Annotated in this window: 198 protein-coding genes, 12 tRNA genes and 5 pseudogenes (1 of these 215 running past the window's edge); 77 read left to right on the forward strand and 138 right to left on the reverse strand. The window is 41.9% G+C overall.

Going from position 1 to position 230,686, the window contains the following annotated elements:
- Positions 1-43: 43 nt before the first annotated feature.
- The 4 genes from ACX17N_RS01880 to ACX17N_RS01895 are packed head-to-tail and all read right to left on the reverse strand — an operon-like array spanning position 44 to position 4,114.
- Entirely contained in the window at positions 44-1,474 is a 1,431-nt protein-coding gene (locus tag ACX17N_RS01880; RefSeq protein ID WP_458890884.1) for an amidohydrolase family protein, read from the reverse strand.
- Entirely contained in the window at positions 1,475-2,269 is a 795-nt protein-coding gene (locus ACX17N_RS01885; protein ID WP_458890885.1) for an ABC transporter permease, read from the reverse strand. It lies immediately after the preceding gene.
- Positions 2,262-3,083: an ABC transporter ATP-binding protein gene (locus tag ACX17N_RS01890; RefSeq protein ID WP_458890886.1), complete on the reverse strand. Its 822-nt coding sequence runs from the start codon at positions 3,081-3,083 to the stop codon at positions 2,262-2,264. The genes ACX17N_RS01885 and ACX17N_RS01890 overlap by 8 nt, the downstream gene beginning before the upstream one ends.
- Before the next feature lie 50 nt (positions 3,084-3,133).
- Positions 3,134-4,114 carry an ABC transporter substrate-binding protein gene (locus ACX17N_RS01895; protein ID WP_458890887.1) on the reverse strand — a complete coding sequence of 327 codons (981 nt, stop codon included), beginning with the start codon at positions 4,112-4,114 and terminating at the stop codon, positions 3,134-3,136.
- 662 nt (positions 4,115-4,776) lie between these two features.
- Here ACX17N_RS01895 and ACX17N_RS01900 point away from each other — a divergent pair.
- Positions 4,777-5,790, forward strand: coding sequence for an isopenicillin N synthase family dioxygenase (locus tag ACX17N_RS01900; RefSeq protein ID WP_458890888.1), 1,014 nt, complete (start codon positions 4,777-4,779; stop codon positions 5,788-5,790).
- A gap of 73 nt (positions 5,791-5,863) precedes the next feature.
- Here the strand turns inward: ACX17N_RS01900 and ACX17N_RS01905 are convergent, their stop codons facing one another.
- The 3 genes from ACX17N_RS01905 to alc form a co-directional block, all read right to left on the reverse strand.
- On the reverse strand, positions 5,864-6,637 hold the full coding sequence (locus tag ACX17N_RS01905; protein ID WP_458890889.1) for a hypothetical protein: 774 nt from the start codon (positions 6,635-6,637) through the stop codon (positions 5,864-5,866).
- A 151-nt stretch (positions 6,638-6,788) separates the two neighbouring features.
- Positions 6,789-7,325 carry an ureidoglycolate lyase gene (locus ACX17N_RS01910; RefSeq protein WP_458890890.1) on the reverse strand — a complete coding sequence of 179 codons (537 nt, stop codon included), beginning with the start codon at positions 7,323-7,325 and terminating at the stop codon, positions 6,789-6,791.
- Between the two features lie 68 nt (positions 7,326-7,393).
- Positions 7,394-8,401 (reverse strand): allantoicase, encoded by a 1,008-nt coding sequence (gene alc / locus ACX17N_RS01915; RefSeq protein ID WP_458890891.1) that lies wholly within the window; start codon positions 8,399-8,401, stop codon positions 7,394-7,396.
- A gap of 162 nt (positions 8,402-8,563) precedes the next feature.
- Here alc and ACX17N_RS01920 point away from each other — a divergent pair, with 162 nt between their 5' ends.
- A complete protein-coding gene (locus ACX17N_RS01920; RefSeq protein ID WP_458890892.1) occupies positions 8,564-9,280 on the forward strand; it encodes a FadR/GntR family transcriptional regulator in 717 nt (238 codons plus the stop codon).
- Between the two features lie 433 nt (positions 9,281-9,713).
- Entirely contained in the window at positions 9,714-10,871 is a 1,158-nt protein-coding gene (gene hpxO / locus ACX17N_RS01925; protein WP_458890893.1) for an FAD-dependent urate hydroxylase HpxO, read from the forward strand.
- A 106-nt stretch (positions 10,872-10,977) separates the two neighbouring features.
- On the opposite strand, the gene ACX17N_RS01930 is transcribed toward hpxO, so the two are convergent.
- From ACX17N_RS01930 to greB, 8 genes are all read right to left on the reverse strand, one after another.
- Entirely contained in the window at positions 10,978-12,273 is a 1,296-nt protein-coding gene (locus ACX17N_RS01930; RefSeq protein ID WP_458890894.1) for a hypothetical protein, read from the reverse strand.
- A 181-nt stretch (positions 12,274-12,454) separates the two neighbouring features.
- Positions 12,455-13,834: a nucleobase:cation symporter-2 family protein gene (locus tag ACX17N_RS01935; protein WP_458890895.1), complete on the reverse strand. Its 1,380-nt coding sequence runs from the start codon at positions 13,832-13,834 to the stop codon at positions 12,455-12,457.
- A 48-nt stretch (positions 13,835-13,882) separates the two neighbouring features.
- Positions 13,883-14,218, reverse strand: a complete 336-nt coding sequence (gene uraH / locus ACX17N_RS01940) for a hydroxyisourate hydrolase (RefSeq protein WP_458890896.1) — start codon at positions 14,216-14,218, stop codon at positions 13,883-13,885.
- Entirely contained in the window at positions 14,219-14,719 is a 501-nt protein-coding gene (uraD, locus tag ACX17N_RS01945; RefSeq protein WP_458890897.1) for a 2-oxo-4-hydroxy-4-carboxy-5-ureidoimidazoline decarboxylase, read from the reverse strand. It abuts the gene before it with no gap.
- Between the two features lie 211 nt (positions 14,720-14,930).
- The gene (locus ACX17N_RS01950) at positions 14,931-15,593 is read right to left on the reverse strand and encodes a helix-turn-helix transcriptional regulator (RefSeq protein WP_458890898.1); all 663 of its coding nucleotides are present in this window, start codon (positions 15,591-15,593) and stop codon (positions 14,931-14,933) included.
- 197 nt (positions 15,594-15,790) lie between these two features.
- Entirely contained in the window at positions 15,791-17,197 is a 1,407-nt protein-coding gene (locus tag ACX17N_RS01955) for an aldehyde dehydrogenase family protein (RefSeq protein ID WP_458890899.1), read from the reverse strand.
- Positions 17,198-17,569: 372 nt separating this feature from the next.
- A tRNA-Ser gene (locus ACX17N_RS01960) sits at positions 17,570-17,659 on the reverse strand.
- Positions 17,660-17,763: 104 nt separating this feature from the next.
- Positions 17,764-18,243, reverse strand: a complete 480-nt coding sequence (gene greB, locus ACX17N_RS01965; RefSeq protein WP_458890900.1) for a transcription elongation factor GreB — start codon at positions 18,241-18,243, stop codon at positions 17,764-17,766.
- A gap of 365 nt (positions 18,244-18,608) precedes the next feature.
- Between greB and ACX17N_RS01970 the strand changes: the two genes are divergently transcribed.
- On the forward strand, positions 18,609-19,721 hold the full coding sequence (locus ACX17N_RS01970) for a transglycosylase SLT domain-containing protein (protein WP_458890901.1): 1,113 nt from the start codon (positions 18,609-18,611) through the stop codon (positions 19,719-19,721).
- A 63-nt stretch (positions 19,722-19,784) separates the two neighbouring features.
- Here ACX17N_RS01970 and ACX17N_RS01975 read toward each other — a convergent pair whose 3' ends face one another.
- The gene (locus ACX17N_RS01975; protein ID WP_458890902.1) at positions 19,785-20,168 is read right to left on the reverse strand and encodes an SCP2 sterol-binding domain-containing protein; all 384 of its coding nucleotides are present in this window, start codon (positions 20,166-20,168) and stop codon (positions 19,785-19,787) included.
- 216 nt (positions 20,169-20,384) lie between these two features.
- Positions 20,385-21,305 (reverse strand): tRNA 2-thiocytidine(32) synthetase TtcA, encoded by a 921-nt coding sequence (gene ttcA, locus ACX17N_RS01980; protein WP_458891120.1) that lies wholly within the window; start codon positions 21,303-21,305, stop codon positions 20,385-20,387.
- A gap of 554 nt (positions 21,306-21,859) precedes the next feature.
- On the opposite strand from ttcA, the gene ACX17N_RS01985 reads away from it, so the two are divergent.
- Positions 21,860-22,672: a lytic transglycosylase domain-containing protein gene (locus tag ACX17N_RS01985; RefSeq protein ID WP_458891121.1), complete on the forward strand. Its 813-nt coding sequence runs from the start codon at positions 21,860-21,862 to the stop codon at positions 22,670-22,672.
- Between the two features lie 130 nt (positions 22,673-22,802).
- A complete protein-coding gene (gene htpX, locus ACX17N_RS01990; RefSeq protein WP_458890903.1) occupies positions 22,803-23,708 on the forward strand; it encodes a protease HtpX in 906 nt (301 codons plus the stop codon).
- A gap of 62 nt (positions 23,709-23,770) precedes the next feature.
- On the opposite strand, the gene ACX17N_RS01995 is transcribed toward htpX, so the two are convergent.
- The 3 genes from ACX17N_RS01995 to ACX17N_RS02005 all read right to left on the reverse strand — a co-directional run bounded on the left by ACX17N_RS01995 (position 23,771) and on the right by ACX17N_RS02005 (position 28,955).
- Positions 23,771-24,358: a DUF4112 domain-containing protein gene (locus tag ACX17N_RS01995; RefSeq protein WP_458890904.1), complete on the reverse strand. Its 588-nt coding sequence runs from the start codon at positions 24,356-24,358 to the stop codon at positions 23,771-23,773.
- Positions 24,359-24,427: 69 nt separating this feature from the next.
- Entirely contained in the window at positions 24,428-25,774 is a 1,347-nt protein-coding gene (gene mgtE, locus ACX17N_RS02000) for a magnesium transporter (protein WP_458890905.1), read from the reverse strand.
- 79 nt (positions 25,775-25,853) lie between these two features.
- Positions 25,854-28,955, reverse strand: a complete 3,102-nt coding sequence (locus ACX17N_RS02005) for a multidrug efflux RND transporter permease subunit (RefSeq protein ID WP_458890906.1) — start codon at positions 28,953-28,955, stop codon at positions 25,854-25,856.
- Between the two features lie 431 nt (positions 28,956-29,386).
- Between ACX17N_RS02005 and ACX17N_RS02010 the strand changes: the two genes are divergently transcribed.
- The gene (locus ACX17N_RS02010) at positions 29,387-29,764 is read left to right on the forward strand and encodes a diacylglycerol kinase (protein ID WP_458890907.1); all 378 of its coding nucleotides are present in this window, start codon (positions 29,387-29,389) and stop codon (positions 29,762-29,764) included.
- Positions 29,765-29,768: 4 nt separating this feature from the next.
- On the opposite strand, the gene ACX17N_RS02015 is transcribed toward ACX17N_RS02010, so the two are convergent.
- The 5 genes from ACX17N_RS02015 to ACX17N_RS02035 all read right to left on the reverse strand — a co-directional run bounded on the left by ACX17N_RS02015 (position 29,769) and on the right by ACX17N_RS02035 (position 34,954).
- Positions 29,769-30,932: a helix-turn-helix transcriptional regulator gene (locus ACX17N_RS02015; RefSeq protein ID WP_458890908.1), complete on the reverse strand. Its 1,164-nt coding sequence runs from the start codon at positions 30,930-30,932 to the stop codon at positions 29,769-29,771.
- Positions 30,933-31,099: 167 nt separating this feature from the next.
- A complete protein-coding gene (gene groL / locus ACX17N_RS02020; RefSeq protein WP_458890909.1) occupies positions 31,100-32,734 on the reverse strand; it encodes a chaperonin GroEL in 1,635 nt (544 codons plus the stop codon).
- A gap of 60 nt (positions 32,735-32,794) precedes the next feature.
- Positions 32,795-33,085 (reverse strand): co-chaperone GroES, encoded by a 291-nt coding sequence (locus ACX17N_RS02025; RefSeq protein ID WP_005176348.1) that lies wholly within the window; start codon positions 33,083-33,085, stop codon positions 32,795-32,797.
- A 197-nt stretch (positions 33,086-33,282) separates the two neighbouring features.
- Positions 33,283-34,041 (reverse strand): metallophosphoesterase family protein, encoded by a 759-nt coding sequence (locus tag ACX17N_RS02030; RefSeq protein WP_458890910.1) that lies wholly within the window; start codon positions 34,039-34,041, stop codon positions 33,283-33,285.
- Complete coding sequence (locus tag ACX17N_RS02035) at positions 34,022-34,954, reverse strand: diacylglycerol/lipid kinase family protein (RefSeq protein ID WP_458890911.1); 933 nt, start codon at positions 34,952-34,954, stop codon at positions 34,022-34,024. The genes ACX17N_RS02030 and ACX17N_RS02035 overlap by 20 nt, the downstream gene beginning before the upstream one ends.
- A 413-nt stretch (positions 34,955-35,367) precedes the next feature.
- Here ACX17N_RS02035 and ACX17N_RS02040 point away from each other — a divergent pair, with 413 nt between their 5' ends.
- Complete coding sequence (locus ACX17N_RS02040) at positions 35,368-37,212, forward strand: phosphoenolpyruvate carboxykinase (GTP) (protein WP_458890912.1); 1,845 nt, start codon at positions 35,368-35,370, stop codon at positions 37,210-37,212.
- A 64-nt stretch (positions 37,213-37,276) separates the two neighbouring features.
- On the opposite strand, the gene glpD is transcribed toward ACX17N_RS02040, so the two are convergent.
- Positions 37,277-38,788, reverse strand: coding sequence for a glycerol-3-phosphate dehydrogenase (gene glpD / locus ACX17N_RS02045; protein ID WP_458890913.1), 1,512 nt, complete (start codon positions 38,786-38,788; stop codon positions 37,277-37,279).
- A gap of 522 nt (positions 38,789-39,310) precedes the next feature.
- Here glpD and ACX17N_RS02050 point away from each other — a divergent pair.
- A complete protein-coding gene (locus ACX17N_RS02050; RefSeq protein ID WP_458890914.1) occupies positions 39,311-39,742 on the forward strand; it encodes a hypothetical protein in 432 nt (143 codons plus the stop codon).
- A gap of 25 nt (positions 39,743-39,767) precedes the next feature.
- On the opposite strand, the gene ACX17N_RS02055 is transcribed toward ACX17N_RS02050, so the two are convergent.
- Both ACX17N_RS02055 and folD read right to left on the reverse strand, forming a co-directional pair.
- Complete coding sequence (locus ACX17N_RS02055; RefSeq protein ID WP_458890915.1) at positions 39,768-40,436, reverse strand: class I SAM-dependent methyltransferase; 669 nt, start codon at positions 40,434-40,436, stop codon at positions 39,768-39,770.
- A 294-nt stretch (positions 40,437-40,730) separates the two neighbouring features.
- A complete protein-coding gene (gene folD, locus ACX17N_RS02060; protein ID WP_458890916.1) occupies positions 40,731-41,579 on the reverse strand; it encodes a bifunctional methylenetetrahydrofolate dehydrogenase/methenyltetrahydrofolate cyclohydrolase FolD in 849 nt (282 codons plus the stop codon).
- A gap of 152 nt (positions 41,580-41,731) precedes the next feature.
- Between folD and ACX17N_RS02065 the strand changes: the two genes are divergently transcribed.
- Both ACX17N_RS02065 and ACX17N_RS02070 read left to right on the forward strand, forming a co-directional pair.
- Positions 41,732-41,805 (forward strand) — tRNA-Cys (locus ACX17N_RS02065).
- Between the two features lie 13 nt (positions 41,806-41,818).
- A tRNA-Leu gene (locus ACX17N_RS02070) sits at positions 41,819-41,904 on the forward strand.
- 138 nt (positions 41,905-42,042) lie between these two features.
- Here ACX17N_RS02070 and ACX17N_RS02075 read toward each other — a convergent pair.
- Both ACX17N_RS02075 and ACX17N_RS02080 read right to left on the reverse strand, forming a co-directional pair.
- Complete coding sequence (locus ACX17N_RS02075) at positions 42,043-42,981, reverse strand: helix-turn-helix transcriptional regulator (protein ID WP_458890917.1); 939 nt, start codon at positions 42,979-42,981, stop codon at positions 42,043-42,045.
- A gap of 159 nt (positions 42,982-43,140) precedes the next feature.
- Entirely contained in the window at positions 43,141-43,305 is a 165-nt protein-coding gene (locus tag ACX17N_RS02080; protein ID WP_458890918.1) for a hypothetical protein, read from the reverse strand.
- Between the two features lie 172 nt (positions 43,306-43,477).
- On the opposite strand from ACX17N_RS02080, the gene ACX17N_RS02085 reads away from it, so the two are divergent.
- The gene (locus ACX17N_RS02085) at positions 43,478-44,209 is read left to right on the forward strand and encodes a hypothetical protein (protein ID WP_458890919.1); all 732 of its coding nucleotides are present in this window, start codon (positions 43,478-43,480) and stop codon (positions 44,207-44,209) included.
- A gap of 56 nt (positions 44,210-44,265) precedes the next feature.
- Here the strand turns inward: ACX17N_RS02085 and ACX17N_RS02090 are convergent, their stop codons facing one another.
- Positions 44,266-46,044, reverse strand: a complete 1,779-nt coding sequence (locus tag ACX17N_RS02090; RefSeq protein ID WP_458890920.1) for an alkaline phosphatase D family protein — start codon at positions 46,042-46,044, stop codon at positions 44,266-44,268.
- Positions 46,045-46,275: 231 nt separating this feature from the next.
- Here ACX17N_RS02090 and ACX17N_RS02095 point away from each other — a divergent pair.
- Positions 46,276-46,361, forward strand: a tRNA-Leu gene (locus ACX17N_RS02095).
- An 83-nt stretch (positions 46,362-46,444) separates the two neighbouring features.
- Here the strand turns inward: ACX17N_RS02095 and ACX17N_RS02100 are convergent.
- From ACX17N_RS02100 to rlmE, 5 genes and pseudogenes are all read right to left on the reverse strand, one after another.
- Complete coding sequence (locus ACX17N_RS02100; protein WP_458890921.1) at positions 46,445-46,759, reverse strand: DUF5713 family protein; 315 nt, start codon at positions 46,757-46,759, stop codon at positions 46,445-46,447.
- Between the two features lie 124 nt (positions 46,760-46,883).
- Positions 46,884-48,475: pseudogene (locus ACX17N_RS02105) on the reverse strand (vWA domain-containing protein).
- Positions 48,476-48,601: 126 nt separating this feature from the next.
- Complete coding sequence (folP, locus tag ACX17N_RS02110; protein ID WP_458890922.1) at positions 48,602-49,462, reverse strand: dihydropteroate synthase; 861 nt, start codon at positions 49,460-49,462, stop codon at positions 48,602-48,604.
- Positions 49,463-49,600: 138 nt separating this feature from the next.
- Positions 49,601-51,490 carry an ATP-dependent zinc metalloprotease FtsH gene (gene ftsH, locus ACX17N_RS02115; protein WP_458890923.1) on the reverse strand — a complete coding sequence of 630 codons (1,890 nt, stop codon included), beginning with the start codon at positions 51,488-51,490 and terminating at the stop codon, positions 49,601-49,603.
- 136 nt (positions 51,491-51,626) lie between these two features.
- Positions 51,627-52,277, reverse strand: a complete 651-nt coding sequence (gene rlmE, locus ACX17N_RS02120; RefSeq protein WP_458890924.1) for a 23S rRNA (uridine(2552)-2'-O)-methyltransferase RlmE — start codon at positions 52,275-52,277, stop codon at positions 51,627-51,629.
- A gap of 185 nt (positions 52,278-52,462) precedes the next feature.
- Here rlmE and yhbY point away from each other — a divergent pair, with 185 nt between their 5' ends.
- Together yhbY and ACX17N_RS02130 are read left to right on the forward strand one after the other, a co-directional pair.
- Positions 52,463-52,786 (forward strand): ribosome assembly RNA-binding protein YhbY, encoded by a 324-nt coding sequence (gene yhbY / locus ACX17N_RS02125; protein WP_458890925.1) that lies wholly within the window; start codon positions 52,463-52,465, stop codon positions 52,784-52,786.
- A gap of 9 nt (positions 52,787-52,795) precedes the next feature.
- Complete coding sequence (locus ACX17N_RS02130; RefSeq protein WP_458890926.1) at positions 52,796-53,335, forward strand: DOMON-like domain-containing protein; 540 nt, start codon at positions 52,796-52,798, stop codon at positions 53,333-53,335.
- 63 nt (positions 53,336-53,398) lie between these two features.
- On the opposite strand, the gene ACX17N_RS02135 is transcribed toward ACX17N_RS02130, so the two are convergent.
- Positions 53,399-53,860, reverse strand: coding sequence for a hypothetical protein (locus ACX17N_RS02135; RefSeq protein WP_458890927.1), 462 nt, complete (start codon positions 53,858-53,860; stop codon positions 53,399-53,401).
- 324 nt (positions 53,861-54,184) lie between these two features.
- Here ACX17N_RS02135 and carA point away from each other — a divergent pair, with 324 nt between their 5' ends.
- From carA to ACX17N_RS02155, 4 genes are all read left to right on the forward strand, one after another.
- Entirely contained in the window at positions 54,185-55,324 is a 1,140-nt protein-coding gene (gene carA / locus ACX17N_RS02140; RefSeq protein ID WP_458890928.1) for a glutamine-hydrolyzing carbamoyl-phosphate synthase small subunit, read from the forward strand.
- A 15-nt stretch (positions 55,325-55,339) separates the two neighbouring features.
- Positions 55,340-58,573: a carbamoyl-phosphate synthase large subunit gene (gene carB, locus ACX17N_RS02145; protein ID WP_458890929.1), complete on the forward strand. Its 3,234-nt coding sequence runs from the start codon at positions 55,340-55,342 to the stop codon at positions 58,571-58,573.
- 92 nt (positions 58,574-58,665) lie between these two features.
- Positions 58,666-59,142, forward strand: coding sequence for a transcription elongation factor GreA (gene greA, locus ACX17N_RS02150; RefSeq protein ID WP_458890930.1), 477 nt, complete (start codon positions 58,666-58,668; stop codon positions 59,140-59,142).
- Positions 59,143-59,559: 417 nt separating this feature from the next.
- The gene (locus ACX17N_RS02155) at positions 59,560-60,180 is read left to right on the forward strand and encodes a CatB-related O-acetyltransferase (RefSeq protein ID WP_458890931.1); all 621 of its coding nucleotides are present in this window, start codon (positions 59,560-59,562) and stop codon (positions 60,178-60,180) included.
- A 4-nt stretch (positions 60,181-60,184) separates the two neighbouring features.
- Here the strand turns inward: ACX17N_RS02155 and ACX17N_RS02160 are convergent, their stop codons facing one another.
- Entirely contained in the window at positions 60,185-61,612 is a 1,428-nt protein-coding gene (locus ACX17N_RS02160) for a KAP family P-loop NTPase fold protein (protein WP_458890932.1), read from the reverse strand.
- A 347-nt stretch (positions 61,613-61,959) separates the two neighbouring features.
- Between ACX17N_RS02160 and ACX17N_RS02165 the strand changes: the two genes are divergently transcribed.
- Positions 61,960-62,400: a universal stress protein gene (locus ACX17N_RS02165; RefSeq protein ID WP_458890933.1), complete on the forward strand. Its 441-nt coding sequence runs from the start codon at positions 61,960-61,962 to the stop codon at positions 62,398-62,400.
- A 64-nt stretch (positions 62,401-62,464) separates the two neighbouring features.
- Here the strand turns inward: ACX17N_RS02165 and ACX17N_RS02170 are convergent, their stop codons facing one another.
- The gene (locus tag ACX17N_RS02170; protein WP_458890934.1) at positions 62,465-62,800 is read right to left on the reverse strand and encodes an MGMT family protein; all 336 of its coding nucleotides are present in this window, start codon (positions 62,798-62,800) and stop codon (positions 62,465-62,467) included.
- 26 nt (positions 62,801-62,826) lie between these two features.
- A complete protein-coding gene (locus tag ACX17N_RS02175; protein ID WP_458890935.1) occupies positions 62,827-64,326 on the reverse strand; it encodes a cation:proton antiporter in 1,500 nt (499 codons plus the stop codon).
- 240 nt (positions 64,327-64,566) lie between these two features.
- On the opposite strand from ACX17N_RS02175, the gene ACX17N_RS02180 reads away from it, so the two are divergent.
- Positions 64,567-65,124, forward strand: coding sequence for a hypothetical protein (locus tag ACX17N_RS02180; protein WP_458891122.1), 558 nt, complete (start codon positions 64,567-64,569; stop codon positions 65,122-65,124).
- Between the two features lie 64 nt (positions 65,125-65,188).
- Here ACX17N_RS02180 and ACX17N_RS02185 read toward each other — a convergent pair whose 3' ends face one another.
- Positions 65,189-66,406: a multidrug effflux MFS transporter gene (locus tag ACX17N_RS02185; protein ID WP_458890936.1), complete on the reverse strand. Its 1,218-nt coding sequence runs from the start codon at positions 66,404-66,406 to the stop codon at positions 65,189-65,191.
- Between the two features lie 139 nt (positions 66,407-66,545).
- Here ACX17N_RS02185 and yccS point away from each other — a divergent pair, with 139 nt between their 5' ends.
- The 4 genes from yccS (at position 66,546) to ACX17N_RS02205 (ending at position 73,262) form a co-directional block, all read left to right on the forward strand.
- Positions 66,546-68,720, forward strand: a complete 2,175-nt coding sequence (gene yccS / locus ACX17N_RS02190; RefSeq protein WP_458890937.1) for a YccS family putative transporter — start codon at positions 66,546-66,548, stop codon at positions 68,718-68,720.
- A 159-nt stretch (positions 68,721-68,879) separates the two neighbouring features.
- Positions 68,880-69,440 carry a hypothetical protein gene (locus tag ACX17N_RS02195; protein ID WP_458890938.1) on the forward strand — a complete coding sequence of 187 codons (561 nt, stop codon included), beginning with the start codon at positions 68,880-68,882 and terminating at the stop codon, positions 69,438-69,440.
- Positions 69,441-69,604: 164 nt separating this feature from the next.
- Entirely contained in the window at positions 69,605-72,343 is a 2,739-nt protein-coding gene (locus tag ACX17N_RS02200) for a PepSY domain-containing protein (protein WP_458890939.1), read from the forward strand.
- A gap of 133 nt (positions 72,344-72,476) precedes the next feature.
- Entirely contained in the window at positions 72,477-73,262 is a 786-nt protein-coding gene (locus ACX17N_RS02205; protein ID WP_458890940.1) for a YdcF family protein, read from the forward strand.
- A 3-nt stretch (positions 73,263-73,265) separates the two neighbouring features.
- Here ACX17N_RS02205 and ACX17N_RS02210 read toward each other — a convergent pair whose 3' ends face one another.
- The 11 genes from ACX17N_RS02210 to ACX17N_RS02260 form a co-directional block, all read right to left on the reverse strand.
- Positions 73,266-73,727 (reverse strand): DUF2750 domain-containing protein, encoded by a 462-nt coding sequence (locus ACX17N_RS02210; RefSeq protein WP_458890941.1) that lies wholly within the window; start codon positions 73,725-73,727, stop codon positions 73,266-73,268.
- Positions 73,728-73,804: 77 nt separating this feature from the next.
- A tRNA-Val gene (locus ACX17N_RS02215) sits at positions 73,805-73,880 on the reverse strand.
- Between the two features lie 93 nt (positions 73,881-73,973).
- Positions 73,974-74,050: transfer RNA gene (locus tag ACX17N_RS02220), tRNA-Asp, on the reverse strand.
- Positions 74,051-74,094: 44 nt separating this feature from the next.
- Positions 74,095-74,170, reverse strand: a tRNA-Val gene (locus ACX17N_RS02225).
- A 97-nt stretch (positions 74,171-74,267) separates the two neighbouring features.
- A tRNA-Asp gene (locus ACX17N_RS02230) sits at positions 74,268-74,344 on the reverse strand.
- Between the two features lie 14 nt (positions 74,345-74,358).
- Positions 74,359-74,434 (reverse strand) — tRNA-Val (locus ACX17N_RS02235).
- Positions 74,435-74,455: 21 nt separating this feature from the next.
- Positions 74,456-74,532 (reverse strand) — tRNA-Asp (locus ACX17N_RS02240).
- A gap of 51 nt (positions 74,533-74,583) precedes the next feature.
- Positions 74,584-74,660, reverse strand: a tRNA-Asp gene (locus ACX17N_RS02245).
- Between the two features lie 23 nt (positions 74,661-74,683).
- A tRNA-Val gene (locus ACX17N_RS02250) sits at positions 74,684-74,759 on the reverse strand.
- Between the two features lie 278 nt (positions 74,760-75,037).
- On the reverse strand, positions 75,038-75,544 hold the full coding sequence (elsL, locus tag ACX17N_RS02255) for a cell wall-recycling L,D-carboxypeptidase ElsL (RefSeq protein WP_458890942.1): 507 nt from the start codon (positions 75,542-75,544) through the stop codon (positions 75,038-75,040).
- Between the two features lie 56 nt (positions 75,545-75,600).
- On the reverse strand, positions 75,601-75,960 hold the full coding sequence (locus tag ACX17N_RS02260) for a YbaN family protein (protein ID WP_458890943.1): 360 nt from the start codon (positions 75,958-75,960) through the stop codon (positions 75,601-75,603).
- A 98-nt stretch (positions 75,961-76,058) separates the two neighbouring features.
- Here ACX17N_RS02260 and ACX17N_RS02265 point away from each other — a divergent pair, with 98 nt between their 5' ends.
- The 3 genes from ACX17N_RS02265 to dapE all read left to right on the forward strand — a co-directional run bounded on the left by ACX17N_RS02265 (position 76,059) and on the right by dapE (position 78,447).
- Entirely contained in the window at positions 76,059-76,946 is an 888-nt protein-coding gene (locus tag ACX17N_RS02265) for a DUF1853 family protein (RefSeq protein WP_458890944.1), read from the forward strand.
- Positions 76,947-77,057: 111 nt separating this feature from the next.
- Positions 77,058-77,198, forward strand: coding sequence for an entericidin A/B family lipoprotein (locus ACX17N_RS02270; protein WP_458890945.1), 141 nt, complete (start codon positions 77,058-77,060; stop codon positions 77,196-77,198).
- 115 nt (positions 77,199-77,313) lie between these two features.
- The gene (gene dapE, locus ACX17N_RS02275) at positions 77,314-78,447 is read left to right on the forward strand and encodes a succinyl-diaminopimelate desuccinylase (protein WP_458890946.1); all 1,134 of its coding nucleotides are present in this window, start codon (positions 77,314-77,316) and stop codon (positions 78,445-78,447) included.
- A gap of 65 nt (positions 78,448-78,512) precedes the next feature.
- Here the strand turns inward: dapE and ACX17N_RS02280 are convergent, their stop codons facing one another.
- From ACX17N_RS02280 to pilG, 6 genes are all read right to left on the reverse strand, one after another.
- Positions 78,513-78,974, reverse strand: a complete 462-nt coding sequence (locus ACX17N_RS02280; RefSeq protein WP_458890947.1) for a hypothetical protein — start codon at positions 78,972-78,974, stop codon at positions 78,513-78,515.
- A gap of 1 nt (position 78,975) precedes the next feature.
- Positions 78,976-83,439: a hybrid sensor histidine kinase/response regulator gene (locus ACX17N_RS02285; protein ID WP_458890948.1), complete on the reverse strand. Its 4,464-nt coding sequence runs from the start codon at positions 83,437-83,439 to the stop codon at positions 78,976-78,978.
- A 155-nt stretch (positions 83,440-83,594) separates the two neighbouring features.
- On the reverse strand, positions 83,595-85,667 hold the full coding sequence (locus ACX17N_RS02290) for a methyl-accepting chemotaxis protein (RefSeq protein WP_458890949.1): 2,073 nt from the start codon (positions 85,665-85,667) through the stop codon (positions 83,595-83,597).
- 52 nt (positions 85,668-85,719) lie between these two features.
- Positions 85,720-86,256: a chemotaxis protein CheW gene (locus tag ACX17N_RS02295; RefSeq protein WP_458890950.1), complete on the reverse strand. Its 537-nt coding sequence runs from the start codon at positions 86,254-86,256 to the stop codon at positions 85,720-85,722.
- Positions 86,257-86,259: 3 nt separating this feature from the next.
- Positions 86,260-86,628 carry a response regulator gene (locus tag ACX17N_RS02300; protein WP_458890951.1) on the reverse strand — a complete coding sequence of 123 codons (369 nt, stop codon included), beginning with the start codon at positions 86,626-86,628 and terminating at the stop codon, positions 86,260-86,262.
- Positions 86,629-86,650: 22 nt separating this feature from the next.
- Entirely contained in the window at positions 86,651-87,034 is a 384-nt protein-coding gene (gene pilG / locus ACX17N_RS02305) for a twitching motility response regulator PilG (RefSeq protein ID WP_106985073.1), read from the reverse strand.
- Between the two features lie 281 nt (positions 87,035-87,315).
- Here pilG and ACX17N_RS02310 point away from each other — a divergent pair, with 281 nt between their 5' ends.
- The 4 genes from ACX17N_RS02310 to ACX17N_RS02325 all read left to right on the forward strand — a co-directional run bounded on the left by ACX17N_RS02310 (position 87,316) and on the right by ACX17N_RS02325 (position 94,025).
- Positions 87,316-87,957: a hypothetical protein gene (locus tag ACX17N_RS02310; RefSeq protein ID WP_458890952.1), complete on the forward strand. Its 642-nt coding sequence runs from the start codon at positions 87,316-87,318 to the stop codon at positions 87,955-87,957.
- A gap of 33 nt (positions 87,958-87,990) precedes the next feature.
- Entirely contained in the window at positions 87,991-89,100 is a 1,110-nt protein-coding gene (locus ACX17N_RS02315; RefSeq protein ID WP_458890953.1) for an efflux RND transporter periplasmic adaptor subunit, read from the forward strand.
- Positions 89,101-89,115: 15 nt separating this feature from the next.
- Positions 89,116-92,220, forward strand: coding sequence for an efflux RND transporter permease subunit (locus tag ACX17N_RS02320; protein WP_458890954.1), 3,105 nt, complete (start codon positions 89,116-89,118; stop codon positions 92,218-92,220).
- 89 nt (positions 92,221-92,309) lie between these two features.
- Positions 92,310-94,025: a proline--tRNA ligase gene (locus tag ACX17N_RS02325; protein WP_458890955.1), complete on the forward strand. Its 1,716-nt coding sequence runs from the start codon at positions 92,310-92,312 to the stop codon at positions 94,023-94,025.
- 55 nt (positions 94,026-94,080) lie between these two features.
- On the opposite strand, the gene ACX17N_RS02330 is transcribed toward ACX17N_RS02325, so the two are convergent.
- The 6 genes from ACX17N_RS02330 to ACX17N_RS02355 form a co-directional block, all read right to left on the reverse strand.
- Positions 94,081-95,403 (reverse strand): hypothetical protein, encoded by a 1,323-nt coding sequence (locus tag ACX17N_RS02330; protein WP_458890956.1) that lies wholly within the window; start codon positions 95,401-95,403, stop codon positions 94,081-94,083.
- A gap of 25 nt (positions 95,404-95,428) precedes the next feature.
- On the reverse strand, positions 95,429-97,666 hold the full coding sequence (locus ACX17N_RS02335) for a DUF6160 family protein (RefSeq protein ID WP_458890957.1): 2,238 nt from the start codon (positions 97,664-97,666) through the stop codon (positions 95,429-95,431).
- A gap of 23 nt (positions 97,667-97,689) precedes the next feature.
- Positions 97,690-98,307 (reverse strand): hypothetical protein, encoded by a 618-nt coding sequence (locus ACX17N_RS02340; protein ID WP_458890958.1) that lies wholly within the window; start codon positions 98,305-98,307, stop codon positions 97,690-97,692.
- Positions 98,308-98,317: 10 nt separating this feature from the next.
- A complete protein-coding gene (locus ACX17N_RS02345; protein ID WP_458890959.1) occupies positions 98,318-99,718 on the reverse strand; it encodes a hypothetical protein in 1,401 nt (466 codons plus the stop codon).
- 299 nt (positions 99,719-100,017) lie between these two features.
- The gene (dcd, locus tag ACX17N_RS02350) at positions 100,018-100,587 is read right to left on the reverse strand and encodes a dCTP deaminase (protein WP_004814752.1); all 570 of its coding nucleotides are present in this window, start codon (positions 100,585-100,587) and stop codon (positions 100,018-100,020) included.
- Positions 100,588-100,719: 132 nt separating this feature from the next.
- Positions 100,720-101,313 (reverse strand): LysE family translocator, encoded by a 594-nt coding sequence (locus ACX17N_RS02355; protein ID WP_458890960.1) that lies wholly within the window; start codon positions 101,311-101,313, stop codon positions 100,720-100,722.
- A gap of 373 nt (positions 101,314-101,686) precedes the next feature.
- Between ACX17N_RS02355 and ACX17N_RS02360 the strand changes: the two genes are divergently transcribed.
- Complete coding sequence (locus ACX17N_RS02360) at positions 101,687-102,280, forward strand: DUF2062 domain-containing protein (RefSeq protein ID WP_458890961.1); 594 nt, start codon at positions 101,687-101,689, stop codon at positions 102,278-102,280.
- Positions 102,281-102,357: 77 nt separating this feature from the next.
- Here ACX17N_RS02360 and apbC read toward each other — a convergent pair whose 3' ends face one another.
- On the reverse strand, positions 102,358-103,605 hold the full coding sequence (apbC, locus tag ACX17N_RS02365; RefSeq protein ID WP_458890962.1) for an iron-sulfur cluster carrier protein ApbC: 1,248 nt from the start codon (positions 103,603-103,605) through the stop codon (positions 102,358-102,360).
- Positions 103,606-103,905: 300 nt separating this feature from the next.
- On the opposite strand from apbC, the gene ACX17N_RS02370 reads away from it, so the two are divergent.
- Positions 103,906-104,208 (forward strand): hypothetical protein, encoded by a 303-nt coding sequence (locus ACX17N_RS02370; protein ID WP_458890963.1) that lies wholly within the window; start codon positions 103,906-103,908, stop codon positions 104,206-104,208.
- 43 nt (positions 104,209-104,251) lie between these two features.
- Here the strand turns inward: ACX17N_RS02370 and ACX17N_RS02375 are convergent, their stop codons facing one another.
- The gene (locus ACX17N_RS02375) at positions 104,252-104,725 is read right to left on the reverse strand and encodes a hypothetical protein (protein ID WP_458890964.1); all 474 of its coding nucleotides are present in this window, start codon (positions 104,723-104,725) and stop codon (positions 104,252-104,254) included.
- Positions 104,726-105,143: 418 nt separating this feature from the next.
- Here ACX17N_RS02375 and metG point away from each other — a divergent pair, with 418 nt between their 5' ends.
- The gene (gene metG / locus ACX17N_RS02380; protein WP_458890965.1) at positions 105,144-107,201 is read left to right on the forward strand and encodes a methionine--tRNA ligase; all 2,058 of its coding nucleotides are present in this window, start codon (positions 105,144-105,146) and stop codon (positions 107,199-107,201) included.
- A 112-nt stretch (positions 107,202-107,313) separates the two neighbouring features.
- Here metG and ACX17N_RS02385 read toward each other — a convergent pair whose 3' ends face one another.
- A complete protein-coding gene (locus ACX17N_RS02385) occupies positions 107,314-107,646 on the reverse strand; it encodes a hypothetical protein (protein ID WP_458890966.1) in 333 nt (110 codons plus the stop codon).
- 186 nt (positions 107,647-107,832) lie between these two features.
- Positions 107,833-108,024 (reverse strand): restriction endonuclease, encoded by a 192-nt coding sequence (locus tag ACX17N_RS02390; RefSeq protein WP_458890967.1) that lies wholly within the window; start codon positions 108,022-108,024, stop codon positions 107,833-107,835.
- Positions 108,025-108,144: 120 nt separating this feature from the next.
- Between ACX17N_RS02390 and ACX17N_RS02395 the strand changes: the two genes are divergently transcribed.
- Positions 108,145-109,113: an MBL fold metallo-hydrolase gene (locus ACX17N_RS02395; protein WP_458890968.1), complete on the forward strand. Its 969-nt coding sequence runs from the start codon at positions 108,145-108,147 to the stop codon at positions 109,111-109,113.
- 65 nt (positions 109,114-109,178) lie between these two features.
- Here the strand turns inward: ACX17N_RS02395 and ACX17N_RS02400 are convergent, their stop codons facing one another.
- Entirely contained in the window at positions 109,179-109,760 is a 582-nt protein-coding gene (locus ACX17N_RS02400) for a LysE family translocator (protein ID WP_458891123.1), read from the reverse strand.
- A 466-nt stretch (positions 109,761-110,226) separates the two neighbouring features.
- On the opposite strand from ACX17N_RS02400, the gene ACX17N_RS02405 reads away from it, so the two are divergent.
- The gene (locus tag ACX17N_RS02405; protein WP_458890969.1) at positions 110,227-111,840 is read left to right on the forward strand and encodes an oleate hydratase; all 1,614 of its coding nucleotides are present in this window, start codon (positions 110,227-110,229) and stop codon (positions 111,838-111,840) included.
- Positions 111,841-111,916: 76 nt separating this feature from the next.
- Here ACX17N_RS02405 and ACX17N_RS02410 read toward each other — a convergent pair whose 3' ends face one another.
- Positions 111,917-112,108, reverse strand: coding sequence for an NF038215 family lipoprotein (locus ACX17N_RS02410; RefSeq protein WP_458890970.1), 192 nt, complete (start codon positions 112,106-112,108; stop codon positions 111,917-111,919).
- 277 nt (positions 112,109-112,385) lie between these two features.
- Between ACX17N_RS02410 and ACX17N_RS02415 the strand changes: the two genes are divergently transcribed.
- The 5 genes from ACX17N_RS02415 (at position 112,386) to ACX17N_RS02435 (ending at position 117,969) form a co-directional block, all read left to right on the forward strand.
- The gene (locus ACX17N_RS02415) at positions 112,386-112,934 is read left to right on the forward strand and encodes a TetR/AcrR family transcriptional regulator (protein ID WP_458891124.1); all 549 of its coding nucleotides are present in this window, start codon (positions 112,386-112,388) and stop codon (positions 112,932-112,934) included.
- Positions 112,935-112,947: 13 nt separating this feature from the next.
- Positions 112,948-114,597: an MFS transporter gene (locus ACX17N_RS02420; RefSeq protein WP_458890971.1), complete on the forward strand. Its 1,650-nt coding sequence runs from the start codon at positions 112,948-112,950 to the stop codon at positions 114,595-114,597.
- A 32-nt stretch (positions 114,598-114,629) separates the two neighbouring features.
- Positions 114,630-115,772 (forward strand): HlyD family secretion protein, encoded by a 1,143-nt coding sequence (locus ACX17N_RS02425; protein WP_458890972.1) that lies wholly within the window; start codon positions 114,630-114,632, stop codon positions 115,770-115,772.
- Between the two features lie 63 nt (positions 115,773-115,835).
- Complete coding sequence (locus ACX17N_RS02430) at positions 115,836-116,714, forward strand: 1-aminocyclopropane-1-carboxylate deaminase/D-cysteine desulfhydrase (protein ID WP_458891125.1); 879 nt, start codon at positions 115,836-115,838, stop codon at positions 116,712-116,714.
- A gap of 55 nt (positions 116,715-116,769) precedes the next feature.
- Complete coding sequence (locus ACX17N_RS02435; RefSeq protein WP_458890973.1) at positions 116,770-117,969, forward strand: BaiN/RdsA family NAD(P)/FAD-dependent oxidoreductase; 1,200 nt, start codon at positions 116,770-116,772, stop codon at positions 117,967-117,969.
- Positions 117,970-118,047: 78 nt separating this feature from the next.
- Here ACX17N_RS02435 and ACX17N_RS02440 read toward each other — a convergent pair whose 3' ends face one another.
- The 6 genes from ACX17N_RS02440 to eat form a co-directional block, all read right to left on the reverse strand.
- Positions 118,048-118,197 carry a hypothetical protein gene (locus ACX17N_RS02440; protein ID WP_458890974.1) on the reverse strand — a complete coding sequence of 50 codons (150 nt, stop codon included), beginning with the start codon at positions 118,195-118,197 and terminating at the stop codon, positions 118,048-118,050.
- 154 nt (positions 118,198-118,351) lie between these two features.
- A complete protein-coding gene (locus tag ACX17N_RS02445; RefSeq protein WP_458890975.1) occupies positions 118,352-118,501 on the reverse strand; it encodes a hypothetical protein in 150 nt (49 codons plus the stop codon).
- Between the two features lie 67 nt (positions 118,502-118,568).
- On the reverse strand, positions 118,569-120,251 hold the full coding sequence (locus tag ACX17N_RS02450) for a mechanosensitive ion channel (protein ID WP_458890976.1): 1,683 nt from the start codon (positions 120,249-120,251) through the stop codon (positions 118,569-118,571).
- A 618-nt stretch (positions 120,252-120,869) separates the two neighbouring features.
- Positions 120,870-121,685, reverse strand: a complete 816-nt coding sequence (eutC, locus tag ACX17N_RS02455) for an ethanolamine ammonia-lyase subunit EutC (RefSeq protein ID WP_458890977.1) — start codon at positions 121,683-121,685, stop codon at positions 120,870-120,872.
- 15 nt (positions 121,686-121,700) lie between these two features.
- Positions 121,701-123,086, reverse strand: a complete 1,386-nt coding sequence (locus ACX17N_RS02460) for an ethanolamine ammonia-lyase subunit EutB (RefSeq protein ID WP_458890978.1) — start codon at positions 123,084-123,086, stop codon at positions 121,701-121,703.
- An 11-nt stretch (positions 123,087-123,097) separates the two neighbouring features.
- On the reverse strand, positions 123,098-124,537 hold the full coding sequence (gene eat, locus ACX17N_RS02465) for an ethanolamine permease (protein WP_458890979.1): 1,440 nt from the start codon (positions 124,535-124,537) through the stop codon (positions 123,098-123,100).
- A 251-nt stretch (positions 124,538-124,788) separates the two neighbouring features.
- Here eat and ACX17N_RS02470 point away from each other — a divergent pair, with 251 nt between their 5' ends.
- Positions 124,789-125,211: a hypothetical protein gene (locus tag ACX17N_RS02470; RefSeq protein WP_458890980.1), complete on the forward strand. Its 423-nt coding sequence runs from the start codon at positions 124,789-124,791 to the stop codon at positions 125,209-125,211.
- Positions 125,212-125,288: 77 nt separating this feature from the next.
- Here ACX17N_RS02470 and ACX17N_RS02475 read toward each other — a convergent pair whose 3' ends face one another.
- Entirely contained in the window at positions 125,289-126,050 is a 762-nt protein-coding gene (locus ACX17N_RS02475) for a ferredoxin--NADP reductase (RefSeq protein WP_458890981.1), read from the reverse strand.
- 85 nt (positions 126,051-126,135) lie between these two features.
- Here ACX17N_RS02475 and gigC point away from each other — a divergent pair, with 85 nt between their 5' ends.
- Positions 126,136-127,014, forward strand: a complete 879-nt coding sequence (gene gigC, locus ACX17N_RS02480) for a LysR family transcriptional regulator GigC (RefSeq protein WP_458890982.1) — start codon at positions 126,136-126,138, stop codon at positions 127,012-127,014.
- 58 nt (positions 127,015-127,072) lie between these two features.
- On the opposite strand, the gene ACX17N_RS02485 is transcribed toward gigC, so the two are convergent.
- The 16 genes from ACX17N_RS02485 to ndhC all read right to left on the reverse strand — a co-directional run bounded on the left by ACX17N_RS02485 (position 127,073) and on the right by ndhC (position 144,113).
- On the reverse strand, positions 127,073-127,822 hold the full coding sequence (locus ACX17N_RS02485; protein WP_458890983.1) for a cold shock domain-containing protein: 750 nt from the start codon (positions 127,820-127,822) through the stop codon (positions 127,073-127,075).
- 104 nt (positions 127,823-127,926) lie between these two features.
- The gene (locus ACX17N_RS02490) at positions 127,927-128,220 is read right to left on the reverse strand and encodes a cold-shock protein (RefSeq protein WP_458890984.1); all 294 of its coding nucleotides are present in this window, start codon (positions 128,218-128,220) and stop codon (positions 127,927-127,929) included.
- Between the two features lie 81 nt (positions 128,221-128,301).
- Positions 128,302-128,937 carry a uracil phosphoribosyltransferase gene (upp, locus tag ACX17N_RS02495; RefSeq protein WP_458890985.1) on the reverse strand — a complete coding sequence of 212 codons (636 nt, stop codon included), beginning with the start codon at positions 128,935-128,937 and terminating at the stop codon, positions 128,302-128,304.
- Positions 128,938-129,059: 122 nt separating this feature from the next.
- Positions 129,060-130,553 (reverse strand): NADH-quinone oxidoreductase subunit NuoN, encoded by a 1,494-nt coding sequence (nuoN, locus tag ACX17N_RS02500; protein WP_458890986.1) that lies wholly within the window; start codon positions 130,551-130,553, stop codon positions 129,060-129,062.
- A gap of 3 nt (positions 130,554-130,556) precedes the next feature.
- A complete protein-coding gene (gene nuoM, locus ACX17N_RS02505; RefSeq protein WP_458891126.1) occupies positions 130,557-132,164 on the reverse strand; it encodes an NADH-quinone oxidoreductase subunit M in 1,608 nt (535 codons plus the stop codon).
- Between the two features lie 7 nt (positions 132,165-132,171).
- Positions 132,172-134,061 (reverse strand): NADH-quinone oxidoreductase subunit L, encoded by a 1,890-nt coding sequence (gene nuoL / locus ACX17N_RS02510; protein WP_458890987.1) that lies wholly within the window; start codon positions 134,059-134,061, stop codon positions 132,172-132,174.
- Complete coding sequence (gene nuoK / locus ACX17N_RS02515; RefSeq protein WP_039621332.1) at positions 134,058-134,366, reverse strand: NADH-quinone oxidoreductase subunit NuoK; 309 nt, start codon at positions 134,364-134,366, stop codon at positions 134,058-134,060. The genes nuoL and nuoK overlap by 4 nt, the downstream gene beginning before the upstream one ends.
- A complete protein-coding gene (gene nuoJ, locus ACX17N_RS02520; RefSeq protein ID WP_458891127.1) occupies positions 134,366-134,884 on the reverse strand; it encodes an NADH-quinone oxidoreductase subunit J in 519 nt (172 codons plus the stop codon). The genes nuoK and nuoJ overlap by 1 nt, the downstream gene beginning before the upstream one ends.
- Positions 134,884-135,426 carry an NADH-quinone oxidoreductase subunit NuoI gene (gene nuoI, locus ACX17N_RS02525; RefSeq protein WP_116762494.1) on the reverse strand — a complete coding sequence of 181 codons (543 nt, stop codon included), beginning with the start codon at positions 135,424-135,426 and terminating at the stop codon, positions 134,884-134,886. Before nuoI ends, nuoJ begins: the two co-directional genes overlap by 1 nt.
- A gap of 18 nt (positions 135,427-135,444) precedes the next feature.
- Positions 135,445-136,461 carry an NADH-quinone oxidoreductase subunit NuoH gene (gene nuoH / locus ACX17N_RS02530; RefSeq protein WP_458890988.1) on the reverse strand — a complete coding sequence of 339 codons (1,017 nt, stop codon included), beginning with the start codon at positions 136,459-136,461 and terminating at the stop codon, positions 135,445-135,447.
- A 3-nt stretch (positions 136,462-136,464) separates the two neighbouring features.
- Complete coding sequence (nuoG, locus tag ACX17N_RS02535) at positions 136,465-139,143, reverse strand: NADH-quinone oxidoreductase subunit NuoG (protein WP_458890989.1); 2,679 nt, start codon at positions 139,141-139,143, stop codon at positions 136,465-136,467.
- A gap of 11 nt (positions 139,144-139,154) precedes the next feature.
- Entirely contained in the window at positions 139,155-140,486 is a 1,332-nt protein-coding gene (gene nuoF / locus ACX17N_RS02540) for an NADH-quinone oxidoreductase subunit NuoF (RefSeq protein WP_087526390.1), read from the reverse strand.
- A complete protein-coding gene (gene nuoE / locus ACX17N_RS02545) occupies positions 140,483-140,992 on the reverse strand; it encodes an NADH-quinone oxidoreductase subunit NuoE (protein ID WP_458890990.1) in 510 nt (169 codons plus the stop codon). The genes nuoF and nuoE overlap by 4 nt, the downstream gene beginning before the upstream one ends.
- Before the next feature lie 13 nt (positions 140,993-141,005).
- Positions 141,006-142,793 carry an NADH-quinone oxidoreductase subunit C/D gene (gene nuoC / locus ACX17N_RS02550; RefSeq protein ID WP_458890991.1) on the reverse strand — a complete coding sequence of 596 codons (1,788 nt, stop codon included), beginning with the start codon at positions 142,791-142,793 and terminating at the stop codon, positions 141,006-141,008.
- A gap of 87 nt (positions 142,794-142,880) precedes the next feature.
- Complete coding sequence (locus ACX17N_RS02555) at positions 142,881-143,558, reverse strand: NuoB/complex I 20 kDa subunit family protein (RefSeq protein ID WP_458890992.1); 678 nt, start codon at positions 143,556-143,558, stop codon at positions 142,881-142,883.
- 6 nt (positions 143,559-143,564) lie between these two features.
- A complete protein-coding gene (ndhC, locus tag ACX17N_RS02560; RefSeq protein ID WP_458890993.1) occupies positions 143,565-144,113 on the reverse strand; it encodes an NADH-quinone oxidoreductase subunit A in 549 nt (182 codons plus the stop codon).
- Positions 144,114-144,643: 530 nt separating this feature from the next.
- On the opposite strand from ndhC, the gene ACX17N_RS02565 reads away from it, so the two are divergent.
- Complete coding sequence (locus ACX17N_RS02565) at positions 144,644-145,000, forward strand: hypothetical protein (protein ID WP_458890994.1); 357 nt, start codon at positions 144,644-144,646, stop codon at positions 144,998-145,000.
- A gap of 93 nt (positions 145,001-145,093) precedes the next feature.
- On the opposite strand, the gene bfmS is transcribed toward ACX17N_RS02565, so the two are convergent.
- Positions 145,094-146,752 (reverse strand): sensor histidine kinase BfmS, encoded by a 1,659-nt coding sequence (gene bfmS / locus ACX17N_RS02570; RefSeq protein ID WP_458890995.1) that lies wholly within the window; start codon positions 146,750-146,752, stop codon positions 145,094-145,096.
- A 33-nt stretch (positions 146,753-146,785) separates the two neighbouring features.
- Positions 146,786-147,502, reverse strand: coding sequence for a response regulator transcription factor BfmR (gene bfmR, locus ACX17N_RS02575; RefSeq protein ID WP_016166031.1), 717 nt, complete (start codon positions 147,500-147,502; stop codon positions 146,786-146,788).
- 587 nt (positions 147,503-148,089) lie between these two features.
- On the opposite strand from bfmR, the gene ACX17N_RS02580 reads away from it, so the two are divergent.
- The 4 genes and pseudogenes from ACX17N_RS02580 to ACX17N_RS02595 form a co-directional block, all read left to right on the forward strand.
- On the forward strand, positions 148,090-150,921 hold the full coding sequence (locus tag ACX17N_RS02580) for a ribonucleoside-diphosphate reductase subunit alpha (protein WP_458890996.1): 2,832 nt from the start codon (positions 148,090-148,092) through the stop codon (positions 150,919-150,921).
- A gap of 129 nt (positions 150,922-151,050) precedes the next feature.
- Positions 151,051-151,179, forward strand: a complete 129-nt coding sequence (locus ACX17N_RS02585) for a preprotein translocase subunit YajC (RefSeq protein ID WP_458890997.1) — start codon at positions 151,051-151,053, stop codon at positions 151,177-151,179.
- 143 nt (positions 151,180-151,322) lie between these two features.
- Positions 151,323-152,606 (forward strand): ribonucleotide-diphosphate reductase subunit beta, encoded by a 1,284-nt coding sequence (locus tag ACX17N_RS02590; protein ID WP_458890998.1) that lies wholly within the window; start codon positions 151,323-151,325, stop codon positions 152,604-152,606.
- A 105-nt stretch (positions 152,607-152,711) separates the two neighbouring features.
- A pseudogene (locus ACX17N_RS02595) lies at positions 152,712-152,920 on the forward strand (IS5/IS1182 family transposase); the annotation flags it as partial.
- 173 nt (positions 152,921-153,093) lie between these two features.
- Here ACX17N_RS02595 and ACX17N_RS02600 read toward each other — a convergent pair.
- A complete protein-coding gene (locus ACX17N_RS02600) occupies positions 153,094-155,268 on the reverse strand; it encodes an arylsulfatase (RefSeq protein ID WP_458890999.1) in 2,175 nt (724 codons plus the stop codon).
- Positions 155,269-155,472: 204 nt separating this feature from the next.
- Positions 155,473-156,705, reverse strand: coding sequence for an anaerobic sulfatase maturase (locus ACX17N_RS02605; RefSeq protein ID WP_458891000.1), 1,233 nt, complete (start codon positions 156,703-156,705; stop codon positions 155,473-155,475).
- Positions 156,706-157,544: 839 nt separating this feature from the next.
- Here ACX17N_RS02605 and ACX17N_RS02610 point away from each other — a divergent pair.
- The 3 genes from ACX17N_RS02610 to ACX17N_RS02620 all read left to right on the forward strand — a co-directional run bounded on the left by ACX17N_RS02610 (position 157,545) and on the right by ACX17N_RS02620 (position 160,950).
- Complete coding sequence (locus tag ACX17N_RS02610; protein ID WP_458891001.1) at positions 157,545-158,474, forward strand: LysR family transcriptional regulator; 930 nt, start codon at positions 157,545-157,547, stop codon at positions 158,472-158,474.
- Between the two features lie 277 nt (positions 158,475-158,751).
- Positions 158,752-160,062 (forward strand): tricarballylate/proton symporter TcuC, encoded by a 1,311-nt coding sequence (tcuC, locus tag ACX17N_RS02615; protein WP_458891002.1) that lies wholly within the window; start codon positions 158,752-158,754, stop codon positions 160,060-160,062.
- A gap of 93 nt (positions 160,063-160,155) precedes the next feature.
- Positions 160,156-160,950, forward strand: a complete 795-nt coding sequence (locus ACX17N_RS02620) for a substrate-binding domain-containing protein (RefSeq protein ID WP_458891003.1) — start codon at positions 160,156-160,158, stop codon at positions 160,948-160,950.
- 313 nt (positions 160,951-161,263) lie between these two features.
- Here the strand turns inward: ACX17N_RS02620 and ACX17N_RS02625 are convergent, their stop codons facing one another.
- From ACX17N_RS02625 to ACX17N_RS02660, 8 genes and pseudogenes are all read right to left on the reverse strand, one after another.
- Entirely contained in the window at positions 161,264-162,517 is a 1,254-nt protein-coding gene (locus ACX17N_RS02625) for a DcaP family trimeric outer membrane transporter (RefSeq protein WP_458891004.1), read from the reverse strand.
- Positions 162,518-162,614: 97 nt separating this feature from the next.
- Positions 162,615-163,670 (reverse strand): AbrB family transcriptional regulator, encoded by a 1,056-nt coding sequence (locus ACX17N_RS02630; protein ID WP_458891005.1) that lies wholly within the window; start codon positions 163,668-163,670, stop codon positions 162,615-162,617.
- 49 nt (positions 163,671-163,719) lie between these two features.
- Complete coding sequence (locus ACX17N_RS02635; protein ID WP_458891006.1) at positions 163,720-165,219, reverse strand: tripartite tricarboxylate transporter permease; 1,500 nt, start codon at positions 165,217-165,219, stop codon at positions 163,720-163,722.
- 12 nt (positions 165,220-165,231) lie between these two features.
- The gene (locus ACX17N_RS02640; RefSeq protein ID WP_458891007.1) at positions 165,232-165,678 is read right to left on the reverse strand and encodes a tripartite tricarboxylate transporter TctB family protein; all 447 of its coding nucleotides are present in this window, start codon (positions 165,676-165,678) and stop codon (positions 165,232-165,234) included.
- A gap of 55 nt (positions 165,679-165,733) precedes the next feature.
- Positions 165,734-166,763: pseudogene (locus ACX17N_RS02645) on the reverse strand (Bug family tripartite tricarboxylate transporter substrate binding protein).
- Between the two features lie 63 nt (positions 166,764-166,826).
- Complete coding sequence (gene tcuB / locus ACX17N_RS02650) at positions 166,827-167,972, reverse strand: tricarballylate utilization 4Fe-4S protein TcuB (protein ID WP_458891008.1); 1,146 nt, start codon at positions 167,970-167,972, stop codon at positions 166,827-166,829.
- On the reverse strand, positions 167,969-169,369 hold the full coding sequence (gene tcuA / locus ACX17N_RS02655; protein ID WP_458891009.1) for an FAD-dependent tricarballylate dehydrogenase TcuA: 1,401 nt from the start codon (positions 169,367-169,369) through the stop codon (positions 167,969-167,971). The genes tcuB and tcuA overlap by 4 nt, the downstream gene beginning before the upstream one ends.
- Before the next feature lie 98 nt (positions 169,370-169,467).
- Positions 169,468-170,400: a LysR family transcriptional regulator gene (locus tag ACX17N_RS02660; RefSeq protein WP_458891010.1), complete on the reverse strand. Its 933-nt coding sequence runs from the start codon at positions 170,398-170,400 to the stop codon at positions 169,468-169,470.
- 479 nt (positions 170,401-170,879) lie between these two features.
- Here ACX17N_RS02660 and ACX17N_RS02665 point away from each other — a divergent pair, with 479 nt between their 5' ends.
- The 3 genes from ACX17N_RS02665 to ACX17N_RS02675 all read left to right on the forward strand — a co-directional run bounded on the left by ACX17N_RS02665 (position 170,880) and on the right by ACX17N_RS02675 (position 174,750).
- Positions 170,880-172,004: an ABC transporter ATP-binding protein gene (locus tag ACX17N_RS02665; RefSeq protein ID WP_458891011.1), complete on the forward strand. Its 1,125-nt coding sequence runs from the start codon at positions 170,880-170,882 to the stop codon at positions 172,002-172,004.
- A gap of 19 nt (positions 172,005-172,023) precedes the next feature.
- Complete coding sequence (locus ACX17N_RS02670) at positions 172,024-173,040, forward strand: Fe(3+) ABC transporter substrate-binding protein (protein ID WP_458891012.1); 1,017 nt, start codon at positions 172,024-172,026, stop codon at positions 173,038-173,040.
- Between the two features lie 81 nt (positions 173,041-173,121).
- Positions 173,122-174,750, forward strand: a complete 1,629-nt coding sequence (locus ACX17N_RS02675) for an ABC transporter permease (protein WP_458891013.1) — start codon at positions 173,122-173,124, stop codon at positions 174,748-174,750.
- A gap of 219 nt (positions 174,751-174,969) precedes the next feature.
- On the opposite strand, the gene ACX17N_RS02680 is transcribed toward ACX17N_RS02675, so the two are convergent.
- Positions 174,970-175,893: a LysR family transcriptional regulator gene (locus ACX17N_RS02680; protein WP_458891014.1), complete on the reverse strand. Its 924-nt coding sequence runs from the start codon at positions 175,891-175,893 to the stop codon at positions 174,970-174,972.
- A 155-nt stretch (positions 175,894-176,048) separates the two neighbouring features.
- On the opposite strand from ACX17N_RS02680, the gene ACX17N_RS02685 reads away from it, so the two are divergent.
- The 4 genes from ACX17N_RS02685 (at position 176,049) to ribA (ending at position 180,179) form a co-directional block, all read left to right on the forward strand.
- On the forward strand, positions 176,049-176,654 hold the full coding sequence (locus ACX17N_RS02685) for an HD domain-containing protein (protein ID WP_458891015.1): 606 nt from the start codon (positions 176,049-176,051) through the stop codon (positions 176,652-176,654).
- Between the two features lie 12 nt (positions 176,655-176,666).
- Positions 176,667-177,431 carry a class II aldolase/adducin family protein gene (locus tag ACX17N_RS02690; RefSeq protein WP_458891016.1) on the forward strand — a complete coding sequence of 255 codons (765 nt, stop codon included), beginning with the start codon at positions 176,667-176,669 and terminating at the stop codon, positions 177,429-177,431.
- 136 nt (positions 177,432-177,567) lie between these two features.
- On the forward strand, positions 177,568-178,884 hold the full coding sequence (locus ACX17N_RS02695; RefSeq protein ID WP_458891017.1) for an MFS transporter: 1,317 nt from the start codon (positions 177,568-177,570) through the stop codon (positions 178,882-178,884).
- A 692-nt stretch (positions 178,885-179,576) separates the two neighbouring features.
- Entirely contained in the window at positions 179,577-180,179 is a 603-nt protein-coding gene (gene ribA / locus ACX17N_RS02700) for a GTP cyclohydrolase II (RefSeq protein ID WP_458891018.1), read from the forward strand.
- A gap of 122 nt (positions 180,180-180,301) precedes the next feature.
- Here the strand turns inward: ribA and trpA are convergent, their stop codons facing one another.
- Both trpA and trpB read right to left on the reverse strand, forming a co-directional pair.
- The gene (trpA, locus tag ACX17N_RS02705; RefSeq protein ID WP_458891019.1) at positions 180,302-181,087 is read right to left on the reverse strand and encodes a tryptophan synthase subunit alpha; all 786 of its coding nucleotides are present in this window, start codon (positions 181,085-181,087) and stop codon (positions 180,302-180,304) included.
- Complete coding sequence (gene trpB / locus ACX17N_RS02710; protein WP_458891020.1) at positions 181,084-182,295, reverse strand: tryptophan synthase subunit beta; 1,212 nt, start codon at positions 182,293-182,295, stop codon at positions 181,084-181,086. Before trpB ends, trpA begins: the two co-directional genes overlap by 4 nt.
- 102 nt (positions 182,296-182,397) lie before the next feature.
- Between trpB and ACX17N_RS02715 the strand changes: the two genes are divergently transcribed.
- The gene (locus ACX17N_RS02715) at positions 182,398-183,279 is read left to right on the forward strand and encodes a LysR family transcriptional regulator (RefSeq protein WP_458891021.1); all 882 of its coding nucleotides are present in this window, start codon (positions 182,398-182,400) and stop codon (positions 183,277-183,279) included.
- A gap of 498 nt (positions 183,280-183,777) precedes the next feature.
- Here ACX17N_RS02715 and nudC read toward each other — a convergent pair whose 3' ends face one another.
- The gene (nudC, locus tag ACX17N_RS02720; RefSeq protein ID WP_458891022.1) at positions 183,778-184,551 is read right to left on the reverse strand and encodes an NAD(+) diphosphatase; all 774 of its coding nucleotides are present in this window, start codon (positions 184,549-184,551) and stop codon (positions 183,778-183,780) included.
- A gap of 809 nt (positions 184,552-185,360) precedes the next feature.
- On the opposite strand from nudC, the gene ACX17N_RS02725 reads away from it, so the two are divergent.
- A complete protein-coding gene (locus ACX17N_RS02725) occupies positions 185,361-186,092 on the forward strand; it encodes a Fic family protein (protein WP_458891023.1) in 732 nt (243 codons plus the stop codon).
- A 437-nt stretch (positions 186,093-186,529) separates the two neighbouring features.
- Here ACX17N_RS02725 and mobR read toward each other — a convergent pair whose 3' ends face one another.
- On the reverse strand, positions 186,530-188,206 hold the full coding sequence (mobR, locus tag ACX17N_RS02730) for a phenol degradation transcriptional regulator MobR (RefSeq protein ID WP_458891024.1): 1,677 nt from the start codon (positions 188,204-188,206) through the stop codon (positions 186,530-186,532).
- A gap of 386 nt (positions 188,207-188,592) precedes the next feature.
- On the opposite strand from mobR, the gene ACX17N_RS02735 reads away from it, so the two are divergent.
- The 9 genes from ACX17N_RS02735 to ACX17N_RS02775 all read left to right on the forward strand — a co-directional run bounded on the left by ACX17N_RS02735 (position 188,593) and on the right by ACX17N_RS02775 (position 195,955).
- A complete protein-coding gene (locus ACX17N_RS02735) occupies positions 188,593-188,859 on the forward strand; it encodes a phenol hydroxylase subunit (RefSeq protein WP_458891025.1) in 267 nt (88 codons plus the stop codon).
- 42 nt (positions 188,860-188,901) lie between these two features.
- Positions 188,902-189,903: an aromatic/alkene monooxygenase hydroxylase subunit beta gene (locus tag ACX17N_RS02740; protein ID WP_458891026.1), complete on the forward strand. Its 1,002-nt coding sequence runs from the start codon at positions 188,902-188,904 to the stop codon at positions 189,901-189,903.
- Positions 189,904-189,915: 12 nt separating this feature from the next.
- On the forward strand, positions 189,916-190,185 hold the full coding sequence (locus tag ACX17N_RS02745; protein ID WP_458891027.1) for an MmoB/DmpM family protein: 270 nt from the start codon (positions 189,916-189,918) through the stop codon (positions 190,183-190,185).
- A 50-nt stretch (positions 190,186-190,235) separates the two neighbouring features.
- A complete protein-coding gene (locus tag ACX17N_RS02750) occupies positions 190,236-191,762 on the forward strand; it encodes an aromatic/alkene/methane monooxygenase hydroxylase/oxygenase subunit alpha (protein ID WP_458891028.1) in 1,527 nt (508 codons plus the stop codon).
- Between the two features lie 68 nt (positions 191,763-191,830).
- Positions 191,831-192,193 carry a phenol hydroxylase subunit P4 gene (locus ACX17N_RS02755; protein ID WP_458891029.1) on the forward strand — a complete coding sequence of 121 codons (363 nt, stop codon included), beginning with the start codon at positions 191,831-191,833 and terminating at the stop codon, positions 192,191-192,193.
- A 12-nt stretch (positions 192,194-192,205) separates the two neighbouring features.
- Entirely contained in the window at positions 192,206-193,267 is a 1,062-nt protein-coding gene (locus tag ACX17N_RS02760) for a 2Fe-2S iron-sulfur cluster-binding protein (protein WP_458891030.1), read from the forward strand.
- Positions 193,268-193,382: 115 nt separating this feature from the next.
- The gene (gene catA / locus ACX17N_RS02765; protein ID WP_458891031.1) at positions 193,383-194,303 is read left to right on the forward strand and encodes a catechol 1,2-dioxygenase; all 921 of its coding nucleotides are present in this window, start codon (positions 193,383-193,385) and stop codon (positions 194,301-194,303) included.
- Positions 194,304-194,432: 129 nt separating this feature from the next.
- Positions 194,433-195,314: a SphA family protein gene (locus tag ACX17N_RS02770; RefSeq protein WP_458891032.1), complete on the forward strand. Its 882-nt coding sequence runs from the start codon at positions 194,433-194,435 to the stop codon at positions 195,312-195,314.
- A 440-nt stretch (positions 195,315-195,754) separates the two neighbouring features.
- Entirely contained in the window at positions 195,755-195,955 is a 201-nt protein-coding gene (locus ACX17N_RS02775) for a type II toxin-antitoxin system Phd/YefM family antitoxin (protein WP_104500094.1), read from the forward strand.
- Between the two features lie 45 nt (positions 195,956-196,000).
- Here the strand turns inward: ACX17N_RS02775 and ACX17N_RS02780 are convergent, their stop codons facing one another.
- The 8 genes and pseudogenes from ACX17N_RS02780 to ACX17N_RS02815 all read right to left on the reverse strand — a co-directional run bounded on the left by ACX17N_RS02780 (position 196,001) and on the right by ACX17N_RS02815 (position 203,760).
- Positions 196,001-196,615: a MarC family protein gene (locus ACX17N_RS02780; protein WP_458891033.1), complete on the reverse strand. Its 615-nt coding sequence runs from the start codon at positions 196,613-196,615 to the stop codon at positions 196,001-196,003.
- 105 nt (positions 196,616-196,720) lie between these two features.
- Positions 196,721-197,893 carry a hypothetical protein gene (locus tag ACX17N_RS02785; RefSeq protein WP_458891034.1) on the reverse strand — a complete coding sequence of 391 codons (1,173 nt, stop codon included), beginning with the start codon at positions 197,891-197,893 and terminating at the stop codon, positions 196,721-196,723.
- Between the two features lie 178 nt (positions 197,894-198,071).
- Positions 198,072-198,422, reverse strand: coding sequence for a cupin domain-containing protein (locus ACX17N_RS02790; protein WP_153566796.1), 351 nt, complete (start codon positions 198,420-198,422; stop codon positions 198,072-198,074).
- A 15-nt stretch (positions 198,423-198,437) separates the two neighbouring features.
- Positions 198,438-199,754 (reverse strand): NAD(P)/FAD-dependent oxidoreductase, encoded by a 1,317-nt coding sequence (locus tag ACX17N_RS02795; RefSeq protein ID WP_458891035.1) that lies wholly within the window; start codon positions 199,752-199,754, stop codon positions 198,438-198,440.
- 11 nt (positions 199,755-199,765) lie between these two features.
- Positions 199,766-200,962, reverse strand: coding sequence for an NAD(P)/FAD-dependent oxidoreductase (locus ACX17N_RS02800; protein ID WP_458891128.1), 1,197 nt, complete (start codon positions 200,960-200,962; stop codon positions 199,766-199,768).
- Positions 200,951-201,112: pseudogene (locus ACX17N_RS02805) on the reverse strand (rubredoxin); the annotation flags it as partial. The gene ACX17N_RS02800 and the pseudogene ACX17N_RS02805, both read right to left, overlap by 12 nt.
- 24 nt (positions 201,113-201,136) lie before the next feature.
- Positions 201,137-202,567, reverse strand: coding sequence for an aldehyde dehydrogenase family protein (locus tag ACX17N_RS02810; protein WP_458891036.1), 1,431 nt, complete (start codon positions 202,565-202,567; stop codon positions 201,137-201,139).
- On the reverse strand, positions 202,567-203,760 hold the full coding sequence (locus ACX17N_RS02815) for an aromatic ring-hydroxylating oxygenase subunit alpha (RefSeq protein WP_458891037.1): 1,194 nt from the start codon (positions 203,758-203,760) through the stop codon (positions 202,567-202,569). The genes ACX17N_RS02810 and ACX17N_RS02815 overlap by 1 nt, the downstream gene beginning before the upstream one ends.
- Before the next feature lie 324 nt (positions 203,761-204,084).
- On the opposite strand from ACX17N_RS02815, the gene ACX17N_RS02820 reads away from it, so the two are divergent.
- A complete protein-coding gene (locus ACX17N_RS02820; protein ID WP_458891038.1) occupies positions 204,085-205,770 on the forward strand; it encodes a BCCT family transporter in 1,686 nt (561 codons plus the stop codon).
- A 62-nt stretch (positions 205,771-205,832) separates the two neighbouring features.
- Here ACX17N_RS02820 and ACX17N_RS02825 read toward each other — a convergent pair whose 3' ends face one another.
- Entirely contained in the window at positions 205,833-206,756 is a 924-nt protein-coding gene (locus tag ACX17N_RS02825) for a LysR substrate-binding domain-containing protein (RefSeq protein WP_458891039.1), read from the reverse strand.
- Between the two features lie 443 nt (positions 206,757-207,199).
- Between ACX17N_RS02825 and ACX17N_RS02830 the strand changes: the two genes are divergently transcribed.
- Entirely contained in the window at positions 207,200-207,355 is a 156-nt protein-coding gene (locus ACX17N_RS02830) for a hypothetical protein (RefSeq protein ID WP_458891040.1), read from the forward strand.
- 714 nt (positions 207,356-208,069) lie between these two features.
- Positions 208,070-209,110 (forward strand): IS481 family transposase, encoded by a 1,041-nt coding sequence (locus ACX17N_RS02835; RefSeq protein ID WP_458891041.1) that lies wholly within the window; start codon positions 208,070-208,072, stop codon positions 209,108-209,110.
- 31 nt (positions 209,111-209,141) lie between these two features.
- Here the strand turns inward: ACX17N_RS02835 and ACX17N_RS02840 are convergent, their stop codons facing one another.
- From ACX17N_RS02840 to ACX17N_RS02920, 17 genes and pseudogenes are all read right to left on the reverse strand, one after another.
- A complete protein-coding gene (locus tag ACX17N_RS02840; RefSeq protein WP_458891042.1) occupies positions 209,142-209,540 on the reverse strand; it encodes a hypothetical protein in 399 nt (132 codons plus the stop codon).
- Positions 209,541-209,557: 17 nt separating this feature from the next.
- Positions 209,558-210,271: a hypothetical protein gene (locus ACX17N_RS02845; protein WP_458891043.1), complete on the reverse strand. Its 714-nt coding sequence runs from the start codon at positions 210,269-210,271 to the stop codon at positions 209,558-209,560.
- The gene (locus ACX17N_RS02850; protein ID WP_458891044.1) at positions 210,258-210,701 is read right to left on the reverse strand and encodes a hypothetical protein; all 444 of its coding nucleotides are present in this window, start codon (positions 210,699-210,701) and stop codon (positions 210,258-210,260) included. Before ACX17N_RS02850 ends, ACX17N_RS02845 begins: the two co-directional genes overlap by 14 nt.
- 5 nt (positions 210,702-210,706) lie before the next feature.
- A complete protein-coding gene (locus ACX17N_RS02855) occupies positions 210,707-211,792 on the reverse strand; it encodes a hypothetical protein (RefSeq protein WP_458891045.1) in 1,086 nt (361 codons plus the stop codon).
- 393 nt (positions 211,793-212,185) lie between these two features.
- The gene (locus ACX17N_RS02860) at positions 212,186-213,499 is read right to left on the reverse strand and encodes an McrC family protein (protein WP_458891046.1); all 1,314 of its coding nucleotides are present in this window, start codon (positions 213,497-213,499) and stop codon (positions 212,186-212,188) included.
- Complete coding sequence (locus ACX17N_RS02865) at positions 213,499-215,775, reverse strand: McrB family protein (RefSeq protein WP_458891047.1); 2,277 nt, start codon at positions 215,773-215,775, stop codon at positions 213,499-213,501. The genes ACX17N_RS02860 and ACX17N_RS02865 overlap by 1 nt, the downstream gene beginning before the upstream one ends.
- Before the next feature lie 72 nt (positions 215,776-215,847).
- Positions 215,848-217,233, reverse strand: coding sequence for a restriction endonuclease subunit S (locus tag ACX17N_RS02870; RefSeq protein ID WP_458891048.1), 1,386 nt, complete (start codon positions 217,231-217,233; stop codon positions 215,848-215,850).
- A gap of 9 nt (positions 217,234-217,242) precedes the next feature.
- Positions 217,243-218,811 (reverse strand): class I SAM-dependent DNA methyltransferase, encoded by a 1,569-nt coding sequence (locus tag ACX17N_RS02875; protein WP_458891049.1) that lies wholly within the window; start codon positions 218,809-218,811, stop codon positions 217,243-217,245.
- A 63-nt stretch (positions 218,812-218,874) separates the two neighbouring features.
- Positions 218,875-222,333: a type I restriction-modification system endonuclease gene (hsdR, locus tag ACX17N_RS02880; RefSeq protein ID WP_458891050.1), complete on the reverse strand. Its 3,459-nt coding sequence runs from the start codon at positions 222,331-222,333 to the stop codon at positions 218,875-218,877.
- Positions 222,334-222,485: 152 nt separating this feature from the next.
- Positions 222,486-222,947 carry a C40 family peptidase gene (locus ACX17N_RS02885; protein WP_458891051.1) on the reverse strand — a complete coding sequence of 154 codons (462 nt, stop codon included), beginning with the start codon at positions 222,945-222,947 and terminating at the stop codon, positions 222,486-222,488.
- Positions 222,931-223,578 carry a hypothetical protein gene (locus ACX17N_RS02890; protein WP_458891052.1) on the reverse strand — a complete coding sequence of 216 codons (648 nt, stop codon included), beginning with the start codon at positions 223,576-223,578 and terminating at the stop codon, positions 222,931-222,933. The genes ACX17N_RS02885 and ACX17N_RS02890 overlap by 17 nt, the downstream gene beginning before the upstream one ends.
- A 33-nt stretch (positions 223,579-223,611) precedes the next feature.
- Positions 223,612-223,824, reverse strand: a complete 213-nt coding sequence (locus ACX17N_RS02895; RefSeq protein ID WP_458891053.1) for a hypothetical protein — start codon at positions 223,822-223,824, stop codon at positions 223,612-223,614.
- A 125-nt stretch (positions 223,825-223,949) separates the two neighbouring features.
- Positions 223,950-224,309 (reverse strand): annotated as a pseudogene (locus ACX17N_RS02900) (class I SAM-dependent methyltransferase); the annotation flags it as partial.
- Positions 224,310-224,415: 106 nt separating this feature from the next.
- Complete coding sequence (locus tag ACX17N_RS02905) at positions 224,416-224,646, reverse strand: helix-turn-helix transcriptional regulator (protein WP_161932447.1); 231 nt, start codon at positions 224,644-224,646, stop codon at positions 224,416-224,418.
- A 96-nt stretch (positions 224,647-224,742) separates the two neighbouring features.
- A complete protein-coding gene (locus tag ACX17N_RS02910; protein ID WP_458891054.1) occupies positions 224,743-225,675 on the reverse strand; it encodes a recombination directionality factor in 933 nt (310 codons plus the stop codon).
- A gap of 143 nt (positions 225,676-225,818) precedes the next feature.
- Positions 225,819-226,862 (reverse strand): YqaJ viral recombinase family nuclease, encoded by a 1,044-nt coding sequence (locus ACX17N_RS02915; RefSeq protein ID WP_458891055.1) that lies wholly within the window; start codon positions 226,860-226,862, stop codon positions 225,819-225,821.
- A 143-nt stretch (positions 226,863-227,005) separates the two neighbouring features.
- Complete coding sequence (locus ACX17N_RS02920) at positions 227,006-228,052, reverse strand: DUF932 domain-containing protein (protein ID WP_458891056.1); 1,047 nt, start codon at positions 228,050-228,052, stop codon at positions 227,006-227,008.
- 682 nt (positions 228,053-228,734) lie between these two features.
- On the opposite strand from ACX17N_RS02920, the gene ACX17N_RS02925 reads away from it, so the two are divergent.
- From ACX17N_RS02925 to ACX17N_RS02940, 4 genes are read left to right on the forward strand one after another with little or no spacing between them, the layout of a single operon-like run.
- Positions 228,735-228,992 carry a hypothetical protein gene (locus tag ACX17N_RS02925; protein ID WP_458891057.1) on the forward strand — a complete coding sequence of 86 codons (258 nt, stop codon included), beginning with the start codon at positions 228,735-228,737 and terminating at the stop codon, positions 228,990-228,992.
- A 3-nt stretch (positions 228,993-228,995) separates the two neighbouring features.
- The gene (locus tag ACX17N_RS02930) at positions 228,996-229,127 is read left to right on the forward strand and encodes a hypothetical protein (protein ID WP_458891058.1); all 132 of its coding nucleotides are present in this window, start codon (positions 228,996-228,998) and stop codon (positions 229,125-229,127) included.
- Entirely contained in the window at positions 229,124-229,348 is a 225-nt protein-coding gene (locus ACX17N_RS02935) for a hypothetical protein (RefSeq protein ID WP_458891059.1), read from the forward strand. The genes ACX17N_RS02930 and ACX17N_RS02935 overlap by 4 nt, the downstream gene beginning before the upstream one ends.
- Positions 229,349-229,375: 27 nt before the next feature.
- Positions 229,376-229,906: a hypothetical protein gene (locus tag ACX17N_RS02940; protein WP_458891060.1), complete on the forward strand. Its 531-nt coding sequence runs from the start codon at positions 229,376-229,378 to the stop codon at positions 229,904-229,906.
- A gap of 135 nt (positions 229,907-230,041) precedes the next feature.
- Here the strand turns inward: ACX17N_RS02940 and ACX17N_RS02945 are convergent, their stop codons facing one another.
- Both ACX17N_RS02945 and ACX17N_RS02950 read right to left on the reverse strand, forming a co-directional pair.
- Positions 230,042-230,347 carry a hypothetical protein gene (locus ACX17N_RS02945; protein WP_458891061.1) on the reverse strand — a complete coding sequence of 102 codons (306 nt, stop codon included), beginning with the start codon at positions 230,345-230,347 and terminating at the stop codon, positions 230,042-230,044.
- Positions 230,348-230,449: 102 nt separating this feature from the next.
- On the reverse strand, positions 230,450-230,686 hold the 3' end of the coding sequence (locus tag ACX17N_RS02950; protein ID WP_458891062.1) for a YagK/YfjJ domain-containing protein. The gene runs 633 nt beyond the window's last position; 237 of the gene's 870 nt are visible here — the last part of the coding sequence; its start codon lies beyond the right edge, outside the window; its stop codon occupies positions 230,450-230,452.

Consider the following 230,686-nt stretch of genomic DNA (forward strand, 5'->3'; position numbering starts at 1 on the left):
TATTTGAAGGTTTATTCTAAGTTATATATTCAACAGAATTACTTTAGGCAATTTTTAAGGTGCGTTGCTGTAGCAACTTCACTGCCTCTCTTGCCTGCCAAGCCAATTCTTGCATGTCGAGGTTAGGAATCTGATCATGTTGCATCACCATTTCCCCAGCAATAAACATGACTTTAATATGTGCGCGTCCACCACTGGCAATTGGACCAATCGCCATATCATGCAGCCCGAAATAACGCGGATCATCCAGTTGATACAACACAAAATCTGCTTGCTGTCCGACCTCAAGTGTTCCGACTTGATCTAAACCTAAGATTTTTGCACCGCCCGCAGATCCCCAACGTACAATATCTTCAATGGTGGCGGCATCGGCTCCACCCTCAAATTGCCCTCCTTGATATTGTGGTAGAGCCAACATGCCTTTACGTGCGCGTTGCATGAGCCATGCTGCATGGGTTTCGGACAACATATCTGCGGCTTCATTCGAGGCAGCACCATCCACCCCAATGGATATGGTCATGCCTGCCTGTTCTAAAGCAATTAAATCGGCAATGCCACTGCCCAATCGGGCATTACTTTGTGGACAATGCGCAATCCCAGTATGGGTTTGCCCTAGAATCTGAATCTCCTCGGGCAATAATTTCACCAGATGTGCAAACCAGACATCTGACCCCACCCAGTCATGTTCGGCACAGAACTGTACAGGGCTCATGCCAAACTTCTTTTGTGCCGCATCCAAATAATCGACTGTTTCTGATAAATGACTATGTAATCCAATGCCTAACTGACGCGCGAATTTGGCACTTTCGCGTAACTGGACTGGCGTGGTGGAATGCAGGCAGGTGGTCGGTGCCATGACAATTTTTCGCATGGCATGCGCATCCTTCTGATGATATTGCTGTACCAAACGCTCTACATCGATCATGTAATCTTCAAATTTCTCGGCACGTAAGGCTTGAGGTAATTCACTCTCTAAACCACGCGTTTGGGTTGCCCCTCCACGGCACAACACAAAGCGCATTCCCAGTTTTTCAACTTCATCAAATAAAATCGCAGCACCATCAAACGGCATATTGGGCCAATATAAATAATGATGGTCAGCCACTGTGGCACAACCCGAGCGTAATAACTCAATTAAGCCAATCCGAACTGCTATACGGAATGTCTCCTCATCAAAAGCCCCGCGAAAACGATACGGTGTACTGGCTAACCACGGTGTTAAACTTTGATTTAAGCCTTGCGGTTCACCTTTGAGTAATGACTGAAATAAATGATGATGCGTATTCACCCACGCGGGGTAAATCACACAGTCTTTTGCATCCATCAGGGTATCTTCGGGTAATGGACTCAAATCGCCAATTGCACTAATTTTTCCATTCTGTATACGAATATCTGCTGCTGTTGCACGCGCACTTTCTCCAGACAAGCCAGTTAAAATGGCATAGGCATTTTTGATTAAATATTGTGTTGTCATTTAGGCCTGCTCACTCTCATGCCATTTACTTAGAAATAATGTACTGAGCCAAGACATGGCCATAAACAGTGCCAGTCCGGTACAGGTAATCAGCAATAAGGCGGCAAACATTAGCGGTAAATCCAGCTGAAAACCTGCTTGTAAAATTTGATAGGCCAGTCCGGCACTGGTGCCCCCTGTGCCCGCCACAAATTCAGACACCACCGCACCAATCAGTGCCAAACCACATGAAATACGCAAACCTCCAAAGAAGTATGGCAAGGCATTCGGTACCCGCAAGCGCATCAGGATTTGCCAGCGACTGGCTTTATTGATTTGAAATAAATTGAGCAGGCCTTTATTGACACTGCGTAAACCCAGCGTGGTATTGGTTAAAATTGGAAAAATCGCGACCAGCATGGCACAGACCACTAAGGCCAAAGTGGTATTTTGAATCCAAATAATCACTAAGGGGGCAATCGCGACAATCGGGGTCACCTGAAATAAAATCGCATAAGGCATGAAGCAGGCTTCAATGACTCGGCTTTGTACAAACAGGAACGCCACCAATGTACCGATAATCACCGCACTGAAAAATGCCAATAAGGTGATTTTTAACGTGACCCATAAGCTGCCCAATAACAATCCAGACTGATTGACCATGGTCAGGGCAATATCACTCGGTTTTGGCACAATATAGACAGGCACATGAAGCTGCTGAAAACTCAGTTGCCAGGTCAAAAGTAACAGCAAACCTAAAATCACAGGAGCAGCAACTCGTTGAATAGCGGGATTTTTAATGAGTGGTTTAAGCATGGTCTGACCCTCCACTTGCTTGCGCTAAGATTTGAGATAATTGTGAACACTGTTGAATAAAGACTTCAGACGTTCGAAACGATTCATCTCGTGCTATTGGACCATCAATTGTAATATCCGCCACAATGCGACCTGGTCGTGCCCCCATCACAATCACGCGTGAAGACAAATACACGGCTTCATAAATACTGTGGGTCACAAACACCACCGTGAGGTCTCGCTCTGACCAAAGTGTACGAATATCACTATCTAATTTATGACGGGTAAACTCATCTAAGGCACCAAATGGCTCATCCATGAGTAACAAGTCTGGCTCCGTCACCAAAGCACGTGCTAATGAAGCACGCATTTGCATTCCGCCTGAAAGTTCACGTGGGTAGGCTTGGCTAAAATTTTCCAAACCGACAGCTTTTAGGGCATCATGGACTTTAGGATTTCCTTTTGATTTGGCAAGACCCTGCAAATCGAGCGGTAACCGCACATTATCTTCAATATTTGCCCAAGGCATTAAGGTTGCCTCTTGAAACACCATTGCCATTTTGCATTGCGACTGCATATCGCTTTTGCCATTCCAGCGCACCTGCCCTGTCGAAGGCTGTTCCAGATCGGCAAAAATTTTTAATAAGGTACTTTTGCCACAACCTGAAGGCCCCAATAAAGACACGAGTTCACCACGAGCAATATCAACATCTAGACGCTGTAAGGCCTGAGTACCATTGGCATAAGTTTTTTCTATCCCGCGTGCCATTAACATAGGTGCCACAAAACTGCTTGATTCTTCTATTAATTTATCTATGGGTAATGCAAAGTTCATGAGGTTTCCCCTTCAGGCAATCGCCTTATTTTCTTTACCGAATGGTTGTCTTATTTTTTGGCCGATGTGACAAATTGAGTGGTGTACGCCACTTTCCAATTGGTCTTACTATTCAGTAATCCTGCACCCACCATAAAATCCCGGGTGGCTTTCCAGCGTGCATCCGTCATGACACCAATCCCTTTGGTTTTTGCGTCACTACCATCAATTAGCTGTAACTTTTTCATTTGTGCGACAGCAAATGCGAGCAAATCATCCTGCATATTTGGGTTTTCTTTTTTTATGATAGCGTTGCCTAAGCGGGGATCCGCCAAATAGTTTTTCCAGCCCTCCATCGAGGCCTTAACAAAACGCTGTACCACTTCTGGTTTAGTTTGAATCACATCATTTCGTGTCACTAAAATGCCGCCATAAGCGGGATAGCCATTGTCGGCAAATAGGAAGAATTTACTGGATGGCTCGGCTTTTTTGGCTTGGAACACTTCTGAGGTGGCATACGCCTGTTGGGCAACATTTTTGCCCGCTAGAAAAGGCTGCATATTAAAAGTATAAGGACGCGCTTGAGCAGCATCTAACTTGTATTTGGCTTTTAACCAAGGCCACCAGCTGGCTTGTCCACTGGTCGAGACTAAAATGGTTTTGCCTTTCAAATCTGCCAAAGATTTGACATCGGCATGGGTCAGCATTCCTTGAGGATCAAACTGAAAAGGCGCAGCAATCGCTTTAATCGGGAAATTACTTTCAATGCCTTTCAGCACTTGTAAATCATAATTAATAATAATATCGGCGCGTTTTGATAACAGCAGCGTCATATTATTGACTTGCGGACCACCGACTTTAATTTCGACATCTAAGCCATACTTTTTATAGATTCCCTGTGCCAAAGCCTGATAATAGCCGCCTTGTTCTGCTTGGGCATACCATGTGGTTTGTAACACCAACTTGTCAGCTGCCTGTGTGAATGGACTCAGCAATACAGCACTTGCAAGAAATGCGAAACGACCTTTGCCTACACGATGATGAATTTTCATAACGATAACCCCTAAAATATGTATCAACTCATTTTTGCTATTCTTTTAGGGGAAAATGCTGAAATACATTTACTCTCAAAGCCAAGCCAAACTCGACTTTGTCCCCTAATGAGGAACAGCCAACGCTGTAGAGCAATGTCCCATGTGTTCAGTACACACTAACCGCTTATACTCAAGTTAGATTTAGCAAGCTCTATGCCAAAATAATTTTTTTTATGCTTTTCCACGATGTTTATTAAAAATACATTTCGCTAATTTGATTTTAGGCTGTGTAATTTTGCGGATTGCGATACTTGGCTTGATTAGCTGCAATCCACCATAAAAACTTTGCACTCATTTATTGCCAACCACGGTATAAAAATGCTCCATTGCTGTGCTACCGCCAGCAGCTCACTCATTTTACTAGTGTAAAGCCTGTTTTAAGTATCTCAATCAGCTGTTTCACTTAAACTCTAATTATCTGGTATAGAAAATGCTTATGTTTTGCAGTCAGAGTAGAAGCGTTCAGCAGTGTTGTCGAATTTGGTCATCGCTGTGGGTCATTGCTCAGAAATATGCTCATGTTCTTGTTCGCAAGAATGTGTGCCTTTTTTGAAACCGTGACCTATGCTCTTGCCTACAGCGAGTTTGGGTCACACTCATCCCAAAATTGAGGTGAAACGATGAACACAGCAAACCTGACCCGATTGGCTGAAAGCGATTACAGCTTAGATGAACTCAATAAAGAAGCGCGTATGGGAGCTTTCGGTCAGGAAACTTTTGAGCGTGAAGTTCGGATTATTGATTTGTCCGACTTTGAACAACGCAAATATGAAATTGCCGAACAGCTCTGGAGTGCAGCAACCGATATTGGTTTTTTCCAGGTCTGCAATCATGGCATTCCCGCAGAGCAAATCGATCAAGCCTTTGCCATGACGGAACAATTTTTCCAACTGCCTGAACAGGTCAAAGCTCAATATCCGTTAAACCGTAATGCAGGCTGGGAAAGTAAGGCGCAAGTTCGCCCCTCGACTCACACCCCCGACCAGAAAGAATCCTATCAAATTACCCGTCCACGCATGGCCGGACTGTATCCTTCCGAACAGGAATTACCCCAGTTCCAACAGACCATGCTCAATTTTGAGCAGGCATGTTGGCAGGTCGGCATGAAAATCTTGTCCTGCTTTGCCTATAAACTGGGCTTTGCCGATGACTTCTTTACCCATGCGCATAATCCTGAGCAAGCAAGCTATCAAAGCACTTTACGCATGCTGCATTACTATGCGGTCGACCCTGCTTTGAAAGAGCAACTGGGTTTATGGCGCGCAGGCGCACATACTGACTTTGACTGCCTGACTTTATTGTTCCAGCGTCATGGACAAGGCGGTTTACAGGTCTGTCCGGGTAAAGATATGGAACAGCAGCAATGGACCAGTATAGAACCACATAATGATGTGATCACCTGTAATATTGGCGATATGCTGATGCGCTGGAGCGATGACCAGCTACCCTCAAATTTCCACCGCGTTAAAAATCCTGAAGCGCATGAATATCAGGGGGCACGCTATAGCTTGGCTTTTTTCTGCCAAGCCAATGAAGATGTCGTCATTGAAAGTCCGGCGCATAAGTATCCTGCGATTACTGCGCGTGAATATTTAAAACAACGGATTAGTGCCAATTTTGAAGGGAAATACTAATCAATGACTCATAACAGACAGAGGTAGATTGCCTCTGTCTGTTATTTAACAATAATCGATTTATTTTTCTCGCTTATGATCTTTTCCGTGATCTCTTCTTGGTTCTTTTAGGTACCACTTTTTGGGGAAGAATAATTTTTCCAGTACCTAATCCCCGAAAAAAATAGTTAAAAAGATAAACGAATAAAAAACCGAAATAGAAAAATGGAAATATAGTCAAGATACTAAAAGTACTTTCCCATAAAAGCACACCAATCCGATAATTATAACCTAACTGAATAAGTGCACCTCTACGGCTACCATCCTGAAAGGAGATATTATCCAAAAGAAAATGGGTCATTCCGATTATAAAACATAATAAAAATATACCCGAAACAATTGTTTTTTTAATTAATGGTTTCTCCAGCCACGGGTGTTTCTTCGATGCATCAAACTCAGCTTGAAAGAATTTACTATAAATTACTTCCTGAAATTGCTTTTTTATCCCGACATTTTTAATAAATAAAAAGCATAGATAAACACTTAACACTAGCATCACAATAGTGATATAAATACTGGAAAGAATAGTAAAAAATGGCAATGGATCTTTGGTTCCTACCGAGATCAGCATTTGCTCTGTGATATAAAGATAAATCTCATACTGCCATAGATTTTGTGGAAAGGCAGGAAATAAAAGTAACGGTGGAACAAATAGAATTAATAAAAATACGAGTAGAATTTTATTCTGCTTCTTGTGCTTTGCTCGTTGTTGTTCAAGAGCTAAGCGTCTTTGCTTTAATTTTTCTTGCTTTTTTTGCTTTGTATGCTGTTCAAGCAATTCTCTTGCGACATAACGATTTGTTGACATATAGAAAATCAATATTTATGATTTATATAAAAATCTTAATTAGAAAATAATAAAGATACGCGAATATTCATACGAATGAGAATTCTAAATTAAAATGAACTAGCTTCCAATATTTTAAAGTACATATCTTCTTTCAATAGCCTTTATACTGTCAAAGAACAACCTCCTCTGGCTGTGTAGAAGATTCAATAATATCTATCGGCCGAGACAAATCATGAATATCACAGTTGGGTTCCGAACCGATTCGATCCACCACCAAGAAATCACTCTCCGCTTCAAGCGTGATTAAAGGATGATGCCAAACGCCTTGATGATAGGTAATACCTTGCTGACCATTGCTTAAAAATGCGGAAATTTTGGCTTCATCCGGTTCAGCCTCATTCAAAGGCAATGCCACCACAATAATAAATTTTTGCTGGGCAAGTGGAATAAAAGATTGCGAACCGAGTGGATGCCGCTCCAACATATGAATGTTGAATGGTAAAACTGTAGCCTGAAGATTATGAAAAATACTTAAACCGACTGCCCCATTTTCGCCCCCCAATTGGGTCAAAGACAGTGCATGATAGCGCTGGGTCAAACCTTGATTAATCGGAAAACTCTCACGTTGTTCCGTTTCAATCACATCACCAAAAGCAGCAAAATTTTCCCGAGTTAAGGGACGAATAATAATTTGATTTTCACGCATCTCGACTTCTTCATTTTTGATTAGGGTGGGTCAACCGCTCGCTTCAGCTGCTGACCACGTAGCATTTATCAACCTGAGATTTTCCCCCATAAGCGAATCCGACTCATACCTCCATCTGGAATCATATTGACCCGGATATAATTGATTTTTTGATGCGGCAAAATCTCAGAGGCATAAGAATGTTGGTTATCCATACTTAGAGGTTGTTGGTCCAGTAAGAAATTCCAGAACATGCTTTGCGGAATCAGTTGTGCGTCAGTAGCATTTTCTACATAAGCCGCCTGAATAGAGCAAAATGCTGGGAAATTCCCTTTAAAAAATGCGGTATTGACTTCGATTTTTTCGACCTGTCCTGCCTGTGCTAAAGCAATAATGCACCAGTCAAAACCAGGAGCACGACGACGTTTGGTTTCCCAGCCATCACCCATATTGATGCCTTGGTCAGGTTTAATTAGATTATTTGGATGACCAAAATGCGCATCACTAAAGGCCACAATACGCCCGCCATTTTTCAGCCCAATCAAATCCAGTACTTGATCAGGATCAATCTTTTCCAGCACCACCTGACCATAGACACGGAGTCGCGCGATGCCACCATCAGGAAATATATTGATCCGAATATGACTCAGCTTCGGACTAGTTTCACAACTAAAAACATGGTGTTGGTCTGGTGACAGTCCCGAATTTTCTAATAAGGTCATCCATTCGACTTGTTCCAGCTGGTCATCTGGAGCGTAACAGCCTTCAATCGAAGCTGATGCTGGATAATTCCCCGTAAAAAAAGAGGTATCAATATCGAAGCCTGAAATTTTCCCAGCAACCCCTAAACGGACAATACACCAGTCATAACCCGCTTCACGTTTACGTCGGGTTTCCCAGCCATCCATCCATTTACCATGATCATCATATTTGCCCTCAATAAATTGCGCAGGTTCTGCTTGAAGCATGCGCTCGGCACTGGCAAAGAACTCATCGGAGCAAGCCACAATACTGGCCCCTATGCGCGCATCGGCTAAGTTGGTGAGACCATTGAGTTGTTCTGGTAAATTTACAGGTTTGGCAATATGCACTGTCATTGATCATTCCTCATATCTTTTCGATGATCATTATGCAAAAACCAGTCCAACTGGTCTGACCTGTTGTAAAAATTGTGTCGATGCGACGCGATTAGTTCATTTCATCTCGGCTTTTTTGTGTAGAATCAAGGTGTTCAATTTGATTAGGATGCAGTGCCGATTATGAAGCCACAAGCAATGTCCAGTGGAAAGTCCTCTCAGGTCACTGAGCAAGCCGTCGAAGTGATTCATCAGCGCATTCAGCAAGGCCTGTATGCCATCGGTTCGGTTTTACCCTCGCAGCGTGACCTAGCCCTTCAACTAGGAATCAGTCGTGCCTCTTTACGTGAGGCGGTCACTCGGCTAGCAGCTTTAGGTTTACTCGAAATTAAAGCTGGAAAAGGCGTGTATGTCATTTCCCAACACAGTCGAGCCTCCGAGCAATGGGAAGGTGAACACCGGGTCTCGTTAAAAGACTTTTATCAATTGCGCTATGTTTTAGAAAGTTTTTCTGCCCTATTGGCATGTGAATATTTAACTGCGGACGACAAAACGCTATTGCAACAGTATCATGAACAGCTCACTCAAGCCATTCAACAGCAAGATTGGCCTGCGGCCTCTGAATCTGATTATGCCTTTCATCAGCACATCATTGATTTAAGCCATAATCAATCAATTATTCAAACACTTAAACTTCATACCGAATGGACCAAAAAGAGCCAGATTTTACCCTTTTTACAACCTAATTTGGCCTATAAAACCATTCAGGAACATGAACAGATTTTAAATGCCCTATTTGCCCAAGATGCTCTGGCAGCTGAAAAAGCCATGCAAAACCATATTATTGGGGCAGCACAGCGTGCGGGCGTTTATTTTTCAAGACATCAGACCCTCATTTAAAGCAATGGGATCGTCACTGCCCATCCTTGCATCTTCTAAACAAAATGTCGATAGCCGATACGCACCCGAATAAATCTATCCGTCTTGTCCTGCTTGATTTGTCGTGTTCCTTACAAGGCTGTTCTTCAGATCCTCAAGACTGGCCTTGAAGCTTAAATCGGCACTCACAACCGACTATTTTTTTCCTGACTCGATATAGAAATTTTATCAATCCCTGCATGCTCTCCCTCACATTTGCACAAGCGGCGAGTCCTGCTGCACTGTTATTTAGCAAGCCATAACACCATTCGGTGCACCCTGTTATTTTATGCATGCTAATGAGGCACAACACTGGTCATACCAGTAAAACCAGTAACCAATACTTGGCACACTTCTCGCTTAATCCTCCTTATTGATTTTTATTTTTTCATTCAAATTCTATAAGGTTGAGACGATGAACATTGCAATTGTAGGTGCAGGTATGGGCGGGCTAACTGCGGGTATTGCATTAAAAAAATTTGGTCATCAAGTGACTATTTATGAGCAAGCCACCGAGATTTTACCTGTCGGTGCAGCCATTTCATTGTGGTCAAATGGCGTTAAATGTCTGAACTATTTGGGCTTAACCGACGAAATTCAGGCTTTAGGTGGTGAAATGGAATCGCTGGCCTATGTCGACGGTTTAAATCAACAGACCATGACCCAATTTAGCTTGTCCCCGCTGTATAAAGAAGTGGGACAAAAAGCCTACCCAGTGTCTCGTGCCGATTTACAACACTTATTAATGCAAAAATTCGGAACTGAGCAGATCCACCTTGGTAAAAAAATGATCCGCATTGAAGATCAGCAGTCCAATGTTACGATTCATTTTGAAGATGGTTGTTCTGTACAAGCCGATTTACTGATTGGCGCAGATGGCACACATTCTCTAAGTCGCCAATATGTATTGGGACATTCCGTAGAACGTCGCTATGCCGGCTATGTAAACTGGAATGGACTGGTCGAAATTAATGCAGAACTTGCCCCAGCACAACAGTGGACCACCTTTATTGGCGAAGGAAAGCGGGTCTCCCTCATGCCAGTAGCCAATAACCGCTTTTACTTTTTCTTTGATGTTCCTTTAGATGCGGGTTTACCCAACCTCCGTGATCAGTATAAAACCTTGTTAAAACAATATTTTAATGGATGGTGTGCACCAGTACAGCAGCTCATTGATGCCATCGATGAACAAAAAACCAATCGTGTCGAGATTCATGATATTGAGCCATTCATGGACTTTTATAAAGGTCATGTGGTGTTACTGGGGGATGCGGCGCATAGCACCACGCCAGATATTGGGCAAGGGGGCTGTCAAGCCATGGAAGATGCCATTTATTTGGCACGTGCCTTACAAATCAATACCTTTGGTTTAGACGATGCTTTGACACGTTATCAAAATAAGCGCAATCAACGTACCCGTGAAATGGTACTCCGCGCACGTAAACGCTGCGATGTCACCCATATGAAAGATCGCCAGTTGACCGAAGAATGGTATCAATCGCTGTATCAAGAACAAGGGAGCCATATTATGCAAGGCATCCTCAGTAATATTGTCGGCAATCCGCTAGACTAAACATTTACGCAAACTTAAGCCCCAATTTCGGGGCTTTTTTGTATTTATAGCTCAGTAAAAAAAACAGCATTCTTGCTCTCACAAAAATGCTGTTTCAGTGCTTATGTTAAAATTTATAGGAAATGGCAAAACGGTTTTGTAAGAAGTCCTTGTTATAACGCGGTGAAGTTTGAATCCCGGCAAAGTTACTGACACTCAAACCTTTCAGTGCCCCAGTAAAATTATAGATTGCAAACAACATATATTCTGACTGATTACGACTCTCTACATTTTCGGCTTCTTTCAAATCCATGAATGAATAGCGTACTCCACCAATCAGTTGATCTGTTAACAGACCATCGAGGGACACCATCAGCGCATTGCCAGCACCTAAATCTTGAGTACTGGTGAAAAATGGTTGGGCAAAAATTTCACCTGATGAAGTTTTCGTGGCATATGGTGTCAATAATGCACCATTCAAATAACTCTCATGCTCTGGTTTAATATAGTCATAAGCGAGTTTTAACGTGGCTTTGGGTACGACCTTGAATGCGGCTTGTACCCCAAAAATATTACTGTTCACATCCCCTGCCAACGCCTTGCCTTGCTCTCGTCCATAGATATACTGCATAGAAAATTCAGGTGAAGTTTTCCATAGAGGGAAGCTCAAATCAGCCTGGGTATAAATCAAATCGGTATAGTCATCATAACTTTGATACCACAATTGTGCTTTTACTTGTTTTTTCTGATCTAAATTTAAAGCTTTACCTAAACCAATCGACCAGACACCATCAGTTTCCAGATTGGCATTTTGACGTGAAGTTTCAGTAAACTCATCATCGCCATAACTCTTGAATTTATTCACTTTGGTAAAACGTAAATAATCTTTATTGTTACCAATCTGTACATCAGCAGCTTGGTAAAGATTCAGCAAGACACGTCGATCAGCATAATCTCCCATAAACGGTAAATTTAAACGCTGATTACCGATGGTGACTCGTGCCCTATCATTTTTCCAAGTCACATAGGCTTCCGCTAAACCATCCCGGTCTTCTTTTAATTCTGAGACTTCAGGATGCTGGTTTTTCTCATCTAAGCGGCGTTGCAGGTCATAGCCAACCGCAGCCTGTACTCCATAAAATGGCGCGGTTTCATATTTAACATAGCCCCCAACCGATACCGTATCCTGATTTAAACCTTCGACAAAATAGGCATTATGAGTTGAATAATAGAGCGATTTGACTGCCCCATGCAGCGTACCACAGCCCAACATTTCGGACAGTGTCGCTACAGAATTGTTGTTGATTTGACACCCTTGTTGCAAATTCAACATCCCATTCAAACTGCTATCGGCGGCCCAGCCCGACATCGTTGCCAGCATGCTCAGCATCAACACGGCTGATTTCATTTTAAAGTTTTGCATTACGACCCCTAATTAACATTTTAAAAATAAATTACAGATAAACAGATACTTAAATATTTTTTATTGATCCATTCGGCTTTTTCAAAGTCAAAACTCTCCTCGACTTATGCCCCATGGATAAGCCTCTTTAAAAGCGTAATTGGCTAAAAAAAGGTGAACAAAGCGCGGTGCTCAGCCTGCATCAAGATGAATGCTCGCTGTTAGCTGCGATTGGTGGCAGAGCAACTGCCGATTTACTCCACGGTAAATGGTTAAATACAAGATTGAGTAAGATCGCAGCAATACAGGTTGAACTAATGCCAGAATGCAGCAAGGTTTTTACCCATGTTGGAAATTGCGCATAAAATTCATGATTGACAATTGGAATCAAGCCGATAGCCAATGAAGTGGCCACAATAATTAAATTTTTGTTATCGCTAAAATCGACTTTGGCTAAAGTGCGAATTCCACTGGCCGCTACCGTACCAAATAACACAATCCCAGCGCCACCCAAAACAGGCATCGGAATAGATGCAATTAAGCGTCCCACAATCGGTAACAGCCCCAATAAAATTAAAATCACACCGGCAGTCGCCACCACAAAGCGACTTTTTACCCCTGTAATTGCAACTAAACCCACGTTCTGTGCAAAGGCACTCTGAGAAAATGAACCAAATAACGGAGAAATAGCACTAGAAAGCATATCCGCACGCAAACCGTCGCCAATGCGTTTCGCATCCACAGGTGTACCGACCACTTCACCAATCGCAATCACATCTGCCGTCGTTTCCGTCATAATCACCAAAGTAACGATCAACATAGAAAAAATGGCTGTAAATTCAAATACGGGCAAACCAAAATGAAATACATTGGGAAAGGCGATAATTGCTCCAGCCCCCACCTTGCTAAAATCGGTAAATCCCAAGCCCCAAGCCAGTAAAGTACCCAGCACAATCGCGACTAAAATTGCCAGACGACGTAGAATCACACTGTTTAACATGCTAAAAATCAGGACGATGAGCAAAGTCATGGCGGCGAGAGCAATATTGGCAGGATCCCCCCAGTTCTCAGCTTTAGGATTGCCTCCCATCATCCATCGAATTGCGACAGGTGTCAGCGATATCCCAATCATCATAATCACACAGCCTGTGACAACCGGTGGGAAAAAGCGAATGATTTTCGAGAAAAAAGGTGTAAGCAGCAAACCAATCAAGGATGCCGCAATCACTGCGCCATAGACCGTAGGCAATCCCCCTCCTGTACTTAAGATGGCCAAAATGGTGGCCACACCTGCAAAAGAAACGCCCTGAACAATCGGTAATTTTGCGCCAAAATGCTTCATGCCTAGAGTTTGCAAAACTGTCGCCAATCCCCCGACAAATAAGGCGGCTGCAATCAATAAGCCAATTTCAGCAGCACTCAGCCCTGCGGCCGCACCAATAATTAACGGAGGCGCAATAATCCCGCCATACATGGTCAAGACATGCTGTAAACCATAGATCAGATTTTTATGGAGGCCTAAATATTCATGCTCAGGGGCAACCTGCTGCCGAAGTGCCTGATTTGCATGTTCTTGCTGCATAACGAATTCCTCTAAAATTGCCAAATTATTATTTGGGGTTAAATACGATTAACTGCCGCGATAGGTTGAGTAAGAAAATGGGCTAATCAGCAGAGGAACATGGTAATGCTGCGCTGTATTCGCCACTTTAAAGTCGATAGTTACTCGCGGGTAAAAGCTTTCGACCTGCTGCTGCTCAAAGTAAGCAGCCACTTCAAACACCAATTGATAATTGCCCTGCTCAAACTGATCCAAGGCAAAAGCTTGGATTCGACCATCCTGATCAGTGTGTTGTGTATCTAGCAGCACATAGCTATCGTCCAACTGTTTCTGTAATTTGACGACGACAGCAATTGCAGGCTGTCCAATAGAAGCATTTAAAATATGGGTACTAATTCCAGCCATTTATTGAATTTCCTGTTTTAAACGTAACAATGCGATTTCTGCCAACTGCTGTTGAACTTCTTGCTGTTCCTGTTCCACGCTATTGCTTAAACGACGATGTAATTCAGATAGCATTTCTTGCCCTGAACGCCCTGCGGCACGAATCAAAAAGATGTGTCCAAACTTGTGCTCATAATCCAGATTGCCCTGATACAGTGCTTGTTGTAATTCAGCATCTGTTCCTAATTGCGCCTGCTCCGTTTGGGAATAACTTTGCTCTTTTTCAGATAAGGCCACCGCCGCTTTACGCTCACCAATTCGTGGATGTTGTGCCAGTGCTTCAGCAATTTCAGGCCACTGCCATGTTTGGGCTTGTGCCGCAGCATATTGATAGAGTTGATCTTTTAGACTGAATGGTCTCTGTTGAACCAGAGACTCGACCCAAGTAGCAATATGTACGCAAGGCTGTAGCACGGCTTTGGCCTGTACAGGGCTTAATTGGTTAAACTCAGCTAGATTCATGTATGCTCCATTTCAATTCATTGTCAGACTGGTCTGACCAGATGTCATAAAATAAGCAATGAATATGCCAAATGATGGAAAAATGCGAGGACACTACAAAACGAATGCGGACAACAGAACACCGAGGCTATTGCTAGCCGCATCAAATACAGCCTATTTTTTTAATCTTATGCTCAAGTCATTTAGAAATCAGGGAGGATGATCAATTGAATTAACGCAAGAATTTACAGACTAATTCTTGACGACTACTGACATTCACTTTTTGATAAATATGTTGCACATGGGTTTTAATGGTGGACAAACTACAGTTTAATTTTTTTGAGATTTGGCTCGCTTCTAAATTAGTAAATAATTCCTCTAACACCACCATTTCTTTTTTTGTTAAATGGTATTCATCCATCATTTTATCTCTATTCAGCACATCCACATGATGGTGAAAATGATCAATGGAGAGACGGTGAAAGGCTTCAAAAATCTTCTTTTCCTGTTCACTAAATTTAGCTTTGCCATGTTCGCGAAAAATACTGAATCCCAATACTGGCTGACCATTATGCTTCCGAAAGAAAAACTCGGCCGTATCATACACCTGCCATCTATTCATAAAATAACGATAATTTTCATTGGGTTGATAGTGATCTAAAATCGCCACATTCTCTTGCCCATCATAAAAATGTCGAAAGCTCACAGGATCGTGTTCGATATGCAGATTCAAATACTCATCAATCGAACACTTTGGGATACCGACAACTTCAAAGCCATAGGCATGTTGGATATTGTCAATTTTATAGGTCAGAAATCCGTCCAAATCTGAGACGTGTTTAATCTGGTCGATAAAATTATGACTAAATTGCTGAATAAAATTTTGATTTAACATAAATTTTCACCATCCTTTGGAAAATTTAATCATGCGGCTTGATCAATCCGCTTGGCTTCCTGCCAAGCATTTCCTTAAGCATCTTCATTTTTATCTAAAATGAGCAAATACCTAGCTCAGTTTTAATACCCTCAGTGCGAGCATATTAAAACTGATGCCTGTATCTATGCCTAAGGATGATTGATCAATTCAATCAGTTATTGGCTAATATGAACAGCTTGTTTATGCGTGAACAATAACAAACCACTTAATCCAAATGAGTAACCCAAACCAGACATTTTCCAGCCCCCAAACTCAGCTGCTGGCGAGACATCCGAATGGCTGTTAATCCAAACCGTTCCGGTTTCCAGTTTGCTGGCAATGTCTTGTGCGCGCTCTAAATCTTTGCTCCAAACTGAACCACCCAAACCAAACTCGCTATTATTGGCACGTTCAATCACACTGTCTACATCACTGAACTTAATAATTGGCAGGACTGGACCAAACTGTTCTTCATCCACCAATGCTATACCTTCTTGAACATTGGTCACTAAAGTTGGCGGAATAAAATACCCTTGCTCACTCACAGGCTTATGTTCCGTAATAATCTGTCCACCCTTTGCCACAGCGTCTTCTATCAAAGCCTTGACTTTATTATATTGCGGACGGTTTTGGATAGGACCAAAAGTCGTGCTTTGTTCTAAGCCATTGCCAACCACTTGCGCATTGGCAATTTGCGCGAGTTTTTGTGTGAGCGCATCATAAACATTCTCATGCACATACAACCGTTTTAATGCGGCACAGGTTTGTCCCATATTTAAGAATGCAGAGCCAAAGATTTTCTCAGCCGCGACATCCACATCCACATCATCCAGAACAATCCCGACATCATTGCCACCAAGTTCCAGCACCACACTTTTTAAAGTATTCACGGAGTGTTTAAGAATACTTTGTCCTGTACGGGTTGAGCCTGTAAAGGTGACTTTATCAACATCAGGATGTTCACTGAGTGCCTGTCCAACATCCCCTTTACCCAGCACGATATTACACACACCTTTCGGTAAATGGCGGTTGATAATTTCCACCAGTTTAATGGTACTGAGTGGGGTAAATTCTGAAGGTTTGTTGACCACCGTATTCTTGGTTTTTAACGCTGGGAAGAAATGCCAAATTGCAATCATAAACGGCCAGTTCCAAGGTGTAATCGAGGCAACAACACCCAAGGGGCGGTTATAGACTTTAATGGTTTTACCACTTGGATCAGGAATGGTCTCTACAGGCACTTCCAGACTCATAATATATTCAATCCAGCTTGCCCCCGCTTCGACTTCAAACTGCGCCAACGCTAAAGGCTTACCTTGTTCCGTGGTAATCAATTCGGCAATTTGGTCTTTTTCAGCACGAATATCTTGGGCAATTTTGGCAAAACTTTCATTGATGCTGTGATCAGACACATACTGCCATGTTTTAAAAGCCGCGCGTGCCGCCTGAACAGCTTGATCGACCTGCTCAACAGTCGCACTGTTCATTTCCACGATGGTTTGCTCTGTGGCCGGGTTCAGCACTGCAAATGCTTCGCCTTGACCCACAACCGTTTCACCATTCAACAACATATTACTATTCATTTAACTCATATCCATATTGACATTCTTTTACACGAAGTTTATCGCTGATTATTATTCATAAACTCATCCTTTCGGATGATTTTATCGCAACTCAGGATAAAACAATACACTTTTATTATAGTTTTTAAAATTAGGTATCAGTATTATTAAATGTAATTTTACATTAAATTATCAATAAATATCCAGCGAAAATTGTTGCAATATATGCTGTTTTAAAAGTTTCTTGCACTCAATACGCTCTATGCCAACAGCAGCAAAATGTATTGTCCAGATTAAGTATTTCTCCTGTAAGGCATTGATCCAGATTGTGTTGTGGGAAAAATTACAGATGAAAAAAAAGCCCTTGTTTTCACAAGGGCTTTTTTAAGTATTTGGCGGAAGCGGTGAGATTCGAACTCACGGAGGACTCACACCCTCGTCGGTTTTCAAGACCGGTGCATTAAACCGCTCTGCCACGCTTCCAATGGCGGCTATCATATAAATAAATTTCTAACTTGGCAAATACTTTTGCGCATTTTCTTGTTTAACTGAACAAAATAAAATCAAAAACTGTAATTTTTTAGCCCTTAGGGCTTTTCATAGCGAATTGTATTGATATACCACAACTTTTTCCCAGATGGCGTCATCACTTCCACCTCATCATCCACTTGTTTGGAAAGCAAGGCACACGCCATCGGGGAATCAATTGAAATATGCTGCGGATGATGATCATAAATTTCATCGACTCCGACTATGCGTAACTGTTTTTGTTCACCTTGCTCATTTTCAATTTCGACCCACGCGCCAAAATAAACCTTGCCTTCTTGCTCTGGCGAAAAATCAACAATGCGTAATTCTTCGAGCCGTTTTCCAAGATAGCGAACCCGACGATCAATCTTCCTTAACAGCTGTTTGTTGTACTGGTAATCTGCGTTTTCACTACGGTCGCCGAGACTCGCGGCCCAGTTCACTTTTTTGGTAATTTCAGGTCGTTCCTCACGCCAAAGCTGCTGTAATTCAGCCACCAATTTGTCATGTCCAGCACGTGTAATTAAGTTCGATTTCATCTTGCCTTGGGTCTATTTAGAGTACGAAACAGATACATTTTTAAGCTATTTTATGCGCATTTTCACCACAACAAAAGTGTATAAAATTATTTTTTTAATAAAATTAGCAAGTTATGTTACATTTTTTAAATATTTTCTGTACTAAATTTGACAATCCGAATTTCCGACTTTATTATTCGTTCATCTTAAGTTTCGAATACTTTTTAACCTATGTAGTTTTTTTCTACATAATTCCTGTTTATCTCATGTCATTCTGAATGACGTCATGACTGCCCACCCCTTATTGAATTTATCAAACTTGAAAAAGTTTAAGGCCTCGTTTGCTTTGGCTTTTTAGGGCATAAATTACTTGTAGCGGAGACAACATGCACAGTAGTTCATCTTCTGGGTCGAGGCTTAGCCTTAACTCATTAACTTTCTCTTTCCCTTTAAAAGCCTTAGCACTCACCACCGCCTTGATTCCGTTCCATAGCATCAATGCGAGTAAGGCTTACCAATATGATGCTGTTGTGAATAACAATAAGCTCACCGTGGTTGGTGTAGAAAATCCATCGACTGTTTTTAAAGATGGACAGTATTTACATGGCTTTGGTTATGACCTTGCCCGTAACTATGCTGACAGTATGAATGTTGAACTGGTCTTTACCACAGTACCTGACGATGCCAGCGCATTGAAATTGGTCGATCAAGGTAAGGTCAATTTTGCAATTACCACTTCAACCATTCAAAACATTGAAAGTAAAAAACTCACCTCATTCTCGGCTACGTGTGGTGACTTATATAGCTTGCAAAAAAATGGTTTAAATACGCAACTGAATTGGGTATTTAAACATGCGGACGACCCGCTGACGCAAACCGCAAGTGGTTATGTTTGCCAAGGCAAACAGACTGGTGCCATCAGTCAGTTGGCATCCTTTTATAATCGTAATGTCGTAAATGCCGAGTCATGGGATTCGATCCAGCGTGACCTCAGCAAACGTATGCCGATTTATAAAGCCAGCTTCCAGCGTACGGCTGAGAAATACGATTTGGATTGGCATTTCTTAGCGGCTATTGGCTATCAAGAATCTTACTTAAAGCCTGACTCGATTTCTCCTACTGGAGTCCGTGGCATTATGATGCTGACCAACAGCACCGCAAAGGCCATGGGAGTATCGAATCGCACCGATCCTGCACAAAGCATTCAGGGTGGTGCCAAGTACTACGACCGAATGTTGAGTCGATTTGAAGATGTACCTTATCCTGACCGTAACTGGTATGCCTTAGTGGCCTATAACATGGGACCAGGTGCCGTAAATCAGATTCAAAAGCAGATTAGTGCTCAAGGTAAAGATCCAAATAACTGGGTCAACCTCTATAGTTATTTAGATGAAAAGAAAGCGCAAAATGGTCGCTATCGCCAAGCAGTACAATATGTCACGCGTATTCGTGCCTACTTGGAATACATCAAAAATACGCCGCAATTGGTGAACATCTAAATCATCATGATTGCAAGGCATAAAAAAAGCTTACCGTCAGGTAAGCTTTTTTTTTCGAAAAACTTAAGCAGTGTGCTCAAGGACTTTCTTAAATAGATCTTTTTGCTCTTGGCTTGGCTTGGCAGTTTGTAATGCCATCAATTGAGACATATCACCTTGCACTTTAATTTTGCCTGTCATAAACGCTTGCATTGCCGCAGACATATCAAACTCGAGGAAAACTTTACGTAGCGTTTCAGCATCCATATTTAAAGTGGTTTTAGCATTTGAAGACAAACCTTTTAAGATTTTGCCGCCATCTAACGCCAATTCGGTATTGCCACTGGTATCTGTCACCACTAAGTTAATGGCTAAATTTGCCAACGCTGGTGGCAAATTCAAATCCCCTGCTTGCGCAGTTAAAGTTTCTACAGTTGAAAACCAATCATCAGTTAAAAAGGCAGGCATGATGTTTCCTCAAATTTATTTGTTCATTTTCTGTCGCCTATCCAGACAACATCAGTGCGAAGCTGTTTTGCTTGAAGCCTGTTATAGCACGTAAATGAAATGTTGGGCTAAAGTTTTTTGTACGGACCGTTCAGTTTTTATGCTTTTTATACATGTTTAAAATCAATGAATAACAAAAATAGACACCACTGCTACATACAGCGGTGTCTATAGACTTTACTCTGCGGCAAATCCTAAGTTCACCATATTGATGCGCTTATTGATGCCTTGCTCTTCAGTCGAACAGGTTTCTTTAAAATCAAATTCACGTTGCGAATCGAGCACTTCAAAGTCAAACAATTCACGGTCTGCCAATTGCGATGGCGAAACGTTTTGTAAAGCACCAAAAATGCTGTGTAAGCGCTTCGGATGCTCTTTGTCCCAAGCACGTAACATGTCATTAATGATGGCACGTTGCAGGTTCTCCTGCGAACCACACAAGTTACATGGAATGATTGGGAACTTACGCATTTCTGCATATTTAATAATGTCTTTTTCTTCCACATACGCCAATGGACGAATCAACATGTTCTTTTTATCCGTAGATAAAAGTTTTGGTGGCATGGCTTTTAAGCTACCGCCATGGAACAAGTTCAGGAAGAAGGTTGCCAAGATGTCATCACGGTGATGTCCGAGAGCCACTTTGGTCGCACCAATCTCTTGTGCAAAGCCATATAAAGAGCCACGGCGTAAACGTGAACATACCGCACAATACGTTTTCCCTTCTGGGGTTAAGCGCTTGGTGATGCTATAGGTGTCTTTTTCCAAAATATAATAAGGAATGTTATTTTCTTCTAAATAACGTGGTAATACATCTTCAGGGAAACCCGGTTGTTTCTGATCAAGGTTGACCGCAACCACGTCAAAATTAATCGGTGCAATACGTTTAAACTGCAACAAGATATCCAGCAAGGTATAACTGTCTTTACCACCAGAAATACACACCATGACCTTATCGCCATCTTCGATCATTTTAAAATCACGAATTGCATGACCGACTTGGCGGCGCAACTTCTTCAACAAACGATAATACGCAGAGCTGGTTGGGAGTTCTGGCTTGAAATTAAACCCTTGTTCGGACTCAACTGGCGAGTACATAGACACGATTAACCCATAAATAAAAATACCGCGCAATTTTATCCGATTCGCTAAGCAATCGCATCTAAAGAATGTAAATTCTCATGAATGACAAGCCATGTCATTTTTTCGTCTTGCTCGGAGTGTATATTTGAACGTTGCAGTTCACTTTTTAGCCGAAACGCTTATCTTTTGGACTTTTCCACAGTTGTCCACAAAAGCTGTGGATAACTTTGTGGATTTCAAAACACTTGACAGGTGATGCTGCCCATATTTTAAGGCTTCTATTTAAATTGGTTATTTTTTGATCGATTTTATTTTCAATAAATATCAATGGCTTATCATAGTCAAGCAATCCTGATTAAAAAAAAATTAAATTTTTTTTTGATTATTTCATCTGCAAACTCACTTGATTTTTACAAAGACATGAAAAATAAAATCCCTCAGCGCTTTTTATCTCTCTTTTTTTTGCTAAACTTGTAATGACTGTTTGGGGACAGATAAATTGATAAAAAATGAAAAATAAATGGCAAAACATCAAATCTTACCTCGTGGGCTGTGTATCTATCCTGCTGATGAGTCCTGCATGTCTGGCAGGTCAAACCATTTATCAATTAACCGAGTCTAACGGTACGACTTTATTGACCAATAAGAAAAGTAAATACAGCCATCTTAAAGTGGAAAAGAAAACCTATTACCCTGACAGTAATATCCATAGCTATACCAACTGGGGGAACTCCGAATCATCTGTCCTGCCCAGCTATAGCCGTAACCGCAATGCCTTTGATGGTATGATTCGCCAAGCGGCTCAAACCCATGGGGTTTCAGAAGGTTTAATCAAAGCCGTCATGCATACCGAATCGGGGTTTAATGTCAACGCGCGCTCCCCTGTGGGTGCCCAAGGCTTAATGCAACTGATGCCTGCTACAGCACGGCGCTTTAATGTCGCGAATGCTTATGATCCACAGCAAAATATTATGGGCGGTGCCAAATATTTGAGCTGGCTGCTCAAGCGTTTTAATGGCAACACCTCTTTGGCTCTGGCTGCCTATAATGCTGGTGAAGGTAATGTTGATAAATATGGCGGAATTCCTCCATTTAGAGAGACCCAAGATTATGTAAAACGGGTAACCAGTCGCTATAACAATTTGTATGCAGGTGGTTCCATTGCCTCAAGCTCAGGACAAGTCCTAGCCCAATCCGTCAATTATTCCTCTAGCAATGTGAATAACAACACGCCTCCGCAGGCAGCGCCTATTCCGACGACTCCGGCAAAAAGCAGCAGCCAGCGTCAAATTATTATGGCGGCAGATGGCAGCTATACAGATGCTCCACGTTCTGGTACATATTCGACCGAACATGCTTCTGCCTCAGCGCGAATTTATTAATAGAAATATGTTATTTTTCGCGTCAAATCGCGTTTTTTTCTTGAATTTTGCCATGATTCACCGCATATTGATCTGTATGATTTATCAGTTATAAATCAGATCATATTTCTATTTTAAGAGGATTTTCTCAATGATGCGGATTGGTTTGTTCTTGCTAACCAACCTCGCGGTACTGGTTGTAGCTGGCATTATTTTGTCACTCTTCGGTGTCGGTAGTTACCATGGCGCGGGTGGCTTGAATCTAGGCAACCTTTTAGTCGTCTGTTTCGTGTTTGGTATGGTTGGCTCTTTAGTGTCTCTGTTCATGTCGAAATGGATGGCGAAAAAAACAACTGGCACTGAACTTATTGACCCTAATGCTCCACGTAGTCAAGCCGAAGCTTGGTTGCTACAAACAGTTGCGGAATTATCTCAACGTGCTGGTATTAAAATGCCAGAAGTGGGAATCTTCCCATCTTACCAATCGAATGCCTTTGCAACAGGTTGGAATAAAAATGATGCTTTAGTTGCCGTTTCAACAGGCTTATTAGAGCGCATGAATAAAGATGAATTACGTGCAGTACTGGCTCACGAAATTGGTCACGTTGCCAATGGTGACATGGTCACATTAGCCTTAATCCAAGGTGTCGTGAACGCTTTTGTGATGTTCTTCGCACGCGTGGTCGGTGACTTTATTGACCGTAATGTCTTTGGTCGCGAAGATGGTGAAGCACCAGGCCTAGCATACTTTGGTATTACCATTGTGCTAGATATCGTGTTCGGTATTTTGGCGTCTGCAATTGTAATGTGGTTCTCGCGCTACCGTGAATACCGCGCTGATGAAGCAGGTGCACGTTTAGCCGGTAAACAAGCCATGATTTCTGCCCTATTACGCTTACAAGCAGAATCAGAAATGCCAGACCAAATGCCAAAAGAAATGAAAGCATTTTCGATTGCAGAAGGTAAAGAACAAGGTTTTAGCTTAGCGGCTTTATTCCAGACTCACCCAAGCATTGAGCAACGTGTTGCAGCATTACAACAGTTAGACTGCGCATAATCCAGATTCTCATAAAAATAGCCTCCAACTAGGAGGCTATTTTTATGTCAGTACAAATGGATTTAACTCCAGCTCTGCCACCACGTCTGGAGCATCGTAAAACCATACCATGTCGCCATCATCAACAAAATTAGTACCAGCAACCCAATCAAATCTGGAATATGTAGCCAGAGCCAAGCAACAACAGGATGTCGCCATAAGGCTGATTGCTGCTGTTTCTGCTCGAGCTTCTCATGCAAAAATGGATGTACCACATGCCTGCTGTCACGAATTTGATATTCTTCCTGAATGTGTTCATGCACGATATCGAGGGCTTTACGACTCGGACGAATAAAAATATCAAACAGGGTTCCTGCAATCGGAATAAATCCCACCACGGCATCCATTACAGCCAGTTTATACACCACATTTAATTTATGCTGCGGTACACCAATCTGTTTGGCTTTATAGATGGCATAGCAGGTCAAGGCAAAACCTGCGGCATCCCCGACCACAGGAATGGTACCGAGTGCTGCATCAGCCCCGATACCTTGTTTGGTAAAGGGAATCCGAATGACAGAATCCATCATATTGGCGAACTTCGCCAGATCACGCTCTAAGCGAATGACCTCTTGCGCTGACTTTTTAGGAAGGTCTGGGGAATTAGGCATTTTTCTCGATATCAAGTTGATTTCTCTACAGCTTAGCGTATTTTGCCCTGCAACGTGCTATGCGCACCATTAGGACCATCCACTCAGCAATTGCGACGCGATAAATAAATACACCAGCACTCCAGTTGCATCACAGATTGAAGTCACCAAAGGCGCAGAGGCACTGGCAGGATCGAGGTTTAAACGGCGTAATAAAAATGGCAGACTCATGCCAATAAGAGACCCCAGCAAGACTATGCCTAACATACTGAGTGCCAGTACACAGGCAACCACAATATCTCCACGCAGGTATCCCAATACGGAAACGGCACAGGCCATGGTAGCCCCTAGGCAGAGCGCAACCAGACTCTCCCGCCCCAGTAACATGAACCAGTCTTTAAAATGGACATCTCCGGTTGCCATGGCGCGCACCATCAGAGTGGCCGATTGAGATCCTGCATTTCCACCACTGCCAACCAGTAACGGCAAAAAGAACACCAACACAATATGTTGGGCAATAATCTCTTCAAAATGTGCAATGCCGATTCCAGATAACAAGCTACCAAAAACCAGCAACACCAGCCAAAACACCCGTTTTTTGTACAGGGAAAAAATCGGTGCGGTTTTTAGACTGGTATGTGAAGTCGCTGCAACCGCACTGCCTTTTAGAAAGTCTTCGGTCATTTCTTGCTGTACCACATCCATCGCATCATCATAGGTCACAATGCCCAATAAATGCTGTTGCTGATCAACAATCGGTAAAGCCAGAAAATCATAATGACTTAACTTTGCCGCAATACTTTCTTGGTCTTCATCCACCTGACCGACAATAAGTCGAGTGGTCATGGTGTCCGCAATGGTTGCATTCGGTGCAGCCTGAATGATTTCCCGTAATGAAATAACCCCGACTAATTCATGAGTCGCATTGGTAATATAGATGAGATACAGTGTTTCACGATTCGCGGCAATTTGCCGAAGCTGCTCGATTGCCTGCTGCATGGTCAGTTCAGGGGCTAGACTGACATAATCCGTACTCATGATCGCACCCGCCGACTCTGCGGGATAAGTCAATAATTGCTGTAATTGCTGTTGTTGGTCTACCCCCAACTCACTCAACACTTGCGGTTGCAAGGTCTGAGGCAGCAGCTGAAACAGATCCGCACGATCATCAGAATGCATGCTACTAAGCAAATGCAGCAGAGCGTCTAGCGGCAGCGCTAAGGCCACGCGCAGTTGAGTCTCAACGGGCAAGAACTCAAACACATAGGCAGCGGATTGCAATTGCTGCACCAGCCTGCATTGCACAGCAAGGCTCTGTATTTGCAAAAACTCGGCAACATCCGCAGCATTGACTTGATTTAATTGGCTAATTAATGCAAACCACTGTTGTTGCTCCACGGCTTGCTGCAAGGCACTCAACGGATTTTCTTTCATCATTATTGTTCTGTATTCGAATTTAAAGAAACTTAGATGCGAGAGGCTTGCACTGTAGCTGCCCCCGCTCTATCACGGACTATTACATGGAATCGGTTGGCTTGGCTACAAATACGGAGTGAATCAATACGTACATAAAGGGAATAAAAATCAGCACCAACACCGTTCCAAAAATCACGCCTCCCAACACACTGCTGCCAATTTCCTGACGACTGGCTGCACCTGCACCCGTGGCAAACACCAAGGGAATAACCCCAGCACCAAAGGCCAATGAGGTCATTAGAATCGGGCGCAAGCGTAAACGCGCACCTTCAAGCGCTGCCTGTATAACCCCCAGTCCGCGTGTTTGCGCAATAGAAGCAAATTCAACGATTAAAATTGCATTTTTGCAGGACAGACCAATGGTGGTTAGCAAGGCAATCTGGAAATAAATATCATTTGGAAAACCGAATAGGGCACTAAATAGAATATTACCCCCCACCCCCAGTGGAATAGCGCTCATCACCGCAGTTGGAATAGACCAGCTTTCATATAACGCAGCCAAACATAAGAAAATAAAGCCAATAGAAATCAGGTATAACCAGAGTGCTTGATGACTCGATTTTTGCTCTTCAAATGACAAACCACTCCATGCCAAATCTATCTCAGGTTGTTGCTGAACCAACGCCTCAATATCCCGCATGGCAACACCAGAGCTGACATTTTTGGCAGTGTCGGCTTCCATCTCAATGGCTGTATAGCCCATAAAGCGTTTAACCACTTCAGGTGCACCGCTCCAATTTACCTGAGCAAAATTGGCAAAGGACACCATTTGATTGCTATCATTACGGACATACCACTGTTGTAGATCTTCAGGTTTGGAACGGAATTCCGCATCTCCCTGCATCACCACACGCTTCACCCGTCCACGGTCAATAAAGTCATTCACATAAGCCCCACCCCATGCTGTTGACAATGTACTGTTAATCGCAGCGGGGGAAAGCCCTAAGGCCATCGCTTGTTTTTGATCAATATTGACCTGTAAATTAGCTTTATCAGGATTTGCCTTATTATCTAGATTTGCAAAACTCTTTTGCTGTTCTGCCGCAGCTTGTAAAGTTTTCAATTGATCGGCTAAAAATGGTCGCCCTTGACCATTAATGTCTCTGATCCAAAATTCCAAGCCATCGGTTTGCCCCAAACCACTGACCGAAGCAGGCAGATTCACCATAATCTTGGCATTCGGGTTTTGACGAAAATGCTGCATGGCACGTTCACGAATGGCTTGTGCTGAATTGTGTTGCCCTGAACGTTCATCCCAATGTTTTAATGCAATAAAACCTTGACCCAAATTTTGTCCTGTACCTGAGTAATTACGTCCATAGCGCACCATCACCAAGTTGACGTTGGCTTGCTCTTGATTCAGAAAATATTGTCGGATTTCTTCCCCAACCTCACGGGTTTTAGCCAGTGGCGCACCGTTGATCAGTTCAAACTGTACACTCAGCATGCCTTGATCTTCGCTAGGAATAAAACTGGTCGGCAAGGCGCGATAAAATAAGGCAAACACCGCCATCAGCGCCACAAAAACAACTAAGCTGATACGTTTATAGTGCAAGGTAGTTTGTGCAAGTTGCAAATAGCGCCCTTTTAAATGCTCTAATTGTGCATTAAACCATGCGGCCCAACGCATCACATGCTGGCTTGGTTGTAAGATCAAAGCACACAATGCTGGTGTTAAAATTAAAGCAACCAACAAGGATAAGCCCATTGCCGCCACAAGTGTGATGGAAAACTGACGGTAAATGACCCCAGTCGATCCACCAAAAAAAGCCATAGGAATAAAGACCGCAGTCAACACCAAGGTAATCCCGATCAAGGCACCACTGATTTCATTCATCGAGGCGATTGCAGCCTGTTTGGCTGACAGTTGCTGTTCATGCATCAACCGCTCAACATTTTCCACCACCACAATGGCGTCATCCACCAACAAGCCAATCGCAAGTACCAGTGCAAATAAGGTGAGTGTATTGATACTCATCCCTAATACATAAAGTACAGCAAGCGTACCTAAAATCACCACCGGGACAGTAATGGTTGGAATTAAAGTGGCGCGCCAATTCTGCAAGAACAAGAACATCACCAAGACCACTAGAAGCACAGCTTCAAACAAGGTTTTAACAACTTCCTTAATCGACTCTTGTACAAATGGGGTGTTATCTCGTGGGTAAACAATTTGGTAACCCGCTGGTAGCTTGCTAGCAAGATGTTGTACTTCGGCTTTAATTAAGGCCGATGTCGCCAGTGCATTAGCCCCCGAAGATAATGAAATCCCCATACCCGCAGAAGGATAGCCATTGATGGTATTAAAAGACTGATAATTCTCAGCCCCCAGTTCAATCCGCGCGACGTCTTTTAAATAGACAAAACTGCCATCCCGATTGGATTTGACAATAATCTGCTCAAATTCAGGCACGGTTTTTAGGCGTGAGCCCGAAGTCACTTTGGCATTCAAATATTGCTGATCTAAGGTCGGTAAATCCCCAAGTCCTCCAGCAGCTACTTGCGTATTCTGGGCTTCAATAGCCGTCCGGATATCCGAAGGCATCAGACTAAATTGCTTCAGCTTACTGGGATTCAGCCAGATGCGCATGGCATATTGCGAACCAAACACATCAACTTCTCCCACTCCATCAATCCGCGCAATATCCTGTTCCAGATGGGTCATCATATAATCGGACAGTGCGATATTATCGCTACGCCCAGACGCATCAAACAGACCAATCACCATATGGGTATCGCCCAGTGACTTATAGACATTTACCCCTTGCCGCTGAACTTCCTCTGGTAATCGGCTCAGTACCCCATTAATGGCATTTTGCACCTGTACCTGAGCCGTATCAGGATCTGTGCCGTTTTCAAAGCTGATGCTAATTCGGCTACGCCCTGAAGAATCACTGCTGGAACTAAAATATAAAAGATGATCAATACCTTTGATTTGTTGTTCTAAAATTTGTGTAACACTTTCCTCAACCGATTCTGCAGATGCCCCGGTATAACTGGCGCTCACCGTAATTCGGGGAGGTGCAATGTCTGGATAACGCTCCACAGGCAAATTCAGCACTGCAAATAGCCCCAACGCCATCACGATGATTGCAAGAACACCCGCGAAAATGGGACGTTGTATAAAAAACTTAGACAACATAGGTCTGCGCCACTTAAAAATGAGAAGAAAAACAGAAGTTGCGAAAAATTAGCAAATTTGTGTTGATATTCAATGACTCAACTTTAAATTACAATCATTATTAACATAGTTATAGATGTATTACTCAATTATGTAGAAATTGTGAAGAAGTGGCTGAAGTATCAATTTTGCACAAGATAGATCAATCTATTGAATGGATGGCTTGTGAGTGCCGAGTCACGACTAGAGCACCTGATACGGGGGAACAATCACAAGCAGACAGCCAATCACCGACAAGCTATACTTGATTAAATTTAAGAACTTTCCGCCGATTTCATGCACATTAAATAATGCTAGACTACAACAATGATATCAGCTGACTTTGGGCTTTTAAGCCCGTTTTAATTTCGGACTGTTAACCTTTCAATGATTCCTAATCTATACAAAGCATCATGAGCGAATATTCTCCCCTCAAAGGCAAAACTGGCGTTAAACGTATTTTAAGCGCAACGGGTTATTCAATTGCTGGTTTTAAAGCGGCATTTCAACATGAGGCCGCTTTTCGACAAATTATTTACATTAATATCGTGCTGATTCCCATCACATTTTTTCTTGATATTAGTCGTAGTGAGCATGCCATTCTGATCGCTGTCTGTCTTTTAGCAATTATTGTCGAGCTATTTAACTCGGCCTTGGAAGCAATTGTCGACCGTGTGTCTTTAGAACGTCACCCCTTATCAAAAAATGCCAAAGATATGGGCAGTGCCGCACAATTTGTTGCCTTAAGTATCATTGCCATCACTTGGGCACTGATTTTATTGGGCAAATAGTAAGTTAAGGAATATGCTCAAACTCATGTGTCAAACTTGCCAATAAGCGAAATAACTCAACTTGAGAGTTGCAATGGGTTTTGGCAAATATATATTTCATATATGTTCGTACCGAACTCAAAGTCAGTGAGCATTCCTGTGCAATGGCTTCTAGATTATAACCATTCAAAAATAGCTCGCAAATTCGGATTTCACGGTTGGACAGTTGATAATTCTGCTTCAAGAATGCATGTGCCAATTGATAACTTTTTTCGGGTTCAGTCAGAAAAATAGCAACTTTTTGTTCAATCAATTGATCATAGGGCATGTGTTGCCAAACACTGGCAAATGGCACCACACTCATCATCAGCGACTGTTTGGCTGGGTTAATCGGCAGGGCGAGCACGCCACCTGCGTAATCGTCAAGATGCTCTGCTTCAGCATGCTGAAATAAAGCACTTTGGATATATTGTTCAAGTTGTGCTTGATAAGCTGCTGGAACCTTGAGCCGATTCCGTTGGTCTAAGCTTATAGCTGTATACTGTTCTAAAATATTTTGTGCTTTGGCATTGGAATAAATCAAGCTGGCGTTGGCATCCAGTAAAATTACTCCCGTTTTGAGCGCATCGAATAGCTTATATAAATCAAAGTTTTCTTGCTGGATTAAACTGAACTGACGATGTATTTGTAACGCTCGGCGCAAATGCTTGGCCAATCGCTTTAATAGTTCAGTTTCATGCGGTTGATAGGTCGGTGCGCTATGCGCGCGATGAATGCCGAGGACTGCCCAGCGATATGCGCCTGTTTCTAACAAAATCCCTTGTGCAGAACCAATGCCTGAAGGCGCAACACATTTTTCATAAAAGATATATTCATCCTGTCCCTGACAATTGGCATAAGTGCTCCAATCTAGAACAATTGGTTCACCCAAGCCTTGCTGCTTTAAAAGCGGCGCATGCAAATGCATATCAATCACTTGAATTTTTTCATCATGATAAGCCGCCAATATTGCGGTAGAAATATTATGGCTGAAGGTAAAATTGAACTTGGGATTAAGCTGATCAATTGCAGTAAAAATAGCACTTTGACTGCCTGTATATTCAACTAGGCGAATCAAAACCTGCTGCCAAAGTTCAGGATTCATGGTCGCTTCATAAATCATTTCGACCATTTCATGTTCTTGCTCCATTCCCCTCTCCAATCAAGCAAACGTCCTTATTCTAGGTTTATAATCTAATGTTTTATTTGACTTTATTATTAGCATATCTGCTTATGCAGATTTAATTATACGCATAAAACAAAAAAATCCCCACAAAATGTGGGGATTTTTTTAGATTGGTGAATCTGAGGGGATGATTACATCATACCGCCCATACCACCCATGCCGCCCATATCAGGCATAGCAGGTTTATCTTCTGGAATTTCAGTGATCATGCACTCTGTAGTTAGCATTAAACCAGCAACAGAAGCAGCATGCTCAAGAGCAGAACGGGTTACTTTTGCAGGGTCAAGAATACCCATTTCTAACATGTCGCCATACTGAGAAGTTGCAGCGTTATAACCGAAGTTACCTTCACCGTTTTTCACAGCATTGATCACAACTGATGGCTCATCACCCGCATTGGCAACGATTTGACGAAGTGGCGCTTCGATTGCACGACGTAAAATGTTAACACCAACATTTTGGTCGTCATTTGCACCAGTTACACCGTCAAGTGCTTTCGCTGCACGTACTAGCGCAACACCACCACCTGCAACAACACCTTCTTCAACCGCAGCACGCGTTGCATGAAGAGCATCGTCAACACGGTCTTTCTTCTCTTTCATTTCAACTTCAGTTGCTGCACCAATTTTAATGACTGCAACACCGCCAGCTAATTTAGCAACACGTTCTTGAAGTTTTTCTTTGTCGTATTCAGACGTAGATTCTTCAATTTGAGCACGGATTTGTTGAACACGATCAGCAATTTGAGCTGCATCGCCAGCACCATCCACAATCACGGTATTTTCTTTAGATACAGTAATTTTGTGTGCCGTACCTAAATCTTGAAGAGACGCTTGCTCTAAAGACATACCCACTTCTTCAGAGATTACAGTCGCGCCAGTCAAGATCGCGATATCTTGCAACATTGCTTTACGACGATCACCAAAGCCAGGCGCTTTCACTGCACATACTTTAATAATGCCGCGCATGTTGTTCACGACAAGTGTCGCTAATGCTTCACCTTCAACATCTTCAGCGATGATTAACAGTGGCTTACCTGTTTTAGCAACCGCTTCTAATACCGTAATCAATTCACGGATGTTGCTGATTTTTTTATCCACAAGCAAGATGAACGGATTTTCTAATTCAGCCGTTAAGGTATCTTGTTTGTTAGCAAAGTATGGAGAGATATAACCACGGTCAAACTGCATACCTTCTACAACGTCAAGCGCGTCTTCAAAGCCTGAACCTTCTTCTACAGTAATTACGCCTTCTTTACCTACGCGTTCCATTGCTTGAGCAATGAGTTTACCTACTGTTTCGTCAGAGTTTGCAGAGATTGAACCCACTTGTTCAATCGCTTTAGTGTCAGACGCAGGCTTAGCTGTAGCTTTAATTTCAGCAACCAATGCTTTAACGGCAAGGTCAATACCACGTTTCAAGTCCATTGGGTTCATGCCCGCAGTAACAGACTTGATGCCTTCATTTAAAATTGCTTGAGCAAGTACAGTTGCAGTCGTTGTACCGTCACCTGCGATGTCATTGGTTTTAGAAGATACTTCACGAACCAATTGAGCACCCATGTTCTCAAATTTGTCTTTAAGAGAAATTTCTTTCGCAACAGTCACACCATCTTTAGTGATGTGTGGCGCACCGAAAGAACGGTCGATCACAACGTTACGGCCTTTAGGACCTAAAGTTACTTTTACAGCATCTGCAAGAACGTTAACGCCTGCAATCATTTTAGAACGTGCTGAATCACCAAATTTTACGTCTTTTGCTGACATTTATAGACTCCGAATATTTTTAAGCTTTACTAATCTGATATTGAACGAGTAAGGACAGAATTAGCCTTCTAATACAGCTAAAATGTCAGACTCCTTCATGATAAGAAGTTCTTCACCATTAACTTTTACAGTTGTACCTGCATAAGTACCGAACAATACTTTATCGCCTACTTTTACATCTAAAGCGCGAACACCGTTGTCCGTGATTTGACCATTACCTACAGCAATAATTTCACCTTGTGCTGGTTTTTCAGCTGCAGAACCTGGCAATAAAATACCGCCAGCCGTTTTCGTTTCTTCTTCAACACGACGAATAACTACGCGGTCATGTAATGGACGAATGTTGCTCATAAATAACTCCATCAGACTAAGTCTATTTTAAGATGACTGATGACGACTTATTTATTCCGTTGGTCATCATCAAAATGAATTTGGATGACACTTTTGTGGGGATGGAAAATAACGCTTCAAGGGCAAATTTTAAAAAAAATCATCTTTTTTGTATTTTTTTTACCCAATATGAATAATTCGCTGCTTTAATCGACAATTTAAAGCATTTCAAACTGGGCAAGATGTCGATTGAATTGAAAATGCCGCACATTTGCCTGTGCATCAATCATATTAAAGCTATTGCTTGCGGCATGATGTAAACGATAGGAGGTTGCTGTTCCTGCATGAATATCCAGCACAGGATGCGCAACACCCAATTGATACAAATCATTTAAGTCATACACCGCAGGCTGATGTAAATGTCCATGCAATAAGGCGTTTAAACCACTCTGGCTCCAGACTTCCAAAGCCATGCGTCCTAATACAGGGCAATCCTTAATACCATGCAGATCATCTGGATCCGCATAGAAAGGCTGATGTGCCGCAATCACTTTGAGTTTGTGCGCAGGAGCCTGCTTTAAAATTTGATCAATCTGCTGAATTTGTTCCAAAGAAATATGACCGCGAGTATGGTAACGACGACGGATGCTATTCACACCAATCAGATAAAAATGCTCGGTTTCTAAGGTCATTTCCATTTGCCCAAAGAACAATTGATAGCGGCTAAATGGATTAAAAATTCGGTTCCATACGTGATATAGCGGGATATCGTGATTGCCTGGCACCACCAAATAAGGACAATTCAAACTATCCAAAAACTGCTTGCAGTGGAAAAACTCAAAATAACGCGCGCGTTGGGTTAAATCTCCACTCACCACCACCGCTTCAGGCTGCTGTTGTTGGCAAAACTCTTGAATTGCAACTAAGCATTCTGGGCGTTCGGTGCCAAAATGCAAATCAGACAGATGCAGGATCATTCGGCACCAACATCTTAATCGCATTTTTTTGCACCGAAATATGCAACGGAGGTTGCATTTCGACAATTTCACCATCAATTGCCACGGTTAGTTTTCCGCGTTTGGAATAGACTTTGACGTCGTCTGCCGCAAAGCTATAAACATCCGGTGCTTTATCAAGCTGACCACGAATCAGTTGCAGTAACATACGAAATAGCGTCAATTTATCACTTTTGGCCACAATCACGCCGGCAACCTGCCCTTGCTCTGCACATTTTGCAATGCGCAATTTCATTTCTTTAAGCTGTAATTGATTGTTGCCAAAAAAAATTAACGGGGTTTTAACAGGATAAATTTTACCATCTACCTCAATTTCCAGCTTGAGCTCCTTCCGATCTCGAATCAGGACATCTAGACCCGAAGTATAAGCATGTAAAGGAAAACGTCCGAATTTCGCATTATATTTTTCACGGCGTTGAATAAATAATGGATACAAGCCCAAGCTGGCATTATTTAAATAAATTTGATCGTTAATTTTCGCCACATGAATGGGACGTAACTGCCCTGTGGCAATAACAGTTGCTGCCTGCATAATATCTAAAGGAATATTCAGCACCCGCGCCACATAGTTAAAGGTACCTAAGGGTAAAATTCCCAACGGAATGTCTTGACCTAACAGCGCATTGGCCACGGCATTTAAAGTGCCATCCCCCCCTGCAGCCACAATAACCCCAAGCTCGGTGCTTGCGCGATGACGCAACATAATCGACTGCATCAAGGCGGGAAAATCATCTTTTTCCCCCAGTTCAAATGCCTGAATTTCAAAACCATGATCGGAAAAATACGTCAGCAGTTCTTCATACACGGCTTCTTTATTACTGGCATGAAAACCAGAGCGTGCATTGTAAATAATGGAAAGTGGTTTTAAAGTCATGCTGGTCGTTCACTTCAATGAAGTATTTGCTCTAATTTTGTCCAATTTATCAACAATTAACAATGCCTTTATGCAAAATTCAAATTACCACCATTTATTTAATCAATAATAATTCCCACAAAAAACAACATCATAAGTTATTGTAAATAAAGGATATAACTAAAATAAATGACACTCATAAACAAAATAAATAAAAGCAAACTCATCAAAATAAAAACACAAACTATTGTTTTTAAAAATAAAAAATAAAGTCCAATACAAATTTCCAATATCTACAAGCACATAGGGGTGTCTTATTTTTTTCATCGTTTTGTGCTTTAATACTGCCACTTTTTTTTACTTTCATCTAGGTAACCTGATTACTTAGATTGTACTTTGTGCAAAATTTGTACACTTTTAAGATAGGCCTCACCATGACCCAAGTGAACGCACCAGAATTCGTTCGTCACCCTAAGCTTATTGCATGGGTTGAAGAAATTGCGAAATTAACCAAACCAGCAAAGATTGAATGGTGTGACGGTAGCGAAGAAGAATATCAACGTCTTATCGACTTGATGATCGCTAACGGCACTATGCAAGCTTTAAACCAAGAAAAACACCCTGGTTCTTATCTTGCAAATTCTGACCCTTCTGACGTTGCTCGTGTTGAAGGTCGTACATATATCTGTTCTGAAAAAGAAGAAGATGCTGGTGCGACAAACAACTGGGAAGCTCCTGCAGAAATGCGCGCTCGTTTAAATGGTTTATTTGACGGTGCTATGCAAGGTCGTACAATGTACGTTGTTCCTTTCTCTATGGGTCCTTTGGGCAGCCACATTGCACACATCGGTATTGAATTAACAGACTCTCCTTACGTTGCAGTAAGCATGTCTAAAATGGCACGTATGGGTAAAGCCGTTTATGACGTTCTTGGTACGGATGGTGAATACATCCCTTGCGTACACACTGTTGGTGCTCCGCTTGCAGAAGGTCAAAAAGACGTTGCATGGCCATGCAACCCTGAAAAATACATCGTACATTATCCAGAAACTCGTGAAATTTGGTCATATGGTTCTGGCTACGGCGGCAACGCATTATTGGGTAAAAAATGCTTAGCACTCCGTATTGCATCTGCAATGGGCCGTGAACAAGGTTGGTTAGCTGAACACATGCTGATCCTTGGTGTAACGAATCCTCAAGGTGAAAAACACTACATCGCAGCGGCATTCCCATCTGCTTGTGGTAAAACCAACTTTGCAATGCTCATTCCACCAGCAGGCTACGAAGGCTGGAAAATTGAAACTGTAGGTGACGATATTGCTTGGATTAAACCAGGTGAAGATGGTCGCTTATATGCAATTAACCCTGAAGCTGGTTTCTTCGGTGTTGCTCCTGGTACCAATACCAAAACTAACCCGAACTGTATGGCAACGCTGCATAAAGACGTGATCTACACCAACGTTGCAGTCACAGATAATGGCGAAGTTTGGTGGGAAGGTCTTTCTAAAGAAGCGCCTGCAAACCTGACTAACTGGAAAGGTCAACCACATACTGGTGCTGAAAAAGCGGCTCATCCAAATGCGCGCTTCACAGTTGCTGCGGGTCAATGTCCTTCGATTGACGCTGACTGGGAAAATCCAGCAGGTGTTCCAATTTCAGCATTCATCTTCGGTGGTCGTCGTGCAGACACTGTGCCTTTAATCTCAGAAGCATTTGACTGGGTTGATGGCGTGTACAAAGCGGCAACTATGGGTTCTGAAACAACTGCTGCTGCTGTTGGTCAACAAGGTATCGTTCGTCGTGACCCATTTGCGATGCTTCCGTTTGCTGGCTACAACATGGCAGACTACTTCTCTCACTGGTTAGAGCTTGGTGAAGAAGTTGAAGCAAAAGCAAAAGCTGCAGGCAACAAACTTCCTGGCATCTACAATGTAAACTGGTTCCGTCGTGATGCTGAAGGCAACTTCGTATGGCCTGGTTTCGGTCAAAACATGCGTGTGCTTGAGTGGATCATTGATCGTTGTGAAGGTCGTGCAAGTGCGGTTGAAACACCAATTGGCTTAGTCCCAACTTACGAACAGTTAAACTGGACTGGTTCAGACTTTACCAAAGAACAGTTTGATCTTGTAACTTCTCAAGATAAAGATCAATGGATCAAAGAAATTGAAAGCCACACTGAATTGTTTAATCAATTAGGTGATCGCTTACCAGCAGCACTTAAAGCTCGTCAAAATGAACTTTTAGCTGCGGTTAAAGCAGCTGTTAAGCAATCTGCTTAAGTCATAAAAATTAAAAAAAGGTCGCATATGCGACCTTTTTTAATTTCATCATTTCCATTTTCAACTACGCTGCCTTTTCCTGCGCGCGTCGCTTATGTAATTCCACTAAATATTTATCCAATTGAGCGATCTGATCTTGGTCGAATTTCAAATACAGCTTGGTGCGTCGTTTTAAAATATCCTCACTGCTCATCGCCCATTCATGTGCGACCAAATAATCCACTTCCTGCCGATAAAGATCACAACCAAAATTTTGCCCTAAAGCGAACAAACTTGTGCATCCGGCCAACATATTCCAAGTACGAGAACCATAAGTGTGTACCCAGCGTTCTGCCAGTGACTCAGGCAGTTCCGCAACAGCGTGTTGTAGTTCATGCTTTAAAGCTTCTGCATCAAAAAAGTTTTCAGCGCCCGGCAATAATGCTTTTGCAGTCCAATCTGGCTTCAACTTATGGAAGAATGGCTTAAGTTGATGCATGGCAGACTCAGCCAATTTACGATAAGTCGTCAATTTTCCGCCATATACAGAAAGCAAGGGAGCCTGTTGTTGCCGCGACAATACCAAAGTGTAATCTCGGGTCATGGCCGATGGGTTATCTGACTCATCATCACATAATGGTCGTACACCCGAGTAAGTACTCACAATATCCGCTCGACTCAGCTGCTGCTTAAAGTGCAGATTCATGACATGCAACAAATAATCAATTTCACTGTCCGTAATTTCAACTTGATCAGGATTGCCCATATACCGCTGATCAGTTGTACCAATTAGGGTGTACTGATCTAAATAAGGGATAGCAAAAACGATGCGTTGATCATCATTTTGTAGAATAAAGGCTTTTTCCCCCGCATAGATCTTCGGCACAATAATATGACTGCCCTGAATCAAACGAATGTTATAAGCAGCTTTTTGCTTCAAATTCTGTTGAATAAACTGTGTCACCCATGGGCCAGCCGCATTCACCAGCACTTTGGCACGAACCGTATAAGTGCTTTGCTTATTTTGTAGTTGTACCATCCATCCCTGATCATCTACCTCTGCCCCCAAACAACGCGTATGGGTTTGTATTGTTGCACCATGTTCATGTGCCTGCATAATATTGGCAATCACCAAACGTGCATCATCAACAGCACAATCTGAATATTCAAAACCTTTAACAATTTCAGGTTTAAACACGCTGCTAGCTGTATCAAAATCCACAACTGCAGACGCAGCCAGTTTTTCTCGCTTACCTAGATGATCATAAAAGAATAAGCCAGTACGAATAAGCCACGCAGGACGTAAATGCGGACGGTGCGGCATAATAAAGCGCATGGCACGAATTAAATGCGGGGCTTTTGCCATCAGGACTTCACGTTCGGCCAAAGCCTCTCGCACTAAACGAAATTCTTTATGTTCCAAATAGCGCAAACCACCATGAATTAATTTGCTACTTGCTGAAGATGTGTGGCTAGCCAAATCATCTTTTTCACATAATAAAACTGATAATCCCCGACCCGCAGCATCTGCTGCAATGCCCGCCCCATTGATACCGCCACCAATGACTACAAGGTCATACATATGATGTTGATCCATGTTCAGGCTCCTCTTTTATGTGCTTTCAAGCAACTTTTATTGTGTTTTTAAATTCTTTCTTAAATCCTAGCAGAAAACATCCAGCATGATGGGAATATTGTCTAACCAGTTGTCAAACACTTACACCAAACCCCATCCGCATTTGATCAACCAATCACGTGACTGGTCACAACATTCCTTGCTGCAAACCATTACTTGATTGATGAATTTTCACTATAATTCCCCCCCATCTCTAATCTAGCGAGAGATAAAGCTCCCTTGTTCAAACCTAGATTTTTTTATTTTTTCTTAATATACAATAATTTAAAAAATCAGACTTACCACAGCTTTCAAATTTTTCCGTTCCAACGCTCTCCCCTTCAAACGAAGCCAATACTATGGTGCTTAGAACGCAGGTTAAATCAAATAAAGACCGTTCAGCAGACCATCTTATGGAAAGCAGCAGCGTTTTGTATGTAGTCCATCGTTATTTCAATTGGCTTATGGCATACTGTGCCCAAGAATAAAATACGGACTTTCGACATGAAAAAAACAGTTCAATTTTTAGGGCTCAGTTTTATCGCTTTTGGACTAGCAGCCTGCCAAAGCACGCCTCAGCAATATAATGGTCAAGTGGGTTACCGTGTAGAAAGCCAGACCACAAACTCAGCAACCCTCGCCTATTCGCTGGCTGGTCGTCAAAATCAAGATTTGGATGAAAAAAAACTACAACGTGCGTGCCAAAAAGTATTAGGGAGCAATAAGACTTATACACTGCAAATTTTAAGTATCAACGAGATCGCTAATCCTGCTGCTGCTCCTTCAGATAGCTATGGTCGTCAAATCGGCAACTCGCGTACCTCTATTGGGCTAAGCAATACCCCAGACCTGCATAGCAGCGAAGACTATGCCACACGTCAAGCTCTAGAGGCGCGTCCAAGCACCTTACGTATCGTACGCTATACTTGCTCTTAAGTTTGAGCATAAGGCGCTATAGCCATTATAGCGTCTTATAAAAACTCACATTACGAAACTCTTTTGCTTCATCCAGATCAGGCCATGTCGTTGCACTGCGCTCATCAATTTTCATATATTTTGCATGACTAAAATTTTTCACTCGACTGTCTGCGACCCAAACTTCGGGGGCAAACTTTAAGAATTCATCTAAGAAAAAACGGTTACATTGATCATATAAGACATCAGCTGCTAACAATACATCAACTTGCTCTGATTGATACAAATCATCCAAATATTCGAGTTCAACCTGATTCAAAATCGCATTTTCCTTACACGACTCTAAACTCACCTTATCGATATCACAACAAATCACACGTTTCGCACCGGCCATTTTCGCAGCAATCGCGACCACGCCTGAACCCGCACCAAAATCCAACACGACTTTGTCTTTTACATGCTGTGGCTCTGCCAATAGCCACTGTGCCATTGCCAACCCCGAAGCCCAGCAAAAGATCCAATACGGTGTTTCATTCCATATTCGGCGAATCACCTCATCATCCAAACGGTCAGTAGGAAATACAGGAGGAATTAACCACAGTGAAATTGGTGTTTCCGGAAGTTGCTGTGCCACCAACTCAGCTTGAGGAATAACTTCATGCAAGGCATCCAATAAATGAGTTGGGGCATTGATCATTTGAGAAGTACAGCTCATTGAATTTATAAACCTTTAACACTATGCAAGATAAGCATCGTTCAGACCGACCTATTCGCATTGAAACACCAAATATACTGACACTGGTATCGCTAGAAGCAACAGATATGGCGATCATAATGCAGCATTTCGTGACTGCAAAGTAGTAATCATCATAAACAAAACCATGAAAATACTTCAAACAGCATTAATGGATGTTTTTTCGATCAGGCCCAAATTCCTTGTCTAAATTCTTCCCATAAAAAAAGCTGCATAGTATTACCTATACAGCTTTTTAGAAGCATACTTAAAGTATTAGCCTAAAGCTTTCTCAGCCGCTTCAACAGTTTGACGAATTAATGTTGTGATGGTCATTGGACCTACACCACCTGGTACAGGCGTATATGCAGATGCAATTTCTTCGATACCCACCAATTGAATATCACCAACACCACCACCATCACGTGGATGGAAGCCAGCATCAACCACAACAGCACCTGGCTTAATCCAGTCTTTTTGAATCAGCTCAGCTTTCCCTACCGCACCTACAATAATGTCGGCTTGTTTAACAAACTCAGAAAGGTTTTGAGTGCGTGAATGGCAAATCGTTACCGTTGCATTTGCTTCCAATAACATTGCAGCCATTGGTTTACCTAAAATGGCAGAACGACCCACCACTACGGCATGCTTACCTGTAATTTCAATGTTGTTTTCTTTCAGGATGGTCATAATCCCTGCTGGAGTTGCTGAACCGTAGGCTGCTTCACCCATCGCCATACGACCAAAACCTAGGCATGTCACACCATCGACATCTTTTTCTAAAGAAATGGCATCAAAGCAAGCACGCTCATCAATTTGCTCAGGCACTGGATGCTGTAACAAAATACCGTGAACATCCGGATTGGCATTTAATTTTTCAATTTCAGCCAACAATTGTTCAGTTGTAGTTTCCTTAGGCAACTCAACTTTTAATGAATCCATACCGACGCGACGGCAGGCATTACCCTTCATACGTACATAAGTCGCTGATGCACCATCGTCACCGACTAAAATCGTTGCCAAAATTGGGGTACGACCTGATTTTGCTTTCAACGCTTCAACACGTGTTAACAAGTCAGTTTCGATTTGTTTTGCCAACGCACGACCATCTAAAATTAATGCCACAGCACATCTCCAAGGTAGATATGAATCAATTTTGCAAATCATACATGATTATTTAGGCAATTTTATTCTATATGATGGTTTTATGTGCATATGCGCCATTTAAAGTATTGTAATTTTTTTAAAGGTTGCTAATATGTGCATCAACAAGACATGGCGGGGTGGCAGAGTGGTCATGCAGCGGACTGCAACTCCGTGTACGCCGGTTCGATTCCGACCTCCGCCTCCAATCTTGTTAAAACGCCCGGGTGGTGAAATAGGTAGACACAGGGGATTTAAAATCCCCCGCCCTCAAAGCGTGCCGGTTCGAGTCCGGCCCCGGGCACCATTTTAAAGCAGTTAAAATGGTGTAATAAAGAATCCAGCGAAAGCTGGTTTTTTTATGTCTAAAATTCAGAAAATTGCTCAATCACAGCACAGTGGATCAAGCAAAATTTGAAAAATAGCTAGCGATGCATCCATAAAATTACAAAATATACTGGTTACCGATATAGGAATGATCGGGTTGTTGCTGCATATATGATTTCAGTTCTAAGAAAAATTTCTGCTTTAAATGCTCTGGTGCCAAAATCTGCACATAAGGAATCCAATAGCGAACAAAAGGTAGCAATTGCATTGGATGGGTAATAGAGATAGACAAATATAAATCGCCATTTTCCATTTCTTTTAAAATGGTTTGTTGAGGAAATTGTTTTTTAAATTTAAAAAATGAAGCCGCCTCAGCATCTACCAATAAATGCACCACCTGTGTTTCTTCACCAAACCAAATACTCTGCTCCTGCTCAAGCTGTTGCAAAATTTCAGGCTTATGCTTAAAAACAGCCAGCTCAGCGCTTTGACTGCGCAATTGAATCCGCCCTAAACGAAAAGCTTTAAGTTTATTATCATGTACAGCGGCCAAATACCAACTGCCAAAATGATGAATTAAACGATAAGGCTGTACCAGACGATATTCTTGACGATAATAAAATTCGACTTCACGCTGTGCTTGAATTGCTTTAGAAAAGCATTCAAACAAGGCAATAAACTGAGTTGAATCTTCGAAACTATAACCTTTCGCCATATAGATTTTTTGCGCATTATCTCCCAGCAATTCCTTTAAAAAAGGAGGTTCTAAACTCGGAAATAATTCACCAATACCTGACAGTTCTGCAAAATTCTGTACGTCCTGTGGTCTAATGCGACTTAGATCGTGCTGTTTCAGATAATATTGCTTTGACACCGGATCATGTATCAACGGTAAATGAATACTTAAACGATCAAAATCACGCACAATTGTCCGTGGGCTGACTGAAAATTCTTGCGCCAATGTCTTGGCATTTAATTTTTGACCATTATTCAGCTTAGTCAAAATGCTTGCCAAACGTTCGGCCAATCGCTCGTGCGGAGCAGTTTTACGCTCCATAGCAACACCCTCAAAACCAATTCATTATTATAAAGTTATAGATACAACACATTTAATCAGTACAGATTATCCGTACTTTGTCTCTCTTTCATTTATCAATACCGTATTTAGCCATAAATGAAAATATATTTTAAAAATATTTTATAAATGACGCCTTCTCTATTTAACGCTTAATCGCGCTTTATATTGCTCCAAATGGATCAAAGAATAATAAAAATGATGGAATTTTTGCGTTCTTAATTCCTTACGGATAAACCCTAAAATCATTCTTTTTTGTGCATTATTAATATGCGGATAATGTAATGGTCCTGCGATAATTCTCATAAAACCCTCCAACTGATCACAGTTTTTGTAAAATATGCTATTAAGTGGTCAGGTGGTGTCACGATTTAACTAAATGGTAAAATTTTTCTACTAAATTGGTTGGTTTTAATCAAGTTTGACGCAGAATTGTTTTTTTGATTTATAATGTGGCAACTCTTAAGTACTAATTTTTATGGTCAGTGATAAGCAGGCAGCACTCTTTTTAAAGCCATTGCAAATTCAATATCCTTCTGCATTTAAGCGTAATTTTGTCTTTTATGGCATGCTCAAAACCAAAGGCTTAATGGATGAAATCAAAGAATTTATTCCTTGGATTTTAGCCATTATGATTTTTGTATCCTTATCTTTGAGCTTAGGTGCTTTAATTGAACAGCACTTTCCTCACTTTAGCCACTTTCAAGCCCATGGTATTGCTGTATTAGGTTTTATGCTGCTGTATATGCTGTATGTTCCGTTCGTACTCAAACAAATGAAACATAGTTCCAGCTCCTGCTATGAGCAACAACAGCATGCGCCAATTAAAATTGCGGTTTTAATTATTTTACAAGCACTTAATATTGCGTTTATTGAAAGTACTTTTCTACAAATTGTATTATTTTTCTTCGCTATGGGATTTGGCTTCGTCAAATTTTATAAAGAAAATCTATTCCGCAATAGTGCGACCCATGTTGGACTGTATTATCTACAAGAATTGCGTCGTTTTAATTTTTGGACATATAAACAAACACTTAAACTAAAAATCATTTTAAAGTTTTCTACTAAAAATACGCCAAAATACCAACAAAGACTAAAAAAACTTCAGCATTTTCAAACATTACATTTAAAATCCATGCACATGGAACAACAGTTATGTCAAACGCATAAATATCAAGATTTAGAAAATTATTTAGATAGCCTAATGTAATCTAACTTCAAGCATTAAAAAAACTGAGCTTTCCCCAGTTTTTTTAATGCCATGATTCATGCTGATTGCGGCAATACTTCCAATGGCTGCAATTGTGAGTTGAATAACAAGCGATAACTGCGCGCTTGATCGACCACATAGGTTTTTTCTTTAATCGTATTAACAAAAATCCAGTCAGACTGCATCTCTTGCTCAGTGAAACTCACCACCAAAAAGCCACGCTGATTTAAATTACAATAAGACAATTCATCAATTAAGAGCTTAAATGCATTTTCAAATTGCTGTAACTGCTCCAAAGGAATATTAAGGTATTTTTCCAAACCCGGTGAAGAAACCGAACTGGTTGCCAGCTCAACTCCAACAAAGGCTTGATCCTGCGTATACAGCTCTGAATACCATGCATTATGCGTATCACCAGCCAAAACTACGACTTTCTTATTCAGCGCTTTAAGGGTTGAATAAAGCACTTCTCGCTCATAATAATAACCATCCCATGCATCCAAATTATACGGTGCCAATGTAGTGACCCTCGCCTTTTCTAATTCTGTGAGACTAGGATCACCTGCTTGCATTCGCAGCTTAATTTGCACCAACTGTGTAATTTGAGCATGCATATTCGTTAAAGTTTCAGCCGTTACTGCTCCACTGCTTATCGCAGCTAATGACAACAACAGCTCGGCAGGAATCAACATTTTCGACATGAGAATCTGCTGTCCCAGCACATTCCAAGTGGCTTGGCTTTGTATTAATTTTTGCAATAACCAATCGCGTTGTTCATATCCCAATAACGTTCGGTCTTGAGCAACAAGATCGGCCTGAAATTGTACAGTGTTTAAGCCTTGTGCCGTCATATAATTGGCATAATCCAACTGCTGATCGCGTGCAATAATGCGCGTGTCCAACATAGTCAACTGTACCAAAGAGCCAAAATTAAACTGTCGGTAAATATGTAGGTGATCATCTTCGGTCACTGGTCGAATCGGCATCCATTCAAAATAAGCTTGTAAAGCGGCCAGTTTACGCTCAGAGAACTTGCCTTCATTTTGCGCCTGTGTCGTTGCTTCCGTATGGTTTTCTGCACCTTCAAGCCAAGTATCATTCGCCAACTCATGATCATCCCAAATCACAATAAAAGGATGACGCTGATGCACACTTTGCAAATCTGCATCGCTACGATACAGCGCATAGCGCTGACGATAATCATCTAGCGTGATGATTTCCTGACTATTCTCAACTGCTAGCATCCGCCCTAATTTCTCAGCGTCTTCTGTTGCGTAACCGTCTTGACCATACTCATAAATATAGTCACCTAAATGCAGGACCACATCCACATCTTGTTTGGCCATTTCACGGTATACATAAAAATATCCCGCTGGGTAATTCGAGCATGAGCAAACGGCAAATTTCACCGCCTTAGCATTTAAAGGCAAGGTTTTGGTTTGACCAATCGGAGAACTGATTTGTCCGAAGCGAAAACGATAATAGTAACGCTGCTGCGCTTGCAAACCGATTGCATCGACTTTGACCGTAAAATCTTGTGCCAAACTGGTTTGTACTTTTCCCGTTAAAATAATTTGGGTAAATTCTTGATCTAACGCCACTTCCCAAACAATATCCAAACGCGCCTGCAGATCATTCGGGGTCACTCGTGTCCATAAAATCACTCGATCCTGCAAAGGATCACCACTGGCAACACCATGCACAAATGCCACACTCACTCCTGAAGATGAATTGTCATCATCCCCGCAAGCGGTCAGTGAAATTGGTAAAGAAAGCGCACCCAAACCTGCGAATGTTTTTTGAATAAGTTCACGGCGCGTTAAGGTATTTGTCATTTTTTTAATCCACTTCTAACGTGAGTTAAAAAATAAGACAACAATATTTAATGATGATCTCAATTGTATGAACATATGATGACAAGATATATGCCACGCTCTGTATAAACTATGATTTTTTAACCATAAACCTATGAATTGAATGAAAATAAAGCAAATATAAGCAAATATAAGCAAATATAAGCAAATAGTCTTGCAAAGAATAATTTCCTCCTCTATTATTGCGCACATGCCCGGGTGGTGAAATAGGTAGACACAGGGGATTTAAAATCCCCCGCCCTCAAAGCGTGCCGGTTCGAGTCCGGCCCCGGGCACCATTTTATACTAATTAAAATGGTGCAATAAAAATCCAGCGAAAGCTGGTTTTTTTATGCCTAAAATAAATAAAAAAAAGAGAGTGTTACCACTCTCGATTTGCAATCAGCTCTTCCATTTCGACATCAAAATGACCGTGTTCCTGCACCACCATCATCATCGCTTCAGCAATATAATCTGCAGCAGTATCATCTAAAGACGAATCCAAATCTTCAAATTGTGGTTTCATCTCATTAATTGCTAAGACTGCCTCATTGGCTAAACGGTAAATATCTGCTGAGCCATCTTTAAGTTTTGCCACCTTTTTCGCAAATTGTACAATGTATTGCTGGACTTCAGCCACCAATACATCTGGGTAATAGTCATCATCAAACATGGGGAGAAGTAAATCTGCAAACATACAGCAACTCAAAACTACTAATAAACGCGAGCCTGTATAGCATAAAGATTTTAAAATACCAAATCTAAAATGGGCTATGCAGCAATAACCCATTTAAATCTAAGCATATTCTACAAAGCCTCAATTATGGTTGAACTGGCTTAGCACTCAGACTTTTCGCTGTTTTGACCAAATCAACAAATTCTGCACGTAAACCAAATTCATCTGGTTGGGCCGCACTTTGTGCTAATTTCAAGATGTCATCCCATTGCATCTGGGCATTATATTGTCCACCGCGTAATTGCTGGGCATAAGCTGCAACCGCAATTGCGAAACGCGTATCTGTAGATGCCTGAGCGAGTGATAGGCTTTGTGCTGGCACAGCTTGACTCAGCAATAGACTTTGACTGTGCTGGGGCTGCTTATAGCGAACATTCACATAAGCATATTCTTGCTGATGATTCAATGTGCCTACAGGTTTAGGCTGATAACGTGAATCATTGAGCCAACCTTTTTGCCCGACAGGAATAATTTCATATAAGGCAGTAACGCTATGCCCTGCACCAATATCCCCGGCATCTACGCGATCATTGTTAAAATCTTCGGTGTTCAACACACGATTTTCATAGCCCAATAACCGATACTCTTTGACTGTCGCAGGATTAAATTCAACTTGAATTTTGACATCTTGTGCAACCGTTGCCAATGTTGAACTCAATTGTCGCTGTAATACCTTTTTGGCTTCACGTTCATTGTCGATATAACTATAGTTACCATCTCCTGCATCCGCCAATTGTTCCATCAACTGCTCATCATAATTTCCTGTGCCAAAGCCGAAGGTGGAAAAAGAGATCCCCGATTTTCGCTTTTCTGCGATCAGGCCTTTTAATGTTTCAAAGTCGGTGATGCCAACATTAAAATCTCCATCGGTTGCAATCAGAATACGGTTGCACCTTGAATATAGGACTTTTGTGCTTGCTCATAAGCCAATTGAATCGCGCGCTCCCCTGAGGTTGCACCACCAGCCTTCAAGCGATGAATCACGCTTAAAATTTTATCTTTTTCTGCACCACCTGTGGCTGCCAAAGCCAAGTCTTCACCACTGGCATAAGTCACAATGGTCACTTTATCTTGTGAACGCAACTGTTCGGTCAACAAGGTCAAAGTTTTCTTGACCAAAGGGAGTTTATTTTCAGCATCCATACTGCCCGAAACATCGACCAAAAAGACCAAATTTGCTGGCGGCAACTGTTTTAGTTCCAAGTCTTTGGCTTTAATCCCAATTCTGATAATTTTCGCATTCGGCTGCCACGGCGAATTCACCACTTCAGTATTCACCGAAAATGGATGCTGCCCTGTTGGATTAGGATAGTGATAGCTAAAATAATTCAGCATTTCTTCAACCCTTACCGCATCTACTGGCGGCAGTTGGCTCGCTTGGGTCAGAAAACGCCTGACATTGCTATAACTACCGGTATCAACATCAATACCAAAGGTAGAAATAGGCTGTTCCGTGACACTGTGCACAGGATTGGTGTCAATTTTCTGATAGTTTTCTGTATTTTCAATCAGCTGTGTTCTATTTTCATAAGCCGCTGACATCGATGTGGGGGCAGGCATTGCCAGACCGACGATTGCAGCTCGGCTCATTGCCATTTGCTGAGGTGGAACTTGTCCACATGCAGCCAATAGCAGAGAAGCCAAGGTCGGGACAGTATGTTTTATTGTTAACTTCATGCTTTATCCTAGTTTTCAAGATGCTTTCTAATTTTGAGTCGCCTTGCAGCGTAACTTATGCAGTCGCTTCATCCCTGAACAGCTAGCTAAATTGCCTCACCTCGCCAGTGCAGACTTATGCAAGTTTCAAAAGGTCTCAGGCGCATGCATAGCCTGCCAGACTTTAATGGCATCGGACATGGCTTTGACGTCATGGACACGTACCATACTTGCCCCTTGCTGAATACTCAGTAAATGCGCAGCAACAGAACCCACTGCACGCTGGGCTGCTTCTGCCCCCCCTAATGCTTCACCAATAAAACGCTTACGTGATAAAGCCGATAGAATCGGATAGCCCAAAGCACTCAGTTTCCAAAACTCATTCAATAGCTTTAAATTCTGCTTAGCATTCTTTGCGAAACCAAAGCCAGGATCAATCATAATATTTTCGGCCCGAACACCTGCAGCAAGCGCATCATTCACTCTCAGTTGCAATTCAGCCATCACATCATGCGTCACATTATGATATTGATCCAGATTATTCATCGTGGTGGGTTCACCACGCATATGCATAATAATAATTGGAATATTCAATTCAGCAGCCGTTGTCAGTGCATGCGGACGGGTTAGTGCACGAACATCATTCCAAATATGCGCCCCAGCTTGTACCGCAGCCCGAATCACTTCCGGCTGTGACGTGTCGATGGAAATAATGACATCATATTGCGACAAGGCTTCAACCACAGGAATCACGCGACGGATTTCTTCTTCAATCTCAACGGCAGATGCCCCGGGACGTGTAGACTCACCACCTACATCAATCACCGTCGCTCCCTCAGCGATCATCTGTAAAGCACGCGTAACAGCAGCTTCTTTTGAATTATGCAAACCACCATCACTAAATGAGTCCGGGGTCACATTTAAAATCCCCATCACATGCGGTTTGGATAAATCTAAACTGTAACGACCACAGGTTAGAATCCGCTGTGGTAAAGGCATGAGCTGCATAAAAGTACTCCTGAAACAATCCTCGCTAGTGTAGCAACTCAAGGTAAAAGCGGGCTGAAAACTTTTCAGTTCATTTGATTTTTCCAATCCCTTAAACAAAAAAAAGAGCCTCATATTGAGGCTCTCTTTAAATTCAGCTTAACTTGCAGGTAATGGAGGTGGTGTTGATGGACCATTAGTTGGCGTTACATCAATCACAGGATTTTCAGCCACATACACTTTTGGTGGTTGTGGTTCACGCCCTTCCATAATGTCACGAATCTGATCACGATCAATGGTTTCCCATTCCATCAAGGCTTTTACCATGGCATGAGCGATGTCTTTATTATTTTCCAAGACCTCACGTGCAACACGGTACTGCTCATCTAGAATACGACGGACTTCTTCGTCCACTTTTTGTTGTGTTGCTTCAGAAATGGTACGGCTACCGACATTACCAAAGAAACCATTTTGGTTTTCATCTTCATAAACCATCACACCCATTTTGTCCGACATACCATATTTGGTGACCATCGCACGTGCCATTTTAGTTGCACGCTCGAAGTCGTTCGAAGCACCAGTGGATTGTTGATTAATAAAGATCTCTTCCGCGATACGACCACCAAACAAGATTGAAAGTTCATTCAACATCTTGTCCTTATAGTGACTAATCTGGTCTTGTTCAGGCAACTGCCAAGTCACACCCAATGCCCAACCACGCGGCATAATTGTAACTTTATGCACAGGATCGGTACCCGGTAGAATTTCCGCAACAATCGCATGACCTGCTTCATGGTATGCCGTAGCACGACGCTCTTCTTCACGAAGCACCATCGATTTACGTTCTGGTCCCATGTAGATTTTATCTTTCGCATCTTCAAAGTCATGCATATCCACCGTATTTTTGTTACGGCGCGCTGCAAAAAGTGCAGCCTCATTGACTAAGTTTGCTAATTGAGCACCCGAGAAACCAGGCGTACCACGCGCAAGGACTTTCAGATCCACACCTGTTACTGAAGGCAATTTCTTCAAATGTACATTGAGGATTTGCTCACGACCTTTAATGTCTGGCAGACCCACCATCACTTGACGGTCAAAACGTCCCGGACGAAGTAAAGCTTTATCCAGTACATCGGCACGGTTAGTTGCAGCAATAACGATAATACCTTCATTACCCTCAAAACCGTCCATTTCAACCAACATCTGGTTCAAGGTCTGTTCGCGCTCATCATGACCGCCACCCGTACCCGAACCACGGTGACGACCAACTGCATCAATCTCATCAATGAAAATGATACATGGTGCATGGCGTTTGGCTTGTTCGAACATATCACGTACACGAGATGCACCGACACCAACAAACATCTCTACGAAATCAGAACCTGAAATACTGAAGAAAGGAACCTTAGCTTCACCTGCAATTGCCTTTGCCAGTAAAGTTTTACCTGTACCTGGAGGCCCGACCATCAAGACGCCTTTCGGAATCGTTGCACCAAGACGTTTAAACTTCGCAGGATCTTTCAAGAAGTCCACAATTTCAACGACTTCTTGTTTCGCTTCATCACAGCCCGCAACATCGGTAAATGTAACTTTAATTTGGTCTTCAGAAAGCATTTTCGCCTTTGACTTACCAAAACTCATTGGACCGTTTTTACCACCTGCTCCGCCACCCATGTTGCGCATAAAGAACATGAATAACAAAATGATTAAAAGTACAGGGAAGCTTGCAATGAGAAGTTGCATCAACAATCCTTGACGTTGTGGTGCAGTACCTTCAACGACAACATTGTTTTTAATCAGGCTCGGCATCAATTCAGGATCTTGCACCGCAGGACGGATACTTTCGAACTCAGATCCATTTGATTTAGTGCCACTAATTCTTTCACCATCAATTGTGACTTGCTTAATTTGACCAGCATTCACCGCAGTAACGAACTCTGAATAGTTCATTGCAGTCGGCTTATCTCGGTCACTGATGTTGCTGAAAATCAGAATCAGCACACCCAGTATAATGAGCCACAACACGGCATTCTTGAAGAGATCGCTCAAAGCTTTATTCCCATATCAATCTAATTTGATCATGCCCAAGGATGGGTGACCTTAATAATGTAAGCTGTAAACCCAGCTGTTCAATAATGTAAAAAAGTACAAAATGCACAATTTTTAACGCGTTGGCAAGTAAACTTTACTTTAAAGCTTTCTTACGGCCCTGCCCGATCAAAAAAACCTCTTTTGAACGTGCACGAGATGCAGCTGGCTTTGCCGTCTTCAACACATCAAAACTATCGACCACTTGTTTACGGAATTCATCAAATCCTGTGCCTTGGAAAACCTTCACCACAAACTGCCCATTCGGTCCTAAAACCTTATTGGCAAAGTCGAGTGCAAGTTCACAAAGGTAGATTTGGCGAGGTTGATCTACAGCTTTATTACCTGATGTATTGGGGGCCATATCTGAAATTACAACATCTACAACCCGACCATTTAAAATATTTAACAATTTTTCGAAGACTTCTTCCTCACGGAAGTCACCTTGTAAAAAAGTCACATCAGGCAATGCATCCATTTCTAAAATATCTGATGCGATAACTAAACCTTTGTCACCGACCAGCTTTCCTGCGATTTGCGACCAGCTCCCTGGAGCAGCACCCAAATCGACCACGGTCATACCGGGCTTAATAATTTTATATTTTTCTTGAATTTCCAATAGCTTGTAAGCAGCACGCGCTCGATAACCCTCTTTCTGCGCTTTTTTCACAAAAGGATCATCTAGATGTTCTCTCATCCACGCACGACTACTTTTGGATAATTTTTGATTGGTAATGCGTGTTGCCATAACTCTCTGTGTATATAAAAACTTCTAATTTTTTATTGTACGTGAAAAACCAAGTGCTTGCAGTATACATCTGTATCTAATTCGACTCATTCCGCCTGATTTTTTCAATTAACCAGATCGATTATTTCAACCGCTTCTACTCAACTTTGCTATACTAGGTCGTTTTTAAAATTAGGTTATCTTTCATGGCGGCTTTATCTATTCAGGAACGCAAGCGTTTACGTCAAATTGGTCATGCACTTAATCCAGTTGTGATGATTGGTGGTCAAGGTTTAACTGAAAATGTCGTTGAGGAAACTAACCGTGCATTACACGACCACGAGCTGATTAAAATTAAAATCGCTGGTGAAGACCGTGAAGCCCGCGTTGCAGTGATTGCAGAAATTGCAGAAGTCACTGGTGCTGAAGTTGTACAGACCATTGGTAAAATTGCATTGCTGTACAAAAAAGCCAAACAACAGAATCCAAAACTTTCTAATCTTGTTCGTCACGCGCATTTATCGAAGTAATCTTTCTTTATGGCTAGCTACGAACTGAGCGCTTTTGACCGACGCTTTCAGGCAATTTCTGTGGTGGGTGCGATTGAACAAGTCAGCCCATTTAACTTAAATGTTGGTTTTTGGATTCGAGATCCAAATCAATGGATTGAATGGCCGAACTTGGTTGCAGCTCACCCGCGTCAGGATTTTCTCTGGGAAGAAACCTGTTTTGAAATTTTTGTTGGGGTTAAACACGAAGACTTTTATCGTGAAATTAACCTGTCTCCGTCGCAAGCTTGGCAAGCCTATCAATTTGAAGAGTATCGCTACCCTGAAGATATGCCACCACTTGCAGCGTACGATATTGAGCTGAATCAGCTGAAACGCACACATTATGGCTTGAATATTAGTCTCGATTTCACTGAATTTATGCTACAGCACAAATTAAAATGGTCTGACTTGTTTGTTGGTTTAACTGCTGTCTTGAAAACCTCCCAAGGCGAACAGTTTTATGCCATGCAACATAGCAGCCCTCAGGCAGATTTTCACAATAAGCGCGACTGGTTACACCAGTTCTAAAAAATACGTCACCGTTTAGCACAGCACGGTGACGTATTTTTTGCTGACGACTTCTCTTACAAGTTAGTTTGAAGACGCTTCCTTACTGGCAACTTTGTTCCATGCTTCAAGGGTATGTTCTTTAGAGCGTTTAAACGTTTCGGTTAACTGGTCTTTATGTTTCACTGAAATTTGACTGACATCATCTTTCAGTTCCTTACCAAATTTTGTTAGATCTTCAATCACTGCATTAACTTCAGTTTTCACAAAATCTTTAAGTTCTGTTAAGTCTTTTTGCGAAAAATTTAACTGTGATTTAAGGCTTTCAATGCGTTGTACTACATCTTCTTTAAGCTGACGAATTTGATCTTGCACGGTCGCATTCAGTTGCTTTGCTTCTTCAGCGACCTTTTCTTCAGCTTCTGTAACAGCTTCTGCTACCTGCTTTTTCGCTTGCTTGGCTACTTTCTCAAGCTTTTCTGAACTTTCCGTGACAACTTCTTTCAAGGTATCAGCGGCTTCGGTTGGTTTTTTTTCTACTGTCATGATGGGCTACCTATTGTTATGTCTAAGAAGGGTTACAGCTTAGCTTGGATGGATAAATTTTAGACGTTGATTTGTCAGACAATTCTTAATTACTTACATTTTACAATTTGCTCAACAAAACAACTTTCAGAAAAAAGCAAGCCTTTTATAATTTTATTGTTGAGTTTTGGCGTGGACTTTTCAGGTGTTGATGCGTATAATGCGCTGTTAAGTTACAAGCGAGCAGACACAAGGGAGGGTAGGTTTTTTTATAGCCTTCCTTTTTTTTCGTCTACTCGCTTTTTTACAGCCCTATTTTTGTGGTTTTAGTTCAGGAGCTTTGGTTTGAGCATCCCCGCCATTTTAGCCCTTGCCGACGGTACAATCTTTAAAGGTACGTCTATCGGTGCAACGGGAAGTACGACAGGTGAAGTCGTTTTCAACACAGCCATGACTGGCTATCAAGAAATTTTGACCGACCCAAGTTATGCACAACAACTTGTGACATTAACTTATCCGCATATTGGTAATACCGGTTGTAACTCTGAAGATGCAGAGTCTGGCCGTATTCATAAAGTGTGGGCCAACGGTTTAATTATCCGTGACCTTCCTTTATTGCATAGCAACTTCCGTGCAGAACAATCTTTAGGTGAATACCTTGTAGAGCACAATGTTGTTGCGATTGCAGATATCGATACCCGTAAATTAACCCGCATTTTACGTGCCAAAGGTGCGCAAAATGGTTGTATTCTCGCTGGCGAAAATATTACTGAAGAAGAGGCTTTGGCAAAAGCTCGTGCATTCGGCGGCTTGAATGGTTTAGACCTTGCAAAAGAATGTTGTGATCCTGAAGGATTTGAATGGACTGAAGGCTCATGGGTTCTTGGTCAAGGCTTTACTCAACCTGAACACAAATTCCATGTTGTAGCGTACGACTACGGTGTCAAAACCAACATCTTACGTATGCTCGCAGACCGCGGTTGTAAATTGACGGTGGTCCCTGCACAAACTCCAGCAGAAAAAGTACTCGCGCTGAATCCAGATGGCGTGTTCTTATCGAATGGTCCTGGTGACCCTGCTGCGTGTGACTATGCCATTGAAGCTGTAAAAACAATCGTAGATACCACTGATTTACCAGTATTTGGTATCTGTTTAGGTCACCAAATTCTTGCTCTTGCTTCAGGTGCAAAAACTGTGAAAATGCCTCATGGCCATCACGGTGCAAACCACCCTGTGCAAAACATTGAAGATGGGACTGTGATGATTACTTCTCAGAACCACGGCTTTGCTGTAGAAGCAGAAACTTTACCTGCAAACATGAAAGCAACGCATAAATCATTGTTTGACGGTACCCTACAAGGGATTCACCGTACAGACAAGCCAGCGTTTAGCTTCCAAGGTCACCCTGAAGCAAGCCCAGGTCCACATGACTGTGCCCCATTGTTCGATCATTTCATCGAACTTATTGAAGCATCTAAGAAGTAATTAAGGAGCGAAATAATGCCTAAACGTACGGATATTAAAAGCATCTTAATTATCGGTGCTGGTCCGATTGTGATTGGTCAAGCCTGTGAGTTTGACTATTCAGGTGCGCAAGCATGTAAAGCCCTTCGTGAAGAAGGCTACCGTGTTATTTTGGTGAACTCTAACCCAGCAACCATTATGACCGACCCATCAATGGCGGATGCAACGTATATTGAGCCAATTACTTGGCAAACTGTTGCTGCCATTATTGAGAAGGAACGCCCAGATGCAGTTCTTCCGACAATGGGTGGTCAAACTGCATTGAACTGTGCCCTTGCACTTGATGAGCATGGCATTTTAGAAAAATTCAATGTTGAATTGATTGGTGCAACCAAAGAAGCAATCGAAAAAGCGGAAGACCGTAAACTTTTCGATATCGCGATGCGTAAAATTGGTCTTGAATGTCCAAAAGCTGACATTGCTGAGTCAATGGAACAAGCTTTAGAAATTCAAGCACGCTTTGGCTTCCCTGTGATTATCCGTCCTTCATTCACCATGGGTGGTTCAGGTGGCGGTATTGCATATAACAAAGAAGAATTTATCGAAATCTGTGAACGTGGTTTCGATCTTTCTCCAACTAAACAATTATTGATTGATGAATCTCTAATTGGTTGGAAAGAATATGAGATGGAAGTTGTTCGTGACAAAAACGACAACTGTATCATCGTCTGTGCGATTGAAAACTTTGACCCAATGGGCGTACACACTGGTGACTCAATCACCGTTGCTCCTGCGCAAACATTGACAGACAAAGAATACCAATTGATGCGTAATGCCTCTTTAGCAGTATTGCGTGAAATTGGTGTTGAAACGGGTGGTTCTAACGTTCAATTCGGTATTAACCCGAAAGATGGACGTATGGTCATCATCGAGATGAACCCACGTGTATCTCGTTCGTCTGCTTTAGCCTCTAAAGCAACTGGTTTCCCAATTGCAAAAATTGCAGCGAAACTTGCTGTGGGTTATACCCTTGATGAATTGAAAAATGACATCACTGGCGGTACAACTCCTGCGTCATTCGAACCTTCGATTGACTATGTTGTGACTAAGATTCCACGTTTCAACTTCGAAAAATTCCCACAAGCTGAGCCAGTATTAACAACTCAGATGAAATCTGTGGGCGAAGTGATGGCGATTGGCCGTAACTTCCAAGAATCTGTAAACAAAGCACTTCGTGGTCTAGAAGTTGGCGTTTCTGGATTCGATGAGAAAATCGAAGTGGGTGCTGAAGGCGCGAAAGATAAGATCTTAAAAGAACTTAACGTTCCAGGTCCTGAGCGTATTTGGTACGTTGCGGATGCGTTCCGTCACGGCTTCACTTTAGATGACGTGTTTGAAGCGACCAAAATCGACAAATGGTTCTTGATTCAAATTCAGGACATCGTCAAAACTGAAAATGAAATCAAAACTTTAGGTTTTGGTGATTTAACAGCTGAAAACATCCGCGCGTTCAAACGCAAAGGTTTATCTGACCTTCGCATTGCGGACTTGATGGGTATTTCACAAAAGCAATTCCGTAAGCACCGTTGGAACTTGGGTGTAACCCCAGTTTACAAACGTGTAGATACATGTGCCGCTGAGTTCGAATCTGACACAGCCTATATGTACTCAACTTATGATGAAGAGTGTGAATCTAACCCTTCAACTAAAGACAAGATCATGGTCATCGGTGGTGGTCCTAACCGTATTGGTCAAGGGATCGAGTTTGACTATTGCTGTGTACACGCGGCACTTGCTATGCGTGAAGACGGTTACGAAACCATTATGGTGAACTGTAACCCTGAAACAGTGTCAACTGACTACGATACTTCTGATCGTTTGTACTTCGAACCGATTACGCTTGAAGATGTACTCGAAATCGTTCGTACTGAAAAGCCTAAAGGCATTATCGTTCAGTACGGCGGTCAAACTCCGTTGAAATTGGCGCGTGCTTTAGAAGAAGCTGGTGCACCAATTATCGGTACATCTCCAGATGCGATTGACCGTGCAGAAGACCGTGAACGTTTCCAACAAATGATTCAACGTCTGCAATTACGTCAACCAAACAACAGCATCGTGAAGTCTGCTGAAGAAGGTATTTCTGAAGCGGCAAAAGTGGGCTACCCACTGGTTGTTCGTCCATCTTATGTATTGGGTGGTCGTGCGATGGAAATCGTTTACAACGAAGATGAGCTTAAACGCTACCTTCGCGAAGCAGTCCAAGCATCTAACGAAGCGCCTGTATTGCTTGACCACTTCCTTGATGATGCTACTGAAGTCGATGTTGACTGTGTCTCTGACGGTAAAAATGTGGTGATTGGCGGGATCATGCAGCACATTGAACAAGCGGGTATTCACTCTGGTGACTCTGCATGTTCGATTCCTCCTTACTCGCTTTCACAAGAAGTTCAAGACGAAATGCGTCGTCAAACTGTGGCTATGGCCAAAGAGCTTGGCGTAATTGGTTTGATGAACGTTCAGTTTGCGGTGAAAGGCAACGACATTTATGTACTCGAAGTGAACCCACGTGCATCACGTACCGTGCCTTTCGTTTCGAAATGTATTGGCGAATCTTTAGCGAAAGTTGCTGCACGTTGTATGGCGGGTCAGTCATTAGAATCTCAAGGTTTTACGAAAGAGATTATTCCGACTCACTTTGCTGTTAAAGAAGCTGTCTTCCCATTCGCGAAATTCCCTGGCGTTGACCCAATGCTTGGTCCTGAGATGAAATCTACAGGTGAAGTGATGGGTGTAGGTAAAACATTTGGTGAAGCATTCTACAAAGCAGTGCTAGGTTCAAATGAACGCTTACCAGGTTTACCGACAGAAGGCGAAGTAAAACACGCATTCTTGTCTGTACGTGAATCTGACAAAAAACACATCGTTGATATTGCGAAAAAATTTGTTTCTTACGGTTTCAAACTTGTGGCTACTGGTGGTACGCATGACGTACTCAGCCAAGCAGGTTTAGCGTGTGAACGTGTAAATAAAGTTACCGAAGGCCGTCCACACATTGTAGACCGCTTGAAAAATGGTGAAATACACCTTATTGTCAATACCACTGAGGGCAAACGTGCTCAGTATGACTCAGCAATGATCCGTCGTGCTGCGTTACAAGGTAAAGTGTATTACACAACCACCATTAACGGTGCTGAAGCAGTTTGCCAAGCATTTGGAATCCAATTACCAATGGATGTATACCGTTTGCAAGATTTACAAACAGTAGGTTAATTCGTTTCCGATAAGTCCCGTCACCTTATCGGTGGCGGGCTTTTTTTTATTTTATTGACCAGTATTTTTTAATACCAACACGAGGGACAACAATGCAACGTTATCCTATGACTCCTGAAGGCAAAATCGCCTTAGAGAAAGAGTTACAGCAACTTAAATCTGTTGAACGTCCACGCATTACACAAGCAATTGCTGAAGCGCGTGAGCATGGCGATTTGAAAGAAAATGCTGAATACCATGCAGCACGTGAACAACAAGGTTTCTGTGAAGGTCGCATTCAGGATATTGAAGGCAAATTAGGTGCCTGCCAAGTGATTGATGTAAAAGAACTTGAGCAAAATGGTCGCGTTGTTTTTGGTGTAACAGTTACCATTGAAAACTTGGATACTGAAGAACAAAAAACCTATAAAATAGTAGGTGATGATGAAGCAGATTTCAAAATTAACAAGATTTCTGTGAACTCTCCAATTGCACGTGGCCTACTTGGTAAAAACGAAGGCGACGAAGCAAAAATTCAAACACCAAATGGTGAAGTAGAATACGAAATTGTAAAAGTTGAATATATCTAAATCTTCTGATATTTACAGCTGTAAAAACCCCTCGATTGAGGGGTTTTTTGTATAGAATGGGGTTAAAAACCTATTTAAAACAATGACTCAAATCATGGACAACAGAATCATTCAAGCTGGCTACTTTGCCATTGCTGGATTGTTTTTAGGAATCATCCTAGCAATTACATGGTCACTTTATATCAACAGTAGTACTAGCTCAGTACTGATTATCCTGATGACAACAACGCTTTGCTCTCTGCTCGGTTTTGTTTTTCCCAATTCGATTCAACACAGGTTCAAGTTATTTTGGAATCTGCTTCGCTAACCCAGCTTGATCATCCACAACTTTAATCTAGTGCACGAGATGTGTTATCGAATAGGGAATCTTGACGCAATCCGCTATAATTCTCAGATCCATTTCTTCTGATGCTCGTCATGTCTGAACCTTTGATTAACTCCCCTGTCAAACACTGGTGTGAATTTGAATTCATCGCGAAAACCGTAAAGAATCCGAATATTCACATCAAAGGGAATTATTCATATTATTCAGCGTACTGGGATCAGGGTTTTGAACGTTGTGTGGTGCGTTATTTACACGACAAGCCTTCAACGCCTGAAAAACCAATTGACCAACTTCTTATTGGCAACTTTGTCTGCTTTGGGGCTGAATGCGTGATTATGATGGGCGGTAACCAGCTACATCGCACTGACTGGATTTCAGCTTTTCCCTTTGATACCCGTAGTTTTGTCCCTGCGGGAGATACCATCATAGGTGATGGTTGCTGGATTGGCAGTCGTGCCATGATTATGCAAGGGGTAACTCTGGGCGAAGGGGCTGTAGTGGCGACGGGTGCTGTGGTTACTAAAGATATTCCACCCTACGCAGTCGTGGGTGGTGTACCTGCAAAAATTATAAAATATCGCTTTCCTGAAGAAGATATTCAAAAACTGCTTGCCCTCAAACTTTATGATTTAGATGAAAAGCAGTTTTTAAAGATACGTGAACAGTTGCAGACGGATGATGTTGATCAACTTTTAGATTATTTTAATTCTTAATGAACTAAAGTCCCCTGCTTATATAAGATTGCCAATTACTGATGAAATTATTGGAATGATCGAATTCGTAAATAGATACTTTTCTTAAAATTGAACTTAAATGAAATTCTGGCTCCGTACTACTTTTAGCCTTCTCGTAGCCAGTAAGCAACTGATTTATAAATGTATCCTTAATATTCAGGTTATAGTTCAAAATTAATTGAAACCATTCAGATTCACTTATACCTTCAATACCTCTATTTCCAAATGTTCTCAAATTGTGCTTCCTCATAAAATCTTCTTTATCAGGACATAAATAAGTATTTATTTTTTTGATAACTGAATTGATATAAATATGATAGTTAGCATAAGGCTCCTGCCCCATTATTAAACTTAACAAAACTAAATTTTTACTGGTATCGCTAGTTCTAAGCAATGCGTATTTGTTAATTTTTTTTGTTAGCTCTCTACTATTTAATTTTTTGTCCAATTGTAATCCTAATGCCCAAACAAAAAATTCATTAGTATGTTCTAACGACTCTAACTCTCCAACTCTAAACAATTGATTTCTTATCACCCTTTCAAAATCATACTCATCTCTATTTGTTGATAAATGAACTGTAAAATCTACAAACTTCTCTAAATAATCACCACTTAGTACAGGATCATATCCATAATAAGTCTTTATCGATTGTAATAATTGCGGTTTATTCATTACTAAAATAAAGACAATCTTCGGAATATCAAAAAAATGTTTAATCCTTTCAATCAAGCGAATTGCAAAATCAGGGCGACAACGATCCAACTCATCTATAATAAAAACCAAAGGCTTCTCTAATTTTTCTGCAAGTTTTGCAAGTTCATCTTTAAAATCACGAACTGTTTCTTTTTCAACTTGGTGATTTTCAATCTTCTTTTCAATTTGCTCTTTTACTTTAGCTGTAATTTCCTCATTGGCAGAATCATAAAAATCTTTACCTTCTTTATAAACCTCCTGAATCGCTTCTCCTGCACCACCAAGACCAATCCAATGTAATCCTGCTTTTGCTGCGATTAATGGCAAAATTGAGGCTAATGAAATTAATACCGATGCCGTTGTTGAATTAAACTCTTTAACATCTAACGAGCTAATTTCATCTGAATCCTTAAATGCTTGACTTATCTTTGAGGCAATTGTTAAGAAAGGATCGTCTAAGTAATCATTTGCAAAAGCATCGAGATAAATCACGTTATGCTTTTCATCTTCCAGATGCTTTTGCCAGTGCCTTACAAACCACGTTTTCCCCTCTCCCCAACGTGCATCTAAAGCAAGCACAGCACCACAATTCAGACGATCAACATAGTTAGTCAATTGAATACCTAAACGCTGACGATCCCAAAGATCACCTTCCCAAGCAGCTTCAATATTATCTAAATTCGTTCTATTCCAATTTAATTGAGTTTGATCAGTCATGTATTGTTTGTTATTAATAAGTTCGCAATATCATACTATGCCTCATAAATGTGACCAAGCTTCATCCATTTAAGCACTTGTCCACATAAAAATGCCTTAACTTAGCTGTTTCATTTTTCTCACAATTTTTACCCGACTTTAGTACAACAACGCATACTTTTTCAGCAAAAAACGTGCTAAGTTAGGTAATGAAATCGACGGTTTATACAACCTTATCCTTATGAAAATACTAGGTTTTATAAAGTCAAAATTAGCGTTAGTATAAAAGCATAAACAATAATTTTGAGTCGCAACTCTCAAATATACAACTTCTAGAATGATTGTAATGACAACAAGGAGTAATACAGATGGCTTATCATAACATTTTGGTTCCAGTGGACGGTTCAGAAACCTCTTTTGCAGCGGTGAAGCAAGCAGCAGAACTTGCCAAAGTTTTTGGCAGTAAAATTACTGTGGTTCAAGTGCTTGCTTTAGACCCATACATTGCTGCTGAATACATTACTGCAGCACAAACCAATGATCTGATTGAGCGTGCTCGTACATCTATTTTAAGTACACTTGAAGAAGCAAAAGCAAAATTCAGTGCTGAAGGTCTTGACGTTGAAACTCGCCTGCTCGAAGGACAAGTCATCCATCAAGAAATTATTAATGCCGCGAAAGACACCAATGCAGATTTAATTGTGATTGGTTCACATGGTCGTACAGGTTTGAAAAAATTATTCTTGGGCAGCGTTGCACAAAATATTTTGGGTGATACAGGCGTACCTGTTTTGGTGGTTCGTCAATAATTTAATCTATCGACTTGGTCTTACATTCAAAACTCAGCATTGGATGTAAGGCCTTTTTAATTGGCTAGCGAATCTCACCCGTCCACTGATACAGTTTTAAATTAACCTTCCCTGCGACAACTGCAATATTCTCCGCTTGTAATTTCACAATTTGAAGATTATCTCCCTGCGCATCGAGCTTACTTAGGCTAATTTTGCCTTGCGAATTGATCACGCGATGCCACGGCAAATCGTCTTCCACCTGCTGCAATACGCGACCAACCATACGGGCATGTTTTGGCAACCCTGCCATTTTGGCAATTTGCCCATAAGTCGCTACTTTGCCATATGGAATCAAGGCAACCACTTGCAGTATCAGCACACTCAGCTCTTGGGACGATGTTTTGGCAACTGACATCATCAAAATATCCTATTGCTTATAAATACTTAGAAGTTTTCAGGGCTTTCTAACCGCTTCACTTCTTGGACTTTTTCAGGATTATGCAGCAACGCCACACCATCTTCAGCTTTTACATCAACATAGGCATCGGGGTTGTAAATGGTAATGGTCTCATTACCATTGGCATCTTCACCGACGATATACTGAAAGCCCTTACGATTCATTTTATGACATAAGCGCTGATACCAGCCTTTAAAACCTTGCGTTTCTTCATGCGGGTTGTAATAGAAAGCATTCATCACCGCTGGCAGCCCTAAACCACACACCAAACCCGACAACAACACACTAATAAAGGTATAGCCAATTAAGATACTGCTGTACTCACTAAGTTGGGGGATATTGGCGACAGCAAGGATTAAAGCCAGAGAGATTCCCCCACGCACTCCGCCCCAAGACAGAATTGCTAAACTACCGTTATAACTTTTGTGGCGGAAGCTCGGGAAAAACGCAAATGCCAGATAATTGGCCGCAAAGCGCGATGCATGCAAAATAATAAAGGCAATGATTCCACCTAAAATCAGGCTTACACTTAAATCAAGAATAAACAGTTCAAGCCCAATCAGGGTAAATAAGAAAGAATTGATAATCCCTTCCACGGTATGCCAAAAATGGTTCACTTCTCGAATTTCACGCTCTTGCAGGATTTCTTTCCATTTATTACCCACAATCAAGCCGCCAATTACACAAGCAATTGGTGCAGAAGCATGGGCAAATAAAGCCACCAAGTAAGAGCCACATGCCAGTAAAGCCGTGGTTAAAATCAGGGACTCCATTTCATGCTTGCCACGCAGCAAACGTAGAATGGCCAAACCAAAGCCCCAGCCAATAATGATGGCCACGACAATTTCGTAAAGTAAGGTTTGTAATGTTCCAATTAAAGTGAAGTGCTCGCCTTGTAGTACATTGAGTAAGGTCATGAACAAGGCAATACACATGGCATCATTAAATAAAGATTCGCCTTCCAATTTCACCATTAAATGATGCGGTGCACGAACTGAACTTAACACGCCTTTAATCCCAATCGGATCGGTTGCCCCCAAGGCAGCCCCTAAAAGCAGTAACACCAATAAATCAACGTGCTGCCCCACCAAAAATTGATAGCCATATAGCGCCACACCGAAGAAAACTGCGCAGAGTACTAATGCAATACTGGCTAAGATGCTGATTGGTTTCCAGTAGCTGCGTAAATCGGAGACCTTAAATTTCAGCGCGGAAGAAGTCAAAATGAAACAAATGACCCCATTGATGAGGAAGTCATAAAAATCGATATGTCTGACCGCATTTTCAATATTGTGGATATTAATGGTAATGAACTGATTACCACTGAGCAGGCTGGCCCCCCATTGCAAGATAAAGACGAAAATTGCAGAAACAATCGGCACACCTATCGCTTGCGGGAAGCCTAAAATTCGCTTGTTAAAAATCGTGGTTGCAATCGATAGCGCAAAAACAACAGTAAAGATTTGAAGGAATAAGAAATTACCCATGCGAGTTCCGATGCTAACAATGGAGTCATATCAAGCGAATGAACTCAAGGCTTTTCGAATTCAGTAACGGCTTAAATACTTTTTTACATTTTGCAGTGTAGCGTTTTTTTCATCCCCTCACTTTATTTGGTTAATTTTTTTAACATAATTTTCCTACAGGATTGGGCAATCCCTTCAGACTTCATTACAATTTATCGTGACTACACATCTATATTTAAACCTAAGGATTTTGGCTCAATGATGCACCAGACCATTAAAACTATTTTTCGCTTGTGCTTGGCCGCCTGTATTTTTCTAATTACTTTAGCATTGCTCTGGACATGTGTAGTTAAAACCATAGAAATTCGCAACGCTACGCAAGAGATGGCGCAAGCGAAAACATTTGAACTGCGTTCCACAGCAGAAAAACCATTGGTGCTGGTCAGCAATAATCAGAAACCAGATGAAGCACTCTTTATTTTAGTGGCCAATCAAGGCTTTATTAGCAAAATAAACTGTGAACACTATGCGCAAGAGCTGTGTACGGATGCCGACAACCAAAGTCACCGTCGTCAAATTGACCATCTGCTGTTAAAACAAATCGGGGCGCAACACTACATTCAGCGCATTCAATTTCATGACAGTCAAACTCAAAAAGTCAGCAATTTTGACTATAGTGATGCCGAACTCCAAGCGTTCTTTGAACAAGATGTACAGCAGTTGAAATATACTGTTTTTGGCATCGCGATATTTGCGCTGATTGCACTTTACGTCAGCTTCCGCATTTTGCGTAACTTTAAACAGTTCCTACACAAATAGTACAGGCCACTTGGGACAGTCATGCCATTGATCTCCCTGCAATGAATGACTACCCTGCAGGTGCTTAAGGCTGCTGTGCAACTTGTGCAGCAGACAAGTTAAAAATGGCCAGCATGGCAATACTGATAAAACAGAACATCAAGGTTGCCATATTCAGTAAATCGGTCCAGGCTAAAAAGTTTAAAATCACCCCGCCCAGTAGACCACAGGCAAATTGCATACTGCCCATCACCGCACTGGCTGTTCCTGCTCGTGCGCCCTGTTCTGACATTGCCAAAGCCATTGCATTTGGTCCCGTAAAACCAATGCCAGACACTGCCAAGAACATGCCCGCAAAAACCAGTTCAAGCGGGGCATGAGCTAACAAACCCGCACCCACTAAAATTAAGGCACCCAGCAACTGAATAAAGCCCCCGATCTTTAAGCGGGTTAAAACCGACAAATGCTTGCCTAATTGTTTATTTAGGGTGGAAAGCAACATTATCCCAAAGGCATTTGATCCAAAGGCAATCGCAAAATGCTGTTGATTTAAACCATAACTACTCATCAGAACCGAAGCCGACGAACTGATATAACAGAATAAAACGCCACCCGAAAAGCACCCAGCCAACATCGGAATACGAAAACTACGGTCTTGAAAAATAGCCGCATAAAGCTGGAACACTTGCGACAAATTTAACCGTAAGCGGCGCTCTGCAGGCAATGTTTCTTGAAAGAAGAAATGAATACAGCCAAAGCACACTACACCAATAAGCATCAAAAACACGAAAATAGCATGCCAGTTAAAGTAGCTCAGGACCAGAGCACCTAGTGTTGGAGCAAGAATTGGGGCAACCCCCATCACAATCATCATACTAGCAAAGGCTTGGGCGGATGCATTCATATCTAAACGATCACGAATGGCCGCACGGGCAATCACCACCCCCACACAGCCGCCAAGTGCTTGTAAAACTCGCGCTGCAATTAATTCCCACTCATTACTTGCCATCACACATAACAAACTTGCCACCACATAGAGGCTTAACCCCAAATACAGCGGTTTCTTACGTCCTATTCGGTCACTCAGTGGCCCATAAATCAACTGCCCGATGGCTAAGCCTAAAAAATAAGCCGGCAATGTATTGGCCACCATTTGGGTGCTGACGCCAAAATCTTGTGCCATCTGCGGCAAGGCAGGCAAATACATATCAATTGACAGTGGACCAAGGGCGGTTAATAACGCCAAAAGCATGATCCACGTGCTGGAATAGGGTTTGGTTACAGCGTTTTGGGAGATATTCATATTTAATTTTTAACGACTAAGAAACAAGACAAGCTTACACTCTCCATAGTATGATTTATCCACTAAAAAAGTGAAATTAAATCCTGTCCCAATTCTGATTCACGGCTTGATTTGACCGACAAATTTTGAAGGAAAACACTTGAACACTTGGCTTACTCGTCTGAAGCAAACCACATATAACACTTCATTTATGTATAACGTCCGCATGATTATTGCGTTCACGGGTACCGCCTTTGTTCCTTATTTGTTAGGACAGCAACTTGCCACGATTCCACTCACCTTAGGGGTGGTTGCCGCAGGACTCAGCGATATTGATGACCGATTTTCCGTTCGTCTGCTAAATTTGGTCTATACCTATATTGGTTTCTTTGTCACTGCAACCTCAGTGTATTTCCTGTTTCCCTACCCCATCCTGTTTGCCATCGGTCTGATCATTTCGTGTATTGGTTTCATTTTATTGGGTTCACTGGGACGTCGCTATGCCACCATTTCTTATGGTTGTTTGGTGATCTCGGTTTATTCCATGCTGGGTGTGCATCTGTTTGAACAATGGTATATGCAACCCATGCTATTGGTGGCAGGCGCCGCTTGGTATGGCTTGATTTCCACCATCAGTTTTTTACTTTTCCCTGTACGCCAAGTGCAAGACAAACTGTCAGAATGTTATTCATCACTCGGTAACTTCCTGTTTGCAAAATCAAATTTGTTTGATGTGGATATGACCCCACAAAGTTATCAGCAAAGTATGATTGATTTGTCCTTAGAAAATGGCAAGTTGGTCGGCATTTTCAATGAAATGAAAACCGCTTTGCTGACCCGTTTAAAAGGTGACCGCGGTCAACGAGATACACGACGTAGCTTGCAATATTATTTTGTAGCACAGGATATTCATGAACGCGCCGACTCGGCACATATCGACTATCAGATTCTGACCAAAGTCTTTGAACATAGTGATATTTTGTTCCGTTTTCAGCGCATTCTCTCGATTCAAGGCAAGGCCTGTAAGGATTTGAGTGAAAGTATTTTATTGCGTAAAAACTATCGACATAACAAACGCTTTAAACATGCATTTCAAAACCTGAAAGTATCTTTAGAAAAATTACGTGATGACAGTCACTATGACCCGATTTGGGTCAATGCACTGTTTTCGTTGTATCAGAACTTAAAGTCGATCGATGCGCAATTACGCAATCTGGAAACTGAACAAAATATTATTTTGGATAAAAGCAAACATATTGAAAATCAGCTCAAAGATGATGACCTAAAAGGTTGGGATGATATTGTCATTCGATTCAAACAGCATCTTAGCCCTGAGTCAGTTCTGTTCCGCCATGCGATACGGCTGTCGATTGTATTACTGGTCAGCTATATTTTTGTTCAGGTCACACAAATCCAATACGGCTACTGGATTATCCTGACGGCCCTATTTGTCTGCCAACCCAACTTTAATGCCACCAAACGTCGACTGCGCCTACGGGTGGTCGGTACGCTGATCGGGATTATTATTGGTGAAGCTGTCTTGTACTTTATTCCTTCAGTCGAAGGGCAATTGCTCCTGCTGATTTTAAGTGGGGTATTGTTCTTTGAACTACGCAGTAAACAGTATGCTCAAGCCACAGCTTTTATCACCATTTTGGCTTTAATTAACTTTAACTTGGATGGCTTGGGCTTTTCTGCGGCCCTGCCACGTATGATTGATACCTTGATTGGCTGTGGACTGGCATGGTTAGGCGTCAGTTTTATTTTCCCCGACTGGAAGTTCCGCCGACTTCCACGCAGTATTCAACGTAGCTTGCAGGCACAATGTACCTATTTAAATGAAGTAATTCAGCAATATAAACAAGGGCGTAACAATAGCTTGAATTATCGTGTGGTGCGTCGGGCTGCAAATAACAGCGATGCCGATGTCGCTTCGCTGATTTCAACCCTTGCGACTGAACCTGATTTTGACCCGACGCAGAAAGCACAGGCTTTTGAATTCCTCTGTCTCAATCATACTTTTTTAAGTTATATTGCCGCGCTTGGTGCGCATCGTGCACAAATCACCGATCCTGAAATTCTAAATTTACTCGATCAAGCCTTAGATGACATTCAAGGCGCGTTATTAAAAGATGAAATGCCAGACCTCACTGCACAGAATATGTTGCAGACCATTCGGCAGCGGCTGACGCAAGACAAAAAAGAAGATCAATTGTCTTTAATTATTTTACAGCAATTATCTTTAATGTTCAGTATTTTACAGCAACTTAGCCATCTCAAGCAGAGTCTGAGTAATGCGCGTGATGATCAAGCGACTGAGTTAGCCTCTTTGTAGTTTAAGTTATGGAGAGATTGAACTTGTGCATTGTTGAGCACGCACGTGATTTTGCATAAAAAAAGCATGCAGATACCTTCAATCCAATGCATTTATAAAGTGCCAAGTCTGCCGATTTAATGCTAAACTTTCTTTAGTTCTAAATTTGCTCTTTTCACTATGACCGCAAAAAATTTATACGCGTATACGCTACAACCTGTGAACTACGAAATTTCTGAAGCTGAGCAGCGTCATGCTCAGATGGTAATTTGGCGTAGCACCAATAAAATTAGCACCAAAGCATGGATGATTATGGGTGCAATCGTAGCACTTGCTCTTTTAGGCATCATCTTATTGAAAAATTACTCCACGATTTTCTGCTGGGTGGCAATTATCGGGGTGGCTTTATACCTTGCAATTCGTATCTATGGCTTAGAATGGTATGTTAAACGCAAAATGAATGAGTTTCCTATACAGGAAATTAAAGGCGTAAAACTGGGTGTGCAACCGCATGGTATTGTGATGCGCCAACAAATGGGCATGCAAGAAGGCGTGGGTGCTATTGGCTGGAAAGACATTTATGAATGGTACAACACCCCTGAATTTATGCTATTGAACTTCAAAGTAAAAGATCAGCAAGGTGCTTACATTCTGCCTAAGCGTATGGATTCTCGTAATTTTTCTTTCGAGACCATTCGTAAGCACTTGAAAGAAACTGTTGGTGAAGCAAAGCAAATTTAAGCTTCTTCCCCGATACACAAAAGCCTTCTGAAATATGAAGGCTTTTTTACGAAACTAATTAAAAACGATAATGAGAATAAATATTATCTGCAAAATCCACATTATCTGCTAAATCTTCAGTTATAATTTCGCCAATTTATTCACACATCCAATATTTGACCATCATGTTGAAAAAAACATTTTTCCAAATTCACTGGTTTATGGGGATTACCGCTGGATTAATACTGTCCATAATGGGGGTGACTGGCGCAATTTATTCCTACGAACAACAAATTCTAAAATGGATCAACACGGACAGTTATGTCGTCCATGCCGAAAATCGAGATAAACTTAGCCCTGCCGAGCTATATACCCATTTTCAACAGGTCGACCCAAATATTCAGATTAACAGCATTACCATTGCGAAAGACCCGACTGCCTCAAGCACAATTAATATTGTCAAAGAAGGTGCGCGTAAAGGGTATAACATGATGGTCAACCCCTACTCTGCCGAAGTCCTACCTGAAATTAAAGGACAAGGCTTCTTCCAATTTGTACAGCAACTGCACCGCAATTTAACCGTTGGTCCTGTGGGGAAACAGATTACTGGTGCTTGTACCCTCATGCTAATTTTCTTTGTCTTGAGTGGTCTGTATTTGCGCTGGCCTAAAAGGCATTCGTTTAAGCAATGGTTCATGCTTAAACCACAACTGAAAGGGCGTAATTTCCTCTGGGATTTACATGCTGTAGTGGGCACTTGGGTGGTCGTGTTTTATCTACTGATGGCATGCACCGGACTCTATTGGTCGTATGACTGGTGGCGTAATGGTATGTTTAAAGTCATGGGGGTTGAACGTCCTCAACCTGAAATGCAAGGTGGCAAGCCTGAAGGACAAGGTCCACGCCCAGCATCGGGCGAACACCGTGCTGAGCATGCTCCTCAAGGGCGACCCGCTGAAGATGGGCGAACTGGTCAAGGACGCGGTCAATTTGCAGCGAATGCAGGTCATCCAGAGACTCGTCAAGCATGGGCTGCTAGCAAAAGTGAATCAGGTCGACGTGGACCTGCGGATGGTGAAAGTCGTGGTGCTCAGCAAAAAGCTGCGAATTTTAGTCCTGAACAAATGCAGACTGTGCTGACACAGACATGGACAGGAGTTCAAGCCAAACTCGGACATGACTACTCAACACTGACTTTAAATCTTCCGAAAAAAGCAGATGGCAAAGTTGAACTCAGCTTTGTGGACTCAATCCCTCAACATGAACGTGCACGAAACAAAGCCGTCTATGACTATCAAGCAGCAAAAGTACAAGATGTTGAGTTGTATCAAGATAAAAAGCTCAATGAAAAAATCATGAGCAGCATGTTGCCTGTACACCGCGGCAGCTTCTTTGGACCAATCTATCAGTTTTTCGCCATGCTTGCCGCTTTGGCAATGCCATTATTCTTTGTGACGGGTTGGATGCTGTATCTCAAACGTCGTAAACAGAAGAAACTCACCCAAGCTGCACGTGCTAGCTTAAATAGTGTAACCATTGATCCACATGCGAAACCTTGGTTGATTGTCTATGCATCACAAACGGGTATTGCAGAACAATTGGCTTGGCGAACAGCCACCAGCTTACAAGAAGCGCGTCAACCTGTAAGTGTTAAAACGATACAGCAACTTACATCAGAAGAATTAAAAACAGCTCAACAAGTCCTGTTTGTGGCGAGTACCTATGGCACTGGCGATGCACCAGATCTGGCGACAAGTTTTGCCAAAACAATGCTAAAGAGCACACTTGACCTGAGTCAGTTGCAATTTGCGGTCTTAGCCCTAGGCTCAAAAGAATATCCAGAAAGCTATTGTAGCTTTGGACACACCATTGCAGCTTGGCTCAAACACAATCACGCACAGGCCATGTTTGATACGATTGAAGTGGATAATGCCAACCCGCATGACATTCAGCGTTGGAATGCTGCATTGGCAAAAGTGAGCAAGCTAGAACTGCAAGCCATGCAGATTGATAAAACCTTTGACAGTTGGACTCTGATCCAACGTGAATTGTTAAATCCAAATAGTCTGGGTGCGCCTGCCTTTAATCTTGAGTTACAGGCCAAACATGAAGCCCACTGGCAAGCCGGTGATATTGCCGAAGTTCAGCCAGGCAACAGCCCTGCCCGCATTCAAGCCTTTATGGAAAAACACCATATTGCAGCACAAACGCAAGTTGAATCGTTAGCGATCCCTATTGAACAAGCACTTTGGAATAAACAGCTAAATACTGCGGTTGAACCTTTTGCCAATATGGAACACCTACTCGAACAACTCGAAACACTTCCTGCACGAGAATATTCAATTGCCAGTATTCCTAGCCAGCAAAAAATCCGTTTGGTAATTCGTCAACAGCAAGATGCCCAAGGTGAACTCGGTTTGGGCTCAGGTTGGTTAACGGCACATGCGAAAATTGGTCAGGAAATTGCACTACGTATTCGTAACAACGAGTCTTTCCATTTAATTGATGACAATCGCCCAATCATTTGTATTGGTAATGGTACTGGTATTGCTGGGCTCATGAGCCTTTTACATGCCCGTGTGCGTGCCGATTATACTCAAAACTGGCTGATTTTCGGTGAACGTCAACGTGAGCATGACTATTTCTATCAAAGTACCATCGAAGCATGGCAAACGACTGGCATGCTAGAGCGTCTAGATTTAGCTTTCTCACGCGATCAAGCCGAAAAGGTCTATGTGCATCATGTACTTCGCAATCAAGCCGCCGAACTGGTAGCGTGGATTAATCGTGGTGCGGTCATTTATGTTTGCGGCAGCATACAAGGGATGGCCCGTGATGTAGATCAAGCCCTGATGGATATTCTGGGTGAAAACACCGTTGAACAACTTCGCCTTGATGGCCGTTATCGTCGTGATGTTTACTAATCCCTAGCCGTATTAAACCGTGAAAACCGAGCTCTAGTGAGCTCGGTTTTACATTTGAAAAGAATATCAACATCTGTAAGGTCTAAACTCAGCTACAATTGCACCTAAGTCTTTCAAATTCTCATCTACAATAATGCTAACTACTCAATTTAAACGGCTTTTTTCAGCTTTTATTGGAACTATTTTATTCTTAGATGGCATCTATTTAATTGGCCTCAATAAAATCCACTTAGGGACGCTCCTTCCCTTACTGATCGGCATTGCACTGCTATTTTTTGCACTTTTTTATCATAAAATACAAATCGTTGTGCATAAAACTCCATTAAGAACCCATCTCTGGCGCTTCGGCTGGGCAGTTTTTCTGCTTTGGAGTGCGAGCGTATTCTGCTTCTTTCTCTATTTGCATCTTGCAACCCAAAATAATGTTCAGCAAGTTCCTGTGAAAGCGATTATTGTCTTAGGCAGCGGTATAGAAAACGGGCAACCATCGGCAACTTTGGCTCAGCGTTTAGATCGCGCTGCGGAAGTTGCAGCCCAGCAACCCACTGTACCGCTCATTATGACGGGCGGATTAGATTTTCGTGAACAATATACTGAAGCGGAAGTCATGTCTGCGTATCTACAACGCAAATTTTCCATTCAAGCCACACGTATTTGGCTTGAAGATAAAAGTACCAGTACCGATTTAAACCTTAAAAACAGCCAAGCTATCTTAACACAACACAATATTCCTCTCACTGCCCCGATCGCGATGGTCACCAGCGACTTTCACACCTTAAGAGCCGCAGCAATTGCCAAGAAACAAGGTTACAGCCAAATTATCGCGGTTGCCGCACCAACACCGCTGGTTAACCGTTATAATTCATGGCTGAGAGAATATTTTGCCTACCTCAGTGGATGGCTACTCAATGAATATTAAGGGCTAATTTAACCGGATATGACGCGGCAAAGGCAATTTCAAGCTCTGGAATAACTCAGGCTTTTGTAAATAGATTTGATAGAGATAATTTTTTAAGTCTAATAAAAACTTTTCAGGCAACACCATCAGATTATGTCCATCTGGTGTAAGATCTATTGAAATGGTGGTGTTTTGCTGACGTAAATACGGAATAAGCTGCTCAATTAAATTTTTAAGTGGAATTTCCTGCACTTGGTAATTTGCCCAAGTGTCTTTAATCATCAATTTTGCTAAATTTTTATTTTGCCAAATTGGAAATCCACGCTGTCCAGATGGCGTTGTACATATTGCCCAACCGTCCTGATACAATGCGATGATTGAACCTTGTGCAACCATATTCTCAATGAACTGCTTATAAAGTTCTTTGACATTATCACTAGAACTAGAGGTTTTAGATGCCGCTTTACGCTGATAAGGATTTCTCATGCATATCATTATATTGAAATTATTATAGAATAAATTCTATACAACAATGAACATGTAGACAAGATAAACGAGAGATATGGTGGGCGCTGACGGGATCGAACCGCCGACATTCTGCTTGTAAGGCAGACGCTCTACCAACTGAGCTAAGCGCCCTGAGAGAAAAACAACAGTGTTGTTTTTATGACGCAAGATAATAAGATTTTATCTTGGTATTTAATAGCTTAAGTCTCAGGAACTTAAGATAAATGGCGCAGCGGACGGGGCTCGAACCCGCGACCCCCGGCGTGACAGGCCGGTATTCTAACCAACTGAACTACCGCTGCAACACGGAATCTTTAAAACCAAAATCCATAATCTGTCAAAATTATGGTGGGCGCTGACGGGATCGAACCGCCGACATTCTGCTTGTAAGGCAGACGCTCTACCAACTGAGCTAAGCGCCCTAAGGCATTAAAAATAGCATCACTATTTTTAGGATGCAAGATAAACACTAAGGATTATCTTTAAACAACTTGTCAGGTTGCATGGATTACTTTGGAATGGCGCAGCGGACGGGGCTCGAACCCGCGACCCCCGGCGTGACAGGCCGGTATTCTAACCAACTGAACTACCGCTGCATCGCAAAGAAATCTGGTGGGCGCTGACGGGATCGAACCGCCGACATTCTGCTTGTAAGGCAGACGCTCTACCAACTGAGCTAAGCGCCCGCATTAAATGATCTGTATAAATGGCGCAGCGGACGGGGCTCGAACCCGCGACCCCCGGCGTGACAGGCCGGTATTCTAACCAACTGAACTACCGCTGCACTTACACAAAGTCACTAATGTGGTACAAACAATTTATTAAACTCATCAAGTGGCGCAGCGGACGGGGCTCGAACCCGCGACCCCCGGCGTGACAGGCCGGTATTCTAACCAACTGAACTACCGCTGCACTGAGAGTTTAACGTAAAGGCTTGGTGGGCGCTGACGGGATCGAACCGCCGACATTCTGCTTGTAAGGCAGACGCTCTACCAACTGAGCTAAGCGCCCTTAACATCTTCATCGTTTGTGAGGTGCATTATAGAGAATCTTTACCGAGTGTCAAACGCTTTTCTCACAGTTTTCATCATTTTATGTTTGAGTGATTAAAAAATAGGTGGATTGCTATAAAAACAAACAAATTCTGTATGTTATTTATAAAATAGTGCTACTTTTTTTAATTCACAGCGCTAGATTATTTTTATGGTCACCTTATTTTTAGCAAAAAAAAAGACTGATGACTTTCAGTTTTACACCGAACCGCTCCGTTAAAACATAAATTTTGCAGATTAAACCAAATTTAAAGCATGTTCTGAAATGTATACCAGCGCCTTTTCCGGTATGAGTTCAAATAATTCAATCACGTCTTCATTCCGCATGCGAATACAACCATGTGACATAGGAATCCCCATAGGCTCGCTGTCAGGTGTACCATGAATATAAATATAGCGGTTAAACGTATCACAGCCCTCGCCTTGGTTAAAACAAGGTTCTAAGCCTGAAAGCCATAAAATACGGGATAAAATCCAGTCTCGTTCCGGAAATGCATCAGCCAGTTCTTGATCATAGACCTCGCCCGTTTCTTTACGGGCAATAAATACCGCATTGGCTGGGGCATATTCACCAAATTTTAACGCGACTTGATGCCATCCTCGGGGCGTTTTTCCACTATTTTCTTGCTCGCCAATACCATTTTTACCAGAGGAAATAACATAAAATTTATTGTATTTGGGCAACTGTAAGGTTTGTTCAGCTAAATCGATTAAAATATCTGCTTGTTGTAATGAATATTGCATTGGACTGACCTAAATAAAATAGCGGCTACCGCTAGCATAAACGATGCCTATTATTTTCATGTTGCTTCGGGGCGTAACCATAACCAAATCGCTACAATCAGCATGGTTAAATCGGTAAAGACTTTTACCGCAAAAGGCGCCGTGGTGAATAGCATCATTATGCCACTGAGGGCCATCATCAGCGAAGCGATCCATTTCGCTTTCCGTGGCACTGTGCCATTTTCACGCCATGCACGTAGCGTTGTACCGTATTTAGGATGATTCAATAACCAATCATCCATCTGTGGCCAGCCTTTAGATGCTGCCCAAGCGGCTAAAATCAAGAAGACTGTTGTTGGCATACCTGGCAAGACTGCTCCAATAAAGCCTAAAATGACAAAGAGCACCACCAAACTTCGCCAAAACAATCCCTTCATCTTCAAGCCCTACTTCTAGAATTGCGCTAGTATAAAATGTTTTTACACTTTATCCTTTTTAAATTCTGTACTTTGTTCAGTTCCATTTGGTTTTGCTTATGTTTGACACATTACAACAGGATTCTCTGTTTGAACCTTGGTTGCATTATAAAAATCCGTTGGTGCGTCAACTCGCTTTTACGGTCGCCAGTCCAAATATTCTTTCAGCGTATCCCGAACAGTTTGTGATTCAGCAACCATTTCAACTACATGCCCACAACCTATGGCAAAAATACTTTAACCTATATCAGCCACGATTAAATTTTTTAGATCAGCATCCGAATGAATTAGAAAACTTTCTCAATCAATTAAAAAGCACCCGCTTAGGTTTAAGATTTGAAATGTTCGTATGGTTTTGGCTGCGTGAACATCAATATCATCCTTACCATTTACTTGGACACAGTATTCAGCAAATTTCTGGTCCTAGAACCTTGGGGGAAATTGATTTTCTGCTACAGAATACTGAAAGCAATCAAGTCGAACATTGGGAAGTTGCGCTGAAATATTATCTGGCTGAATGTGATTTTTCCTTGCCCCACTGGTATGGACTAAATAGAACGGATACCTTAAAACGTAAATTAAATCACTTTACTCAAAAACAATTTCAATTTAATCAAGCACTCGATTATCCCATCCAACAGCGCTTCGTCATGCTCAAAGGTCAACTTTATCTGCCTTTAAATACTTCATTAGCGCAAATTCCTGACTGGGTCTGCCGCCAGCGTCGCTTAGGCTTATGGGGGTATGATTTTATCCCAAGCGAGTATTTTACTTATCGTCTGCAACGTCACGAATGGCTCTGTCCGAACTTGTGTGCAACCAGTCAGACTCCACACTTTTGGACCGATGGACTGTATGCGTATCAGCAAGGGACTGAAAAGAACTTTTATATGTATCGTAATCCACCGCTATTACAGCACCCTTCTGCTCAAAATAACTCAGATTAAACAAGGTTATACAATCATTTACTTTTCTACGATCAAATTGACGTACTTTTATTTGCGATTATTTTTTAACTTCTTAAAAGTTGGAACTTAAAATTTTTTTTGGAGTATGTCATGAAAAATGCAATCGCGATCTCTTTATTACTGGGCTTTATTTTAACTGGCTGTAATACGGTTGCAGGTGTGGGCAAAGACGTTTCTAAAGTCGGCGATGTCGTCACCAACAGTGCTGAGAAGACGGCAGACAAATTATAGTTTTTCTCTCATCTCTTCAGACCTTATCAAAACGATAAGGTTTTTTTATTTCAAAACTCCCTTTCTTGATGCGATTCGCCTATCATAGTTGCATATTTTTCACTTGCTTTGCCGTATGAACCACTCCGAAACTCTCGAACTTAGTTTACAGTTACTTCGCCAACCTTCTGTTACTCCTGTAGACCATAATTGCCAAAATATTATGGCTGAACGTCTAGAAAAAATTGGTTTTCATATTGAACCTATGCGTTTTGATGACGTGGATAACCTTTGGGCACGTAAAGGAACCGAATCTCCTGTTTTTTGTTTTGCAGGACATACCGATGTTGTCCCAACTGGAAATCTAGATGCTTGGCATTCTGCACCATTCATTCCAGAAATTCGTGATGGCAAGCTTTATGGTCGTGGCAGTGCCGATATGAAAACAGCACTGGCTGCAATGGTGGTAGCATCAGAGCGCTTCGTTGCCAAACATCCAAACCATAAGGGGTCAATTGCCTTTCTGATTACTTCGGATGAAGAAGGTCCAGCGATCAATGGCACGGTGAAAGTGATTGAAACACTAGAGGCACGTCAGGAAAAAATGACGTGGTGTTTGGTGGGTGAACCGTCTAGTACCAATCATTTAGGCGATATCGTGAAAAATGGTCGTCGTGGTTCATTAAATGCGGTCTTAACGGTTAAAGGGAAACAAGGGCATGTCGCTTATCCACACCTAGCGATTAACCCGATTCATATGGCCTCTAAGGCGGTTGCTGAACTGTGTGATACGGTTTGGGATCAGGGCAATGAGTACTTCCCTGCTACATCATTCCAAGTTTCAAATATTCAGGCCGGTACTGGCGCAACCAATGTTGTACCAGGCACAATGACGGTGACCTTTAACTTCCGTTATTCAACTGAAGTGACCGCTGAAGAATTAAAAGTCCGTGTCCTAGAAATTTTAGATCGTCATGGTCTTAACTATGAGATTAAATGGACACATTCAGGTCTACCATTCTTAACTCCTGTTGGTGAATTGGTGAATGCTGCACAAAATGCAATTCGCAATGTCACAGGTCGTGAAACTGAATTATCAACCAGCGGTGGTACGTCTGACGGTCGTTTCATTGCGCCAACGGGTGCACAGGTGCTTGAGTTGGGCGTATTAAATGCCAGCATCCATCAAATTGATGAGCATGTGAATGTAGCTGATCTTGAGCCACTTGCTGAGATTTATGAACAAATTCTAGAAGGCTTATTAACTTAATTGGTTGATTTAGCTAAAACAAAAAACCCATGTTGACACATGGGTTTTTTTATCAATCTGAACAGTTAAAGAAGACCTAAACTGGCCTGTATCTGTGCCATATTCGGAACTTGGAAAGTTTGTTCCCCCATCCGCACATATTGAAACACCATCGGATCCGTCACAGTCATTTCCTCATCAACCACTTCAGAAATACGCACACGCACCGATTTCGGCATTTCATTACACATTAAGGCAAACCGTTGATTGACCTCATCCCCTTCAATCACTAAAGCAACACCTGCGTCTTGAGCAGGATCATTGACCGCAAATACTGGAAGTTTGACATCATGCCATTCTACCGAATTCACATGGGTTGGACTATCCAGTGCAGAAAGTACAATGTTCTGTGGCAGTAGCATCGCCACTTTGCCATAACACTGAATAATGTACGCATCGATAAATCCTGTAGAAACAGTAATGAGATGGTGTAACTCCTGTTGACTAATCTGGTCTAAGACCGACTTATTCGCAGTATTCTCACTCATCTTATTCACCCTGTTTCGCCATCAATAAGCTTTCAATATTATTTAACAGTTCAGCTTCTTGGAAAGGTTTACCCATATAGTGTGTTACCCCAAGACTGAAGGCACGTTCACGATGTTTTTCACCCGTACGTGATGTAATCATAATAATCGGCAATTGCTTGTGGATTTCATGATGGCGAACTAAATTGGTCACCTCAAATCCATCCATGCGCGGCATTTCAATATCCAACAACATTAGGTCTGGTCGGACATTTTCTAACTGCTCAATGGCATCGACACCGTCTTTTGCAGTCACAACATCATAACCTTGTCGCTCAAGTAAACGCGACGTTACCTTACGTACTGTTACCGAGTCATCTACAATCATAATCAAACGACAGGTATCGCTATAACGATATGAATCACGCTGATCATAGACATGTTTCACACGCTGTGTGGTCTGGATTTGACGTGCAATATTTTGCCCATCTAAAATCAAGCAGACTTGTCCATCCCCGAGAATTGTCGCGCCTGCAATTGCCCCAATCGCTGCGAACTGCTGCCCAATTGGTTTTACAACAATTTGTGCACGTGAACCAATTAACTGATCAACCAATAACGCAATCGTTTGACCACTATTTTCTTTGATGAGCAAGACAGGTAAAGAATGCGCAATACTACCTAGACGAGGTAATGGTTGATTTGATACAAACTCGGACAGATAACGTAATTTATAACTTTCATTATCAATCTGGAAGTAATCATCCTTACTATTGAAGTAGTTTTCAAGTGCCGTAGGTGCAATTCGGACAATACGTTCAATTTGTGCCAATGGAATCGCAAACTGCTGATCACCTGATTTCACCATCAAGGCATCACTTACCGCAACCGTTGTTGGTACCCGAATACTAAAGCTGGTGCCACGTCCTAAGGTGGAATCTACAGCAACATGCCCCCCTAAGGCTTTAATCGAGCTTTGAACCACATCCAGTCCGACCCCACGTCCCGAAATCTGGGTAATGTGCTGTGCCGTACTAAAACCAGGATGGAAAATAAACTGTAAGATCTCCTGCTGTTCAAGCATTTGATCGGCTTTCATCAAGCCTAAAGCAATGGCTTTTTCTTTAATTTTGCTGACATCAATGCCTTTACCATCATCATGGAACTCAACAATAACATCAGTACCTTGACGGGTAATATTCAGTTCAATTCGTCCAACTGCTGGTTTGTTTGCTAACTGACGTTGCTCAGGATCTTCAATCCCGTGGTCAACTGCATTTCGCAGCATATGCTCTAGTGGTGTCGTCAAGCGCTCCAAGATGGTACGGTCTAATTCACCTTCGGTATTGTTTACAATCAGTTCAGCAGGACGATTCAGCGTTGATGCAGTCTGGCGCACAATCCGTTGCAAACGTGGTAATAAGCGCGAGAAAGGAACCAAACGCGTCCGCATTAAGCCTTCTTGAATTTCAGCCTGAATCCGCGATTGCTGTAATAACAAACCTTCAGTATCACGAATCTTTTCAGCCAAGGTACTCTTAAAGTCAATTAAATCCGATGCCGATTCCGCCAACGATTTAGACAATTGATTCAATGAAGAATATTGGTCCATTTCTAGTGGATCGAAATCCGCATAGCGTCCGACTTCACTACCATGCTTCGCAATAATTTGCGACTCTAATTCACCTTCCATTCGACGTAATTGGTCTGCCAAACGCTTAATGGCCAATTCCATTTCATTCAGCGTATTCCCCAATTGCCCCAAATCCATCTCAATACGGGAACGGTTAATCGAATTTTCACCCGACAAATCGATCATTTTCTCGATCAAATCAGCTGAAATTCGAATCATTTCATTGGATTGATCGCTTTGACCAAAACTTTCCCATTCACCCATCATTGCAGGAGGTTCAGTACCATCGCCCTGAATAAATTCAAAACTTGGCGTTGTAATTGCAGCAAGCTCTGGACTCTTACGTGTCGGCAATTGAACCGTAACATCGACATACTCAATGGCTTCAAGACTGGCTTTTAAGCTGTCAAAGTTACTGTAATCATGTTCGAAAATCGCTTGTTTTAACCATGCAAGCGTGGTCTGTAACAAGGCATCATAAACATTGGAATTGAAATGATGAACCGCAAACTGCTCAAATGTACTTTCAATTCGATAGGCAATTGCACCCACCGCTTCAATTTCAGCCATACGCGCACCGCCTTTTAGACTATGCGCAGCACGTTGTAATTGAAGCAATAAGCTACGGTCACTACGTTGTTCAAACCATTGTTTCAACAACTTGTCCATAGTTTCGAAGATTTCTGCCGCTTCTTCGAAGAAGGTTTCTTCGACGATAGAACGTACACTCTCGTCCGAATCCGTGGTCTGTGCCTGTACGGCTAAAGAAGCCGGTTCATCCCAGTCAATCTCAAGTGCTTCATCTTCAAAAGCACCCGTAATATGTGCTGGTTGCGCTACTGGTTTATCCACAGAAGTCGTAGCATATGCAGCAACTTTTTCTATCGCAGCCAAAGTTTGTTCAGGCGTGACTTCAACACTCATCGGAGCAACAGCACCAGCCACCAAGGCCTGAATATTCGTTAAAATATCAATCGCTTCTGGTGCTGGATAATCGACACGTTGTTCACGAATAGTTTGAATACGATCGGCGATATTGTCTTGTACCAATCGAACGATCTGAATGAGTGCAGGTGACACTTGAATTTGTTGATTGATAATACGCTCATAAATCGTTTCGAGTTCATGTGCGATTAAACCAATATGCGTCGCCTGAATCATGTTTGCACCCCCTTTCAAGGTGTGCAAATAACGCATCAAATTATTTAAAGCGGCAGTATTGGACTGATCACTACTCCATGTATGTACATCCTGATCAATCCCCACAAGCAACTCATCAGCTTCCTCAAGGAAAATATCGAGGAGATCATCATCAAACTGACGATTTGACTCTTCAGCATCTTGCAAGTTGTGGTCAGCTTGTAAGCGTTTTGACAATATTGCAAAGTCAACAGCAATAATTTTTTGACTTTCTTCAGACGTTACATCGGCTTCCACTTGAAGAGCAGTAGCATCGGTTGCTTGTTCTACGTCCTCAAAGATTTCTAAATCCTGCTGAACAAAAGCAATTAGATTTTGCAGTACTTGATCTGCATGCCCGCTCAGACTGATACGTTGACCCGCGGCCAAAGTATCAAATAAATAGATAAATTCTTGATGGGCCTGACTAAACAGCTCATAGGCATAATCAATATTTAATAGTGCTGGCTTAGCTAACAGTGCCTGATAACACGCATCTAAAGTTTGAATAAATGAATGAATACCTGCCGAGGCGCGATTGTCTGTATGCTGGGCTAATAATTCTGCCTTAGTGCTTAATTGCTGAACATAAGCAGGAAACTCTGTTTTCGCCCGTTTCTCAAATTCCAATTCCGCATCTAACAGTAAATCAATATCTAGTTCAATCAGTTGAGACACTAACCCTTGTGGGTTTGCAGTTGTCTCCATATCTTGGTGACTAAAACCATAATCTTCCCAAGCCTGATTGAAGGTTTGATCAATTTGGTTCAGATTCTCTAACTTGCCTTGACGTAGAATATGTAAATAATCACGGACAAATTCAGCATATTGAATCAGCAATGCCGTTTCATTTGAAGAGGAAACAATTTCTTCTTGCAATAAGGTTTTAAATAAATTTTCAACTTTTGAGCTGGCATCAAAAATTTGCTGGATATGCGCCATGGACGAGCTGCCACGCAGCGTATGTAATGCACGTATTAAGGCATTATAGTCTTGGCCTTCTTCAGCCTCTTGTTTTAAGAAACCGTCAATGGTTGCTAAATGCTCTTCGGCTTCTTCAATAAAGATTGCGGTAGTAACATCTTGCAGATCTTTAGATTCTTGCAATAATGTTTCTTCGGCCAACGTAACATCTTCATGCTCAGTTGCAAATTCGAGTCCTGTCGTATCCTGCTCTGATTTGAGCTGATCCGCTAAAAGCAACAATTCTTCTAATGCAGGTTCTGGCGATTGACCTTGTTGTAACTGTTGCCCCAATAGCACTAAAGGACGTAAATCAATTTCAATTGGCTTTACCTGTTTGAATTGTGGGTAAAGCTTGTACTGAAAAATGCGATAAACGGTTTGTGCAAATTTTTGAATCGTGTGATCCAAGGCGATTGCTCCCGCAATCACACGATTTAATGTATCTTCAACAGCCCAAGCCAGCTCCCCTGCCGACTTAGCCCCAACCATACGACCAGAACCTTTCAGCGTATGAAAGTGCCGACGAATAGTCATTAGCGTGTCTTGATCTGCGGGATGAGCAAACCATTGGGTAAAAATGCTGTCTAACTCGGCAAAGATTTCTTCAATTTCTTCTACAAAAATCTCTAAAATCTCAGCATCTTGATCAAGATAACTATCTTCTGGAAGCGTTGTCGTATTGACTAAGTTTTTTAATATTTCTTTCATAGCTTTGGCTTCTTACGTTTTGCCACCATAAAAGGCGCTCAAACCTGAGTGTAATCATCACGCTGGACTAATTTCTATAGTCCAGCGGGTCGATGCTTTAAACTAGATTGATCTACCGCTCTATGCCAGATCGGTAGATCATTTGCTTGCGCAAATTATTCAGGTAGTTTGAAGTCCGTTACAGATTCACGTAATGACTCTGCCATGTTGGCAAGTTCAGAAACCGAACGCGCTGTATCGAAGGTTGCTGTTGTGGTTTGAGAGGTAATCTCTTGTACAACATTCATCGTCGTTGCAATATGGCCTGCAGAAGCGGATTGCAGTTTTGCTGCATCAGAAATGCTTGCAATCAATTTCGCCAAGTTACCCGATACGTTTTGAATTTCATCCAGTGCTACACCCGCATCCTTCGATAAGTTTGCACCACGTACAACCTCAGAGGTGGTTTGCTCCATCGAAATTACGGCTTCGTTGGTATCTGTCTGAATGGTTTTTACTAAGGTTTCAATCTGCTTGGTTGCCGATGCAGAACGTTCCGCAAGACGCTGAACCTCATCCGCTACGACCGCGAAACCACGACCGGCTTCACCCGCCATCGATGCTTGAATCGCAGCGTTTAATGCCAGAATGTTCGTTTGGTCGGCAATATCGTTAATCAGGGCTACGATGTTACCAATTTCCTGAGAAGATTCACCCAAACGTTTAATACGTTTTGAGGTTTCTTGAATCTGTTCGCGAATGATATCCATACCTTCAATCGAACGGTTTACAACGTCTGCACCATTCGATGCAATATGTACCGAACGTTCTGCTACCGCTGCTGATTCAGATGCGTTTGCAGATACTTGGTCAATAGACATGGCCATTTCGTTAATTGCGGCAGAAGCACCTGCAATCTCTTGCGCCTGATGCTCAGATGCCTCAGCCAACTGGTTGGTAATGATCTGTGTATTTTGCGTATAGTGCGCCACTTCGGCAGAAGTTTCAGTGATTCGAGAAACTAACTCACGTAATTGGTCGATCGCAAAGTTAATCGAGTCGGCAATTGCACCAGTAAAGTCTTCAGATACCGTTGCATAAGAACGTAAGTCACCATCTGCCAAGTCGGCAATTTCATCAAGTAAACGTAAAATCGCATTCTGGTTACGGTCATATTCTTCTTGTAGACGCGATACACGGACTTTATCGGCTTCACCACGAAGTACAAGTAATTTAAATACGCAGAACAAGAAGCCCAATAAAGCCAGAATTAAGCCCAATGCAGGAATTGCAATCGCCCAACCTGTACCACCAGACAATTTGTTCAAATTGCTTAGCAGCGCATCTGATTGTTCAAAAATTGAAGAAGATGCTTGACGTACTTTTACGATTTGAGCCGAGTTCTTTAATACGGTTGCCGCTGCTGATTTTAATACTTCATCATATTCAGCTTTAATACCATCTAAAGACTCACGTAAAGCTGGCTCTGAAATCTGTTGTACACCGAGTTCTGCGCTACCATTAATTTGTGCATTTAAGTATGAACCAAAGGTTTCAGTATCAGCACTAAAGTCATCCGCTGAAGCACTGGAATTGGTCGTCCCGGTTAGAACCGAGTTAATCGAACGTAAAATACGTTCTGCAATGAACACCTGGTTCTTCGCAATCACCACCTGACTACTTGGCATGTTTTGACGTGCCATTTGGTCAACCATCAGGTTATATTCAGCCTGAATCCCAGGAATACTTTCACTAATCGCAATGTTCGTGTCATATAACTGATTAATGATTTTTTGTTGCGATGCAATTAAGTCAATGTTTTCAGAAACTTTTTTCCATTGCACATCAACTTCACGTAATGCCTCAGTACTCGCATGAATATCATTGACTGTTTCAAGATTTTCAGCAAATGCCTTTTGCGATTCGGTTAATTTTTTAATCGACTCTGGTGTACCCGACGCAGTTGCTTCAGTCGCTTGACGTGAAATTGTTTGCGATAAAAGACGTAACTCACCCAAACTACGCGTATATTCGTTATTTCTCGGTACGCTATAGAATAAGTACAACAGAAGGAAAATTGCCAAGATGATACAAAACGCTGCACCCAAAATTAATGGCCTGGACTTTTCACTGTCACCGAATACACGTGAAAACTGTTCCGTCTGTGATTGAATTTTTGCTACTAAAGCATTACCACCCGAACGGTTGGTACTTTCACCTGCATTTTTCTTTTTTAGTTTAAAGCCCATGCAGCTTCTCCCCCGAATTTCGCCTTCATTCTTACTTAATGTGCGTGAGTATTTAATTTATAAGTTTTATAGATGCGTTCATGTATTTTGGATTTTGCAATAAACGACTAAATAAGAAAACATGCCATTGTTGGTTATGTTGATGAAAATACCCTTGGCAATATTCTTGCAAGTTACTATCTAAATCTTTGTGTTTAGAAAAGAAACTTTTCTTATTAAAGTGTTGAATGCCCAAAACCTGATCGACCACCAAACCGACATAATGATCATGATGACTGATACATAAGACTTTTTGAGTCGGTGAATATTGGCTTCGGTGTCCAGAAATATAATGTGCCAAATCTGCAACAGAAAGTAGTCTTCCACGAATATTGGCCAGCCCGATTACCCAAGACTGAGTATTTGGTACTGGCGTATATTTGGGTGGATAAATAACTTCCGAAACCTCACCTAATGGGGCAACGAAATATTGCCCCATCATTTCAAATGCAATCCCTGACCATCGGTTTACTTCATTTTCGGTCGAAACGTAGTTTTTATTGCCACGTTTTGCCAAGCGAAGTAATTCGATAAATCCATTCGCTGCCATAGTTTATCCTGCGTTGAGGTGCTGCTTGATGGTATCGATTAATTGTTGCTCATCGATTGGCTTGGTTAAATAATCAATCGCACCCTGACGTTTACCCCAAACACGGTCAGTTGCCTGATCTTTAGTACTTACAATCACAATTGGAATGTGCTTTGTAGTTTCCCCACGCGAGATTTGGCGAGTTGCTTGGAAGCCATTAACGCCTGGCATCACAACATCCATAAGTACAAGGTCTGGTAATTCAGCTTGTGCCATGGTGACCCCATCAGCACCATTAGAAGCTTCAATCACTTCAAAGCCATGCTTGCCTAAAATTTCTCTAAAACGAAATGTTTCTGTAGGTGAATCATCTACAACCAATATACGAGCCATGCTCTTCCCCAATGCAAAAAACTTATGCTGTTACGTGATTACGAATTGCGTTTAATAGTTCATCTTTACTGAACGGTTTAGTTAAATATTCATCTGAACCGACAACACGACCTTTAGCCTGATCAAATAAACCATCTTTACTCGATAGCATAACGACCGGAATGTTTTGATAATTTTGTGAGTTTTTAATGAGTGCGCAGGTTTGATAACCGTCTAAACGTGGCATCATGATATCGACAAAAACAATATCTGGATTCGCTTCAGCAATTTTTGAGAGCGCTTCGAAACCATCTACTGCGGTCACAACCTCACAACCTTCACGTTGTAATAATGTTTCTGCGGTACGGCGAATGGTTTTTGAATCATCAATTACCATGACTTTTAGATTTTGAAATTTATCGTCCATTTAATGACCCGTCCCATTTTTAGTATGTACAAACATTTGGTATAAAAGTTTTATTACAAGTTGCCAACATTTTTAACATATATTTACTTGTATTTTCAATGAACAGTTTTGAACTTAATCGACACTTTTATCTGTTTTTTTGTACAAACTCACACTTTAACACATCCCAATTTTTTTTTTGATGAATAGATGTTTTTTCTTAAACAGATTAGTTCTAATATAACTTTATTATTACTTAAAAATAAGTAATTTAGTCAACTTTAACTTTGCTGGGGGACTCAATGAAAAGTCAGTTTAGTTGCAAACTCGCTTTCATTGCAAAAAAGGAAATAGCTTTCAAATTGTTATTTTTAAGCCTTATGTTCCTTCAATCAACCCTAAGCTTGGCCGAACCGCCTAAAGCGGTCTGGTATCGTTACTATGATAGCAAAGGTGTTGCAAATATTAGTACCAATGTAACCCCCAACCATATTCGCTATGGCTATGAAGCTTTAGACCAAAATATGCAGGTTATTCAACGTAATCGAGCATATAATGCTGTTACCGAAGAAAAGAAAGCACCGCAACGTGCAGCACAGGCTAAGCAACGTGAAGCTGATTTACGCATCAAACGTGCCTATACAAATAGTACAGTCGCCACGAATAAACGCAATGAAGCTTTAGTCAATATTAAAAATCAAATTAACTTTCAGCAAGATCAGTTAAAACAGTTACAAAATGACCGAATCATCCTTAAACGCCAAGAAATGGAATATCTACGCAAAGGTGACCCAGTTCCTGCCATGCTCAAAAGCAATTTGAACAACAATGCCAGCAATATTAACAATAAGAAGCAGCAGATTCAGTCATTACAAAGCAACTATCGTAATACTCAAGCTGAATACGCCAATATTATTGCGCGTTTAAAAGCCATGGAAAATTAATCCTGCAATTTGACCTCAGATAAGGATGTTTAGATGCAGCTTGTCCCACGATTATTTCAGTCTCGTATTCTCGCATTAAGCATCAGCAGCTGTATCTTACTCAGTGCATGTCATCAACAGCCTACTCCGCCCCCATCAACAACCGAGGCAAGCATTGAACTGATTCAACAAGACCTCGTCCCGCTCAATTATGGTCAAGCTATCGATAAAACTCCATTTACAGGTACTATTCGCGCCATTAAACAAAGTAGTCTGCAATCGCAAATTAGCGCAACAGCCACTCTAGTTAAAGCGGAGATCGGTGATGCCGTTCAACAAGGACAACTTCTGGTTCAACTCAATAATCAGGACAATGAAGCCCGTTTAGCACAAGCCAAAGCTAATTTAGCCGCAACCCAAGCACAAGCCCGTCTTGCTCAAAACATGATGCAACGAAAAAAACGCTTATTGGATCAGGGTTTTATTTCAAAAGTAGAGTACGAACAAAGCCAAGTGGATTATCAGGCTCAATTAGAAAATGTGAAAGCACAACAAGCCAGTGTGGAAATTGCCTTAAAAGCACAACAAGATGGTTCGCTTCGCAGCCCCATTACAGGGATTGTTACCACGCGCCAAGTTGAACCAGGACAGACTGTTGCAGCTGGGCAGACCCTTTTTGAAATAATCGATCCTTCTGGTTTAGAAATTCAGGCACGTTTAGCGAGTGATCAACGCAAGGCTCTCAAAGTTGGGCAAAAAATCGAGTACCATTTACAAGGTGAACGTCAGCAACTTCAAGCAACCCTGAGCCGTATTTCCCCACTTGCCGATTTAAATAGCCGTCAAATAGAGTTCTTTGCGACCCCGAATTCACCACTAAACCCGCTCAGTATTGGGGCATTTGTTGAAGGACATATCCTGGAAACTTCTTCAGTTTCTGGACAGTTAATCCCTTTAGATACCATTCAAGATATAGACCATCACCCTTATGTTTGGGTCATACGACAACAAAAAATTGAGCGTGTTCCGATTCAAATTTTGGAGCAACGTTATAGTGAAAATATCGCGGTGATAGATGGACTCCAAACTGGCGATCAAGTCAGCCGCATAAAGTTTAACGATAACGACTTACATAAGACCGTTACCATTCAAAAAAATAAATAAGTTCAGGATCTTAACATGTGGTTAACCCGAATCAGTGTGAAATACCCTGTTTTTACCATTATGATGATGCTGTGCTTAATGGTGCTTGGGTTAGCCTCATGGCAGCGTATGAGCGTGGAAGAGTTTCCTGATGTCGATTTTCCCTTCGTCGTCATACATACCACTTATGCTGGGGCTTCTCCTGAAACGATTGAATCTGAAATTACCAAAAAAATGGAAGATCAGATCAATACTATTTCTGGACTGAAGCAAGTCATCTCTCAATCCAGTGAAGGGCTTTCCACCATTATTGTGGAATTTAATTTAGATGTCCCCTCTGCTGTCGCTGCCCAAGATATTCGCGACAAAATTGCACCCGTCACAGCAGAATTCCGCGACGAAATTCAAGACCCGATTGTCGAGCGCTATGACCCCACAGCCAGCGCGGTGATGTCGATTGTTTTTGAGTCCGATCGACAATCTCTCAGCGAACTCAGTAGCTATATCGACCAAGGGATCCTGCCACAATTACAAACTGTTTCTGGGGTGGGTGCGGTTAATTTACTGGGTGATAGTCAGCGTCAGATACGGATTGTGATTGATCCGTTCAAGCTACAAAGCTATGGCATTGGAATTGATCAAGTGATCAATACGCTAAAAAGTGAAAATATTGAAATCCCGGGCGGAACCTTAAAACAGGCACATTCTGAACTCGTGGTCGAGATCAACTCCAAGGTGATACATCCTTATGCCTTTGGCGATTTAATTGTGGCTACAAAAAATGCTACGCCTATTTTTTTAAAACAGGTCGCCAGCGTCGAGGATAGTCAGGCAGAACTGGAATCCAGTGCCTTTTTAAATGGTAATCCTGCTGTCGCGGTTGATGTATTACGTAACTCCGATTCAAATATCATTCAGGTTGTAGATGGAACCTACAAAGCCTTAGCCAAAATTGAAAAGCAATTGCCTCAAGGCATGAGTGCCAAAGTGGTGGTGGATAGCTCCAAAGGGATTCGCGGCAGCATTAAAGATGTCGCGCGCACCATATTAGAAGGCGCGATGCTTGCAGTACTGATTGTGTTGCTGTTCCTCGGTTCATTCCGCTCAACAGCAATTACAGGGATGACATTGCCGATATCCTTACTTGGTACTTTAGCCATGATTTGGGCATTTGGTTTTAGTATCAACATGATGACCCTATTGGCCCTCTCGCTCAGCATTGGTCTATTGATTGATGATGCGATTGTGGTGCGTGAAAATATTGTCCGACATGCCGATATGGGCAAAGACCATGTGACTGCTGCATTGGATGGCACCAAAGAAATTAGTCTGGCGGTATTGGCCACCACCTTAACGATTGTGGCGGTATTTTTGCCCGTTGCTTTTATGGGGGGCATTATTGGCCGCTTTTTTTATCAATTTGGGGTAACCGTCAGCACAGCGGTTCTGATTTCCATGTTTGTCAGTTTCACGCTTGACCCCATGCTTTCGGCACATTGGACCGACAAACCTCGACAAAATGCTAAACCGAGCGTATTAAAAAGATTCTTTAATGCTCTCGCACATCAGCTTGACCGTATAACCATCCTTTACGAATATTTGTTAAAACTGGCCTTACGTTTCCGATTGATCACCCTATTGATTGCGATTGCCTCATTATTTGGTGCATTAGCCTTATCGAAAATGATTGGCACCGAATTCGTACCTGTGCCCGATAAAGCACAAATTCGCATTAAATTTGAAACGCCTGTGAATGCCTCGCTGGAGTATTCACAAGCCAAATTATTACAGGTTGAAAAGGTCTTGCGACAGCATCCTGAGGTACTCAATACCTATGGGGTAATTAACGGCGCGACAGATCGTGGTAAGAACCATGTCAGCTTAAGGGTAACGGTCTCTCCACGCCAGCAACGTACTCAAACACTGGTGCAATTAAACAATGAATTCCGACATCGCTTACAAAGCATTGCAGGCATCAGCATTACCTCAGTTGCATCTGCTGATGAAAATGTTTCAGGCGGTCAAAAGCCGATCATGATTTCCATTAAAGGTCCTGATTTAGATGAACTGCAACACATCTCAGATCAATTCATGACTCAAGTTGCCCAAGTGCCTGGTGTGGTCGATCTGGAAAGTTCACTCAAAGAACCTAAAGCGACCCTGAATGTACAGATCAATCGGGTTTTGGCCAATGATTTAGGATTATCCGTTAGCCAGATTGCCAATGTGATACGGCCTTTAATTGCTGGAGACAACGTAACAACGTGGCAAGATGCACGTGGTGAAAGCTATGATGTCAATGTTCGTCTAGCAGAAAGCCAGCGCAGCCTGCCGAGTGATTTAGCTGGCTTATATATCAACTCCAGCAAGCAGGATCAGGCTGGACACAATATTCTGGTTCCTTTAGGCAGTATTGCCAATCTAGAGCAGCGTTTAGGCGCGTCACAAATTAATCGGCGTGATCTAGCCCGAGAAGTCTTAGTCGAAGCCAATACAACAGGGCGTCCTGCGGGTGATATTGGTACAGATATTCAGAAAATTCAAAATAACTTTAAATTGCCAGCGGGCTATAGTTTTGATACACAAGGGGCAAATGCTGATATGGCAGAATCTGCTGGATATGCCCTGACCGCCATCACCCTGTCAATTGTGTTTATTTATATTGTACTCGGCTCGCAGTTTAATAGTTTCATTCATCCTGCCGCGATTCTGGCCTCTCTCCCTCTGTCCTTAATTGGCGTGTTTTTGGCCTTATTCCTGTTTAACTCGACCATGAACCTTTTTTCGATCATTGGCATTATTATGCTGATGGGCTTAGTCACTAAAAATGCCATCCTCCTGATCGACTTTATTAAAAAAGCCATGGAATCTGGCAGCAATCGTTACGATGCGATTCTTCAGGCAGGCAAAACCCGTTTACGCCCAATTTTGATGACCACCAGCGCGATGGTTATGGGGATGATCCCTTTGGCTCTTGGATTAGGTGAAGGTGGCGAACAAAGTGCACCGATGGCACATGCCGTGATTGGCGGGGTCATTACCTCAACCTTACTCACCTTGGTGGTCGTTCCTGTGATCTTTACCTACTTGGATGACTTTAAGAATTTTCTACTTCGTGTCAAAGACAAAATCATGGCATAATTCGGAGCAAGTTGAATAAGCGGTCATTACCTTATGCCCGTTTCATTTATGATTGGATTATCCTCACGATTAATATTAGGACAGTTTTCATGCGCGCGAGTCGCTTTTTATTTGCAACGTTAAGAGAAACCCCAAACGATGCTGAAGTTATTTCACATCAACTAATGCTCCGTGCGGGCATGATTCGTAAATTGGCTTCAGGTTTATATACTTGGCTGCCGATGGGCGTACGTGTGCTAAATAAAGTTGAAGCGATTGTACGTGAAGAAATGAACCGTTCAGGCGCACTCGAAGTATTTATGCCTGTGGCGCAACCTGCAAGCCTGTGGGAAGAGTCAGGTCGTTATGTGCAATACGGTCCTGAATTATTGCGTTTCAAAGATCGTCACGATAATCCATTTGTGTTGGGACCAACTCACGAAGAAGTAATTACTGACTTAGCACGTAATGAACTAAAAAGTTATAAGCAATTGCCGATTAACTTCTACCAAATTCAAACCAAATTCCGTGACGAAATCCGCCCTCGTTTTGGCGTAATGCGTTCGCGTGAATTCATTATGAAAGATGCTTATTCTTTCCATGCTGATCAAGCTTCTCTGCAAGAGACTTATGATCTGATGTATCAAACCTATTGCAACATTTTCACCCGTTTAGGTTTAGATTTCCGTCCAGTTCAAGCGGATACAGGTTCAATCGGTGGTTCAGGTTCACATGAATTCCACGTATTGGCTTCAAGTGGTGAAGATGATATCGCCTTCTCAACCGAATCTGATTATGCAGCTAACATTGAAATGGCTGAAGCGATCTTAGTGGGCGAACGTGCTGCTCCAACCAAAGCGTTGGAAATTGTCGATACACCAAATCAAAAAACCATTGCAGATGTGTCTGCGTTCCTGAAGTCAGACCCTGCACAATCTGTGAAAGCGTTGCTGGTGCAAGGTGTGGCAGATGAAAATGGTCAGACACCTGTTATCGCTTTATTCTTACGCGGTGATCATGAGCTGAATGAAATTAAAGCGGAGAAACATCCATTAATTGCATCGCCAATAACTTTTGCGACTGACGCTCAAATGCAGAGCCTTGGCCTGACTGCTGGTTATATTGGACCACAAGGCTTAGTGGAAAAAGGCCTGACGGTGATTGTAGATCGTGCAGCATCGGTATTATCTGACTTTGTTGCGGGTGCGAATGAGGCGGATAAACATGCCACTGGTGTCAACTGGGAGCGTGATGCACAGTTTACCGAAGTTTATGACCTTCGTAATGTGGTTGAAGGTGATCCATCTCCAGATGGTAAAGGCACCCTGCAAATTAAACGCGGTATTGAAGTGGGTCATATCTTCCAATTGGGTCAAAAGTACTCAGAAGCATTAGGCTGTAAAGTATTGGGTGAAGATGGCAAACCATTTACCGTGACTATGGGCTGTTATGGTATCGGGGTAACACGTGTCGTTGCTTCTGCTATTGAACAAAACTTCGATGAAAAAGGCATTATTTGGCCAGCAGCAATTGCTCCGTTTGAAGTTGCGATTGTGCCAATGAATGCACACAAATCACCACGCACGGTAGAGGCGGCTGAAGCGTTATATGCTGAGTTAACAGCTGCGGGTTATGATGTATTACTGGATGATCGTAATGAACGTCCAGGCGTGAAATTCTCGGATCTAGAATTAACGGGGATTCCACATCGTATCGTCATTGGTGAGAAAGGCTTGGATGCAGGCACTTTTGAATATAAAGGTCGTACCGATGCTGAATCTGTGAACATTTCTAAAGAAGAATTGTTAGCAAAAATTGCCAAGTAATTTTTACTTAGAATAAAAAATCCCGCACTTTGCGGGATTTTTTATTGCAATGACATTAACAAAATTTCATTCCACCAAAGCAGTTAGAACGAAAATTCTGCCCTTGTAAGGTTAAATTGGTCAGTGGAAAATCTAAAGTCGTGGAGTTCAGTGGAATATTTCCAACGGCTAGAGCTGAACCGCCTACACAACCGGTTAACAAATTACCGCATTTTCGCGGATTATCAGTTAAGTCCTGACTAATGCCTGCGATGGTTTGCTGTAACACTTGGTTCGTAATTGCTACTTGCGTGGTTGGACTTAAACTGCCGAGTTCCACTTCATCTTCCATAGACAACCACCAGCCTTGATTGGCAGCTACCGCTGCCCCAGGCCACAATATTTTTTGGGACTGTAACGATAATGAAGCTGGGTTATTTAGATATAGGGCATGAATTAAACCTAAGTTTTGATTGACCGTAATATCGGTAGTCAGCCCCGTAATATTGCCTGTTACTTGCTTATCTAAGTTAAGTAAACCAGCAACTGTTGCTGTTAATTGCCCACTAAAGTCAATTTGCCCAACCGTACCACTGCCTTTTAATACCACATCTTTTAAACGCGTCCCTGATACAACAGTGGAGTTAATGGTAAAAGGAGCAGAAGTTGAAGATAGGTTTAAATTATAATTTTTAGATGAGTAAGACACTGGAATACATAGATTATACCAAGGACCACAATCCCCTACGCCCAATCCACCTTCAACCACTCCATCGATCGTCATATTGGTATCAGCATAAGTCATGGTACGTGCCTGCGTCACAGCGGTACCTGATGCTGTTTTGGTCTTCATATAACCACTAAAGGAGTTAATCCCATTGGGGGTTGCCGTATTCTCAGTCCCCAAAGTCATCAACCCTGAAATTTTTTCTGCACTGACGCGAAAACCAACCACTTCACGCGTTGCAGCCGAATTCGGATTTTTAATCGCAAATTGTAAAAATGGATTGGTAATTTTTGCCGACGTCGCTGCACGCTCATCCGAGGTATAGTTAGCGTTGGCAGGCAATCCACTGAGTGAAATATTATCGATATCAATATCACAACTGTTTGCACGAACACTGTTATTAACCCCGCCACAACCCAGTTGCAGCTTATTAATATTGGCATTCAGCTCCATAACCGCTTCGAGTCCTAACTTGTAAAAACCCATATTTGACTGGTTATAGGTTGTGCCTGTTGAATCCGTTTGTGATATCCCTTGTAAATATTGCAAAGTTAACAATGCCTGACCAGAGACATCAGATAGCTCCTGATCGGAAAGACTTTGTAAATTCTTTGCCATGACTGGAACGCTGGTTGATGCCAATACAATACTCAATAATAACTTCGTCTTCATGACTACTTTATTCCTTTCATTCTTTTTATCTTGGAGTAATGCCAAAACTACTGCGAATATTCCCACCCGTCATCACCATCGTGCCCAAATTCTGCGCCCGATCTACAGTCGGGTATAAATTCACATCGGCCTTTAATACGCCTGCAGCTTGATTGGACGGATTTAAACGAATGCTATTGTTAAATTTGACCTGATCTTTTTCGAGCACGATTTTGGCATTTAAATCGAGCTCTCCCTGTATACGGTCAAAACCAATGGTCGCATTATCTTGCACATTGCTAAAATGCAGATAGTTTCTATTGTTGATGGCATCGGAAGCATTCAGTTTGATATTGCCTTGAATCGCTAAGTGATTATCCGCTGCTGTGCCTGGTAAAATATTTAATTGTGCAGAAGAGTCTAAGCGTAGTGCCAAACCAAATAGCACATCATCGGTATTGGTAAAACTATTGGCTGGAACAAAACAACTCAAGTTACTGGTTGCTGCATTTGCACAAGCAGACGTCTCATATCGACTGCCTGGTAATTGCCCTAGTGCAATCTCAGCACCCATGGCAATCACTAAACGTGGCAAATCAAGTTTAATTCCTGATTGTTGTAGTGCTAAGACCCCTTGAGCATCCATAAACAAATCAATATTACGCAAGCCTGTGTAATAGTTCACTTCTTCCGTGGTGTTATAGCTATTGGGTGCCCCATCAATCAGAATAATTGAAGTTGTTTTGGAACCAGACGCATCTCGACCTTGGGTGGACATGGTTAAACCAAAGCCTATTGCCTCGGCATTATTGGCACCATAAGTTGTGCCATATAAGCCTAAATTGGCATTTAAGTTATAAATCGGAATGCCCAGTCCCCAAGTAGCGCTTTGTGAACTAATTTGATGACTCGCATCATTACTGTTATTGGCGATAAATTTGGCATTTCTCGCAATCGCCTGAAAATCCATCCCCCGAACAGCAATCGCTACTGCATTTTGGGCAGTATTACTTAAGCTATAACGATCAATGCCCGCTTGCTTACCCAATAATTTGGCAATGTTCTGTCCAATTTCAAATTCTAATGATTTAGTTTGCACGGCATTGATATAAATGTCGCCAAAGTTGATATAGGCTAAACTGTTGTTTGCTACAAGACTGGAACCGCTCTGAGTCCGAATCTGTAACGGGGTTAAATTTCCAAATTCAATGACATAAGAGTTCTTGCCCGTATGCCCCAGTTCAAAACGAGTTCCTTCAGCCACAATCGCACCAGAAGCATTCTTTTCATCACGGGTAAAACTGGTTTTCACATTCACATGTAGACCTGTTGAACCTGTCATTGGATTACTAGAAATACTTGTACCTTCGGCTCCACCTAAATTGGTGCGGTCGGCATTGACTGAGATTTCAGCATCACGTAAACGCCCTGATGCCCCTATGCGAATAATTGAGTTGAGTTGGTCGGTATTGTCGTTGGCCGTATAATTTTTAGCATCATTACCCACATTGGTTTTATAGCGAACATCAAGATTAAAACCAGGGCGAGTTTTACCTGGATTATCCAGATCAGGGACACGCTCTAACACGACTTCATTCACGCTACTATCGGTAGCATTTGGGGAGGTCGTGGATAGTACCATTCCCTTATCGGCATCAAGATATAAATAGCCAGTCCCTTTAAAGTTAAAATTAAAATCTTTTAAAATAAATTGGTTATATTCACTTCCATTTTTTAGCGTATGGAAAATATTGGCATTTTGCAGTCCAAACTCTAAGTAGGCTTTATCTTTAGAATTAAATAAACCACTGCGGGTTTCCAACACAAAATTCATGGGTGCTCGATTTTGGAGTGTTAAAGCCCCTAAGGTATTCTGACTAGCACAATCAGCGCCACGTGCTGCATCGCCACACACCGCAACTTTAGCCATATGGATATTGGCAGGATTAACCACCGCTTCCAAGCGGATCCCCGTTTTATTCGCATTCGTCCCAACATCGAGCTTAACCTTGCCACCAATCTTGTGATTATCGACTTTCGTCACTTCAATATTATTGAGCGATAGGTTTAAATTCCCTAATGTGCCATTCGAGAAATTGGTATTGTCTTTCCAGTTGAATTGATCAATCGTAACTCGATCTGTTTCATAGGTTAGCGTGATCCCATCTTGTCCTGAAACAGTCCGTAAATTTTGATCCGATAATTCTTGTAAGGCAAAAACTTGTTGAGCCAGTAAAACACTTGAAGCCAACACACTGAGCTTTATGATTTTATTTGTACTCATTCACCGTTCCTTGTGTGATTGAATTAACAACGTGATGCTGCGGAAGAGTTGCAACTAAAAAATTTAATTGTGCCTGACATGGCTAGGTTGCCGTGCATATTTAAGCCTGTAAAACCTGTTTCTAAACCACGGTCAAAGACCGACTCATGACTGGTACTATAGGTGATCTGCTTTAAATAGCCTTTTTGTGCATCTGAACTGCCGCTATCTTTTTCAATCGCTAGTGCCTCAAAGCCAAAGTTACGAATCTGAATGGGATAGCCGTCCAAAAAGGTGAGTTTCATCGCTGTTTTATAGCCCGCGCTAGTGGTGACCATTGTGCCATCTAGCTGAAATTTATCGATTACGACAGTCCCTTGGATTTTTTTAAACACCAGCCAATACAAATTACCGCTGGCATCTTTACGATTACTCACATTAAAAGCCAAACGGCAAAACTCGTTACTTGCCCCATTACAGCTATATTCATAAGGAACTTCGTTGATATTACTCGGTAAATTATGATTCAAAGAAAATGACCAACTTAAATCGGCGCCACCTTGCCCACGTATATTCGCCAGCTCAACCGGATCTAAAACCGCTAAATCTGCACGAGCCAATTGAGAGCCCAGCAACAGTATGCTAAGGAGATATCGCTTCATTGTTTTGTCCTCACAGCCCTGTTGTGGTTATTTTTAAATGCTGGATGAGCATGCCATCAATCGCTGCAGAACCTAAATTGGTCTTGGTTCCTGTTGGTGTGACAAAACTAATGCCCACCGCATTATTGCTGGTATCGGCTTTTAAGAATTTATTGTTATTGCTAAAGCCAACCGTACCAATCGATATACTGCTGTGCGTGGCAGTGTTGCCCTGATAGGTCTGCCCCATGCTGATAGGGTCGCCACAATATTGCACATTACATGTAGATCCCTTATAGACCGAAGTTGCGCCACTTGCCAACGCGCTATAATCTGTATAAATCTGCTGGTAAACATTGGCTTTGTTTGGAATCCGGGTCAATTCAATTACAAAGTTCTGACCGTCTGCTGCGGTATCCACAATCAGCGGTTGATATACACTCCCCAAAACCAAGTTGATATTCGGACTATATAAAAATACCCCATCATGGGCGTTAAATGTCGGTGCTAGCGTTTTTGAAATGGCAGGGGTAGTTAAATCATTGCTAATATCGGTGGCTAATGTCTCTGCGGTGCTAATTCTTAAGGCTTTGGATGGATCTTCAGTGGTGGCTAATGTTGGATTATCATTGGTATTTAAACGGATTAAGGCCGCCAGACCTAGGGTATTGTTATACGAAGTCGGCAAAGATGAACTTGCCGCCCCTCCCAAAGTTTGGAACAGCTTCAAGTTGGAACCATTTAAGGACAACCCATTGGCAACCAGTTGTAAACGTAAGCGTTGATCTAAACCATTTAAATTGGCAGGTGCACCATTTTTGGCATCGACTGGTGCGGCAACCAAAGGGTTTCGTGCAAAGAAATCTCCCCATAAACCCAATTTAATATTATTGTCCGCTGCGGTATTGGCTGCACCATCCAATACATAAGGTGCTTCTAAGGATAAATAACTGAAATCTTGTGCTTCACCAGCAAAGTCATAGACCACCCGATTGGCTGTGGTACTGATTGATTTCACACTAAATACCCAGGGATTGGTTTCCTGTCCCCAGTTAAAGCCAAGGTTACTAAAACGAGAGTTAAGATTGCTATCGGATGCGGATAAAGCTAAACCATACAGAAATACATCTGCCTTTTTAGCACCTGCTGTTTTAGCAGTCTCTGAAAGTGGTCCTACAGGAATAAAACGTATAAAGCCCGTATCATAATTACGATTGGCTAAACGACTTTGGTTTTGTGCTGCGGTCAGTCCATCCTCAGCCGCCTGAAAGACCATTTTGAAATTTTCAGGCAAGATCGCAATTCCTTCTCCTGTAGCGTTACTCAAGACCTGATCAGAAAGTGCTTCTAAGGCAAAGCTAGACGAGTAACACAGTCCGATTACACTCGCCAGTAAAGTTTTACGTAAAATTGTCGTGTGCCGATCCGTCATCGCGACCTTCCTTGTTATGAGATGCTCCGCATCATTATTCTGTTCGTCCTGGACTTGGTTATGCTTTGTTTTACTGTCAAATGCCGCCGTATACGGCTCATTTCACCAAGTCATTTTTCATCCTCATTATGCTGAATATTGACCCGATTGCAAAAAAAACTCGGAAAATGCAGGCTTTTTCCGATGAATGAAGTCTAACTATCCACATTTAAAAATGCGTTTGATGCTGGTTGTGATGCACAAAAAAAAACCTATTTGTTTACACAAATAGGTTTTTCAAGAGGACTCATCAAGAAGCACTAAGCTTTCGGCAAGGTCACTCCAGTTTGTCCTTGGTACTTACCACCACGGTCTTTGTAAGAGGTTTCGCACACTTCATCACTTTCAAAAAATAGCATTTGTGCAACACCTTCACCCGCATAAATACGTGCAGGCAAGTTGGTGGTATTCGAAAATTCGAGTGTGACATGACCTTCCCACTCTGGCTCCAACGGCGTTACGTTTACGATAATACCGCAACGTGCATAAGTTGATTTGCCCAAACATACAGTCAATACATTACGCGGAATACGGAAATACTCCACAGTACGTGCTAGCGCAAATGAGTTGGGTGGAATAATACAAACATCGGACTCGATATCGATAAAACTTTTTTCATCAAAATGTTTTGGATCAACAATAGCCGAGTGAACATTGGTGAACACTTTAAATTCACGCGCACAACGAACATCATAGCCATAACTCGATACGCCATAAGAAATCAGCTTTTCGCCATTTTCATCAAAACGCACCTGATTTTCAGCATAGGGTTCAATCATGCCGTGCTTTTCGCTCATTTCGCGAATCCAACGATCAGACTTAATAGCCATTCTTTTATTTCCAAAAACTTCAAGCAATTCTTGCGCTGTACTTTAACCGAATTCAGCCTTAATGGAAATACGAACACCTCGCATGATGCGATCTTTCAAAATTGCAAACCATCCGAGATCGCATTAAATTATTTATAGGCTGAGTAATGCCGAATAACTGAGAGGAATAGAAAAACTCACCAAAACAATGGATGCCGTTTTTTGTAGATTAGACTGGGTTAACCAACGAATCCGATTTGAGGCCAGAATTGAGCCAATAAAGGTCCATAAAAAAGCAATTGGAACAAGGACAATCAAAAACACCAGCATATGTGCGACATAGGCATCCATATTTTTCCAGACTATGGCCGGAAAAATTGCAGAAGCAAACAACAATGCTTTGGGATTTAATAAGGTTGCAATAAATAGCTCATACGCTCGAATCGACGGTTGAGTATAACTTTCAACCACATCCGCAGTTTTCCATAATTTAATGGCTAAGAACAAGATATATGCTGCACTGAACAGCTTTAACAGCGTCGGAATTAGCGGATAGTGACGTGATACCGTGCCAATAATGACACCCCATAAGGTAATGGAAATCAGATATCCGAATGCCTCGGCAGGAATGAGGCGAAATGACTTACGAATACCCACTTGTATCCCGGATGATGCAAGTAGAGTATTGGTTGGACCTGGGGTTAACAGCAATGAAACCACGAGTCCTATAAAGAAGAACGAAACCATACTCTCACCTCACACTTGAGTGAAAGAAATGTAGTTTAATTATTTCAATATAGCAAAAAAATTATTGTAAAGGAAAGCGCTAACCCTTCAAGAAAAAACACATTAAAGCATTTAAAATCAAACAATTAACTATAAAATTTGAGATAAAACCTCACGGTCATTCTGTAAGTATTTATTTCACTTTTAGCTTGAATTTTGTGCTTAAAGTCGCATTAAATATAAGGTGCAGACATCAATTCACTTATATTTTTAAGTTTATTTTCAGTTTTGAGCGCGAAACTTCAGCATATTTCCTTACAGCTACACAGGGAATTAAACTACCGTTTCACTCCCAAATCATGCACAATACCCTGTCCTGAAAAGCTAGTTTCATATGGCAAAGAAATTTTTCCAATCTTGGCTTCCCTCTCCTGAAAAAGTCAATCAATTGAAATTTATGCGGATTTTTGGTCAACGCACCTTAAATCCTGTGCTTTGGTACGTCAATCGAAAATCGATTTCTCAAGCAGTCTTTATTGGAACTTTTTGGGGTATTTTACCTGTTCCCTTCCACAGTGTTTTTATTGTACTTACTGTACTGTTAATTGAAGTGAATCTACCGCTCAGCTTAACTCTGGCTTGGCTCTCTAACCCGCTCACCGTGGTGCCGATTTTATATTTGGGCTTTTGGCTGGGGAGTAAAATCTTTCAAGTGAATATGATTGATCAAGATATGATTTTGGGGGTATTACACCAAATTATTAACTGGATCAAAAACTTCGGGCATGGGCATATTGACTTTCATCTAGCGAAAATTTTATTGACGGGACTGGTACTTGAGGCGCTGTTGGCAGCTTGTTTATTTTATATTTGTACCCGCGTAATTTGGCGTTGGACTGTGCTGCGTAAATGGCATAAACGTCTGAGTCAGCATGAAGCACTAAAAGCCGCCCTTCAGATCAACCGCTTAAACCACAAAGACTCTTAAGCCAATGCTGCAAGTAAATTGCTGGGCTACTATACTAGATAGGATATCTTGATGAAGATACCCTATCCGCACACAGCTTAAAAAATACGCGTTTTATCTTTTTCTGCTTTCGGTAATTTATCCGCAATTTTTTGTGCAATCGCCAAATAACTTTCCGCTGCCACATCGCCTGCAATCACTGACGGTTGTCCTGCATCTGCATTTTCACGAATTTTTGCATCTAAAGGCAAACGACCCAACAATGGAATATGGTATTGCTCCGCCAATTTATCTCCGCCCCCGGTTCCAAAAATTTGCTCTTCAAAACCACAGTTGGAACAAATGTGCGTCGACATATTTTCAATTACACCCATCACTGGAATGTGGACGCGGTTAAATAATTCAATGCCTTTGGTGGCATCCATTAACGCAACATTTTGTGGGGTGGTGACAATGACCGCACCTGTGACAGGAATACGTTGTGCCAACGTCAGTTGAATATCCCCTGTGCCTGGTGGCATATCAATGACCAGTACATCCAAATCAGGCCATAAAGTCTGATTAAACAACTGCATTAATGCACCGGTAGCTTTTGGCCCACGCCACGCCACAGGTGTATTGTGGTCGCCAGTTAAATGGCCAATCGATAATACTGCAAGTCCATAAGCATCTAATGGGACAAAATTTTCTGCCTCGATCATTGGAGTTTTTCCCGCATTACCCAACATGGTTGGAATGCTTGGACCGTAAATGTCCGCATCCAAGACACCTACGCTCAAACCCAATTGCTGCAAAGCTAAGGCCAAATTGACTGTGGTGGTAGATTTACCCACACCGCCTTTACCCGAGGACACCAAAATCACATTTTGAATACGAGGGTGCTTCGGCACATCACGCTGTTGCGGAGCAGCTTTGGCAATTGGGGGATTGTTTGGATCAGGTTCAACCGACGGAGTTGCTGAGGCATCCATCACAGGCGGTAATGTGCTTTTCGCACTTTGACTAGGTGTTGAGCAGCTTTCACCTTGCGCATGATCATGCCCACAACCACCCGATTTCTGCCCTGTCTTTTGTTGAATCACATGCATATTCAATTCTTGGATGCCACATTTCTCTAAGGCATCGGCCAAATCATCATGAATTTTTTGTAAATGATCTGCTTCTTCAGGATAGGTATTAATGGTGATTTGTAATACACGACCTTGAACATTGACTTGAGAAATACGATCTTTTAATGCCTGATTGGAATTCGGCAAAAGATAGTGCTGTAAAACCTGCTGGATTTCTTCTTCTTTCACCTCTTGTGCTGGTGAAAAAACGGATTTAAGTGAAGAAAGCCACGACATACATTTACTCCAAGTTTGGATATACAGCTGAATGCCATAGTTTAACGGTTATTTGCAATCAGGTTAAGCGTTGTACGGGTTGAAGGATTGATCACAAGTAAAAAAACCAAGTAATTTTGTCAGATTTTGAACTAAAAATGATTTTCTAGACTCCAAGTTAGCACTGCTTGGGCTTTTGCCATGTTTAGCAGACTACAGGATTAACAATTTTACTGCTGATGCCACTGAACATTGCAGACTAAATTAATCACAGCGCAATAAAAAAAATCATTTTATTGATTGAACCGCGAGGTGTGCTTCATGAAATCGATATGGGTGTTATGTGCGGGTCTGGCTTGTGCACCTTGGGTCTATGCGCAAACCTATCCAGCTTCCAGTATAAAAACCTCGACAGGTTCTCTGCTACATGTCGGTGACAGTTATCAAACCCTACAGGCTCGTATGGGGCAATCCCCGAATGCGATGCGCAGCGAAATTTTGACTAAAAATCAGCAATCGTATACCGCTTTGTACTATGTGTATGAGCTTGACGGAAAGCGATATACGATTACGGTGATTGACAATCGGGTGACCAACATCGAATGGGAGAGCCTGAATCCCTAAATACATTTAACCTGCCTACTGAATCAGGTAGAGACGATTTGAATTAAGATTGATCGTGATCATCTTTCTTAAATTTGCTTATAGCATCGGTCGCAGCTTTTTTAAGCTCATCAAATTTTTCTGTGGCTTGAACTTTCAATTCATCAAACTTAACTGAGGCTTCCTGCTTCAGCTCGGTGGCTTTGACTTTGGCTTCATCAAACTTATGACTGGCTTCGACTTTTAAATGCTCGAATTTTTCTTGAGCTTGATGCTGCACATCTGCCCATTTGGCTTTGGCATCTTCAATGGTACTGTCAAAACCCGCATCTTCATTTTCCGCTTGCTGCTCATCCAATTTTTCTTTGACTTGATCCAGCTTTTGCTCGGCTTCAAGTTTGGCATCGGCAGCCGCGTGTTTTAAATCATCGACAGCTTTTTCACCTTCAAGTTGCGCTTCTTTGGCAGCATGTTTTAAATCATCACCCAACTCAGTGGCTTTATTTTTTAGCTCATCAATTTTATTTTCAACAGTCATTTTTACACCTTTTTCTGTTATGGCATCTACTTCTAGTTATACCGCGATCTGGATTGAATAAAATACAAAACAGCATATTGAAACAAAGACGCTACAGAATGTTGCGCTATGCCCCTCTAAGTTAAGACTGGTCTTGTTTTGATCTTCACTCGGGGTTGGAGATGGCATCCAACTTTAAGTTCAGCGTGGCTGATTTAACTTGGTTTATTTGACCAGTCACCTAGATAATATAGACCGATTTCAGCCTCAAGAGCAGATTGATCTGACAAATAAACACGGCTGCACTCGATTTTTTTGGACTTCACTTCTAAAGTCGGACTGGATTTAAAAAGAATTCAGCGAATCCCTTATGCAACTTTGCAGTAACTAAGGTAAAATCAATGCCCTTGCATTGACTACGAATGAGAGAGTTATATCCGTGCGCAATATTTTAGTCACTAACGCCCTTCCATACGCCAATGGCCCCATCCATATGGGTCACCTGCTCGGTTATATTCAAGCCGATATCTGGGTTCGCGCCATGCGTGCAATGGGCCATGATGTGACTTATGTCTGTGCGGATGATGCTCATGGTACTGCAATCATGCTACGTGCCGAAGCAAACGGCATTAGCCCAGAACAACAAATTGCCAATGTGCAAAAAGAACACATGCGTGATTTTGATGGTTTTGGTGTGCACTTCGATCACTATGATTCAACCCATAGCGACACCAACCGTGCCCGCGCTTCTGAAATTTATGTAAAAAACCGTGACGCTGGCAATATTGCCGTACGTCCTGTATCACAACTGTTTGACCCTGAAAAAGGCATGTTCTTGTCTGACCGTTTCATTAAAGGGACATGTCCGAAATGTAAAGCAGAAGATCAATACGGCGACTCATGTGAAGTGTGTGGTACAACTTATAACGCCACTGAACTTCTCAATCCAAAATCAACCCTAAGCGGTGCAACACCAGTCGAGAAATCTTCAGATCACTACTTCTTTAAATTGCCAAACTTTGGTGAATATTTACAGAAGTGGACGCGTGATGCAGGTCGTTTACCTGTTTCAATTGCCAACAAGTTAGATGAGTGGTTTGAAGCGGGTTTAGCCGATTGGGATATTTCGCGTGATGCACCTTATTTCGGTTTTGAAATTCCAGATGCACCCAACAAATATTTCTACGTTTGGGTGGATGCTCCAATTGGTTATATGTCGAGTTTTGAAAACTACATTAAAACCAAGCGCCCAGAACTCAGCTTTGAGGACTTCTGGAAAAAAGACTCTAAAAATGAAGTCTATCATTTCATTGGTAAAGACATTGTTTACTTCCACGCCCTGTTCTGGCCAGCGATGCTTGAAGGCGCTAACTTCCGTACGCCATCGGGTTTATTTGTGAATGGTTTCTTAACTGTGAATGGTCAGAAGATGTCAAAATCTCGCGGTACCTTCATTAAAGCTGAAACCTATTTACAGCACTTAAATCCTGAATATTTGCGTTACTACTTTGCATCTAAACTGTCGGATAAAGTTGAAGATTCTGACTTGAATCTGGATGACTTTGTACAGAAAGTGAATTCTGACCTCGTGGGTAAAGTGGTCAACATTGCCAGCCGTTGTGCCAAATTCATCAACACCAAGTTTGATAATAAATTATCAGCAACTTGTGCAGAGCCTGAATTGGTACAAAGCTTTATTGATGCAGGCGATTCAATTGCCAAAGCCTATGAAGCACGTGAATTCTCGACTGCAATTCGTGAAATCATGGCGCTGGCAGATAAAGCCAACCAGTATATTGATGAGAAAAAGCCGTGGGCTTTAGCCAAAATTGAAGGCGAAGAACAACAAGTCCATGACGTCTGTTCGGTTGGGATTAACCTGTTCCGTCAATTGGCGGTTTACTTAGCTCCAGTATTGCCAACTTTAGCCGCGCAAGTTCAGGACTTCTTGAAATTAGAACGTTTTGACTTTGCTTCAGCTCAAACGGCATTGGTTGATCATGAAATTGCATTGTTCCAACCGTTAATGCAACGTGTAGACCCTAAAGCAGTAGCTGCGATGGTCGATGCCTCTAAAGATTCTTTAGCAGCTGCGGCAGAAGCGCCAAAAGTTGAAAAGAAAAAAGAAAAGAAAGTTGAGAAAAAACCTGAGCCTAAAGTGGGTGAAGCTGAAATCATTGGCATTGAAGACTTTATGAAAGTTGACCTACGTGTAGCGGAAGTTCTTGAAGCTGCAACGGTAGAAGGCTCGGATAAACTACTTCAATTAACTTTAAACGTCGGTGAAGCTGAACCACGTAACGTGTTTAGTGGTATTCGCGAGTTTTACCAACCAGAAGACTTAAAAGGTAAATTGGTGGTGATGGTGGCGAACCTTGCGCCACGTAAGATGCGTTTTGGTATTTCTAACGGTATGGTTTTAGCTGCTGGCAATGGCGAAGGTGTTTGGGTGATTTCACCTGAATCTGGCGCTAAAGCTGGTGATAAAGTTTCTTAAGATTTAAGTTGAAAGATAAGAAAAAGCCTCTACTTGTGTAGGGGCTTTTGTATTTGAACCTACTGATCAATCAACAGGCCAACTAATTTATTTCTTCTTAGATTCAAAATGATCAAGGAACCTTTGCTTCCATCATTTCATATTCAGCGGTTAGTATTTTTTCATCTAGCCAATTAAGATTTAGGTTTAGCCATTGAATTAACTCTATAAAATCATCAGCAGAATCATTTCCAACCTTTTCTATTAGATTGGTTTTTAAATTAATAGGATATAAGTTGTTTTTTGCTTTGATTAAAACTCTAAATACTGTAGATAATAACCATGAACCAGAGAAATACACTGGATTATAAATTTCATCTCTAAGGCCATAATCCTTACGAATTTGTTTTTTATGTGAAAAATATCTAATTTCTAGTAATCTTGCCCTTCGAATATAAGTCTCCAAAATTTCACTTTGTATATAATTCCTAGTATTAAAAATTAATTCTTCAAATGTATATAGTTGAATATTTGTATTTTCAGTCGCTTCAATCGCGCCAGATTGAAAACCGACTTGAGATATTATAAAACCCTTATCTGCACCAATGTCCTCTACAATAGTGCGTAGAGCTAAAACTTTCTCTTTTGGAATCTAAGTATTCCAATACTTTGCTTCGATTACCCACTTAATATTTGTTCCTAGATATTTAGAAGTAGCATATATATCAATATCATGATCAGTCCTAATTCCTCGTACAGTCTCATTCGTAACAGCACTAACACCCAAGCTTCTAAAGTGTTGAGCTATTTTTTCTTGAAAATCAAACCAATCTCTTGCCATCATTTTAAATTTATTAATTAAAGTTCTTTTATTAATTTACATATTCTATGAAAAATTTCCTACCTAATAATCTTTTTCATGCTAAAAAATAGACAATTCAACAAATTTTGTGAAACTTTATAAATGAATAAGTTACTTGCTTCCGCCTTAATTAGCTCTTGTCTTATTAGTTATTCTGCCTTTGCCACTTCCCCACCTGCCCCAATCCAACAACAAAAACAGGTTTCAGGCTATTACCAATATCAATCAGGACATGCCCAAATTACGGCACTACTTGATGGCACGAATTTCATGTCACCAACTCTATTTAAAGGCCTTTCTGAACAACAAGTTCACGACAGCCTAAAAAAATACTATGCCGATCAAGCCAAAGGGGTGCAAACCTCAATCAATGCCTTCTTGGTGAATACAGGACATTCACTGGTGTTGGTGGATAGCGGTGCAGCCAGCTGTTTCGGGGCTCATTTAGGTTCGGTAGTCAGTAACTTAAAAGCCTCTGGCTATAAACCCGAACAAGTCGATGCCATTTTACTGACCCATCTACACCCAGACCATGTCTGTGGCATCAGTAAAGAGGGCAAAGCAAACTTTCCAAATGCCACGGTCTATGTTTCTAATGATGAAGCCAATTTCTGGCTAAACCCAAAACAGGTTGAACAACTCCCTAAAGAAAAACAAGCTGGCTACTTGGGGACTGTCGAAAAAATTAAACAAGCGATTGCTCCCTATCAAGCTCAACAACGCTTCAAAACGTATAAACTGGGCGATCAAGTTCAGGGCTTTAAAGTGATTAATACTGCGGGACATACCCCAGGGCATTTTAGCTATGAACTAAAAACCAAAGATGAAAGCATCATTTTTATTGGCGACATTGTCCATTCACATACGGTGCAATTTGATCATCCTGAAACAGCCATTGAATACGACATTGACCCGAATAAAGCCGTGGCCACACGCTTAAAGCAATTTTCAGAATATGCAAAAGGTGGACAAACCATTGCAGCACCCCACCTCCCATTCCCCGGCATTGGGCATATTTATTCAGCCGATGGCAAAAGTTATCAATGGATTCCTGTGCATTTTAAGGACTAAGCAAGCACGCTTGCATCAAGCATAAAAAAAGCGACCGCTCTGGTCGCTTTTGATCCCTTCACTTCTTATTTCATACCAAAAATCAATTTAAGTCCAAGCAGTGTCATCACCCCACCTGCAACACGGTCAAAAATAGCTTTCGATTTTAAATACACCTTACGCGGACCTTCAGCGGATAATGCCACGGCAACCAAAGAATACCATCCTGCATCAATAAAGAAGCACAGCATTGGTAACACCACATAAAAATAGGTTGGAATATCTTTCGGCAATAACGCAGTAAAAATACTGGCCAATACAATCGCAATTTTCGGGTTACTCATTTGGGTAATTAAGCCTAAACGATAAGCTTGTTTATAGCTCATCGGTTCAGTTCCACCCTGAGGACTGTCCATAGGCTCTTTGGCATGTTTAATAATTTTAAATGCCAGCCAAAGCAAGTATAAACCGCCACAGATTTTTAAAGCTAAATATGCCGAAGGCACTGCCAATAAAATTGCCTGCAAACCCATGACCGCCAATAAACCAAATAATGCAGCACCAGTTCCTGTGCCGAGTGCGGTAAACAGGCCATGTTTACGTGAAATTGCAATCGAGTTTTTCGCGACATAAATGAATGTCGGTCCTGGGCTAATTGCACCCAACATTAATGCTAAGGTAATTGAACCTAAAATAATGAGTGATTCCAAAAAGCACCTCGATAGATTGGTACAGGAAAAAAGGTGCACTATTTTAGTCCAAAAATGCACCAAAACCTACCAAAAGATTGCGTTATTTTTTATTCATTTCAAGCTGTTCGCTGTTCGTATTTATAATTTAATCGTTTTAAACTATTATTAAAATACACTTGTAAAGTATTTCACGTTCTGCACTAGAATTTACAATAGTAGAGTAAAAACTCAATTATTTATTAATTTCAACTGTTTAAAATAATAACACAAGATCTACAAAAGAAATTACAGCATATATTTTCTCCATAAAACCCGTATTTCGATCAATATTTAATATTAATTTTTCACACTTAATTTATAGATTTTTTCTATACATAATCACATACTAAAAATATGGCTTTATTTTACTTTCTGATATAAAACGACAAATGAGGGTTCATCCATGCCGAATGACAAGACATTCGAGGCTCAACACACACATCTATGGATTATTGGCGGAGGCATTGCCGGAATGGCGGCTGCGGCCTTTGCCATTCGTGATGCTCAAGTCCCTGCGAAAAATATTCACATTTTAGAAGAATTAAATATTACGGGGGGTTCAATGGATGGCGGACATCCCCCTGAGGCTGCACATGCTTGGGTCACGCGTGGCGGGCGTATGCTGACCGATGAAACCTATTTGTGTTTATGGGACTTATTTTCCAGTATTCCATCTTTAGAACATCCAGAAATTTCAGTGCGTGAAGAATGTCGTGAATTCAATGCTCAGGTGAAGACCCATGCCCGCGCACGTTTAATTGATGCTGAACATCATATTTTAAATGCAGAAAAACTGGGGCTGAATAATTTGCATCGGGCTCAAATGCTCCGCCTGTTGGCTTCTAAAGAAGAACGGATTGGCAGTCGACGCATTGATGAGTTTTTTGATGACAGCTTTTTTGACAGTAATTTCTGGCGTATGTGGCGAACCACTTTTGCCTTTCAAAAATGGCACAGTGCTGCCGAATTAAGACGCTATTTCTTGCGTTTTATTCAAGAATTGCCGCGTATTCATACCTTAGCTGGGGTTAAACGGACCAAATATAATCAATATGATTCCATGATTTATCCCTTACAACGCTGGTTGCTCGAACAAGGTGTCGATGTCCGCTTTGGTCACTATGTCACAGATGTAGATTTCAGTACTGACGCCCTTACTCAGCAGCGACGCGCTACTCGGCTGTATGTCACTTTACCTGAAGGGACTGAACAGATTGAATTAAAAACACACGATCTTGCGCTGTTTACCTTAGGCTCTATAACTGCGGACTCGCGTTATGGCGGTAATGATGATGTGCCTGAGTTAATTCGTGATCGACGAGATCATGGCTGGAGTCTATGGGAAACCCTATCCAAAAAAGCACCAGATTTTGGACGTCCGATGAGCTTTTATGGCAATGTCGATGAACATAAATGGGAGTCCTTTACCCTGACCATGAAAGATGATGTATTGCTCAAACGCATTATTGACTATACCGGCAATCAGCCCGGTACAGGGGCACTCATGACTTGGTTTGAATCGGGTTGGCATTTGTCGGTCGTGGTTCCGGCTCAGCCACACTTTGCCAATTTACCCGAAGGTACTTTTACCTTATGGGGCTATGGTTTCCAAATTGATGATCAAGGTGATTATGTTGCAAAGCCCATGAGTGCCTGTACAGGTAAAGAAATTCTGACTGAACTGATACATCAATTCGGCTTTGCGGATATTTTGGATCATGTTTTGGCCAATACCGACGTAACGACAGTGATGATGCCGTATGCTTCGGCTTTATTTGCCTGCCGCAAACCGGGGGATCGTCCCTTGGTGATTCCACATGGTGCACAAAACTTTGGGTTCTTAGGACAATTTGTTGAACTGGAAGATGATGTGGTCTTTACCGTGGAATACTCGGTTCGCGCTGCCATGCTGGCCATTTATGCATTTTTTGCAGTCGATCGGAACATTCCTGAAATCTACAATGGCTTACTTGACCCGAAAGTGGGACTGAAAGCATTAGAAGCTGTATTTCATTAAACTTTGCAGCGAAACAAAGAGCATCCTTGAGATGCTCTTTTTTATATCGCAGTAAGATAAAGTTGCTTGCCACAGCTTAAGGTTGCTGTACAGCAGAATGCCGTGTTTGCTCTCGCGCAGTAATTTGATAATCATGCTCTGCCACAGGTACTCCCCCAATAATTACAGTTCTTAATGCCGTTTTCGGCTTATTTAAATCGTCCTTTACATCGCACGCGGTAAGGCATCCTGCCAAAATGCACATCAGTACGAAGGATATATTTTTCATCACATCCTCACTTTTCTTTCTTATTGTTTATTCAGCATAGCACTTTTCATTTTGCTATCCCACTAACTTTGTTACAACTCTTATCGTGAAGTAAGCAAGCATAATTCAATCGCAGTAAAATAGAAGATGGTGTTTTTCTACGCGAAAAGACTTTAGATAAAAAATATAAAAATAAAGTGGTTAGGTCCGTATTACAAAAACTTACAGACTGTAATATTTACAACGGACAAAAATGTCCGTTAAATATAATGATCTCTCTCCTCCCAAAGCCACGCTCATGAGCATTCGTCAACAACGTGCCGTACAAAACCGTGAAGAATTGCTTGCCGCAGCCATTCAGGTGTTTCGTACGCATGGCATCAATGCACCCTTACAGATGGTGATTGATGAAGCCAAAGTAGGTCGTGCCACTTTTTATCGTAATTTTGCTGATCGTCGCGCTTTAGTAATTGCGTTAATGGAACAAGCACTCGAACGGCTTGCTATTAAGGCTGAAGAATTTTCTCAATATGATGATGGGTTTATTCGCCTGATTCAAAACCATGTCTATAACTTGCCGTATTTAACAGCACTGATGGAATATTGGCGGGTGATTGAGCGGAATGATCCGATCATGGTCGACATTTATGCACGTCGTGATGCGATTTTGCAGCCCTTGATTGATCGTGCCATTCAGCATGGCGTCTGTCGTACAGATTTGACCACCAAAGACTACGCCATGATTACCGCTATTTTGCGTACTTCTTTTCAAGGTTTAACCGATACCGAACAGCAATTATTGGCTCAACGGGCCATTGAACTGCTACTGCATGGTATTCGAGCCTAAAGGATGAATCGTGATGACTCAGCCTCCTCGCTTACTCGAACCTGCACCCGATTGGACGCCAGAGGAAAAACCGACTCTGCCAGGCTCTCCAGCCGTCATTGCTCATTCCACACCTAAACGTCTGGTCTATTTCTTTATTGGCTTATTTGTCGCGCTTTCAGCCAGTTTAAGTAATGGCTTTATTACCGCCAATTTACCTTTGATTCAAGGTGAGTATGCCTTAACACCGTCTGAGGTGGCATGGATTCCTGCCGCTTATGTCATGGCAAATGTCAGCGCCAATCTGATTTTATTTAAAGCACGTCAGCAGTATGGCTTACGGTTATTTTCAGAAATTGGACTGCTGGTTTTTATTGCGGTGCTGGTTTTGCATTTATTTGTACATACCTTTGAAATGGCCGTGTTTGTACGCTTTATCAGTGGCATGGTCGCCGCGCCACTTAGTTCATTAGGCATGTATTACATTATGCAGGCCTTTAAACGAGAAGATTTTGGGCGCAGTATTTATCTGGCTTTGGGATTCCAACAGTTGGGGCTTCCTTTGGCTTGGATCATTTCACCTTACCTGATTGATGTGAACAACTGGAATGTGCTGTACACCTTTGAAATTGGTTTGGCATTGTGCTGCCTTGCAATGGTGGTATCGCTCAAACTGCCGCGCAGTTTACGCGTAGCCGTGTTTGAAAAACAGGATTTCTTGACCTTTGCCCTGCTGGCACCGGGCTTTGCCCTGCTCTGTATTGTCCTGACTCAAGGTCCAATTCTGTGGTGGTTCGAAGTGAAATGGCTGGCTTACCTGCTGATTGCAGGTTTCAGCTTAATTGTGATCGGATTAGTGTACGAACATTATCGGGTCAATCCTCTGATTATGACCCGTTGGTTGGGAACGGCCAGCACCCTTCGCTTCATTATTGGTGCATTTGCAATTCGCTTTTTAATGTCCGAGCAAAGCTATGCGGCGGTGAATTTCTTAAAAACCATGGGCATGGGGCCTGACCAGTTTGTTCCACTGTATAGCATTATTTTTTTCGGCATTGTGGCGGGTACTCTGTTTAGTGCCATCACTTTTGCACGTGAACGCATCATCTGGCATTTGCTGCTTGCAGAAGTTCTGGTGTTAATTGCCTGTGGCTTAGATTTTCATCTGACCAGTGACATTCGTCCTGCCAATTTTTATTTAAGCCAATTTCTGGTTGGCTTTGCCAGTGGGGTATTTATAGGACCACTGCTGATCACCGGTATCTTAAATGCTATGCAAAAGGGTCCTGCTCATATTGTCACCTTTGTGGTTTTGTTCTCTGCCACACAAACCTTTGGTGGCTTGGTCGGCTCCTCCTTCTATTCGACCTATCAGCAAATGCGGACGCAAGACTACCGAGCAGAAATGATTCGTCAATTGCCTGAAACCGACCCACTGATTGCCCAGCGCATTTTGGCCTATCAGCAAAGTTCACGCAGTTACACACTGGACCAAAGTTTGGAACAACAACAAGCATTAAAGAATTTGAATCAAGTGGTCACTCGTGAGGCACAGGTGCGTGCCTATAGCGATGTGATTCGCTTAAATGGCATCGTGGCCTTACTGCTGCTGTTATGGGGCGTCATTCTGATTACCCGTAATCAATATCAGTTACGACAGCAGAATAAAACGCTCAACGCTTAAGCCAGTTCGACCAAATTTATAGAGTAATTGTTATGTCTGAAGATCAAAAAAACACAACCGCTTCCGCAAGCTCAAGTTCAGGGCAGTCAGCGACTGTGCCGCAAGCACCAGCCGCACCGCCACCAAGCAAACTGATTCCAACGGCGAAGCGCACGCTTATTCTGATGTTTCTGGTGTTGTTGGTAGGCATTACCATTATTTTATGGGCTTGGAAAATCGGACCGTTTGACAGTGCCATTGAATCGACCGACAACAGTTATATCAAAGGCAAAACCACGGTGTTGTCTTCGCAAATTAATGGCTATGTGAAAGATGTTTTGGTCAGTGATTTTGATCATGTCAAACAAGGCCAAGTGCTGATGCATATTGATGCCACCACCTATGATCAAAAGGTTACACAGGCAGAAGCGGGCGTGGATCAGGCGCAGAATAATCTCTCTAACCAAACCCAAAGTATTGCACAGCGCAAAGCTGATATTGTGGCGGCAGAAGCCAAAGTCGAACAAGCACGTGCTGCTTATGCCTTGTCCTTGACCCAACAAAAACGCTATCAACAATTAGGCAACTCTGGTGCAGCCTCCAAATCAGAACAAGATAAAGTGATCGCGGATACGCAAAATAATTTAGCCTTATTGCAACAAGCTCAGGCCAATGTGCAGGTTGCTCAAGAAGCATTGAAAACCGCACAGGTGGCAGAAACTGGCTTAAAAGCTCAAGTCACCAATGCGACCGCCCAACTAGATCAAGCCAAAACCACCAAAGACTACAGCACCATTACCGCACCCATGGATGGACAGCTGGGCGAAGTGAATCCTCGCGTTGGGCAATATGTGGCTGCGGGCACGCAATTGCTCTATTTAATTCCACAGCAAACTTGGGTCACTGCGAACTTTAAAGAAACCCAGATAGCCAACATGAAAATCGGGCAAAAAGCTTGGTTCACGGTAGATGCGCTGAATCATCAAAAATTTACAGGTCATGTGGAACAGATTTCCCCTGCTGCAGGTTCTGAGTTCAGTGTACTAAAAGCCGATAATGCCACGGGTAACTTCACCAAGGTCGTACAACGGATTGCGGTACGCATTTCGATTGATCCCAATCAGCCCGGCATGGAAAACTTAAGACCGGGGATGTCGGTCATTAGTTCGGTAGACACCCGTTCAGCACCGCGCTAATTGCAGCGCTGTGATAGCTCAATTCACGTATAATTTATGCCAAACCTGTTAGATGAAGCCACCATGTTTGACCAGATTGCTCAAGCCATTCCATATCAGCACATTTCCGTCTATGGCTATCAACTTTGCATCAAGCGTTTAGATCGGGTTCATCCGCAGATTTCAGGCAACAAGTTTTTTAAACTCAAGTACAATCTGTTGCAGGCGCAGCAGCAAGGCTATAAAAAGCTGCTGACTTTTGGCGGAGCCTATTCCAATCATATTGCTGCCACGGCCTATGCCGCACAATGCTTTGGCTTTGACAGTCTGGGAATTATTCGCGGTGAAGAACTCGCGAGCAGACCGCTGAATCCAACCCTTCTGCATGCACAGCACATGGGGATGCAGCTGCAATTTGTTTCACGTGAATCCTATCGACAAAAGCACAGCCCGGATTATCTGTCGCAACTGCAACAAGATTATCCTGAATATTATGTAATACCCGAAGGCGGTACCAATGCCCTGGCAATTCAAGGTTGCCAAGAAATATTAACTGCCGATGATCGTGAAAATTACGATATCATCTGTTGTGCCGTGGGTACTTGTGGCACCATCACGGGGCTGATTGAAGCCAGTCATCCGCATCAACAAATCCTCGGGTTTTCCGCCTTAAAAGGTAATTTTTTAAGCCATGAAGTCCAACAACTCACCCCAAAAACCAACTGGAAAATTACCGATCAGTTTTGTGCGGGTGGTTATGCCAAAACTACGCCTGAACTGCTGCAATTTATTGCTGACTTTGAGCAGCAATACCAGATTCCACTTGAACAGGTGTACACTGGCAAAATGCTGATGGGAGTGTTTAGCCTGCTGCAACAAGGCTATTTCCCTGCAAAGAGCCGTATTTTGCTGATTCATACGGGGGGCTTACAAGGTCGATCAGAAAAAATCGGCTCCGACTAAAATGCGCCAAGAAAATACTCTATAATGCCCTGCTTTTATCTCCCGTGAGTTTGTCATGTCTACCCCTCATTATGATGTCCTTGTTTTAGGTGCAGGTGCCTCTGGTTTGATGCTGGCATATATGGCAGCTCAGCGTGGGCGTAAAGTGCTCGTGGTGGAAAAAGCCAACAAAGTCGGCAAAAAAATTCTGATGTCTGGTGGTGGTAAATGCAACTTCACCAACTTGGAGGTCGAACCAAGCCACTATATTTCCCACAATCCGCATTTCGTGATTTCTGCGCTCACCCGCTATACCAACTGGGACTTTATTGGACTGGTGTGTAGCTATGGCATTGAATATGAAGAACGTAAACACGGACAATTGTTTACCCTGAAAGGTGCCAAAGAAATTCTGTCCATGTTGCTGGCGGAGTGTGAAAAAACTGGCTTGGTCGAGATAAAAACCAGTTGTGAAGTCAAAACCGTCCATGCAGTTGAAGAACAAGGTTTTCAGGTTGCCACCAACATCGGCTACTTTACTGCTGAGTCCGTAGTCGTCGCTTCAGGTGGCTTGTCGATTCCTACTTTAGGCGGGTCTGGCATTGGCTATGAAATTGCCAAGCAATTTGGGCATCATGTCTATCCAACCCGTGCCGGTTTAGTGCCATTTACCTTCTCCGATCATTTTAAGGAAGTGACCACTAAACTGAGTGGAAATGCAGTTGATGCGACTTTATCCAATGACTTGAACAGTTTTACCGAAGCTCTTTTGTTTACTCATCGTGGTCTGAGCGGACCAAGCTCGCTGCAACTCTCTAATTATTGGGATGTTGGACAAAGCTTCCAGATCAATTTTTTACCTTATCTGGATATGCCTGAATATTTAAAGCAAAAGAAAGCGCAACAACCGAAAGTTTTACTTCGTACCCTATTCACCGAACATTTACCGAAAAGTGTCGTAATTGAATTGCAGAATTTAATTTGGCTAGAACATGCCGAGACCGCAATCGGTAATTTAAGTGATGAAAAACTGCAACACATTGCTGAACGCTTACAGGGCTTTGAAGTCAAACCCTCTGGAACGGAAGGCTACCGCACAGCAGAAGTCACTTTAGGTGGGGTGGATACCACTGAAGTTTCCTCGAAAACGATGGAAAGTAAAAAACAGAAAGGATTATATTTTGTTGGTGAAGTTCTGGATGTTACAGGGCATTTAGGGGGTTATAACTTTCAATGGGCATGGTCATCTGCCCATGCCGCGGCACAATACGTTTAAAAATAAAAAAGTGGTGTTTATGAAACACCACTTTTTAATATCTTGATGCTCTAAATGAGCTTGAATACGACCCCAATCTTATTCCAAATAATCGGTACGCAATAAATTAATTCGTGAATTTCGGTGCATACGCTCAATGGTTTTTTGCATTTTGATTAACTGTTGCTGCTCAATATTCAGCAGCTCTTCGCGGCTTTGATTTAAATGCTTCAATAATAATTTTAACATGTCATTCTCCGTCATTTTTGTCTTTATACGTCCAAGTATCGTTTATAAATATTGCAGCCGTATTAAACTAAATACTGATTTATGCTGAATATTTTATATAGATAACATAACCCTTTTTAAAAAGCGATGCTCTCAGCTAAAAGTATAAGAAGAATTATGTCATTGAATCATCTGACGGGGTCGTTGCTGGCTCTGTAACATGGGCGGAGTGAAAAATAAACGTATAAGCACTGACCATAAAACCAATACTGATCCCAGCAATGATAATCGGTGCGAAGCACAAATGCAGGGCTGGCTTAGGCATGATTAAATTCCTCATTAAAAAAGATCGATCAGCCTGAGCATGATCGATCTGAATAAAATTGAACACGTTATTTCGGGTCATCTTTTGGCTGAATATCCACATCTTGCTCAGCTTCGCCAGTAGAACCATAGGGGTTATTTAAAGGCTTATCTTTCGGATCGACCACGAGTTCATCTGGCACCACTTGCTCATTTGAAGACTTCGAATGAGCTTCGGAGGGCATCGAACTTGTCATCATCGGTTCTGTTTTAACATGTGATTGAGAGTTGGGCTGTTTGGCCTGTTTTTTAGCACAGTCAATTAAATCGGTCAGTACGCGTTCCGCAGGCTGACGTCCGCCCAAACCAAAGGCCAAGGCAAAGGCCACAGCCACTGCACCCAAGGTCAAACCAAAGGCCAAATTCACAATGGAATCGGCGATGCCCATGGCTTTTAAGCCCATTGCAATCACCAAGCCCATAATGAGCACACGCACCAAGTTCGCCAGCCACACTGAGCTTTGATATTCACCGCGTTGCACAATATTGGCAACCAAATTGGCAAGCCAGAAACCAATCACCAGAATCACAGCACCCAGCAAGATATTCGCGCCAAATTGGATAAACATCGAAATCAACAGGCTGACTTGTTCCAAGCCCAATCGGTTTGCGGCTTCAGAGACCGCAAATAGCATGGTAAAAAAGACAATTAAATAGCCCACTAGGCATGAAATTTTGGTATGGCCTAAAAAGCGCTGAATATCTATTTTGGCGGGTAGATCATCTACCCCAGTTCCAGCCACCACATCGACCACTAGATTGGCCACAAAACGGGATACCACATAGGCAATAATCAGGATTAAACCCGCCGCAATAATCTGCGGAATTGCATTCATAATGTCATACAACATGGCTGTTGCAGGTTGCGAAATTGAATCGATTCCCAATGCTTCAAAGGCGATAATCAAGGCAGTAATAATGACGATCGCAAACACAAATGAGCCTAACACTTGCGCCAAATTCGAGTTTTTAAATAGCCCTATTTTTTGGGCTTGAGCCTGCAAATCTAAACTGCGTACCAAGCCCTCAATAATGCCTCGAACCAGTTTTGCCAGTATATAACCGACAAATACAATCACGATGGCAATAAACAGATTAGGTAAATATGAAATAGCTTCATTCAGCATATTTTGGATTGGGAACAACAACCCGTTGAGTCCCAAAATTGACAGGACAATTGGTAAAAATAATAACAAGATCAGCCAATACACGATTTCACTGATGTTTTGGCTGATAGGACTAACACCAACATCTTCGCTGAGTTTTTCATCTAGCCGAGTCCGATCCAGTAATTTTTTCAGTCCAACTTTGACCAGATTCGCAAAAATCCAACCGATAAATGCAATCGCAGCAGCAGCCAAAAGCTGAGGAATAAACAATAAAAATTGTTGAATCATGCTACTGAACGGACCACTGACACTGGTCAGGTTCAACGCATTGAGAGCACCTATCACAGCAATTAGCAGCACAATCCAAAATACGATTCTAGAAACAATATTTTCTATATTGGAACGATGCCCAGTTGCACCTGAAAGTTTTTGATTGGTACCTAGTTTGGATAAGACCTTCTTCACCGCTGCCGCGATAACCAAGGCAATGACCCAACCGATGAGCAAAATTGCAACGGCCGCTAATATCGGATAAAACTGATCCCAAAAATACATGCCATTCATTTCAGGATTGCGCATCCCACCGTCAAAAAAGTCATTCATGTTTTTTCCCTCTTCTTATTTCTGCAAAATGTATTGCTCTTAAAGAGCTTGATTGTTGTATTGATGAAAATGCGGAGGTACTCATCCACCATAAAATTTGTACTTTTTTTAAGCAATACCGATATGCAGAATTACAACAAAAGGGTACATTCCAATAGCAAAAAGACCCTAACTTCAAAAAAGTTAGAGTCTTTTATATTTTTAAAATTCATTAACTTACAAAATAAGTTTCAACTCAAGCGAATATCCCTTTTAACTACTGCATCGAAACTCGTCCTCTATTAAGTTATTTCGAAGACAATCCCCTTTGCACGTGATTAGCTTGGTGTTCCACTTGAGAGCATGTACACCACTAGTGCTACAAAAAATATACCGACTAAGATAAGCATGTATACGGGTAAGCGTTTTTTTTGTCTTATTTCTTCAGCACTCGTGACATGAGGCGGTTTATTGAAATCATGTACCATGTTCCCCTCACTAAATTCGTTCCTTGTTGAATTTTTATACTAGCAACAAAAAATACAAAGTTGTGTGAAGAAGCATTATGAGATCGTGAACACTTGTAAATCATCTGTAAAAGAGCAGCTTAGCCTGTGCTTTTCTGCATTTTTGTTCGTACTAGAAAATCCCATGCTGTAACTTCGGCTGCCCCTGTTCAATCACCATTGCATGCTCATCCTTTAAATTCACACCTGAAAATTGCACCTGTTTTGATTTACGCATCAGTGCCATCAGGCGTTGTACTGCGGTTATCTCATCTAAACCGGCTGGGCGCACATTAGAAATACAGTTGCGCATGGCATCATGACAGCCCTTTTGTGCTTGCCAAGTATAATAAATCCCCATACTGTCGGGTGAGCTTAAGCCTGGTCGTTCCCCTATCAGCATGACCAGCATTTGCGCTTGTAAAATTTGCGCAATTTCATCCCCCAAAGCCACACGACTGCCTGTGGCCACCACAATTGGAGCCACTGTCCAGCCTTGTTCCTTGCACGCCGCAAGGAGTTTTTCAATAAAACTGGCCGCATTATCTTCTATCGCACGGGCAGACAAACCATCCCCCGCGACAATCAACACATCATAGTGCTGCTTTAGCACAGCCAAATCTTTTAAGGTCTGACGTGAAGATTCAGAAAGCTCCCGTCCGAGATCTGGGCGTTTTAGATACAAATCCTTATCGACAGCACAGCTCTGCACGAAAACAAATGGTACTGATAAAAACTGCAATTGCTGTTGCAAGCGCTCAATATCCAAGGGTTTCAACACGGCATCCTTAGCTTGGGCATGTGCCAATTGGAATTCCAGTAAAGGGCGCGTAGGCAAACTGCCTCCGGTTCGTCCCAAGGCAATACGAGCATCGGTAAATTGCTTCAGCTTATCCCAACTATTTTGTTCAAAATGCTGAGGATATTGAATATCATGCTGTAGTTTCATGTGCTTTCCCCCCAACTAAGACATTAACAAACGTGAAAATTTTGTCGGCATCTGCTGTGGCCATTCTAGTCTTGAACTGTGTTGTTTTAAGATGCCCTGTTGCTCAAGCCAGTCAGCAAATTCTGGGGCTGGGGACAGACCCAATAATTGTCGAATGTATAAGGCATCATGAAATGAAGTGGTTTGATAATTCAACATCACATCATCCGAGCCGGGAATCCCCATAATAAAGTTAATCCCGGCATTGGCGAGTAAGGTCAATAGCACATCCATATCATCCTGATCAGCATCGGCATGATTGGTATAACAGATATCACAGCCCATCGGCACGCCCAGCAATTTGCCACAGATGTGATCTTCCAAACCTGCGCGTATAATCTGTTTACCGTTATATAAATATTCGGGACCAATAAAACCGACCACGGTATTGACCAAGAATGGTTGATACTGTCGAGCCACGGCGTAAGCTCTGGCTTCTAGGGTTTGCTGATCTACCCCATGATGGGTTTGACTCGACAGCGCACTGCCCTGACCCGTTTCAAAATACATGACATTCTGCCCTACCGTACCACGCTTCAGGCTCAGTGCCGCCTCATAGCCTTCTTGCAGTAAGGCCAAATTAATCCCGAAAGCGTGATTGGCTTGTTCCGTACCGGCAATCGACTGAAACATCAAATCAATCGGGACATTTTGATTGGCCAATTGAATACCCGAGCTGACATGAGTCAATACACACGATTGGGTCGGAATATCGTATTCGTGGATGATGTAATCCAACAGTTTTAAAAGTTCAGACAGGTTCTGCAAGTTGTCCGTGGCTGGATTAATGCCAATCACAGCATCGCCATTGCCATACATCAGACCATCTAAAATACTGGCGGAAATCCCCAACACATCATCGGTAGGATGATTGGGCTGTAAACGGGTTGATAAATGTCCTTCTAAACCGATGGTATTGCGAAATTGGGTAACCACACGGCATTTCTTTGCCACTAATATCAAGTCTTGATTACGCATAATTTTACTGACCGCTGCCACCATTTCGGGGGTTAAGCCCGCCTGCAGCAGCGTCAATTTTTCTGTGGTGGCATCGGCACTTAGTAACCAATTCCGTAAATCCCCCACTGTAAAATGCGAGATAGGATAAAAGGCTGCTGTATTATGCCCATCCAAGATTAGTCGGGTTACTTCATCGTGTTCATAAGGAATCAGGGCTTCGTTTAAAAACTGCTTTAATGGTACATCGGCCAAGCACATTTGTGCAGCGACCCGCTCTGTAGCATCATATGCAGCAATGCCTGCAAGCTGATCGCCCGAACGTTCAGGAGTCGCCTTGGCCATGAGGGTTTTTAAATCCGAAAAAACATAGTGTTGATTGGCAACATGAATCCGATAAATCACCGTCCAACTCCTTATGAATTAAGTTCTTGTTCTGCGGCTTGTATATTGGCAAATTCTTCTTCTGGGGTTCCTGCCACCAAGTGATAACGGCTATACAATAAAAAGTAGGTAATCAATACCGTATAAATCCCTGCTGCCATAAACCAGACTTTAGGGTCGACCACAAAACCCGCCACCGTCGCAATGGCTGCCAATAACAACGCAATCGATGCGGTCACGACACCTCCAGGGGCTTTATAGGGACGTGGCATATTGGGTTTGGCAATTTTCAGTTTGATATACGCCATCATCATTAATACATAGGAAATGGTCGCACCAAACACTGCCATCAAAATCAGTAAATCACCTTCACCAGATAAAGACAGCATAAACCCTATTATTCCTGGAATAATAATCGCCAGATGGGGTGCATGGTTTTTATTTGTTAATGAAAGTTTCTTCGGCAAATAGCCCGCACGGGATAAGGCAAAAATCTGGCGCGAATAGGCATAAATAATTGAGAAGAAACTCGCAACTAAACCAGCCAATCCGACAAAATTAACAAAACTGGCCAACCCCGTGTTTTCTCCATAAACCAGCTTTAATGCATCAACCAGCGGAGCACCCGACTGTTTCAGAGCATCTGCCCCAGCAGCCCCTGCGCCTAAAAATAAAATCGCTAATGCAAACACTGCCAAAATCAACATCGAACCGATCAAACCACGCGGTAAAGATCTGTGTGGATCTTTGGCTTCTTCGGCAGCCAATGGCACGCCTTCTACCGCCAGAAAAAACCAGATGGCATAAGGTACTGCGGCCCAAATTCCCAAATAGCCCATCGGTAAGAACGTGCTTGCGCCTGCAGCTTCGGGATTGACTGGAATATTGAATAAATTCTCACTCTTAAAATGCGGCAACATCGCCACCATAAAAACCAACAATGCGATGGCAGCAACAGCAGTAATCCCGAAAATAATTTTTAATGCTTCACCTGCCCCTTTTAAATGCAGCCCCATAAAAAAGAGATAGCACAGCAAATAAACCACCCAGCCGCCAATTCCAAACAAAGACTCGCAATATGCGCCAATAAATACCGCAATCGCAGCAGGTGCAATCGCATATTCAATCAGAATCGCAGTACCAGTTAAGTAACCCCCCAAAGGGCCAAAGGCGGTTCGGGCAAAGCTATACCCGCCTCCCGCAGTTGGCAGCATGGTCGACATTTCCGACATCGCCAAGCACATACATAAATACATCATCGCAACAATGATGGTGGCGATAAACATACCGCCCCAACCACCCTGTGCTAAACCAAAGTTCCAACCCGCAAAATCACCCGAAATCACATAGGCAACGCCAAGTCCTATCAACAGTAACCAACCGACCGCACCTTGTTTGAGTTTACGTTGCGCAAAATAATCGGCCTCGGAAGTTTGATCAGCATCCACAATCACAGTTTTTACATTTGACATAAGCACCTCGCCTTTGAGTGATTGCCTAGATCAATGCATAAGCTGTACCAAGTTTTACTTTTAGGTCAAAAATTAGAGATTTTCACTGAAAAACAGCAGCTTATTCGGCATCGTCATTTCGCTGACTGAACAAAGCTCATCGCAATGATTTCAGTGACTACAACCAAGGCAAAGAATATGTAACCATTCTGCTGCATCAAACTGAAATTGGAGTATAATCATCCACCTCATTTTAAATGCTCCTAAATTTTATGGCGTATAGTCAACAAAGTGTCACGCTTGATATTGACACCGACGTCACTCATCAATGTGCATTACACCTCACACGTGATCAGCATATCATTGGTATTATTGAATTTACCAAGCCAAGTTATGTACTGAAATGGGGAGATTTGGAATATTTCCGTCGTCGTACCGAAGAATTTTCACTCATGCCATTTCCTGAATGTGTGAATGCCATGATTGTGGATATTCGTAATGTGGCGGCTTTTCTAGACAATGAAGTGCCTATTCTACCTTGGCGTTTAGTGGAAGAAGATTGCCCTGTCCGTTTGGTGGTTCCGCATGATCGTCTTGAATATTATGCTGGCCTTTTTGAACCTACTTGGCTCAATACGGACTTAGACAGCGCCATTTATGAAATTCGTGATTTCATGGATATGTTTGTTCACTAAAGACATATAAAAAATCCTCCTAAATTTGGAGGATTTTTTATATCGAATGCGCAGAATATCTGTATCAAACCCATCCTTTACCAGTAATTTTCCACCGCTATATTGCCTTCCCCACGACGATTCATGGTTAAGCCGCGGGCTTTTAAGGCTTCTTTGGTATCTTCCACCATCTGTGGATTACCACATAACATCACATGACTGCTTGCAGGATTAAGCTGACAGCCAACGGCCTGCTCTAATGCACCATTCTCAATCAATATCGGTAAACGATCATGTAAAGCGGCGTGTGGATCACGCGTAATAATTGGAACAAATTTAAAGCCGGTATGCCCTTCACCAAAGCTTTGTGCAATCTCTTGAATACGTTCCACATAAGCCAATTCAGCCTCGGTACGAACACTATAGACCAAGTGAATCTGCTGATATTTACTCCATGTTTCGAAGTCTTGCAGCATCGATACAAATGGTGCCAAACCAGTGCCCGTAGCCAATAACCATAAATCTTGCGGTAATGGCAATTGATAACGCGCTAAGGTCAGAAATCCATAAGGAATTTTTTCCAAATACAGCGCATCCCCCACCTGTAGATGTTGCAGGTTAGAGGTAAATGCGCCATCAGGCACCACAATCGAGAAAAATTCTAAGGTTTCGTCAAATGGTGAAGAGACAATTGAATACGCACGAACCACTAGCTCATCGCCAACTTTTAAACCAATACGGGCAAATTGACCTGCTGTGAATTTAAAATGTGCAGGGCGTGTCATGGTAAAACTAAATAAAGTATTGGTCCAACGTTGTACAGATAAAACCGTTTCTACGCTAAATTTTTCAATTGACATGATTTCGACGTGGCATCAAAGACTGTGCTCATGTTAGCATGACAGCATAATTTATTAATATTTTTTAAATGTTAAGGCTACATTCATGCGCATGACTTTACGCCAATTGGCTGTTTTTGTAGCAGTCGCTCAGGAAGGCACCGTGACCAAAGCCAGCGACGCGGTCAAGCTCACCCAAAGTGCTGCGAGTATGGCACTGGCAGATCTGGAAGATGGACTCGGTGCGCCTTTATTCGACCGTTTAGGCAAACGTCTGCAACTGAATGATTTAGGTCGTTTTCTATTACCTCAGGCTCTGGAAATTCTCGGACGTTGTGAAGCGTTTGAACAAGCAGCCAAAGGTGAATTACAAAGCATCGATTTACGTTTAGGCGCGACCTTAACCATCAGCGATTACCTGATGCCAGATTTGATGGCTAATTTTTTACAGATTCAGCCCCAAGCCCACTTGCAGCTTCAAGTCGGCAACACTCGCCAAATGATTGAAGCCGTGAACCAGTTCCAGTTGGATCTGGCCCTGATTGAAGGCTCATGCCACTTACCGCAACTCCAGTGTATTCATTGGCGTGACGATGAGCTGGCTGTCTGCTGCGCACCAGATCACCCGCTCGCGCGCATAAACCGCGAACTCAGCCCAGCTGATTTTGACCATGTTGAATGGATTTTACGTGAAGAAGGTTCTGGTACACGAGAAGTCTTCGACAATGCCATTTTACAAGACCTCCCTGATGCCAATATTCGCTTAACACTGGGCCATAACGAAGCCATTTTAAAAATTGTGGCGGGTGGTTTGGGCATGTCATGTATTTCAAAACTGGCGATTGAACCTTTGCAAGAAAAAGGACAATTGGTGGTTCTGAAAACCCCATTCTGGCAGCTTTCTCGTCCATTATTTATGTTGGTACATCGCCAAAAGTATCAAGGGCCGGGTTTAAAAGCCTTTATGAAGTTCTGTGAAGGTTAATGCTCTATGCTAAATCAAAAATGCTCCTCATCTGGAGCATTTTTTATATGTAATTTTTTTAACGCTTGAACTGCCGCTCACAAGGAATTCCATCTCCGTCTCCATCCATCTCCGTGCTTGGGCAATTTTTCAGGAAAAACACGGCTTCGTCATAAGAGCGCATTTGACTGCAATGCGTCCGACTATCACATTTATACTGGCTCACTGATTCGGTGTTTTGCGGACTTGCAGCATAGGCAGCATGAGCTTTTATCTCTAACACAGGTTCTACCGCTTGCGAATTCACCGCATGACCAACCGTGCTCAAATTTTGACGCCCCTGTGCAGAAAGTATTTGCTCAGGAAGACGACCTAAAGCCTCGCGCTGTTGTTGCACAATCTTTTTTTGTTCCTGCATCAATTGTTCAGCTTTTAACTGTTTGGCCGCACGGTAATCCTGCACTTTTTCATAGCTGTAAAAACCAAGCACGGCAATAATGAGCAAACTGAACAAAGTTAAGAACTTCCATCGTGTTGTTTTAGCTTTAGTGCTTTGCTTGGGTAATACCACGGTTTTTTCTGTTGAGCTCACTTGTGCTAAAAGATCAGAATCATCTGGTTTTAATTCCAAACGAACGATATCCGCTGCCTTAAATTTGCCTTGTTCTTCCACAATACGAAACTTTAAGGTTTCTCCTGTATTGGGCTTAATATGCCAACTAGGAAAATCCTTAATATGAAAAAAAATATCATCCGATGATTCATCCACCACAATAAAGCCAAAACCACGTTCGGAATTGTAGTGTTTAATTTTCCCCTCTAGAAACATAATACACTCTAATCTTTTCTTATTTTTTTTATTCTAATCAATAAAAAAGAGACTCTAAAGTCCCTTTCTTAAATTCTAAATGAAATAAATCGAATGCTTTGTGATTAACGTCTAAAGTTTGTCAATAAAGCCGATGTAATCGATTTATTGTGTGCCGAGACTTTAGCTTTCTTGGCTTTTGCAGAAGTATCTTCAACCCGTTCAATTTTAATCGCTTTCAACTTATTGCCATTTTCAACGACTAAAAATTTCACACGCTCATTGCGTTTCGGCTCACCATCCGCAAGCGGAAAATCTGAGATATGAAAGAAAATATCTTCTTCAGACGTCGCAATAAAACCGTAGCCTTTATCCGCGTTATATTGTCTAATTTTTCCTTGTTGAAACTCAGGTTTCATTCATTTTCCCCTTTTCTGGAAACATGCGAGCTAGAGTCTATAAAAAAGAGGCGATGACTGCCCCTTTTAGCATAGTGAGAATTAATCTTTTTGTACTGAGCCAAAAATTTTATCACCAGCATCACCTAGACCTGGCACGATATAACCTTGTTCATTTAAGCCTTCATCTACCGATGCGGTAAAGATTGTAACATCAGGATGTGCAGCTTCAACTTTCTTAATCCCTTCTGGTGCAGCGACAAGAACCATCACGCGAATATCTTTACAACCACTGGCTTTTAACACATCAATTGCCGCTACTAGCGAAGAACCAGTTGCTAACATTGGATCAATAATCATGGCGATACGGTTTTGCACATCAGGCACTAACTTTTTATAGTAAGTCCGTGCTTCTAGGGTTTCTTCATCACGCTCTAAACCCAATACAGAGACTTTAGCACTTGGAATCAGATTTAAAAAACCATCCAACATACCAATACCCGCACGTAAAATAGGTACTACCGTGATTTTTTTACCTGCAATACGCTGAGTGGTGACTTTACCCGCCCAACCATCAATATCATGATCAACCACTGGTAAGTCTTTGGTTGCTTCATAAGTCAGCAACATGGTCACTTCCTGTGCCAATTCACGGAAATTCTTGGTACTGATATCAGCACGACGCAATAAACCGAGTTTATGTCGAATCAAGGGATGACGAATTTCATGAATAGCCACGGGAGTACACCTAAAAAGATCAAAATAATATTTCTATTATTATAATTGTTTTTTATAAATCTTATAAGAAAAAAAGCCCCCGCTAAGCGGGAGCTTTTTGATTAACACAATAATTTTTTCAATTATTGACGGGTTAGCATGAAGTGTAATGGAGATAAAATCTCAGCTTGAAGCGCCATTTTAATAATTGGGTCTGGATAGATACCAATTACCAGTACTGCAAGCGCTGCGAGTAATACCATAATACCACCCACTTTTTGACCCCAGTGATCTACCGCATCGATACGTGGCGTATCTGGTGGAGTCATATACATGACTACCATCACACGGAGGTAGTAGTACAAACCAATACCAGAACCCACCACGATCATGGCTGCCAAGAACCAGTGTTGCGTTGTTACCGCAGCCATTACCACCAAGAACTTACCAATAAAGCCTGCAGTTAACGGAATACCAGCTAAAGACAACATCATCACGGTTAATGTCGCTGTTAAGACTGGACGACGCCAGAATAAACCGCGGTAATCAGCCAAACTTTCTGCTTCATCAACGTTGTTGTATGGGCTAGACATCAATGCAACCGCACCAAACGCACCAATCGTTGTTAACACATAAGTGATCACATAAACCGATACGTTGCCTAAACTTGCATAAGTCATGCTGATTAAACCAATCAACAAGTAACCGAAGTGTGCAATCGATGAATAACCAAGAATACGCTTCAAGTTCACTTGGCGTACTGCCAAGAAGTTACCCACCAAGATTGAAAGCACAGCGATGATGGTGATGATAGTCACCAAAGACTCAACCAAGATTGCGCCTGAAGTCAGTAAGTAACGTACAAACAGACCAATCGTCGCAACTTTCGCAGCGGTTGCAAGGAAGGTAGCGATTGGAGCTGGTGCACCGGCATACACGTCTGGCGTCCATTTGTGGAATGGCGCCAATGAAAGCTTAAAGCTAACTGCAAAAATAATCAGTGCCAAACCTAGGAGTACCATCGGCTGACGGATGTTTTGCATTAATGCTTGGAAAGATTCATAGAAAGACAATGAACCTGTATAAGCATAAATGTAGGCCATCCCCATCAGCAACATTGCCGAAGCTGTTGCTGAAAGCACAAGATATTTAATCCCAGCTTCTAATGAGTTTGAACGTTGGTGCGTATAAGCCAATAAACCGTATACAGGAATCGACATCAACTCTAAGCTGATGAAGAAAGATGCATAGTGCGAGCTTGCAACCATTAACATTGCCCCTGCTACAGAACACAACATTAAGATATACAGTTCTTCACGGTTATCTTTATAGCTTTCAATATAGGCATGAGACAAAGTACAGCATGCCAATGATGCAACCAAAATTAACAATTGGTACAGCATGGTGAACGGATCCACCATGAACATACCCATTACGTTTGCTGGGGCAAAATGCCCACCAAACATGTCGAGCAGAATATATGCCGCAGCAAGGTTTAAGCCGACCACAGACGCTGTTGCGATTAAATTATGATTACGTTTAATCGCAGTGAGAACCATCACAACGACCGCAGTCAACGCCACGATCATTACAGGAGCTAATGGCATAAGCTCAGAAAAAGACATTGTGAAGTTCATGGCTTATTGCATCTCCACATTTTCGAGTTGAACAGATGCTTGATGCACAACGTCAACGACTTCTTGAACTGGAATGTAGCTATTTGCTAACCACGCCATACTTGAATTTGAAATATCAAGGAAGGTTTGTGGGTAAAGACCAAGCCAAAGCAGACCGAATGCACAAACTAACAAGATACCAACTTCACGCGCATTCAAATCTTTCAGTGGACTTGCGTAATGTTGTTTTTGCTCTTCATTTGGCGTACCAAATAAAGCTTTGTGAATCAGAATCAGACCATAAAGACCAGCGAATACTAAGCTGATTGCAGCCAAAATGGTGAATACTGGGAACTTCGCATAAGAACCCATCAAGATCAGGAACTCACCAATGAAGTTACCTAAGCCTGGAATACCAACCAACGCTGCCACGAAGAACATGAGGAAGAATGAAAGGTATTGGAATTGACCACGAATACCACCCATTAAACGCATGTCACGTGTATGTAAGCGCTCATAAACCTGACCACACATAATGAACAGTGCAGCAGAAGATAAACCATGCGCCAACATCATGATCATAAGACCTTGGAAGGTCAAAATGTTACCTGCATACAATGCAAGTAAGATGAAGCCCATGTGAGAAATTGACGTATAAGCCAACAGACGCTTCATGTCGGTTTGCTGGAAAGCACACCAAGCGCCGTAGAAAATACCAATTAAACCCATGATGATTGCGATATCTGCAAACTGTGCAGATGCCGCTGGGAAGAACGGAATAACAAAACGAAGTAAACCGTATGCCGCAGTCTTAATCAAAATACCCGCTAAGTCCACAGAACCTGCTGTAGGTGCTTGCGCATGGGCATCTGGTAACCAGCCATGTAATGGGAATACAGGAAGTTTTACTGCAAAGCCCACAAACAAGCACAGCATGAATGCATAAGCGACCGCTGGAAGTTGAGCATCAAGCGTATTCGCTACACCTAACAAGTAGTTATAGTCGAAGCCGATCATGCCTGTCATCATGTATCCATAAACCACAAGGCCTAGAATACCGATCAACATGATTAAACCCGCAACTTGCGTATAAATGAAGAACTTGGTAGCAGCGTAAACACGTGATTTACCATCCGCACCGCGGTGTCCCCAAAGTGCAATCAAGAAGTAGATTGGAACGAGCATCATCTCCCAGAAGAAGAAGAACAAGAACATATCAATCGAAATGAATACACCGATAACCCCACCCAATGACCATAATAGGTTCAAATGGAAGAAGCCAACGTTCTTTTGAATCTCACCCCAAGAACAACCAACTGCCAAAATACCCAACAGCGCAGTTAAGCCCACCATCAATAAGGATAAGCCATCAATCGCTAAGTGGATATTGATGCCGAGGGTTTGAATCCACGGCAAGAAAAACTCTGCAGACCATGTTGGGACTTTTGCACCCAATTCATAGCTGTATGTACCCGTCTGCCATAATGCAACGGTTAAGCCCAAAGTCACGAGCATACCGATAAGCGCAATATAGCGTGGTAGTTGTTGGTCGAGCTTATCGACCAACCAACATAAAAAACCTGCAATGAACGGTACGAGGATCAGCGCGGGCAAAACCATATTGTTTGTGATTTCCATCTTATTTCCCCACTACCTGAATCACGACTAAGATCATCAGTAGAACCACAATGCCCAGTGACATGCTCGATGCGTATTCGCGCAATGAACCTGTTTGACGAGAGCTTGTAAAGCCGTTACCAGCTTTCACAATTGCAGGTAATACGAGCCATAAACCATCAATTGGATCACGACCACAAATCTTAGCAATCAGTAAATATGGTTTTACGAAGATCAAGTCATACAAGGTGTCGAAACCTAGTGCATTACGGCAAATATTCGCCAAACCTGCACCCAATGAAGTTTTCGCAAAACCTTTCACTGCACCGTAAGCAAAAGCAAATAAGATGACACCAATCACAAGACCAGCGAGGGCAATACCAACCGCAGTATATTCTGCGCTGTGCATACCATGCTCTAGAGCTTCTGGAATCACAAATGCTGGAATTTGAGCAGCATTCAAGATGCTTTCTACTGGCGCTTTAAGTGCTGCACCAACGAAAGTTGAAAGAAGCGCTAAAATTGCCAAAGGACCCCAATAAGTCACGCCTTTGATTTCGTGATATGGCGTATTTTCTTTTCCGAAGAACACAACCCAGATCAGACGGAATGTGTAAATCGAAGTTAAGAATGCACCTGCTACACCCACCCAATACAAGGTGTTATACACGGCGATTGATTCGCCTTGTACCCAAACCGCACCTAAGATCGCATCTTTCGAGAAGAAGCCGACGGTGATGAATGGAATAGCAGCCAATGCACCGCCACCAATCGCAAAGCAAGCGAATAGGAATTTATTCTTGTAGAACAAACCGCCCATTTTGAAAATGTTTTGTTCGTGGTGGTAAGCCAAGATCACCGCACCAGAAGACAAGAATAATAATGCCTTAAAGAATGCGTGAGTTAACATGTGGAACAGACCCGCTTGGTATGCTTCCGCACCAACAGCCATAAACATATAACCTAACTGACTCATAGTTGAGTAAGCCAAGATACGTTTAATATCGGTTTGAACCAATGCAGCAAAACCAGCAACCAACAACGTTACCGCACCAGTAATCGAAATGAACATCATCACTTGAGGTGCCATTTCAAATACGGTGAACATACGGCAACAGAGATAAACGCCCGCAGTAACCATTGTCGCTGCGTGGATTAATGCAGATACTGGTGTAGGACCAGCCATCGCATCTGCTAACCATGTTTGTAGTGGAATCTGTGCAGATTTACCTGCAGCCCCTAAGAACAACATCAATGCTGTCCAGATGGCCATAGATGAACCTTGGGTTAATACTGTTGGTGCCGCAGCAACCACTTCTGCAATGTTTAATGTACCGAACTGTTGGTAGATTAAGAACAATGCAATCAATAAGAACACATCACCGACACGCGTTACGGTAAATGCTTTAATGGCAGCAAAACCGTTGTCTGGATTTTGGTAGTAGTAACCAATCAGCAAGTATGAGCACAGACCTACACCTTCCCAACCCAAGAATAACAATGCCAAGTTATCGCCAAGAACCAGCAACAACATGCTTGCAACGAACAGGTTGAAGTAAGAGAAGAAACGTGCAAAGTCTTCTTCACCACGCATATACCATGATGCAAAGATATGAATCAGGAAACCAACACCTGTAACCATACCCATCATCAATAATGATAAGCCATCAAGGTGCAAGCTAATGCCTGGTGCGAAATCACCAACTTGGAACCATGTCCACAAGTGTTGTACTTGAGCGACAGAACCATTGTTAACGAAATCCATCCCCGCAATTAGGGCAAATAAAGCAGATAAACCGACAGCCCCAACGCCAATAATCGCTGCAACTTTCTCAGGTAAATTCTGGCGCCCCGCCGCTAATAAGACAAAGCCGATTAACGGAAACAAAACTGTTAAATATAAATAACTCATCCGCGCATCTCACTAGCAGCATCCACATCCAGATGATGGAAGCGATGATAAAACTGGAGGACGATCGCAAGACCGATACAAGCCTCTGCTGCAGCAAGGGTCAAAATCAGAATGAACATGATTTGTCCATCTGGTTGTACCCAAGCACTACCCGCCAAAACGAATGCCAATGCAGCGGCATTCATCATAACTTCAAGGCTCATTAACATAAATAATAGGTTGCGTCGCACCATTACACCGTAAAAACCCAGTGCAAAAAGAATGGTTGCAACGATCAAACCATGTTCTAAAGGAATGTTGCCCATTATTCTTTATCCTCTTCTGCACTTGGCTCACGTTTACCTAAGTGGAATGCTGCAACCAATGCTGCAAGCAATAACATCGCGGCAACTTCTACCAATAATAAGTAGTGAGTAAAGAGCGCTTGACCAACAGCTTTCGGACCTACAATTTCAGTGCCCATAAGATTGCCTGCCGTGGTGTAGTCTGAACTTAACATCCAAACCAAAACCAAGCCCATCAGGAAACTCATTAACGCTGGGTATGCCCAAGCAGATGATGTTAACCACTGACGCTCCTGATCAACGGTATGTTGACCAAGATTCAGCATCATCACCACGAACACGAATAACACCATGATCGCGCCAGCGTAAACGATAATTTCCAGTGCACCTGCAAATGGTGCACCGACAATCATGAACATCCCTGCAACTGCAAGCAAAGATACGATCAAGCTAAGTAACGCATGTACAGGGTTCGCGTTAGTAACAACACGAACCGTAGAAACGATGGCCACGAGTGCCATCAAATAAAACGGCCACATCATGGTAATAGACTCCGTACATCAACAGGTGCGCTTTCACGTTGCGCCTGACCTTTTTCTTTACCTGTTACAGCCATACCTGTAACGCGGTAGAAGTTGTAGTCTGGATATTTACCAGGACCTGAAATGAGCAAGTTTTCTTTCTCATATACCAGGTCTTGACGAACGTACTCACCTAATTCGAAATCAGGTGTCATCTGAATTGCAGTGGTAGGACACGCTTCTTCACACATCCCGCAGAAAATACAACGCGAGAAGTTAATACGGAAGAATTCTGGGTACCAACGACCATCTTCTTTTTCCGCTTTTTGTAGTGAAATACAGCCCACTGGACACGCAACAGCACATAAGTTACATGCTACACAACGCTCTTCACCATCTGGATCGCGCGTTAATACGATACGACCACGGAAACGCGGTGGTACGATTTCTTCAGCTGGTACTTCTGGATATAAAATCGTGTCACGTTTACGCGTCACGTGGCTGAATACCATCCACAATGATCGTACAATTGACCCAACTCCAGCTAGAAATTTAAACATTTTGTTCTCCCTGCTGTCTTAGGCCTGATTCATCAGAATCACAGCACCAGTCACGAGTAAGTTGACCAATGCCAATGGCAAGCAAATTTTCCAACCAAAGTTCATTACTTGGTCATAACGTGGACGCATTAAAGAACCACGCGCCAATACAAACATCATTACAAAGAATGCTGTTTTGATAATGAACCAGAATGCTGGTGGAATGAACGAAATCTCAAGGTTGAATGGCGCTAACCAACCACCGAAGAATAAAGTCACGATCAATGCAGAGATCAAGACCACGTTGACGTATTCCGCAACGAAGAACATCCCCCATTTCATACCGCCATATTCTACGTGGTAACCTTCAGCCAATTCTTGTTCAGCTTCTGGTTGGTCAAATGGATGACGGTGAGTTACCGCGACACCCGCAACCACAAAGATCATGAAGCCTAAGAATTGAGGAATAACAAACCAAACATCACGTTGTGCTTCAACAATTTCACGCATGTTGAATGAGCCTGCAATCGCAACCACACCCATGAGCGAAATACCCAAGAACACTTCGTATGAAATTGTTTGCGCAGCAGAACGTAAACCACCAAGTAATGCATATTTGTTGTTTGACGCCCAACCACCAAATAACACGGCATATACTGCAATACCTGCCATTGCCATAAAGAACAATAAGCCGATGCTCATGTCTGCCACACCCAAATATGGGCTAACAGGAATTACCATGAACGACAGTACCGCAGTTGCCATTGCAACTGCCGGTGCTAAACGGAACGTTAATTTGTCCGCAAATTTTGGTGTCCAGTCTTCTTTGAACATGATTTTTAACATGTCGGCAACGATCTGGAACATACCCCCAGGACCAACACGGTTTGGACCGTAACGGTCTTGCCATAAGCCGAGCAAACGACGCTCGACAAATGACATTAAAGCTGCAATCAAAACCACCACCAATAAGATGACAATGGCTTGAATCACAGAATACGCAATCGGCCAGTTCTCAGCCCAGAGCGGTGTTTGACGTATAATTTCTTGATTCATGAATTACACTCCTACCGCGACTGAAACTGGCTCAGCTAAAGAAACAGTCGGTGCAAGACCAATTGGATAACCGATGTAGCCTGCTGGTAAATATTCGATGACTTGAACAGGCAAGCTAATGCTCGTTTCACCTGCTTTCACTGTCATTTGCTGTCCATCTTGAACATTCAAACGCGCTGCATCTTGTTCACCCAGAGCAAACATCGCTTCAGGAATACGAGATTCCATTGCAGGTGTTTTTACCGTGAATTCACCAGAAGCGAAAATGTGGTGCATCGGTACTAAGCGGAAGCTTTCTGGATTTACCACTACAGCTGACGGAGCAACGAAGCTACGTGCTGGACGTTTTGGTAAACGGTCGAATAAACGTACGCCAGAATCACCACCTTTTAAGTGACCACCCACGTTATCTTGGAATTTGTTCCAAGCTTGTGGCGAGTTCCAACCTGCAGACCAAGCAAATGGCACAAGTGCAGATGGAGTTTGCGTACCCACATAACCTTCCATAGAGAATGTTAATGCTGAGTCAATATCCGTTGGTTGTTTTGGTTCGTGAACAGATAAAGGCGCACGAATAGCAGTACGACCAGAGTAACGACGTGGTTCACGCGCAATTTTTAAACCATGTACACGGAAGCCCGCATCTGGAGCAACATCTTCAATCGCTTGTAATGCAGGAACATTTTTCGCAACTGTTTCAATTACATCATCAAGCAATGTCCAAGAAATGGCTTTACCTTTCAAGCCAGTTTCAATGGCATGTAACCAGCGCCAAGATTCTTTAATCGCGTATTCAGGTTTGTAGTAGCTTGGGTCATACACTTGGTAGAAACGCTGTGCACGGCCTTCTTGAGAAACTACAGTACCATCACCTTCAGCAAAAGATGCCGCAGAAAGAACAATTGAAGCTTTCTTCACAGTTTCAGTTTCAGAATGATCAAGTACGATCACTTCTTTGCCTGAAAGTGCAGCATTCACTTGAGCCGCTGGTAAACGACGGTATAGATCGTTTTCAACCACAATCACCGTGTCATAGTCTTGAGCAAATGCTTGCTCTAAGCTTTGACCACCAAGAATTGCCAAGCCCATTGAGTTCACTTCAGGAACTGTCAAGGTCAAGCCAGCATTCCCTAGGTTTTGCGCAACTTGTGCCGCAGCTTCCATGATTGCAGGATCTTGTAAGCTGGTACCCGAAATGATTAATGGTTTTTTCGCAGCTTTTAAGGTGTCCGCAATCGTTTGTGCAAATGCTTTCGCATCTTCAGCCAAACCAGAAAGCACTTCACCTTTAAGCGCTGCAGCAACCGCAAAACCTAAACGTGCGATATCGTTTGGAGAAGCAACCACTTCACCAGTCGCTACGTCAGATAAACGCGTTTGTGTTGCAGCCAAGATGTAAATTGGTGATTTTGCATCTTGTGCAATACGTTGCACAGGCTCAGCCAACCATTCTTGAGTACGACGCTCAGCTGCCATTTCTTTGGCTTTGTTTTTCGCTGCTTGGCGAACAGACAAGGCCATACGTGGTGCAGTTTGAGTTAAATCTTCACCCAAAATCAACACGGCATCATAGCTTTCAATTTCACGCATACCTGGGTTGTAAACACCTTCGGTTTGCATGATTGAAGCCGCCAATTCAACCAAGTTTTGCTCTTTTTGAGACATACCCGTTGAATAGTTGTCTTGACCCACTAACTCACGCAGTGCGTAGTTCGACTCAAGAGATGCACGTGGAGAACCGATACCCAAAACTTTTTTACCTTGGATATTAGCAATCACGGTATCTAATGCTTGATCGACAGACACTACAGTCGCATCAGCACCATCACGGAGTTGTGGTTGACGCGGACGATCTGCACGGTTCACATAACCTGTACCGAAACGGCCTTTGTCACACAAGAAGTATTGGTTAACTTCACCGTTAAAACGGTTTTCTACGCGACGGAGTTCACCATAACGCTCACCTGGAGAGATATTACAGCCTGAAGAACAGCCTTGGCATACGCTTGGCGCATACTGCATGTCCCATTTACGGTTGTAACGTTCAGAGTGAGTTTTATCGGTGAATACACCTGTTGGACATACTTCAGTCAAGTTACCCGAGAATTCAGACTCTAAAGTCCCTGATTCTGGACGACCGAAGTAAACACGCGATGCATTGGCATAAACACCAAAGTCTGTACCACCCGCGTAGTCTTTGTAGTAACGCACACAACGGTAACAAGCGATACAACGGTTCATCTCGTGCGCAATAAACGACCCTAATTCTTGGTTGTAATGCGTACGCTTGGTGAAACGGTAACGGCGACGGTCGTGTTGCGTCATTACAGTCATATCCTGTAAATGACAGTGACCACCTTCTTCACAGACTGGACAGTCGTGTGGGTGGTTCGTCATCAAGAATTCAACAATAGACGCACGGAAATCTTTCGCTTCTTTGTCTTCAATCGAGATGTAGGTATTGTCAGACGCAGGCGTCATACATGACATGACCAAACGACCACGCGTATCTTCTGGATTCGCGTATTGAGTCACAGCACATTGACGGCATGAACCGACAGAACCTAAGGATGGATGCCAACAAAAATATGGGATGTCGATGCCAAGGCTTAAACATGCTTGTAGCAAGTTTTCTGAGCCGTTGACTTCGTACGATTTTCCATCGACATGAATTGTAGCCATAGTCGAATTCCTTAAGCTTGTTCTACGTTGCTAGTTCGAGCGGCAGCATCTACTACCTTGGCTTCAAACTCGCTACGGAAATATTTAAGTGCGCCCATTAACGGTTCCATTGCACCAGGAGCATGTGCACAGAAAGTTTTACCAATCCATAACTTACGCGTTAGTTCTTGTAAGTGATCGATATCTTCTTTCTTACCTGTGCCATCTTCCAATGCTTTCAGAGCTTTAACCGCCCAAGGTAAACCATCACGACAAGGCGTACAGAAACCACATGACTCACGCGCAAAGAATTCTTCTAAGTTACGTGTAGCAGAAACCATACACTGGGTTTCATCAACCACCATCAACAAACACGTACCTAAACGTGAACCTGCTTTCATGATGCTTTCCGCATCCATAGGCAGGTCAATGTGTTCAGCAGCCAAGAAGTCAGTCGATGCACCGCCTGGTAACCAAGCTTTTAGCTTAAGACCATCACGCATACCACCCGCATGTTCTTCAATTACTTCACGTGCGGTTGTACCAAATGGCAATTCCCATAAACCAGGGAATTTCACCTTACCTGATGCGCCATAAATCTTTGTGCCTGGATCTTTCGATTTGCCTGCAGAAAGATTGATGTACCATTCAGGACCACGCAACATGATTGCTGGTAAGTTATTGTAGGTCTCTACGTTGTTGACAATTGTAGGACGACCCCAAGCACCTGCAACTTGCGGGAAAGGTGGTTTCGTACGTGGGTTTGCACGGCGACCTTCAAGCGAGTTAATCAATGCAGTTTCTTCACCACAGATATAACGACCCGCACCCGTATGTACGTGCATTTCAAAGTTCCAGCCAGTTCCGAGGATGTTTTCACCCAAGTAACCTTTGGCGCGGATTTGCTCTAATGCTTCATTTAAGTATTGAGCCGCTTCGATGTATTCACCACGGATGAAGATATAACCATGCGTTGCTTCAAGGGTATAACCTGCAATCAACATACCTTCGATCAATTGATGCGGAAGTTTTTCCATCAACAAACGGTCTTTAAAGGTACCTGGTTCCATTTCATCGGCATTACAAATCAGGTAACGTGGACCTGAATTGTCATTTGGCGCCATCAAAGACCATTTGATCCCTGCTGGGAAACCTGCACCACCACGACCTTTAACGGTTGCAGCCTTAATGACTTCAAGCACGTCTTTCGGTGGCATAGTGATTGCTTTTTTAAAGCCTGCATAACCTTCAAGCGCTTCGTAGTCATCTGCACTACGAACAAACTCTTGCTTACTCAAACGCCAAGTTAATGGATGAGTTTCTGGGTTACCGTCGCCATAAATTGGTTTTGGTTCGGTATTCATACATACTTCTCCAATAACTGTTTTACTGAGGTCACTTCAACCAGACCGTGAGTATCTTCATCAATCATTAAGGTAGGACCTTTGTCACAGTTACCTAAGCAGCAAATTGGCAACAAAGTAAAACGACCATCTGCAGTCGTTTGACCAAATTGAATGCCCAACTCACGCTGGAATGCTTCTGCTAAAGTTTCCGCACCCATCAAGAAGCACGCAATCGAGTCACATAAAAGAATTACGTGACGACCTACAGGTTGACGGTAGATACGGTTATAGAATGTTGCTACACCTTCAAGATCAGCGACGCTCATGCTTAACATTTGCGCAATAGCATTCATTTGCGCATCATCCACCCAACCATTACGGCGTTGTACACACTTCAGCGCATCAAGACAGGCTGCACGTGGGTACGGATAGTGATCCATGTGATGCTCGATGTCGTGAATTTCTTCCGCAGTCAAAATTCCTTCAACATTCACACGTGGCTTTTTATCAGTCAAAATCATCATAATGCGTTACCCCTTAGCGATCCACGTCAGCCATTACGACGTCAATTGTCGCTAAATAAATGATCAAGTCAGATACCAAACTGCCGTTAATCACCGAAGGCATTTGCTGTAAATGCGTGAAAGTAGGTGTACGAATACGGGTACGATAACTCATGGTTGACTTATCAGAAGTCAAGTAGTAGTTCGATGCACCTTTCACTACTTCAGCCATCACAGATGCTTCACCAGCAGGCATTACAGGACCCCAAGATACGCTTAAGAAGTGCGTAATCAAGGTTTCAATATCTTGTAGCGTCTTGTCTTTTGGTGGTGGAACAGCCAATGGGTGATCCGCTTTATATGGACCAGATGGCATGTTATCCAAGCACTGTTTGATGATTTTCAATGACTGTTCGATTTCACGGTAGTGAACGATGACACGTGCATAAGCATCGCCTTCGTACTCGACTGGAACTTCGAAGTCATAGTTTTCATAACCACTGTATGGACGGTATTTACGAACGTCGAAATCAATACCTGTTGCACGAAGACCAGTACCTGTTACACCCCAAGCCAATGCAGATTTTGCATCGTATTGCGCAACATTACGGGTACGACCTTCAAATACAGAGTTTTTAAGCGCTGCAGTGTGGTATTCCTTCAAACGTTTTGGCATCCATTCGAGAATTTCACGAATCAGATGTTGCCAGTTGTTTGGAAGGTCATGCGCTGTACCACCAATACGGAACCATGCTGGGTGCATACGGTAACCGGTGATCGCTTCAATCGCGTCATAGATTTTTTGACGGTCAGCGAACATATAGAATACAGGGGTCATACCACCCGCATCCTGAATTGCAGTCCCGATATATAACAAGTGGTTATTGATACGGAACAATTCAGACATCATGACACGGATACATTGCGCACGCTCAGGTACTTGAATACCAGCAAGCTGCTCAACACCCATCACATATGGCATGTTTTGCGCACAACCACCTAAGTAGTCAACACGGTCGGTATAAGGAATAAATGAATGCCAAGTTTGACGTTCAGCCATCTTTTCCACACCACGGTGGTGATAACCGATATCAGGCACACAGTCTTTCACTTCTTCACCATCCAACTGCAAGATTACACGGAACGCACCGTGCGCAGATGGGTGGTTAGGACCCAAGTTTAGGAACATGAAGTCTTCATCAGCATTACCACGTTTTAGACCCCAATCTTCTGGGACAAAACGTAAGTGCTCTTGCTCGAAGTCTTGTTTCGCTTGGTTCTGCATGTACGGTGTATATTCCGTAGCACGTGCAGAGTATTCCTTACGTAGTGGGTGACCTTCCCAATAAGTCGGCAACAAAATACGACGGAGCATTGGATGCCCTTCGAAATTGATTCCGAACATATCGTAAGCTTCACGCTCGTACCAGTTTGCATTTGGCCAGATATTGGTTGCTGTAGGAATATTGAGATCGCTCTCATTCAAAGCAACTTTAATACGAATATCTGTATTGCGCTCTAATGACAATAAGTGATAGAACACTGTAAAGTCAGATGCAGGCAAACCGTCACGGTGAGTACGTAAACGCTCATCTACCGCAGACAAGTCAAACAGCATCACGTAAGGACGTGACACTGTACGCAAGAACATTAAAACTTCTTGTACACGTGCGCGCTCAACCCAGACCGTCGGAAAATCTTCACGAGTCGTTTGCACATAGAAGTTCTCACCAAATTTGGTTTTGAGCTCTTCTATAATTGCAAATGCTGGGCGTGAATCAACTGCTGTTGATTCTGGCATAGCAATGTCAGTTTCAGCCATTGGCTTGGCTTCCTATTTAATACAAATTCAGTCAACCTTAACGACAATTACACCCATCTCGGGTGCATCAAACATTCATCGTTAAAATTATTTAATTTCATCCATAGAGCGTAGGTTTTTCACCGCAATACGCTGTGCATTCTTACGATCGCGTTCTGGCATCATCTTTGGCTTATACACTGGCTTAAGATCATCACCAATCACAGCAGATAGCGGACGACGCTCTAATTGAATTTGATCCTGCAACAACATCAGTGCTTGAATCAATGCTTCTGGACGTGGTGGGCAACCTGGGATGTACACATCGACAGGAATGATTTTATCGACACCTTGTACAACCGAGTAGATGTCATACATACCACCTGAGTTTGCACAAGCACCCATTGAAATCACCCATTTAGGTTCTAACATTTGCTCATACAAACGCTGAATAACAGGTGCCATTTTAACAAAGCACGTACCGGCTACAATCATCAAGTCGGCCTGACGCGGTGAAGCACGAATAACCTCAGCACCAAAACGTGATAAGTCATGCACACCTGTTAAGGTGGTTGCATACTCTACGTAACAGCACGACGTACCAAAGTTAAACGGCCAAACTGAGTTCTTACGTCCCCAGTTTACTGCTGTGTGTAACACGTCCTCTAAACGAGTCATGAACACATTCTTATTCACTTCTTCTTCAAGCGGATCAGTAACAACCTGACGCTCCTGAAGTGGATATTGATCAGCATTCGGATTCGCACGGGTTAAGGTATATTTCATCCCGAGTTACTCCTTATCAGATGAGACAGTCGGTGATTTAGATTTCACACGACCAGATGATTGAGCTGGGATATGACCCGTAGGGTCTGTTACCAATTCTTCAATAGAGTTAAAACGTGTAATGTCAGCAATGTTCATATTAGGAGAGCCAACTTTAATCGCTTTACCAGCAGCTTTACGGCGATCTGTAGGTGCCCAATTTAACGCACCAACTGACACTGCATAAACCAATGCAATCAATAAATCGACCACAAAAATTACAACAGTTGTAAAACCTAACCAGCCTACTTCTCGTACAGAGGTAGACCATGCATAAAGATAAAGCGCTTCTAAGTCAAAAACTACGAAGAAAATAGCAACCAAATAGAACTTAGCAGACAAGCGAATACGTGCACCACCTGCACCCACTACGCCTGACTCAAACTGCTCCTGCTTAGCACGGCCCCATGACTTACCCCCAAGGAGTAATGGAACTGTGAGCATAAAAGCACAAAGAAATGTAACGCCGATCACGAAGGCAATAATTGCCCATTCGTATGGAGTAATGGCACTCATGCGGGGATAACTCCTGGCAGGCCTATTTATTAACAAAGAATGTATGTATTGGCCTTCAAATACACCAAACACAAAATTAATCCCGCCAATTGTACCTGATTTATGATTTCACTTGCTAGTTTATAGCTCTTAGTCTTTCGGATGATTTTTTGAGCTTTTTTCAGTATTTCCACGCATAAAACACTGAAACACACGTCACTATCGCTTTATTGAATAAAAAAATAATTTTCCATCATTTTTTTCAACATTGCTTCCATTTTATATGCTTTTCTGCACTTCAAATTTCAGCTGAAATCCTTTATTTGTCTTATAAGCATCCGAATAATCGAACAACAAATCCCTTGTGAACAAGCCAACACAGTATCGTGAAAAAAACATAAAATGGGATAAAAAGCACTCAAGCCCGAAGAGGAAAACCTAGAAAAAAATGTAATCTTATTTACAACTCTGCTACACGACAAAATTACCTGATGATCACGATTATGGTATTCCTATATCATCATGTAAAACAAATAATAAGGAGCAATTATATGAATCTAGAATTCACTCACAAACCCAATTATTACTTGTTTGCACATCTACTCATTCGCCATATTGAGAACTATATTGCCAAACATCCCGATGCAAACAATGCAATATTTGATCTGCGTGATATCTATGAATTATTTAGACAAGATCGAGCTTCAACCACCACCAATTTAGATGGTATTTTTGACATAGTGGATGACTATAAAGTAGAAACCCTCAATGGTGATCAGAAGCTCATTACCCGTCACGCCATAGATACACTCAATAATTCGTTATTGGTCGACTTTAATCAAGAAGCACTCGAAAGCTTAAAAAGCGGCAAACAAATTATTGAACCCGATGCCAGTATTATTGATTAAATGACTAACACCTCAACAAGATAAAAGCCCAACTTATTCACTCCACAGAATAAATTTGGGCTTATCTTTACAACACATCTAAATTGATTTGGCTTAGCTGTCTAAACTTTCTTTGACCCCTACCTTCTTCTTTCCTGTTTTAGCAAAGCGCTTGGCAGGCCAGCTCATGGTAAAGCGCGCCCCCTTCAAATTTGGACTGGCATCCACCTCAATACGACCACCAAACCAATAGGCGATACGACTGACAATTGAAAGTCCCAAACCATAACCACCTGAAGCACGGGTACGGCTATCATCTAAACGAGCAAAGGCTTCAAAAATACGCTTGCGATCTTCTTCTGGAATACCCGGACCATCATCTTCCACACAAACATAAGCCATACCAGCCTGATTGATTCCGCCACTAATAATGACTTTATGATCACAATAGCGCACCGCATTTCCAACCAGATTCTGTACCACACGATGCAAGTAACGTCGTTCCGCATCCACCACAAGATTGGGTAATGGAGCTTGCACAATAATCTCTTTTTGCGTTTTTAGGGCTTCGGTCTCGGTGGCGACTTGCTCCAACACTTCTGCTAAAACAATTTTCTCAAAATCCAGTGAAGGTGTGCCCTGCTCCAACTTGGCATAGGTCATAATTTCATCAATCAAGGTATTCAAGGCCTCAATATCTTTATCAATCATCTCGACCTGTTGTAGGCGGTAATCATAATCATCTTCTTCCGCCAACATTTCCATGCCAAAGCGTATCCGTGCGACCGGTGTGCGCAGCTCATGCGAAACCGCCCGCATCAGCTCTCGCTGCGCTTCAATAAGGCGTTGAATATGATCCGACATACTGTTGTAGCTAGATGCCAGACTCGCCATCTCATCAGTACCATCGACTGGTAAGCGCAGACTCAAGTCGCCTGACTTCATACGGTTTAAAGCATAATTCACTTCGCGAATCTTACGCTGCATCGGTAGAATCAGGCCATAAACCCCTAAACTCAACACAAACAGACTGAGCAAGGTAATTCCAGCCGCCAACTGAAATGGCATCCAGTTAAATAAAGGCACTGGACCTAAAACCAGCACTTCTGTTGGTGAACTTGGTATCGGGGAAACAATAGAAATCGTCGTGCCGCGTACTGTCGCGCTGTCTCGATACAAGATAATGCTATGATCTAACCTTAAACGTCCGATTTGTTCAGAATCTAACGGCAGATTTTGTACTTTTTCAATTTCGATTGGATAGGAGAAATGCTTCTGAATTTTTGCCAAATATTCTTTTTCCTGACCTGGGTAATACACCAGATAGTCCAGAATAAAGATCGGCAAAGCTTTCATTTGACGCTCACCAATCTTATCGACTTTGACATAGAGATAATGGTTGGTGTCGTTTTTTAGACCAATAATGATATAGGCAATTGAGTTTTGCGCATCATAACGTACTGCTGCTTTACGCTGGCTAATCCGTTTTTCCTCTGCGCGAGACAGATCAACCTTATTGGCATCGACATAGTAAATGGGCAGTTCCAGTAAATCTGAAGCATCCGAAATCCAGTCGACTTTTTGCTGCACCGTTTGCTGGCGAGCGATGCCTTCACTAATGATAAAAGACAGCCCATCCGTGAGTGACTCACGATATTCTTGCGCACGCTGATAGTTAATGATTTGCACCAAGAGATAACCAAACAGCGCCACGATTGCGACCAGCACAACCAGACCTGCATAGATCCGCAAGAATATACTGTGTTTAAACACGAAAATGTCCTGTGTTAATCATTCAAAAGGGAATTACATTCCATTGGTTTCTTTAACAAAAAGATAACCTTTACTGCGCACAGTCTTAATACGTTTAGGATTCTCAGGATCATCGCCAATTTTTGGACGAATACGCGAAATACGCACGTCAATTGAACGGTCTTGACCATCATATTCAATGCCACGCAGACGTTCAAAAATATCTTCACGCGATAAAATACGACCTGCATTTGACGCTAACAACCACAGTAAGTCATATTCTGCACTGGTGAAGTCCACCAATTCGCCATTTAGCGTTACAGAACGTCCACCATTATCGATGACAAGATCATCAAACTCGATACGTTGAGCCACTTCATCTTCAGGCGCTTTGTCGGTGCGGCGCAATAAAGCACGGATACGCGCTAATAAAACACGTGGCTGAACAGGTTTCGCCACATAGTCATCTGCCCCCATTTCTAAGCCAAGCACTTGATCCATATCTTCGGTACGAGCCGTTAACATTAAAATTGGTTGATGATAATGAGGACGTACTTCACGACAAATGGTTAAACCATCAGCACCCGGCAACATTACATCCAACACCACCAAGTCGGGTTGCTCTGCAATAATACGACGAATCGCACGATTACCATCTGGTTCTACACCCACTTCCAATCCATTACGGATTAAATATTCCTGGGTTAAACGCGCTAAACGCTCATCATCTTCTACAATTAAAATTTTCGGTAACTTTTCTTCTTGGCTCATAAATTGCCCCTTCAATAGCATGAAGCGTATCTTTTAAAAATCCGACAGATACGACGTAATATAATTTTGCAATATACACACGTTTACATTGTAAACAAGATGCCATTCACCAAACTGATACATCTACGTAGCTTTTTGTAATATTTTTTAATCATTGAATTAATTGGCTTTTTAAGATTGTAATTTTTACAACCCACTCGCCCACTTGCTGTTACAAAATGATGTTTTATTAAGCAAATCAGACCATTGATCAGATTCTGACTGATCAATTGCATTCTTTTTTACTTATCCACAAGTTTATCTATAAGCAGATAAATCTAGCTTTGCTATGCTATGCCCTTGTCTAATAAGGCTTAAACTAGAAAGACAAAAACAAGGAATTTTGAGCAATCTTTTTTTGACATGAATCAGAAAAATTTTTAGTAAAATGTCAATATTGATCTACCCTCAATTTTCCCGTATCTTGTGTTCAATTCAATCTTAAACCACTAAGTCTTGTGTTTATTCCTCAAACACTGTGGCACACTTTTTGCCCAGTTCAAATGGTCCATAAACATAACAATAGATGACAATGGAGCTATGCTGACATGAGCGTAATCACATCCACCCCTGGTCAACTTCAGGTGATTAAACGAACTGGTGATGTTGCTGCTTTTGATGCCGAAAAAATTTCTGTCGCAATTGGTAAAGCATTTTTAGCGGTAGAAGGACAGCAAAGTGCTGACTCTAGCCGTATTCATGATCGCATTTCACAACTAACTGAAATGGTCATGAACACCTTTAACCGTCGTTTACCTTCAGGCGGTACTATTCATATTGAAGAAATCCAAGACCAAGTGGAATTGGCACTCATGCGTACTGGCGAACAGAAAGTTGCGCGTGCCTATGTGATCTATCGTGAACAGCGTGCGTCTGCTCGTCAGCAAACAGGTGCACACCATCACCCGACATTACAAATTACTGCACAAGACGGTCAATTAAAGCCACTAGACTTAAGTGCGCTCCAAGCGAAAGTAACAAAAGCGGCTGAAGGTTTAGAAGGCATCGATGCGCAAGCGATTATCGATGAAACTGTGAAAAACCTTTATAACGGTGTAAAAGAGTCAGACATCTCAACCACCATGATGATGGCGACACGTACCCGTATTGAACAAGAACCTAACTATACTTATGTGACTGCACGTTTATTGCGTGATGACTTGGTTGCGACTGGTTTAGAATTCTTAGGTCTTTCTACGGACACTTTAGAAAGCGATGCACTTGAAGCATTCTTGAAAAAAGGTGTTGAGTTAGAATTGCTTTCTGCGGACTTGCTTGACTTTGACCTTGCGAAGTTAGCTGCTGCGATTCAACCAGAACGTTCAAACCAGTTTACCTACTTAGGTCTACAAACTTTATTTGACCGTTACTTCATCCATTCAAATGGTATTCGCTTCGAACTTCCACAATTGTTCTTCATGCGTGTTTCGATGGGTCTAGCACTGAACGAAGAAAACCGTGAAGAACGTGCAATTGAGTTCTACAACTTACTTTCAAGCTTCGATTACATGGCGTCTACCCCGACGTTGTTTAACTCAGGGACTTTACGCCCACAATTATCAAGCTGTTATTTAACCACCATTGATGATGACCTGTTCGACATTTATGGCGCAATGCGTGATAACGCGATGTTGTCTAAATGGGCAGGTGGTTTAGGTAATGACTGGACACCAGTACGTGCTTTGAACTCTTACATCAAAGGCACCAACGGTAAATCACAAGGTGTTGTACCGTTCCTGAAAGTGGCAAACGATACCGCTGTTGCAGTTAACCAAGGTGGTAAGCGTAAAGGTGCGGTATGTGCCTACCTTGAAACTTGGCACTTGGACATTGAAGAATTCCTAGAGCTGCGTAAAAACACAGGTGATGACCGTCGTCGTACGCATGACATGAACACAGCGAACTGGGTGCCAGACTTGTTCATGCAACGTGTGTTTGAAGATGCTGAATGGACACTATTCACACCATCTGAAACTCCTGACCTACACGACTTGATGGGTGTAGAGTTTGCTGAGCGTTATGCACACTACGAAGCTGTAGCAAAAGAAAATAACATGCTACACAAAAAAGTACGTGCTAAAGACTTATGGCGCAAAATGCTGTCAATGTTGTTTGAAACAGGTCACCCGTGGATCACATTCAAAGACGTATGTAACTTACGTTCACCACAGCAACACGTAGGTGTAGTGCACTCGTCGAACTTATGTACTGAAATTACGCTGAACACCAATAAAGACGAAATTGCAGTATGTAACTTGGGTTCAATCAACCTTGTTCAACACGTGCAAGGCGGTGTATTGGATCGTGAGAAATTGGCTCGCACCATTAAAACAGCCGTACGTATGCTCGATAACGTGATCGACATTAACTACTACGCAGTGCCACAAGCGAAAAACTCGAACTTGAAACACCGTCCTGTCGGTATGGGTATCATGGGCTTCCAAGATGCTTTATATGAAATGGGCATGGCGTATGGTTCAGATGCAGCGGTAGACTTTGCTGATGAATCAATGGAAGTGATTAGCTACTATGCAATCCAAACGTCTAGCGACTTAGCGGTTGAACGTGGCGCTTACTCGACCTTCAAGGGTTCATTGTGGGATCAAGGTATTCTTCCAATCGACTCTTTAAACAAAGTTGCACAATCACGTCCTGAGCGTATGTTCGAAGTTGATCGTACACAACGTTTAGATTGGGATTCTTTACGTGCAAAAGTACAAAAAGATGGTATGCGTAACTCAAACGTGATGGCGATTGCTCCAACAGCAACTATCTCGAATATTTGTGGCGTATCTCAATCGATTGAGCCAACTTTCCAAAACTTGTATGTGAAATCTAACCTTTCTGGTGAATTCACTGTGATTAACCCGTACTTGGTACGTGCGTTAAAAGAACGTGGTCTTTGGGATTCAGTCATGGTGAATGACTTGAAACACTTCGAAGGTTCTGTACAGAAGATTTCACGCATTCCAGAAGAGCTTAAAGCAATTTTTGCGACTGCATTTGAAGTTGAGCCACGCTGGATTGTAGATGCGGCTTCACGTCGTCAAAAATGGATTGACCAAGCGCAATCGCTAAACCTTTACATTGCTGGCGCAAATGGTAAGAAACTTGACATCACCTATAAGATGGCATGGTTACGCGGTTTAAAAACCACTTATTACCTCCGTGCATTAGGTGCAACATCGGCTGAGAAATCAACCATTAACACGGGTGCATTGAATGCGGTTAAGGCCACTACAGTCGCAGCGCCTGTTGCAGCAGTAGCGGAAGAAAAACCAGTTGCAGCACCTGTGGTCGAAGATGAAGGTTTTGAACAAGCGGCACCAGTGCCAATGGCATGTTCAATTGACAATCCAGATTGTGAGGCTTGTCAGTAATAACCTCCCCTAACCCCTCCTTAAAGGAGGGAGAATCCTCGTAGCAAATGGCGGGATGCTAGTCCCTCTTTTTTAAAGAGGGATTTAGGGAGATTAAGAAGTTTGCAAGAAATTTAAAAGGAAAAGACCATGCTCCATATGACTCATAACTACATGTTAGGACTCGCGGTTTTGGTCTTTTCCTTTGTTTTCTTTTACGTGCCAATGGTCTACGCATTTGTAGCCATTCGCCATCAGCAGCGTAAGCAAAATAAGTAGTGGGGACACTTGCTCTACCGAACAAAATTAGAGCATTTATCGACAAAACTTAATTTTGCTTACACAAATTGAGCGTATAGTAGGACATCTTCTTGGTTGAGATGTCTTCATAAAAGATATAAAGCAACGAAGAGAGAATTGATATGTCTATCCTAAGTTGGGACGATTTAGAAGATGATTCGCAAAAACCGGCTGCACCTGAGCACAAGTCTGCGCCCGTCGAACCGCAAAAAGCGCCTGCTGCGCCGTTGGTATCTAATGCAGAGCAACCACAGAAGAATGTGGCAGCTCCACAATCCGCTGGAACCCGTTCAGTGCGATCAACAGATCCAGCCGATCCGTTGGCAAGAGCATCTAACGCTCTAGAAACCTTGGACGTTGCGCCTGGTCTTGAAGAGCTTGAGATGGGTGCTCAACGTGTACAAGTTGACGACAAAGCTATGATTAACTGTCGTGCGGACTTGAACCAACTGGTACCGTTCAAATACGAATGGGCTTGGCAGAAGTATCTAGATGGTTGTGCCAACCACTGGATGCCGCAAGAAGTGAACATGAACCATGACATCGCACTTTGGAAGTCTGAAAATGGCTTAACTGAAGATGAGCGTACCATTGTGATGCGTTCTTTAGGTTTCTTCTCGACTGCAGACTCATTGGTTGCAAACAATTTGGTCTTGGCGATTTACCGCCACATTACCAACCCTGAATGCCGTCAGTACATTTTGCGTCAAGCCTTTGAAGAAGCGATTCACACCCACGCTTACCAATACTGTATTGAATCTTTAGGTATGGATGAAGGCGAAGTCTTCAACATGTACCGTGAAGTTCCATCAGTCGCGCGTAAAGCGGCTTGGGGCTTAAAGTATACGCAATCATTGAGTGACCCAACCTTCCAAACAGGTACACCTGAAAACGACCAAATTTTGCTTCGCAACTTGATCGCATTCTACTGTGTACTTGAAGGCATCTTCTTCTACTGTGGTTTCAGTCAAATCTTATCGATGGGTCGTCGTAACAAGATGAACGGTGTTGCCGAGCAATTCCAATACATCTTGCGTGATGAATCTATGCACTTGAACTTTGGTATCGACATGATTAACCAAATCAAGATTGAAAACCCGCATCTTTGGACGGCTGAATTCCAAGAAGAAATCATCCAGATGATTCTTGAAGGTACGATGCTCGAAATCGAATATGCACGTGACACGATGCCACGCGGTGTATTGGGTATGAATGCAGGTATGATGGAAGAATACTTGAAATTTATCTGTAACCGTCGTTTAAGCCAGCTGGGCTTACCTGAACAATTTGCTGGTGTGAATAATCCATTCCAGTGGATGTCAGAAATGATGGATTTACGTAAAGAGAAGAACTTCTTTGAAACTCGCGTAACAGACTACCAAACAGGTGGTGCGTTAAGCTGGTAATTATATCACCGTCACGCGACACATAAGTTGTCATAGACGACTTAATGAAAAGGCTGCCATTCGCAGCCTTTTTTAATATCAATAATAAATTATATGATTCAAGACAAAACGATATGGAAAAACTGGTCAGGCTATCATTGCCAAAGTTTGGTTGAAACCAAGATGTATTGCATCAAATTATTGAGAGATAAACTTAGTGCGAGAAACTTTCAAAGCCAAGTGAATGAGATTCACGCCCCTTGCGCAGCAATGCTGTTCAAGTACTCAATAAATTTAAGGATTTAGGCAGACCTCATACCCGAGTTGTATCTTAAATTTAGATAACTTAGGTGAACCTTAATATTAAATCTTTGTGCAACAAAGCATTTTGGAATAAGTATTTAGAGATCGGTTTGTGCAACAAAGCCATTATCAGATGAGAGAAAAGGGCTGTGATAATCTATCACAGCCCTTTTTACTAATTTAACCTACTTATGGATAAGTTGGATTAATCGATGATGGTCGTTGTTACGCTTTCAATTCTTTGATTGAAATTAAACGGTGCTTGGTAGACCTTGCTAACGCCACCACCTTCGTCTTCACCAACCGCCACACCATCGTCAAGTGAGAACAGTTGTGCGACAGTATTAGGAATCAGCTTTTTAGCAACAAGCTTGCCATTCAGGTAAAGATAAGCATTACCACCCTTACCTTGACCTTGGGCATTACCTTTACCACCGACTCCATTCTCATCGTAGCGGAACTTAACGGTAATTTCATTATTGCCTTGTTTCAGCGCTTCTGAACTTGTGACTATAGTATCTTCTAGCCAGTTGTACTCAAACGTAGGTGTACCGTTTTTAATGAACAAAGTCCAACCTGCAAAATTACTACCTTGAGCAATCACTACACCATTGGTGTTCTGTGCATCAGTCGTTGAGACCTTAGCCACGATGTCGAAAGACTTGTTCTTGATATTTAAGAACGAATTTTCTGGAATACCCACTGCACCCGAATAGAGCGTCAGCGATTTTTTACCAAACATGGCATCCGGACGGCCCGCAATTTCAGCATTCATGCGTTCAAGGGTTCGGTCATCAATAGGATACACATGGTTCTTTTGCGCCTCTTTATCAAACATTGCTTTCATTTCTTTCAACTTCTCTGGATTTGAAGCAGCAAGGTCCTTAGCTAAGGAGAAGTCTTTAGTTATGTCATAAAGTTCCCATTTATCATTTTGCAAGGTATTAAATGGCTTGTTGTCTTCCCAGAGAGCAAAATGGTTGGCTCGAGCAAACCAACCATCATGATAGATACCTCGGTTGCCACCCACCTCGAAGTATTGGGTACTGTGCGTACTCTTCGCTTGAGCATTATTAAAGCTATCCAAGAAACTCACGCCTAAGATTGGAGATTGCTTCACGCCATCAACCGAGGTTGGTTGTGGTAAATGCGCAGCATCGAGTACCGTTGGTACAATATCAATGACATGTTGCCACTGCTGGCGAATGGTCTTGTCATTGGTCGTTATGCCTTTAGGCCAGCTCACCACCATGGCGTTCTGAGTCCCCCCAAAATCAGAGGCCATGCCCTTCATCCACTTGAACGGCGTTGAGCCAGCAATCGCCCAGCCAGCAGCATAATGACCAAAGCTGTTTTCACCACCAAGTTCATCAATATTTTTCAGCACGGTTTGCGGACTTTCTTCTATGCCATTGTAAAACGTTAGAGAATTGAAGCTACCATTACGATTACCTTCACCGCTGGCGCCATTATCACCGACGATGTAGAAGATCAATGTGTTATCAAATGTACCATTCTTCTTCAAGCTGTTGACAATGCGTCCAATTTCATGATCGGCATGCGCTAAGTAGCCTGCATAAACTTCCATTTCTCGCTCAAACACTTTTTTCTCGTCAGCGGTCAGGCTGTTCCAGCGCGGCACATTTTCCGGCATTGGCGTTAGGACAGTATTCGCGGGAATGATGCCCGCTTTCTTCTGACGTTCAAAACTTTGTTCTCTGAGCTTGTCCCAGCCCATGCTGAACTTACCTTTGTATTTATTAATCCATTCTTTCGGTGCCTGATGTGGCGCATGAGCAGCCCCCGGCGCATAATATACAAAGAATGGCTTATCAGCATTGTAGCTGTGCATTAAATTCAACCAATTAATCGTTTGATTGGTCATGTCCGTGGTGAAATGATAATCCTTGGTGCGGGGTGTTTTGATACGCGTGACGCCATCAACCAAAACTGGTTGAAATTGATCTGTTTCTCCTCCAAAGAAGCCATAAAATTTCTCAAAACCAATTTGGGTCGGCCATACATCTTGAGCACCCGCTGGTCCAGTCTGCCATGGTGGAATTTCATGGTTTTTACCAAACATGGCGGTGTTATAGCCGTTGTACTTGAGGACTTTCGGCAAAGCACCAATATAATTTGGGCGAGCGCCCGTATTACCAGGGAAGGCCGTTGCTGTTTCCGCGATAGAGCCCATATTGTTTTCATGATGGTTACGCCCAGTGAGCAGCGCAGTTCGCGTTGCTGAGCTGACGCCCGTGGTATGAAACTGGTTATAGATCAAACCATTTTTTGCCAATGCATCCAGCGTTGGCATTTCAACCGCGCCACCAAACAAGGCCGATTGGCTATAGCCAACATCATCAAGCAGGATGACAAGCACGTTTGGCGCACCCTCTGGTGCCGCAACGGGTTTTTTTGCTCAGGACGCTTTACATCACGCACATCTAGCTGAGAGTAAGTTTTAGGTTCGGTATCTGGAATAGGCAGTTGCAAGCGATTTGGTTCTGCTGCGGAGGTCAGACACGGTAATATGGCACTTGTTAACGCCAGAGATTTTGTTAATTTCTTCATCAATTTTAACCTTTTACTGATTGTTCTTCTTAAGTATTAAAGGGCCGTTTAACGCTTGCATTACATAGCTAGCTGGGTAGCCATTACTTAGTAGCAAAGTCATTGCATGCAAGTACTTCTCAACGTGGCTAAAGAAACTGAAATAGCCCTCGCACAGGAGATTTTCATATTCTCCTTTGTCGGTCAAATGGCGCTGTTTTGGACACCCTCCATTACATAGCTTTAAAAATTTACAGCTCTTACAGCGCGAAGAAAGGCGCTTTTTCTTAGATAGTAAATGGAAATCCGATTTTTCATGAATCTCAATCAATTTGGTTTGCGTAATGTTCCCCATTTTGGATTCTGGATAGGCAACGTGATCGCAGAAATACACATCACCATTGGACTCAACTGCGTATGAGGCACCACATTCACTGGCATGAATGCAATTGGGTGAAGGATTACCGATATATTGTGTGAGTGCTTGCTCGAAGTTGGAAATAAAAATGTCCCCGACATCCTTTTTAATCCAAGTATCAAACACTTTGATTAGAAATTGCCCGTACTCATGAGCAGTCACACTCCATTCTGTTGGCTGTTGCTGAAGATTACCCTCAGTGATGTCGACTAAAAATAGGCCAGAGCTGAAAGATTGTCCACGCTGCGCTTCTTTGGCTGAAGGTAAAAATTCAACCACAGGAGAAAACTGCAGGTGTTTGACATTGTTTTCTCGGAAGAATTGATAGATTTCTTCAGCATGTTCACAGTAATCATGAGTTACACAGGCGAGCACGTTGTATTCAACCCCAAAGTTTTGGAACAACTTCAGTGCGTTGTAAGTTTCCTTAAATGCGCTGCGTCCACGCTTGGTTCGATACTTTGCTTGGATATGTTCTGGACCATCAAGGCTAAGACCAACCAAAAAATTGTTATCGCGGAAAAATTTACACCATTCTTCGGTAATTTTAGAGCCGTTTGTTTGTAACGTATTTTTGATTACTTTGTTGCCAGCATATTTTTTTTGTAGTGATACAGCCAATTCAAAAAATTCTAGGCCAATTAATGTGGGCTCACCGCCATGCCAAGCAAACTCGACGGTTGGTGTTTGCTGACTTGATATATAATTAATTATGTATTGTTCTAGTATCTCATTACTCATCAATTTTTTAGAATCGATAAGCTCGTCCTTCTCAAGATAAAAACAGTATTGGCAATCATAATTACATAAAGCACCAACCACCTTAGCTGTTGTGTGAATCCCTTGCATAGAAAGACCTTTTTTTATTCTTATCAGTTATGTTATGTCGCAGCAGCTTAAATGTAAATTTAATTTTGCACTTCTTTCATAAGGCTCAAAACTCTATTTTTTCTGATGAAATGAACTAAAAGTCTTGCAGGATTAATGCATGATCTGTAAATCAAATACATGAATTCAGAAAAGCTTCATGATCCTCCGTTCAAGCGATACACGGGCATCTCCTAGTCAAACCTTTATGTAATGGTGGCGCAATTCACAAAACATGTTGCAACTAAAGGTAGACCATCCAAGTTAAGCATGGAAGATCAAATTCTGCTCTGTCTAAGCTATTGGCGCGGATACAAAAACCGTATTTCACTTTGCAACAAATTACGGAATCTCTAAATCCACAGCATCAAGAGTTGCCCGTTAGGCTTCAGACTGTTTGATTCAGTCCAATTTATTTAATTTATCGAAGAAATTACCCAAAGGTGAAGATATAGATTGGCATGTGGTCATTGTGGATGCCACAGAAATTCCAGTTCAGCACAAATATCTGAAGGAAAGCTCTCACTTAAGAGCTGCCTCGAGTTTCCACAATATTTACGTTCGCGGTTATTGATCATCCTATGCAAACCACAGATAAGATAAAGATGCCCTTTGCACCGTTATTTGATGGTTCTTAGAGGCTGGTCTATGGATATGAGAAAAACTGCATCTCAAAGTTTATTTTTTATTCAAAAATGCCATTTTCTACGCATTCTTTTACCCAATACTTTTCTGTATTGCTGTTAAAATTAATCCTCATGAGCGATTTTCCAATCCTTCATAACTCTATAAATCAAGGATGATTAGCGAATATATTCATTATGGAAATCAAGCAAATAAAATATTTTTTGACGGTGGTAGAAGCTGGCAGTATTGGAAAGGCCGCGCAAAAGCTGGATGTTGGTGCTTCAGCCATTAGCCAGCAAATTAGTAAACTCGAGCAGGAACTGTCTATTCGCTTATTACAGCGGAATGCCTTTGGGGTAACCCCCACTCCAGCGGGTCTGGCTTTTTTAAAACACTCGCAGTTAATTCTAAGACAAATCAATTTTGCAGTTGATGCAGCTCATTCTGCACGACTCTCAGGCCACGTCAGCCTCGGCTTTCCACCGACGATTATGGCGTTGCTTGGAATACCCTTCATGAAATTAATGTCTGATCGTTATCCCGACATTCGGCTTGAAATTGTGGAAACGCTGTCGGGTAATCTAATTCAGGCCATCAATTCACGTCAGCTTGATCTTGCGATTATTTTTACCAATGAAATTGATAAACAGTGGTCAATACAGCCGCTAGTACGTGAGCAAATGTATTTGATGGCTCGAAAAGAAGTGCTGCAACAATATGGTCTTGCCGAGTGCATCAAGAGTGGCATCATCCAGTCGAAACAAATCGGGGATATTCCTTTAGTATTGCCCCGTCAGCGACATAGTTTAAGAAAACTCTTAGAAAACAAGATTGGACAGCTAAATGTGGTCTATGAAATTGATGGTCTACATTTACTCATGGATAGTCTTGTTCATCTCGACCTGGCAAGTGTTCGACCGGGCAGTGCCTGCCTACCAGAATACCAGCCTAAATTAGAATTACTAAAGGTCGTTGATCCAGAAATCGAGCGTATAAATTATCTGGTGAGTCTCGCGGAAGAAGAATTATCTCCTGCTGCATTAGCCGCGAAATCGGCCATACGGGCGTGTGTGAGAGAGCTGATTCAAAATCAGAGCTGGCCTTGCGCGGAAAATATTTTATAACCAACCATTAATTTTATTAAATACCCAATTAACTTTTACCTCTCTCCTATGCCGACTTTTTAAGATTACATTGTCGATGCAGGTTAAGCAGGTTTCTGCTTATTGCAATATAGATATGTAGTTTGAATAGGAAACAAGGCTTCACAGGGGATATGAAGGACATCATTGCGTCCCGTCTATCCCCACTCGCGATTTTAGGGTCTGCGTCATTCAACCCGAAGACCTAGCGATGCACTTATGTGAATGTTTCCGTTTTGTCAGGCCAAGGAGGTCTCCAATGGATGTCGTGAATAATCGTACGGCCACTTTTAAAAAAATATTAAATGTAACCAGTGGCAACTTTTTAGAGCAGTACGATTTTTTTCTTTTTGGTTTCTATGCCACTTATATTGCAGCAAAATTTTTTCACTCCGAAAATGAATATGTCTCTTTAATGATGACATTTACCGTATTTGCTGCTGGCTTTCTGATGCGCCCTTTAGGCGCGATTTTTCTAGGTGCCTATGTCGATAAAGTCGGTCGCCGCAAAGGTTTAATTGTAACCCTGAGCTTGATGGCGATTGGAACCATCTTAATTACCTTTGTACCAGGGTATGAAACCATAGGAATTCTTGCTCCAATTTTGGTGGTGATTGGACGTTTATTACAAGGCTTTTCAGCCGGTGTTGAATCTGGCGGGGTTTCTATTTATCTCGCGGAAATTTCAACCGATAAGAACCGTGGCTTTATTACCAGTTGGCAATCTGGCAGCCAACAAATTGCGGTTGTGTTTGCGGCATCACTGGGTTACTGGCTAAATACGGTATTAACCAATGCCCAAGTCGGTGAATGGGGTTGGCGTATTCCATTTCTGATTGGTTGTTTAATTATTCCATTAATCTTTTTATTCCGTCGAACCTTGGAAGAAACAGAGGATTTTAAAGCTCAGAAAACACATCCGACATCAAAAGAGATTTTCAATACACTGGTCAGTAACTGGCGTATCGTGCTTGCAGGCATGATGATGAGTGCCATGACCACAACCACATTCTATTTTATTACGGTTTACACCACGGTGTATGCAAAACGGACACTCGAAATGTCCGTGACCGATAGCCTTTTAGCCACAGTGTTTGTCGGTCTATCCAATTTCTTCTGGTTACCTATGGGTGGTCTGCTTTCAGACAAAATTGGTCGTCGTCCAGTTTTAGTGGGGATCACGACACTTGCCATCTTTACCACATATCCTGTTTTAAACTGGTTAGTGCATGACATTAGTTTCACCAACCTGTTGATAACGCTTGCTTACTTCTCCTTCTTCTTTGGCATGTACAACGGCACCATGGTGGCCACACTGGCCGAAGTTATGCCAAAACGTGTACGTACCGTTGGTTTCTCTTTAGCTTTCAGCCTTGCAGCCGCTATTTTTGGCGGAATGACACCGATGGCATGTACTTTCCTTGTGGAAAATACAGGAAATGCCAGCACCCCCGCTTTCTGGCTGATGTTAGCCGCGGTATGTAGCCTGATCTCAAGCTTATATCTCTGTCGTGGTTCTCAACAAAACAAGTCAGATGCCGTGACTGAACCCGCAAAACTGAACGCTTAATCTCCTAGCACCCCATCTTTAGTTTTAATAGACAGTACGGACAATCTTGAATGTCCGTGCTGTGCTCTCTTGCACGCAAAAATGAGGCACTACATGAAAAAATTCTCTATTTTAAAATCGTTTATTTTCACCAGCGCAAGTTTAATCGCGACATGGAGCCATGCAGACACACTCGAAGTGATTAGCTCTGGCGGGTTTTATTCATCCATGGAAAAACTCATTCCAATCTTTGAACAACAAACAGGTCATACCATTCATCTCTCGTCTGGTTCGTCTATGGGCGCATCACCTACCGCTATACCAAATAGACTGGATCGTGGAGAGCGTTTTGATGTTGTGGTGCTTGCGGCTCCAGAATTGAGTAAGCTGGCCGAAAAGGGCTATGTAGAACCAGCGTCACAACGCGATTTAGTGAAATCTAGTATTGGGATGGCAATTCCCAAAGGGGCTAAAAAGCCGGATATTAGCTCTGCAGAGAAATTCGAAAAAGTTTTGTTAAATGCAAAACATATTGGTTACTCAGCCAGTGCAAGCGGCACCCACCTCGAAAAAAATGTCTTCCCAAGCTTTCCTGCTGTTGAATATAAAATTATTTCCAGCAAGGCAGAAAAAGTGGTCGGTGATCGCGTTGCCAAGCGTATAGCCGAAGGACAATTTGATATTGGATTCCAGCAAATCAGTGAAATTAAGCCTTTTACAGGCAAATATGGACAAGTTGAATTGGTGGGTGCAATTCCAGCGCCTTATCAAAAAGTCACGATTTTTTCTGCGGGAATTGGCAAAGACTCGGAACACGAAAAGACAGCCAACGCATTAATTCAGTTTGTAAAATCCCCGCAAGCGACACAGATTATTGAGGATCAGGGACTAGAACAAATCCCACAGTAAAATGATGGTATAAGACAACATCTGCACAGGATGTTGTCTTTTTTTACGCGTTCATTTCTGGTCACAGCATAACAATCGGGACAAATTGCGCTGTAAAGCCATCAATCGCTCTAGATTGGCTCAGATATTTGAAGCATGAAATGTTTTGTCGGGATCGCCTTTGGCACTTGGGCCGTGTACGGATAGATAGAGATCTAAGCCTAAAAAGCTCAATCCATGCTAAAGGTAAAACAAGACTTGAGCTGATAGTTAGATTGAGTTGAGCACACAGAAAATCAGGAAAGTGAATATCTGCTATACCTTATTGCATGATCTAGAATTCGTATTTCGCCATCATTTCTATACGATTATCTTTCCCTAACCGATCATTCACGGTATGACGCTCCCCATAGACATATTCCAGTCCGAAAGTGAGCGGCTTATTGGGTTTGAACATCATATTGACCCAGCCCTGTTGTAACTTCTCATTGGCATCTTTCGTAATATAGTCTTTATCCGCATAGATCAATGCACCATAGCCAAGCGTGCTTCTCAGCTTTGGATTAAATTGATAGGTAAGACCCATTTGAAAGGCATCAAAATCAATTAATTCAAGATCATCTCCATTCTGGATATAGCGTCGATTATCGGAACTTGCCAGTAATAATTTGTTGTCTCCAGCCACATGTGAATAGTTGCTATTGAATAATAAAGATGGCGTGATTTTATAACGCAGTCCTAGCGCAGCGCCCCACCCCAGTTCTGTTGCATCATTTTCACTGCGTAGGCGGACTTCTTGAATTAAACCACGTGCCGTCATTACCCCTTTACCTGCGGCAAATTCATGCTTCAATTTACCCGCCAGTAATGGCAGACGGTTATCGTCATTGCCTTTTTCTAAACTTAAAAAATACGTGGTGAGGGCATTAACGGGTTGGGAATAGCGCACCATTGGATTACGCGTGGTACCGCCCCCTAGTGCAGTATTTGAATCGAGCATTTCGGGTGCAGTTTCAGTGGAAAGAAAACTAGAGGTGGTCTGACCCACCAACCAGCGGTCATAATTTAAATAAACATGACGAAGACGTGCCGTATCCTTATTTTCTCCACCCCGAAAATCTATTTCAATTTTTCCTTTTAATGCATGCTCAGCTAAAGGGGTAGTAAAATCTAGACCAATGCGTGTGGCATTGATGGTGCTATCCAAGCGATCTTCCGTGGCTTTTTTCCCGGGATCGCCTTCTAAGACCACACTATTAATCCGGTTAAACATACCTTTGGCACCTTCAATCTGGTATGCAACATCCGCCCGAACAAATCCATACAAACTTACCTCGCTCCCCGATGGTGTTTGCCCTTTTGATCGCGCTGGCGTATTTTTTTCGATGGGCTGAACAACACTGCTTGCTGCAACTGGTGTGGCGGTCAGGTTCGGAACTGATTTCGCTTGCTGCGCCTGAAGCAGTTGTCGAAGTTCATTCACTTCCGCGCGTAACTGTTCAATTTCACTGGGCTGATTGGCATGGGTAAAAGCACTGATTGTGGTCAAGCTTGCGATGAGAACCATCTTAGGTGAATTAAATTTCATTTTGCATTCCATGTATTTTATTTAAAAAAACCGTGTTGTTCGTCCATTTACACAAATTGTAGGTACACGTTCCCCCTGAATGAGCTGCTTCAGTTGCTTAAAAGGTCTTGTTTTCTGATCTGAAAAACAGTTGAAGACTGCGTTGATAAAAAAAGTGCGTGGTGAGAATGACAAAAATTAATCTGGAAAGCTGAAAGGCCACAACAATCGGCACTGTGAGTCCTAAAGCTTTGGCCATGAGTGACATTTCTGCGATCCCGCCTGGAGAAAGACCTAAAATCAAAATTTGCTTTTCGGTATGGCTTAAATTCACCAGTAACAAGGCAAAGCTGATTGATAACAGCAACGCCAACACATTGAAGAGCAAAGTCACCCCTATAAATTTTTTGTTGTTTTTTAAAAAACTAAACGGGAATTTGCTACCCAATGACCAACCAATACAGACTTGTCCCAAAGCAATTAACCATTCTGGAAATCTCAGTTGAAGTATCTCGCAAAATGACAACAGTCCAATAATGGTCAGTGGGCCTAGAATCCAAGCATTCAGCAGATTAAAAAATTCAAATACCTTCCCAAAAAACACAGCCAGTCCAAACAGCAGCAGCACCTGAAAAAGACCAAATCGCTCGCTATCTTGTAGCGGCAAACCAGACCATTCGACTTGAAAATAAAAATGCATAAACACTGGCACCAACACCACCAGAATCACAATTCTCAAACTATGTGCAGCAACGACTTTATCGACCTGTGCGTGGTGCCGTTCTGCAATATTCACCATCTCACTGGCACTGCCAATGGCTGAAGAAAACCATGCGGTCGCCCAATCCAGAGCATTGATTCGATATTGCAAAACCGCCAGCATAGTCCCCAGTAAAAGTGACCATGCCATGCCAAGCAGGATAAAGCCCCAATACGCAGCCACGGCTTGTACCAGTGCGGGGGTAAAGTAAAGCCCTAAGGCCATACCAATAATGATCTGTCCTACACGTCGCCAGCGCGGATCACAAGCCAGTGGATGCCCAACACTACCAAGCAACAAGGCCGTCAATAACGGCCCCAGTAGCCATGGTAAAGGCATATGCACATAATGGGCGAATATGGCTCCCAGCAGGGCGATGACCAATCCTTTGAGATTTGAGCTGATTGTGTTCATAATTTTCAGCAATAATCGTCAACAGATGCCGACCATTATTGCCGTCCTGTTAAGCTGTTTGTTTTTTGATGTACAAGTATTTACGTACGATTGGCAAGATCAGTAACAATCCCGACATGATCCAGAGCCCCATACTGATGTTACTGCTCCACAAAATGTTGAGTTCGCCTTGAGAAATAGACAAGGCACGACGTAAATTAGATTCCATCAACTGTCCAAGAACAAAGCCAAGAATTAACGGTGCCAATGGGAAATCAAATTTTCTTAGAATATATCCAAACACGCCCAAGCCTATGCAGAGCAGCAAGTCAAAGATATTGGTGTGAATGGCGTACACCCCAACAAAGCTGACACTGGCAATAATTGGAATCAGAATATAATTAGGAATACTTAGCATGCGGGCAAAGAAGCCTACCAATGGCAAGTTCAATACCAGCAGAATAATGTTACCGACCATCAACGAGGCAATCAGCGACCACACCAATACGGGTTCCTGAGCAAATAATTGAGGACCTGGAGTAATGTTGTACATGAGCAAAGCGCCCATCATGACCGCAGTTGTACCTGAACCTGGCACCCCCAAAGTCAACATCGGGACAAATGAACCACACGCTGCTGCGTTATTGGCACTTTCAGGTGCAGCAAGACCTCGCAGATCACCTTTACCGAACTTACTATTGTCACTTGCCATCTTACGTTCAGTGGTATAAGCCATGGCACTTGCAACGGTTGCACCTGCACCAGGTAAAATTCCTGAGAAGAAACCAATCAATGCACCACGAATAATGGTCGCCAATGAACTGAGCAATTCTTTTAGGTTAAATAGTGAACGTTTGCCCTGCTCCATCGCGACTTTACCAATCGTGGTTCGTTCAAGCAGTAATAAGATTTCACTTACACTAAATAATCCGATGACCAAAGTAGTAAAGGCAATTCCGTCACTTAAGCCCACACTGTTAAAGGTAAAGCGATAAACACCGGTAATGGCATCCATTCCCACAGTCGAAAGAGCCAAGCCCATTAAAGCCATAATCAGAGTTTTAAAGGGTTGCGTACTGACCAAACCGGTTAAACAAACAATTGCAAACACCATTAAGGCAAAATATTCAGCTGGACCAAACGCGATTGCCCATTTCGCCAAGATTGGAGCAAACAAGACAATACCAATAAAAGCGATCGTACTGCCAATAAAGGAGCTGACCGAAGATAAAGACAGTGCAATACCCGCCTTGCCTTGCTGTGCCAATGGATAACCGTCTAAGGTGGTCATAATGGCCCCAGCATCCCCAGGTACGTTTAAGAGAATCGCTGAAATACGTCCGCCATACTCACAACCCAAATAGACTGCTGCCAATAAAATTAATGCACTATCGACTGGTAGACCTAAGGCATAGGCAAAAGGCAATAAAATTGCCACACCATTAATAGGACCTAAACCTGGCAATAAACCAACAATTGTTCCAATAAATGCACCAATAAAGGCAATTAGGAGATTCTGCGGTTGTAAGGCAACCTCGAAACCTGTCATTAAAAAACTTAATACGTCCATATCAGGTCATCCTTAACCAAAAAATCCAAGTGGTAATGGCACATCCAAGAAACGGTCAAACATATAATAGGTACTAATGCTCAGCACCAAGCCTGTAACCAAAACTGGTACGGTTTTGCCATGGAAAAGTTTGCCCACTGCAACCGTCATCAACAGCGTGGCCACAATAAAGCCTAGCCATTCAAAAATTAATGCATACAGAGTTAAAGCGACCGTACACAACACTAACTTACCAAGCAGATGTTTAGTCCAATGCAACTCCACCGGTTCAAACATAATGGCTGGGCGGACTGTCAGATATACGGCACTCGCTGTAATTAAGCCCATTAATAGAATCGGAAAGGCTTTAGGTCCCACTGGATCGTAGGAAATTGGCGCTTCAAAATTGCTTGCATAGATCAGCAAAAATAATCCACACACTGCAATAATGGCGGTAAGAATCCGTTCAGATTTCATCATCTATCCTCAAAACAAAAACTGAGTTGAGCAATAGTTTCTCAACTCAGTCCATTTGCTATTTTGATAATTTATATTCTTGCGACAATTTGCGCATTTCTTCGGTCTGCTTATATACATAAGCCGTCAGTTCTTCACCTGTCATCTGAAATGGGAGCAGATCTTGGTTGTTACGTATTGCTTCATATTTTTGGTCAGCCATCATTTTATCGAAGGCATTTTTCCACCAGCCATAGGCTTCATCACTAACTTTTGGCCCCATATAGAAACCACGAATGACTGGCCATTCAATGTCATAGCCCTGCTCTTTGGCAGTACGTAGCTGTGAGAACTTCCCATCTAAGCGTTTGTCAGCAAATACAGCCAAAACACGAATATCACCAGATTCTAAGTGTGAGCCGACTTCACTGACATTGCCGACACCAACTTGAATATGCTGCCCCAACAATGAAGTCAGAACCTCACCTCCACCTTCAAGTGCAACAAATCTCAAGTCGGTAGGACTAATGCCGGCTTTTTTTGCCAACATTGCAGTTTGCATCCAGTCTTGACCACCGACACTTCCTGCACCACCAAAGCTAATCGCTTTAGGGTTTTCTCGGAGGGCTTTCATGAGGTCATCAAGGTTTTTCAGTGGTGAGTCTTTATGTACCGAAACCAAACCATAATCCACGGCGACCCCAGACAACCATTTCACATCTTTTTCACTGAAGTGCCCAAATTTTCCTTGTGCCAAGTTCAAGAGTGACCCCGTCGAAAATGCAACTACGGCATCATTGTTCGCGGGATCATTGTTTACAATCTTATTATAGGCAACAGCCCCCACCCCTCCAGGCATATAGGTGACACGAATTGGGTCTTTGAGCTGTTCTGTTTGTTTAAAACCAGACTGGATCAGTTTACAAGTCATGTCAAAACCACCACCAGGCTTGGCTGGGGCGATACACTCTGGACGTTTAGGCTCACCAGCCGCTTTAGAAGCATTGCCTGAACCACAGCCCGCCATGCTCAATCCAACACATGCTAATGCGAGTAATTTTAAATTTTTCATTTCAAATACATCCTTATAACGCCTTTACTCTATTCATCTCTTTCGAGTTTTTTACCCTTAACCCTCATCGCCCTCCATGGTGCGATCCGGGTTAAAAATCTTATTTTGCTTTGCGCTTATGCTTTGCCATCCGCTCTTCCACTGCAAACTTCAGTAATGCTGCACTGCGGTAAAAACCATGGGCAAACTTGCCAAAAGGGATGGTCAAGAAGAAGGTCATGACCGTCGCCAAATGTATGATCAGTAAGAGTGCCATTGCAGAACTGTCACGGAAGGCCAGTAGTGCGAGCCCCGTAACACTGATTAACAGCAATAAGAAGATAAAACCGCGATCCATTGGCTTTTGTTCGGCATCACCATGCAGTGGATGGCGTTTGATATTCAGGTAGAGCAGACCTAATGGTCCAACAATCAAGCCAATCCCCCCTAAAGTGCCTAAAATGACAGGCAAACTGGTATAGGCATACGGTGCTTCTAGAGCAAGGAAGTAGTGATAGAAGGTCGCGACAGTTGTGGCCAAGAAACACAATAAGAATCCGTACATGGTGCAATGGTGAAACATGCGACGAATTTGGGTATAACGGTCATCTTCTTCATTACAGCCTTTACCGTGTCCTCCATCGAGATATTTCAGGGTCAAGACATTTTTAGAGGCTTGCAAAATGTCTGGCTGTGCCACACCTTCTGGAATAATGGTTGAAGTTTGCTTCCAAAACTTCGCTACTCCCAAACCTAGCAGCACAATGGCCGTGATAAAGACTGAACCAAATAAAACTGCTAAAAAGTTATGCGGGAAAATCGCATAAAAATCACCTTGGTATTGAGCAAATAGGTTAGTGCCATTGAGCCATACCCCAGCCAACATGAGCAGGAAGAAGCTCAGGGTCATGCCCGAGACCAGAGCAATACCGGTTTTTTTATAAATGGCGCCAAAAGAGGCAGGCACAGCAAACTGCTGATAGGTTTCCAAGCGCACTTGAGCCATCGCTTGTGGAATATTCACGCCAAATTCATGTGGCGGTGCATATTGGCAAGCATGTAAACATGCCCCGCAGTTGTGGCATAAGTTGGCCATATAGTGAATGTCGGCCTGCGTGAATTCCAAACGCTTGGTCATGGCTGGAAACACCGCACAGAAAGTTTCACAGTACCGGCAGGCATTACAAATCTGTAAGGCTTGCTTCACTTGCTGCTCATTTTCAGTCAATTGCACTACAGGAATTAAACTTTTGACATTGGAGTTCATATTAAAGCTCCCTGCTTCAATGCCGCTGCTGCAGCATTCTTACCGGCAATACGTCCAAAGGTGGTGCCTATCGACATCCCCACACCCGCGGTATAGCCCTGACCGAGTACATTTCCTGCCATCATTTCACCTGCCACATATAAATTTGGACTTGCGACATCGTTAAAACGGACGGCCGCATCATCTTCAACTTTCAGACCTAAATAGGTAAAAGTAATTCCGGGTCTTAAGGCATAGGCATAATAAGGGGGTTGATCGAGTGGAACGGCCCAATGTGTTTTGGCTGGGCTTAAATTTTCGGTATGACAATTGTCCAGTACCGTGTGGTTAAACTCACCTGCTACACAAGCATGGTTATAGTCCCTTACCGTTTTGGATAAGGTCGCCACATCTAAATTTAACTTTTGGGCGAGTTCTTCAATGCTGTTAGCTTGCGTCCCCTCAAAAACTGGTGGCATAAATTTACCCACCGATTTTGAATCGATAATTGAATAAGCAATTTGATTTGGCTGCTGTGCGACCAAACGTCCCCAAATGGCATAACGTTTGGGCCAGAAATCTTCACCCTCATCATAAAAGCGCTCAGCATTTTTATTGACCACAATACCTAAAGACACGCAGTCAATACGGGTACAAATACCGCCATCATACAAAGGAGCACGGGCATCCACTGCCACACAATGTGACTGCGACGGATCACCAATAATATCGGCCCCTTTATCCATCATGAATTTCAGTAAATTGCCTTGATTAAACCGAGTGCCACGAATAATGAAGTTATCCGCGGGCCATTCACCATTTGCGTTTTGACCCCAAGCTTGTTTTAACCATTCACGATTAGATTCAAAGCCGCCTGCGGCTAGGACACAAGATGCACCTTCAAAACGAGTGCCATCTGCGGCAATGGCGGCAATGAATTTGCCATCTTCAATCATCAATTCGGTAATCTTGGTGTTATAACGGATTTCAACCCCAAGATTTTGCGCGCTTCTGAAATAGGCATTGACCAGCGCCTTGCCTCCGCCCATGAAGAAAGCATTGGTTCGCGCAACATGGAGAGCACCCGATAAAGGCGGCTGAAAGTTCACTCCGTGCTGACGCATCCAGTCACGGCAATTCGCTGTAGTTCGAATCACCAGACGCGCTAAATGTTCATTGGTTTTACCCGCAGTGACTTTGAGTAAGTCTTGCCAGTATTCTTCTTCTGAATATGCATCCACCAACACATCTTGCGGAGCATCGTGCATACAGCGCAAGTTACGTGTGTGCTGTGAATTTCCCCCGCGCCATTCTTTTGGCGCTGCTTCGACGAGTAATACGGACGCCCCTGCCTCGCGAGCAGTGATCGCTGCACACAATGCAGCATTCCCACCGCCAATCACTATTACATCATGCATTCGATTTCTCCCTCTCGAATTTAGAGCAATTAAAACTCAAAAGAGGCAGTCATCGTGATGCTGAGGATTTAAATGGGTCTTTACTAAAACTAAATAGGCTAATAGTCTAAGAGCTCAACACTAGGCCATAAATCTTTATTTATTAAGTCTTTAATGCAAGTCTTGATGGCCACTTTGGTGGCAAGGCTGGCTGGTGATAGCTCTTCCTCTGCAATACTGATCAAATAATTCATTCGATTCAGCTCTGGAGAGATGATTTTGAGGAAGCACAGATCTGATCTTAAGTACTCAAAATAGGCACTGCCCGGCTGAATGGTCGCCATTTTCAGTTGACGCACGCAGTTCATCAGCAAATGCAGACCATCTATTTCAAACTCAACATTTAAAAGTTCAACTTTTTGCTCTAAGAACTTACGTAAACCATGATGTTGACTGGGTAAAGCCAAAGGCAGCTGATTCACTTTTTCAAATTCAATCTGTTTGTTGTGAATACAGTCTGCAAAACCATGCTGCTGCAGTAGGTCGGCATGTGCCATCAGAAACATCGGTTCTTTCAGCAAAGGCTGGACAGACCAGTGTGGATCAACATCTTGGGTAAAAATAATGGCAATATCCAGTTGGCGCGAATTGACCATGGCTGCCAGATTCCCAGACAGACTTTCAACCAGATGTACCTTAATCTCAGGATAACGTTTTGACATTAATTTCATTAAAGGCACGCCCAAGACCGAAGCAATACTTGGAGAAAATCCGACGCACACATGACCTGTTAAACGAGAAGAATGTGCGGCTTCAATGGCATATTGCGTATGCCTGAGCACCAGTTGCGCCTGTTTGAAAAAAGCTAATCCTGACGGCGTGGGCACCACGCCAGTAGAAGAGCGGCTTAATAAACGTGTACACAGTTCATCTTCAAGTTTAGCAATTTGCTGGCTTAAAGCCGAGGTACCGACATCTAGCTTTTGAGCAGCCTTCCCCAAACTGCCAGATTCAACAATGGTCACTAAATACTTGAGCTGCTTTAATTCCATGTCTTCCCCTACTTAGGCATATCCATCATCATCCCCCAATTATTCAAAATAAGGTCATGATCAATAGCGCGAGCATGCCGAATTGAAATTTCAAAGCACTGAAAAACTTGAGTTCAAACCCAAAGATGTGCAGCTGCATACTAGGCATAGATTGAAGCGATATCAAACCCAGTGATGCAAATGACGTTCTTTTCTTGCAGTGTATAGCGAAACCCTCCCGATTTGTGATGGCACTGCTTGAGACGAACGAAATAAAAACAACAATTTTTTTATTTTAAATGCTTGATCCTGATGGACTTGCATCTCGCGTAGAAATAACGATGGTCTAATCTTTTTTTAGACAACAGTAGCTTATGCTATGCGCTAGCAACTTGTCAGAAATTTGCTCGTCCCACCCATGCCCCAAATGATAAAAACACTCTACATAAGAAAGATTATCAGTTATTATTTGACGCAACCAATCGCTCCGTGAATTCGATATGAATGCCAACGCAGAACATTCAGCCAAAGTCTTAATCATCAATCAGCTAAGCAAAAAATTCGGCTCACGTTTTGCTGTTCATGAAGCGACATGGTCAGCAACACGTGGCCAAATCACTTGCTTACTGGGTCATTCAGGTTGTGGTAAAACAACCATGCTACGTTTGATTGCTGGTCTGGAAACGCCTACGAGCGGTACTATTCAACTGGAACAAACCATTCTCTGGAATGAAGAACAGCATCTCCCTGCCGAAGCCCGTCATATTGGTCTGGTTTTTCAGGATTATGCTTTGTTTCCGCACCTCAACGTGCTTGAAAATGTGAAGTTTGGTCTAAAAAAATTCAATAAAAATCAACAACAAGAAATTGTCGATCAAGCCTTAAAACTGGTCTCTATGCATCATCATCGCCTGAGTTATCCTTATACTTTATCGGGGGGAGAACAACAGCGGATTGCCTTGGCGCGTGCATTAGCCCCTAACCCTCATGTGTTACTGATGGATGAACCTTTTTCTAATTTAGATCATCGCTTACGTGATCAGATCCGTAAAAGCACCATCGAACTTTTAAAACAGACAGCATCTACCGCCGTGATTGTCACGCATGATCCTGAAGAAGCCTTACAGATTGCAGATCAAATTATCCTCATGCATCAAGGACAAATTCTTCAGATTGGCACACCAAAGCAGCTGTATTTTCAGCCCGCCACCCTGTTTGCCGCACGTTATTTTTCAGCATTGAATGAAATACCGGCTCAGCGCGTGGGCGATCAAATCACCACCCTTTTCGGTCACACCGCAGCCCCAGCCAACCTGACTGAGGCTGAACCGTCGATTTCCTGCTATTTCCGCCCGCATCAGGTTCGGGTGAGTCGAGAACCCATGGCAGGTGCAGTTGCCTGCAAAGTCATGTCCTCCAGCTTTATGGGACATGCCTCTCAATTAGATCTGCAACTGGTTTCTGAACCTATTACTTTATTGGCTCAAGTGGATCACCTACAGCAATATTCTGAACATGAAATTGTCTATGTGTCCGTAAATTTAGCCGCATGTTTTTTCTTTGCGCCCGATGAGCATTCTGGCGTAACTCATACCTCTCAACTTGAACACGACGTTCAGATTTAAACTCTGTAGGAAATAAGAAATGAAATCACTATCGAAAATTCATCTTCTTTTAACTGGTCTGGCCGCCTTCAGTGGAAGCTGGGTACATGCAGCTGAAGTCAACCTGTATACCACTCGGGAACCGGCTTTGATTCAGCCTCTGTTAAAAGATTTTAGTCAGAAAACAGGGGTGAAAGTGAATACTGTCTTTATCAAAGACGGTTTACTTGAACGCGTAAAAGTTGAAGGCTCACGCTCCCCGGCCGATGTAATGCTCACGGTGGATTTCGGAAACTTGGTGGATCTGGTCGAAAGTGGCTTGACCCAACGCGTCGACTCAAAAGTTTTAAACCGTTCTATTCCAGCCAACTTACGTGCTGCAAATGGACATTGGTATGCCCTCTCCATGCGTGCACGTGCAGTTTATGTGTCCAAAGATCGTGTCCCGCTGACGGCGATTTCCTATGAAGATCTGGCAAATCCTAAATGGAAAGGCAAAATCTGTATCCGCTCAGGCAGTCATCCATACAACACTGGTTTAATTGCTGCTTATATTGCCCATCATGGCGAAAAAGAAACGGAAAAATGGTTACGGGGTGTGAAAGCAAATTTAGCCCGTCCAGCGAGCGGTGGTGATCGCGACGTGGCACGAGATATTCTCGGTAAGATTTGTGATATTGGGGTAGCAAACACCTATTATGTTGGCACCATGCGCACAGGGGATGCAGAGCAAAAGCGTTGGGGCAATGCGATTAATGTCGTTTTACCGCAATTTAAAAATGGCGGCACGCACGTCAATGTTTCAGGGGCTGTGGTCTCTAAATATGCACCGAACCGTAAAGAAGCTGTCCAGCTCCTCGAATTCCTAGCATCCGATCATGCTCAAGCCATGTATGCGAAAAGTGATTTTGAATATCCTGTGAAACCGGGAGTTAAAATTGATCCGATTATTGCCAGCTTTGGCAAGCTGAAAGTCGATACGATCCGCTTAAGTGACATTGCCCAACACCGCAAAGCGGCCAATCGTTTGGTTGATAAGGTACAGTTCAATCATTAAGTCTCGCTTGTCGTATAGGGAGTGATCTTGTTCCCTATACGATCAGATTTATTTCCATCTCTCATTAGACTTTTACCTTCAATGCCCAACAAGAAATTTGCATATCGTTCTTTATTTTCACTCAGTGGACTATTGACGCTACTCGCCTGTTTACCTGTCCTTGCTTTAGTATGGACCGCGCTGCAAGGTAATAGTGAGATTTGGCAGCATCTGATTCAATATGTCATTCCCCCTACGCTAGTCGAAACGGGCCTACTGCTTGTCGGGGTTGGTGTATTGACCATCCTGATTGGTACGGGCAGTGCATGGATTGTGACCGCCTATCAGTTTCGTGGTCGAGCTTTTCTAGACTGGGCCCTGCTGTTACCGCTTGCCGTCCCCACATACATTATTGCCTATAGTTATATTGATATTCTGCATCCCATAGGCCCAGTGCAAAGTCTGTTGCGAGACCAGCTAGGCTTGGACATGCAACAGCTATGGTTTCCGAATATCCGTTCGGTCTGGGGCGGAATTTTTCTATTAAGTTTCGTGCTTTATCCTTATATCTATTTAAGCACCCGCGCCATGTTTTTAATGCAATCAGCAAGTCTGATTGAAGTCGCGCGTAGCTTGGGCCTGAAACCCAATCAAGTCTTTTTAAGAGTCGCCATCCCGCTTGCTCGACCAGCCATTGCGGTTGGCACCAGTCTGGTCTTAATGGAAACCATTAATGACATCGGTGCAACCGAGTTTCTTGGCATTAAAACGCTGACCTTATCCATTTATTCCACTTGGATGAACCAATCTGATTTGGCTGGTGCAGCGCAGATTGCAATTTTTATGCTGATGATTATTAGCTTTTTGGTCTTCATTGAACGATTGGGACGGCGTAAACAGCGTTATATGAACTCGGCTCAACGCAGTAGACTGATGCCGGCTCAGGTTGTAACGGGAAGCAAAGCTCTGACTTTATTCGGACTGGGGCTCATTCCCGTCTGTATCGGATTCCTGATTCCCTTCAGCCATTTGTTGCTGGAGTCTTATAAACGGTTTCAATACGCGGGTTTGTCCGACTATTTATTAGAATCTTCAATCAATACCCTGATCTTAGCCAGTATTGCGACATTCGTGACCATTCTGATCGGGTTCTTTATTGTCAGCTCAGCACGATTTAGTGGCAATACTTGGTTTAGCCGAATTTCAAGTTTAGGCTATGCCGTTCCGGGTACGGTCCTTGCAATCGGGCTAATGCTTTCCCTCGGTGTCATTGATCATGCCGTCGCAGATTTTCTAGAATTCAGACTTGGAATTTCGACAGGGTTACTGTTTTTAGGTACCAGTTTTACTTTAATCTATGCCTATGCTGTGCGCTTTTTAGCGATTTCGATTGGTGGCATTGAGTCTGGCTATAACCGAATCCATGGTGTGCTCGATGATGCTGCACGAAACCTAGGACAGAATAAACTGGGAATTTTATGGCGCGTTCATTTGCCCCTATTACGCCCTGCAATCATCTCGGCTGCATTATTGATTTTTGTCGACTGTATGAAAGAACTGCCTGCCACCCTGCTGCTAAGACCATTAAATATGGAAACCTTAGCCACACAGCTCTATGCAGAAGCTTCACGAGGTACCTATGAAGATGGCGCGATCGCAGCGTTATTGATTGTATTGGTTGGCATCATCCCTGTCATTTTACTGGCTCGGATGAGTAAAAATACGCGATAAATAAAGCTATACCACCAGACACAACAAGCCGTGATAAGCGGATGCAACAGACGCGTTATGCAGGCGAGAATAAGGCTTAACCGCTTCGGTTTAAGCCTTGCCGCTGCGTTACCAAGCAGTCAGCAAACTGCTGTTTCTCTCATTTTAGGCAGCATGTCGTGATTTTTTACAGTAAAACATGAGCTCAATAAAACTGACTCTTCAACAATCCGTGGTATTTCACGCTATCTCTGCATGCTGCAAAATCAAGTTCACCAAACGCTGTGCGGGCGGTGAAAGTGAACGCTCCGCCAATTGCACAATAGCATATTCAATATGCATCGACTGTGTCGGTAACTCGGGTTGCAATACAGTAGCCAGATCAACAAGTTTACTATCGCTCTCTATCCATGATTTCCAAGTAAACAGAATGTTATCGCTATTCAGAGTAAGGTCATGCAAGATTTGCAAATTATCACAGGTCAGTCCAATCGGAAGGGCTTGATTGGGCTTCATCCCGAGTATGGAACGTAGACGGGGTGAGAGCGATTTATCAATCGTAACAGCCGACCATGGATAAGACGGAATTTGTGTGGGTGCAGGAGGCGTATTTTGCTGTAATAAGGGGTGTTCAGGTCGACAATACATGGACACGGGTTCAGCAGGAAGCCACGTGAGTTCAAAGCGATCATCCTCTTGCAGTTCGCCTGGGTAGGCAACAAAAAACTCGATCCGCTCCTGCTCTAAATGGGTTTGCAGGTTCGGTGTTTGACTGGCTTCTATGTGGAGTTTCAAGTGCGGGCATTGTTGCTTCAGATCAATCAAAGCACGGCGCAGTGGCCCATCGATTGCGAGTAAGCTAATCCCAAAATTTAACTCTCCCCGTTCAGCCTGAGATAAGTAGTAAATATCATCGGCTAAATCGCGTGCCCTGCCCAACAGGCTCACCGCTCTGGCAATTAAATATCGACCTGCCGGGGTTGGGCGTACAGATCGCGTGTCTCTATCGAATAAGCGTAAGCCAAATTCCGTTTCAAGGGCTTGGATACTTCGGCTAAAAGCCGTTTGCGAAAGATTGGCGCGTTCGGCAGCTCTCGAAAAATTTAACTCTTCAGCCAGCAAGGCTAAATGTTGCAATTGTTTCAGGTTGATTGATGCTTTCAATGCATAAGATCCCTGTAAATAATGCATTAGACATGAATTTATGAGACTGATAGCGTGTTGTCAACAGGGAGAATCAATCAGTTTCTGATTACTAAGGAGCAATTTTCTTGCCTCGCTGTTGGATGAAAAAAATATTTGAGTAAGGAAAACGAATAATGAGCAAACATGCTAGCTTCACACGGATGGATCAAGGAACCCAAGCAGACTGGGATATTATTGCGGCTGAATTCCGCCCTTTTAGTAAAGAATTGCCTGACCGTATTATGGCGCATCTTCAGCTATTAAAGGGGGATTATGCGGGTTTCCCTATTGATCGAATGAGCCATTGTTTACAGACTGCAACTTTCGCTTATCTCGATGGCCGTGATGAGGAATATGTGGTCTGCGCTTTGCTGCATGATATTGGTGATACCTTGGGTTCGTTCAATCACCCTGAAGTTGCAGCGGCTATTCTTAAGCCTTTTGTCAGTGAAGCGAATCATTGGATGATTCAAAATCATGGCGTTTTTCAGGGCAATAACTTTTTCCATTTTATTGGTATGGATCGCAATATGCGCGATATGTTCGCAGAGCATCAGTACTATGAACGCACGCGTGAATTTGTCGATTTATACGATAATCCTGCATTCGATCCTCAGGGTGAAATCCTTCCGCTGGAATTTTTTGAACCGATGCTGCGTAAGGTTTTCTCTAAACCTAAAAACACTTTGTATAAAGCTGCCTTAGAGCATATGGATATGACACAAGCTGACAAAGTATAGGCTGAGAAAATTATGCAAATCGAATCATTGCAAGGCAAAGTTAGCGATGCTGAGTGGAAGCTGCGGGTAGAACTTGCTGCACTCTATCGACTCACGGCATTGTATGGCTGGACGGACTTGGTGTTTACTCACATCAGTGTGCGGTTGCCTACCGCGAAAGGTGAACCCGAACAGTTCTTACTTAATCCTTATGGTTTGTTATTCGAAGAGATTACCGCTTCTAATTTGATTAGAGTGGATGCCGAATGCAACAAGTTAAGTGACTCTCCATTTCCTGTCACCCCAGCTGGTTTCACAATTCATAGCGCCATTCATGCTGCCCGAGAAGATGCAGCTTGCGTATTGCACACCCACACCCGCAGTGGCGTGGCCGTGAGTGCGCAAAAATGTGGGGTTCTACCGATTAGCCAACAGTCTATTTTTGTTCTCGATTCGTTGGCTTACCACGATTATGAAGGCGTTGCGATTCGTGAAGATGAAAAACTGCGCTTGCAAGCCGATTTGGGCACTGCAGATTATCTCATGCTTCGTAATCATGGCCTGTTAGTCGTCGGACGAAGTGTCGCCGATGCTTTCTTGAAAATGTATACCTTCGAAAATACCTGCCGGATTCAAATTGATGCGCAAGCTGGTGGCGAATTGATTGAGGTTAACCCTACGATACGACAAGGCCTAGATCAAGTGTTTAAGGCGGCGACCAGTGGTATGGGGGCCGAAATTGCTTGGCCAGCATTACTACGTAAACTGGATCGATTAGATCCGAGTTACAAAAGCTAATTTCAAAACACAACATATGAGTAAGTGGCACACAGACCTTGGGGTTCAGAAACTCCGAGGTCCGTGTATCTACAAGGAAAAATTACTGAATTTGGCATATGGAGTGCCAAGCAGTAATACTCAAGAGAACAATAAAATGAATGAAATAGTTACCACTAAACCGCTCAGTGGCACAAGCGTCCCCGACATTCTATCTGAGGAAATTGATGACATTGTACGGAAAGTCGCTTGGCGGCTGATTCCTATCCTATTTTTAGCTTATCTGATTAACTTCATTGATCGAATCAATATTTCTTTTGCCAAGCTACAGATGAGTCAGGCACTGGGGCTCAATGATGTGGCATACGGTATCGGTGCAGGGATGTTTTTCATTGGCTACTTCTTTTTCGAAGTTCCCAGCAACATGATTTTGGAACGCATGGGAGCTCGGCGTTGGGTGCCGATGATCATGCTTGCTTGGGGAGGTGCCACCTTAAGCTTAGCCTGGGTTACAACACCACAAGAGTTTTATTTAATTCGATTCTTTATTGGTTTTGCAGAAGCAGGCTTTTTTCCAGGCGTGGTACTATTCATGACGTATTGGTTTCCAGCCTCGCATCGTGGCCGAATTATGGCGCTATTTATGGCTGGACTGGCTGTTTCTGGTGTGATTGGAGGGCCAATTTGTGGAGCAATTATCGAGTATTTGGATGGTTATGCGGGTCTAGCGGGCTGGCAATGGTTGATGATTACCACGGGATTGCCATGCTTAATTATTGCTGCTGGTATTTATTTTTTACTGACCGACAGACCTGAGGATGCGAATTGGCTCAGTTCACGCGAAAAACAGGTGCTTAAAGCCAGTTTAGGCGATCAACAACGCCCGAAAGCCTCAATGAGAGCTGCGCTGCTGAACTTCTGGACTTGGAGCAGTGCTTGGATCTATTTCTTATTGGTCTGTGGAGGCTATGGTATATCGTTTTGGATGCCCACCCTATTTAGCCAAGCTGGAATAGAATCCAATGCTAAAATTGGCTTATTAGTCGCTATACCCAATTTACTAGGCGTAATTGCCATGCTTCTAATCTGTCGACATTCGGATCGAACTCAGGAGCGTCGCTGGCATTTAACGGCTTGCTTTACATTGATTGCTATTGGATATCTCGTCATTGTGAGTCAGTTAGGCAGTGTCGTCGGCTTAGTGATCGGTTTTAGTATTGCCCACATCGGGATTTTAGCTGGCGCACCATTAAGTTGGACCATCCCGACTCGAATGTTAACGCCTGTGGCAGCAGCCATAGGTATTGGCGTGATTGCATCAATCGGAAATCTGGGCGGTTTCTTTGCTCCAGTTTTGATTGGCAAGTTTAGTCAGTTAACTGGGAACTTTAGTATTGGCTTTTTGGTGATCGGTGCCTTGCAATTGATTGCAGCGTTATGGGTCGCTTTAACAGTACGCATTCCACGTCAATAATTTTTGAAACGAAAAACAGCAGAGCCTGATTGGTTATCGATGGGTAGATTTGGGAAAGTACATTGAGCTGATTTGCAAAGTATGATGAATTTAGATTTAAAAAAGAAATCTCAAGGATACAGCAGACTTGGTCATAAGCTCTATGATGCAAGAAACAAAAGAACTCCGGCTGTAAGCTTGTAAAATAACTCAACTTATGGCTCTACGCCTCCTCTGTTTCAAGCCCATTACTTATATTTGATTCAGGCTTAATAAAGCATGAAAATCTTGAGCAAGCGAATATTGGTTTTCATTTGGATCAATCCATAATGAAACACCATGAGAATCGAATAGAGGGTGCTGTTTTGTTTTAGGCTATGCGTTCTTAGACACTGTATTTGGGAATGCCATGATTTGTAGCCTATCTATTAACTCTTCTGGATCAAATTTTCCCAATTTTGACCCACATCAGATTTAGTGTATTGAATCACTAAACGATCAACATAAGCTTCGTTTTTTCCCTGATAGATATAATCAATCTATAAAAAAAATATGTGTATTCTCAAAAAATATTTCACATAAAATTCACTATCTAAGACATATGCTTGAATTAAAAGTGAAACTCAGCACTTTAAAACTTCAAAAGTGCACGAATACTTTCAAGGTTGCTTAAACATATTTTATCCAATACCAACATATAGGTGGGTTCTTCCGTGGCTATAGAATTTGTTTCCAAATCAAAGTTACCTACCGCTTTTGGTGATTTTGAAATTATAGCATTTCAGGATCAAAGTACGGGTGAAGAACATATTGCTCTTGTAAAAGGCATGCCTACTATTTCTGATCAACCTGTACTTGTTAGAATTCATTCAGAATGCTTAACAGGTGACGCTTTTGCTTCACTCAAATGTGATTGTGGTCCACAATTACACGCCACCATGAAAATGATCAATGATGCAGGCCAAGGTGTCATTTTATACCTACGCCAAGAAGGCCGTGGCATAGGACTAACCAATAAAATTCGTGCCTACGCCCTTCAAGACCAAGGTCATGATACTCTTGATGCAAATTTATTATTAAATTTACCAGCAGATGCTCGTAAATATGACATGTGTTCCATTATGTTAGATTATTTAAAAATAAAAAATGTAAAACTCATTACAAATAACCCGCTTAAAATTAAATCTTTAACTGATTTAGGAATTAATGTGATTGAACGCATTCCGTTAAAAGTGGGTTTAAATATTTTCAATAAAAATTATCTAGAAACCAAGCAAAAACGTATGTCGCATCTATATGATAATAGTGATTTTTAAAAAGCGATCACTTTCAGTAAAAAATCCAGATCAAACGTTCCCTCTCCCTTACGGGAGAAGGTTTTTAACCTCTGGTGGTTATTAAATTCACTTTAAAAAATACTGATGAAAGAAACAGGCTATTATTTATTTCCTCTAAGTATCTGCGAAAAAACTGTGATTTTTTCTAAAGTCGCGTTCATTCCCTTCTTAAAAAAAGTATCGACAAGTGCAGAACCGATAACAATCAAATCTACTTGATTGGCTAAGGCTTTAACATGGCTTTCATTTTTGATCCCAAAACCAATTGCAACAGGAATATTAAAAATAGGTTTGATTTCAGCAATTTTTTTCTCAAGATTAGACAGATTTAAGTCTCCTCCTGTTAAGCCATTTTCTGCAACATGATATAAAAAACCTGTCGCACGCACTGAAATTTGCTCTAACCTTTCAACTGGAGTGGTCGGTGCTGTCATTGCAATGAAATGCATATTTTTTTCATTTAATTGCGCTTCAAATTTTTCTCGATATCCATATGGAGCATCTAAAATCAACACTCCGTCTATAAGATTTTCTGTTTCAGCGACAAGTGTTTCGAACCCATATTGCATCATCGGATTTAAATAAGTCATGAAAATTATCGGTGTCTGGTCATCATGCAACCTGATTGCTTTTACCAATTCAATGGTCTGTTTAACCGTTTGACCTGCCCTTAATGCCCTTAGATGTGCTGCCTGAATGATCTCTCCATCTGCCACAGGATCGGAAAATGGAATGCCAATTTCAATAATGTCGGCCCCAGCTTGACCCAATTGGCTTAACAGACGACAACTTTCGGCGAAATTAGGATCCCCAGCAGTAAAATAACAGACCAAACCACTTCGATTTTCCAGTTTCAATTGCTCTATTTTTTGATCTAGACGGTTCATGCTGTCGCTCCTGCAAGATATTTTTTGACTGTGTTTAAGTCTTTGTCACCTCTGCCACTTAAATTCACAATAATGGTCTGGTCTGGCTGCATTTCTTGAGCCAGTTGAATCGCATACGCAATCGCATGCGAACTCTCAAGCGCAGGAATAATGCCCTCCTGCTGGCTTAAAAGCTGAAATGCATTTACTGCCTCTTGATCGGTGATCGCCGTATATGTCACACGCCCAGTTTCAAACAGAAGGCCATGCTCAGGACCAACACCAGGATAATCTAAGCCAGCTGATATAGAGTGCCCCTCTAAAATCTGCCCATCTGAATCTTGTAATAAATAGGTTAAATTGCCATGCAGCACACCAACTTGACCTTTGCAAATAGAGGCGGCATGTTCACCACTATGTGTTCCTTTTCCACCTGCCTCAACGCCAAACATTTTGACATTCAAGTCTTCTAGAAAAGGATGCATCAACCCTAATGCATTTGACCCTCCACCCACGCAAGCAACCAAGGCATCGGGCAGTTTATTTTCTTTGAGCAGGATTTGGTTTCTGGCTTCTAGACCAATAATTTTCTGAAACTCTCTCACCATCGTGGGATATGGATGAGGGCCTGCACCCGTACCCAACAGGTAATAGGTTGTATCCACATGACGAATCCAGTCACGTAAGGCTTCATTCATCGCATCTTTTAAAGTCCCACGGCCTTGTTGAACACTTCTGACTTCAGCACCGAGTAATTTCATGCGTTCAACATTCATTTGTTGGCGCTGAATATCTGTTTCTCCCATAAAAATGGTACATTTCATCTTAAACAGTGCGCAAACAGTGGCTGTTGCAACACCATGTTGTCCAGCACCCGTTTCGGCAATAATTCTGGTTTTCCCCATAAATTTGGCCAATAAGATTTGCCCGACACAATTATTGATCTTATGCGCACCCGTATGGTTCAAGTCTTCTCGTTTGAGATATATTCGAGCACCGCCTGCATAAGCTGTTAGATTTTTTGCATAAAAAAGCGGACTAGGACGTCCCACAAAGTCCGTTAAAATCTGCTGATATTCAGCCCAAAATTCAGGTTTATGCCGAACAGTATTAAAGGCGTGTGCTAATTCTTGAAGTGCTGGCATTAAGCTTTCTGGCATGTAACATCCGCCAAATTTACCAAAAAATCCCAAGTCATCAGGACCATTACCTGTATAAGGGCTCGCCATCTCATATCTCTTGCTGTATTAAAACTTGTTTGATCTTAAAATATTTTCATTTTTCTGATAATTGATATATTTTGAGTTTATGCTGTTAGAAAATTTTACAACATGAAACGTAGAACATTACCGCCCCTCAATGCTTTAAAAGCATTTGAAGCAGTTGCCAGAAATAAAAGTTTCAGCTTAGCTGCGGAAGAATTGTGTGTCACCCATAGTGCGATTAGCCACCAAATAAAGCAGTTAGAAGAATGGTTAGATAAAAAATTGTTTATTCGGCATTCCGCTACCATCTCTCTGACCACGGATGCAGAAGAATTATCTCTAGTTTGTACGCATCTTTTTAATCGATTAGAACAATGCATCTTTGAGTTAAGCAATAAACCATCTGAGGTAGAAGTTGTGATCGGCGCTTCTCATAGTTTTATGGCAAATTGGCTAATTCCCCGATTAGAAAAGATCGAAATTATTTATCCCAATATCCATATCAAATTAATGACATGTAATGACTTAAAACTATTGGAAAAAGAGAAGGTTGATATATTTATCAATAGCATCAGTGAAAACCACCCACTTCCCAACTTCGCGCATAAATATCTTTTATTTCCCGATAACATGGGGCCTATTTGTAATCGGGAAATAAATCCGCTTCATACAAAAAATGAGCTCTTAAATTATCCATTACTTCATACCCACTCCAATAAAAATGCATGGCATACATGGTTTGATCAGTCCAAAATGAACTTTTCCCCAAAAGCGAATGATCGTTATTTTGATCGTCTCAATTTAATGATAGAGGCTGCTGTGTCTGGGTTAGGAATTGCCATAGCACCTGAAATGTTAGTAGAAAAAGAAATTTTGAATGGAAGAGTGATTGCTCCTTTTGGTTTTACCTATTGTGACTATAATTTTTACGCCATGGTCAGAAAAAATAATGAAAATCGTGATGTCATGAATATTATTGATTGGTTAATGGCTGAAGAAAAAGGTTAAAAAAATTAATCTTTGACTGCCAAAACTCTATGCAATACATCCTCTTTCGCTTATATCCTCATATTTTATTCACTTTAGCCGATCTAGAGGATGAGGATAAATGTGAACATAGCGGGCAACTTGTCTGGTATGACTGTAATGTTAAGTGAAAAAAAACCGAACTGTAGAGAGAAGTTCCAGTTCGGCAAAAGGGTCGCAGATGCATACAATACTTTGAGTCAGTTTATGCTGGAATCAGCATAATGCCTCGTAATTTAAAAATACGCCTATCGCTCGGTTTTAGACTCTCGACCGACAGGTCGAGTCGCAGTACCTCGTCATTTCCTTGTGTAAACAACATATATTTTCAAGCTTTAGAAAAACGCTGAACTTCAGTTCGTGAATGCACTTTTCCTGATACTTGGATGATAAACAAATGACCTGTGAACTAAACGTGAAAATACGATGGCGAAATCCAATGATTGATGCTTCAGAAAATGCATTCCGCTTATCTTTGCTTCAAAGCCATTCTTTGGTGTCATCTGCTACAGGCGTTCCATGTATCACATGATTAATCATGGCATACGCAATACTGCCCTTAAAGGGAATCTCGGGTAAATTATCAAACTTGAAAAATTGAGCATCACTGAGTTCATTTTCCTGAATCTGGATCTCCCCTGCGTGATATTCTGCTTTGAATGCCATCATCAAATTGCTTGGAAATGGCCATGGCTGACTTGCAAGATATTGAATATTTCTAATCTGAAGCCCAACTTCTTCCAAAGTTTCACGACGTACAGCGTCTTCCAAGGTTTCTCCTACTTCAACAAAACCTGCAATCAAACTGTACATCTGAGATTTGTTCCGCGCATTTTTTGCTAATAGAATTTCATTTTCACCCCGTGTAATGATGGTAATCACACAAGGATTAACACGCGGATACTGGTTGTAACCACAAGATGGACAGCACATGACATACTGACTAGGATGTTGAAAAGTTGCATGACCACATTTACTGCAAAAGCGGTGATTACGGTGCCATTCTAATAACTGTACTGCACGGCTAGCTTCTGCAAATTCGATTTGGTTCCACACTTGTACCAGTTGTCGGATCGGAATCAACTGATAACCTTCTGGCACCGGCTCATCCTGTTTTAAATCCCGCGCAATGATCTTGCCATTTTCTAACAGATTCAGATCATGCTGAAGACGTTCTACCTGCGGTAATTGAAAATATTCATCTACCAGTAATTTCTGCTCTCTAAAAATATACGCTTTTGAATGTATGCTCATACGACCCTCAGATTAAAAAAATCCCATACTGAAACGTGTATGGGATGAAACCAAGGAAGCTTACATGGAGTAACTTCAAGAAGAATACTAGGCACTAACCGTCAGAATTACAATCATAATAATTTGTATCTTTTTGATTAAAATCACAAAATTTTCACACTACCTATGAAACTAATAGTCTTACCTTTCAAGAATCCCAACCAGTTTTTAAATGTTCTGATTGCTATTTCTCTACCTTTATAAATGCTGAGATTTAGCCAACATGACAAACTGTGATAGCCCATTCTCACCTGTGAGATGATAGCGTTTTATCTTTTGGCTGCGCTTTTCTGCATTCTGTATCGGTGAGTTTCATCTATATTTACCCTATTCAGCACTAAAAATAATTGGGTAAATTTTCCCAATAATCACCCACAGAAGGCAAAAATTGGGTCAAACAGCTTTGGACAGAATCGGAAAATCAAGGCAATAAAAAAGCCCTTAAATGTTAATTTTAAGGGCTTTTTTACATTCAGTTGGATTTCTCTGAATTGAATTTTGGAGGTGGCGTCAATTGAACTCAAATCCCAACTCATTCATTTCAAAGCTATTTTATTGAATAAAAAAATTCATTGACCCAATTTTGACCCAAATGAGATTTGGTATATTGAATCACAAAGTAGTTTTGTTCAAATCCCAATTCAGGATTTGAAATGGTGTACCGATTATAGCATCGTTAAATTAGCACATAAATATAATGATATATCATTACATATCACCATCTCTTTTTTAATGTATCATCCATTGATGATGGATTCAGGAATTGGGTAATGTTTAAAGCTATTGATGATCTAAAGAAAAAATTAGATCTGCATCGTCCCTTCTCCCCAATAACTATAAAGAATTTATCAGAAGATATTATTCTGCGCTGGACGTACCATTCAAATGCGATAGAAGGTAATAGGCTAACACTGCTAGAAACTAAAGTAGTTTTAGAAGGCATCGCTGTAGGCGGTAAAACACTAAAAGATCACTTTGACGCGATCAATCATAGAAATGCAATTTACTATGTTGAGGATATCATTCGGAAAGAGGAATCATTTTCTGAATGGCAAATTCGTAATATCCATCAACTCATTTTCAAGAATATTGACGATGATAATGCTGGACGTTATCGCCAACAGAATGTCTTAATCTCTAGTGCTACAACTATGCCACCTGATTACACTCTATTAAATGACAAGATGACTCATTTAGTTGATTGGTATAATAGTGCCGCCCATATATTTCATCCCATTGAACGTGCAGCCAAAGTTCATGCTGATTTCGTTGGTATTCATCCTTTTATTGATGGTAATGGCCGTACATCACGTCTACTCATGAACTTGGAACTAATGAAAGCTGGTTATCCACCATGCGTGATTACAGTAGAGAATCGTTTGGCTTACTATGAAGCATTGGATCAATGGATGGCTTATGGAAAGACTGAGCCTTTTATTCAGCTAGTTTCTGATGCAGTGCTAGAAGGGTTTAAACCTTATCAAGTTGTATTAGGTCTTTAGAGTTACTCCAACCTTACATTTTCTTTATTTGTACTATTGCTTTATGATATTTTGGTTTATTGCGGATAGTATGCTCAGTTCGCACCTTGAAATATGATTAAGCATCTGAATTATAAAAATAAAGTTTTTATTTTTTCTAGATACCATAAAAACTTAATGCCCTTTTGAGTCTTAGCCAAGGCTTTGCACAAAACCTGATTAAGGTAACAAGCTACTGTAAAATGTCCCAAGGTCTTCAATACTTTAAAATTGTCAAAAATGCATTGATATCAACATCAATAATCAAAAAAGTACAGATGAATCCCATCTATTAATAGGTCGTACGAGATTAACATTTTAGATGCAGACTTTAATTATCTACATGACTTGAGAAAATCTATTCGTAATAAAAAAACGCATAAAAGAAATACTCAATATAAACAACATAAAAATCTAACTTAAGGGAGTGCGATTTTCTTCAACCGATAATCTAGAGTCGCTCGACTAATCCCTAACATACGAGCCGCCTCGGACACATTGTGACTGCACTTATTCATAGCACCGCAAATAATATCCTTCTCGAATTGTTCCAGAGAAAAATTTTCCGTTAATAAATCATCAATATTAGGTTTAAAAGAGTCATATTTTTTTTCTATATCTAAGTGCTGCGGAAATAAACTTTCTAACTTAATTTCCTGTTGATGATCTGTGAGTAAAGTTGCTCGCTCTAATAGATTTTCGAGTTCACGAATATTGCCTGGCCATTCATAGCTCATCACAAAGTTTTTCGCTTTATCACTCAGTCCTTTAAGTTTTTTATCGTACATTGTTTCAAAACGAGATAAAAAATGTTGAATTAATAATGGAATATCTTCGCGGCGTTCGCGTAATGGAGGAATCTTTACAGGGAAAATATTCAAACGATAATACAAATCAGCCCGAAAACGCCCATCCTTCACAGCTTGTTCCAAATCTTCATTACATGCCGTGACAATCCGTACATCTACTTTTCGAGTTTGGTTATCGCCCACCCGTTCGAATTCACCTTCTTGTAGCATCCGCAACAATGCGGCCTGCGCCCTTGGTGATAATTCAATGACTTCATCTAAGAAAATAGTGCCTCGATGTGCACGCTCGAATTTACCGATTCGCGTTTGTGTGGCGCCAGTGAAAGCCCCTTTTTCTACTCCAAACAGCTCAGATTCAATGAGATCTTGTGGAATACAAGCACAATTCACTGCTACAAAAGGTTGCTCTTGTCGTAAACTTGCCTCATGAATACCTCTGGCAAAAGCTTCTTTACCGACACCAGTTTCCCCCTGCAGTAATACCGCAACTTTACTGCCAGCAGCTTTTTTCAAAAGATCACATACCTTACGATAGGCAATCGACTCACCAATTGAATTAAACATGGTGTAGTCTGCTTCTATATCCGTATAGATATTTTTCTTGAGTTCATTCAGTTCGGCTTGTAATGCAATCAACTCATCAGATACTGGATCAGGAGACATGAACTGAATTAGTTCATCTGCATTTTCCCATTCTTCAAGTGGCTTGCCAATAATTCGGCAGCATGGGTCACCTTGAGCAATACAATGCGTTTCTTGATAAATGATGGTTTGTCCCATGACAAAGCTACTGTAACCGCAGGCATATCCCAATAACATCCAACACGCAGGTTCATCAGATACACCGAACTCATTAACATGAACTTCTGCTTCGAAAGAATTATGCCAATTAAAATCTGCATAAAATTTATGCTCATCATGACTTAACTGCAATTGATTGACTTCAACTTGAACCATGCCACGTATGCCATGCATTTGTGGACCTGCCATAAAGGCTTCCGCTTCATTTAAATTCGGACGTAATTTGGACGTTACCTTGGCATCTCTGACCCCTGCTTGGTAACCACAACGAATAAAAAAGCGTTTGGTGCGTTCCCAACCGAGCATGTCGTATAAGTCTTTGCGTAAATACCCCATGATGCTGGTATGCATCAACAGCATTCGGTTTTCTTCGAACCAAATTTTACCGTGCTGAACATCAAATTGGATTTTATCCAGCAAATCCTGAATATCATTATTCTTTTCTAAAATCCGCGTATAAAACTTTGCATCTTTTATTTGAGACATAAGTCAATATCCGTCCGTGGCGCTCTATGTCAATGCCACCATCTTACCCAATCCAGAGCGAAAAGTTTTAGTTTCTTATGAATATAAAGTTATACCAAATAGGTATCTCGATATTAAATTGAATCAGATCAGAAAAAAAATTAAGTGGTTTTCAAAATATAATTGGATTAAATCTGATTTCAGCATTTCATTATTTGATGAAAATACCCTTATTTAATTTCATGATTAGATGAAATTTATTCATATTCCATCTTTCTAAACACAACTCAAATAGTTGATTTTATTGTATTTAAAACAATTGGCACACCTTTTGATATATACCGCATAACAACTAAAAAATTACAGCACTGAAATGATTTCGGTGTAGGTACAAAAGGACGTTCCATATGAACCAAAACACTCAGCCTAACCAGCTCACGAAATACATCCGCATTACGGGTGAGCGTGATGCCAAATTTATCGAATTTGATTTCGCAATTGATGATCCCACTCTTTTTGTCGAACTGGTCTTACCTAAAGAGGCTTTTCAGCATTTTTGTGAAATAAACCAAGTCGTTGAAATGACGGATGAGCAACAAGCTTGGAATGATGCTCAAGAAGATAAATGGCGCTACGGCATTGAACCCACCCTGCTCAACCCCTCAGACCAGTAATGTGATCAAGAAGATCAAACTTTTATTCATAAGGAGCTAGTGATGACTTTAGAAATTAAAACCTCAAATCTTGAGCCGATTCGCCAAACCTATGCCTACATCGAACGACGCTTTGGCACTAAGCCAGCCACTCGTTATCAAGAGGTTAGTTTTGATATTCAAGCATCTACCAATTTTCATTACCGTCCATTATGGAAGCCTGACAAAACCTTAAATGATAAAACGCACACTGCCTTGCACATGCAAGATTGGTATGTATTTAAAGACCCCCGCCAATTCTACTATGGTGCCTATGTGCAACATCGTGCGCGTTTACAAGATACAGCAGAAAGTAACTATGCTTTTTTTGACAAACGTAATTTGGTGGAAAATATCAGTGATGAAGTCAAACAAAAAATAATTTCGTGCTTACTACCTTTCCGTTATGTTGAACAAACCGCCAATCTACACATGATGTCAGGCAGTGCCTATGGCTATGGCACAGTCATTACCCAAGCCTGTATTTATGCAGCTATGGATCGCTTAGGTATGGCGCAATACCTGTCACGCATTGGCTTGTTGATTGATGGTAATACAGGTGAGTCCTTACAACAGGCTAAAGATGTCTGGATGAATCATTCTGCTTGGCAACCCTTACGAAAACTATGCGAAGAAAGTCTGACTGAACAGGACTGGTTCAAACTTTATGTTCTGCAAAACCTATTAATTGATAGCCTGATGCAATCACTTGTCTATGGTCAATTTGACCAACTGTTAGTGAATAAAGGTGCACGTGATGTCGCCATGCTCACAGAATTTATGCAGGACTGTCTCACAGACTTGCGTAAGTGGTCAGATCCTGTTCTCAAAATCGCTATTGCAGAATCAGAACACAATAAAGCGCTTATCCAAGCTTGGACTTCTGAATTATTGCCACAAGTTCAAAATGCCTTTAGTTCATGGGCAACACTTGCATTTAATGATTCCAATATCGAACAAGGTCTTGCCGTGATTACTGAACGCAGTAAAAAAGCGGGCTTCACTCAAATTGAAAATGCTGCATAAGGAATTGCAATCATGACTTCTAAAGTTTATTTGGCACTACAAGACAATGATACCTCTCGCTACATCATTGAAGCGATTGAACAAGATAACCCTGAGGCAACCGTTCAATATTTACCAGCCATGATTCGGGTAGAAAGCACTTCGGAACTTATTATCCGTGCGGAAACCGTTACTGAAAAGCTTGGACAGGATTGGGATATTCAAGAACTACAACTCAACATGATTACGCTTGGCGGCAATGTTGATGAAGACGACGACACCTTCACGTTGAAATGGAATTAAAGCCTCAGTTATCAAGAACTGAAGAATAAACATTGAACAGGATGATCAAGATGAATAATAGTCAAACCAAAACTGCAACAAAGAAACTGAATGCTAAAGATCGCTATCGTATGCTCACGCGTGACCTAGATTGGGACTTCAGTTATGCAGACCGTAAAGAAGCATTCCCATATGAAGAATTTGAAGGCATTAAAATTACCGACTGGTCCAAATGGGAAGATCCTTTCCGCCTAACCATGGATGCCTACTGGAAATATCAGGCGGAAAAAGAGAAAAAACTCTATGCCATTTTTGATGCCTTTGCACAAAACAATGGGCAGATGAATGTTTCCAATGAACGTTATGTCAATGCACTTAAGTTATTTCTCACCGCTGTAACCCCATTGGAATATCAAGCCTACCAAGGCTACGCACACGTTGGTCGTCAGTTTGGAGGCATTGGGGCACGTATTGCATCACAAATGCAATCCATTGATGAGCTACGTCATGTACAAACCCAAATTCATGCCATGAGCCACTACAACAAGTTCTTTGATGGCTTCCAAGATTGGGCACACATGCATGACCGCGTCTGGTATTTATCTGTACCAAAATCCTTCTTTGAAGATGCACGTTCTGCGGGTCCTTTTGAATTTTTACTGGCAATCAGTTTTGCCTTTGAATATGTTCTGACCAACTTACTGTTTGTTCCTTTCATGTCAGGCGCTGCCTATAACGGTGACATGGCAACCGTGACTTTTGGATTTAGTGCACAATCCGATGAAGCACGCCATATGACGCTTGGCTTGGAAATTGTGAAATTCTTGCTGGAACAACACGAAGACAACGTTCCTATTGTTCAAGAATGGATTGATAAATGGTTCTGGCGCGGGACTCGTCTGCTCTCAATCGTAGGTATGATGATGGATTACATGCTGCCAAACAAAGTGATGTCGTGGAAAGAGGCGTGGGAAACCTATTTTGAAGAGGCTGGCGGCGCTTTGTTTAATGACCTCAGTCGTTATGGTATTCGTATGCCGAAATATTCAGAAGTCATTCAGAAAGAGAAAGAACATGTTTCACATCAGGCATGGTGGATTTTCTACAACTTCGGTCATGCCGCAGGTTTCCACACATGGATTCCAACAGATGAGGAAATGGATTGGCTCTCTGCAAAATACCCAGACACCTTTGACAAATATTACCGTCCTCGTTGGGAACTCGCTCGCAAAATGGAAGCTGAAGGCAAACGCTTCTATAGCGCAGGTTTACCTCAACTTTGCCAAGTCTGCCAAATTCCAATGACCTTTACCGAAATGGATGGCGATCAAACGATGTTTAGTTATCGTGATTCGATTTACCAAGGTGAACGTTATCACACCTGTTCAGATGGTTGTCATGACATTTTTGAACGTGAACCAGAGAAATATATTCAAGCATGGCTGCCTGTAAACCAAATTCTACAAGGTAATTGTGGCGGCCCAGATTTAGAAAGCATTTTACGCGACTATTACCAACTGAACGTGGGTGCAGACAATCTGGATATCGAAGGATCACCCGATCAAATTCGCTGGAAAAAATGGAAAGGTGTGGCTTAACACCGATTGGAAAGAAGAACTTCCGCTAAACGGAATGATCTTCACTCAAGGAATTTAGGAGTATTCTCATGTCAGTACAAGCTATTCAAGAAAAATATCAATTCGAGCCTCGTGACCTACAACGCAACTATGGCGATAACATGCTGCTTTTTATCGGCTGGGATCATCATACGCTTTTTTGCTCGGCACACGCCTTCTTGGTTTCCCCCCAACAGACCTTACAAGATTTAATTGATCAACAAATTCAAGTAGGTTTCAACCAACATCCAGATTTCAATGCAATTAACTGGTCTATGGTTCAGTTCACCCTGAATCGTCAACCACTTGAGTCGGAATTTTCTAAAACATTGGCTGAGTTAAATTTCGACCATAAATCACTCCTGCGCTTTGTAACGCCAAATTTAAATGGTTATCAAGGCAGTCATGTATAAAGGAGAAATGAAATGAGCTATCAAGTTACGATTGAACCGCTAGGGACTAGTATTGAAGTTGAAGAAGATCAAACTATTCTTGATGCTGCTTTGCGTCAAGGGGTCTGGCTCCCGTTTGCCTGTGGGCATGGGACCTGTGGAACCTGTAAAGTCAAAGTCACAGACGGTTTTTATGATGTAGGTGATGCATCACCATTTGCACTTATGGATATTGAACGTGAAGAAAATAAAGTCTTGGCCTGCTGCTGCAAACCAGAATCTGACATGGTAATTGAAGCAGATGTTGATGAAGATGAGGATTTCTTGGGCTATCTTGTTCAAGATTACCAAGCAAAGGTTTTGGAAATTACTGATCTTTCACCGACAATTAAAGGTGTTCGTTTACAGATTGACCGTCCAATGGATTTCCAAGCGGGTCAATACATCAATATACAATTCCCAAATATAGAAGGCACACGAGCTTTTTCTATCGCAAACTCGCCAAGTGAGCTAGGCATTATTGAGCTGCATATTCGTCAAGTACAAGGCGGTGCTGCAACGACTTATGTACATGAAAAATTAAATATTGGCGATGATCTGCATATTTCAGGACCATACGGACAATTCTTTGTACGTAAATCTGATGAGAAAGATGTCATTTTCATTGCAGGTGGATCTGGTCTATCTAGTCCTCAATCCATGATCTTAGATTTACTTGAGCAAAACGATACGCGAACTATTTATCTATTCCAAGGTGCACGTGATATCTCCGAGCTTTACAACCGAGATCTGTTTGAAAAATTAGTCAAAGACTATCCTAATTTCCGATATATCCCTGCCTTAAATGCACCTCGTGCAGAGGACAAATGGACCGGATTTACAGGCTTTGTCCATGAAGCTGTTGCAGATTATTTTGAAAATAAATGCAGCGGTCATAAAGCATATTTATGCGGTCCACCTCCAATGATTGATGCTGCCATTTCAACCCTGATGCAAAGCCGCTTGTTTGAAAAAGATATTCATACTGAGCGTTTCTTGAGTGCCGCCGATGGTGCAACTTCACAATCCCGATCCGCACTATTCAGACATATTTAAATTCTAACCTTCAAGCATCTAGAGTCATTTACATGATTCTGCCCTTTTTCGAATGATCTGTTTCATGTCCGTTCCAGATCATTCGGATCTCTATTGATATCAAAGGAAGATAACAATGAACCGTCAGGAAATAGACATATTAGTTAAACAAATGAATGTTGATACGGCGACTGGTCCTGTCGATGTACGTGTACAACAAATTGTTGTTCGTTTATTGGCTGATTTATTCCAAGCAATTGAAGACTTAGATATTCAACCTTCAGAGGTATGGAAAGGACTTGAATACTTCACAGATGCGGGGCAAGCCAATGAGCTAGGCTTACTCGCAGCAGGTTTAGGTCTAGAGCATTATTTAGATTTGCGTGCAGATGAAGCGGATGCCAAAGCAGGTATTACAGGAGGCACCCCACGTACCATTGAAGGTCCACTCTACGTCGCAGGTGCACCTGAATCTGTAGGCTTTGCTCGTATGGATGATGGTTCTGAATCTGATCATATCGATACTTTAATTATTGAAGGGATAGTGGCGGATACAGATGGCAATGTGATTGAAGGTGCCAAAGTTGAAGTATGGCATGCCAACAGTTTAGGTCTCTATTCTTTTTTTGATAAGTCTCAATCTGATTTCAATTTGCGCCGCACGATCTTGACTGGTGCGGATGGTAAATATGTTGCTCAGACGACCATGCCCGTTGGTTATGGCTGCCCGTCAGATGGCACCACTCAATTTGTACTGAACAAATTAGGTCGCCATGGTAACCGCCCATCTCATGTTCATTATTTCGTTTCAGCGCTAGGTTTCCGTAAATTGACCACGCAATTTAACATTGAGGGTGATCAATATTTATGGGATGACTTCGCTTTCGCTACACGTGATGGTTTGGTTGCGACTGCTGTAGATGTAACTGATCAAGCTGAAATGCAACGTCGGGGTTTGAACAAACCATTTAAACACATCACATTCAATATCGAACTCGTAAAAGATACTGATTCGATCCCTTCGACTGAAGTTGATCGTCGTCGTGCTATGGCTTAAGACACGCTAATCTCACCACTTTGCACCTTAACTCTGAAGTAGGTGCAAAGCAAATTATGAAAATCCACCTCTTTAGACAGAAATATTTAAAGTAATTCGCGTTAACAAAAATACAGAATAGGACGTTCTATGAATAACAAAATCGCTGGCCTTCTGTGTGGCTTACTGACCAGTTTTCACTTGTCTACAGCATCAGCAACTGAAAATGGTTCAGACTCATTTTCTTTAGGTGCAGAAGGAATCATGGCTGGTGCTTTGCCGCCCGCTGGCCTATATTTCCTTGGCTATTTTCAAAATTACCATGCCAATGAATTTATAGATGGTCCATCAGAATTCCATGTAGATGTAAATGCACTTGTACCCCGTCTCGTATGGATGACCAATTACCAAATTGCCAATGGTCAACTGGGTATGTATGCAGCACAGCCATTGGTCGATCTTAAGGTCAATATTAATGGACTACGTGACTCAAATCAGGGATTAGGAGACCTTTATCTTGGCACAATGCTTGGTTGGCATCATCATAATCACCATTGGCTTGCGGCATTAGAAACGGTTTTAGGCACAGGTGACTACAAAACGCCGAATCAAACAAATCCTGTGAGGGCAAATATCGGTAAGAATTACGATACGATCAGGCCTATTTTTGCATATAGCTACATCAACCCAAATGGATTAGATCTTTCCACGAAAATTTCTTACAGCTGGAATAGTAAAAATGATGCGACAGATTATAAATCTGGAGAATATTTTGCAGGTGACTACAGTTTAGGCTATCGCATTCAGCCCAAAGTCAAAGTTGCAGTTGAAGGATACTTTTTTAAACAAACCAAGGAAGATAGCTTAAAAGGAGAAAATATTGACTTTAAGGGGCAAGCATTCGCCATTGGTCCTGCTCTCCAATATGCAGACCAAAATTGGTCACTTGAAGCAAAATTTCTCAAAGAAACAAATGTTGAGAATCGCCCCGAAGGACATGCCAGTTGGTTAAAACTCGTTTGGGCTTTCTAAATCTTCATGCTTAGTGAGCCGAATTAAGTATCCATAATGGGATTTATTCACATTATGGATATCTGGCTTCTTTTTTTAAGATAAATCTTATTATTCAGTTAGCAGCAAATGTCGTACTAGAAGTAGCAAAACATAATCAGAAAGTGTGAAGCACTTATTTTTCGTATGATTCTATAGTCTTTGTTGCATAAACATTGAAAAATTAAATTGGTTGTACAATAAATTTGAAGTGTAGGCTTATCCATTTGAGAATTATATTGCTGAATAAGCCTTTAGAGGACGATTTATTCAATAAAACCAATAGACCAATCAACCCTCAATTCAGTGGTTGAAAAACCTAATTGTCCATTCCCAAACATCATCCTGCATTGAGAATAAATCGTTTGAACGTCCCATAAGAGACAACTTATATTTAGCCAAATTTAATCTAGGATAGCCTGATGAAAAGTTGGAATTATTCAAATGCACGCGCACAACTTTCTACGTTAATGGATCAAGCACTCGCTGGTCAACCTGTTGAAATTACTCGTCGTGGACGAGAACCCGCTGTAATTATTAGTAAAGCATCCTATGAAATGTACAAAAAAGCTGAATTTGACAAAAAATTCAGCGCTCAATCTCACACGACAGATCTTCCGTAATAACAAATGAGTTGCATGTTTTAATCTAAAGGATATTTTGAAGTCTTACATTTTATCAACTAGACGCATCACTCCTGTAACAATCATATCCACTGCAATTGTCCCAATTAGCAAAGCTGATAAACGCCCAACTATATCAAAATAGCGATCAATATATTTGGCATGTTTATAACGTAAATGATCATGCGAAAATTTCATCAAAATCAATATACTGCAACTCAAAAATAAAGTTAGCCCAATCACTAAAGCTGCTTCGCCTATAGACATGCTCATGCCTGTAACCACCGCAGCACTGATCGTGCCTGGTCCAATCATGAACGGCATTGCAATGGTGCCTGCTAAATGCTCTGGTGCACCACGCATTTCGCCAATAGTATCCGCACCTTGAAATACATAGCGGTATCCAATAACAAGAAAAATTAATCCTCCAAAAATTTGAAATGATTCAAATCTGACATTTAAATACTTACTAAATATCGCCTCCCCACCCCAAGCAAATAATAAAAAAACCACATAGGCGATTAATGCACCTTGAATCAAACCTTTATTAAACACATTCGTTTCAGTGTGCCGAATCAACCCAATCATATAAATACTCATTAGAAATGGATTCAATAGGGAAAAAAATAATGCAAACGAATTAATATATGTGGACAGCATCTTGGATTATCCATTGTTTGTAATTCAACACGCAAAAAGCTCCTAATACAGGAGCTTAATGTGATCTATACTCTATGGTAAGAACGAAAAATAAAGTGCATATACTTAGAAACTATAAATAAACATGAGGTTTAAAAGTTTATTCATTTTACCATCATCCCCTTGCGCCAATGAACTTGAGGTGCCGCCAACAAATGGATCATTTTTACTCATCACATATTCTGTATATAAAGAAACATTTTTGTGATTCCATACAACACCTGCAATATGTCGTTCAGAATCAGCAAAACCATGCTGTTTCTTATTAAAACCGCTATAGACAAAATAAGGTGTAATATTGACCATATCCCCCACATTCGCAAAGGTATAGTTCATATCCACGGTATAGAAATAACCATCATTAGCAATATCATATTCCGTATCAAAAGAACCAAATGTCGACTGATTTGGATTCATACCATCCTTATTGTCGAGTGACATCTCACCACCGGTAATGGAAAGCGCAAAATTTTTATAGCTCAAAGTATTAAAGAGTGCCCAAGCATCTCGTGAACCCTGAGCTGAAGTGCGGTTATTCTCAATATCCGAATACCAGTAGCTTCCACCTACTGACATTTTAAGATCAGGTAGACTTTGCGGGTTAAACTCTTGTTTCACTCGCGCCATCCACATATTTTTTTCTTGCAGCTCTGTTTTATTGGGATCGGACGATTTAACTAAATTGGCGGTATATCTGGCTGCATCACGGCTTGTACCATGATAATTACCACCATCGGTTACAAAGTAAGCGAGATCAAACTGTGTTGCGGAATCCAATTCAAAATGATAGTTCACACCTAGATTATGTGCATCTTGTAAACCAATCGTGTTGTTAATACTGGCATAAAAACTACTGTCCCAATATTGACCTGGACCAAATGGAATCGGTTGCACACCTACAGTAATACGATCGGTCGGGTTAATTTTATACCCCATATAACCATCGACTAAAGTTGAGAAATCACATAAACGTTCGTATTGATAACAACGATATTGCACTTGTCCAAACAACTTAGAAGATTGATAGTCAAGTTTTAAAATTCCAGCATCAAACTGAACTTTCTGATCCGATGCAGGCCCGCCATAATGCTTGTCTTGATAATTAGCACGGACTGCTCCTGACACCGTTAAAGCTCCGAGTTCACTCTTCGCATCACCAAATGTGACACCTGCAAAAGTAGGAAGTGTTACACCTAACGCAAATAACCCAACAGTTGCTTTACGATATAAATGATTCATTTACTGACATATCCTTTGTGTAATGAAATTAAAACAACGTATCCATATTTTTGTATTACCTTGATGTGTAGATATATGTTCACATCAACTTTTTAGCATTCATGCATAACCACGTTTAGCATCTTCGTGAAGCTAAACGTTTACGCAATATAGGCATGATGAATGCTATGATTCAGCCTTAAGCAATCCCGTGTATTTCTTTCCAATTCCCAGGATGTACCACATAGCCAAACAGAGCATGTCCGCCATAGACCAGTTCAGTACCTTCTGGAATCCACAGCATTTGCCCAGGACGGACTTCATATTTCTGACCATTTGCAGTCAACTCAAAACAACCTTCAATGACGAAAATAACTTCGTCATACAGTACCTTCCATGCGACCTCTGCACCTTCCCAACGAGCAAAACCAATACCCATATTTGGAGATACATCAGCGCCTAACGCGCGTGCAACATAAGCCATACCAGGCGTATCACCACGTACATTAAAATTCAGTGACTGACTGTCAACTAAACGGACTTCACTCATCTTCCACTCCCTCTCTTACAATTCGCTACGGCTTTGCCATTTCGCCAAAGCAATACGGAATTTCACCCCCATCCCTAAAAATGGTTCTGGCGGATTCAAACTCGGCATACCTGTGACATACTGAATATCTTTAAGTTGTTCGGAATCAACTCCGACAGCCAATTCAGCAAGTAAGGTTCCCGAAATAGTGCCCCATGCAGCGCCTACACCGTTGTCACATGCACTGGCATACACGCCATCATCCAACTCACCAAAGAAGTTAGTGAAGTTACGTGAAATGGCGTAGACACCCCCCCATGTTTCAGTAAATGGAACATCTACAAGATCTGGATAACGATCAACAAAAGCTTTGCGGTGGTCTGCACGGATTTTTTTACGCTGCTCTTCGTTCACACTTGAACCGTATTTAGGCACGTGCTTGTACGTGTTACGAATCAAGATACGACGGTCAGCAGTCATACGAAGTGTTGTACCTGCGTGGTCTGCTGGGGTTAAGCCCCAATCCAATTCACCGTGGTAGCGCTTCATTTCTTCATCAGTTAATGGGCGCGTCCAACTTGCAAAAGTCATTACAGGTAATAGGCGGTTTCTTAAATAACCAAATTCTTGCGTGAAGATACTGGTTCCCAAAAGTAACTTAGGTGCTTTTATTGAACCGTTATCACCATGCAAAACCCATTGATCACCGACCTTTTCCAAACGACGAATTGGAGATTCTTCCAATAGCTCTACATTTTCAGGAAGATGATCCCCCATACCACGTACAAGAGCTGCAGGTTGCATCAGATATGATCCACCTGTGAAAATTGCACGACTGTAATAATTCGTACCTAAAACCTTCGATAACTCATCTTTTTCTACATAACGGAATGGTTCGCCAAGATCTGTCATCAATTTTGCGAAGTGAGCCAGATGTGCTTCACCACGCTCACCGACTGCACCTTGATATTTACCAGCTAGTGACCATTGGCAATCAATGCTGTGCTTTTTAACTAATCCCTCTAACTGTGCAATTGCAGCACGGTTAAGCTTGAGTAACTTTTGCTTTAATTCAGGATCTGGATGTTCTAGTGAGAATTTATGCGGTAGATCAATAACAAAACCAGAATTTCGACCTGATGCACCTTCTGCTACACGCTGTGCATCGACCAAAATAATACGGGCATTCGGTTTGAGTTCAGCAAGTCTACGCGCTGCAGCCAATCCAGCGAAACCAGCACCAATAATAGCGTAATCCGCAATTTGAACGCCTGTTAAGCGTGTTGCTGGTTGTGCAGCAGGTAATGCCGTATACCAACCGCAACTTTTATCATCATGGGGTAAAGCAATCATGTTCTATATCCTTATGCTGCCGCACTGCTCTTATTTAGCTTTTCAAGCCATTCACTACGCTGCTGCTGTAATTGACTCCCGAGGAGAGCAAAGCCTTTTAATACGCCATCAGCATCATGATAACTGGCAGCCCACTCATCCCCATGTTGTTCCACAAACCATTGACCTTGTCCGACAGGAGATAAAATCGATAACGGAAGAACAGGAGTTTTCACCAATACAGGGGTGTTCTTTAATGTTGCATCGGTAGATTTACCTAATAAGCTGTTTACCAATGCTGGAATAGCTTGGTTAATTGGATTGATGTATGGCGCCCACTGACCATTGACTTCAGCGCAGTCGCCTAATGCGAAAATAGCGGCATCACTACTACGATGATCTAAACCAGTACAAATTCCGCGACCAACGTCCAAACCAGCTTCTTGAGCTAATGAAATATTCGGTTTCAAACCTACTGCGCTTAATACCAAGTCTGTTTCTAAGACCTGACCATTTTGCAGTGTCACTTGATAACGATCGCCTTGTGCCTGTATCGAACGGATACTATTTTCAAGCTCCCAATCTACACCGAGCTTAGTTAAGGCATTTTGTAATGCATGTCCCAATGCTTGTGGAATCAGACGGCCCATTGGCCATTGCCCTAATCCAACAACCGTCACTTTAATGCCGTGTGCTGCTAAATCATTGGCAAATTCACAACCAATTAAGCCATCACCCAATAGCGTGACATGCTGCTTGCCTTCTAACATAGAACGGAAGCGACGATAATCCGCCAAGTCGTTTACACTCACGACTGCACTGGTATCACCTTGCATAGGGATCACAATCGGAGAAGCACCCGTCGCAAGAACCAAGCGGCCAAATGGATATTCACCAATTGAAGTAATTAATTTCTTGTTTTCACGGTCAATACGTTCAACACGAGTATGGGCATATACACGGATGTTTAAACGCTTTTCCCAGCTTAATGCGGTCTCTCGTACAAGCGAGTGACCGTCCTTACCTAATGCCAAAGCATTAGATAAGGCGGGTTTACTGTAAATCGCGCCATCATCAAGCGTGAATAAAGTGATTTGCAGATCTGCAGACTGAGCACGTAATGCCGAAGCAAGTTGATAACCCGCATGGCCACTACCAATAATCACCACAGGTTCAATTGTTTCTTGAACTTGAGGTGCTTCTATCACCTCATCTGTGATTTCAATCATTTCAAAGTCAGCTTTAGTAACCAAACAGTCTGGGCATAACCAGTCTTCAGGCACATCTTCCCACTTTGTGCCTGGAGCAATACCATCAGCAGGCCAGCCTTTTGCTTCGTCGTAGATCCATCCACAGACAATACATAACCACTTTTTCATCTTGTCTCATTCCTTCCCTGATGACTACGCGTGATGTGACAAACGAATTGCGATGTTTCGTGTTTGCACATAACTGTAGATCGCTTCCTGACCTTTTTCACGACCAAAGCCAGAAAGCCCGACACCACCAAATGGTGTTTCAATACCACCAGCAAACCATTCATTAATGAAGACTTGCCCAGCACGTAAGCGATTCGCGATACGCAATGTTTGATTGATGCCAGCACCAAATACGCCCGCAACCAAACCAAAGTCAGTACCATTTGCAATTTCAATCGCTTGGTCTTCATCATCAAATGGGATCATGACCAGTACAGGACCAAAAACTTCTTCCTGGGCAATACTCATAGATGGCGTTGCTTCAATAATAGTCGGCTCTACAAAGTAACCTGCGAGTTCTGGTGCTTTACCACCAGTTAATACCGTTGCGCCTTCTTGACGAGCCTGTTCCACCATAGCCAGAATACGTTGCTGCTGATCGAGAGAAACAACAGGTGTTAATTCGGCATGCGTTTCACCTGAACCAATGTTTAAGCTTTGCGCCATGGTTACGACAGCTTGTTTCACTTCTTCAAAACGACTGCGATGCACCAATAAGCGCGACATTGCAGAACACACTTGACCTGCGTTATAGAAAATACCGACTTTAACGCTACGGATCAGATTTTCTAAATCCACATCAGCCAAAGCAATTGCGGCAGACTTACCACCAAGCTCCATGACAGATGGCGTTGCACGTTGTGAGGCAGCTTTTAAAATGCGTTGACCCGTCGGAACTGAACCCGTAAATACGATTTGATTCGTATCGTTGTGTTCAACCAAATGGTTACCAACTTCAGAACCTTTACCGCAAAGTAAGTTCACCGCACCTTGTGGGAAGCCTGCTTTTTCAATTGCCGCAATTAACAAGGTCATCGCAAGAGGTGAAATTTCAGGAGACTTGATTACTACTGCATTACCTGCAGCTAATGCTGGAGCAAGTGAACGTGCACAGATCGATACTGGGAAGTTCCAAGGTACGATCTGAACAGAAACACCCATTGGTACGTATTGCGTAAAATCGACATAGTCTTTACCTAGCGGCACAGAGATTCCTTCGATTTTATCTGCCATACCTGCGTAGTATTCGAAATAACGAGCAGCTTCTACAAACTCTTCACGCGCAGTTTCAAAATTTTTACCATTTTCTAAACAAAGCACCATTGCTGCTTCGTCAGTAATTTCACGAATTGCTTCTGCTGCTTTCAGCATCCACGTCGTACGCTGTGCAGGACGTACATCTGTTAGTGACCCACTTTCGACACAACGACGAGCAGCAGCCATTGCCAAATCAGCATCATCAGTTGTTGCTTGTGCAATCGTTGCATAAGGCGCTGCAGTACCAGGGTTCATGATCACCAATTGGCGGGAAGAATCCCGCCATTGACCATCAACATAGTTGAGGTAATGTTTCATTATCTACCCTCTAAAGCCGCTTTAGTTTGATTAGCCAACCATTGTTGGAAGAAATATGTTGGTAAATCCATTTCAGGCGAGAAAACACCACCAGTAAAACCTGGAGAATGACGCCCTTTTTGCATGTTCTCTACCGCAAATACATCTTCCGCAAATACAACTTTCCAAGATTGCAAAGTCGCTTCACGACATGCGTCATATTCCGGGCTAAGTGCTTCATCACCCACGTAATACAAGCGTAATTTTTCAATTGTTTTTTCAGGGGCGATAGGATCAATCATCATGGCAAACGCGTGGTCCGCTTGAATACCTAACAAGACATTCGGAAATACCGCCACATATTCAGCATGACGTAGTTGATCTTCTGGCCAGCTTGGGAATTTTGGTAAATGCGTACCAGCTGTTGCAGATAGGTTGTATTTATAACTCCCCTGACCCGAGAAACGATCTTCAAACATAATGTTGTAGTGATCTTCAAGTTTTGAGTAGGTGTTTAATGCAGGGTGTACCCATGGCAAGTGATAGGCTTCACAGAAGTTTTCAACAGTCAGTTTCCAGTTACTCTCAACAGGAAGTTCAAATACTGAACCTGTTTTTGCCACACGAATTAAATCAAGATCATTAGTGCCTAAAAAAGCTTCCCAACGCTTTGCTAATGGTGCGATGTGCTCTTCAAATGCAGGTGCATCACCCGAAATATTAATAAAGACTAAGTCCATCCAGATAGCTGAACGCAGCGCTTTTAAGCCATGTTTTTCACATTTAAAACGTTCATCTTTATGCTGACCGATCCCACCAATATGTGGTGTACCTTTTAGATTACCGTTTAAGTCATAGCTCCAAGAGTGGTATGGACAGCGAATCACGCCTTCAATGCTACCCTCTTCATGCACTAACTGCATGCCACGGTGGCTACATACGTTATGGAATACTTGAACTTCACCTTCACGGTTACGCATCATGACCAACGGCATACCCATAAAATCCACAGGTTTCACATAGGCATTTTTAGGTAAGTCTGAAGCAAATCCAACACACGCCCATGTTTTTGCAAAAACATTATCACGTTCAAATTGGAAGTATTCTTGACTAAGATATGCTTCATTCGGCATACCACTAGATTCAGTAATCGGGCTTAAAATATTCTCGATCTGTGCAATTGAAATCAGTTTTTGGCTAACTTGACTGTTCATCCGATAATCTCCATTTCGTTCCTAAACGCAGTTCTCCCTGCGAGGCCATTCAACCATGAGCACGTGGTGCCTTTGATAGTGAAGATTCTGTAAAACATCGAGCAAACAGACAAACGACTTTTTAGCTAGGCATACATGAGTTTTTATCATGCATCTAAAGAGGAGGAATTTGACTTATACTTGGTATGTGCGATCTATGATTAAAACTCACTCATGGATGAGAATAAATCAGTTGAGCAAATTCCATGTGAATCACTAAGCTTTTAAGACTCACATGATCAGTTAACAGGTAGTTAACTGCGGTGCCGCATCCAAGGAGGAGTTATGCGTGCTACATCAGGAGTCTTTAAGGGACTCAATCCGACAGTCACCGTCATTTCAAAAATTTTAGTTTTAGTTTTTGTACTGTTTTGTGCTTTTCAAGCTGAACAGGCAGGCAAACTTTTCGAACAAGTGTCGACTATCTTATTAAATAACGTTAAGTGGTTCTACGTTGGACTTCTGACGTTTGTCGTGGCGTTTTTACTGTATTTAATGGTTAGTCGTTTTGGTCTAATTCGTCTTGGAAAAGATGATGAAAAACCAGAGTTTAGCTTTATAGCGTGGATTTCCATGCTGTTCTCTGGCGGTATGGGAATTGGTATTGTATTTTGGTCTGCGGCCGAACCTATGTGGCACTACGCGAGCAATCCATTTACGCCAAGTTTTAGCGATGAATCTGCCAGTATGGCAATGCAATTGACCTTCTTCCACTGGGGCTTACATCCATGGTCAATTTTCTGTGTCACAGCTTTAGCACTGGCTTACTTTTCATATCGAAAAGGTCTTCCTTTTAGTTTACGTTCCATTTTATATCCCATCATTGGTGACCGTATTTACGGCCCAATCGGACATACCGTTGATATTTTAACGGTGGTGATTACCGCATTTGGTATTGCCCAAACCTTAGGAATGGGTGTGATCCAAATCAACTCAGGGCTAAATCAAGTTTTTGGTATATCCAACAGCCTAGGTGTTCAATTTTCAATCATTGCAATTTTATGTAGTATTGCAACCGTTTCGGTCGTATTTGGTATCAATCGCGGGATGCAACGTATATCTGAACTTAATATGTTGTTGTCAGTATTGTTAATCATCATTTTACTTGCGATTGGCCCAACCCGTTATATTTTAAATACTTTACTGGAAACAACAGGGAATTATACGCAAAATATTATCGGGATGAGTCTTTGGAGCGATGCACAAAAAGATTCTGGTTGGCAAAATTGGTGGACTGCCTATTACTGGCCTTGGTGGATGACTTGGGGTCCTTTTGTCGGTATGTTCGTCGCCCGTATTTCTAAAGGTCGTACTATCCGAGAACTGATTGCTGGTGTGTTATTAGTTCCAACATTAATCACCGCCATCTGGATGTCGACCATTGGTGGTTCAGCATTGAAAATTGAACAGGATGCACGCCATCAATATGAAGCCCAAACAGCAGCTTTAGTTGAAGCTGGACAACCTGCTGCTCAAGCATTTGAAGGTGGTCCTATCGTCAAAGCAACTAAAGCAGACAATACCACAGCACTTTTCACCATGTTTGACAACATTGATCATGGTACCTTAGGTCAAGCCTTGAGTGTTATTGCATGTCTATTGTTAGCAACCTATTTCATCACCTCAGCAGATTGCGGAACCCATGTACTCTGTTTTCTTGATGCCGAAGGAGCAACAGATACACCAATAAAAATTAGAATTGTTTGGGGCGTGCTGATCGCTGTAATTGGTGCTGGACTGCTTTATGCAGGTGGATTAAAAGCCATGCAAACTGCCTCTATTATTGCAGGCTTTCCCATCTCAATTTTCATCGCCATCTTAAGTGTGACCTTATTTAAGTCTTTACGTCGTGAACCGCAAGCTTGGGCAATGATGCCAGAGCATGTTCGTCCTGATTTTTGTGATAAACCAGTTTCGACAGAGACTCAGGAGAGTCCCAGAATTATTGGACAATCCATCTCCGAAAAATAAGTCTCATCACAAATAAAAATAGGGATCTAAGATCCCTATTTTTATGCCTTTTATATAGCTTATTAGGTCAAACCTTTCTGCCCCACTTGTCCAGGCAATTGCTCTAATAACCATTGACGAAAATGTTTTACACTAGAAGGTATCACACCACGATCAAGCGGCTCTAACATACAAAAGCTCGCTGGCGTTCTTAAAACCGTATCTACAGGACGTACTAAAGATCCCGATTTTAAATAGTCATCAACTAATGACCCCCAAGCCAAAGCAAGACCATGTCCATTAATTGCTGCCTGTAATAACATTGGGTAGTTATTAATATTAATCCGATTTTTCGGCTTAACAATTGGATAGTTCACCGATGTAAACCATTCATTCCAGTTAATCCAATCTTTTTGAGAATCATCTAGATATAACAAAGTTTTTTCAAAAATCTGTATTTGATTCTCTGTATCTTTGAATTGTTCTAAATAACTAGGGCTACAGACAGGAAATACCTCTTCAGGAAAAAGCATGGTGGCTTGCATACCCACAGGAGGAACTTTGCAATAAAACAAGGCAATATCAAAATCCATTTTATATAAATCTTGAATATTCTCTGTGGTCAAAATCCGTAAATCTATTTCTTCACTTTGCTGAAATCCAGCAACTTTTGGCAATAACCATAAAGAAGCCATCGCATTTGTGGTCGCTACTGTAACTTGGCGATCACCTTGCCATTTCTTAATTTCGGCTGTCGCTTGAGCGATATTCAATAAAGAAGCGTAAATCGTTTGATAAAACTGTGCTCCGGTCGGGCTTAATAAAATATTACGATTGGCACGAATAAATAGCTCTTTCCCTAAGTATTCTTCCAATTGTCTAATTTGTCGACTAATTGCACCTTGCGTAACATTAAGTTCATCAGCAGCTTTGGTAAAACTCAAATGACGGGCAGCAGCCTCGAAAACGATGAGACTATTCATCGGAGGAAGTGGCTTGATCTTCATGGACACTCCTGATTTGTCCCAAAAATTAATCCATTAACATAAAGTTTCAGGCAAGTAATCTATACTAAATTACTTGGATAAAACTTTGTTTAGATTCTCATAATTATAACAGGAACAAAAATGATAAAAACTATTGAATCCATGAGAAAAAGTCATAGCGGTTGAATAATCACTCAGCTAATAAAGTTGAGATGGTGTCAATTGAACCAAAGAAATATTTAAACTAATTTTAATAACTTAAGTAAAAATCAATCTTAATTTATCCCCAATTTTACCCTTTCTTTATAAACTTTTAATAACTAAGGAAACACGCTGACAGTACTATGTTCACAGAATGCAAGTAACGTTAATACTTAACTTTAATCGTGACTGATGATTTATAAAAGGTCGATCTTCAGCATATCGACCAAACCAATGAATCGGGTCTCAATCTACTCCAATGGATGGCAAAACAAAATGGTGCAGAAATGGCGGTGAAAAAAGATCGGCTTTTGATCTTCACAGCAGGCAGTGCAAAGACGGCTTCAGGTAAAGATTTACCCACCATTACTTTGATCAGGAACAGTGGTGACCAATTCCGATATAGCGAACAGGATTGAGAGTCTGACCATACTAGTGTATCAGCCAGTTATCAGGACACAGACAAAGCCAAACGTGAAAAGGTGGTGATTGATGACAAAGGTAAGGTTAAACACTTATAGGGAACGTTTGCCAACAAAGCTGAAGCGGAACGAGCAAGTGCTGCGAAGATGGCTGAAATTAAGCGCAAAATGGCGAAATTTAGCATCAATTTAGCTTATGGGCTACCTGCGTACTGATCCAATCAAGCTACAAGGCTTTAAAACTGATGTAGATAACCTGAAATGGATCGTTGAAAAAGCCACTCATAGCTATGCTAAAAGTGGTAGATTGACTACTCAGTTAGACCTTGAAGCTAACGTTTGAATTTCAGGTGCTTCAGGGCGATACTCTACATTTAACTTGTTATAAATATTTAAAGTAGCATCTGCACTCCAAAAAAAATCCAAATAGAAGAAATTGTTAAAATGAATAAAGATAAAGAAAGAATAAATCCTAAAAAGTAAACACTTGAATTTACAGGTATAGGATTTACATAAGGTAGCCACGTTAAGATTGCAACTAACATATCATTTAGGTACAAAATCATGAGTGATAGAAAATATGAAACTGCAAGAAAAATCATTAACTTAACGTGTATTAGTTCAGACTTAATCTGACATAGAGCTTGAAAAAGAAGAAGTTACCGATTTTGATTAAAGGTGTCGAATCTCAATCAATAAAGGTAACTTCTCATGTTGCATACTAACAATCAAATCATTAAACACAAAGTCGGTCTGCTCAATTTAGCAGAGGAACTTCAGAACGTATCCAAAGCTTGTAAAGTCATGGGAGTATCAAGAGATACCTTCTATCGCTATCAAGAACTTGCCAGTACAGGCAATATGGATGCGCTCATCAACCAGAGTCGCAGAACTCCAAATTTTAAAAACCGAGTAGATGAGCAAACAGAACAAGCTGTTGTTGATTTTGCAATCCAATATCCAGCTTATGGTCAGCATCGAACCAGTAATGAGCTACGTCGGATTGGCATCTTCGTATCTGGCAGCGGTGTGCGCTCTATCTGGCTTAGACACAATCTTGAGAACTTCAAAAAGCGATTAAAGGCACTTGAAATTAAAGTTGCTCAAGAAGGTATTCCGTTGAATGATCAGCAGATTGCTGCATTGGAACGTAAACATGAAGATGATGTTGCTTGTGGTGAAATTGAAACACATCATCCAGGTTACCTTGGAGCACAAGATACTTTTTATGTCGGAAATCTAAAAGGTGTTGGGCGTATTTATCAGCAAACTTTTATTGATACTTATAGCAAAGTGGTTCACTGCAAGCTGTACACAACCAAGACGCCAATTACAGCCGCAGATTTATTGAATGACCGCGTGTTACCATTCTATGAGTCACAAGAATTGCCAATGCTTCGCATTTTGACCGACAGAGGCACCGAATATTGCGGTAAAGTTGAACATCACGATTATGAGCTTTATTTGGCTCTGAATGATATTGATCACACTAAAACTAAAGCAGCATCACCACAAACAAATGGGATCTGCGAGCGCTTCTATAAAACGATCTTGCAGGAGTTTTATCAGATTACTTTTCGAAAGAAACTCTATAGCTCATTAGAAGAGTTACAGCTTGATCTAGACGGTTGGCTGAAATTCTATAATACTGAACGAACCCATCAGGGTAAGGTGTGCAATGGCAGAACACCATTTGCAACATTACTTGATGGAAAACGTATTTGGGCTGAAAAGAATTTAGCTCAAATTTAACCTGACAGTCTTAAGCAAATATCGGTAACTGTCAGATCAGGTTTGAGCTAGTACACTTAACGAGTTGTGATTTAGTGTAATGAGTTACAAAAGTAGTTTTATCCTCAATAGTTTCTATCTTTATCAATTTTCTCGCAGTAATTATATCTTCAATTACTATAAAAAAACGCTGTGGGTAATTTGCAATCACATAGTCGACTTCAAGGTGGCCAACTTTCTCAGATCCAACTGAAAGCTGTGCTGCACAGTCCCTTTCTATTTTTTCTTTATCAGAGTTATAGTAATTATCAAGATACTCTTTTACAGCATCTAACCTACTTAAATAAAATTTTCTTCGATGTGTAAAACGCTTACCTCTATCTAACCAAACAATAAATGGGACTAAAGCAACTAAGGCAGTTGTAATTTTTATTAAATTATCTAAATTCACGAATGAACCTTTTAAAGTTAAAAATCTATTCTAATATCTAAACAGCAATGTCGAATCTTGTACTTGATGCCAGTTTTATGATGATCATGTTCAGAAATAAAAATTAGCGGATAGTCTGCACGATAGTTATAAGTAAAGTTCTTTAGTCTAGCAGCTGAATCAATTGAAATTTCCTGAAGATATTCCTGCCATTGTGTAACTACCTCCATAACATTGTATTGTGTACTATTTAAATAAATTAGTACGCCTCCACTTTCGTTTGGATTACCAAGGGAATAGTCATTTACTAACTGATATAAGCCTTTTTCACTATATTTTTTTCCTCCATATAGTTTAGCTTCGCCTAGCCACTTAAATTTTTTGTTTTGGCTTCGTACTAAAATATCAACATGTCCATTGTGATTTGGGTCGTGCTCAGCGATAAATCCACTTTCATCTAACATATGAGCAATTTGACAGGAAATATCATCTTCTAACTTCTTTTCTAATAGCTCTAAATGAAGTTTTAACTCTTTAGGATCCTGAATATTTCTTTTGGCAGAATCACATAGTTCATTAAATGTTTTAACTGATGAGTTTTTCTTTGCAGAAGAGCAAACTTTTTCTGATGCAAGTACTAATTTATCTTCTAAAAGATTTAGAAATTCTTCATGCGAATCTACATTTATGATTTTTATCAGTGTGTGAACTAAAGGATGAGTATGCAAAGGATTTGAATCATATTGTGTCATTTTTATGATCCAAGAAATACTTTGTAACGGCAAAAAAAGGTATAACCTCTTCGAAAAATTGATCCTCCGTTAGTTCTACTCCAGTATATGGATGTGAAAACTGTTTAGAATTGATCATTCTAAGCACTTTCTCTTTTTTTACCTCTACGTATCTATCTTCGACTGCTTTCCACGCTGAAAAACCTTTATCAAGAATCTTGATATCCTCTCGAGTCAAATAAAATACGCTAGTAATAAAATCTTCGTCACTGATCTTTTGATCAATATTTTCACGTAATTCATCAAAACTAAAACTGACCTCTAGGTCTCTGCCAGCCACTATTAGGTAATCTAGAATTAAAAAACAGCTATACCGCACTTCAGAGAAGTCAGAAAATTTCTGATCCCTAATTATCTTATGAAAATAGCTGTTTTTTATTTCATAGTTCATGGCTTTTATCTATTAGCTAATATCTTATCGATTATAAAACTATAATCTTTATAAGATTTTATATCGAAAATATGTGCTTCATATAAACTTTTCAAACCAGGTTTATTGAAATATCGATAATGTATTCCTGCATAAACTTGGGGCCATTTATTAGTTACTCTTTCAAATCGCTTACTGATACGATATGGACGAATTTTACCACCTAAAGCCTCTTCTGCAGCTTTACCTCTTAAGTGATACTCAGCTTTTCGGATATCACGAGCTCGATCTCTCAAAGTTTCATGGTGGTTATTTTTTGAAGTAGAGAATGAAGCAGATGTTACCTCTCCTTCTTCATTATCATAGAATTTTTGTATAGCTGTATAAAGGTTTTCGAATTTAACTTTTTCTGGTAGACGACAGTTCGTGACGCCAGCAACATCGAAAGCTTTATTAATACTCATAATGAGTTTATGAAAAAATTTGTCAACAGCATTAGCTAAAACAATACTTCCCAAATCTAACTGTAAAATTACACGATTATTTTTTGTATCTATAATTACAGCATCATAGCAAGTCACTTTGACAGGTCTATAACCAATTACACGATTATACTTGTCTAAGACAGAGGCTAGTTCACCTAAATCACTTTCTGTTAATTCTTTACGCTCTGATATTTCACGTACTATTTGAAAACAGTAGATCGAAACATCATTTCCAACATCATAACTACTATCTGCAAAGTATTCAGAGTCCTCGAATGCATCATCTACACTATAAACTTCACTAAATGCATTATTAAATTCATCTGATTCACCATCAAGCAAACGATCAAAAATCATGATGAGCTTGTCATCATACAAGATATGATTAGTTAAAAGTTTATCTACTTTCTCTGTAATATTAGAGGCAGCGTCATCACCGCAACTGACAGCTGCAGCCGTCAATGAGCTCCACCTATGAATTACATCGACCCCTTCTCTTTCAAAAATTTCCTCAACAATAGAAAGATCAATCCTGCGTTCTTCACAGATTTTAATATTATCAATTAAGGCTTTTCGCGGGCGATTACTATCATCTTGTTCAATTTTAAGTGCTGTTTGATCAGTCATTTTTATAACTTTACATGATTTTCAACATAGTTAAATGTATAACAATTTAACAAAAGAATCATTATGTATTCGACTAATTATTATTCTTTTCAATTTTTACAAGATACAACATGTTTATAAAAATTTATTAGTAAAGTTAACTTTACTAAGTTATGAAAATGTACAGATAAATATTGCAAAAGAGCTAAAATATCAGATTTAGAGATCGCTCGATTGAAACGATCTCTATGAATCACACACCTTAGTGGTGCTTTATTCTTTAGAAATTTATAACCTCACGTAAAGAATATCTGGTGGTAAGTGTTTAACTCAGCAATCAACTTACTTATAAGTCACTATTTTTAACTATCTCTGTTATCCCAATTTACTCAAGATAATAACCACCTTTTCAAGTTAACTCGTTTTATTTACTAAATCCTCTACAAAGGACAAGTGCTTCCCTTCAAGGCTTGCATCAATATCAAATGGAATTACTCTTAAACTTGAATTACCATGTTTGAAATTCATCACTGGTAAGGCTTGATCAAACACTTCTTTGCGTGCTGGATAAACCATAACTACTTCATGCTCTAGACCTAAGTAATAAGCACTATATGCAAACATCTGTTGCACATCACTATCCTTCATTCCAAATTTTGCTGTGCGATCTAACTGGTCGAGTAACTTCCATTTGGTATCCACAACCTTCACTCTCTGCCCCAATTTGTGTTGCATGAAAATATCGGGTTTTAACTTAAACATAGACCGCCCATCTTGCTCGCACATGTAGCGATCTTGCTTTTGCAAAGAGACTTTCCATTCCGGCAGTAATCTTTGAATTTTACGGCCGACATACACTTCAAACAGCCTTTCCATCGGAAACAATAGACTCATTCCTCGTGCTACTCCATGAGTAGAGACTGGCATGTATTCCCCGAGTATCAGCTCCGTCCATGGCTTGATCTGCTCATATAACGCCAACAAACGCCCTGACTGCCACTGTCTAAAATCATGTTGGATATTTTGACTTTTCAGAATTTCACCCGTCATTAAGCGGAGTTCTTGAGCCAACTTCCAGTTCGAGGCATCTTTGGTCTTTTTACAGACCACTTCTAGTGCTGTACGAATCAATCGGTTTTCAGGTCGATTCACCTCATAGACATCATGTTCAATCGGAAAGATATGACGTTGCGATGGAGGCTGCCTCATATAACGAGCATGTTGTAATTGCCCACGCAAGAACTTTTGGTCTTCTTGCACACGGTTATAGTCAAAACGTAAACCAAACTGTACCAAACCCTCAAAACATTTCAGAAATTGCCTGATAATCCACTCATGCAGAGGCTGTACAAACTTATTTAAGGATGCTTCACCAGCTTCTCGATAATTGAGATCCAATGCGGTACTGAGCATTGCCTGTAAAAGAAGTCTTTCTTTTTGAACGATGTCTTTTACCTGTTGACCTTCACCCACTACAATATGCTTAGGCAAAATCTCGATACGTGTACCACATGGTGTTTCGATCATACCGACATATTGATCTAGCTTTATTCGCTTACGACCAGCCAGCTCAAATACTTTTGCACCTTGCTTTGAAAAAGTTGCAGATAAATCACAAATTGCATCAAAGGCACTTTGACTGATATAAGCACTATCAAGGCTATTCTTTGGATGGTTTGCATACTCAACACAAAGATATGCATATTCTCGAACCGTAATGTCCTTCATCAGGAATCATCCTGTGTTCCTAAAATTGCTCTATAACACGCTATATCATCAAATGCTTCAGCTTTGATTTTCCAAACTGCTTTTTGATTTAGATACCCTAGCTCGTCTAATGCATCTGCTGGGAATAATGATGAAATTTTAGAACTATTCTCTTTCTCTAGCATCCCATTTCGATTGAGGATTAAGTCAATCTTGCCCCAATCATCAAAGAAGTATTCTTGAAGTTGTGGAATGATTTTTTGTTTAAAAATATCCGCTAAATGTCTCCGCGTTGGATTTTCTTTTAAGCTCATAAAGTTGGCATGACCAATACAATGATCACGGTCTAAAAGCACTTCAATACGCTGGTTCATGACCGTTAGAAGATCAGCAACAATCACTTCAACGTCCTTACCATTCTTATCTTTGCCTGAAACCTTTAATAAGTCCCCCTCATTATTTTTGATTGCGAAAGGCTCTGGTGGCATTTCAATAAAGGTAAATCGACGACGTAAGGCAATATCTAATCCTGTTAATGAACGATCAGAAGAGTTCATCGTGCCAATGATATAAACGTTATCAGGTACTGAAAATTCTTCTTTGGAATATGGCAATGTTACTGACAATGCTTCGTCTGCACCTGCTCGTTTTGAATCTTCAATTAAGGTAATTAATTCACCAAAGATACGGGAGATATTCCCACGGTTGATTTCATCAATGATAAGTACGTAATCTTGCTGATTCCGCTTACTTACTGGAGACATTTCATCTAATTTTGATTGCAGATAACGAGCAACAGCCCACGCGTATGCTTGGTTTCTCCTAATATTTTCACTTGGCTCTAAAAGATATGCTTTTATTGCCTTCTTTGAAATTACGATTTCATTTTGTGTTGTTGTTCTTACAGATATCCCACCTTTACCAGAACTATTGAATACAGTAAATTCAACGCCTGTCTTTGTTTCCAAAAGTTTTTCATTTTTTGAAATTTCTTCTACAAAATCATCTACCACTTTATCAATATCAATTTCTGAAAACTTTTGAAAATTTGCTCTCTCACAAATTTCTTTGAATACACCAGATTTTACGTCATAGCTCAAAGTACCTTGTTCATCAGTTTCTGCACGAATGCCCTCTACAAAATCTTCATAACTAAAACTTTGATGGAAAGTCACAAACTTGATACGCCCTTGCTCTACATAGCGATCAAAATCAACTTTTAGCTTTATACGGTTTTCTTTTTTTAAATCCTCTAAAGACTTGTTATCAAGAATTGATAAAGCATGGTTGATCGTGTTGTAAGTTTTACCTGTACCAGCTGCACCAAATAAAATGCGGTTTAATGCTGTTTCCATTGTTTTTGTACCACTCAAATCTTTTTTTCCCAAAGAAGCTTGATGATCGACAGATGTAGTAGTGATTTCATCTAACCAATTGCATAAATTATTTAACTCTGCTTGTGTATGAGGACCCACCTGATAAAAATCATCTTCTGATCTAAGAGTAAGCGTATTAGTATTTAGATTTGAATTTGGGCTTTTTCGTTCAGTATTACTTGGAATAAATTTATACTGTCCCTCAGAAAGAATATGTTGAGGAGGTTGATCTTTAATAAAAATCCGAATCGTATTGGTCTCTAAATTTCTCGTTTCTAATGCTATTTCTTTGTTAAGTTTATTAATGCTTACAAATAACTTTTCTGTCACGTGTTTTGATTGAGCATATCTTGCTTTTAAAAATTCCAAAGCTTGTTGTACTGTAAAATCATTTCCATCAACTAATTCTAACTCATTACATAGTTCATCATAATTCAATCCAAATTTTTTAATTTCTTCAATACTCCACTCAACTAGCTCTTCTAAAGTTAACGACAACCCTTTTGCAATTGGCAATGTTGAGACAATTGTAGATGAATCATAATCCCCTCTTAATTTTTCATATTTAGATCTTAAGTCTTCAACAACACCAACGGTATCAATTTTTACTACATATCCACTGTGCGCATCGATTCCAACTGTATAAGCAAGCTCTTTAGGTGCAGTTTTTCTAGGGTAGATTTTTGCCCAAGTATAAGGTTTAAATTTTTGTCCTTGGTTAGTTGGTTTGTTTCTAAAACCACCCAAGTGTCCATGATCAAATAGAGTTTCAATAACTTTTTCAGCCCATATTTTGGTTAAGTTATTGGCTTCTTTTAATGTCTCATACACTTGAGTATGTATTGGATTATTTTTCTCACATCTCATACTGTCATATTGTTGAAGTAAATCGAAATATTTCTTTTGAAAAAAACCAGACAAGTTTCAACCCCTTGAAAATAAATAGCTTATAAAAAACATGCTCAGCCCTAAAGCTGAACACGTTCTAAATTTTTATGCTTCTTTCTTCGCCCGTATCTTTTTCACTGGCTTACTCGCTTCTCTTTCTGCCTGTATTTTGGCAAGTAGGGCTTCAGCGCTGTTTACACCTGTAATCAGGTCTTGATGCTGCTCACGCCATTCTGCTGTCAGTTCACCGCTAAAGGCTTTGGCTAGAATCGATTGCGTGAGTAAATTGACTCGTTTTTGGGCTGATTGGATTGTTTGTTCGATTCTTTCAGCATATTCAAAAAATTTATCTACTTGAATACCAATTTGAATTTGTTCATCCATAGACGGTTGTGGGATATCAATATCCATCAAAGCTTTTTGACTTATATTACGCATTGACAACTGATTACCAGTTGCTCTACTTTCTATTTGATTACGACCTTCTTTTGATTTTAAAAAAAGATTGACCCATTTTTTTGAATGATCTGACATAACCAAACGTAAAACTTTATCGCTGAGCATTAGGTTTTTTTTGGTTTTATGCACAATTACAGGATTACCTACCAGTTCTAAAGTATTGGCTCTAGAAAGCAGTAAATCACCTTTTTTGACCCTTCTGCTTTCCTGAAACAAAGATTTTTCAGGTAAAGTTTTACTCTCTTCTTCGTTATATTTCCCCCATGTTACGGCACTAATTTTAACGATACCATATTCATCATCTGATACTGGTGGTCTTTCAATACAACTTAGATTTTTACCTGCTTCAATTGAAGTCACAAAATCATTTAGTTTTACGATTTTCCATTTCTCTTTACATACAATCAACTTCCCACTCACTGCATCCGCCAATACCGACTCACGGAATTTTTTAAGAATGGTAGGAATCGCATCTAAACGGGCTTTAATCTGCTCCACTTGCGCAAGCATGAAATCCAACTGACGGACGATTTCTTGTTGTTCAGCTAAAGGGACTACAGGTACAGGATATTTCTCTAAATGCTCCTTATTTACCCCTGATTGACCTGCCGTTCTGTCTGATGCTGAATTTACGTAGTTATATAAATCTTGATTAGACAAGTAATAATATAAATAATCTTTATCAAATGATCCTAATACCGGTTCAGCTTTCATTAATGCAACGTTATATGCGCCTTTCAAACCTCGTAAAATTTGAAAAATAGGTGGACCATAACGACCAATCATTACATCCGTTGGTTCAACAAAACGCTTAGCATCCGATTTACGAATAAATACCTTATGTTGATCAGATTTATAATCTCGAATCTGAATCAAACGTACAGTGTCTTCTTCCTCTTCATACAAGAATTTAGATTTTGGTGGTTGATTGCCACCAACTAAATTAATCACATTTTTTAACTCAGAAAATTCCCACTCATCAGGAATACTCAATGTATGAGTGTAGCTACCATCTACAATTACTGATTTCATGTTGTAGACCTACACATTTTCCGAAGAATTATTATCTAAACTCAGCGCATCAGCTAAAAACTTCTTCTGAACATTCGCTTCATCCATTTGCCCAAGTGCCTGCATCAAGGTATCAAGCTCAACTAGTGCCTGAGTCAATTCAGACATCGCTTCACTCGCCAACACATGTGGTTCAGGCAAGTTCGCAGCATCCACGGCGTCATTGTCTTTTAACCATGAAATATCTAAAGAATCGCCTTTCTGCTCTTTAATCCATTCACGACTAAACTTGCGCCAACGGCTGTTCTCAAGCGTCTGCTCCTGATCTTCCAAAGTCCAGGACCACTCACCCTCAGTACGAGGTGACAAACCTTTAGGGTCTGCGCCGTAAACGGTTTCAAAACCTTTTAAATGTGCCTCAGTAAACGGCGTACGTTTACCAAAACTTGGCATGTTGGTACGCAGGTCATAGACCCAGGTTTCAGTCGTGCAGTTTTCATCTTGTAAAGGATTGGCTTCTGTCCCCTTAGTAAAAAAAAGCACATTGGTTTTCACGCCCTGCGCATAGAAAATCCCTGTCGGCAAACGCAGGATCGTATGCACATTACATTTGTTCATCAGGTCCTGACGGATAGAAGTACCTTGGCCTGCTTCGAATAACACGTTATCTGGTAGAACCACGGCGGCACGGCCACCTGGTTTTAAGTTCTTATAGATATGCTGTAAGAAAGCCAATTGTTTATTCGAGGTATTAAATGGCAAATCATCACGGGTAATACTCGCTTCACCGCCTTTCGATGTACCAAATGGTGGATTGGCTAAAATCACATCCGCTTTTGGCAAACTCTCACCGACTGGACCCAAGGAGTTACCGAGTTTAATTGCACCCTGCTCACCGCCAATATCATGCAGCAAGCAGTTCATTTGCGCTAAACGGCGCGTATTCGGCACCAGTTCAACACCGACAAAAGCTTCCAAGGTATAAAACTGGGTTTGCGCTTCAGTAAGTGCATATAAATCGTTATGTTGTTTGATATAGGCATCAGCAGCAATCAGGAACCCTGCCGTACCACAAGCCGGATCTTGAATCACTTCGCTTGGCTTTGGCTGGATGCAATGCACAATCGAGTTAATCAGTGGACGTGGGGTAAAGTACTGACCTGCACCCGATTTCGTTTCGGTGGCATTCTTTTCCAGTAAGCCTTCATACAGATCACCCAAACCATCCGCTTTAATGCTAAACCAGTCCAGCTTGTCAAACTCATTGATCAACTGCTGTAAATGACGTGGTTCACGTAAACGGGTCTGAGCATTGGCATAGATTGACGCAATCAACTCATTTTGGTTTTGCGATAAATCTAGCAGCATTTGCTTATAGAAATTCAGTAACTCAATACCGTTATGATCTTTAAAATGCGACCATTTATATTTTTCAGGATAAATCTTGGCAAGCGTAGAAAACTCATCATTCAGTTCATCCACCATTTTGACGAACAGCAACATCACCAGTTCAGAGACATAGTCGCTATAGTTAATTCCGTCATCTTTTAAAACATCACAAAGATTCCAGAGTTTTTGGACAATATCGTTTTGCGTCATGTGCTGTACTTCATCAAAAATGTGAAAAATATAGAATTATAAATTGCCGGAGGATTGTAGCAGTTAAGAGGCCTGCCACAATCCATCATTGATCTCGTTGACCAGTTTTTCGACATCGCTATCGAGTAGCTTATTTAAACGGACAACCCCACCATCCCGAGCAAATTGACGTTGAATCATGCTCTTATCGACCACTATTTCCTGTGCGATAAAGCGGGTTAAACGCTGTAACCATTGCTGTTGATCTACGCTCCAGTCACGCTGCTGCAGAATTTTATTCAGACCACGCTGATAGCGCTCTTCAACTGAGGAAATCTCTTCACCCAAGGTTGCACGGCGAATCTGAGAAATAATCTGGGAAGCATAAGTCTGGTTGGATTCATTAGCACTCAAAGCCTGAGATAAATTGCTTTGAGTAAAGCCCTTGCTGGTCAGCAAGTTTTCCAGCTCACGTAATTGCTCACGGGTCAGCTCGGACGGACGTGTCACTACGGCTTTAATCGCAGCATTATTGTTAACAGCAGTTTTTACAAAATTATCAAAATACTCTAAATAGTCTTCTGGCTGTTGATGCGCCGTATCAACAATACGCTCTACCAGTTCATCCTGCTCATCGGAAATAATCGGCAAATCCAGCGTGCCTAATGAACTACGGACTTCGGCTAAACGTGCCTCCAGAATGGCACTGTTTTGCTTCAGCCATAGCGCCAGATCATCGACTCCTTTGACACGTAGCATTTGCGGCAGCTTGTTCGATTCAACACCAAAATTTTCTTTGATTTTTCCAAGTGCTTCTCGCAATTTGACTTGATCAGGATGATGCTTGAACTTCTCAGCTTTACCTAAAATCCAGGTAATCTTCTGGATAAATTCATCTAAAACAATATCTGCCTGGGTTCGTTTGACTTCATCAATGCACGGAACATCCATTTCCTTAGCCTTCTTCATCAGTTCAGGATCTGTCAGTTCACGAATCAGCTGGTCAATACTGATGTTGGGGCGTACAACAATCGGTTGCATTGTATTCACCGCTTGCAAGGTCGCAAAAATATCTACAGCGTCGTATATACGAAACTCTGTCTTTCCAATCTCCGGGCATAAACGAGTTGCACGGCCAAGCATTTGCTCAAACAGTATCCGTGACCGAACCTTACGCATAAACACCAGGTTGCAAATCTTCGGTACATCAATACCTGTAGTCAGCAAATCTACGGTGACCGCAATATTGGGAAACTTGCTCTTTTTATAGCTTTCAATCAGTTTGTCCGGCTGGTCTGAATTGCCGGTAATTTTCGCGACAGCATCACTATTCCAATCTTTGCCGTATTTTTCCTTAAACATTTCATTCAAGAACAAAACCACCTGATCTGCATGTCGATCTGTCACGCAGAAAATCATGGTCTTTTCATCACCTAAGGGATTTAAATCCTCCACTAAAGCCTGACAAATAACTTTGTTAAATTCAGGGGCAATCACGCGACGGTTAAAGTCTGCTACATCAAAGTCCATATCATCCTGTAACAGCGCCGTATTTTTTTGCCCTGTGGCATTCGTCAACACCTGGACTGTTGTACCTTCTGGAATCTCAATACCAGCCTGACTGAGCTTGGTAATGTAACGAATCGGATTGTTATAGTTGACCAGATAACCTTCCTCGACGGCGCGAGTGAAGCTATAGGTAAATACTGGCTTACCAAAAATCTCTGTAGTATGCAGTGCTGGAGTAGCTGTCAAACCGATCAGGGTTGCATCGAAATATTCCAGTACTCGCTTATAAGTCGACAAATACTGTGCTTCATCACGAATGCTCTCTTCACCTTCAGTCATTTCCTTATCCAGGTTATAACCACGGTGCGCTTCATCAATGATGATGCAGTCATAGAAATCAATTGGCAGTGGTGAATCAGTGTTAAAGAGTCGGTGTACCAAACTTTGTACTGTGGCAACCTGTACATCTACATTCGTATCGCCATCTACACCCAAATCAGCAATGGTGTAAATCTGTGCCAGTGTTTGACCTTGTTCAATCACTTCAGCTTCAAAAGCCTTAAATGCCTGTGTACCTAAAGAAGATCGGTCTACCAAAAACAGAATTCTATCGAAGCGCTTACTTTTCAATAGACGATACATTAACCCAGTGGCTAGACGTGTTTTACCTGTACCTGTTGCCATCGCCAGTAGTGTGCGTTCACGTCCCTGTGCAATCACTCGTTCAACCGCTTTAATCCCTTCTCGCTGATAGGCACGGTCATTGAATGGCAAGATATCTGTCTTTTCCAGATATTCATCTGCTACTGAGATATTCTGTTCCAGCTTTTGTTTCAAGCCTTCTGGCGAATGGAAACCATGCAGTGCTTTACTGATATTAGATGGATGCCGTACATCACGGAACCAAATCCCGCTCTCATCAATCAAGCGGCTGGAATATTTCTTGCCATTGCATGAATACACGAATGGAACATGATAAGTTTTTTCTTCAGATATCCACGGCGCACCATCGTATGGTTTCTGCATGTCTACATCAAATTGGAAACCTTGCGCGTAACGTTCCGCCTGACGAATGTAGTGACTGACCGCTTTATTCTTCTTCTTTGCTTCCACAATTGCGACCGGAATTAAGCCATGAAACAGAACGTAGTCTGCAAAACCCTCTTCACCATCCAGCACAGCCGGATATTCGGCAATCGCAAGATTCAGGCCTTTCTGTGGGCGTACGCCGTTGCTATACCTTAGAATCTGGGTATCAGCTTCCCACCCTGCGAGTTGAAGCTGACGGTCAATCAATTCACGAGTTTCTGCTTCAGAAAGTTCAAAAGAATTATTTGCGATGTCTAATTGCGCATCTTCCAAAACAGTTTCTGAAATTGGCTGAGATGGCTGCTGTTCAAGTTCTTTTACTTTGGCTTCAAGTGCTGCTAACTGCTCTTTAAGCGCTTGAGCCTCAGTTTCTTGCTGTTGTTTAAGTTTTAGATTCTCTGCTTTCAGTTCTTTATTTTTGTGCTGTATGTCTTGATTTACTGCCTGTTTATCTTTTGCTGTACGCAGTTGCTGTTGCAGTTCCATCAATTCAATACGCATGCGCCGTGCTTCAAGTGTCGGATCGACAGGTGCTTGAAACTCTGGAAAGGCTTTGATTTCTTTTTGGGTAAGCGTATACAGCCATTGTGCCACTTTATATGACAGTCGAAGTGATGTCAGTGCATCGCTATGACTAGTCACTGTATCGTGTGCACCTTTATTGCCATTGATACGTAACGTATGTAAAACAGAAATAAAATCAGTTTTTAACTGAAGTTTGTTTTCTAATAGTCGTATGCGTGAATGAAAATCAGCCTGCTCAGGTATCTCTATTTGATTGGCTTGCAACACTTTATTTACCAAAGCTTCAGCAAATTTTCGTGTTTGCACCAAGGTATGTGCTGGTGCTGTATAATATACAGCCTCTGCACTGACTAATAACGCATGCATTAAAGGATCTACGTCCTTTAAAAAATCAAACTGAGACTCAGTCAAATTCATCATATTATATTTGCAACTATCTGTAATTTCTTATGCTTTTATATAAAGCTACCCTGCAAACAAGCATACCAGTTCACGTTATTTTTATTAATAAAAATCTTTTGTACATAAGTCTAATTCAGGATTAAAAAACCACCCGAAGGTGGTTAGATAGATTACCAATAATTTTTATCCCATAAGCGCCAATTGTCAGCACCTAATCGTTTTTTAGCTTCGTCTTTTAAGAACCATAAGAAATTGTTGTAATTTTCAGGATCTTTTGTAAGGCATCCAGCACTGAACTGATGGCAATTATCCATGAGAACATTGTAGTTTCTTGTACTGCCGACCATTGATTCAGCAAAATCGGCGGCTTCGTCACATCCTACCGCACTATCACCTTGGCAAGAAACATAAATATTAAATCCTGTAGTCCACCCTGATATAAACTGTTTTGGACTAACAGCTTCAATGAAGCCATGCCTATTTAAATGAACAATTTTATTATTACCAATATAGATCCCAGTGTGTTCAGCTATTCCATTTCCCAAGGTTAAATCGCAATAAACTACAGAACCTCTCACTGGCTGCACCCTCCCTTTTATTTCATCAATAACATACTCACCAACGTGCTTCACGGCATGAGCAACAAGTACACCTTGTGCAACAACGGGATGCTGTAGCAACCGTTGTTTTTGTAGCAATTACAGCAGCGGAAGTAACCAACCCTGTCGATCCAGCTATTGTCGCTCCTGTCACTGCTCCAGTTGCTGCACCTGCAGTTGCAGCAGTAAGCCCCATCACGCCAGCTGTGGAAACACCTGTGACAGCAGCAGCCCCAGCCATCACTCCCAAAGCTGCACCACCAGTTGCAGCAACAGCTGTTACTGTTGCAATTGTCGTTAATGGATTCTCAACAGCAAAGTCTAATGCTGTACTTGCAGTATCACTAACAAAATCGATAGTTGAGCTTGTGACATCACCCACTGTATCAACTGCTGAACCAGCCAGGTCACCAATCACATCTACAGTAGAACTCGCAGCACCACTGATAGCATCTATCGTTGAAGTCGTCACATCCCCAATTACATCAATGGTGGAGTCTGCCGCACTACTCAACACATCAACTGTAGTACTAGTAATATCACCAACAATATCTGCGGTTGTACTCGCAGCATCTGACACAATATCTACAGTAGTACTTGCAACTTCTCCAACTGCATCAGCGATCGTGCTACAAGCATCTGAAATAAAATCAAATAACCCCATATTTACCTCATTATCTTTTTTACTTATTTATCATTAGAATACACTAATTCCATTACTTGATGGCTCCCATTTCTTCCCACCACCCATAGTTAGAGTTGCACAGTTATACGCATTCTGTAAAAAGCCTCGACGTGCTGGTTCTGTAAATCCTGTCTGAGCAATCAACGTTTCACGAAGCGGATGATGACTGGTAATCAGGTATTCATTACGCTTATGTAAACGCTCTAATAAATTTATCGATGGCAAACGATCAAATTTTCCTTGCTGCCCTCGATTACATTCAGGGCAGGCTAAAACCAAATTAGCCACACCATTAATTGGCTTTTGAATATCACACTCACGAAGCTTATGTGGAAAGAAATGATCTACATCACGCCATATGACTTTAATGCCTGAAGCATTTTTTCAAGCACTTCAGCTAATCGATGACGTTCACAATGAAGCAAAGATGCACATGCCCAAATACCGTCAAACTGGGACTGATCAGACAAATCATAAAAACTCTCGAAGCGCAGTTGTAAACCCATTTGTTGGCTTGCAAGTGCGACTAATTCTCTTGAGTAATCAAGTGTTTCTACTCGATACCCTTTTTTCATAAATGCTAGAGTATCTCAACCTAAGCCATAGCCCAGATCGAGTATGAAAGCAACCTGAGGTAAATATTGTAAAAAAGCTTGATATAAGCTTTCCATATCTACATTAAATGTCGCATTAAAAAATTCAGTAGCATTTTGATTTTAACAGTTAAGTATTTGACTCATTAGCTGCTTTCATTCTATTTTGAATGCTGTTTAACCTACTAAAAAACAAAAAAATAAGGGAACCTAAGTTCCCTGCTTATTCTCGACTCGCTAACTTGTCTTCAATCCACTGATTGATTTCCCAAGCTGACCAGCCAATTCGATTTTGTGTAATTTTAACTTTCTTTGGAAATGTAGGGTCATAATACGGTGAGTTTTCATCCATCATTTCATAGATCGTTGAACGACAGACCCCAACAAACAGTACAACTTGCTTAATATTCAATAATTGATTCATCTGAAAAGTCTGACCTGTGAACGCATTCATGATTTTTACTCCTGATCATTGATGCGAGCGCGTATTCGCTCAGATCATAGGGCAGTCCAATAAAATTTTACGGAGTCCCATGTTATCTAGATTCATCTAATTCACAGCCCGTACATTCTGCTGTAAACCTTGCTGAAGATCCTGCACAAAACCTCGCTCTTGAGTGAATTTAGACTTCGTCCTTGCTTTTGTTTTAGCCTGCGTTTGTTCAGACTCAACAACCTCATGCGTATAAAACTCTTCCACCAAATCTAGAACCTCTTCTCCTCCCACCTCAAACCGTACATTTCCATAACCTTGTCTAGCTGTCTGATCCAGTGCATATTGATTAAATCCTAATGCTTTACTTTGTTGATCAATTTCTTTAGCTGTTTGAATCGCCTCTTGTAAATGAACGCCATCACGTAAAGTCAAATCCACGTAATACACAGGAGTACGATAGCTTTGTGTAGTGGACTTTCCTCTCAGCGTGAGTTGCAAGGGTAGACATGAAAGTAAGCCATTCGATGCCGCATGGTAATAACTGAGTCGTGCCGCCAAAGTACGGATACTATTAAAGCCTGTGGTTCTAAAGATGAATGTCCCGAGTTCATCCGATTCATTTAAATTGACATGCAAACGCCCATAAGGTTTACAGTTACCTCCTTGTGCCAATGGACACAAATCAGGGGATGGGCATGGATGTTGTTCTACCCCTTGATTGGTCAATCGTTGGCAGGTTTCACCATTACCCACACAAACGGGACGTCCTGTCTGACGATCAAATAAACTATATTCCGCTCGTAGATTGAGTTCAGGATCATTAAAGATCATACGGACTGGGATTGAACGGAGTTTTTGATTGGGTGCTTTAGCTCGAAGTTGTTCATCCAGTGGATGTTTCACCCAACCACTCTCCTTATTTTGGATTTGGCTGGTAATGGTGAATTGGTCATCCTTTTCAGGGATGCGTTTCCCGTTCTTTTCGACAACCTTGCCGATACTGATTCGCCCTAGAATGGGCGGTGTAATGGCTAGACCTTTAATCATGGTGTTTTCCTCTTCTACTTAAATATGCAGATATGCTTGGTTAAAAATGAAATCGACATAAAAAATCCCATGCGCTTAGGCATGGGATTCTCGGATGTTGCTTGGGTGTTTTTCTTATGAATTGAACTTAGGCTAAATCTGTTTCAATCAGCATCGGTATAGATGTTGAAACGTCTTGAACCTGTTTTACTTTGTGGAAATTGATTGAGATATTCAGGATGTGATTTAAGTAAAGCCTTGCTATCCAAGCTGATTGAATCCTTGGACTTCTTCCACGTGACTGAGCCTGTATTAAAGGTGGCACGTTCAGCCTCCTGCATTTTGGCTTGCAGCTGATGCTTCAGCAGATCGAACTGCTCCTGATGCTTGTCAATTTGGTGACGTGCTTGAAGCAGTTGCTCAAACTGTTGATTGGCCTGTTCATCTTCAGATAGATCTTTCGTACTGAGCGGCACATGTTCTGGATAAAGTAACTGCAAGGCTTGGGCTGCAGATTCACTGGCATCGGCTTCAGGTGGGGTATCCTTTTCCACACACTCCCAGAAGTAACGCTCCGCATTCACAATATGCTGAATCACCGATTCAGAACGGGTCACTTTAAAGATTCGGGTTTCATGTCCACAGATCAGTACGCAGATATGCGCGGCCTTTTTACCTGTGACTGCCAATTGGTGTTGTACCTGACAGAGTACATATAACGGTACACCATCTCGCCACAGCTTGGCACCATACTCCCCCGCCGTTTTACACTCCAGTATTTGTACATCTGCATCGCCAACCACAGAGTAATCCAGATTAGCTAGCATGAAGTGCTTGTCTGGATCAGGATGTTGTAATACGGCATTGACCCGACGCACTTTATAGTTGGTATGCATGCTGTAGTATTCTGCCACCAAAGGTTCAAGTCGTTTGCCCCAATACAAGGGTGCATGGCCTTCACTTTCATCCTCAATATTTTGTTGAATCCGTCCTGTCTTAAACATCCACAGTTCCAGCATCGACATATAAGGATTAAGGCCACAGGCTGCGGCGCAATCACTGCTACCAATACCTTGACGACGGACTTCCAGCCATTCCGCCTGACTTAGGTTTTTGGTCTCTACAAAGCGTTTTGGATGGGTGAGTTTAGGTCGATGCGCTTGGATATTTGCTCGAGTAGGATGAGGTTGAATCAATACTGAGTTCATATAGATGTCCTTTGATTATTAAATTTTAGGTATAAAAAAAGCCACATCTGGAGATGTGGCAAAGAGGTATTTCGATTGAAGGAGATTTTCAGGATCATGTTGATCTGATGTGATCATGTTAAATCCGAAATCTGAATCTAAACTTAAACAACTAAGCGTAGTGCTTGTTCGAGTCCACGTTGCTTTAAGCCTGCCCCTGCACCGAACCAAGCTGAATCTAAGCGATGATCCTGACTCATGGCGCGACGTTCATGATCACAAAATTCAGTAATTGAACACAGTAAGCCATAAGCGGTATCTTTGGCTGAACTGAGTTCTGCTCCACGCCCCTGCCCATTAAACATAGTCATGACTTTTGACATGGCACGCCCATTCGGTTCAGTCTTGTTATCAGCTTTAGTAGCTAAGTTGGCTTGTGTGGCGACATTGCGATAAAACTGAATAATACTGTCATCTTGCTCGGTTGGACTGAGGCTGGTGTTATTAAACACCGCATCGAAATACGCTGCTGCTTCAGTCTGTGTGACTTTACGTTGACTGAGCTGTTTCATTTCATACATGTGATCATTCCATGCCCGCACTGAAATCCCCAATTGCTGTTTAATCTTCTGAGCATCGAACTTAGTGCTGTGTGGCACTTTGACTACGCCTGCACTCGCGTTCTGACCTTTGAGGGCAATCGCCAAGGTGTTGTTACACACCACGCGAATCGAGGTAAATTGCGCCGTGGTCGCTAAGGTTCCATCACAAGCAGTCGCTAAGAGAATATAACCATTGCTGACATCTTTGCCTTTTAAAGCAGAAGTCTGTCCAGTTCGAGCTAATGCCCAGAACTTCTTCCCACCTTTGAGTACCCCTGCGGTTTCCAGTTCAAAGCCTGATTGTTCAGTCAAGTCTCGATAAAATTCTAGAATCTCTCGGGGTTGAACCTCTTGATAACGTTGACTGACCACCGATAAAGGTGCATGTGTGTCGGAACGGTATAACACCCGCTGTTCTTCATAGGGCATGATGATGCTTTGCCCTCGTTCATTCTGCGCCATATAGCTGACATTGGAGGATTCAATCTGCCAGTCCATGCCTGCTTGTTGTGCCCAGACTTCAATCGGTTGGTTTTGCGTGAGCTGGTTGCCTAAGCCATGCCAAGGGGTTTGACCGACATAAGCCATTTGTTCTAGTTGATGTGCCATAATGTTTTCCTTTAAATCAAATGAATGCTGAACATTCTTAGAACTAAATTTTGGAGCATAAAAAAAGCCTGCTGAGGGAGCAGGCCAAAGGGTTAATCCATTTCACTTGTAAAGTAAGATGGAGATTCATGTGGATGTTATATATCTGAAATTTATTTAATTCATGTACATGAGTTTTGACATCTTTTAATCGAAATCTACGGCCAATCATTGACCCCTTTAAACTCTAAGATTATGATTTGGGGGCTGGCCTACATTGCCAGTTGGTTTTGACAGACCGCTTACCCAAAGCACACTAAAAAGTTTATCTTTTTGGTGGGCGACCCTGCGTCTCCCCCTCTGCGGCGGAACGGGAGGGGGACACCTTCGGGTGTGCTGATCTTTTTGGGTATCAGTCTGTCAACCCTCTTTCGTTTCGCCACCATTATTTGACAGTGATGTGGTGAAACTTCTTTATACCCAAAGGAGTCATAACCATGACTAAGCAGTACCTCTCACTTTTATTTTCCCTAAAGCCTTTGAATACCATCCCTTGGTCCTCGGCCTAAATTTATAGATCCTATTTCAGCTTAATTTGCGCTAAAGGCGGTTCCGTCCTTTGGATGGTCTACGCTCGCCTTTTCTTTATGCAATCGGCTGAATCGATCTATTTCAAAACAGAACAATAAATTTGGGGGAACAAATGAAAACCTCGTTACTCATTACATCCATCACTTTCTCAGCACTCTTATTCTCAGGTTGTGCCAGTAAATCCGAACGGCAATTTATCAGTGGTTGCCAATCCACAGGAATGGAACGTTCTGCCTGTAAATGCGCATATAAGAAGCTTGAAAGTAAATATGGTGAAAACGAACTCAAGAACAATCTTTATACACTTCACCAAAGTGAAGCCTTTCAATACGACCTACTCCAAAGTGGTTTGCAATGTATGAAGGAGTAAGTCATGAGAACACTCGCTGGCATCATCTGCATCATCGCAGTCGTCTGTTTTTTAGGTCTGCCCTTTATTGCAATGATGATTGTATTTGGGCTGTTTTGTTTACTGGCTCAATTTGCATTTGGGGAAAATAAATGAATCCATCCATTAAGACTTGGTTGATCCGTGGATACTTCATCATTGGTCTGCTCTTCACGCTCTATCAATCTATTTGGGGGCAATACAGCTATAAGTCATTTGCCTATCACTTAGGGCAAGGTGTCATTTGGCCTGCTGTCATGTTCCCGTCGGTGGGGAAATTGATCGGTGGCATTTTGCTTCTGTTGATTATCGGCAGTCTCGCCTTACGTTCCAAATAATGAAATACCTTTAAAATGAGAAACATCATGAATAAACATATCATTGCTATATTACTCACAACTTTTACAACTTCTGTTTTTGCTGCTGATCACATGAGCATTAATGGAAAAACCGTAACCATGAGTGATACGCGCTCAACACTCATTCAGAAATTTGGTCAACCTGAATCAGGAACAGCGCAATTCAGCAACTGGAGCATTGGAAATCTAAGCCTTTATGCTAACTATAGTAAGCAAGGTTTAGCCCAGTTCAGCGTCAATCAGCTGAATACCACACCAAGCAAAAATTTCATTAATATCGAAGGCAAAACGGTTTATCTAGGTAAAGACACCATCAAAACAGCAACGAGCAAATTTAAACACGCTTGTTTCAATTTTGATGAAGGTCGCCAAAGTTCAACCTATACCATGACACCTAAGACTACGGTAAAAAATAAACTCAATATTGTTCTTGAAACAACGGGCGATGCTTATGATGTTAAGACAATTTCCAATTTACCAATCAATGGATTCTCGTTCACTCAAGACGCTGTAGCAGCGAATCATGGCTGTAAGTAAGTTAACATCGCTCTTTGATGAAGTCTGGGTTAAAAAAGAAGTTGGTTGCTTTACCACTCACAATAACTTTACTTAGCTCCTAGATAGGTCGATGAGAAATCACGACCTATTTGTCCAGAAGATGAACCTACTTGCTTAATGATTAAAGCTACGTTGGCATTGTTCGCAGTAAAACCCAATGGCAATTCCCGAATCAGAATGAACCCGTTGCGTTTCCATCCAATATAAATACATCCCCTTTAGTAATATTTCAGTCAGTCCCAACCACCATGGTGCAAAAGGTGGTCTTTTACAGAGTTGTTTAAACACTTGTGTACCTAGCCCAAATTGAGCAGTGAACAAAGGTTGAGTATTCAACTGAGATGAAGGCTCTTTGGGGTGAGAGATAAACATACGATGTACGCGAGTAGACTGACAATAAGGACAATGCTTAAGCATCATTTATATCTCCAATGAAAAGTAAAAAAGGGCCTATATTCATAAGCCCTTGATCATTTGAACCATGATCTTCATGTGGATGATGTATGCCTGTATTATTTTCTGTTAGCTGAACGTCCGCATACGCTTTTTAGTTTTCACTCTTAAATGCTGCGATTCTTTTTCAGGTCGTACCAGATACTTCACGGTATTCAACATATTATTGACTTCATCCGAGTCTTTACGATGAATCATCCCGATGCCTAAACGGTTTCGATCCGAGAACTGCTTAAGGTATGCTGGTGTATGACAGTTAAAATGACAACCTAAGTCCTCTGTAATCTCACGCCAAAGTTTTCCAAC

The organism is Acinetobacter sp. GXMZU3951, from assembly GCF_054457875.1.

Coding starts and splice junctions, on each gene's coding strand:
- gigC (WP_458890982.1), top strand. CDS start 126,136: ATGCGCATGACTTTACGCCAATTGGCTGTTTTTGTAGCAGTCGCTCAG.
- ACX17N_RS01995 (WP_458890904.1), bottom strand. CDS start 24,358: ATGCCTAATTCCCCAGACCTTCCTAAAAAGTCAGCGCAAGAGGTCATT.
- ACX17N_RS02770 (WP_458891032.1), top strand. CDS start 194,433: ATGAATAACAAAATCGCTGGCCTTCTGTGTGGCTTACTGACCAGTTTT.
- ACX17N_RS02320 (WP_458890954.1), top strand. CDS start 89,116: ATGTGGTTAACCCGAATCAGTGTGAAATACCCTGTTTTTACCATTATG.
- carB (WP_458890929.1), top strand. CDS start 55,340: ATGCCTAAACGTACGGATATTAAAAGCATCTTAATTATCGGTGCTGGT.
- ACX17N_RS02935 (WP_458891059.1), top strand. CDS start 229,124: ATGAATCCATCCATTAAGACTTGGTTGATCCGTGGATACTTCATCATT.
- ACX17N_RS02200 (WP_458890939.1), top strand. CDS start 69,605: ATGTTGAAAAAAACATTTTTCCAAATTCACTGGTTTATGGGGATTACC.
- ACX17N_RS02835 (WP_458891041.1), top strand. CDS start 208,070: ATGTTGCATACTAACAATCAAATCATTAAACACAAAGTCGGTCTGCTC.
- nuoG (WP_458890989.1), bottom strand. CDS start 139,143: ATGGCTACAATTCATGTCGATGGAAAATCGTACGAAGTCAACGGCTCA.
- nuoL (WP_458890987.1), bottom strand. CDS start 134,061: ATGAGTTATTTATATTTAACAGTTTTGTTTCCGTTAATCGGCTTTGTC.
- mobR (WP_458891024.1), bottom strand. CDS start 188,206: ATGTCTCAAATAAAAGATGCAAAGTTTTATACGCGGATTTTAGAAAAG.
- nuoK (WP_039621332.1), bottom strand. CDS start 134,366: ATGGGCAACATTCCTTTAGAACATGGTTTGATCGTTGCAACCATTCTT.
- nuoJ (WP_458891127.1), bottom strand. CDS start 134,884: ATGTGGCCGTTTTATTTGATGGCACTCGTGGCCATCGTTTCTACGGTT.
- ACX17N_RS02625 (WP_458891004.1), bottom strand. CDS start 162,517: ATGAAATTTAATTCACCTAAGATGGTTCTCATCGCAAGCTTGACCACA.
- ACX17N_RS02310 (WP_458890952.1), top strand. CDS start 87,316: ATGAAAAGTCAGTTTAGTTGCAAACTCGCTTTCATTGCAAAAAAGGAA.
- ACX17N_RS02585 (WP_458890997.1), top strand. CDS start 151,051: ATGCTCCATATGACTCATAACTACATGTTAGGACTCGCGGTTTTGGTC.
- ACX17N_RS01950 (WP_458890898.1), bottom strand. CDS start 15,593: ATGTTAAATCAAAATTTTATTCAGCAATTTAGTCATAATTTTATCGAC.
- uraH (WP_458890896.1), bottom strand. CDS start 14,218: ATGGCTGGAATTAGTACCCATATTTTAAATGCTTCTATTGGACAGCCT.
- ACX17N_RS02055 (WP_458890915.1), bottom strand. CDS start 40,436: ATGAGCTGTACTTCTCAAATGATCAATGCCCCAACTCATTTATTGGAT.
- ACX17N_RS02475 (WP_458890981.1), bottom strand. CDS start 126,050: ATGTCAATTGAAAAATTTAGCGTAGAAACGGTTTTATCTGTACAACGT.
- ACX17N_RS02675 (WP_458891013.1), top strand. CDS start 173,122: ATGCCCAACAAGAAATTTGCATATCGTTCTTTATTTTCACTCAGTGGA.
- ACX17N_RS02090 (WP_458890920.1), bottom strand. CDS start 46,044: ATGACAAATACCTTAACGCGCCGTGAACTTATTCAAAAAACATTCGCA.
- ACX17N_RS02690 (WP_458891016.1), top strand. CDS start 176,667: ATGCAAATCGAATCATTGCAAGGCAAAGTTAGCGATGCTGAGTGGAAG.
- ACX17N_RS02270 (WP_458890945.1), top strand. CDS start 77,058: ATGAAAAATGCAATCGCGATCTCTTTATTACTGGGCTTTATTTTAACT.
- ACX17N_RS02100 (WP_458890921.1), bottom strand. CDS start 46,759: ATGTTTGCAGATTTACTTCTCCCCATGTTTGATGATGACTATTACCCA.
- ACX17N_RS02750 (WP_458891028.1), top strand. CDS start 190,236: ATGAATAATAGTCAAACCAAAACTGCAACAAAGAAACTGAATGCTAAA.
- ACX17N_RS02790 (WP_153566796.1), bottom strand. CDS start 198,422: ATGAGTGAAGTCCGTTTAGTTGACAGTCAGTCACTGAATTTTAATGTA.
- ACX17N_RS01935 (WP_458890895.1), bottom strand. CDS start 13,834: ATGCAGCAAGAACATGCAAATCAGGCACTTCGGCAGCAGGTTGCCCCT.
- ndhC (WP_458890993.1), bottom strand. CDS start 144,113: ATGAGTGCCATTACTCCATACGAATGGGCAATTATTGCCTTCGTGATC.
- trpB (WP_458891020.1), bottom strand. CDS start 182,295: ATGGCGAGCCCTTATACAGGTAATGGTCCTGATGACTTGGGATTTTTT.
- trpA (WP_458891019.1), bottom strand. CDS start 181,087: ATGAACCGTCTAGATCAAAAAATAGAGCAATTGAAACTGGAAAATCGA.
- ACX17N_RS01890 (WP_458890886.1), bottom strand. CDS start 3,083: ATGAACTTTGCATTACCCATAGATAAATTAATAGAAGAATCAAGCAGT.
- ACX17N_RS02470 (WP_458890980.1), top strand. CDS start 124,789: ATGGCGTATAGTCAACAAAGTGTCACGCTTGATATTGACACCGACGTC.
- apbC (WP_458890962.1), bottom strand. CDS start 103,605: ATGTCGTGGCTTTCTTCACTTAAATCCGTTTTTTCACCAGCACAAGAG.
- ACX17N_RS02850 (WP_458891044.1), bottom strand. CDS start 210,701: ATGAACTATGAAATAAAAAACAGCTATTTTCATAAGATAATTAGGGAT.
- nuoC (WP_458890991.1), bottom strand. CDS start 142,793: ATGGCTGAAACTGACATTGCTATGCCAGAATCAACAGCAGTTGATTCA.
- ACX17N_RS02175 (WP_458890935.1), bottom strand. CDS start 64,326: ATGGGTAATTTCTTATTCCTTCAAATCTTTACTGTTGTTTTTGCGCTA.
- ACX17N_RS01885 (WP_458890885.1), bottom strand. CDS start 2,269: ATGCTTAAACCACTCATTAAAAATCCCGCTATTCAACGAGTTGCTGCT.
- ACX17N_RS01955 (WP_458890899.1), bottom strand. CDS start 17,197: ATGAATAGTAATATGTTGTTGAATGGTGAAACGGTTGTGGGTCAAGGC.
- ACX17N_RS02330 (WP_458890956.1), bottom strand. CDS start 95,403: ATGAAGACGAAGTTATTATTGAGTATTGTATTGGCATCAACCAGCGTT.
- ACX17N_RS02130 (WP_458890926.1), top strand. CDS start 52,796: ATGGCTAGCTACGAACTGAGCGCTTTTGACCGACGCTTTCAGGCAATT.
- ACX17N_RS02855 (WP_458891045.1), bottom strand. CDS start 211,792: ATGACTGATCAAACAGCACTTAAAATTGAACAAGATGATAGTAATCGC.
- ACX17N_RS02695 (WP_458891017.1), top strand. CDS start 177,568: ATGAATGAAATAGTTACCACTAAACCGCTCAGTGGCACAAGCGTCCCC.
- nudC (WP_458891022.1), bottom strand. CDS start 184,551: ATGAGCATACATTCAAAAGCGTATATTTTTAGAGAGCAGAAATTACTG.
- ACX17N_RS02295 (WP_458890950.1), bottom strand. CDS start 86,256: ATGGCAGCGAATGGATTTATCGAATTACTTCGCTTGGCAAAACGTGGC.
- ACX17N_RS02745 (WP_458891027.1), top strand. CDS start 189,916: ATGACTTCTAAAGTTTATTTGGCACTACAAGACAATGATACCTCTCGC.
- mgtE (WP_458890905.1), bottom strand. CDS start 25,774: ATGATGAAAGAAAATCCGTTGAGTGCCTTGCAGCAAGCCGTGGAGCAA.
- ACX17N_RS02940 (WP_458891060.1), top strand. CDS start 229,376: ATGAATAAACATATCATTGCTATATTACTCACAACTTTTACAACTTCT.
- ACX17N_RS02660 (WP_458891010.1), bottom strand. CDS start 170,400: ATGGAATTAAAGCAGCTCAAGTATTTAGTGACCATTGTTGAATCTGGC.
- ACX17N_RS02280 (WP_458890947.1), bottom strand. CDS start 78,974: ATGAGTGAGAATACTGCGAATAAGTCGGTCTTAGACCAGATTAGTCAA.
- ACX17N_RS02820 (WP_458891038.1), top strand. CDS start 204,085: ATGCGTGCTACATCAGGAGTCTTTAAGGGACTCAATCCGACAGTCACC.
- ACX17N_RS02555 (WP_458890992.1), bottom strand. CDS start 143,558: ATGAAATATACCTTAACCCGTGCGAATCCGAATGCTGATCAATATCCA.
- ACX17N_RS01985 (WP_458891121.1), top strand. CDS start 21,860: ATGAGTCCTGCATGTCTGGCAGGTCAAACCATTTATCAATTAACCGAG.
- eat (WP_458890979.1), bottom strand. CDS start 124,537: ATGTCAAATGTAAAAACTGTGATTGTGGATGCTGATCAAACTTCCGAG.
- tcuC (WP_458891002.1), top strand. CDS start 158,752: ATGGATGTCGTGAATAATCGTACGGCCACTTTTAAAAAAATATTAAAT.
- elsL (WP_458890942.1), bottom strand. CDS start 75,544: ATGCAATATTCATTACAACAAGCAGATATTTTAATCGATTTAGCTGAA.
- ACX17N_RS02920 (WP_458891056.1), bottom strand. CDS start 228,052: ATGGCACATCAACTAGAACAAATGGCTTATGTCGGTCAAACCCCTTGG.
- tcuA (WP_458891009.1), bottom strand. CDS start 169,369: ATGCATGATGTAATAGTGATTGGCGGTGGGAATGCTGCATTGTGTGCA.
- ACX17N_RS02340 (WP_458890958.1), bottom strand. CDS start 98,307: ATGAAGCGATATCTCCTTAGCATACTGTTGCTGGGCTCTCAATTGGCT.
- ACX17N_RS01900 (WP_458890888.1), top strand. CDS start 4,777: ATGAACACAGCAAACCTGACCCGATTGGCTGAAAGCGATTACAGCTTA.
- ACX17N_RS02300 (WP_458890951.1), bottom strand. CDS start 86,628: ATGGCTCGTATATTGGTTGTAGATGATTCACCTACAGAAACATTTCGT.
- ACX17N_RS02755 (WP_458891029.1), top strand. CDS start 191,831: ATGTCAGTACAAGCTATTCAAGAAAAATATCAATTCGAGCCTCGTGAC.
- ACX17N_RS02180 (WP_458891122.1), top strand. CDS start 64,567: ATGCACCAGACCATTAAAACTATTTTTCGCTTGTGCTTGGCCGCCTGT.
- ACX17N_RS02715 (WP_458891021.1), top strand. CDS start 182,398: ATGAAACGTAGAACATTACCGCCCCTCAATGCTTTAAAAGCATTTGAA.
- nuoN (WP_458890986.1), bottom strand. CDS start 130,553: ATGAACTTCACAATGTCTTTTTCTGAGCTTATGCCATTAGCTCCTGTA.
- ACX17N_RS02030 (WP_458890910.1), bottom strand. CDS start 34,041: ATGATCCTGCATCTGTCTGATTTGCATTTTGGCACCGAACGCCCAGAA.
- ACX17N_RS02420 (WP_458890971.1), top strand. CDS start 112,948: ATGACTCAGCCTCCTCGCTTACTCGAACCTGCACCCGATTGGACGCCA.
- ACX17N_RS02875 (WP_458891049.1), bottom strand. CDS start 218,811: ATGACGCAAAACGATATTGTCCAAAAACTCTGGAATCTTTGTGATGTT.
- eutC (WP_458890977.1), bottom strand. CDS start 121,685: ATGAAACTACAGCATGATATTCAATATCCTCAGCATTTTGAACAAAAT.
- ACX17N_RS02825 (WP_458891039.1), bottom strand. CDS start 206,756: ATGAAGATCAAGCCACTTCCTCCGATGAATAGTCTCATCGTTTTCGAG.
- ACX17N_RS02685 (WP_458891015.1), top strand. CDS start 176,049: ATGAGCAAACATGCTAGCTTCACACGGATGGATCAAGGAACCCAAGCA.
- ACX17N_RS02050 (WP_458890914.1), top strand. CDS start 39,311: ATGAAAAAAACAGTTCAATTTTTAGGGCTCAGTTTTATCGCTTTTGGA.
- nuoF (WP_087526390.1), bottom strand. CDS start 140,486: ATGAATACCGAACCAAAACCAATTTATGGCGACGGTAACCCAGAAACT.
- ACX17N_RS02930 (WP_458891058.1), top strand. CDS start 228,996: ATGAGAACACTCGCTGGCATCATCTGCATCATCGCAGTCGTCTGTTTT.
- ACX17N_RS02290 (WP_458890949.1), bottom strand. CDS start 85,667: ATGGGCTTTAAACTAAAAAAGAAAAATGCAGGTGAAAGTACCAACCGT.
- ACX17N_RS02035 (WP_458890911.1), bottom strand. CDS start 34,954: ATGACTTTAAAACCACTTTCCATTATTTACAATGCACGCTCTGGTTTT.
- ACX17N_RS02005 (WP_458890906.1), bottom strand. CDS start 28,955: ATGTTGTCTAAGTTTTTTATACAACGTCCCATTTTCGCGGGTGTTCTT.
- ACX17N_RS01930 (WP_458890894.1), bottom strand. CDS start 12,273: ATGCAAAACTTTAAAATGAAATCAGCCGTGTTGATGCTGAGCATGCTG.
- ACX17N_RS02800 (WP_458891128.1), bottom strand. CDS start 200,962: ATGATTGAAATCACAGATGAGGTGATAGAAGCACCTCAAGTTCAAGAA.
- ttcA (WP_458891120.1), bottom strand. CDS start 21,305: ATGTACTCGCCAGTTGAGTCCGAACAAGGGTTTAATTTCAAGCCAGAA.
- ACX17N_RS02445 (WP_458890975.1), bottom strand. CDS start 118,501: ATGCCTAAGCCAGCCCTGCATTTGTGCTTCGCACCGATTATCATTGCT.
- ACX17N_RS02195 (WP_458890938.1), top strand. CDS start 68,880: ATGACCGCAAAAAATTTATACGCGTATACGCTACAACCTGTGAACTAC.
- ACX17N_RS02370 (WP_458890963.1), top strand. CDS start 103,906: ATGAAATCGATATGGGTGTTATGTGCGGGTCTGGCTTGTGCACCTTGG.
- ACX17N_RS02590 (WP_458890998.1), top strand. CDS start 151,323: ATGTCTATCCTAAGTTGGGACGATTTAGAAGATGATTCGCAAAAACCG.
- bfmR (WP_016166031.1), bottom strand. CDS start 147,502: ATGAGCCAAGAAGAAAAGTTACCGAAAATTTTAATTGTAGAAGATGAT.
- ACX17N_RS02160 (WP_458890932.1), bottom strand. CDS start 61,612: ATGACTGATCAAACTCAATTAAATTGGAATAGAACGAATTTAGATAAT.
- ACX17N_RS02890 (WP_458891052.1), bottom strand. CDS start 223,578: ATGGGGTTATTTGATTTTATTTCAGATGCTTGTAGCACGATCGCTGAT.
- ACX17N_RS01895 (WP_458890887.1), bottom strand. CDS start 4,114: ATGAAAATTCATCATCGTGTAGGCAAAGGTCGTTTCGCATTTCTTGCA.
- ACX17N_RS02605 (WP_458891000.1), bottom strand. CDS start 156,705: ATGCAAGGGATTCACACAACAGCTAAGGTGGTTGGTGCTTTATGTAAT.
- ACX17N_RS01880 (WP_458890884.1), bottom strand. CDS start 1,474: ATGACAACACAATATTTAATCAAAAATGCCTATGCCATTTTAACTGGC.
- greA (WP_458890930.1), top strand. CDS start 58,666: ATGCAACGTTATCCTATGACTCCTGAAGGCAAAATCGCCTTAGAGAAA.
- uraD (WP_458890897.1), bottom strand. CDS start 14,719: ATGAATCTAGCTGAGTTTAACCAATTAAGCCCTGTACAGGCCAAAGCC.
- ACX17N_RS02635 (WP_458891006.1), bottom strand. CDS start 165,219: ATGGACGTATTAAGTTTTTTAATGACAGGTTTCGAGGTTGCCTTACAA.
- ACX17N_RS02610 (WP_458891001.1), top strand. CDS start 157,545: ATGGAAATCAAGCAAATAAAATATTTTTTGACGGTGGTAGAAGCTGGC.
- ACX17N_RS02165 (WP_458890933.1), top strand. CDS start 61,960: ATGGCTTATCATAACATTTTGGTTCCAGTGGACGGTTCAGAAACCTCT.
- ACX17N_RS02185 (WP_458890936.1), bottom strand. CDS start 66,406: ATGAATATCTCCCAAAACGCTGTAACCAAACCCTATTCCAGCACGTGG.
- dapE (WP_458890946.1), top strand. CDS start 77,314: ATGAACCACTCCGAAACTCTCGAACTTAGTTTACAGTTACTTCGCCAA.
- ACX17N_RS01920 (WP_458890892.1), top strand. CDS start 8,564: ATGAAGCCACAAGCAATGTCCAGTGGAAAGTCCTCTCAGGTCACTGAG.
- dcd (WP_004814752.1), bottom strand. CDS start 100,587: ATGGCTATTAAGTCTGATCGTTGGATTCGCGAAATGAGCGAAAAGCAC.
- ACX17N_RS01975 (WP_458890902.1), bottom strand. CDS start 20,168: ATGCCTGCCTTTTTAACTGATGATTGGTTTTCAACTGTAGAAACTTTA.
- ACX17N_RS02025 (WP_005176348.1), bottom strand. CDS start 33,085: ATGAGCAACATTCGTCCATTACATGACCGCGTAGTTATTCGTCGTGTT.
- ACX17N_RS02400 (WP_458891123.1), bottom strand. CDS start 109,760: ATGTTGGGTGCAATTAGCCCAGGACCGACATTCATTTATGTCGCGAAA.
- ACX17N_RS02435 (WP_458890973.1), top strand. CDS start 116,770: ATGTCTACCCCTCATTATGATGTCCTTGTTTTAGGTGCAGGTGCCTCT.
- ACX17N_RS02670 (WP_458891012.1), top strand. CDS start 172,024: ATGAAATCACTATCGAAAATTCATCTTCTTTTAACTGGTCTGGCCGCC.
- catA (WP_458891031.1), top strand. CDS start 193,383: ATGAACCGTCAGGAAATAGACATATTAGTTAAACAAATGAATGTTGAT.
- ACX17N_RS02415 (WP_458891124.1), top strand. CDS start 112,386: ATGAGCATTCGTCAACAACGTGCCGTACAAAACCGTGAAGAATTGCTT.
- ACX17N_RS02845 (WP_458891043.1), bottom strand. CDS start 210,271: ATGACACAATATGATTCAAATCCTTTGCATACTCATCCTTTAGTTCAC.
- ACX17N_RS02080 (WP_458890918.1), bottom strand. CDS start 43,305: ATGAGAATTATCGCAGGACCATTACATTATCCGCATATTAATAATGCA.
- ACX17N_RS02155 (WP_458890931.1), top strand. CDS start 59,560: ATGTCTGAACCTTTGATTAACTCCCCTGTCAAACACTGGTGTGAATTT.
- ACX17N_RS01970 (WP_458890901.1), top strand. CDS start 18,609: ATGCACAGTAGTTCATCTTCTGGGTCGAGGCTTAGCCTTAACTCATTA.
- ACX17N_RS02425 (WP_458890972.1), top strand. CDS start 114,630: ATGTCTGAAGATCAAAAAAACACAACCGCTTCCGCAAGCTCAAGTTCA.
- ACX17N_RS02910 (WP_458891054.1), bottom strand. CDS start 225,675: ATGATTAAAGGTCTAGCCATTACACCGCCCATTCTAGGGCGAATCAGT.
- ACX17N_RS02265 (WP_458890944.1), top strand. CDS start 76,059: ATGTTTGACACATTACAACAGGATTCTCTGTTTGAACCTTGGTTGCAT.
- ACX17N_RS02945 (WP_458891061.1), bottom strand. CDS start 230,347: ATGATGCTTAAGCATTGTCCTTATTGTCAGTCTACTCGCGTACATCGT.
- ACX17N_RS02360 (WP_458890961.1), top strand. CDS start 101,687: ATGGCAAAGAAATTTTTCCAATCTTGGCTTCCCTCTCCTGAAAAAGTC.
- ACX17N_RS02210 (WP_458890941.1), bottom strand. CDS start 73,727: ATGAGAAATCCTTATCAGCGTAAAGCGGCATCTAAAACCTCTAGTTCT.
- ACX17N_RS02335 (WP_458890957.1), bottom strand. CDS start 97,666: ATGAGTACAAATAAAATCATAAAGCTCAGTGTGTTGGCTTCAAGTGTT.
- ACX17N_RS02440 (WP_458890974.1), bottom strand. CDS start 118,197: ATGTTAAAATTATTATTGAAGCATTTAAATCAAAGCCGCGAAGAGCTG.
- htpX (WP_458890903.1), top strand. CDS start 22,803: ATGATGCGGATTGGTTTGTTCTTGCTAACCAACCTCGCGGTACTGGTT.
- ACX17N_RS02810 (WP_458891036.1), bottom strand. CDS start 202,567: ATGAAACATTACCTCAACTATGTTGATGGTCAATGGCGGGATTCTTCC.
- alc (WP_458890891.1), bottom strand. CDS start 8,401: ATGACAGTGCATATTGCCAAACCTGTAAATTTACCAGAACAACTCAAT.
- ACX17N_RS02430 (WP_458891125.1), top strand. CDS start 115,836: ATGTTTGACCAGATTGCTCAAGCCATTCCATATCAGCACATTTCCGTC.
- ACX17N_RS02410 (WP_458890970.1), bottom strand. CDS start 112,108: ATGAAAAATATATCCTTCGTACTGATGTGCATTTTGGCAGGATGCCTT.
- nuoE (WP_458890990.1), bottom strand. CDS start 140,992: ATGATGATTTTGACTGATAAAAAGCCACGTGTGAATGTTGAAGGAATT.
- ACX17N_RS02775 (WP_104500094.1), top strand. CDS start 195,755: ATGAAAAGTTGGAATTATTCAAATGCACGCGCACAACTTTCTACGTTA.
- ACX17N_RS01910 (WP_458890890.1), bottom strand. CDS start 7,325: ATGCGTGAAAATCAAATTATTATTCGTCCCTTAACTCGGGAAAATTTT.
- ACX17N_RS02325 (WP_458890955.1), top strand. CDS start 92,310: ATGCGCGCGAGTCGCTTTTTATTTGCAACGTTAAGAGAAACCCCAAAC.
- ACX17N_RS02315 (WP_458890953.1), top strand. CDS start 87,991: ATGCAGCTTGTCCCACGATTATTTCAGTCTCGTATTCTCGCATTAAGC.
- ACX17N_RS02760 (WP_458891030.1), top strand. CDS start 192,206: ATGAGCTATCAAGTTACGATTGAACCGCTAGGGACTAGTATTGAAGTT.
- ACX17N_RS02355 (WP_458890960.1), bottom strand. CDS start 101,313: ATGGTTTCGTTCTTCTTTATAGGACTCGTGGTTTCATTGCTGTTAACC.
- ACX17N_RS02870 (WP_458891048.1), bottom strand. CDS start 217,233: ATGAAATCAGTAATTGTAGATGGTAGCTACACTCATACATTGAGTATT.
- ACX17N_RS02345 (WP_458890959.1), bottom strand. CDS start 99,718: ATGACGGATCGGCACACGACAATTTTACGTAAAACTTTACTGGCGAGT.
- greB (WP_458890900.1), bottom strand. CDS start 18,243: ATGAAATCGAACTTAATTACACGTGCTGGACATGACAAATTGGTGGCT.
- groL (WP_458890909.1), bottom strand. CDS start 32,734: ATGTCAGCAAAAGACGTAAAATTTGGTGATTCAGCACGTTCTAAAATG.
- ACX17N_RS02925 (WP_458891057.1), top strand. CDS start 228,735: ATGAAAACCTCGTTACTCATTACATCCATCACTTTCTCAGCACTCTTA.
- ACX17N_RS02450 (WP_458890976.1), bottom strand. CDS start 120,251: ATGAATGACTTTTTTGACGGTGGGATGCGCAATCCTGAAATGAATGGC.
- ACX17N_RS02780 (WP_458891033.1), bottom strand. CDS start 196,615: ATGCTGTCCACATATATTAATTCGTTTGCATTATTTTTTTCCCTATTG.
- ACX17N_RS02620 (WP_458891003.1), top strand. CDS start 160,156: ATGAAAAAATTCTCTATTTTAAAATCGTTTATTTTCACCAGCGCAAGT.
- ACX17N_RS02630 (WP_458891005.1), bottom strand. CDS start 163,670: ATGAACACAATCAGCTCAAATCTCAAAGGATTGGTCATCGCCCTGCTG.
- ACX17N_RS02815 (WP_458891037.1), bottom strand. CDS start 203,760: ATGAACAGTCAAGTTAGCCAAAAACTGATTTCAATTGCACAGATCGAG.
- tcuB (WP_458891008.1), bottom strand. CDS start 167,972: ATGAACTCCAATGTCAAAAGTTTAATTCCTGTAGTGCAATTGACTGAA.
- ACX17N_RS02740 (WP_458891026.1), top strand. CDS start 188,902: ATGACTTTAGAAATTAAAACCTCAAATCTTGAGCCGATTCGCCAAACC.
- ACX17N_RS02830 (WP_458891040.1), top strand. CDS start 207,200: ATGGCAAAACAAAATGGTGCAGAAATGGCGGTGAAAAAAGATCGGCTT.
- ACX17N_RS02735 (WP_458891025.1), top strand. CDS start 188,593: ATGAACCAAAACACTCAGCCTAACCAGCTCACGAAATACATCCGCATT.
- ACX17N_RS02205 (WP_458890940.1), top strand. CDS start 72,477: ATGCTAACTACTCAATTTAAACGGCTTTTTTCAGCTTTTATTGGAACT.
- yhbY (WP_458890925.1), top strand. CDS start 52,463: ATGGCGGCTTTATCTATTCAGGAACGCAAGCGTTTACGTCAAATTGGT.
- ACX17N_RS02905 (WP_161932447.1), bottom strand. CDS start 224,646: ATGAATGCGTTCACAGGTCAGACTTTTCAGATGAATCAATTATTGAAT.
- ACX17N_RS02135 (WP_458890927.1), bottom strand. CDS start 53,860: ATGACAGTAGAAAAAAAACCAACCGAAGCCGCTGATACCTTGAAAGAA.
- ACX17N_RS02170 (WP_458890934.1), bottom strand. CDS start 62,800: ATGATGTCAGTTGCCAAAACATCGTCCCAAGAGCTGAGTGTGCTGATA.
- ACX17N_RS02085 (WP_458890919.1), top strand. CDS start 43,478: ATGGTCAGTGATAAGCAGGCAGCACTCTTTTTAAAGCCATTGCAAATT.
- rlmE (WP_458890924.1), bottom strand. CDS start 52,277: ATGGCAACACGCATTACCAATCAAAAATTATCCAAAAGTAGTCGTGCG.
- glpD (WP_458890913.1), bottom strand. CDS start 38,788: ATGGATCAACATCATATGTATGACCTTGTAGTCATTGGTGGCGGTATC.
- ACX17N_RS02395 (WP_458890968.1), top strand. CDS start 108,145: ATGAATAAGTTACTTGCTTCCGCCTTAATTAGCTCTTGTCTTATTAGT.
- hpxO (WP_458890893.1), top strand. CDS start 9,714: ATGAACATTGCAATTGTAGGTGCAGGTATGGGCGGGCTAACTGCGGGT.
- ACX17N_RS02040 (WP_458890912.1), top strand. CDS start 35,368: ATGACCCAAGTGAACGCACCAGAATTCGTTCGTCACCCTAAGCTTATT.
- ACX17N_RS02015 (WP_458890908.1), bottom strand. CDS start 30,932: ATGGAGCAAGAACATGAAATGGTCGAAATGATTTATGAAGCGACCATG.
- ACX17N_RS02285 (WP_458890948.1), bottom strand. CDS start 83,439: ATGAAAGAAATATTAAAAAACTTAGTCAATACGACAACGCTTCCAGAA.
- ACX17N_RS02795 (WP_458891035.1), bottom strand. CDS start 199,754: ATGATTGCTTTACCCCATGATGATAAAAGTTGCGGTTGGTATACGGCA.
- hsdR (WP_458891050.1), bottom strand. CDS start 222,333: ATGATGAATTTGACTGAGTCTCAGTTTGATTTTTTAAAGGACGTAGAT.
- ACX17N_RS02915 (WP_458891055.1), bottom strand. CDS start 226,862: ATGAACTCAGTATTGATTCAACCTCATCCTACTCGAGCAAATATCCAA.
- ACX17N_RS02785 (WP_458891034.1), bottom strand. CDS start 197,893: ATGAATCATTTATATCGTAAAGCAACTGTTGGGTTATTTGCGTTAGGT.
- ACX17N_RS02075 (WP_458890917.1), bottom strand. CDS start 42,981: ATGGAGCGTAAAACTGCTCCGCACGAGCGATTGGCCGAACGTTTGGCA.
- ACX17N_RS02640 (WP_458891007.1), bottom strand. CDS start 165,678: ATGATGAAATCTGAACGGATTCTTACCGCCATTATTGCAGTGTGTGGA.
- ACX17N_RS02405 (WP_458890969.1), top strand. CDS start 110,227: ATGCCGAATGACAAGACATTCGAGGCTCAACACACACATCTATGGATT.
- folP (WP_458890922.1), bottom strand. CDS start 49,462: ATGCAGCTCATGCCTTTACCACAGCGGATTCTAACCTGTGGTCGTTAC.
- ACX17N_RS02725 (WP_458891023.1), top strand. CDS start 185,361: ATGTTTAAAGCTATTGATGATCTAAAGAAAAAATTAGATCTGCATCGT.
- ACX17N_RS02485 (WP_458890983.1), bottom strand. CDS start 127,822: ATGTTTCTAGAGGGGAAAATTAAACACTACAATTCCGAACGTGGTTTT.
- ACX17N_RS02375 (WP_458890964.1), bottom strand. CDS start 104,725: ATGACTGTTGAAAATAAAATTGATGAGCTAAAAAATAAAGCCACTGAG.
- ACX17N_RS02565 (WP_458890994.1), top strand. CDS start 144,644: ATGAATCTAGAATTCACTCACAAACCCAATTATTACTTGTTTGCACAT.
- ACX17N_RS02580 (WP_458890996.1), top strand. CDS start 148,090: ATGAGCGTAATCACATCCACCCCTGGTCAACTTCAGGTGATTAAACGA.
- ACX17N_RS01905 (WP_458890889.1), bottom strand. CDS start 6,637: ATGTCAACAAATCGTTATGTCGCAAGAGAATTGCTTGAACAGCATACA.
- nuoH (WP_458890988.1), bottom strand. CDS start 136,461: ATGAATCAAGAAATTATACGTCAAACACCGCTCTGGGCTGAGAACTGG.
- ACX17N_RS02860 (WP_458891046.1), bottom strand. CDS start 213,499: ATGAAGGACATTACGGTTCGAGAATATGCATATCTTTGTGTTGAGTAT.
- ACX17N_RS02665 (WP_458891011.1), top strand. CDS start 170,880: ATGAATGCCAACGCAGAACATTCAGCCAAAGTCTTAATCATCAATCAG.
- ACX17N_RS02010 (WP_458890907.1), top strand. CDS start 29,387: ATGAGCGAATATTCTCCCCTCAAAGGCAAAACTGGCGTTAAACGTATT.
- ACX17N_RS02390 (WP_458890967.1), bottom strand. CDS start 108,024: ATGATGGCAAGAGATTGGTTTGATTTTCAAGAAAAAATAGCTCAACAC.
- nuoI (WP_116762494.1), bottom strand. CDS start 135,426: ATGTTTAAATTTCTAGCTGGAGTTGGGTCAATTGTACGATCATTGTGG.
- ACX17N_RS02490 (WP_458890984.1), bottom strand. CDS start 128,220: ATGAAACCTGAGTTTCAACAAGGAAAAATTAGACAATATAACGCGGAT.
- ACX17N_RS02260 (WP_458890943.1), bottom strand. CDS start 75,960: ATGAAGGGATTGTTTTGGCGAAGTTTGGTGGTGCTCTTTGTCATTTTA.
- pilG (WP_106985073.1), bottom strand. CDS start 87,034: ATGGACGATAAATTTCAAAATCTAAAAGTCATGGTAATTGATGATTCA.